The 230686-nt window shown below is 58.6% G+C and carries 205 protein-coding genes and 1 riboswitch (2 of these 206 cut by a window edge); of the genes, 103 read left to right on the forward strand and 102 right to left on the reverse strand.

What is annotated here, in order from left to right:
- Positions 1–204, forward strand: the final stretch of a protein-coding gene (locus tag AR456_RS13060; RefSeq protein ID WP_021818938.1) for a hypothetical protein. Its footprint begins 279 nt before the window's first position; the window shows 204 of its 483 coding nt (coding positions 280–483); its start codon lies off the left edge, out of view; it ends in the stop codon at positions 202–204.
- Here the strand turns inward: AR456_RS13060 and AR456_RS13065 are convergent.
- The 7 genes from AR456_RS13065 to AR456_RS13095 form a co-directional block, all read right to left on the reverse strand.
- On the reverse strand, positions 180–1115 hold the full coding sequence (locus AR456_RS13065; protein ID WP_021818937.1) for a SanA/YdcF family protein: 936 nt from the start codon (positions 1113–1115) through the stop codon (positions 180–182). The two genes, AR456_RS13060 and AR456_RS13065, sit on opposite strands and share 25 nt — an antisense overlap.
- 135 nt (positions 1116–1250) lie before the next feature.
- Positions 1251–1823, reverse strand: coding sequence for a putative Fe-S cluster assembly protein SufT (gene sufT, locus AR456_RS13070; RefSeq protein WP_021818935.1), 573 nt, complete (start codon positions 1821–1823; stop codon positions 1251–1253).
- A gap of 15 nt (positions 1824–1838) precedes the next feature.
- Positions 1839–3080, reverse strand: coding sequence for a cysteine desulfurase (locus AR456_RS13075; RefSeq protein WP_021818934.1), 1242 nt, complete (start codon positions 3078–3080; stop codon positions 1839–1841).
- Between the two features lie 3 nt (positions 3081–3083).
- Positions 3084–4430 (reverse strand): Fe-S cluster assembly protein SufD, encoded by a 1347-nt coding sequence (gene sufD, locus AR456_RS13080; RefSeq protein ID WP_021818933.1) that lies wholly within the window; start codon positions 4428–4430, stop codon positions 3084–3086.
- Positions 4427–5179 (reverse strand): Fe-S cluster assembly ATPase SufC, encoded by a 753-nt coding sequence (gene sufC / locus AR456_RS13085; RefSeq protein WP_021818932.1) that lies wholly within the window; start codon positions 5177–5179, stop codon positions 4427–4429. Before sufC ends, sufD begins: the two co-directional genes overlap by 4 nt.
- Positions 5180–5258: 79 nt before the next feature.
- Positions 5259–6701 carry a Fe-S cluster assembly protein SufB gene (gene sufB / locus AR456_RS13090; protein ID WP_021818931.1) on the reverse strand — a complete coding sequence of 481 codons (1443 nt, stop codon included), beginning with the start codon at positions 6699–6701 and terminating at the stop codon, positions 5259–5261.
- A gap of 102 nt (positions 6702–6803) precedes the next feature.
- Positions 6804–7265, reverse strand: coding sequence for an SUF system Fe-S cluster assembly regulator (locus AR456_RS13095; RefSeq protein ID WP_021818930.1), 462 nt, complete (start codon positions 7263–7265; stop codon positions 6804–6806).
- A 561-nt stretch (positions 7266–7826) separates the two neighbouring features.
- Between AR456_RS13095 and AR456_RS13100 the strand changes: the two genes are divergently transcribed.
- From AR456_RS13100 to AR456_RS13130, 6 genes are all read left to right on the forward strand, one after another.
- Positions 7827–8492 carry an ABC transporter permease gene (locus tag AR456_RS13100; RefSeq protein ID WP_031207755.1) on the forward strand — a complete coding sequence of 222 codons (666 nt, stop codon included), beginning with the start codon at positions 7827–7829 and terminating at the stop codon, positions 8490–8492.
- 43 nt (positions 8493–8535) lie between these two features.
- Complete coding sequence (locus tag AR456_RS13105) at positions 8536–9696, forward strand: ABC transporter ATP-binding protein (RefSeq protein WP_021818928.1); 1161 nt, start codon at positions 8536–8538, stop codon at positions 9694–9696.
- A gap of 4 nt (positions 9697–9700) precedes the next feature.
- Positions 9701–10420, forward strand: a complete 720-nt coding sequence (locus AR456_RS13110; protein ID WP_021818927.1) for an ABC transporter permease — start codon at positions 9701–9703, stop codon at positions 10418–10420.
- A gap of 114 nt (positions 10421–10534) precedes the next feature.
- Positions 10535–11422, forward strand: coding sequence for a glycine betaine ABC transporter substrate-binding protein (locus AR456_RS13115; protein WP_021818926.1), 888 nt, complete (start codon positions 10535–10537; stop codon positions 11420–11422).
- Between the two features lie 190 nt (positions 11423–11612).
- Positions 11613–12362 (forward strand): SDR family oxidoreductase, encoded by a 750-nt coding sequence (locus tag AR456_RS13120; RefSeq protein ID WP_021818925.1) that lies wholly within the window; start codon positions 11613–11615, stop codon positions 12360–12362.
- Between the two features lie 192 nt (positions 12363–12554).
- Complete coding sequence (locus AR456_RS13130) at positions 12555–13088, forward strand: gluconokinase (RefSeq protein WP_155829259.1); 534 nt, start codon at positions 12555–12557, stop codon at positions 13086–13088.
- Between the two features lie 170 nt (positions 13089–13258).
- Here AR456_RS13130 and AR456_RS13135 read toward each other — a convergent pair whose 3' ends face one another.
- From AR456_RS13135 to AR456_RS13160, 6 genes are all read right to left on the reverse strand, one after another.
- Positions 13259–14167, reverse strand: a complete 909-nt coding sequence (locus AR456_RS13135; protein WP_021818922.1) for a 2-dehydro-3-deoxygalactonokinase — start codon at positions 14165–14167, stop codon at positions 13259–13261.
- A complete protein-coding gene (locus AR456_RS13140) occupies positions 14164–14817 on the reverse strand; it encodes a 2-dehydro-3-deoxy-6-phosphogalactonate aldolase (protein WP_021818921.1) in 654 nt (217 codons plus the stop codon). The genes AR456_RS13135 and AR456_RS13140 overlap by 4 nt, the downstream gene beginning before the upstream one ends.
- A 113-nt stretch (positions 14818–14930) precedes the next feature.
- Complete coding sequence (locus tag AR456_RS13145; protein WP_021817714.1) at positions 14931–16232, reverse strand: TRAP transporter large permease; 1302 nt, start codon at positions 16230–16232, stop codon at positions 14931–14933.
- The gene (locus AR456_RS13150; RefSeq protein ID WP_021818920.1) at positions 16232–16855 is read right to left on the reverse strand and encodes a TRAP transporter small permease subunit; all 624 of its coding nucleotides are present in this window, start codon (positions 16853–16855) and stop codon (positions 16232–16234) included. Before AR456_RS13150 ends, AR456_RS13145 begins: the two co-directional genes overlap by 1 nt.
- A gap of 125 nt (positions 16856–16980) precedes the next feature.
- Positions 16981–18000, reverse strand: coding sequence for a TRAP transporter substrate-binding protein (locus tag AR456_RS13155; RefSeq protein WP_021818919.1), 1020 nt, complete (start codon positions 17998–18000; stop codon positions 16981–16983).
- Between the two features lie 7 nt (positions 18001–18007).
- On the reverse strand, positions 18008–18820 hold the full coding sequence (locus AR456_RS13160) for a FadR/GntR family transcriptional regulator (RefSeq protein ID WP_021818918.1): 813 nt from the start codon (positions 18818–18820) through the stop codon (positions 18008–18010).
- 503 nt (positions 18821–19323) lie between these two features.
- Here AR456_RS13160 and AR456_RS13165 point away from each other — a divergent pair.
- Together AR456_RS13165 and AR456_RS13170 are read left to right on the forward strand one after the other, a co-directional pair.
- Positions 19324–20331 (forward strand): NADP-dependent oxidoreductase, encoded by a 1008-nt coding sequence (locus AR456_RS13165; RefSeq protein WP_021818916.1) that lies wholly within the window; start codon positions 19324–19326, stop codon positions 20329–20331.
- Positions 20332–20556: 225 nt separating this feature from the next.
- Positions 20557–21462, forward strand: a complete 906-nt coding sequence (locus AR456_RS13170; RefSeq protein ID WP_021818914.1) for a complex I NDUFA9 subunit family protein — start codon at positions 20557–20559, stop codon at positions 21460–21462.
- A 39-nt stretch (positions 21463–21501) separates the two neighbouring features.
- Here AR456_RS13170 and gloA read toward each other — a convergent pair whose 3' ends face one another.
- From gloA to AR456_RS13185, 3 genes are all read right to left on the reverse strand, one after another.
- Entirely contained in the window at positions 21502–22041 is a 540-nt protein-coding gene (gene gloA / locus AR456_RS13175) for a lactoylglutathione lyase (protein ID WP_021818913.1), read from the reverse strand.
- A gap of 98 nt (positions 22042–22139) precedes the next feature.
- Positions 22140–23723, reverse strand: a complete 1584-nt coding sequence (locus AR456_RS13180) for a GMC family oxidoreductase (protein ID WP_021818912.1) — start codon at positions 23721–23723, stop codon at positions 22140–22142.
- A gap of 49 nt (positions 23724–23772) precedes the next feature.
- Entirely contained in the window at positions 23773–24345 is a 573-nt protein-coding gene (locus tag AR456_RS13185) for a twin-arginine translocation signal domain-containing protein (RefSeq protein ID WP_021818911.1), read from the reverse strand.
- A 267-nt stretch (positions 24346–24612) separates the two neighbouring features.
- On the opposite strand from AR456_RS13185, the gene AR456_RS13190 reads away from it, so the two are divergent.
- Together AR456_RS13190 and AR456_RS13195 are read left to right on the forward strand one after the other, a co-directional pair.
- Positions 24613–24912, forward strand: a complete 300-nt coding sequence (locus AR456_RS13190; RefSeq protein WP_021818909.1) for a ribbon-helix-helix domain-containing protein — start codon at positions 24613–24615, stop codon at positions 24910–24912.
- A gap of 213 nt (positions 24913–25125) precedes the next feature.
- The gene (locus AR456_RS13195) at positions 25126–26595 is read left to right on the forward strand and encodes an alanine/glycine:cation symporter family protein (RefSeq protein ID WP_021818908.1); all 1470 of its coding nucleotides are present in this window, start codon (positions 25126–25128) and stop codon (positions 26593–26595) included.
- 174 nt (positions 26596–26769) lie between these two features.
- Here the strand turns inward: AR456_RS13195 and AR456_RS13200 are convergent, their stop codons facing one another.
- Positions 26770–27690 carry a LysR substrate-binding domain-containing protein gene (locus AR456_RS13200; RefSeq protein WP_021818907.1) on the reverse strand — a complete coding sequence of 307 codons (921 nt, stop codon included), beginning with the start codon at positions 27688–27690 and terminating at the stop codon, positions 26770–26772.
- A gap of 153 nt (positions 27691–27843) precedes the next feature.
- Here AR456_RS13200 and AR456_RS13205 point away from each other — a divergent pair, with 153 nt between their 5' ends.
- The 4 genes from AR456_RS13205 (at position 27844) to AR456_RS13220 (ending at position 31088) form a co-directional block, all read left to right on the forward strand.
- Entirely contained in the window at positions 27844–28728 is an 885-nt protein-coding gene (locus AR456_RS13205; RefSeq protein ID WP_021818906.1) for a pirin family protein, read from the forward strand.
- A gap of 81 nt (positions 28729–28809) precedes the next feature.
- Positions 28810–29430 carry an isochorismate family cysteine hydrolase YcaC gene (gene ycaC / locus AR456_RS13210; RefSeq protein WP_021818905.1) on the forward strand — a complete coding sequence of 207 codons (621 nt, stop codon included), beginning with the start codon at positions 28810–28812 and terminating at the stop codon, positions 29428–29430.
- Between the two features lie 107 nt (positions 29431–29537).
- Positions 29538–30476, forward strand: a complete 939-nt coding sequence (locus AR456_RS13215; protein WP_021818904.1) for a pirin family protein — start codon at positions 29538–29540, stop codon at positions 30474–30476.
- A 30-nt stretch (positions 30477–30506) separates the two neighbouring features.
- Complete coding sequence (locus tag AR456_RS13220) at positions 30507–31088, forward strand: NADPH-dependent FMN reductase (RefSeq protein ID WP_021818903.1); 582 nt, start codon at positions 30507–30509, stop codon at positions 31086–31088.
- An 83-nt stretch (positions 31089–31171) separates the two neighbouring features.
- Here AR456_RS13220 and AR456_RS13225 read toward each other — a convergent pair whose 3' ends face one another.
- The 4 genes from AR456_RS13225 to AR456_RS13240 all read right to left on the reverse strand — a co-directional run bounded on the left by AR456_RS13225 (position 31172) and on the right by AR456_RS13240 (position 35575).
- Positions 31172–32671, reverse strand: coding sequence for a sodium:solute symporter family protein (locus AR456_RS13225; RefSeq protein ID WP_021818902.1), 1500 nt, complete (start codon positions 32669–32671; stop codon positions 31172–31174).
- Between the two features lie 163 nt (positions 32672–32834).
- A complete protein-coding gene (locus AR456_RS13230) occupies positions 32835–33227 on the reverse strand; it encodes a RidA family protein (protein WP_021818901.1) in 393 nt (130 codons plus the stop codon).
- Positions 33217–34710, reverse strand: a complete 1494-nt coding sequence (locus AR456_RS13235; protein WP_031207727.1) for an N-acyl-D-amino-acid deacylase family protein — start codon at positions 34708–34710, stop codon at positions 33217–33219. Before AR456_RS13235 ends, AR456_RS13230 begins: the two co-directional genes overlap by 11 nt.
- Before the next feature lies 1 nt (position 34711).
- On the reverse strand, positions 34712–35575 hold the full coding sequence (locus AR456_RS13240) for a MurR/RpiR family transcriptional regulator (protein WP_021818899.1): 864 nt from the start codon (positions 35573–35575) through the stop codon (positions 34712–34714).
- 354 nt (positions 35576–35929) lie between these two features.
- Between AR456_RS13240 and AR456_RS13245 the strand changes: the two genes are divergently transcribed.
- A complete protein-coding gene (locus AR456_RS13245; RefSeq protein ID WP_021818898.1) occupies positions 35930–37153 on the forward strand; it encodes an amino acid deaminase in 1224 nt (407 codons plus the stop codon).
- 152 nt (positions 37154–37305) lie between these two features.
- On the opposite strand, the gene AR456_RS13250 is transcribed toward AR456_RS13245, so the two are convergent.
- Positions 37306–38589 carry a M24 family metallopeptidase gene (locus AR456_RS13250; RefSeq protein ID WP_021818897.1) on the reverse strand — a complete coding sequence of 428 codons (1284 nt, stop codon included), beginning with the start codon at positions 38587–38589 and terminating at the stop codon, positions 37306–37308.
- 62 nt (positions 38590–38651) lie between these two features.
- Positions 38652–39530: a HalD/BesD family halogenase gene (locus tag AR456_RS13255; protein WP_021818896.1), complete on the reverse strand. Its 879-nt coding sequence runs from the start codon at positions 39528–39530 to the stop codon at positions 38652–38654.
- 111 nt (positions 39531–39641) lie between these two features.
- Here AR456_RS13255 and AR456_RS13260 point away from each other — a divergent pair, with 111 nt between their 5' ends.
- Positions 39642–40535, forward strand: coding sequence for a LysR substrate-binding domain-containing protein (locus tag AR456_RS13260; RefSeq protein WP_021818895.1), 894 nt, complete (start codon positions 39642–39644; stop codon positions 40533–40535).
- Here AR456_RS13260 and AR456_RS13265 read toward each other — a convergent pair.
- Positions 40515–41432, reverse strand: a complete 918-nt coding sequence (locus AR456_RS13265) for a LysR family transcriptional regulator (RefSeq protein WP_021818894.1) — start codon at positions 41430–41432, stop codon at positions 40515–40517. The genes AR456_RS13260 and AR456_RS13265 overlap by 21 nt on opposite strands.
- Positions 41433–41569: 137 nt before the next feature.
- Here AR456_RS13265 and ampC point away from each other — a divergent pair, with 137 nt between their 5' ends.
- Both ampC and mntP read left to right on the forward strand, forming a co-directional pair.
- On the forward strand, positions 41570–42706 hold the full coding sequence (ampC, locus tag AR456_RS13270) for a class C beta-lactamase (RefSeq protein ID WP_021818893.1): 1137 nt from the start codon (positions 41570–41572) through the stop codon (positions 42704–42706).
- A gap of 569 nt (positions 42707–43275) precedes the next feature.
- Complete coding sequence (gene mntP / locus AR456_RS13275; RefSeq protein ID WP_021818891.1) at positions 43276–43884, forward strand: manganese efflux pump MntP; 609 nt, start codon at positions 43276–43278, stop codon at positions 43882–43884.
- Between the two features lie 352 nt (positions 43885–44236).
- On the opposite strand, the gene AR456_RS13280 is transcribed toward mntP, so the two are convergent.
- Positions 44237–45106 (reverse strand): MBL fold metallo-hydrolase, encoded by an 870-nt coding sequence (locus AR456_RS13280; protein ID WP_021818890.1) that lies wholly within the window; start codon positions 45104–45106, stop codon positions 44237–44239.
- A gap of 407 nt (positions 45107–45513) precedes the next feature.
- On the opposite strand from AR456_RS13280, the gene AR456_RS13285 reads away from it, so the two are divergent.
- From AR456_RS13285 to AR456_RS13295, 3 genes are all read left to right on the forward strand, one after another.
- Positions 45514–46590, forward strand: coding sequence for a type I restriction endonuclease (locus AR456_RS13285; protein ID WP_021818889.1), 1077 nt, complete (start codon positions 45514–45516; stop codon positions 46588–46590).
- 742 nt (positions 46591–47332) lie between these two features.
- Positions 47333–47761 (forward strand): hypothetical protein, encoded by a 429-nt coding sequence (locus AR456_RS13290; protein ID WP_021818888.1) that lies wholly within the window; start codon positions 47333–47335, stop codon positions 47759–47761.
- Between the two features lie 432 nt (positions 47762–48193).
- Positions 48194–48820, forward strand: coding sequence for a hypothetical protein (locus tag AR456_RS13295; protein ID WP_021818887.1), 627 nt, complete (start codon positions 48194–48196; stop codon positions 48818–48820).
- A 179-nt stretch (positions 48821–48999) separates the two neighbouring features.
- Here the strand turns inward: AR456_RS13295 and katE are convergent, their stop codons facing one another.
- The 4 genes from katE to thpD all read right to left on the reverse strand — a co-directional run bounded on the left by katE (position 49000) and on the right by thpD (position 53492).
- Positions 49000–51150 (reverse strand): catalase HPII, encoded by a 2151-nt coding sequence (katE, locus tag AR456_RS13300; RefSeq protein WP_021818886.1) that lies wholly within the window; start codon positions 51148–51150, stop codon positions 49000–49002.
- A gap of 153 nt (positions 51151–51303) precedes the next feature.
- Entirely contained in the window at positions 51304–51492 is a 189-nt protein-coding gene (locus AR456_RS13305; protein ID WP_021818885.1) for a DUF3008 family protein, read from the reverse strand.
- Between the two features lie 54 nt (positions 51493–51546).
- Entirely contained in the window at positions 51547–52401 is an 855-nt protein-coding gene (locus tag AR456_RS13310; protein WP_021818884.1) for an SDR family oxidoreductase, read from the reverse strand.
- Positions 52402–52574: 173 nt separating this feature from the next.
- Positions 52575–53492: an ectoine hydroxylase gene (gene thpD / locus AR456_RS13315; protein ID WP_021818883.1), complete on the reverse strand. Its 918-nt coding sequence runs from the start codon at positions 53490–53492 to the stop codon at positions 52575–52577.
- Between the two features lie 774 nt (positions 53493–54266).
- Between thpD and dusA the strand changes: the two genes are divergently transcribed.
- Complete coding sequence (gene dusA / locus AR456_RS13320) at positions 54267–55277, forward strand: tRNA dihydrouridine(20/20a) synthase DusA (protein ID WP_035588386.1); 1011 nt, start codon at positions 54267–54269, stop codon at positions 55275–55277.
- Positions 55278–55356: 79 nt separating this feature from the next.
- On the opposite strand, the gene AR456_RS13325 is transcribed toward dusA, so the two are convergent.
- Entirely contained in the window at positions 55357–56391 is a 1035-nt protein-coding gene (locus AR456_RS13325) for a succinylglutamate desuccinylase/aspartoacylase family protein (protein ID WP_021818881.1), read from the reverse strand.
- A gap of 256 nt (positions 56392–56647) precedes the next feature.
- Between AR456_RS13325 and AR456_RS13330 the strand changes: the two genes are divergently transcribed.
- Positions 56648–57268, forward strand: coding sequence for a TetR family transcriptional regulator (locus AR456_RS13330; protein ID WP_021818880.1), 621 nt, complete (start codon positions 56648–56650; stop codon positions 57266–57268).
- Positions 57269–57409: 141 nt separating this feature from the next.
- On the opposite strand, the gene AR456_RS13335 is transcribed toward AR456_RS13330, so the two are convergent.
- From AR456_RS13335 to AR456_RS13350, 4 genes are all read right to left on the reverse strand, one after another.
- Positions 57410–58123, reverse strand: a complete 714-nt coding sequence (locus AR456_RS13335; RefSeq protein WP_021818879.1) for a hypothetical protein — start codon at positions 58121–58123, stop codon at positions 57410–57412.
- Positions 58124–58353: 230 nt separating this feature from the next.
- Positions 58354–61527 carry an efflux RND transporter permease subunit gene (locus AR456_RS13340; RefSeq protein ID WP_021818878.1) on the reverse strand — a complete coding sequence of 1058 codons (3174 nt, stop codon included), beginning with the start codon at positions 61525–61527 and terminating at the stop codon, positions 58354–58356.
- Complete coding sequence (locus AR456_RS13345; protein WP_021818877.1) at positions 61524–62954, reverse strand: efflux RND transporter periplasmic adaptor subunit; 1431 nt, start codon at positions 62952–62954, stop codon at positions 61524–61526. Before AR456_RS13345 ends, AR456_RS13340 begins: the two co-directional genes overlap by 4 nt.
- Before the next feature lie 132 nt (positions 62955–63086).
- Positions 63087–64544, reverse strand: coding sequence for a TolC family outer membrane protein (locus tag AR456_RS13350; protein WP_031207712.1), 1458 nt, complete (start codon positions 64542–64544; stop codon positions 63087–63089).
- A 297-nt stretch (positions 64545–64841) separates the two neighbouring features.
- Between AR456_RS13350 and AR456_RS13355 the strand changes: the two genes are divergently transcribed.
- On the forward strand, positions 64842–65735 hold the full coding sequence (locus tag AR456_RS13355; RefSeq protein WP_021818875.1) for an alpha/beta fold hydrolase: 894 nt from the start codon (positions 64842–64844) through the stop codon (positions 65733–65735).
- A 71-nt stretch (positions 65736–65806) separates the two neighbouring features.
- Here AR456_RS13355 and AR456_RS13360 read toward each other — a convergent pair whose 3' ends face one another.
- On the reverse strand, positions 65807–66631 hold the full coding sequence (locus tag AR456_RS13360; protein ID WP_021818874.1) for a fructosamine kinase family protein: 825 nt from the start codon (positions 66629–66631) through the stop codon (positions 65807–65809).
- A gap of 178 nt (positions 66632–66809) precedes the next feature.
- Between AR456_RS13360 and AR456_RS13365 the strand changes: the two genes are divergently transcribed.
- Entirely contained in the window at positions 66810–67121 is a 312-nt protein-coding gene (locus tag AR456_RS13365) for a YqfO family protein (protein WP_021818873.1), read from the forward strand.
- A 23-nt stretch (positions 67122–67144) separates the two neighbouring features.
- On the opposite strand, the gene AR456_RS13370 is transcribed toward AR456_RS13365, so the two are convergent.
- Positions 67145–67702 (reverse strand): NUDIX hydrolase, encoded by a 558-nt coding sequence (locus AR456_RS13370; RefSeq protein ID WP_021818872.1) that lies wholly within the window; start codon positions 67700–67702, stop codon positions 67145–67147.
- Between the two features lie 81 nt (positions 67703–67783).
- Here AR456_RS13370 and AR456_RS13375 point away from each other — a divergent pair, with 81 nt between their 5' ends.
- From AR456_RS13375 to AR456_RS13395, 5 genes are all read left to right on the forward strand, one after another.
- On the forward strand, positions 67784–68419 hold the full coding sequence (locus tag AR456_RS13375) for a CoA pyrophosphatase (RefSeq protein ID WP_021818871.1): 636 nt from the start codon (positions 67784–67786) through the stop codon (positions 68417–68419).
- On the forward strand, positions 68416–69075 hold the full coding sequence (locus tag AR456_RS13380; protein WP_021818870.1) for a 2OG-Fe(II) oxygenase: 660 nt from the start codon (positions 68416–68418) through the stop codon (positions 69073–69075). The genes AR456_RS13375 and AR456_RS13380 overlap by 4 nt, the downstream gene beginning before the upstream one ends.
- A 38-nt stretch (positions 69076–69113) precedes the next feature.
- Positions 69114–70502 (forward strand): sensor histidine kinase, encoded by a 1389-nt coding sequence (locus tag AR456_RS13385; protein ID WP_021818869.1) that lies wholly within the window; start codon positions 69114–69116, stop codon positions 70500–70502.
- A complete protein-coding gene (locus AR456_RS13390) occupies positions 70495–71178 on the forward strand; it encodes a response regulator transcription factor (protein ID WP_236995506.1) in 684 nt (227 codons plus the stop codon). Before AR456_RS13385 ends, AR456_RS13390 begins: the two co-directional genes overlap by 8 nt.
- Positions 71179–71371: 193 nt before the next feature.
- Positions 71372–71848 carry a nucleoside deaminase gene (locus AR456_RS13395; protein ID WP_021818867.1) on the forward strand — a complete coding sequence of 159 codons (477 nt, stop codon included), beginning with the start codon at positions 71372–71374 and terminating at the stop codon, positions 71846–71848.
- A gap of 20 nt (positions 71849–71868) precedes the next feature.
- On the opposite strand, the gene AR456_RS13400 is transcribed toward AR456_RS13395, so the two are convergent.
- Complete coding sequence (locus AR456_RS13400) at positions 71869–72735, reverse strand: MOSC domain-containing protein (RefSeq protein WP_021818866.1); 867 nt, start codon at positions 72733–72735, stop codon at positions 71869–71871.
- Complete coding sequence (locus AR456_RS13405) at positions 72732–73442, reverse strand: aspartate/glutamate racemase family protein (protein ID WP_021818865.1); 711 nt, start codon at positions 73440–73442, stop codon at positions 72732–72734. The genes AR456_RS13400 and AR456_RS13405 overlap by 4 nt, the downstream gene beginning before the upstream one ends.
- Positions 73443–73735: 293 nt before the next feature.
- On the opposite strand from AR456_RS13405, the gene AR456_RS13410 reads away from it, so the two are divergent.
- Complete coding sequence (locus AR456_RS13410) at positions 73736–74635, forward strand: DMT family transporter (protein WP_021818864.1); 900 nt, start codon at positions 73736–73738, stop codon at positions 74633–74635.
- A 21-nt stretch (positions 74636–74656) separates the two neighbouring features.
- On the opposite strand, the gene AR456_RS13415 is transcribed toward AR456_RS13410, so the two are convergent.
- From AR456_RS13415 to AR456_RS13440, 6 genes are all read right to left on the reverse strand, one after another.
- Positions 74657–75130 carry a GNAT family N-acetyltransferase gene (locus AR456_RS13415; RefSeq protein WP_021818863.1) on the reverse strand — a complete coding sequence of 158 codons (474 nt, stop codon included), beginning with the start codon at positions 75128–75130 and terminating at the stop codon, positions 74657–74659.
- Between the two features lie 141 nt (positions 75131–75271).
- Positions 75272–76048, reverse strand: a complete 777-nt coding sequence (locus AR456_RS13420) for an enoyl-CoA hydratase-related protein (RefSeq protein ID WP_021818862.1) — start codon at positions 76046–76048, stop codon at positions 75272–75274.
- A 179-nt stretch (positions 76049–76227) separates the two neighbouring features.
- Positions 76228–77856 carry an acyl-CoA synthetase gene (locus AR456_RS13425; RefSeq protein ID WP_021818861.1) on the reverse strand — a complete coding sequence of 543 codons (1629 nt, stop codon included), beginning with the start codon at positions 77854–77856 and terminating at the stop codon, positions 76228–76230.
- 109 nt (positions 77857–77965) lie between these two features.
- The gene (locus tag AR456_RS13430; protein ID WP_021818860.1) at positions 77966–79759 is read right to left on the reverse strand and encodes an acyl-CoA dehydrogenase; all 1794 of its coding nucleotides are present in this window, start codon (positions 79757–79759) and stop codon (positions 77966–77968) included.
- 201 nt (positions 79760–79960) lie between these two features.
- Complete coding sequence (locus AR456_RS13435) at positions 79961–81505, reverse strand: MFS transporter (protein WP_021818859.1); 1545 nt, start codon at positions 81503–81505, stop codon at positions 79961–79963.
- Between the two features lie 154 nt (positions 81506–81659).
- The gene (locus AR456_RS13440) at positions 81660–82316 is read right to left on the reverse strand and encodes a class I SAM-dependent methyltransferase (protein ID WP_236995507.1); all 657 of its coding nucleotides are present in this window, start codon (positions 82314–82316) and stop codon (positions 81660–81662) included.
- Positions 82317–82504: 188 nt separating this feature from the next.
- On the opposite strand from AR456_RS13440, the gene AR456_RS13445 reads away from it, so the two are divergent.
- The 13 genes from AR456_RS13445 to AR456_RS13505 all read left to right on the forward strand — a co-directional run bounded on the left by AR456_RS13445 (position 82505) and on the right by AR456_RS13505 (position 99255).
- Positions 82505–82891 (forward strand): VOC family protein, encoded by a 387-nt coding sequence (locus AR456_RS13445; RefSeq protein ID WP_021818857.1) that lies wholly within the window; start codon positions 82505–82507, stop codon positions 82889–82891.
- A 198-nt stretch (positions 82892–83089) separates the two neighbouring features.
- Positions 83090–83485, forward strand: a complete 396-nt coding sequence (locus AR456_RS13450) for a DUF4870 family protein (protein ID WP_021818856.1) — start codon at positions 83090–83092, stop codon at positions 83483–83485.
- Between the two features lie 2 nt (positions 83486–83487).
- Entirely contained in the window at positions 83488–84432 is a 945-nt protein-coding gene (locus tag AR456_RS13455; RefSeq protein ID WP_021818855.1) for a lysophospholipid acyltransferase family protein, read from the forward strand.
- Complete coding sequence (locus AR456_RS13460) at positions 84429–84776, forward strand: DUF4870 family protein (protein WP_021818854.1); 348 nt, start codon at positions 84429–84431, stop codon at positions 84774–84776. The genes AR456_RS13455 and AR456_RS13460 overlap by 4 nt, the downstream gene beginning before the upstream one ends.
- A gap of 250 nt (positions 84777–85026) precedes the next feature.
- Positions 85027–86562 (forward strand): OpgD/OpgG family glucan biosynthesis protein, encoded by a 1536-nt coding sequence (locus AR456_RS13465; protein ID WP_021818853.1) that lies wholly within the window; start codon positions 85027–85029, stop codon positions 86560–86562.
- A complete protein-coding gene (mdoH, locus tag AR456_RS13470; RefSeq protein WP_021818852.1) occupies positions 86552–88489 on the forward strand; it encodes a glucans biosynthesis glucosyltransferase MdoH in 1938 nt (645 codons plus the stop codon). Before AR456_RS13465 ends, mdoH begins: the two co-directional genes overlap by 11 nt.
- Before the next feature lie 128 nt (positions 88490–88617).
- Positions 88618–88770, forward strand: a riboswitch (TPP riboswitch).
- 75 nt (positions 88771–88845) lie between these two features.
- Positions 88846–89514: a thiaminase II gene (gene tenA / locus AR456_RS13475; RefSeq protein ID WP_021818851.1), complete on the forward strand. Its 669-nt coding sequence runs from the start codon at positions 88846–88848 to the stop codon at positions 89512–89514.
- 108 nt (positions 89515–89622) lie between these two features.
- Positions 89623–91560 carry a phosphomethylpyrimidine synthase ThiC gene (thiC, locus tag AR456_RS13480; protein WP_021818850.1) on the forward strand — a complete coding sequence of 646 codons (1938 nt, stop codon included), beginning with the start codon at positions 89623–89625 and terminating at the stop codon, positions 91558–91560.
- Between the two features lie 293 nt (positions 91561–91853).
- On the forward strand, positions 91854–93074 hold the full coding sequence (locus tag AR456_RS13485; RefSeq protein ID WP_021818849.1) for an acetate/propionate family kinase: 1221 nt from the start codon (positions 91854–91856) through the stop codon (positions 93072–93074).
- Positions 93071–95260, forward strand: a complete 2190-nt coding sequence (pta, locus tag AR456_RS13490) for a phosphate acetyltransferase (protein WP_021818848.1) — start codon at positions 93071–93073, stop codon at positions 95258–95260. The genes AR456_RS13485 and pta (AR456_RS13490) overlap by 4 nt, the downstream gene beginning before the upstream one ends.
- Positions 95261–95546: 286 nt before the next feature.
- Complete coding sequence (locus AR456_RS13495) at positions 95547–96326, forward strand: IclR family transcriptional regulator (protein WP_021818847.1); 780 nt, start codon at positions 95547–95549, stop codon at positions 96324–96326.
- Positions 96327–96424: 98 nt separating this feature from the next.
- Positions 96425–97714: an NAD(P)/FAD-dependent oxidoreductase gene (locus tag AR456_RS13500; RefSeq protein ID WP_021818846.1), complete on the forward strand. Its 1290-nt coding sequence runs from the start codon at positions 96425–96427 to the stop codon at positions 97712–97714.
- Between the two features lie 134 nt (positions 97715–97848).
- Positions 97849–99255 (forward strand): Na+/H+ antiporter NhaC family protein, encoded by a 1407-nt coding sequence (locus AR456_RS13505; RefSeq protein WP_021818845.1) that lies wholly within the window; start codon positions 97849–97851, stop codon positions 99253–99255.
- Positions 99256–99327: 72 nt separating this feature from the next.
- On the opposite strand, the gene AR456_RS13510 is transcribed toward AR456_RS13505, so the two are convergent.
- Positions 99328–100365, reverse strand: coding sequence for a YeiH family protein (locus AR456_RS13510; protein ID WP_202903940.1), 1038 nt, complete (start codon positions 100363–100365; stop codon positions 99328–99330).
- Positions 100366–100540: 175 nt separating this feature from the next.
- Positions 100541–102205, reverse strand: a complete 1665-nt coding sequence (locus AR456_RS13515; RefSeq protein ID WP_031207697.1) for a GMC family oxidoreductase — start codon at positions 102203–102205, stop codon at positions 100541–100543.
- Between the two features lie 211 nt (positions 102206–102416).
- On the opposite strand from AR456_RS13515, the gene AR456_RS13520 reads away from it, so the two are divergent.
- From AR456_RS13520 to AR456_RS13535, 4 genes are all read left to right on the forward strand, one after another.
- Positions 102417–103652 carry a TRAP transporter substrate-binding protein gene (locus AR456_RS13520; RefSeq protein WP_021818842.1) on the forward strand — a complete coding sequence of 412 codons (1236 nt, stop codon included), beginning with the start codon at positions 102417–102419 and terminating at the stop codon, positions 103650–103652.
- The gene (locus tag AR456_RS13525; RefSeq protein WP_021818841.1) at positions 103652–104269 is read left to right on the forward strand and encodes a TRAP transporter small permease; all 618 of its coding nucleotides are present in this window, start codon (positions 103652–103654) and stop codon (positions 104267–104269) included. Before AR456_RS13520 ends, AR456_RS13525 begins: the two co-directional genes overlap by 1 nt.
- 10 nt (positions 104270–104279) lie before the next feature.
- Positions 104280–105560: a TRAP transporter large permease gene (locus AR456_RS13530; RefSeq protein ID WP_021818840.1), complete on the forward strand. Its 1281-nt coding sequence runs from the start codon at positions 104280–104282 to the stop codon at positions 105558–105560.
- 156 nt (positions 105561–105716) lie between these two features.
- A complete protein-coding gene (locus AR456_RS13535) occupies positions 105717–106499 on the forward strand; it encodes an IclR family transcriptional regulator (protein WP_021818839.1) in 783 nt (260 codons plus the stop codon).
- 35 nt (positions 106500–106534) lie between these two features.
- Here AR456_RS13535 and AR456_RS13540 read toward each other — a convergent pair whose 3' ends face one another.
- The 4 genes from AR456_RS13540 to AR456_RS13555 all read right to left on the reverse strand — a co-directional run bounded on the left by AR456_RS13540 (position 106535) and on the right by AR456_RS13555 (position 110221).
- Positions 106535–107017 (reverse strand): universal stress protein, encoded by a 483-nt coding sequence (locus AR456_RS13540; RefSeq protein ID WP_021818838.1) that lies wholly within the window; start codon positions 107015–107017, stop codon positions 106535–106537.
- A 110-nt stretch (positions 107018–107127) separates the two neighbouring features.
- Positions 107128–108468, reverse strand: coding sequence for a TRAP transporter large permease (locus AR456_RS13545; protein WP_021818837.1), 1341 nt, complete (start codon positions 108466–108468; stop codon positions 107128–107130).
- Positions 108461–109018, reverse strand: coding sequence for a TRAP transporter small permease (locus AR456_RS13550; protein WP_021818836.1), 558 nt, complete (start codon positions 109016–109018; stop codon positions 108461–108463). Before AR456_RS13550 ends, AR456_RS13545 begins: the two co-directional genes overlap by 8 nt.
- Positions 109019–109153: 135 nt before the next feature.
- On the reverse strand, positions 109154–110221 hold the full coding sequence (locus tag AR456_RS13555) for a TRAP transporter substrate-binding protein (RefSeq protein WP_021818835.1): 1068 nt from the start codon (positions 110219–110221) through the stop codon (positions 109154–109156).
- A 311-nt stretch (positions 110222–110532) separates the two neighbouring features.
- Between AR456_RS13555 and pdxR the strand changes: the two genes are divergently transcribed.
- Positions 110533–112059: a MocR-like pyridoxine biosynthesis transcription factor PdxR gene (pdxR, locus tag AR456_RS13560; protein ID WP_021818834.1), complete on the forward strand. Its 1527-nt coding sequence runs from the start codon at positions 110533–110535 to the stop codon at positions 112057–112059.
- Here pdxR and AR456_RS13565 read toward each other — a convergent pair.
- From AR456_RS13565 to AR456_RS13575, 3 genes are read right to left on the reverse strand one after another with little or no spacing between them, the layout of a single operon-like run.
- Positions 112032–113195, reverse strand: coding sequence for a CobW family GTP-binding protein (locus AR456_RS13565; RefSeq protein WP_021818833.1), 1164 nt, complete (start codon positions 113193–113195; stop codon positions 112032–112034). The two genes, pdxR and AR456_RS13565, sit on opposite strands and share 28 nt — an antisense overlap.
- The gene (locus AR456_RS13570) at positions 113182–114825 is read right to left on the reverse strand and encodes an amidohydrolase (protein WP_021818832.1); all 1644 of its coding nucleotides are present in this window, start codon (positions 114823–114825) and stop codon (positions 113182–113184) included. The genes AR456_RS13565 and AR456_RS13570 overlap by 14 nt, the downstream gene beginning before the upstream one ends.
- A complete protein-coding gene (locus AR456_RS13575; protein ID WP_021818831.1) occupies positions 114825–116312 on the reverse strand; it encodes a sodium/glutamate symporter in 1488 nt (495 codons plus the stop codon). Before AR456_RS13575 ends, AR456_RS13570 begins: the two co-directional genes overlap by 1 nt.
- A 127-nt stretch (positions 116313–116439) precedes the next feature.
- Between AR456_RS13575 and AR456_RS13580 the strand changes: the two genes are divergently transcribed.
- Positions 116440–117342, forward strand: coding sequence for a LysR family transcriptional regulator (locus tag AR456_RS13580; RefSeq protein WP_031207687.1), 903 nt, complete (start codon positions 116440–116442; stop codon positions 117340–117342).
- Between the two features lie 5 nt (positions 117343–117347).
- On the opposite strand, the gene AR456_RS13585 is transcribed toward AR456_RS13580, so the two are convergent.
- Together AR456_RS13585 and AR456_RS13590 are read right to left on the reverse strand one after the other, a co-directional pair.
- The gene (locus AR456_RS13585) at positions 117348–118796 is read right to left on the reverse strand and encodes an NAD(P)/FAD-dependent oxidoreductase (protein ID WP_021818828.1); all 1449 of its coding nucleotides are present in this window, start codon (positions 118794–118796) and stop codon (positions 117348–117350) included.
- A 41-nt stretch (positions 118797–118837) separates the two neighbouring features.
- On the reverse strand, positions 118838–119230 hold the full coding sequence (locus AR456_RS13590) for a nuclear transport factor 2 family protein (RefSeq protein ID WP_021818827.1): 393 nt from the start codon (positions 119228–119230) through the stop codon (positions 118838–118840).
- 216 nt (positions 119231–119446) lie between these two features.
- Between AR456_RS13590 and AR456_RS13595 the strand changes: the two genes are divergently transcribed.
- On the forward strand, positions 119447–120469 hold the full coding sequence (locus AR456_RS13595) for an AAA family ATPase (RefSeq protein ID WP_021818826.1): 1023 nt from the start codon (positions 119447–119449) through the stop codon (positions 120467–120469).
- A complete protein-coding gene (locus tag AR456_RS13600; protein WP_021818825.1) occupies positions 120466–122229 on the forward strand; it encodes a cobaltochelatase CobT-related protein in 1764 nt (587 codons plus the stop codon). The genes AR456_RS13595 and AR456_RS13600 overlap by 4 nt, the downstream gene beginning before the upstream one ends.
- Here the strand turns inward: AR456_RS13600 and AR456_RS13605 are convergent.
- From AR456_RS13605 to xsc, 3 genes are all read right to left on the reverse strand, one after another.
- Complete coding sequence (locus AR456_RS13605; protein WP_021818824.1) at positions 122204–122956, reverse strand: TSUP family transporter; 753 nt, start codon at positions 122954–122956, stop codon at positions 122204–122206. The two genes, AR456_RS13600 and AR456_RS13605, sit on opposite strands and share 26 nt — an antisense overlap.
- A 21-nt stretch (positions 122957–122977) precedes the next feature.
- Positions 122978–123994, reverse strand: a complete 1017-nt coding sequence (gene pta / locus AR456_RS13610) for a phosphate acetyltransferase (protein WP_021818823.1) — start codon at positions 123992–123994, stop codon at positions 122978–122980.
- Between the two features lie 275 nt (positions 123995–124269).
- Entirely contained in the window at positions 124270–126102 is a 1833-nt protein-coding gene (gene xsc / locus AR456_RS13615) for a sulfoacetaldehyde acetyltransferase (RefSeq protein ID WP_021818822.1), read from the reverse strand.
- Positions 126103–126316: 214 nt separating this feature from the next.
- Between xsc and AR456_RS13620 the strand changes: the two genes are divergently transcribed.
- Together AR456_RS13620 and AR456_RS13625 are read left to right on the forward strand one after the other, a co-directional pair.
- Entirely contained in the window at positions 126317–127144 is an 828-nt protein-coding gene (locus AR456_RS13620) for an IclR family transcriptional regulator (protein WP_021818821.1), read from the forward strand.
- Positions 127145–127299: 155 nt separating this feature from the next.
- On the forward strand, positions 127300–128430 hold the full coding sequence (locus AR456_RS13625; protein ID WP_021818820.1) for an aminotransferase class V-fold PLP-dependent enzyme: 1131 nt from the start codon (positions 127300–127302) through the stop codon (positions 128428–128430).
- A gap of 145 nt (positions 128431–128575) precedes the next feature.
- Here AR456_RS13625 and AR456_RS13630 read toward each other — a convergent pair whose 3' ends face one another.
- The 7 genes from AR456_RS13630 to AR456_RS13660 all read right to left on the reverse strand — a co-directional run bounded on the left by AR456_RS13630 (position 128576) and on the right by AR456_RS13660 (position 135544).
- Positions 128576–129181, reverse strand: coding sequence for a Yip1 family protein (locus AR456_RS13630; RefSeq protein ID WP_021818819.1), 606 nt, complete (start codon positions 129179–129181; stop codon positions 128576–128578).
- A gap of 290 nt (positions 129182–129471) precedes the next feature.
- Positions 129472–130362 (reverse strand): heme o synthase, encoded by an 891-nt coding sequence (cyoE, locus tag AR456_RS13635; protein WP_021818818.1) that lies wholly within the window; start codon positions 130360–130362, stop codon positions 129472–129474.
- A gap of 11 nt (positions 130363–130373) precedes the next feature.
- A complete protein-coding gene (cyoD, locus tag AR456_RS13640) occupies positions 130374–130700 on the reverse strand; it encodes a cytochrome o ubiquinol oxidase subunit IV (RefSeq protein ID WP_021818817.1) in 327 nt (108 codons plus the stop codon).
- Between the two features lies 1 nt (position 130701).
- Complete coding sequence (gene cyoC, locus AR456_RS13645; protein ID WP_021818816.1) at positions 130702–131319, reverse strand: cytochrome o ubiquinol oxidase subunit III; 618 nt, start codon at positions 131317–131319, stop codon at positions 130702–130704.
- 2 nt (positions 131320–131321) lie between these two features.
- Positions 131322–133304 (reverse strand): cytochrome o ubiquinol oxidase subunit I, encoded by a 1983-nt coding sequence (gene cyoB / locus AR456_RS13650; protein WP_021818815.1) that lies wholly within the window; start codon positions 133302–133304, stop codon positions 131322–131324.
- A gap of 4 nt (positions 133305–133308) precedes the next feature.
- Positions 133309–134280 carry a ubiquinol oxidase subunit II gene (gene cyoA, locus AR456_RS13655; RefSeq protein ID WP_021818814.1) on the reverse strand — a complete coding sequence of 324 codons (972 nt, stop codon included), beginning with the start codon at positions 134278–134280 and terminating at the stop codon, positions 133309–133311.
- Between the two features lie 493 nt (positions 134281–134773).
- Complete coding sequence (locus AR456_RS13660; protein ID WP_021818813.1) at positions 134774–135544, reverse strand: DeoR/GlpR family DNA-binding transcription regulator; 771 nt, start codon at positions 135542–135544, stop codon at positions 134774–134776.
- Between the two features lie 548 nt (positions 135545–136092).
- On the opposite strand from AR456_RS13660, the gene AR456_RS13665 reads away from it, so the two are divergent.
- The 7 genes from AR456_RS13665 (at position 136093) to cdd (ending at position 143115) form a co-directional block, all read left to right on the forward strand.
- Positions 136093–136896: an outer membrane protein OmpK gene (locus tag AR456_RS13665; RefSeq protein ID WP_021818812.1), complete on the forward strand. Its 804-nt coding sequence runs from the start codon at positions 136093–136095 to the stop codon at positions 136894–136896.
- 12 nt (positions 136897–136908) lie between these two features.
- The gene (locus AR456_RS13670) at positions 136909–138174 is read left to right on the forward strand and encodes a NupC/NupG family nucleoside CNT transporter (protein WP_021818811.1); all 1266 of its coding nucleotides are present in this window, start codon (positions 136909–136911) and stop codon (positions 138172–138174) included.
- A 363-nt stretch (positions 138175–138537) separates the two neighbouring features.
- Complete coding sequence (gene deoC, locus AR456_RS13680) at positions 138538–139329, forward strand: deoxyribose-phosphate aldolase (protein ID WP_021818809.1); 792 nt, start codon at positions 138538–138540, stop codon at positions 139327–139329.
- On the forward strand, positions 139329–140693 hold the full coding sequence (gene deoA, locus AR456_RS13685) for a thymidine phosphorylase (RefSeq protein WP_021818808.1): 1365 nt from the start codon (positions 139329–139331) through the stop codon (positions 140691–140693). The genes deoC and deoA overlap by 1 nt, the downstream gene beginning before the upstream one ends.
- The gene (locus AR456_RS13690) at positions 140690–141928 is read left to right on the forward strand and encodes a phosphopentomutase (protein WP_021818807.1); all 1239 of its coding nucleotides are present in this window, start codon (positions 140690–140692) and stop codon (positions 141926–141928) included. The genes deoA and AR456_RS13690 overlap by 4 nt, the downstream gene beginning before the upstream one ends.
- 12 nt (positions 141929–141940) lie before the next feature.
- Entirely contained in the window at positions 141941–142675 is a 735-nt protein-coding gene (deoD, locus tag AR456_RS13695; RefSeq protein ID WP_021818806.1) for a purine-nucleoside phosphorylase, read from the forward strand.
- Positions 142672–143115, forward strand: coding sequence for a cytidine deaminase (gene cdd, locus AR456_RS13700; protein ID WP_021818805.1), 444 nt, complete (start codon positions 142672–142674; stop codon positions 143113–143115). The genes deoD and cdd overlap by 4 nt, the downstream gene beginning before the upstream one ends.
- Before the next feature lie 66 nt (positions 143116–143181).
- Here cdd and AR456_RS13705 read toward each other — a convergent pair whose 3' ends face one another.
- Complete coding sequence (locus tag AR456_RS13705) at positions 143182–145440, reverse strand: mechanosensitive ion channel domain-containing protein (RefSeq protein ID WP_236995508.1); 2259 nt, start codon at positions 145438–145440, stop codon at positions 143182–143184.
- Between the two features lie 224 nt (positions 145441–145664).
- On the opposite strand from AR456_RS13705, the gene AR456_RS13710 reads away from it, so the two are divergent.
- Positions 145665–146654, forward strand: coding sequence for an amidoligase family protein (locus tag AR456_RS13710; protein ID WP_021818803.1), 990 nt, complete (start codon positions 145665–145667; stop codon positions 146652–146654).
- Positions 146654–147385, forward strand: coding sequence for a gamma-glutamyl-gamma-aminobutyrate hydrolase family protein (locus AR456_RS13715; RefSeq protein WP_021818802.1), 732 nt, complete (start codon positions 146654–146656; stop codon positions 147383–147385). Before AR456_RS13710 ends, AR456_RS13715 begins: the two co-directional genes overlap by 1 nt.
- Positions 147386–147450: 65 nt before the next feature.
- Here the strand turns inward: AR456_RS13715 and AR456_RS13720 are convergent, their stop codons facing one another.
- Positions 147451–147879 (reverse strand): OsmC family protein, encoded by a 429-nt coding sequence (locus tag AR456_RS13720; protein WP_031207673.1) that lies wholly within the window; start codon positions 147877–147879, stop codon positions 147451–147453.
- Positions 147880–148038: 159 nt separating this feature from the next.
- Between AR456_RS13720 and AR456_RS13725 the strand changes: the two genes are divergently transcribed.
- Entirely contained in the window at positions 148039–148902 is an 864-nt protein-coding gene (locus AR456_RS13725; protein ID WP_021818800.1) for an aldo/keto reductase, read from the forward strand.
- A gap of 9 nt (positions 148903–148911) precedes the next feature.
- Here the strand turns inward: AR456_RS13725 and AR456_RS13730 are convergent, their stop codons facing one another.
- Entirely contained in the window at positions 148912–149838 is a 927-nt protein-coding gene (locus AR456_RS13730; RefSeq protein ID WP_021818799.1) for a LysR substrate-binding domain-containing protein, read from the reverse strand.
- A 67-nt stretch (positions 149839–149905) separates the two neighbouring features.
- Between AR456_RS13730 and AR456_RS13735 the strand changes: the two genes are divergently transcribed.
- The 4 genes from AR456_RS13735 (at position 149906) to AR456_RS13750 (ending at position 155140) form a co-directional block, all read left to right on the forward strand.
- The gene (locus AR456_RS13735) at positions 149906–150724 is read left to right on the forward strand and encodes a class II aldolase/adducin family protein (RefSeq protein WP_081694649.1); all 819 of its coding nucleotides are present in this window, start codon (positions 149906–149908) and stop codon (positions 150722–150724) included.
- Between the two features lie 117 nt (positions 150725–150841).
- The gene (locus tag AR456_RS13740) at positions 150842–152236 is read left to right on the forward strand and encodes a YjiH family protein (protein ID WP_021818797.1); all 1395 of its coding nucleotides are present in this window, start codon (positions 150842–150844) and stop codon (positions 152234–152236) included.
- A gap of 75 nt (positions 152237–152311) precedes the next feature.
- Positions 152312–154048: an amidohydrolase gene (locus AR456_RS13745; RefSeq protein ID WP_021818796.1), complete on the forward strand. Its 1737-nt coding sequence runs from the start codon at positions 152312–152314 to the stop codon at positions 154046–154048.
- Between the two features lie 81 nt (positions 154049–154129).
- A complete protein-coding gene (locus tag AR456_RS13750; RefSeq protein ID WP_035588391.1) occupies positions 154130–155140 on the forward strand; it encodes a CobW family GTP-binding protein in 1011 nt (336 codons plus the stop codon).
- A gap of 31 nt (positions 155141–155171) precedes the next feature.
- Here AR456_RS13750 and AR456_RS13755 read toward each other — a convergent pair whose 3' ends face one another.
- Complete coding sequence (locus tag AR456_RS13755; RefSeq protein ID WP_021818794.1) at positions 155172–155729, reverse strand: DUF1415 domain-containing protein; 558 nt, start codon at positions 155727–155729, stop codon at positions 155172–155174.
- 71 nt (positions 155730–155800) lie between these two features.
- A complete protein-coding gene (gene nfi / locus AR456_RS13760) occupies positions 155801–156472 on the reverse strand; it encodes a deoxyribonuclease V (RefSeq protein ID WP_021818793.1) in 672 nt (223 codons plus the stop codon).
- Between the two features lie 150 nt (positions 156473–156622).
- Between nfi and AR456_RS13765 the strand changes: the two genes are divergently transcribed.
- The 4 genes from AR456_RS13765 to AR456_RS13780 are packed head-to-tail and all read left to right on the forward strand — an operon-like array spanning position 156623 to position 163163.
- Positions 156623–157930 carry an exonuclease SbcCD subunit D C-terminal domain-containing protein gene (locus tag AR456_RS13765; RefSeq protein ID WP_021818792.1) on the forward strand — a complete coding sequence of 436 codons (1308 nt, stop codon included), beginning with the start codon at positions 156623–156625 and terminating at the stop codon, positions 157928–157930.
- On the forward strand, positions 157927–161220 hold the full coding sequence (locus AR456_RS13770; RefSeq protein WP_021818791.1) for an AAA family ATPase: 3294 nt from the start codon (positions 157927–157929) through the stop codon (positions 161218–161220). Before AR456_RS13765 ends, AR456_RS13770 begins: the two co-directional genes overlap by 4 nt.
- 44 nt (positions 161221–161264) lie before the next feature.
- Positions 161265–162431: an acetylornithine deacetylase gene (gene argE / locus AR456_RS13775; protein WP_021818790.1), complete on the forward strand. Its 1167-nt coding sequence runs from the start codon at positions 161265–161267 to the stop codon at positions 162429–162431.
- 3 nt (positions 162432–162434) lie between these two features.
- Entirely contained in the window at positions 162435–163163 is a 729-nt protein-coding gene (locus AR456_RS13780) for a glutamine amidotransferase (RefSeq protein WP_021818789.1), read from the forward strand.
- Between the two features lie 12 nt (positions 163164–163175).
- Here AR456_RS13780 and AR456_RS13785 read toward each other — a convergent pair whose 3' ends face one another.
- Complete coding sequence (locus AR456_RS13785; RefSeq protein ID WP_021818788.1) at positions 163176–164621, reverse strand: aminotransferase-like domain-containing protein; 1446 nt, start codon at positions 164619–164621, stop codon at positions 163176–163178.
- A 168-nt stretch (positions 164622–164789) separates the two neighbouring features.
- Here AR456_RS13785 and AR456_RS13790 point away from each other — a divergent pair, with 168 nt between their 5' ends.
- The gene (locus AR456_RS13790; RefSeq protein WP_021818787.1) at positions 164790–165413 is read left to right on the forward strand and encodes a hypothetical protein; all 624 of its coding nucleotides are present in this window, start codon (positions 164790–164792) and stop codon (positions 165411–165413) included.
- 73 nt (positions 165414–165486) lie between these two features.
- Here the strand turns inward: AR456_RS13790 and AR456_RS13795 are convergent, their stop codons facing one another.
- Together AR456_RS13795 and AR456_RS13800 are read right to left on the reverse strand one after the other, a co-directional pair.
- On the reverse strand, positions 165487–166281 hold the full coding sequence (locus tag AR456_RS13795) for an extracellular solute-binding protein (protein ID WP_021818786.1): 795 nt from the start codon (positions 166279–166281) through the stop codon (positions 165487–165489).
- A gap of 285 nt (positions 166282–166566) precedes the next feature.
- The gene (locus AR456_RS13800; RefSeq protein WP_021818785.1) at positions 166567–168306 is read right to left on the reverse strand and encodes a DEAD/DEAH box helicase; all 1740 of its coding nucleotides are present in this window, start codon (positions 168304–168306) and stop codon (positions 166567–166569) included.
- A gap of 442 nt (positions 168307–168748) precedes the next feature.
- On the opposite strand from AR456_RS13800, the gene AR456_RS13805 reads away from it, so the two are divergent.
- The 3 genes from AR456_RS13805 to AR456_RS13815 all read left to right on the forward strand — a co-directional run bounded on the left by AR456_RS13805 (position 168749) and on the right by AR456_RS13815 (position 170515).
- Positions 168749–169210, forward strand: coding sequence for a YaiI/YqxD family protein (locus AR456_RS13805; protein WP_021818784.1), 462 nt, complete (start codon positions 168749–168751; stop codon positions 169208–169210).
- A 133-nt stretch (positions 169211–169343) separates the two neighbouring features.
- A complete protein-coding gene (locus AR456_RS21140; RefSeq protein ID WP_021818783.1) occupies positions 169344–169661 on the forward strand; it encodes a transposase in 318 nt (105 codons plus the stop codon).
- 11 nt (positions 169662–169672) lie between these two features.
- The gene (locus AR456_RS13815; RefSeq protein ID WP_236995560.1) at positions 169673–170515 is read left to right on the forward strand and encodes an IS3 family transposase; all 843 of its coding nucleotides are present in this window, start codon (positions 169673–169675) and stop codon (positions 170513–170515) included.
- An 85-nt stretch (positions 170516–170600) separates the two neighbouring features.
- Here the strand turns inward: AR456_RS13815 and AR456_RS13820 are convergent, their stop codons facing one another.
- Positions 170601–171608, reverse strand: coding sequence for a glutathione S-transferase family protein (locus AR456_RS13820; RefSeq protein ID WP_021818782.1), 1008 nt, complete (start codon positions 171606–171608; stop codon positions 170601–170603).
- Positions 171609–171781: 173 nt separating this feature from the next.
- On the reverse strand, positions 171782–172684 hold the full coding sequence (locus tag AR456_RS13825; RefSeq protein ID WP_021818781.1) for a LysR family transcriptional regulator: 903 nt from the start codon (positions 172682–172684) through the stop codon (positions 171782–171784).
- A gap of 450 nt (positions 172685–173134) precedes the next feature.
- Here AR456_RS13825 and AR456_RS13830 point away from each other — a divergent pair, with 450 nt between their 5' ends.
- The 3 genes from AR456_RS13830 to map all read left to right on the forward strand — a co-directional run bounded on the left by AR456_RS13830 (position 173135) and on the right by map (position 176104).
- Positions 173135–174898 carry a peptidoglycan DD-metalloendopeptidase family protein gene (locus AR456_RS13830; protein ID WP_021818780.1) on the forward strand — a complete coding sequence of 588 codons (1764 nt, stop codon included), beginning with the start codon at positions 173135–173137 and terminating at the stop codon, positions 174896–174898.
- A 221-nt stretch (positions 174899–175119) separates the two neighbouring features.
- Positions 175120–175326: a ParD-like family protein gene (locus tag AR456_RS13835; RefSeq protein WP_021818779.1), complete on the forward strand. Its 207-nt coding sequence runs from the start codon at positions 175120–175122 to the stop codon at positions 175324–175326.
- Positions 175319–176104: a type I methionyl aminopeptidase gene (gene map / locus AR456_RS13840; protein WP_021818778.1), complete on the forward strand. Its 786-nt coding sequence runs from the start codon at positions 175319–175321 to the stop codon at positions 176102–176104. Before AR456_RS13835 ends, map begins: the two co-directional genes overlap by 8 nt.
- Positions 176105–176177: 73 nt before the next feature.
- On the opposite strand, the gene AR456_RS13845 is transcribed toward map, so the two are convergent.
- From AR456_RS13845 to AR456_RS13890, 10 genes are all read right to left on the reverse strand, one after another.
- Entirely contained in the window at positions 176178–176870 is a 693-nt protein-coding gene (locus AR456_RS13845; RefSeq protein ID WP_021818777.1) for an MOSC domain-containing protein, read from the reverse strand.
- Between the two features lie 35 nt (positions 176871–176905).
- Entirely contained in the window at positions 176906–178138 is a 1233-nt protein-coding gene (locus AR456_RS13850) for an RNA polymerase sigma factor (RefSeq protein WP_031207655.1), read from the reverse strand.
- A 44-nt stretch (positions 178139–178182) separates the two neighbouring features.
- The gene (locus tag AR456_RS13855) at positions 178183–178584 is read right to left on the reverse strand and encodes a VOC family protein (RefSeq protein ID WP_021818775.1); all 402 of its coding nucleotides are present in this window, start codon (positions 178582–178584) and stop codon (positions 178183–178185) included.
- Positions 178581–179006, reverse strand: coding sequence for a VOC family protein (locus AR456_RS13860; protein WP_021818774.1), 426 nt, complete (start codon positions 179004–179006; stop codon positions 178581–178583). The genes AR456_RS13855 and AR456_RS13860 overlap by 4 nt, the downstream gene beginning before the upstream one ends.
- Before the next feature lie 70 nt (positions 179007–179076).
- Complete coding sequence (locus AR456_RS13865; protein WP_021818773.1) at positions 179077–179478, reverse strand: YciI family protein; 402 nt, start codon at positions 179476–179478, stop codon at positions 179077–179079.
- Between the two features lie 114 nt (positions 179479–179592).
- Positions 179593–180261, reverse strand: a complete 669-nt coding sequence (locus tag AR456_RS13870; RefSeq protein WP_021818772.1) for an amino acid ABC transporter permease — start codon at positions 180259–180261, stop codon at positions 179593–179595.
- A 5-nt stretch (positions 180262–180266) separates the two neighbouring features.
- Positions 180267–181007: an amino acid ABC transporter ATP-binding protein gene (locus AR456_RS13875; RefSeq protein ID WP_021818771.1), complete on the reverse strand. Its 741-nt coding sequence runs from the start codon at positions 181005–181007 to the stop codon at positions 180267–180269.
- A gap of 20 nt (positions 181008–181027) precedes the next feature.
- Positions 181028–181696: an amino acid ABC transporter permease gene (locus AR456_RS13880; protein ID WP_021818770.1), complete on the reverse strand. Its 669-nt coding sequence runs from the start codon at positions 181694–181696 to the stop codon at positions 181028–181030.
- A 65-nt stretch (positions 181697–181761) separates the two neighbouring features.
- Positions 181762–182619: an ABC transporter substrate-binding protein gene (locus AR456_RS13885; protein WP_081694644.1), complete on the reverse strand. Its 858-nt coding sequence runs from the start codon at positions 182617–182619 to the stop codon at positions 181762–181764.
- Between the two features lie 98 nt (positions 182620–182717).
- Positions 182718–183437 carry a GntR family transcriptional regulator gene (locus AR456_RS13890; protein ID WP_081694643.1) on the reverse strand — a complete coding sequence of 240 codons (720 nt, stop codon included), beginning with the start codon at positions 183435–183437 and terminating at the stop codon, positions 182718–182720.
- 292 nt (positions 183438–183729) lie between these two features.
- On the opposite strand from AR456_RS13890, the gene AR456_RS13895 reads away from it, so the two are divergent.
- From AR456_RS13895 to AR456_RS13915, 5 genes are all read left to right on the forward strand, one after another.
- Positions 183730–185022, forward strand: coding sequence for an NAD(P)/FAD-dependent oxidoreductase (locus tag AR456_RS13895; protein ID WP_021818766.1), 1293 nt, complete (start codon positions 183730–183732; stop codon positions 185020–185022).
- 82 nt (positions 185023–185104) lie between these two features.
- On the forward strand, positions 185105–186484 hold the full coding sequence (locus tag AR456_RS13900) for a Na+/H+ antiporter NhaC family protein (protein ID WP_021818765.1): 1380 nt from the start codon (positions 185105–185107) through the stop codon (positions 186482–186484).
- Positions 186485–186502: 18 nt separating this feature from the next.
- Positions 186503–187942: an NAD(P)/FAD-dependent oxidoreductase gene (locus tag AR456_RS13905; protein WP_021818764.1), complete on the forward strand. Its 1440-nt coding sequence runs from the start codon at positions 186503–186505 to the stop codon at positions 187940–187942.
- Positions 187943–188029: 87 nt separating this feature from the next.
- The gene (locus AR456_RS13910; protein WP_021818763.1) at positions 188030–189061 is read left to right on the forward strand and encodes a histone deacetylase family protein; all 1032 of its coding nucleotides are present in this window, start codon (positions 188030–188032) and stop codon (positions 189059–189061) included.
- Between the two features lie 139 nt (positions 189062–189200).
- The gene (locus tag AR456_RS13915; RefSeq protein ID WP_021818762.1) at positions 189201–190565 is read left to right on the forward strand and encodes an APC family permease; all 1365 of its coding nucleotides are present in this window, start codon (positions 189201–189203) and stop codon (positions 190563–190565) included.
- Positions 190566–190669: 104 nt separating this feature from the next.
- Here the strand turns inward: AR456_RS13915 and aroQ are convergent, their stop codons facing one another.
- A complete protein-coding gene (aroQ, locus tag AR456_RS13920) occupies positions 190670–191263 on the reverse strand; it encodes a gamma subclass chorismate mutase AroQ (protein WP_021818761.1) in 594 nt (197 codons plus the stop codon).
- Between the two features lie 625 nt (positions 191264–191888).
- Here aroQ and AR456_RS13925 point away from each other — a divergent pair.
- Both AR456_RS13925 and AR456_RS13930 read left to right on the forward strand, forming a co-directional pair.
- Entirely contained in the window at positions 191889–192404 is a 516-nt protein-coding gene (locus AR456_RS13925; RefSeq protein WP_021818760.1) for an invasion associated locus B family protein, read from the forward strand.
- A 167-nt stretch (positions 192405–192571) separates the two neighbouring features.
- Entirely contained in the window at positions 192572–193186 is a 615-nt protein-coding gene (locus AR456_RS13930; RefSeq protein WP_021818758.1) for a LysE family translocator, read from the forward strand.
- An 11-nt stretch (positions 193187–193197) separates the two neighbouring features.
- Here the strand turns inward: AR456_RS13930 and AR456_RS13935 are convergent, their stop codons facing one another.
- Positions 193198–194205: a LacI family DNA-binding transcriptional regulator gene (locus tag AR456_RS13935; protein ID WP_021818757.1), complete on the reverse strand. Its 1008-nt coding sequence runs from the start codon at positions 194203–194205 to the stop codon at positions 193198–193200.
- Between the two features lie 403 nt (positions 194206–194608).
- Here AR456_RS13935 and AR456_RS13945 point away from each other — a divergent pair, with 403 nt between their 5' ends.
- Genes AR456_RS13945 through AR456_RS13955 form a run of 3 tightly spaced genes read left to right on the forward strand, consistent with a single transcriptional unit; the run spans position 194609 to position 198129 of the window.
- Positions 194609–195784 (forward strand): Gfo/Idh/MocA family protein, encoded by a 1176-nt coding sequence (locus AR456_RS13945; protein ID WP_021818755.1) that lies wholly within the window; start codon positions 194609–194611, stop codon positions 195782–195784.
- Positions 195781–196857 carry a sugar phosphate isomerase/epimerase family protein gene (locus AR456_RS13950; protein WP_021818754.1) on the forward strand — a complete coding sequence of 359 codons (1077 nt, stop codon included), beginning with the start codon at positions 195781–195783 and terminating at the stop codon, positions 196855–196857. The genes AR456_RS13945 and AR456_RS13950 overlap by 4 nt, the downstream gene beginning before the upstream one ends.
- A gap of 57 nt (positions 196858–196914) precedes the next feature.
- On the forward strand, positions 196915–198129 hold the full coding sequence (locus tag AR456_RS13955; RefSeq protein ID WP_021818753.1) for a nucleoside permease: 1215 nt from the start codon (positions 196915–196917) through the stop codon (positions 198127–198129).
- Positions 198130–198171: 42 nt separating this feature from the next.
- On the opposite strand, the gene AR456_RS13960 is transcribed toward AR456_RS13955, so the two are convergent.
- The 3 genes from AR456_RS13960 to AR456_RS13965 all read right to left on the reverse strand — a co-directional run bounded on the left by AR456_RS13960 (position 198172) and on the right by AR456_RS13965 (position 201258).
- Positions 198172–199248 (reverse strand): TraB/GumN family protein, encoded by a 1077-nt coding sequence (locus AR456_RS13960; RefSeq protein WP_081694642.1) that lies wholly within the window; start codon positions 199246–199248, stop codon positions 198172–198174.
- On the reverse strand, positions 199245–199406 hold the full coding sequence (locus AR456_RS21325) for a hypothetical protein (protein ID WP_155829245.1): 162 nt from the start codon (positions 199404–199406) through the stop codon (positions 199245–199247). The genes AR456_RS13960 and AR456_RS21325 overlap by 4 nt, the downstream gene beginning before the upstream one ends.
- 112 nt (positions 199407–199518) lie before the next feature.
- A complete protein-coding gene (locus AR456_RS13965) occupies positions 199519–201258 on the reverse strand; it encodes a L,D-transpeptidase family protein (protein WP_021818751.1) in 1740 nt (579 codons plus the stop codon).
- A 298-nt stretch (positions 201259–201556) separates the two neighbouring features.
- Between AR456_RS13965 and AR456_RS13970 the strand changes: the two genes are divergently transcribed.
- From AR456_RS13970 to AR456_RS13990, 5 genes are all read left to right on the forward strand, one after another.
- Positions 201557–202198, forward strand: coding sequence for a murein L,D-transpeptidase catalytic domain family protein (locus AR456_RS13970; RefSeq protein ID WP_021818749.1), 642 nt, complete (start codon positions 201557–201559; stop codon positions 202196–202198).
- 402 nt (positions 202199–202600) lie between these two features.
- Positions 202601–203950, forward strand: a complete 1350-nt coding sequence (locus AR456_RS13975) for an MFS transporter (protein ID WP_021818748.1) — start codon at positions 202601–202603, stop codon at positions 203948–203950.
- A 234-nt stretch (positions 203951–204184) separates the two neighbouring features.
- The gene (locus AR456_RS13980; protein WP_021818747.1) at positions 204185–204853 is read left to right on the forward strand and encodes an SDR family oxidoreductase; all 669 of its coding nucleotides are present in this window, start codon (positions 204185–204187) and stop codon (positions 204851–204853) included.
- Positions 204854–204923: 70 nt separating this feature from the next.
- The gene (locus AR456_RS13985) at positions 204924–205403 is read left to right on the forward strand and encodes a peroxiredoxin (protein WP_021818746.1); all 480 of its coding nucleotides are present in this window, start codon (positions 204924–204926) and stop codon (positions 205401–205403) included.
- Between the two features lie 103 nt (positions 205404–205506).
- Complete coding sequence (locus AR456_RS13990) at positions 205507–205932, forward strand: GFA family protein (protein ID WP_021818745.1); 426 nt, start codon at positions 205507–205509, stop codon at positions 205930–205932.
- Between the two features lie 70 nt (positions 205933–206002).
- On the opposite strand, the gene AR456_RS13995 is transcribed toward AR456_RS13990, so the two are convergent.
- The 5 genes from AR456_RS13995 to AR456_RS14015 all read right to left on the reverse strand — a co-directional run bounded on the left by AR456_RS13995 (position 206003) and on the right by AR456_RS14015 (position 212520).
- On the reverse strand, positions 206003–207574 hold the full coding sequence (locus tag AR456_RS13995; RefSeq protein WP_021818744.1) for a phospholipase D family protein: 1572 nt from the start codon (positions 207572–207574) through the stop codon (positions 206003–206005).
- A gap of 156 nt (positions 207575–207730) precedes the next feature.
- Positions 207731–208099 (reverse strand): AtuA-related protein, encoded by a 369-nt coding sequence (locus AR456_RS14000; RefSeq protein ID WP_021818742.1) that lies wholly within the window; start codon positions 208097–208099, stop codon positions 207731–207733.
- The gene (locus AR456_RS14005) at positions 208096–209529 is read right to left on the reverse strand and encodes an acyclic terpene utilization AtuA family protein (protein WP_021818741.1); all 1434 of its coding nucleotides are present in this window, start codon (positions 209527–209529) and stop codon (positions 208096–208098) included. Before AR456_RS14005 ends, AR456_RS14000 begins: the two co-directional genes overlap by 4 nt.
- Positions 209526–211436, reverse strand: coding sequence for a TRAP transporter permease (locus AR456_RS14010; RefSeq protein WP_021818740.1), 1911 nt, complete (start codon positions 211434–211436; stop codon positions 209526–209528). Before AR456_RS14010 ends, AR456_RS14005 begins: the two co-directional genes overlap by 4 nt.
- A 100-nt stretch (positions 211437–211536) precedes the next feature.
- Positions 211537–212520 (reverse strand): TAXI family TRAP transporter solute-binding subunit, encoded by a 984-nt coding sequence (locus AR456_RS14015; RefSeq protein ID WP_021818739.1) that lies wholly within the window; start codon positions 212518–212520, stop codon positions 211537–211539.
- 123 nt (positions 212521–212643) lie between these two features.
- Here AR456_RS14015 and AR456_RS14020 point away from each other — a divergent pair, with 123 nt between their 5' ends.
- Positions 212644–213540: a LysR family transcriptional regulator gene (locus AR456_RS14020; RefSeq protein WP_021818738.1), complete on the forward strand. Its 897-nt coding sequence runs from the start codon at positions 212644–212646 to the stop codon at positions 213538–213540.
- A gap of 183 nt (positions 213541–213723) precedes the next feature.
- Positions 213724–214356, forward strand: coding sequence for a LysE family translocator (locus AR456_RS14025; RefSeq protein WP_021818737.1), 633 nt, complete (start codon positions 213724–213726; stop codon positions 214354–214356).
- Here the strand turns inward: AR456_RS14025 and cobA are convergent.
- Both cobA and AR456_RS14035 read right to left on the reverse strand, forming a co-directional pair.
- The gene (gene cobA / locus AR456_RS14030; protein ID WP_236995509.1) at positions 214337–215320 is read right to left on the reverse strand and encodes a uroporphyrinogen-III C-methyltransferase; all 984 of its coding nucleotides are present in this window, start codon (positions 215318–215320) and stop codon (positions 214337–214339) included. The two genes, AR456_RS14025 and cobA, sit on opposite strands and share 20 nt — an antisense overlap.
- Complete coding sequence (locus tag AR456_RS14035; RefSeq protein ID WP_021818735.1) at positions 215271–218048, reverse strand: nitrate reductase; 2778 nt, start codon at positions 218046–218048, stop codon at positions 215271–215273. The genes cobA and AR456_RS14035 overlap by 50 nt, the downstream gene beginning before the upstream one ends.
- A 511-nt stretch (positions 218049–218559) precedes the next feature.
- Between AR456_RS14035 and AR456_RS14040 the strand changes: the two genes are divergently transcribed.
- From AR456_RS14040 to nirD, 5 genes are all read left to right on the forward strand, one after another.
- Positions 218560–219153, forward strand: a complete 594-nt coding sequence (locus AR456_RS14040) for an ANTAR domain-containing response regulator (protein ID WP_031207634.1) — start codon at positions 218560–218562, stop codon at positions 219151–219153.
- Positions 219150–220253 carry a CmpA/NrtA family ABC transporter substrate-binding protein gene (locus AR456_RS14045; protein WP_021818733.1) on the forward strand — a complete coding sequence of 368 codons (1104 nt, stop codon included), beginning with the start codon at positions 219150–219152 and terminating at the stop codon, positions 220251–220253. The genes AR456_RS14040 and AR456_RS14045 overlap by 4 nt, the downstream gene beginning before the upstream one ends.
- Positions 220254–220590: 337 nt before the next feature.
- Complete coding sequence (locus tag AR456_RS14050; RefSeq protein WP_081694646.1) at positions 220591–221961, forward strand: NAD(P)/FAD-dependent oxidoreductase; 1371 nt, start codon at positions 220591–220593, stop codon at positions 221959–221961.
- Positions 221958–224510, forward strand: coding sequence for a nitrite reductase large subunit NirB (gene nirB / locus AR456_RS14055; RefSeq protein ID WP_021818731.1), 2553 nt, complete (start codon positions 221958–221960; stop codon positions 224508–224510). Before AR456_RS14050 ends, nirB begins: the two co-directional genes overlap by 4 nt.
- Positions 224511–224599: 89 nt before the next feature.
- The gene (nirD, locus tag AR456_RS14060) at positions 224600–224974 is read left to right on the forward strand and encodes a nitrite reductase small subunit NirD (RefSeq protein WP_021818730.1); all 375 of its coding nucleotides are present in this window, start codon (positions 224600–224602) and stop codon (positions 224972–224974) included.
- Positions 224975–225032: 58 nt separating this feature from the next.
- Here nirD and AR456_RS14065 read toward each other — a convergent pair whose 3' ends face one another.
- The 5 genes from AR456_RS14065 to AR456_RS14085 all read right to left on the reverse strand — a co-directional run bounded on the left by AR456_RS14065 (position 225033) and on the right by AR456_RS14085 (position 229767).
- Entirely contained in the window at positions 225033–225719 is a 687-nt protein-coding gene (locus AR456_RS14065; RefSeq protein WP_021818729.1) for an aspartate/glutamate racemase family protein, read from the reverse strand.
- Positions 225719–227023 carry a TRAP transporter large permease gene (locus AR456_RS14070; protein ID WP_021818728.1) on the reverse strand — a complete coding sequence of 435 codons (1305 nt, stop codon included), beginning with the start codon at positions 227021–227023 and terminating at the stop codon, positions 225719–225721. The genes AR456_RS14065 and AR456_RS14070 overlap by 1 nt, the downstream gene beginning before the upstream one ends.
- Entirely contained in the window at positions 227023–227592 is a 570-nt protein-coding gene (locus AR456_RS14075; protein WP_236995510.1) for a TRAP transporter small permease subunit, read from the reverse strand. Before AR456_RS14075 ends, AR456_RS14070 begins: the two co-directional genes overlap by 1 nt.
- 14 nt (positions 227593–227606) lie before the next feature.
- Complete coding sequence (locus tag AR456_RS14080; RefSeq protein ID WP_021818726.1) at positions 227607–228644, reverse strand: TRAP transporter substrate-binding protein; 1038 nt, start codon at positions 228642–228644, stop codon at positions 227607–227609.
- Positions 228645–228918: 274 nt separating this feature from the next.
- Positions 228919–229767 (reverse strand): MurR/RpiR family transcriptional regulator, encoded by an 849-nt coding sequence (locus AR456_RS14085; protein ID WP_021818725.1) that lies wholly within the window; start codon positions 229765–229767, stop codon positions 228919–228921.
- A 416-nt stretch (positions 229768–230183) separates the two neighbouring features.
- On the opposite strand from AR456_RS14085, the gene AR456_RS14090 reads away from it, so the two are divergent.
- Positions 230184–230686, forward strand: the beginning of a protein-coding gene (locus tag AR456_RS14090; RefSeq protein ID WP_021818724.1) for a PhoH family protein. The gene runs 901 nt beyond the window's last position; only the first 503 of its 1404 coding nucleotides appear in the window; the start codon lies at positions 230184–230186; its stop codon lies beyond the right edge, outside the window.

A 230686-nucleotide genomic window follows, 5' to 3' on the forward strand; every position in this document is an offset into this window, starting at 1 on the left:
ATCAACGAGCTGCTCGAGCAGGAGCGCGTGCTGATGCAGGCGCTGTCGACACTATTCACTCACCCGTTGCCGAATGCGATTGAACCGGTGATCGAGGAAGTGTGGAAAGGCTGTCGCTCACTGATCCGTGAGCTATATCAGTTACAGAAGGAAACTACACCGAAAAAGGCCCAGCAGCGTCAATCTCGCACACGGCGTCGCTGATCAGGCCACCAGCCTGGTTCCTCAGCCGGCGCATCCTGCTCAAGGCTCGGTTCTGGCGCCTCATCGGTCGACTCTGGCATCTTCGTTCTGCCAGCGTCTCTTGACGCTGGCGTCAGCAGCGGGTCAATCAGCTTTCCAAGCGGCACTGGTCCGTCCTCCAGCTGCCCTGCCGATAGGTCGTCGACAAGCACTCCCCTTTCCGGGAGTGGCTCGCCCGAACTCGGCTGATCGGCCGCCACCTTGATCAAAGGCACAATCTGCAGGGGTTCTTTTGGCCCCAGAAACCGTGGCTCCCGCTGCCAAAGATAGAGATCACCAATGGTTGCCACTCGCGCCATCCACTCGCGAATCAGCAACAGCCACATGGCATCCGCGGGTAACTGCGGCGCAGCACACCCCACAGCCTCGATACCCAGCGCATCGGCAATGAACAATGCACGAGGCAGATGCCATGCCTGAGTGATGAGCACAGCCTTTTCCACGCCGAACACGTCACGTGCCCTTACCAGGGTATCAAAGGTACTGAACCCAGCGTAATCCAGTGTCATATCGACGGTACGCACACCACGCTCGCGCAGGTCCCGCCACATGGTGATGGGTTCGTTGTAATACCGGGTAGCGTTGTCACCGGAAACCAGTAAATGCTCGAGGCGCCGATCACGCATCAGCTCCGCAGCCGCCTGCATACGCCCCTCGAAGTGCGGATTACGCTCACCACTGCGAGTCCAGTGGGAGGTACCGAAGACAACTCCGATGCGCTGGGGTGGACATGATGCCAGTGCAGCAATACGCTCACGCGTACTGCTGACCACCCACAGGTTGGCGGCAACAAGTATGACTGCAAGCAATAGCACCAGACTGCCGGCCACGAGCAGCAAGCGTTTGAAATACGTATTGAGCGACTCGCGCATGGTGCTCCCATTCAAGCGGCGAAATCAGCGGGCCTTGAGCAAAGTTATACTGCCCCGTGACGCGCCCCACGTCGAGCCGCCGCAGGACGCTAGCCTCGTGATAAGCCGCTATACGGCTTTTCCTCTCAGCATCATCTAGAACATGCCCAGCTCGAGCTTGGCCTCATCCGACATCATCTCACGACTCCAGGGAGGATCGAAGACAATCTCGGTATGGACTCGAGCGATCTGCGGCGCGCCAAGAATCTTGTTGCGCGCATCCGCCGCGATCACGTCCCCCATGCCACAACCGGGAGCGGTCAGTGTCATGCGGATGGTGACGATTCTCTCGCCGCTGATCAGACGTTCGATCCGACAGCCATAGACCAGCCCCAGATCGACAATATTCACCGGGATCTCAGGATCGAAACAAGTTCTCAGTTGATCCCAGACAAATTGTTCGATCTGCTCCTCACTGGCATCCAGCGATAGCGTCGGTCGTGGCAACGACTCCAACCCCAGAGCATCGAAATTGGCTCCCTCGATCAAATAGAGGCGCCCCTCGAAAGCGACACTGACACTACTGCCCTTGGCCTGCATCACGCTGACAATACTGTCCTCGTCAAGCGTGATGGTCTTGCCGAAAGGAATCGAGATCGCATCGACATCGCGCTGCAGAGGCAGCTGCTGGCCTTTGCTGAGCTGCGCGATCTGTTCGTTGTCGCTCATGACACTCCCTGATTATCAGCGCAACATGTTGATGACGTGGCGGAGCCCGTCGACGAAGACATCGACCTCTTCAGGGGTGTTATACGCCGCAAAGGAGGCACGGCAGGTTGCATCCACCCCCATCCGAGCCAACAGCGGCTGCGCACAGTGGTGTCCGGTGCGAATGGCCACTCCGAATTGGTCGATCAACAGGCCGATATCCTGGCTGTGAGCACCATCCACCACGAAAGACAACACGCCCGCCTTCTGCGGTGCGGTACCGATTATCCTCAGCCCATCGATCGTCGACACGGCGCTGGTGGCATGCTCGAGCAAACGGCTTTCCCATGCAGCGATATGCGCCAGACCAATGCGATTGACCCATTCGATGGCGCGACCGAAAGCCACCACCTCGGCAATCGCCGGAGTACCAGCCTCGAACTTGTGCGGGATAGCAGCAAAAGTCGTCGGCACCTCAAAGGATACCGAAGCGATCATCTCACCGCCGCCCTGCCATGGCGGCATCTCCTCAAGCAGTTCCGCACGGCCATAGAGTGCACCGGCCCCCGTCGGTCCGTAGACCTTGTGCGCCGACAGAGCGTAGAAGTCAGCACCAAGATCCTGAACATCAATCGCCAGGTGCGGTGCCGCCTGAGCGCCATCGATCAGGATCAAGGCACCATGCTGATGAGCAAGGCTCGCCATCTCCTTGACCGGATTGATCGTACCCAGCGCATTGGAGACATGATTGACCGCAACCAGTCGCGTACGCTCATTGAGCAGATCGCGATAGGCATCCATATCCAGCACACCACGCTCATCAACCGGAATCACCTTGATGGTAAATCCACGCTCCGCCGCGAGCAGCTGCCAGGGCACGATGTTGGAATGGTGCTCCAGGTGAGAGATCAGCACCTCATCACCGGCAGCGAGGTTCGCACGCCCCCAACTCTGGGCAACGAGATTGAGCGCCTCGGTCGTGCCGCGGGTAAAGATCACCTCGCGGCTCTCGCCAGCATTGATATACCCGCGCACTGTCTCCCGTGCGTTTTCGAACGCCGCAGTGGCCTCGTCAGCCAGGCTATGCAGGCCACGATGAATATTGGAATTCATCTGACGGTAGTAGTCATCGAAGGTATCGATGACCGACTGCGGGGTCTGGCACGTCGCGGCGTTATCGAGATACACCAGCGGCTTACCATGTACTTCGCGTTCGAGGATCGGGAACTCACTACGAACCCGAGCCACGTCCAGCAGTAGATCGCTGAAGTTGGTCATCACTCAATCCTCGTTCAGGGCAACGGCAGCCTGAACCAACCCCGCCAGATTGAAGCGTTCCGGCAACTTGCCAGCAACGGTCAGCTCGACACGTTCGGCAATCACATCCAGATCGACCTGATCCATCACCTCACCGGCAAAGGCCAATGTCAGCAGACCACGCGCCGTAGCCTCGTCCAGGCCACGAGTCCGCAGAGCGAATACTGCATCTTCGTCCAACTGCCCCGTCGTCGCTCCATGGGAGCACTTGACGTCATCGGCATAGATCTCGAGCTCAGGCTTGGTATCGATCTGAGCACGATCAGACAGCAACAGGTTGGCGTTACTCTGCTCAGCCTCGATCTTCTGACTGTCACGCTTGACGATCACCTTGCCGTTGAACACGCCATGGGCACGATCATCGAGAATGCCCTTGTAGTTCTCACGGGAATAGGTGTGCGGCGCGTTGTGATTCGCCAGAGTGTGGTTATCCACATGCTGACGATTACGACCGTGGAACAGACCATTGAAGGTGGCCTCAGCCCCCTGACCATTGAGGTCTGTGACCAGATCGTTGCGAACCAACCCGCCACCCAGCGTCAGGTTGAAGGAGGTATAGCGCGAATCACGTGCCTGTTCGATATGGATACTCGCAATATGCAGATCCTGCTCGGGCGACTCCATCAGCTTGTAATGCGCCAGGATGGCCCCGCGATCGAGCATGATTTCCGCGACCAGATTGGTGAAGTTGGCGGCTTCCACCTCACCGATATGGTGCTCGACAATGGTCGCTTCACTGCGCCCTCCGGCCTCGACCAGAATACGCGGGTGGCTCATCACCGGAGTTTCACCGTGACGCGACAGGAACTGCAGCACAATCGGCTTCTCCACCACTGTGCCGGGCGCCAGACGCACCAATGCCCCTTCTTCGAAGAAAGCCGTGTTGAGTGCAGAGAACGCTGAGAACTCGACACCGGTCAGGCGTCCGAGCGGCCCTCCCACTGCTTCATGGTTCTCGGCCAGCGCTTGAGAAAGCGGCTGTACACTGAGGCCACTGGGCAGTTCGGCAAGATCCGACAGGCTGCTGGAGAATACGCCATCGACAAAGGTCAGCCGGTAAGCCTCGAGCGGCAGGCCGAGTGCCGCCGCCGTAGCTGGGGAGAACTCGGCGTTGTCTGCCAGTTGGAAGTCTCCACGACTGATCGCCCGTACGTCAGTGTACTTCCACTGCTCGATGCGACGATGAGGAAAGCCCATTGCTTCGAAACGAGCGGCTCCCGCCTGGCGGCGCGCGGCGATCCAGGTTGGCTCACTACCGCGCTCGGCATTACGCTCAGCGAGGCGGTCGAGAAAGACTTGCACTTCACTCATGCCGCGGGCTCCTCAACGACCCAGTCGTAGCCACGGGATTCGAGTTCATGTGCCAGCTCGGCGCCACCGCTCTTGACGATACGGCCAGCCACCAGCACATGCACCTTGTCAGGCACGATGTAATCGAGCAGACGTTGATAGTGAGTCACCAACAGAATGCCGCGATCTTCACTGCGCAATGAGTTGACGCCATCGGCAACGACTTTCATGGCATCGATGTCGAGACCGGAGTCAATCTCGTCGAGCATGGCGAGCCTTGGCTGCAGCACCAGCATCTGCAGGATCTCGTTACGCTTCTTCTCACCACCGGAGAAGCCTTCATTGACCGCGCGCTGCAGGAAGCTGGTGTCCATCTTCATGAACGCCACCTTCTCCTTGATCAGCTTCATGAACTCCGGTGCCGGAATCTCGCTCTCGCCGCGCGCTTCACGCTGCGCGTTCAGCGCCGCCTTGAGCAGATAGATGTTCTTGACCCCAGGAATTTCCACCGGGTACTGGAAACCAAGCAACAGCCCCGCCTGAGCACGCTCCTCGACTTCCATCTCCAGTACATCACGACCTTCGAAGGTGATACTACCGGACGTCACCTCGTAGCCATCCTTGCCGGCAATCACCGCAGACAGCGTCGACTTTCCGGCGCCGTTCGGCCCCATGATGGCGTGAACTTCACCAGGGTTGATGGTCAGGGTGAGCCCCTTGAGGATCTCGGAACCCTCGACCGTGACGTGCAGATCCTTGACTTCGAGCATCTTGCCTACCTTTGACTTGGTCTCGAGCCGCGCCGACGGCTCTGAAAATTGATTTGGCTATGCGTCGGGCGAACCGTCTCTAGCCCACCGCACCCTCGAGGGTGACATTCAGCAGCGCTTCCGCTTCCACCGCGAACTCCATCGGCAACTCCTGGAAGACATCCTTGCAGAAGCCGTTGACAATCATGTTCACGGCGTCTTCCTCGGAAATTCCTCGGCTCTGGCAGTAGAACAGTTGGTCCTCACCGATCTTCGACGTTGTCGCCTCATGTTCGACCGTTGCGGTGCTGTTACCGATTTCCTGGTAGGGGAAGGTATGCGCACCACAGGTATCGCCGATCAGCAGCGAATCACACTGGGTAAAGTTACGCGCGCCCTTCGCCCGCGGACCGATCTTGACCAGACCACGGTAGGACTGGTTCGAACGCCCGGCGGAAATGCCCTTGGAAACGATGGTCGAGCGGGTTCCCTCGCCGAGGTGAATCATCTTGGTACCGGTATCGGCCTGCTGGCGGCCGTTGGTGACTGCTACGGAATAGAACTCACCGATGCTGTCCTTGCCACGCAGTACACAGGACGGGTACTTCCAGGTAATTGCCGAGCCGGTTTCCACCTGAGTCCAACTGATGTGCGAACGATCACCACGGCAATCGCCACGTTTGGTGACGAAGTTGTAGATGCCGCCCTTGCCGTCCTCGTCTCCCGGATACCAGTTCTGCACCGTGGAGTACTTGATCTTTGCGTCTTCCAGCGCAACCAACTCGACTACCGCAGCGTGCAACTGGTTCTCATCGCGCATCGGCGCCGTGCAACCTTCCAGATAAGACACTTGAGCCTGCTTCTCGCAGACAATCAACGTGCGCTCGAACTGGCCGGTATTCGCCGCATTGATACGGAAATAGGTCGACAATTCCATCGGGCAAGTCACACCCTCGGGAACGAAGACGAAGGAACCATCGGTGAACACCGCCGAATTGAGCGCCGCGAAATAATTGTCGGCCACCGGCACCACCGTACCGAGATACTTGCGAACCAACTCGGGGTAGTCGCGCATCGCCTCGGAGATCGAGCAGAAGATCACACCAGCTTCGTGCAGCTTGTCCTTGAAGGTCGTAGCCACCGACACCGAGTCAAACACGGCGTCCACTGCTACGCCGGCCAGCGCCGCACGCTCGTGAAGCGGAATGCCTAGCTTCTCATAAGTCTCGAGCAGCTTGGGGTCGACTTCATCGAGGCTCTGCGGACGATCTTCCGGGCGCTTGGGAGAGCTGTAGTAGGAAATCGCCTGATAATCGATCGGCGGATAGTCCAGGTGCGCCCAGCTCGGCGGAGTCATCTTGAGCCACTGCCGATAGGCGTCGAGACGCCACTCCAGCATCCACTCCGGCTCGCCCTTCTTGTTCGAGATGAAGGCAATGGTGCTTTCGTCCAGACCAGGCGGTACCGTATCGCTTTCGATGTCCGTCACGAAGCCTTCCTTGTACTCGCGACGGACAAGCTGTTCCATTTCCTGACTTGCCATGATGTGTCCCCTCCCGGCTGTTGGGTCGGCGGGCGTTGCCCGACTTGGGTCCTGAAATCCAGGTATTGAATTCGGTGCTTACTGTAGCGCCTGAACTGCCTATCAGGCCTCGGCTGCCAACGTCACGGTCTGTATAGGCAGCCTCATGGGTAATTTCAGCGGAGTGGTATCGGCCAGATGAGCCAGAGTGATGCTGTCGAGAAGTTCGCGAATAGCAACGGAGACCCGCTGCCAGTTGTCGGAAACACCACAGGTCGATGCCAGATCACAGTCACCATCGACATGACTGCACTCGGTCACGGCCACAGGCCCTTCAATGGCAGCGATGATATCGCTGGCCGTGATATGCGATGCCGGACGAGCCAGACGATAGCCTCCCTGGGCACCACGACGCGACTCAAGCAGACCCGCCTTGACCAACATCTTCAACGTCTTGCTGACCGTCGGGTGTGGCAGTTGTACCGCTTCAGCGAGCTCTGCAGCGGCATGCGCCTGTTGCGGATGCCGCGCAATCTGCGCCATTACCACCGCTGCATAATCCGTCAACCGTGACAGCTTGAGCATGAACACTTCCTCGGGCACCCGGCCCCACGACCTCGATCTACATTTTCGACGTATGAATTTCGAGCTGCGAATCTCGGCCAACGAATCTCAACCTGAGAGTCTCGACCAACAACCTTGCGTAACCATTCAGTTGGACAATCTACCCGCCAATTCAACCAGGCGATCTGGCGAGAATTTACTCTCCGCTTCTAATGCGGACCATTTTAGTCCTGTATGAAATACATGTGAAGAGGTAAGGCAAGCTATTGCACCGATAGAAGGGAATTTATCGACATGTTCGACACAATTACCATCAAAACACAATCATTATCATTTTCATGCGCATTTCTGGACATTATCGTTACTCGACAGGAGTAGCATCATATCCATCAATTCCACTCATTGCAGATCGTCATTCATAACCAAAACAAATAGATTCGCCCTTCTGCTACTCTTGTAACCACTCAAGGATGCATGGCCTCGGCAGGCACCTCGTTGGCATTTCAGCGCCTGAACGAGTGGGCTGCTTGTGTCCATGGCTCCGAGAAAACGGCGCTTTCTGACCCTGAAGGAGTCACCAATTTGGAACTGATCCAATACACCATCGACAACTTCGGCCTACTGTTGGCAAAGACACTCGAGCACATTGCGCTGGTCGGTGTCGCGGTGGGCATTGCCATCATTACTGGTGTCCCTATCGGGATTGCCATCACGCGCAATGAACGCCTGGCCAAGGCCGTGCTCTATACCGCCTCGATCATTGTCACCATTCCCTCGATAGCTCTTTTCGGCATCATGATTCCCGTGCTGTCGCTGATTGGCCAGGGGATCGGCTACCTTCCCGCTGTTATCGCCGTGCTGCTCTATTCGCAGCTGCCGATCATCCGCAACACCTATACCGCGATCAACAACGTGGACCCGGCATTGCGTGAAGCCGCACGTGGCATTGGCATGAGTCCCAACCAACGCCTGCGCATGGTGGAAATCCCTCTGGCCGTTCCGGTGATCATGGCCGGGGTTCGGACCGCAGTGGTGCTCAATATCGGTGTCATGGCCATCGCCACCTACATCGGCGCTGGTGGCCTCGGTACCTTCATCAGTCGTGGCATCTCTCAATCCGATCCCCGCCAGCTGATTGTCGGCGCGATCGCCGTCAGCCTACTGGCCATCATCGTCGACTATTCATTGCTCGCCCTACAGAAGCGCCTGACGCCCAGGGGAATGGAGCGTGCCATCAGTACAACCTGAAGCTGATTCAGGTTGTGACCGACCCAATGACAAGGATTCGCCAATGATTCGACTGGAAAATCTGACCAAGGTCTTCGATACGCCCAAAGGCGCCGTAGTGGCTTCTGACCACGTCAATATGGAAGTTCCAAGTGGCGAGATATGTATCCTGCTCGGCCCTTCAGGCTGCGGCAAGACCACCACGCTCAAGATGATCAACCGCATCATCAAGCCCAGTTCCGGCAAGGTTTTCATCAATGGTGAAGACACCACTGGCCTGGACACACAGCAGTTGCGTCGCAATATCGGTTACGTCATCCAGCAGATCGGCCTGTTCCCCAACATGACGATCGAGGAAAATATAGCGGTAGTGCCCAGGCTGCTGGGCTGGGACAAGAAGCGCTATCGCGAACGTGCCCGTGAATTGATGGACATGATTGCGCTTGACCCTGACTCCTTTCTCAAGCGCTACCCCAGCGAGCTTTCCGGCGGCCAACAACAGCGTATCGGTGTAGCCCGCGCGCTGGCAGCAGACCCCCCGGTAATGCTGATGGATGAGCCCTTCGGTGCCATTGATCCAATCAACCGTGCGGTGATTCAGGATGAGTTCCTCAAGATGCAGCAGGAGCTCAAGAAGACCATCATGTTCGTCAGTCACGATATCGACGAGGCGATCAAGATGGGCAACAGGGTGGCGGTATTCCGTGACGGCAAGCTGGTGCAGTATTCCACGCCTGACGACCTGCTGGCCGCGCCGAAGAATGCCTTCGTCGAGTCCTTTCTTGGTGAAGACCGAGCCCTCAAACGCCTCAACCTGGTCAAGGTCCGAGAGGTAGTCAGCGACGAGATCGGCACCGTCGAGCCCGGTGACACTTTGGCAACCGCGCTGGAACGCATCGACGACTTCGGTTATCAGAACTCGATTCTGATGGTCAACGAGCGCCGCCAGCCGGTAGGCCTGATCAGCCGTGCAGTGGCACGGACCACCAAAGGTTACTGCCGCGACCACTTCCAGAACGTGCCGGCCGCGGTCAATCTCGACGATGACCTGCGCAAGGTCGCATCGCTGATGTTTGCCCAGGATATCACCTGGCTACCCTGTGTCGATGATGATGGTCGAGTGTGTGGACAGATCACCCAACGCGCCATGACCCACCACCTGGGCGCTCGATTCCGTGCACATGAAGCGGAAGCTGCCGCCACTGGCCAGCAGCCGAGGGGGTAAGCCTATGCGCATCAGCAATCTACGCAGTGCAGCCTACATCCTGGGGCTTCTTGCTGCCTTCATCCTTGGTGTCTGGATACCGCTGGACGAATTCCTGTTCTACCTACCGGATGTCCAGTATCTGACCATGCAGCACCTATGGCTGACGGCAATGTCAGGCGGACTCGCCTTGCTGGTGGCGATCCCACTGGGCACACTGCTGTCTCGCCCCAGCATGGCCAAATATGCCGAGACTCTAATGCAAGGCCTCAATATCGGCACGACCATCCCCACTCTGGCGGTGTTGGCCCTGTCAATGAGCTTCCTGGGAATAGGCACCGTACCGGCGGTTTTTGGCCTGTTCGTCGCGACACTACTTCCGATCACACGCAATACCTATGCCGGCCTCAAGGGAGTGTCACCAGCGCTCAAGGAAGCCGCCGCGGGTATCGGCATGTCGCCAACACAGCGCCTTCTCAAGGTTGAACTGCCCAATGCACTGTATGTGATCTTTGCCGGTATCCGCACCGCGCTGACCATCAATGTCGGCACCGTGCCGCTGGCGTTCCTGATCGGCGCAGGCGGTCTGGGGGAACTGATCTTTACAGGCATCGACCTTTACGACCCAGTCATGATGCTGTCAGGTGCGATTCCCACGGCAATGCTCGCCGTGTTGGTAGACGCGCTGGTGGCCGTCGTCGCATTCCTGGTCGTGCCGCGGGGCGTGAACCCCGGCCGCGCCTGAGTCAAAGGTCTGACATCGTCACTGAACAACTGTGTCTCAACAACCATCTGCAGACGTTGATAATCGAGCAAGAAATCTCTGCAGCCATCATTGTCTGGTAGAAGGAGAAAGCCCATGAAAACCTGGATTCCCATTATGGCGGGTATCGCTGTTGCCGGTTGCGTAGCGACCGCCAACGCCAATGAAATCACCGTCGGTGGCAAGAACTTCACCGAACAGCAACTCATTGCCAGCATGACCAGTCAGTATCTCGACAGTCTCGGCTACGATGTCGAGAAGCGTGCAGGGATGGGCTCAGCAGTGCTGCGTCAGGCGCAGGAAAATGGTCAGATTGATCTCTATTGGGAGTACACCGGAACCTCGCTGATCAACTACAACGATGTCAGTGAGTCGCTCAGTCCCGAGGAAACCTACCAGCGCGTCAAGGAACTGGATGCCGAGAAGGGGCTGGTATGGCTGGAGCCATCTGCCGCCAACAACACCTACGCTCTGGCGATGCGTAGCGAAACCGTCGAGGAAACCGGCATCAACACCCTGTCGGAGCTGGCCACGGCCATCAACGACGGTGACTCTCTGAGCTTTGCCATGAACGCCGAATTCTATGCTCGCGAAGATGGATGGCGCCCTCTTCAGCAAGCCTACGACTTCCGTGTCGGCCGCAGCGATGTCAAGCGTATGGATTCAGGCCTGGTCTACCAGGCGCTGCGCGACGGCCAGGTGGATGTTGGCCTCGTCTTCGCTACTGATGGGCGTATTCCGGCCTTCGACTTCCAGGTATTGGAAGATGATCAGAACTTCTTCCCGGCCTATGCTCTAACGCCAGTCGTGCACGAAGATACACTGGCAGAAAACCCGGACCTGGAAGCCCAGATGAATGCGCTCTCCGCACTGCTGGATGACGAAACCATGGCGCATCTCAACGCCCAGGTCGACGTCGAGCGTGAAACCATCGAGGATGTGGCCCACAACTTCCTCATCGAAAACGAACTGATCGAAGAATAACGCTACCCGGGCGGCGGTGACGAGCCGTCCTTCCGCCCGGCCCCCTTTCCTTCTTCCCTCTGTCTTCTTCCCTCTGTCCTCTTCTCTCTGTCTTCCCCCTGCCCTTCGGCTAGCGAAGCCTGGTATATTGGTCAGCATCAGTCTCGCGGTCAGCCATCCACGGGCCGCCTCGATCATCGGGAGGAAATCCATGTCATCAATACTGTCCGGCGTCATTGTGATTACCGGCGGTTCACGCGGAATCGGGCGCTCCACGGCCCTTGCCTGTGTGCGTGCCGGTGCTCGCGTGGTATTCAGCTATCAAGGCAATGAGCAGGCGGCACAAAGCACCCTGGACGCCTGTCGGGCGATAGCCGGTAATGACTGCGTGCTCGCCCAGCGTGGCGATGTACGCAATGAGGATGACGTCATCGCACTCTTTGAATTCGCCCGCGAGCAGTTCGGCGAGATCACTGGCGTGGTCAATAACGCCGGTATCGTTGCCCCCTCCATGCCACTGGCGGAGATGGATGCCGAACGCCTGAGCCGGGTCACTGAAATCAATGTCCTTGGCGCCCTGCTGGTCGCTCGTCAGGCCGCTAGAGACCTCGCCGACAACGGCTCACTGGTTAATGTTGGCTCGATGGCCGCCAAGCTTGGCTCTCCCAATGAATACGTCGACTACGCTGCCAGCAAGGGCGCGTTGGATAGCCTGACGGTGGGTCTGTCGAAGGAACTGGGCCCCAGAGGCATTCGTGTCAACTGTGTCCGCCCAGGCCTGATCGCTACTGACATTCATGCCAGCGGCGGTCGCCCCGAGCGTGTCGCCGAATTGGGCCCTCTATGCCCCCTCGGGCGTCCCGGAGAAGCCGAGGAAGTCGCCAATGCGATCCTGTGGTTGCTGTCGGATGCGGCTTCGTACACGACTGGAAGCCTGATCGATGTGGCCGGTGGGCGATAGCTGACGAGTCTTCATCTACGCAGTTCCGACACCAACACGGCAAGCAGCGTGTCAGAAGGGATGTACGTGGCGGTGATTGTGGCGGAGCGTGGAGGCTTTACAGATAATTCGGGTAGAGAGGCTGCGCATTCTTCGCGCATCAATGGTAGAATATCTACCATAATATCGGAACAACTCTGCTCGGATATCTGCATGAACAGCTCAGTTTCTCGGCCGCTTATTTCGCCATCGTCATGTTTCCTCGTCATGGGAGTTTCCGGATCGGGAAAATCCCATATTGGACGCCAACTTGCCAATGAGACTGGCGCTACTTTCATCGATGGCGATGACTATCATAGTTCACTCAGCATCGCCAAGATGTCACGCGGTGAGCCGCTGTCGGACAATGACCGAAAGGAGTGGCTGGAAACCCTCGCCGCGTTATTCAGGGAACACCGCCAGAACGGGGAGCCCGTGATCATTGGCTGCTCCGCACTCAAGCGCCGTTACCGCGACATTCTTCGCCAGGGTGCTCCGGGCTTGCGTATTCTTTATCTACACGGTGAGCGAGATATTCTGCTCAAGCGACTGAACAGTCGCGGCGACCACTTCTTCAATGGCGAGCACATGCTCAACAGCCAGCTCGACACCCTGGAAATCCCCGGTGATGATGAAGCCATTCGCTGCAATATTGAGCAGATGCCGGCTGAGATAATTCAGCAGTTTCTCGCCAGAATTCAGCAGTAGCGCCAACATGGCACTACTGGAATAAATGGTCCTGAAGCGTACGACATCCATGCATCTTCAACGTCGATAATGCTAGAGAATTTCCACAATATCATTTCAAGAAAAAACGGCGCGCTCATTACTGAAAATTGAGTGCGCCGTTTTTTTATCGACCTACTTACTTACGTCCATCAATTTGACTGATGACGTTCTGCCAGTGCCAGCAGGCCGGCAAGTGTCGCGGCATCGCTGTCGATTTCCTTGACTCGAAGCTGTTGTGCTTCCAGCGCCTGGCGATAGAGCGGATTGAGTCCACTGGAACCTACCAGCAAGACTTCATCACCATTGGCCAATAGCGCACCATGCTGGGCAAGAACTTCACTGCCGATCAGCACTCCGGACAGGAAGCTGCTTACCTCCTGTCCCTCAAGTCCCGCATACAGGTGACGACTGCGTGCTTCGAACAGCGCATGCAACACACCTGCCGGATGCCGAGACGCCGCCAACCCCTGGGCAAACGCCCGTTCACTATGCGGGGTATCACCACGCCCAGGCTCGCCCGGCAGTGTATGAAAGCGCACCGCATGGAACAGCTCACCGGTCATGGCAGTGCTGAAATCCACCAATTTGCCCTGTTTCAGTTGTGCCCACTTGCTGTGAGTACCTGGCAGGCAACATATCGCACTGTCACGCGCAGCCAGCGCCAGAGCACCGAAGGCCTGGATTTCTTCGCCACGCATCACATCGACGTGATCATCACGCACTACCTTGAGTCCCGGCACAATCCAGGCATTATCGAGACCTGGCGCCGCCACCACATTGGCTGCCAGGTCCTCGGCGCCAGCCGGAACATCCAGTTGCGGCGCTTCACTCCAGCCACGAGCCGAACCAACCATCCCCGACAGATAGACCGGCACCTGACCACCCTCGCGCCAGCGACCTACCTGAGCCTCACAGTAATGAGGGAACTCCTCGGTAGTCAGTGAACGCAAGCCCGCATCGGAGCGCACACTATCCAGACACTCCCCGCTGTGTCGATCAACGAGAAAGGCGCGGAAATTGCTGGTGCCCCAGTCAATTGCGATCAACCTCCCGCTCATGCACCCTCTCCTGACAGGCGTTGCCATTCAGCCACCAGCTCAGATGCAATGACACCGACCTCAGCTGCTGAACGTCCAGGCTTGTACAGGTTGCTACCGAAGCCAAACCCACCAATACCTACCGCATACCACTCAGCCATATTGCCAAGCTCGATTCCTCCGACAGCCAGCACAGGCAGACCTGTCGGTAGAATGGCCTTGATATCCTTGAAGTAACCCGTGCCCATGCGTGCCGCCGGGAACAGCTTGAGCGCGGTGGCACCGGCCTTCGCTGCCGCCAGCGCTTCGGTCGGCGTCATGCAACCAATCATCGGTGCAAGGCCGCGCTGTGCGCCTAGCGAAACCAGCTCCGGCTGAGTGTTGGGTGTAATCATCAACGGCGCACCCAGTTCGGCGAGACGTGCCGTATCACTCTCTTCCAACACTGTTCCGGCGCCAATAAGCACATTGCTCGGACAGTGGGTCACGGCTCGCTCGATGCTCTGCCAGGGCTCGGGAGAGTTGAGCGGGATCTCGATCAAGCGAAAGCCCGCCTCGATGAGAGCGTCACAAACCTCAACAATCTCATCGGGAGTAATACCACGCAGGATCGCCACCAACGGCAGCTCGGCCATCGCAGCGTTCAACACCTGGCGTTGTGTGTCATTCATGGAAATCCTCCTGTAAGAGGGCCAGTCTACCAGCTCGGGAGGTCATCCAAGTCCTCGATGACGCATTCCCTTACCGCTAGACCAGCCCTGTTTTTACTGCGTCAAACCAACTCTCAGACCAGCCACATGGCCATGTTGGGCCAGACCAGCAGTGCGGCCAGCACACAGAGCTGCAGGGCAATGAACGGCAGCAGCGAGACGAAGATGTCCTTGAGGCTGACTTCCGGTGGCGCCACCCCCTTGAGATAGAAGGCCGCCGGGCCGAACGGCGGTGACAGGAACGACACCTGCATGTTGACCGCGAACAGGATGCCGAACCAGATCGGGCTGTAACCGAGCTGGGTGATGATCGGCACGAAGATCGGCAGGGTCAGCATCGCCACCCCGATCCAGTCGAGGAACATACCCAGCACCAGCAGGATCGCCATCATCACCAGGATGATCACGATCGGCGCCACATCCAGCCCCATGATCATGCCGGAGATGAAACGGTTGCCGCCCATCAGGTTATAGACCCCGACCAGTGCTGCGGCACCGATACCGATCCAGATGATCATGCCGCAGGTCACCAGCGTCTGGGACAGGCTCTCGTGCATCATGCGGAAGGTATATTCGCCACGCAGGATCACCGCCAGCAGCACCCCGAATACGCCCATCGCCGCGGCTTCAGTGACCGAGGCCACGCCACCGTAGATCGAGCCGAGCACCATTCCGGCAATCAGACCGGGAACGATGATCGCCTTGAGCGCCTCGAAGCGGTTGGAGAAGCCCTCGGTGCGGTCGGCCTCGCTCATCGGCGGGCCCATCGAGGGATCGCGCAGACAGCGCACCAGCACATAGCCGATGTAGGACAGCATCAGGATCACCGCCGGGGTGATGGCCGCCGTGAACAGGTCGGCAATCGAGACGCTGGCGATCAGGCCATAGATGATCAGCACGATCGACGGCGGCATCATGGTGCCCAATGCGCCGCCGGCACAGACCACCCCGATCGACAGGTGCTTGTCATAGCCCAGCCGCAGCATCTGCGGTAGCGCCAGAATCCCCAGCAGCACGATCTCGCCACCGATGATGCCGGACAGCGCGGCGAGGAAGAACGCCACCACGATGGTCTGCACTGCGACGCCACCGGGCAGACGGCCGGCAAACACACGCATGGCATTGAACAGGTCTTTCGCGATCCCCGATCGGTCCAGCAACGAGGCCATCAACACGAACATCGGCACCGCCACCAACGAGTACTCGGTGACGAAACCATAGACCCGGCTGGTGACCAGCGGCAGCGCGTTGCCGCCAAACCAGCCGAAGGTGAAGACCAGCGCCACCAGGCCGGTGATGAAGGCCAGCGGCAATCCCGTGATCAGCAGGGCGAAGATCAGCCCGACCAGCAGCATGGTTCCTTCTGCAATCCCCATCACACGGCTCCTTCATCATCAGGCAGCGGAGCAGGCTTGCCCTTGAGCGACTGATACAGATGAATCAACGACTGAATGCACATGATCGCCAGCGCCAACAGGATCATGCCCTTGATCAACGCCGGAAACGGTGGATTCCAGGAGGTACCGGAGCGCTCCAGCTGCCAGTCACCCATCGGGTTGTGTGAGGCGCCCCAGAACATCACATAAGCGGCGTAGGTCATGCCCAGGCAGAAACCGAAGGTGACCAGGTCATTGAAACGGTCCAGCCACAGGCGAAAACGTGGGCCGACCGTGTCATACAGCACTCGCACGCGAATATGGCGATTGCTGGCGAGTGCCACGGGTCCACCGAGACAGAAACTGACCGCCACCAACATGACCACACTCTCGTGGACCCAGGAGGTGGGCGAATTGAAGCCATAACGCATGATGACTTCGTAGACACTGATCGCCATGGCCACACACACCAGCCAGGCCGCGGTCTGGCCGGCCTTGACCACCAGTCGGTCGAAACCGCTGCGCACCAGGTCGGGGGCCTTGCTCGGCGTTTTATCGTCGCCGGGTGGAGTGCCTCCACCGGCTGGCGAGCCTGTGTGCGGCTCACGAGTCGAATCACTCATGAGACATCCTCAATACTTGCGTGGGAATGAAGGCGCATGGGCGACTGTCCGCTGCCCATGCATCCTGTGGAAACTGCAGAGAGCGATGCCGAAGCACCGCCCTCAGCCCCTGATCTCGCCAGGGTTTACAGCAGATTGTGATTTTCCAGATAGGCCACCACAGAGTCATAGAACTCTTGTGTGATCTCGTTGCGTCCAGCCCACTCTTCCCACTCCTGCTTGGCGATATTGCGGAAGGCTACGCGCTCTTCAGCGGGCAGATCGATGATCTCGATATCCGGATCCTGCCTGGCTTCACGCACGGCTTCCATATCGCGAGTCTTCAGCTCAGCAACCATCTCGTAGGCCAGCGCATCAACCGACGTCTCGAGAATCGCCTTCAGATCATCGGATAGGCCATCCCAGATCTCCTTGTTGAGCGATACGGAGACCATCGGCAGTGAGTGGAAGCCAGGGTACATCGGATAAGGAGCAAAATCGTGCAGCCCCTGAGACTGATTGGTGGCAAATACCGTGTAATCCGCGGCGTCGATAACGCCCTTCTCGAGCCCGGTATAGACTTCGGAACCCGGCAGGTTGACCGGCGTGGCGCCCGCTGCCTCGAAGATGTTGTAGACCATGCCTTCAGGGGCACGGATCTTGAGGCCCTTCATGTCGTCGATCGAACGCACCGGGCGCGATGACGGCAGCGATTCCAGGCCGGTTGCCGCAGCACCAATCAGGTGAACGCCATAAGGTTCAACGAGCTTGTTGTAGAGCTCTTCACCGCCAGCGTTATTCATGTAATCGAGGAAATCGTACGGATCACTCCAGGCGCCAACCAGGTTGCCGATCATGCCGAAGGCCGGATTCTGACCGGTGAAGTAACTGGGATCGGTCAAGTGGCCCTGGAGAATGCCACTCTGCACGGCCTGCAGGGTCTGGTTGGCTTGAACCACAGCATTGACCGGCAGGATTTCGATGGAAATTCTGCCCTGGGACATCTGTTCGACGTTTTCCGCCCAGGCCTTCTTCATCTCGAATTGCGGCTCACCAGCCGTCTCGGAAGTCTGGAAGGTCCATTCATACTCGGCGGCATTGGCGGTGGTAGCCGTTGCCGCAAGAATGGCGGCGCTGAGAACTGTAAGCTTGGTGCGTGCCTTCATGGATCGGTCATCCTTCTTGTGTTTGCGAGGAGTCGTTGTGAGGAAGTGTCGTGCTGGAGTCGAAGTTCGTCTCGATATTGGGCAATTGCCGCGACAGACCTTCGAGACCCAGGTCCTGCCCGGTACGTTCGAGCACCGCAAGTGCTGCCTGTGCGGCCTCTGCGGGCTGACGCAGACGAATCGCCTCCATCACACGACGGTGACGATCCATACTGTCCTGCAACCGGTCCGCACTCTGATTGGATCGTTCCACCAACAGCGCAATCGCCGGTTTGAGTACATGGCTGATCTGCGCCCAGACCAGGTTATGCGAGGCATTGAAGATCGCCTCGTGAAATTCCACGTCATACTGATCGTGGGTCTTACCCTCGAAGCGTAGATCATCGTGCTCGAGCGCTCTGATCATCCCCTGCCAGGCGGTCTCGATAGCGAGCAGATCCACAGCGGTGGCATTCTCCGCCGCCAGCCGCGCGACAAAGGGTTCAACCGCGACCCGAAAGGCGAATATCTCACGCTGGATCACCGGGTTCGGGTGGGCGAAGCGTGCCAGCCAATGACTCACCCGCGGATCAAGCAGATGCCACTTTTCGAGTGGCTGGACCCGTGACCCCTGCCCCGAGATACGAATGATCATGCCCGCTGCCACCAGCACCTGTAGCGCGCTGCGCACAGTAGAGCGACTGACTGCAAACGCTTCACAGAGGTCGATCTCCCGCGGCAGGAATTCTCCCGGCGCATGCTCACCGGCAAAGATGGCCTCAGCGAGAGCGTCGGCGATATCCGGCCGAGAGCGAGATTGTGAGTTCGTTGTTCGTGGCATTCGGTATCCGTCCGGACTCTATTATTGACGACCGACGAGGTGCTGAGGCGCTCTACTTCGCGTCATCGTCAAACACATTCATCATCAAACACATTCATCGTCCTGTCCGACTTCATGACTATTATGTCGGACATAGAATCGGATAAATCCACACAGAATTCCTTTAGACTTTGGTCACCCCCACGTCCCATGCTGGATCTGATCGGGTCAGCCATCATCACCTGATATTCATCGCTGAATTCTGAATCGTGCTTTACAGCTGTTTTATTTGTAATAGACTGGTCTAGTAAAAATCGATCAGGCACATTTCCGTACAACGACGTACGCTGATGGCGCAGGTCATGACGTCACGGATTGCTTTGATGTCATGTTTGCTGTGATGTCATGGGTTGCTGTGACACCAATCGCCATCCGACGCCTACCGGCTCAATACGCTCGATGTCATCTGAGCGGCCATCAATCAACGGCCGTCATCAGCCAAAGAGAGGTTTCAGGAGACCATCATGCAGTCGAACTACTACACCATTCGCCAATACCCTCAGGGCACTCCCGGTATAGAGCTATTTGAACGCCAACAGCAGGTATTACCTGAGCTGAAGGACGGTGAAGTACGTATTCGCAATAGCTGGCTTTCGGTTGATCCCTACATGCGTGGGCGCATGAGTGGCGTGAAAACCTATGTCGATCCTTTCACTCTCAACGAGCCGCTCGAAGGTGCTGCCGTCGGTCACGTTATCGAATCACTCGATTCACGCTTCCAGCCAGGGGACAAGGTCTCGCATATGGCAGGCTGGCGCGATGTCGCTCAACTGCCCGCGGATGCCGTAACGCCACTGCCCGATATCGCCGTTCCCGAACAGGCTTGGCTGGGTGTGCTGGGCATGCCCGGTATGACCGCATGGACAGGCCTCAATGCCATCGCCAACATGCGTGACGGCGATAATGTGCTGGTCAGTGCGGCCAGTGGTGCTGTCGGCTCTCTCGCCGTACAACTGGCCAAGGCCAGCGGCGGCACTGTTGTCGGTCTCGCAGGGTCCCAGGCCAAACGTGACTGGCTGGAATCACAGGGCATCAAGGCCGTGGACTATCGCAACAAGACAGCTGAGCAGTTGACTGAGGATCTTCGCTCCGCCTGTCCTGACGGATTCGATATCTATTACGAGAACGTAGGAGGCGTGTGCCTGGAAGCGGCACTGAATTGCCTCAAGGTGGGAGCTCGTATCGCGGTCTGCGGCATGATCTCACGCTACAACGACACCGAATCGGTCGCGGGCCCATCCAACCTGGCGATGATCCTGATCCGCCGTGCCCGCATGCAAGGCTTCATCATCTTCGACCACTGGGATGAATATCCACAGTTCGTGGCCGAAATCGGTCCCCGAGTCGCCGCTGGTGAAATCAGTTATACCGAGACGGTTAGACACGGCCTCGATGCCACCCCGCGTGCCTTCCTGGAGCTTTTCGAAGGCGCCAATCAGGGCAAGATGCTGGTCCAGTTGGAGAACGGCTGATCGCCTCTGGCGATACTTATCAATGCCGGCGCCAGGCAACCAGCCCTGTCTCATGTATGCGAGACAGGGCTGGTCTCTGTGCGGCATTGGAATATCAGCTCTGCACATCATGGCCGGCGGCACTCTCACTGATATACTCAGCGGGGCGCAACCTCACCGCCAGTGGCTGCTGGAGATGAGCCGATTGCGTGACACTCAGTCCCGCAAGGAGCCGTCGGACATCACATGAACCTGGATCCTCGCCCCGTTGTGGTACTCGGCGGCACCGGCATGGTCGGACGCACTCTGGTACGCGAATTGTTCTACAGCGGCCAACATGTCCGTGTCGCCTGTCGTCGCCCCGTGCTGCCCAACGATGTCGAAGCGGACGATCCCATCTTCGCCTGTCCCTGCGACATTACCGACGAAGAAAGTCTCAAGCCGGTACTCGAGGGAGCGCGTGCGGTCGTCAACGCCGTCAGCCTATACCAGCAACATCGCAATACCAGCTTTCAGCAGATTCATGTCGAAGGAGCCGCACGCCTCGCGCGACTGGCGCGGGCCGCCGGAGTTGACCAATACCTGCAGATATCCGGCATCGGTGCCCGCCTTGATTCGCCCTCCCCGTACGTGCGCTCCCGCGCCGAGGGCGAGCGTGCCGTCATGGCGGAGATTGCCCGCGCCATTATTCTGCGCCCCAGCGTCATGTACGGGCCCGACCAGGGTTTAGTGGCAACCTTGGCCAGGTTGACGAGGCTGCCACTGGTGCCACTGTTCGGAGATGGTGAGGTACGCCTGCAACCGCTTCATGTCGGCGATTTCGCCAGTGCGATAAGTCGGCTGACCGCCAGGCCGGAAACACCACAGGCACTGTTCGAACTCGGAGGGCCTGATCGCCTCAGTTGGCGCCAACTGGTCACGCTGGTGGCGGCTCACCTGGATCGTGACCCTCGCCTGGTGCCAGTACCAATGGCCGTCTGGCATGCCCTGGCCATCGGCATGTCGGTGTTGCCTTCTCCCCCCCTGACGCGAGACATGCTGTGGTTACTCGCCGAGGACAACACCGTGGGCGACAATGTGGCAGGCTTCCGCCAGCTCGATATCACCCCGCGCACACTGCGAGAAAGTCTGCCTGCCTGTCTGCCACACTGATGCTGCGAGGCCTGCGCGAACAAGTGCGCAGGCCCAGCATCATTTCCCGACGCGGCTCATCAGATCCGGCTGCACCACCTCGATCCAGTAACCATCCGGGTCCTTGACGAAGACCACGTCCTTCAACTTGCCCTGCTCTGGACGCTTGATGAATTCCACTTCATTGGCATCGAACCATGTCACTGCGGCCTGCAGATCAGGCACGCTGAAGCAGATATGCCCAAAGCCCTGAGGCTCGGCATTGCCGTCATGATAGATGCGCCCCTCCTGCTCCTCGGTGCCCCAGTTATGAGTCAACTCGAGTAACCCCACCTGGGAGAAGGTCCAATTGGTGCGCTCATCCGTCTCGCTCGGAACCGTAGAGCCCTCGTCGAGACACGTCAGAAAGTACAGCGAGAAGTTCAGTTCCTCGAAGTCCAGGCGCCGCAACACACTCATGCCAAAGACCCGTGAGTAGAAACGCAGTGACACTTCCGGGTCCTTGACCCGCAGCATACTGTGATTGAGGCGAAAACCACGTGTCTGTGCGGGAGCAGCTTCAACGCCGGGATGCGTCTCTCCCTGGATCTGATTACTCATGCAATACTCCTTTCATGAAGTCAGTTGATCGGATAACAGTTGATGGCCGGATGATGAATCGGCCACACCAGCCGAGCCCTTTCTGCCTGATGAAGACATCAAATGGCGCCCTGACGCATCTGCTGGCCAATGAACTCCGCCTGGCGGAGCGCCAACGACACAATGGTCAGGGTTGGGTTCTCGGCGCCGGAGGTGGTGAACTGGCTACCGTCGGAAATGAATAGATTGGCAATTTCATGGGTCTGTCCATGCCCATTGCATACGCCATCCTCAGGGCGCTCGCTCATGCGGCAGGTACCGAGGTTATGGGTCGACGGATAGGGTGGCACTTCATAGACATCGCGTGCCCCCACCGACTCATAAAGCGCACGCCCCTGCGCGTAGGCATGTTGGCGCATGGCAACGTCATTGTCGTGATCGTCATAGTGCACATTGGCCACCGGTAGACCAAAACGATCCAGCACATCCGTATTAAGCGTGACCCGATTGGTGGCTTGTGGCATGTCCTCGCCCACCAACCACATACCGGCCATATGATCATATTGATCGAGGGCTCCCGTAAAGTCTGGCCCCCAGGCACCAGGATCAAGAAACGCTGCCATGAACGGAAGTCCCAGCGACAGGGTTTCCATCTCATAGCCACCGACAAAGCCCCGCTCGCGGTCATGGTATGACTCATCGGGAATGATCCCGGCCATGGTCGTGCCGCGATACATATGTACTGGCTCATCAAAAGTGGCATACACCGAGCCGGTCATGTGACGCATATAGTGACGTCCAACATGGCCCGCGCCGTTGGCCAGGCCATCCGGGAAGCGACTGCTGGCGGAATTGAGCAGCAGTCTGGGCGTCTCGATGGAGTTGCCGGCAACAGCCACTAACCTGGCCCGTTGGCGCTGTTCGTTACCCTGCGCATCGAAATAGACCACCGCATTGACCCGCCCCTGATCATCGTGCTCGATACGCGCGACATGGGCCTCGGCGCGCAACTCCAGATGACCCGTCTCGATGCCGGCGGGAAGTTCGGTGTAGAGCGTCGACCACTTCGCCTGCATCTTGCAGCCCTGGAAGCAGAATCCTCGCTGCTGACAGGCGGCGCGACCATCCCGCACCGTGCTGTTGATGGCCATATGTCCGGTATTGCAGGAGTACCCCATGTTCTGGGCGCCGGCATACATGACCTTGAAGTTGTTGTTACCCGGCAAGCCCTTGTTGTCATTGGTGCGCGTCACGCCCATGCGCTGTTCGGCACGATCATACCAGGGAGCCAGATCCTCAAGGCTCAAGGGCCAATCGAGCAACGCAGCTCCCGCTACTTCACCGTAGTGAGTCAGGGCCCGGAACTCATGTTCCTGAAAACGCAGACTGGCGCCCGCCCAGTGCACCGTCGTGCCGCCCACCGACTTGACGATCCAAGCGGGAAGCTCGGGAAAGTCCTTCGCGAGGCGCCAGCTACCGGACGTGGTCCGCCGGTCGAGCCAGGACAATTGACTGAAGGCGCCCCACTCATCGGCGAGGAAGTCCGCTGCCGTGTGAAGTTTTCCGGCCTCCAGCACCACCACGTCAATGCCCTGCTGGGCCAGTTCATTGGCCAGAGTGCCGCCCCCTGCTCCTGAGCCAATTACCACGACAACACTGTCATCATCGAGGGCAAACGTTTTCTGATTGTCGGTCATGGTCATGATGACCTCTCCTCATTGGTATTATTGTCAGTCACGATGGTCCACTGGATCAGGCACTCGGCTCCTCGAACGGCAGATATCCCGCCTCAGGCTGAGGCGGATCCGGTAACCAGGAAAGGTCGTTGAAGCCCTGAGATAGATAGCCCGGGTTGCCCTTCTCTCCTTCATAACCAAAATGCGCGAAGGCCAGAGGGTTGTTGTACAACGAGACCACCGCGTCGCCACGCACCAACTCAAAGAACGGAGTTCCCGACATTTCCTTCAGGCTGGCCAGGCGCTTGTCATCCTCAAGGGCCAACCAATCACCTCCAGCACTTTCATCCAACGCCGCAATACCGGCATGGATCTGCTCGGATACCCCAGCATCGGCTGCCTTGCCATCCAGACTCTTGACCACCATGGCGTACACTGCATCCTCGAGATCAGCATGAGGAAACAACTGTCGAGTCACAGCCAGCAGCACTTCCCCCTGACGACTACTCAGATGATCCAGCGACATGGCCCAACTACGGCTGGGTGCCAGCAGCGCGATAGGCCCAGAGGCAAAGGCCAGGGTGCCCGCCAGCATTCCACCGCTGGCCTTGAGAAACACGCGACGGGATAGAGACAGGTTTGTTGTCATGATTGTTCTCCTCGATAGCGGATCGTCACCGATCCGATGGCTGGAGCCCGCCACGGCAACGCGCTCCATACCTTTCATATCTATCCTGGGCGGAATATGCGCAAAAGGGGTAATAGTGGGTTACTACGTCGACCATGGTCTAATTCGGCTGGCCTTCCATCGCCACCAGAGTGATAGTCATCAATGACGAGTCGCCATGGGCCATCACTCTCAGGTGCAACTCGTCATTATCAAGCGCCAGCACCAGTCATCAGCAGGAGTTCCGTTATGTGTTACATGTACGCCTCGACTGATCCATCCCGCTACGAATGCACCACACGCTCTGTCAGATTGCAGGGCTGCGTGACCAGCGTGCGTCTCGAGAATGAGTTCTGGGAAATTCTCGAGCAGATTGCCAGTGGCCAGCAGCTGTCCACCGCTCAATTCATCAGCCAATTGCACGGCGAGGTATTTGCCAGCCGTGGCGAAGTTCCCAACCTGGCATCACTGTTGAGAGTCGCCTGTGCTGTTTATCAACAGAACACAATGCAGGACGCCACTCCGCAACGAAGCGTATCGATGGGATAAGGAAGCGTCCCTGAGAGTTGATCAGCGCCCTGCAACCAATCCCCTCTTGTGGAGAAATGGACGACTCATCAGAAAGAATGAAAAAACCATCACCTTCAGACAGTAGATTCCTTGGCAAGGCGACGATCCACTGATGCAAAATGTCGGCTATCCTTGTATTCCCAGTCGATTCGTGAAGAATGGCCCGCTCCAGAAACGACGGAACATAACGATATGACATCGATCATCGACCTATTCAATGACCTGGTCTCTGCCGGTAATGGAGTGATCTGGGGCAAGCTACTGGTCTATGTGCTGATCGGCGCAGGCCTGTATTTCACCGTCATGACTCGCGGCATCCAGTTCCGCTTCTTTGGCCACATGTTTTCCCTGCTCAAGGGATCGCGTCAGGGCGGCGAAGGCATTTCTTCCTTCCAGGCTCTGTCCACCAGCCTCGCGGCTCGTGTGGGTACCGGTAATCTGGCGGGTGTCGCCGTAGCCATCTATCTGGGTGGCCCCGGCGCTATCTTCTGGATGTGGATGACCGCGTTGGTTGGCATGGCCACCAGCTTCATCGAGTCGACCCTGGCCCAGGCCTACAAGGTCGATCATGGTGACAAGACCTTCCGCGGAGGCCCGGCTCGCTACATCGAACAGGGCCTCGGGCAACGCTGGATGGCAGTCGCCTTCTCGGTGTGTCTGATCATCGCCTTCGGCCTGGCCTTCAACAGTGTGCAGTCCAATTCCATCGCTCAGGCCATGGATCAGGCATTCGGCATCCCCACCTGGGTAATGGGCATCGCGCTGATCGTAGTGGTCACACCAATCATCTTTGGCGGTTTGCGTTCCATCGCCAGAGTCGCTGAGTTGATCGTGCCGATCATGGCGCTGTTTTACCTCGCCGTTGCCCTGTTTGTCATTGCCACCAATATCAGCGAACTGCCCAGTGCACTGGCACTGGTGTTCAACAGTGCCTTCGGCCTCGAAGAAGCCGCTGGTGGTGCGGTCGGATATGCCGTCGCCCAGGCAATGATGCAAGGTATCAAGCGCGGCCTGTTCTCCAACGAAGCCGGTATGGGTTCCGCACCCAACGTTGCCGCCACTGCCAGCACCCAACCCAATCATCCTGCGGCCCAGGGCTTCATGCAGATGCTCGGCGTGTTCTTCGATACGCTGGTGATCTGTACTGCTACCGCTTCGGTGATCATTCTCTCCGAACCGGCACTGCAGAGCGGTGATGCGCCCAATGGCATCCAACTGACCCAGATAGCTCTGTCTGAACACGTTGGCTCCTGGGGTTCGACCTTCATCGCTATCGCCATTCTGCTGTTTGCCTTTACTTCGCTGATCGCCAACTACTCCTACGGTGAATCCAATATCGAGTACATTGCCGGCAAGCGTCGTGCGGCCCCGGCGATCTTCATCTATCGCCTCGCCGTACTGGCGATGATCATGCTCGGTGCTGTCGCCCAGCTCAAGACCATCTGGAACTTCGCCGACCTGTCGATGGGTATGATGGCGCTGATCAACCTGGTGGCGATTCTGCTGTTGTCGCCGCTGGCCTTTGCCATCTTCCGCGACTACGAGCGGCAGCTGAAGGCTGGTGTAGAACCGACCTTCGACCCCAGCCAGTTTCCGCGATTGAGCAACAAGGTCGACCCCAATGCCTGGCCGACTCCGGTCGAACACCAGCGCGAGTCCTGAGCGGACTCCTACGCTACCCGCACTGACTTACGCCAGACGCCACGACAATGATCGTGGCGTCTGCGTTTTACCCTCACAAACGGGAGATTCTCGACCGAGCTGCCCTACCAGCACCGGGCAACCCGGCAATCAAGCCGTGCAGGCATACGACCCGTTCTATGCAAGGAGTCATCGTCATGATGGCTCCGGCAAGGCAAAGTCGACGTCCTCCAGCGCATCATCGAGAAAGTCCAGCAGGGCCCTGACCGAGGGCAGCTGGCCTCTACGGCTGGGATAGACCGCATGCACGATCCCGTCCCGCGGCTCCCAGCCGGGCACCACATCCACCAGCCGCTGCTGGTGCAGGTCAGTGCCCGCACTGACCAGTGGCAGACGTGCCACCCCCAGCCCTTCCAGACAGGCTCGCTGCAGCAGGCGTACATCATCGGTCACCAGGCGCGGTTGATGATGAATCTCGCAACTACCGCCCTCGCGGCCCTCAAGTTGCCAACGATGGCGGTGGTCCACTTCGTCGAAATCCAGGCTAGGCCAAACCTTCAGATCCTCGGGAGACGACGGCATGCCCATGCGCTCCACCAATGATGGTGCCGCCAGCAAGCGCTGTGGGCTGCGCGACAACACTCGCATGATCAGATCACTGTCTTCCAATGGAGGATAACGCACACGTATTGCCAGATCGAAACCCTCGCGAACGACATCCACGCGACGGCTGGTAGCGACCACATCCAGCTGTATCTGGGGGCATTGCTGCATGAATCTCGACAACAGTGGCGCAAACAACACCTCGAGCAGGCTAGGTGGGCAACTCAATCGAATCCGGCCACGAGGCTCGGCGCGGTGGCGAGCAACGACCTCCTCGGCGGCCTCGGCCTGCCACAACATCTGCTGGCAATGCCGATAGAACTCCTGGCCCAGCTCAGTCACGACAAACTGGCGCGTCGAGCGATGGATCAATCGGACTTCCAGGCGCTCTTCCAGTGCCGCAACCCGCCGGCTAAGTCGCGACTTGGGCATGCCCAACGCGCGCCCGGCTGCGGCGAAACCACCATGATCGACAACTTGCACGAAGTAATAGAGATCATTGAGATCCTGCATGCCATGGCTCCGAGCGATTGTTTTCTGCCTCATCGTTCTGCCAGTGGAACGATGAGTTGTAAATTCACTATCTACCTCACTCATTGTTGCACGTCTAGTATGGATGACATAAGGAATTGGGCATCGCCCTCTCCCACCTGAAGGAGAACTTCAATGACCAACAAGCAGCTTATTGCCGTCCACGGCGCCCCGCATGGCCACTGGGTTGGCGATGGTTTTCCCGTCCGCTCACTGTTCAGCTATGACCGCTTTGGCGCCGAGCGCATCAGTCCCTTTCTATTGCTCGACCACGCCGGTCCCTGGCACTTCGAACCCGCTGATAAACCACGCGGCGTCGGTAGCCATCCACATCGTGGCTTTGAAACTGTGACGTTCGTCAGCAAGGGCGAAGTTGCCCACCGCGACTCATCCGGCGGTGGCGGCACCATCGGGCCTGGCGAAGTGCAGTGGATGACCGCTGGTGCGGGGATTATCCACGAGGAATTCCATTCCGAGGCCTTCACACAGCAAGGCGGTGATATGGAAATGGTCCAGCTATGGATCAACCTGCCGGCACGAGACAAGAGCACACCTCCGGCTTACCAGACCCTGACTCAGGACCGGATCCCGGTGGTTAACCTGGGTGACGATATCGGCACACTGCGTGTGGTGGCGGGCCAGTATCAACAGGCCACAGGACCGGCGAGAACCTTCACACCGATCAACGCCTGGCAGTTGGATCTGGTGCAGGACGCAGAAACCGAGTTGGTGTTGCCGGAAGGACATACCAGCCTGATCGTCGTCCAGCAAGGTACCGTGCTGGTGCAGGGCCAGGACATTGCACGCGCGTCCGACCTGATCGAGCTGTCTCGCGATGGTCAAGGCGTCACGCTCAGCGCCAACAATGCCGCACGCCTGGTGGTACTGACCGGCGAGCCCATTGATGAGCCGGTAGTAGGCTACGGCCCCTTCGTGATGAACAGCGAAGAGGAAATCCGTGAGTCCTTCGAGGCGTTTCAACAGGGGCGCTTTGGTGCCCTTGCAGTCGAAAAGGCGTAACACACGCCCTGTCCCGACCTCACCGTCATCCATGGCTCCACGACGGTGAGGTCTTCCCCAGGCATCTTCTGGAGGTACATCATGAGCAAGCCCTATGTTCGACTCAACAAGGACGACGTCGCGGTACTGATGGTCGACCACCAGGCAGGACTGCTGTCTCTGGTCAGAGACTTCGATCCCGACGTGTTCAAGAACAATGTGCTGGCACTGGCCGATATCGCCAGCTTCTTTGAGCTGCCGACGATCCTCACCACCAGCTTCGAGGACGGCCCCAACGGCCCCCTGGTCCCTGAACTCAAGGAGATGTTTCCCGAAGCGCCCTATATTGCCCGTCCGGGGCAGATCAATGCCTGGGACAACGAAGATTTCGTGGCCGCCGTCAAGGCCACCGGCAAGAAGCAATTGTTGATTGCCGGTGTCGTCACCGAAGTCTGCGTTGCCTTCCCGGCGCTGTCCGCCGTCGAAGCGGGTTATGACGTCTTTGTCGTCACTGATGCCTCGGGTACCTTCAACCCTGTCACTCGCGATGCTGCATGGCAACGCATGAGCCAGGCAGGCGTTCAGCTGATGTCCTGGTTTGCCGTCGGCGGAGAACTGCATCGCGACTGGCGCAATGACATCGAAGGTTTCGGAGGTCTCCTGGCTGGCCACCTGCCCGCCTACTCGAACCTGATGCAGAGCTATGCCCAACAAGCCCGATAACACTGCCCCTGGGATGAGGCCACGAAGCCATTCGTCCAAGGCCCGGATGGCTCCGTGGGTACTGAAATCAGGCTATCCTCAACTGGCACCCTTCTCGAGGCATGATCATGAGTCTTCACGAAACCCCAACCCGAGTCTCTGCATCCCGTGATTGCCCCGTTGTCGACGGGCGCCGTCAGATTCAGCACATCACCTCGCGAGAAGCCGATGTGGGTGGACTGCCGATTCATCGCGCCATACCCACCCGAGAGCGGCGCACCATCGGCGCCTGGTGTTTTCTCGACCATGCTGGCCCCAGCATCCTGCGCGAAAGCCAAGGGATGAAAGTCGGGCCACATCCGCATACCAGCCTACAGACCTTTACCTGGATACTCGAAGGTGAGGTTCACCACCGCGACAGTCTCGGCAGCGATCAGGTAATTCGCCCCGGCGAGGTCAATCTGATGACCGCGGGACATGGCATCAGCCATACCGAAGTCAGCCTCGACAACTCTCCTCGCCTACATGCCGCCCAACTATGGATCGCCCTGCCCCACGCGCACCGTCATATAGAGCCGCGCTTCGATCACTACGCCGAACTGCCGCAATGGACACGCGACGGCGCTGATTTCACTTTGCTGATTGGCGAGTTCGAAGGGCGGCAAGCCGCCACCTTGAGCTTTTCGCCATTGGTTGGCATCGATGTTGTCGGCAGTGACAGCCGTATTACTCTGCCCTTGCGTGAGGATTTTGAATACGGACTGCTGGTGCTCGAAGGCAGCGCCAGCCTCGATGGCGATCCCTTCATCACCGATGAGCTGGGCTATCTGGGGATGGGGCGTCAGCAGCTTGAACTGCAACTGGCCACCGATAGCCGCGTCCTGCTGATCGGCGGCCAGCCATTGAAAGACAACATTCTGATGTGGTGGAACTTCGTCGGCCATAGCCGTGAGGAGATCATCGACGCCCAGCGCGACTGGGAAGCCGCCAGCGAACGCTTCGGTAGCGTCCCCGGCTGGCAAGGTGCAAGACTGGAAGCCCCGCCGATTCCGTGGCAGAAGTCGTAGTTCAGTAGTCTCAACCAACAGGAGCATCGCATGAGCCATACCCCTCGTATTCTGGTATTCGCCGGTAGTGCCCGCGAAGCCTCTTTCAACAAGCGCCTGGCGCAATTGATGGCATCACGCATCGGGGCCCTGGGCGGCGAGGCCAACTTCATCGATCTGCGTGACTATCCGATGCCCCTCTACGATGGTGATAGTGAGGAAGCCGTGGGCCTACCCGAGAATGCCCGCCATCTCAAACGGCTATTCATGGAGCACGAGGGGCTCGCTATTGCCTCTCCTGAATACAATGGCTTCATTACGCCGTTGCTCAAGAACACCATCGATTGGGTATCGCGCCCGGATGGTGACACCAACGGCCTGCTTCCTTACCAGAACAAGGTCGCCGTGATCTGCGGCGCATCACCGGGAGGGTTGGGTGGCCTTCGTGCCCTGCCATTATTGCGCCAGCTACTCAGTAATATTGGCGTTACGGTGCTGCCTGATCAGTTGGCTGTGGGCGGGGCCGGTAAGGCCTTCGACGACCAGGGATTATTGGCCGATGCCGGTCAGGCGAAAACCCTTGATGGCATCTGCCAGCGGCTGATTGACACCCTGGAGCGCCAGCAAGGCTGACCCCGCAAGACCGTAGTTCTCTTAACGAACAGCGCCCGTGATCGTAGGATCACGGGCGCTGTTATTGATGCTGCAAATGACCATCAAGCTCCGGCTGGCTTGCCCTTGCTGCCCAACGGCACTTCCGGCACAGCTTCCATGCGCTTACGCTCCTCGGAAATCTTCTCCAGCGCCTGTTCATCGGTGAGTCTCGAAGCCGGTGTCAGCAGACTGACTACCACACCCGCCAGCGCAGACAGTACCACCGAGGGAATCGCCGGGTTGCCCCAGAATGTCTTCCAATCCGGCATCACATAGAGCATCACCAAAGACGTTACCGAAGCAACAACCAGCGATGCCATTGCTCCCTGCCAGTTGTAACGTGGCCAGAAGCGCCCCAGCATCCCACATACGAACATGCCGGAAAGCACCGTAGACACCATGCTGGTGATGTACTTGATGACATTGTCCGAAGACAGCGCGAAGGCCAGCGCCAGACCAATGGTGAATACCAGCCCCAGTCGTGAGAAGCGAACCACATTGGCCGCCGAGGGCGCACGACCCTTGAACAGCACATAGACGTCGCGAATCAGGGTTGTGACACCAGCGATGGCGTCACTACTGGCACTCGACATGGTGGCCGACAGGCCAGCGACGAGCAGCAGCAGGCCCAGCCACAGCGGCAGCACCTCAGTGGCCAGGTACGGGAAGGCAAAGTTGGTATTTTCCAACTCTGGGTTCAGCGCATAAGTGGCCATACCGATGATCGCCGGCACGATGGAAAACGCCATATACAGCACACCGGTCACCAGGAAGGAACGGCGTACCGAACCGGCGGATGCACCGGAATAGATCCGCTGGCGGAAGGAAGGCGTGGCCAGCACCCCGACGGCGATGACTGCTGACAGAGAAATGGCGGGAATCAGTCCGATCTTGTCTATACCAAGGAAACTGAGTGCCGCCGGGTCAATCTGCTCGCTGATTGCGCCGAAGCCTCCGGCATCGAACACCGCGACTGCAGCCATCAGGAAGAAACCGATGAACAGCACAACCGCCTGCACAGTATCGGTCCATACCACGGCCATATAACCGCCGATCACACAGTAGACACCGAAGCCAAGCGCAACGATCAACTTGGCCTGCCATGCCGGAATATCCGCCATCCAAGCTAGATACAGGCCGCCACCGAGGATATGCGCGCCCAACCAGCCGATACAGGCGATGTAGATCAGCAGCGCTACAACGTTACGCACAATGCGATTGGCGCCAACGTAGTAGGACAGCTCCTCACTCATGGTCATGAAGCGCAAGCGACGTACGCCGGAGAAACACACCGCCAGCAACAGCACGCCGATAGCGCCCCCGATACCGTAAAGCGCGCCCCCCCAGCCATTGGCATAACCGAAGCCGACCGCGCCCATACTGGAGCCGGTACCGACCATGGTCGCCACCGTGGTACCGATGGTCAGGAAGATCGGGACTCCACGTCCCCCGAGAAGAAAGTCGTCACCCGTACCACGATCGTTTCGCGAGACCCACCAACCGAAGAGGATCATGGCCACGATGTAGACAAAGAAAGTTACCAGGAAAAGATGACTGTTCATACAGACCTCTTATACTTGTCGTCCCGGTCGTTGCCGCGACCGGGCAGTAGACGTTTGCCGTTTGCTGTGCCTGGCGCCAGGTCCTTGCCGGGATCTGGCGCCCCCTACTGCTAGTCTTTCATCCAGTCGTATTTCTGCTTGCGGCCTGACGGCCTGGCCCGACTCAGGCGCGGTCGGCGCGATAGCAGGTCAGATCAACCTCCACCTTGCAGTCGACCACCAGGTCCTGAACGCTGCAGATACGTGCCGGCGGGTTATCCTGAAAGATCTCGGCGAAGACCTTGTTGAAGGACTGGAAGTAACGCGCATCGGTGAGTACCACGGTGACGTGCACCACATCCTCGACGCCGTACCCCGCCTCCCTGGCGATGGCGAAGCAGTTCTCGAACGCCAGACGAGACTGTTCGATGATGCCTCCTTCAACAACTTCACCATTGGTCATCGGCGTCTGTCCCGACACCTTCAGCCAACCACCGGCTTCCACTGCGCGGGAGAACGGCAGTCGCTGACCGCCAGTGCCTACACCGCCTTCTGCGCCATAACGTTTAATGCTCATGAGTGTTTTCCTTTCTATCGGGATGAGTTTGTGGCGTTGCTGCAAGGCGCTGTGAACGACGCAACATGCGTCCGCCGCGCGCTTTGCGAGCCACACCATCGACATATGAAGTCACGCCATTGACAACCACGCGCACGATGCCCGCAGCCGGGGCAATCGGCGCATCAAAAGTGGCAGAGTCCTCAAGCGCTTCCAGATCGAACAACACCAGGTCAGCGAAAGCGCCCTGGCGAATTTCTCCACGGTCCTCGAGACCGAAGGTGGCAGCCGACAAGCCTGTCATCTTGCGCACAGCCTCGGGCAGTGGCATCAGTTCCAGGTCACGGCTGTAATGTGCCAACACCCGTGGGAATGCTCCCCACAAGCGCGGATGAGGGTGCGGATCATTGGGCAGGCCATCAGAGCCGACCATGGACAGCGGATGCGACAGCACCAGACGCATGTCGTCTTCGCTCATGTTGTGGTACACCGCGCCAGCCGGCTGCAGACGACGAGCGGCATCCATCAGAGACAGCTTCCAGTCGGCGGCGATATCTGCCAACGCGCGGCGCGCCTGCTCAGGGTGCGGCTTCGACCAGGTGATGGTGATGGCGATCTCGTCGGTTACCTGACCGAGATCCAGCGTCGAGGAACCGGCGGTATAGGGATAGCAGTCGCAGTGCACACGCTGCTGCTGTGCAGCGTCTTCGAGCTGCTTGAGCGCCCGCGGCGCCTGGCCCCAGTTTCCGGCCCCCGCACACTTGAGATGAGAGATGACCAACGGAGCGCCAGCTTTGGAAGCGGTTGCAAAGGCCTCATCCATGGCCGCTGCCTGTCCAGCGAACTCATCGCGCAGATGGGTGGTATAGATGCCGCCGGCATTGGCAACGGCTTCGGCCAGAGGCAGAACCTCAGTGTCCGGAGCATGAAAGGCATTGCGATATGCCAGCCCGGTGCTCAGCCCCAGGGCGCCATCGGCCAGCGCCTGCTCCAGCGCGACACGCATACCAGCCACTTCCTCGGCAGATGCCGGACGTTTGAAGTCATCCATCACCTGGCTACGCAGGCTGGTGTGGCCGATCAAGGCCGCCACATTGACTGCCGGGCAGACCTTATCCACCGCGGTGGCATAATCGGCGAAGGTCGGCCAGGCGAAGTCAGCGACATCGCCCAGCAGGTTCATCGGGTCAGGCACTTCATCACGTAGCGTTACTGGCGATGCGCTGATACCACAATTACCGACAATCACCGTGGTCACACCCTGGCTGAGTTTAGGCAGCATCTCGGGAGTACGGATCACGTTGGTGTCATCGTGGGTGTGCACATCGATGAAACCCGGCGTCAGTACCAGACCATGGGCTTCCACTACATCATCAGCAGTGTGGGCATCCAGCTCACCAAGCGCAGAAATTCTGTCGCCCTTCACAGCGACATCGATGACGACGGGCTCACTGCCCTTGCCATCCAGCACGGTGGCGCGACGAATCAACAGGTCATGGTGCATATCAGTCTCCAAGCGGCTGGCGATCATCACCGCCGCGATGATCGTCCAGCGTGATCTTCAGACGGCGCAGCTTGTCGCGAGCTCGGTCGCGGTGGCGCATGGCCAGCTCCAGCGCAAGCACGTCGATGGCAGCCATCAACGCATAGCGTGACGCTGAAGGATGGTGTATGAGGTCGGTTTCACGGGTCACGATCGGTAATGCCACGTCGGCATTGGCCGCCAGCGGCGAACCAATCGCAGTGATGGCAATCACCTGAGCGCCGTACTGGCGGGCGATCCGAGCCGAATCGACCATTTCCGGGGTATAGCCCGAGACCGAGAGCACTACCACGACATCCTCGGGATCCAGTGTCGAAGCCACCATGCGTGGCAGCAGGCTCTGCGGGTACGCGCTCACCGCATAACCGAGGCGCACGAGGCGGAACTGGAATTCCTGACACATCACGCTGGAACCGCCACCACTGCCGAACACCAGAATCTGGCGCGCGTTGTCGAGCCGTTCGACCGCACCCGCGATATCTGCCTGCAGCAGCAACTCTCGGTTGGTGGCCAGTGTCTGGGTCGCGATGTCGTAGACCACCCCCGGACCATCCGAAGGGTCGGCATCCTGGATGAAGCGGCGCCCCGCAGCGAGCGCACGGGTCAATCGCAGTTTCAGGTCACGCACGTTGCTGCAACCCACCGAGCGGGCGAAGCGAGTCACTGTCGCCTCACTGACTCCAGCACGCCGAGCGATATCAGTGATGCTGGCTTCGGTGAACAGGTCAATGTCCTCGAAAACCAGTTCCGCGACCTTGCGTTCGGACTCGCTCAACGAGCCAACACAGGCGGTAATCCGCGACAGGATGTCGATCTGCTGGCTCACGTGCCCTCCTCCCTCATCGTCTGGATGCCCTACCGAATCTGGTCCCTACCCTGCCCCCGGAACGGAGCTTCAACCTATAGGGTAGATACTGATAATCACGTTATGGTAGTTTATAACATTCAGTCAACAAATCATGAAAATTTTCGACAAAAGTTCAAGGACAACACGTTAGGCAAGCATCGAGGGTTCAGCATTGCTCCTGGCCATGAGCACCGGCAGGGCTCTGTTTTCGGGGCTCTGTTTTCGGGGCTCTGTTTTCAGGACTCTGCCCTTCAGGTAGATGCTCGCCACCGGCCGCACTTTCAGCGGCACCGAACTACCCTTTCTTCATCTCTCTATCTGCAGGTATTCGCCATGGCACACGAAAGCGCTCGCATCGACTCCCGGGGTGGCCACAAGGGAACTCTCGAAAGCGGCAACAAACTGCTTGCAGACGTCAGTCTGCCAGCGGCGGTGATCAAGCAATCTCCGCTGGCTCACAACCTGGTCTGGATGCAGAAATTCGCCGAGAGCCATCGTGCCCATCTGGCACCGCACGGCAAGACCACCATGACGCCCGAGCTGTTTCGCCGTCAGTTGGAGGCTGGTGCCTGGGGGATCACCCTGGCCACGCTGCCGCAGTGTCGTGCGGCTTTCGCCGCGGGTGTTGAGCGCCTGTTACTGGCCAATCAACTGGTCGGACGTGCCAACATGGCAATTGCCGCAGAGCTGGTGCGCGCCGGAGCCGAGCTGTACGTCACAGTGGACAGTGGTGAGAACGCCAAACAACTCGGTGAGTTCTTCGCCGCTGAAGGTCTTGCGCTACTGACACTCGTCGAACTGGGGGTTGATGGTGGACGTACCGGCTGTCGCAGCGATGAAGATGTCCTCGCCCTGGCACGCCAGATTGCCGCGCACCCCGGCCTGAAACTGGCCGGCCTCGAAGGCTATGAAGGGGTCGTACACGGCGATGATCCCATCGCCGGTATCCGCGCCTATGCCCAACGTATGGTGACCAATGCTGAAGCGCTCGAGCGCGAGGGTCTGATCGGGGTGGATCAGCCGATCATTACGGCATCCGGATCCGCCTGGTACGACCTGATCGCCGAAGAGTTCCGCGATGGCGGTCTGGAAGATCGTTTTGCGCCGGTGCTACGCCCCGGTTGCTATGTGGTACATGATCACGGTATCTACCGCGAGGCGCAGCAAGGCGTTCTCTCTCGCCGCCCGGACCTGCACGAGGGGCTGCGCCCAGCACTCGAAGTTTTCGCGCAGGTGCAATCACTGCCTGAGCCGGGCCTGGCGATCATCGCCCTCGGCAAGCGTGATATCGGTTATGACATGCCTCCGGAGGCACTGGCTCGCTATCGCGAAGGTGCCAGCAGCGATCAAGTATTGAGCGTCGAAGGCTGGAAGGTCGTCAAACAGATGGATCAGCACACCTTCATCGAATTGCCGACAGGCGATCACGACACCCAGATCGGCGATATCGTCGCCTTCGGTGCCTCCCATCCTTGCATGACCTTCGATAAGTGGCGCCACCTGCACCTCGTCGATGATCAGTTGCAGGTCATCGACACCTGGACAACCAGCTTCTGACCTACACCATGGCAGTCCAGCGTCACTGATGGACTGAATGAATCAGGACTGGCAATGGGTCATGATCCACAAACGACATCACCCCGGCATATACCGGGGTGATGTCGTTGCCTGAGCGTTCAGGCAACCGAAGTAGCCATGATGATAAAAGCCTAGAATTCGCGGGCCAACAGATCATCATTGAAGGGGTAACGTGACAGCTTCGCGAAGCCTGTCTCGGTGATCAGCACTTCCTCTTCCAGTTTGACACCATCGGCAGCCCCCACTTCGCCAATGTAGCTCTCCACTGAAACGACCATACCCGGCTCCAGGACACCGTCCTTGGAGAAGCGGTCGAAATCCATATGGTGTGCAACCAACGGCGTTTCGCCATGCATGCCGACACCATGAATGATCGACGGATAGCGGCGATCGAGGAAACGCTCGGGAATCTTCCATGCCTGCTCGGCAAGTTCACGGTAGCTCAGCCCGGGCTTGAGAAGATTCATATTGTGGTGAACCTGCTCCCAGGCCATGCGATAGAGACTGCGCTGGTAGTCGCTGGGACGGCTGGGTCCAACATGAAAGGTACGCGAGAAATCGGAATAATAGCCGTGGCAACCGATGGTATCGGTGTCGAGTGCCACCAGTTCTCCGGGACGAATCACGCGATCGCTGGCCTCGTTGAACCAGGGATTGGTGCGCGGCCCAGACGACAACAGACGCGTCTCGATGAACTCACCGCCCTGCTTGATCACGTTACCGTACATGATGGCGAACAGTTCGTTCTCGGTGATACCTGGCTTTATGGCAGCCTCGACCTCGGCCACGGCGGCTTCACTGGCAGCCATTGATTGCGCCAGACACGCCACTTCTTCGGGAGTCTTGATCCGTCGGCAATGCAGAGTGTCCTGCATGCAATCGAAGACATCCAGGCCCTGAGCTTCCAACGATCTAGCCAGATTCAAGGTACAGCGGTCCAGGCCAACCTTGAGCCCTCCCCTTCCATGCTCCTTGACCAGCTCAGCGATCTCGATACCAAAGGGATCAGATGACAGATTGTCACGCTGGTTGACTGCCGACCACACCACCTTGGAGGTGCGGGCCTCATCGATGGTTTCCAGCCAGGTCGAAACATGTGCGCTCCCCGGGTATTCAAACAGGATCACCGGGCCTTCGATCGGCACATAGATATAGCGAGTCGAGTTACGCAGGAAGTAACCAAACATGTTGCGCGAGCCAGTCGCATAGCGCTGGTTGTTGGGGTCAAACAGCACCACCGCTGCATAGCCCTGCTCGACCATCATGGCACGCAAGCGTTGCAGCCTACCGGCACGCAACTGACGCGGATCAAACGCTGTCGGGATGCTGTCACCGTTGGCCATAGGTGCCGAGGGAATGACCGGAATGCTGTCCGGTTCATGGTCCGTCAGGTTGTCGAAATCGACGATGCTCATGTCAGGGTCCGTATTTCCAGTGGGAATGATGGGTAAGCAGGGTGCTGTGCTGCGACCCGCGATCAGTCAACCAGCTTGTCGCTGCGTTGCATGCCCTCGGCCAGCAGCTTCTCGTGGATCGGCGCCATGCGTCCAAAGATCCGCTGCGCGCGCTCAGGGCGTCCAATGAAGCCCGGCTCGCTGGCATAAGCAAAGATCACTGTATGACGCTCTCGGTCACCGACCACCGGCGTAACACGATGCAGTGAGTAACGTCCGAAGAAGACCTGCAGATCACCTGGCTGCAGTTCAAGTGAGCGCACTCTGGAATGATCTCCGTCCAGCACCTGCTGCACGTCATCAAAGTTTTCGCTCTCGGGGTTGCGGATACCCGGCACGTACTCGAAAACACCTCCGCCATGGGACTGACGCGTCATCATGGTGACGATGAACTGGTTGGTATCGTAGTGCCAGGGATGCTGGCAGCCTTCACGCAACACGTTGACCACCAGATCAGCCAGCGGATCCGCGTAGGGATGAATCTCGTCCATACCCACCACCGATGCTATAAAACGCTGGAAACCGGGGTTCTGGTACACCTGACGAAGGATGGTGTCGTTATCGATTCGATCACCGGCGACAAAGCCATTGGTGCGATCATCGAAGCGATTGAGCGGGTGTGAGGCCGGCTTGCTGTCGTCACCCGCATTGTTGTACGGGTTGGTCTCGGTCTGGTTGTAGTGGGCATCGGGAGACAGGCGTTCGGTCTCCTTCTCGAGCACCTCAAGTGCCTCCTCGGGCACGAAGTTCTTCAGTACCACACAACCGTCATCGCCCAACTGCTGCCGGCACTGCTTGATCAGTGCCTGACCTGCATCGCTATCCAATCGATTGATGGGGTACCGGGCAAGGTCGATCAGACCCTCGAGAGTATTGCTCTCTGCGGCGTCAATGGCCTGCATGGGATTGACTCCAACTGCTGTTGAATGAATGTTCACAGCATAGAGAGCCAGTTTCAATCATAGAAATGAATGGTTAAGATGCCACCTATTGCAACTACTAATTGATCTCTTATGGATACCGACCTACTACGAGCCTTTGTGACCGTCGCTGAATGTCAGGGCTTCAGTGCCGCTGGGCGAGTACTGCATCGCACCCAATCCGCCATCAGCCTGCAGATAAAACGCCTGGAAGACCAGATGGGTAAAGCACTGTTCGCACGCACCAGCCGCAGTGTGATCCTCACTGTCGATGGTGAGCGTCTGCTGCCGTACGCACGCCACATGCTCAAACTTGAGGATGAAGCCCGTGAGGCCCTCGGTGAACGGCATCTTGGCGAACGCATCCGCTTCGGTACCTCAGAAGAACAGGCCAATGCCTATCTGCCGGAGCTGTTGCCCCGCTTTGCCGAGGTCTATCCCAATACTCGTATTGAGGTGATCTGCGATATCAGTGCCAATCTGGTCGAGGATTTCCAGCAGGGCCTGCTCGATGTTGTGCTGTCGGTACGCCACGAACCCACCCAGTCAGGGCAACTGCTGGGCTGGGAGCCCATGGTGTGGGTCGCAGCTGAAGATTCCGACCCCACTCGAGGCCACTCGCTGCCGCTGGCGTTGAACCCCGAGGGCTGCATCTTTCGCGCTCATGCACTGGCAGCACTGGGCCGACAGGGACGGCGCTGGGAGTTACGCTATACCAGCCAGTCCCCGACCGGTATCAACCTGCCGGTACAAGCCGGGCTGGCAATCTCGGTCAAGACACCGCGCAGCATCCCACCGGGTTGTCACATCATTGATGAATCCAGTGGACTCCCCGCCCTCGGTCAGGTCGAGATCGAGATGCATCGACGCCCAGGTCATGCCAGCGAAGCCTTTGAATTGTTCTGCCAGCAGTTGGAGGACGTAGTCATCCACAGCGTCGACGTCAACGCACCCGCCAACCCGAGCTCAGGCGAGCGTCACGACTGAAGCTTCCGGAGAGTTGCGCGGCGCATTGTGCGCCTGTTCGATCAACCAGCGACGAAACACTGACATGGCAGCACTCTCGGGATGCGACTGCAGGCGTGTCAGCCAATAGCTCCCCAGTACCACCTGGGTCTCGAAGGGCCTGACAATCGCGCCACTGGTCAATTGACGTTCGAACATCGGCACAGGCACCAGTGCTACACCGGTGCCCTGCACCACCGCTTCCATCATCGCCAACGACGAATCCAGAATCACGCTATCCGGTAATCGCAGATACGGATCTACACCTGCCGCCGCCAGCCAGGTCTGCCACTCATCGCTGCGAAAGGAACGCAGCAACGTCTGACCAAGAACATCGACTGGAGCATGTAGATCCTGAGCTACCTGTGGAGCACAAAGGACACTTAAAGGTGCATCCATCAAATGCACCGCCAATTCACCATGCCAGGCGCCGCCGCCATAACGAATCGCCATGTCATAGCCTTCGGTTGCCAGTTCTACGCGGTTGTTGTGGGTCGCGACTCTTACATCAACGAACGGGAATCGTTGACGAAAATCCTCGAGCCTCGGCAACAACCAACACGCAGCGAAGGTACCGACGACTCCCAGGCTCAGCACCTCGCGACGAGCGCCGTCGGAAAGTATTTCCAGGGTCTGCGACAGCCTGTCCAGCGTATCGCGCAGCATGGGAAACAACAGCTCACCTTCACTGGTCAGGCATAGGCCACGCGGTAAGCGACGAAACAGTGCCACTCCCAACAGCGCCTCAAGGCTACGCACCTGATGACTGACCGCCGCCTGGCTGACACAGAGCTCATTGGCCGCACCAGTGAAGCTGGAGTGCCGTGCCGCAGCCTCGAAGGCACGTAACGCATTCAGTGGAAGTTGATGGCGATCCATATCAGCTACAAATCCAGTTTGTGCCAGAAGGTAGAAATGATCGTTTGTGCAGTGTACCTCTGCCTTTCTACTCTATTTCAGCAGCGCAAAGCTACCTACCCATAAACTGGATTATTGTTTGCAAAGGAACTCCTGCCATGCTGAATCGCCTGCTTCCTCTTGTGCTTGCTGTCGCAGCTGGCTCTGCCCACGCAGCAGCCGAGCCCTGCGCCAATACCACCATTGATCAGCAGATCAACACACTGATGAGCCGCCATCATATGGCCGGTGTATCCGTGGCGGTGGTGGATCATGGCCAGCTGTGCGTCAGCCACTATGGCGTGGCTTCTCGTGACACTGAAACCGCCGTAAACGACGACACCCTGTTCGAGATCGGATCAGTGAGCAAGACATTCACCTCGACGCTCGCCGCCAGGGTACATCAGCAGGGAAGCTTCAAATGGAGCGACACTGCTGCCTCCATTGCACCAGAGCTCGCCGATAGTCCGGCAGGCAAGGCTTCCATGGTCGAGCTGGCAACCTATACAGCTGGTGGCCTGCCGTTGCAGTTCCCCGAAGGGGTTGCGCAAGACAACGTCAACGACTACTACCGTAACTGGCAACCCGAATACCCGGCCGGCACCCAGCGCCTGTACTCCAATCCCAGCATCGGCCTGTTCGGTGCGCTGGCAGCGCGCAGTGCCGACAAGCCCTTCAGCCAGTTGATGCAGGACGAAGTGCTCCCCGAGCTGGGACTTCAGTCCACCTGGCTGAATGTCCCCGAAGCACAGAAAAGCCACTATGCCCAAGGTTACAACGACGACGGAGAACCCGTGAGGGTCCACCCCGGCGCCATGGACGCCCAGGCCTATGGCATCAAGACAACCGCGCTGGATATGGCACGCTTCGTTCAGGCCAATATCGATGCCTACCAGCAGGATAACCCCATGTCTCACAGCCTGTTGGAAACCCAGCATGGCTACGCCGAGGTCGGCGACATGCTGCAGGGGTTCGGCTGGGAGAGCTACGCGCTGCCGGTCACTCTGGATACGCTCCACGCAGGCACCTCTGCGCAAATGGCGCTGGAGCCTCAACCTGCCACCCTGCTGAAGACCTCTGGCGACCCACAGCCCCAGCGCTGGTATCACAAGACCGGCTCGACCGGCGGATTCGGTGCCTACGCTGCCTTCATGCCATCCCGCGAACAGGGCATCGTGATTCTCGCCAATGGACGCTACCCCAATGGCGAGCGTGCAGAAGCGGCGTGGAAGATTCTCGAGTCGTTGCAACACTAATCCCGGTTTGCCTTCGCAATCCCACAGCCCCTGACACCCTCGGTCAAATCGAGGGTGTCGTTTTTTCGTCTACTGCGGACGCCCAGTCACCGTAGTCTCTCGGTCACCGTAGTCTCTCGGTCGCCGTAATCTCTCGGTCGCCCCGATCACCGCCGCCTTTGAACATGATGAGCTCCACCCGCAAACAATGGATCCATTGCATCTATCAATATTCCTGCAATCGTCGCAAGAAATACTGGCCATGCTGGCAAATTTCCGATTCACACTTTCGCAAGGTTTGTAACGCGACATCCACGAATTCATTGCCAAACACATGATCCATAGCACTGGCTATAAAAGTTTGTCGACACTTAAAAACCCAACCAGAGCAATGAGTTGACGAACATTTCAAGTCATATAAGATGGCCTCGACAAACTCGATTGAGTGTCGCCAGTTCAGCAAAATAGTCCGCGATTTTTCGCGTAAAAAGCGTCACAAATCGGAACTATTTGGCACCATGAACGCAATAGATCCCTGTCCCGCCGAGATGGTACGGCAGGTGCTTCACCCCACTAGCAGGATGCGCCCCATGAGCCTGGTTTCCACCACACTGCTGGCCTTTTCCATGTCCACCGACGCCTTTGCCGCGTCGCTGTGCAAGGGAACCTGCATGCAGCAGCCACGCTTCAGTGTTGCGCTCAAGACGGGCCTGGTGTTTGGTGTGATTGAAATGATCAGTCCGGTTCTCGGCTGGTTACTGGGGATGGGGGCCTCTCAGTTGGTGCGTGACTGGGACCACTGGGTGATCTTCACCCTGCTGCTGCTGCTCGGTGGCAGAATGATCTTCGCTGGCCTGAAGCCACAGCAAGCGGACGACCAGTGCTGCGGCAGTTCTTCTCGCAACCCCAGTTGGTGGCTGATTGTCGCCACCGCCATCGCGACCAGTCTCGATGCCATGGCTGTCGGTATCGGTCTCGCCTTCATGGACGTCAACATCTGGCTGACCGCACTGGCCATCGGCCTGGCGACCACTATCATGTCCACCACCGGTGTCATGATTGGACGCAGAGTCGGCGCTGCCATCGGTCAACGGGCCGAGATACTCGGCGGCATCATCTTGATTGGTGTGGGCTGTGCCACGCTGTATCACCACCTGGCCGCTGACGGCCTGGTATTGATACAGCAGATGGGGGCATAAAAAAACCGGCGGAAAAATCCGCCGGCAATACCATCAGAGATGGTAGGGATATGAGATCGCATGACCCTCAAACTTCCCTGACAAGCTATGGTTATAGCGCGTCAAGGAACCCTGATTGCCAAGGGTGGCGTCACGAAGAGAAGCACTCCATCCATGGAGATATCCCCTCCCCCTGAAGCCATGAGTACTATCTCTCATCGCTCTCATCGCCAACAGCCACCGCCTTCCCATACGGCTGTAGGACATTTCCCCAACCCCCCGATAGCGTCGATACATCGAGCTTCAGAGACCCGAATCGAATGACGAGCTCCATTAGTCAGACAGCGCCAGGACTCGAAGACGCCGCTCAGGATCAAAAGAGATTGATCGGCACCTTGAGATAGACCTGACCATTGTCCTCGGCAGGTGGCATCTGTCCGGCACGCATATTGACCTGTACTGACGGCAGGATCAGGCGTGGCATACCGAGCGTGGCATCGCGTTCGACGCGAATCCTGACAAAGGTGTCTTCACCGACCCCATCGTGAACATGGATATTGTCGGCACGTTGCTCGGCCACGCTGGTCTCGTAGCGGAACGCCTCACGCTCCGGCGTCCTGTAATCGTGGCACAGGAAGAGTCGGGTTTCGGCGGGTAGCGCCAGTACCTTGTGAATGGAGCGAAACAGAGTACGCGCATCACCACCAGGAAAGTCACAGCGAGCCGTACCGTAATCGGGCATGAATAGGGTATCGCCAACGAAGGCTGCGTTGCCGATGACATAGGTCAAGCAAGCCGGAGTATGACCCGGAGTGTGCAGCACTCGGCCTTCCAGAGTGCCAATGGAAAAAACTTCCCCATCTTCAAAGAGTCGATCGAATTGACTGCCATCCCGGGTAAACTCGGTGCCGGCATTGAAGACCTTACCAAAAACCTCCTGCACCTCGACGATCCTGGCCCCGATACCGACCTTACCGCCAAGTCGTTGCTGGAGATAAGGCGCTGCCGAGAGGTGGTCGGCATGGACATGAGTCTCCAGAACCCATTCCACCGTCAGGCCCTGATCCTGTACGAAGGACAGAATCTCCTCGGCAGAACGGGCATCGGTGCGGCCTGCAGCAGCATCGAAGTCGAGTACGGAATCAATGATGGCGCAGGCCCTGGAGGCCGGATCGAGCACAACATAACTGAAGGTATTGGTGGGCTCGTTGGAGAAAGCCTCGACGATCGGCTGTTGAGACATGGAGTAGCCTCCGTTGTTGGCGAGTCGACTGGGGACATTGGGCCCTTCGGACACAAGGCTCCCAATTATGATAAAGAAATAACGTTATCTCTTTTTGGCATAACAGTCACTACATGACATGTCCTTGCATAGAATGGCATGCCTGCTCACCGCCAACCTTCCCAAGCCCCTCGCCGCCAGTCTCCCGATCGCAGCCATAACCAGCGCTATAGCCTTGAATGCCCAACGGTTGAACAAGGAACACCACTCGGAACCCTCCGAACCAACCACCACACCGTATCACTTGGCAGTCATGTTCTTCTCTGGTCGAGAGCGATCCTCCTTTGGCGGTCTTGCTCCCACCGGTCTAGCCTTAAGATGCTTAACGCGGCACATATCATAAAAATACACGGTTGCAGGGAGTCATCATGGAGCTAAGCGAGAAACTATCAGGCATCGCACGACGTGGTCAGGACCAAGTCGATCATATCAAGAATGAAGAAGCCACAAAGACAGCTTTAGTGCTGCCGTTTATCAACGCTCTTGGTTACGACCCCTTTGACACTAGAGAGGTAGTTCCGGAATTCACGGCAGATGTTGGTACCAAGAAAGGCGAGAAGGTTGACTACGCCATAAGAGCCGATGGCAATCTTTCCATCCTGGTTGAATGCAAACCCATAGGCACCAACCTTTCCAACGTCCAATACAATCAATTATATCGATACTTCTCATGCACGGATGCGAAGTTTGCAATCCTGACCAATGGCTTTGAATATCGTTTCTACTCTGACCTGGATTTTGAAAACAAGCTGGATAACCGCCCCTTCTTCACCTTCCACCTTAGAGACTTCAACGACCAGGATATTGAAGAGCTACGGAAGTTCACGAAGCCAAACTTTGATGTTCAGGCTATACTCAGCACAGCCAACCGGCTGAAATACACCAATCTAGCAAAACAGGCTATTGACGAGGTATTTCGAGAAACACCTGAAGAGTTCGTGAAGTATATAGTAGGAAAAATATACGATGGTCGGCAGACACGACAAGTGATAGATGAGTTCACCCCAATTGTCCGAGATGCAAGCAAGCTATATATCAAGGAGCAAGTTGCACAGCGGCTGCGTGGCGCCCTAGCCAGCAATGACGTTGACACTCAACCTCCTTCAGCATCAGATATATCCATAGTCGACGACACTTCAATCAACGACGATGGAATAGAGACTACTCAAGAAGAAATAGATGCCTATAATATTGTCCGTTCGATTCTAGCGGAGAATATTGATGTTAGCCGCATTGCCATGCGCGATGCAAAATCATATTGCGCAGTGCTTCTCGACGACAACAACAGAAAGCCCATATGCCGCTTTCACTTTAATTCCAAATCCATCAAGCGTATAGGATTCTTCACCAACAAGAATGAAGAACGCGTAGACATTCTTTCCGTCAACGATATATTCCAGTTCCGTGATCAGTTAAAGAAAACTGCTGACGAGTATCAAGACTGATATTCTTCCACCAGAAAGGGCAACTTTTCGGGCCATCTGCTCCGTTGCCCTCTATCATTTTTATGCATACTGATAATGGACGTAAAAAAATCAGTAGCAATGACACAATAGTTCGTGCACCACTCCAGTTCCTGCGGACAGTTGGACGATTGGATCGAGCGTATCGATGAAGGTATAGCAGCAACACATTATCGGGCGGAGCAAGTTACCACTCCCATTAGCCTGGATGTAGTGGTACAGGTCTAGCCCGGACGGGTCATCGATGAGGGGAACTTCGCTGGCTATGCGCCAGCGGACACCAATCCGCCAACGGCTGAGCGTTGCGGATGAATGACGTAAACACTTCAGAACCGGCTGTCTGTCGTGGAACAGCCATCCCTGGCCGACAAGAGAGAAGTATCCCACGACGACGCGACCGCCATCCTGGCACCAAACCCATCCATGGGTGTGTCGCATCGCAGGAGCAGAATAACCAAAGGCTGGGAGAATTGATGTAAGAGATCACTTATGCGATATGTAAGAGAATATCGATAGACGGTGTGTATTATCGAAAGCTTCCCTTCTCCTCCTGGCGATCACTGAAACGTGACCAGTGGAGCCTGCATTTTCACCTGTTTCTCCCACCCTCCGACTGACCGTGGACAGTTCACTCTAAATCAACCAGGTTGATGAATGATGTCTACCCGCATATCCCGAGATAGCAGCAGGTGTGGACATCGTTACCATACCAAGGAGGTGTGACATGCTTAAGGTATTGAGCCCCAGCACAACCCTGTTTGCAGCGCTTCTCTGCGGCTCGCTGCTGCTGCCTTCCATGGCCCTGGCAGACAGTGATGCCATGCAGGAAGGCCAGGAGGCCATGATGGAAGAAGCTGGCGCTGGTGACGTGCTACCGAATGATTCATCACTGGTCGAGGAAGGCAGTAGTGACGCCATGCAGGAAAGCCAGGAGGCCATGATGGAAGAATCCGGCACTGGTGATCCGCTACCGAACGATTCATCACTGGTCGAGGAAGGCAGTAGTGACGCCATGAAGGAAAGCCGTGAGGCCAGCGCGGAAAGCTCTGGCGATGGTGAACCACTGCCGGACGACTCATCACTGGTCGAGGAAGGCAGTAGTGACGCCATGCAAGAGAGTCGTGAAGCCATGACGGAGGAAGAAGCGCAATAGTGACATCTCGAATCGGACTCACCCGCTCCCGCATCCAACCATGACATCCGGGAGCAGAAGCGCTACTGAAAACTCTCCGTAAGATTCAGGGGAAGCCACCCGGCGGTCACCGCCGATGGTTTCCCCATTTTCAAGCAGCATCAATATCCTTCATGCATCTCGGCTTCTGCCCCTGGTATCGAGTGCCGTCAACCTGCGTACTTCACCGTGATATCGGCGCCCTGCTCGCGTTACCAGCAGCAGTCCCTTCAGCCTCCTTCACGCCAGTCAGTACGAGACCAGCTCATGATCCTGCCCCTGCCCTACTTCAACTTAGGGTTTGCCAAGTCGACGTTGACACGAGCCGGTCGCACAACCTGGATTGAATGGGGTCCTCTGGCACCTTGATCAGGACCCGAATCGCAAACCACGTCAAGCAAGGTACCGACGACCATGATGGAATGGATCTCCAACCACAGCAGCTTTCTGCAGTTCATGACCAGTCTGGCAACTCTGGCTGTGTGGATCTTCTACGCACAGCTCCTGTTGGCAGGCTATCTGCGCCAACGGCGACCAAAAGTCGTCATCAATCAAGTCATGGGGCTATCGACCCATGGTCGCTGCCTGGTCAGCAACATGAGTGCCGAAGGTGTACATATCGAAACGGTGCAGGTATGGCTGCACGACAAGGACGGCGTCAGGCGTTGCACTGTCTCCGACCTGGAGACCGACGCCAGCGGCAACACGCCCACGTCGTTGTCGGAAGGAACGCTACAGGGCCCGCTACCCTCCAACGCCCACGTTGACGCTGGGGAGATTGGCTCTCTGGTAGCACGCGCTCGAAAGTCCGAGATCGAGGAAGACAGGAACACACTGTGTAATGGCGACGACGACTACAAGCTGGAACTGCTGGTGCTCTACATCTACAGCTCGTCCCCGGGCATCATGGGAGCCATGCGCACCTTCATTTTCGATGACGATGGCTTGGCCAGGCCCGCCCATGTCGAAACCCAACAGCTGCGCGGTTACCGGGATCGCAAGAAGATGGCCAGGATCTATCGCAACTATCTCGATCGCTGAAGCAGAGAAAACTCTTGATCGCTGAAGCGGAGCAAGCGCGCCCTACTCGCACCACCGAACATGGCACTCGAGCAGGTAAATAGCCCCCGGGGAATCCCAACGGGGGCTCGTTGTACCGACTACATCAAGGCCTTGCCAGCATTGAGTGACAAAGCCACCACCAGTATCGATCCGATCCGTCAGGCCGGCATCTGGTTGGCCTTGGCATCACGCGACCAGACCCGGTGGCCAAGCAGGGCTTCGCGGAAATCCGCATAGATCCCATCGACCGAATCAGCCTGCATAATGCCCTCTTCCGGCGCCGAAATGCCTGCGGCATCGAGCAGGTTGCGGGCATCGCCAAGGCCGGCAATCGGCTTCAAGTGCTTATAGGCCTCCTGGACATAGTAGAGCCCCAACCCCATCCCGGTCAGGGTCGCGACGCTATCGACGCCACCAGCCACGACTACCGCATCCATCGTGACGGAGGGCAGCCCATTGAGCATCGCGTCCGGCGTCAAACTACCCCCTTGCAGGGTACTGACTGGCGCCATGGACGGTGCAATCGTCAAGCCGGCGGCCCCCTCTTCTTCAAGCTTCTTCTGCAGCGCCTCGACCTGCTCGCCATCGACACCATTGGCCACCAGGATAGCGACCTTGCGATAGCGAATATCCGGCTGCTGTCGGTGCAGCAGGCTCAATGCCGCGGATGAATCCAACGCCGATTTACCGAACTCTTCTTTCACTGCCGGGGCATGATCGGGTGGCTCGATGCCGTGCGCCTCGCCAACCCGACGAGCAAGCTCCATGTCGATGTTGGGCAGGATATTCTGAATGACGCGCTCACGAATCCAGGGGCGCTCGACCTTGGACAACTCGAAGGTGTAAGCCGCAATGATGTGCTCCTGCTCGACCTCGCTCTGGCTGTGCCAGAAGAGCCGCGCCTGAGAGTAGTGGTCACCAAAGGACTCGCTGCGAGCCCGAATCTTATGGGCATCGATGCGCTCGTTGTAGCTCTCGAAGCCGCCGTTCTCCGGCGCTGGAGGTGTCTCTGTGGGCCAGCCGCCGTCGATGGAGTTCGGCTCGTAGGACGCCTGCCCCTTGTTGATGGTCTGACGATGCGGGGCATCCCTCTGATGATTGTGGAAGGGGCATACCGGCTGGTTGATCGGAATTTCGTGGAAGTTCGGCCCACCCAGACGCAGCATCTGGGTATCCAGATAAGAGAACAGCCGTCCCTGAAGCAACGGATCATTGCTGAAGTCGATCCCGGGCACCACGTTGCCGGGGTTGAAGGCCACCTGTTCGGTTTCGGCAAAGTAGTTGTCGGGATTGCGGTCGAGCACCATCTTGCCGATCGGTGTCACCGCAACCTGTTCTTCGGGAATCAACTTGGTCGGGTCCAGAATATCGATATCGAAGGCGTGTTCATCGTCCTCTTCCACCACCTGAATGCCGAGTTCCCATTCCAGTGCATCGCCGTTCTCGATATCCCCCCACATCTCGCGACGGTTGAAGTCGGGATCTCGCCCCCACAGCTTCTGGGCTTCGTCCCAGATCAGTGAGTGAGTGCCCGCCAGCGGCTTCCAGTGAAACTTGACGAAGCGCGCCTTACCCTCACGATCGATCAGTCGGAACGTGTGGACACCGAAGCCTTCCATATAACGATAGTGGCGCGGGAATGCCCGGTCCGACATCGTCCACAGCACCATATGCGCGCTCTCGGGCATCAGCGACACGAAGTCCCAGAAGGTATCGTGGGCCGACTGGCCCTGGGGGATTTCGTTGTGTGGCTCAGGCTTCACCGCGTGCACAAAGTCGGGGAACTTCATCGCATCCTGGATGAAGAACACCGGCATGTTGTTGCCGACCAGATCCCAGTTGCCTTCGTCGGTGTAGAACTTGACGGCAAAGCCACGTACATCGCGCACGGTATCATTCGAGCCACGGCCGCCCTGAACGGTGGAAAAGCGCACGAACACCGGCGTCTTCCGGGACGTATCCTTGAACAGACCTGCCCTGGAATAGCGTGCGGCGGCCTTGTAGGGCTGAAAATAGCCGTGGGCTGCGGCTCCCCGGGCGTGAACGATACGCTCGGGAATCCGCTCGTGATCAAAGTGGTTCATCTTTTCGCGGAAGACGAAGTCTTCCAGCAGGGTAGGCCCACGCTCTCCTGCTTTCAGCGAATTATGATCATCCGCGATGCGAGTGCCCTGATTGGTCCGCAGATCATGTCCTTCGGCGTCGCTACGATAAGCCTCCAGAAGATCAGACTTGCTGTCATCATCGGAGTGGCACTCGGTATCGTGGGCAGCATCTCGATTGGATTCAGTGTAGGGATTATTGGCCATGAACAAACTCTCCTTTGCTCGCGATAAGGGGCGACCTCGGGTAGTTGCGCCATAAGGCCACCAGCCTCGGTGGAGAATGATGCCCGCCACGAGCATCTTCCTCCGGAACTGGCTGGTGCTGGTGCCCTTGTCAATCGGTGGTTGAAAGCCTGGTCACGACTGCGAGTCATGCCGCGGCTTGTCGCTGCGTTTTGTAGACGCCATTGCTTCCAGTTCAGCTTCATCCATGGAGTCGTACATGGACCTGGCAGCCCCCTCCAACTCGCTCACTTTCTGTTCACCGCGTTTGGCCGCCAGGGCTGCGCCCGCTGCCATCTGCTGAGCTTTGGATTTTGCTGGCATGCTTGCCTCCTTCCTCTTGATAACGGCGTCATCACGTTTGTGGCGACGCCACCATCAGGTGTTGAGCACCACACCGCCGTTGAGATGCAGTGTCTGTCCCGTCATGTAAGACGACTCTTCACTGGCCAGGTATACGTAGGCAGGCCCCATTTCACTGGGCTGCCCCGCGCGGTCCATGGGCACCTGGCCACCGAACGTAGCGACCTTCTCGGCATCGAAGCTGGCCGGTATCAATGGCGTCCACACTGGTCCGGGGGCAACAGCGTTGACGCGAATCCCCTTGTCGACCAGCGATATCGCCAACGAACGAACAAGCCCCTGAATCGCGCCCTTGGTCGCGGAGTAATCGATCAGAGTGTCGTTGCCCTTGAAGGCATTGATGGAGGAAGTCGCAATGATGCTGTCGCCCTTCTGCATATGCGGCAACGCCGCCTTGACCATGTAGAAGTGGCTGAAGATATTGGTCTGGAAGGTACGCAGCAGTTGCGTGTCGGGAATCTGGGTGACGTCAACCCAGTCGTACTGCTCTGCGGCATTGTTGACCAGGATGTTGAGCTTGCCGAAGGTCTCGACCGTCCTGTCGATGACCTCGCGACAGAAGTTTGCATCACCGACATCGCCCTTCAGCAGCAGGCAGTGCCGGCCTTCGGCTTCTACCAGTTCGCGGGTTCTCTCGGCATCACGAGCTTCCTCGAGATAGGCGAGAACACAGTCGGCCCCCTCCCTGGCGTAATGCAGCGCAACGGCTCGTCCTATACCGCTGTCGCCACCGGTGATGACAGCTACCTTGTCGCGGAGTTTATCGCTACCTCGATAGCTATCACGAATGAACTCGGGCTCAGGCTCCATCGCATATTCCCTGCCCGGCTGCCGCTCCTGTTGTTGCGAGGGTTGTTTACGTTCTGCCATGTGCAAACACTCCTTCGTTGATCACTAGCCAGAATCAGTGGATAGCACCCCGTTTGACATCGCTTCTGCCGAGAGTTGCGAAGGTAAATTCGGATATAAGGTAACAACGATGTGATCGATTGGAATTCCCCCTTGACGGAGGAACGACCTAAATACGCTTATTCGCCTTTACTCTACGACTTTGTCTCTACCGGCGTGAGTGGGTCCCAGTCTTTTCGCGCCGCGAGAAAATCAGGGCGTGGTTTGTTACCACAATAAGGGTCATGAAGGACATTCTCGACACTATTATAAACGAAGAACAGGTTACTCCTCGGCCAACAAGACATATTGATATTGGATCCGTGAAGCGTATTACACTCAAACATTATTAAAGTACCTGAGGCACCTTTAGGAGCTTCAATATCATTCTCCAACATCAGCTTTCTCAGGCTAGCCGCATCTGGAACACCGATTTCCTGACTTTTCAAAGACTCCTTATAGTTATCTTCCGGAGTGCGACCGACACAAGGAATGAAATACTTGTGTGAGCCCGGAATCAGCATCAAAGGGCCATTGAATTCGCCATTCGCCTTCAATATGACCGAACAGCTCAGAGAGCGCATGCGCGGCATGCCATCTTCACTGTGCCAGGTCTCGAAATCCGAATGCCAGTCGAAGCCTTTTCCTTTAAAGCCAGGCTTGTAATTTATCCGTGACTGATGAATATATACATCACTGCCGAGTATTTGCTGTACCATGGACAGCAGGCGAGGATTTCTTGTCAGCCGGCTGAAGCGCTCAGAGTCCTGGTGAATACCAAAAATTGAGCGTATCTCCTGCTTCCCCGGCTCCAGTATCGTGCCTTCGGACAGCTTTAAATCTTCATCTTCCTCGTAATCGCGCAATTCCTGAACAAAGTCCTCCATCTCTTCTGGATCAAAAAAGCACTCGAACGATAGAAATCCTTTTCTATCAAACTCCTCAAGTTCGTCTGCGCTTAATGGTCCATCAGCGCGCTGTTTATCATTGCAATGTATGACCGGATCGATACGCTCGAAAAAACCAAGTTTTCGCTCCAGGCGCGTCGGGAAAAGATCTTGAGTATCTTGCATGATGTCTTCCTCCTTCGAACTTCGTCAGTCACCGTAGACAAAAGTCGGAAATGCATCAAACTCCCCCTCCGAAGGAAAGGGCGTGCCCAAACTTTACTTGAGGCTAACTTGAAAAAACACGCCGATTCTGATGGTTTATTGCCTTCACTTCCCCGTAACCCACATTCCTGATACAGGTTTCTGATGGTCAATATGAAACGTTATTCCTCGAGGGTGATATCTTCTTTTGGCTCAAGTAGAGCCGACATATTGATTGTTCAACAATCCATGAAACAGTATGTAACCGATTCACCCTGGTCTCCGTAAAATTCGATAACATTTACTCCACGCTCGCTGCATAACCAACATCATCAAGTAGATTGATGGACACAATGGAGGCGAACGGGATGCATGCTTGACCAGCATGAAGGCCGTTGAACGACCCCGTCGGCTCGGGCCACCGAAAATGACACAGACACCCTCGCCGCCATCCAGCGAGTACGAGCGAAACGGGATGATGTCTTCTCCAACTACCTCGTTGAGCTCATTGAGGACCTCCTGCAGTAGCTCGAGCTCATTGGCGACGCACACTCCCCCACTCTGTGCCGGGCTCCCTTTCTTGCGTACAATGACCAGCCTCCGGATACCGCACGACTGAATTGCCGCTATGGTGTACCAGCTACCCTTCGAAACAGGCTTTCGTCCTTGCTGGGTACAGTGGTGGTACACAGCAAGTGGATTTCAGGCGGTTTCACTGCGTATTCATCAGTATGACGCTGCACATAAGTGGTTGATATGACGACATACCCTCCCATTTCCGAGGCTCGTCGGTTTTCTATTGCACCGATGATGGATTGGACGACCCGCGATTACAGGGTCTTTGCGCGTACGCTGACGCGCCATGCGCTGCTGTATACGGAGATGGTCACCACCGGTGCCATTCTGCATGGGCGGCCGCGTGAACGGTTCCTCGGTTACGATGCGGTCGAGCACCCTCTGGCGCTGCAGCTGGGCGGCAGTGATCCCGGTGAGTTGGCGGAGTGTGCGGCGATTGCCGAGGAGTGGGGCTATGACGAGGTCAATCTCAATGTCGGTTGCCCCAGTGATCGGGTTCAGAACAATCTGATCGGTGCCTGCCTGATGGGCCATCCGGACAAGGTCGCCACGGCGGTGCGGGCGATGCGCGAGTCGGTGTCGATTCCGGTGACGGTCAAGTGTCGTATCGGGATTGATGATCAAGATGAGGATGCCGATCTCGAGCACTTTATCCAGCAGGTTGCCGATGCCGGCTGCGAGGTCTTTATCGTCCACGCGCGCAAGGCATGGTTGCAGGGGCTATCGCCGAAGGAAAACCGTGATGTTCCGCCGCTCAACTATCCGCGTGTGCACCGCCTCAAGGCCAACCGCCCGGAGTTGCATATCGGCATCAACGGCGGCATCAAGACGCTGGAGGAGTGCCATGCGCAGCTGGAGCACGTCGATAGCGTGATGATCGGTCGCGAGGCCTATCAGAATCCGTGGCTGCTGGCGGGTATCGATGAGGCGCTGTATGGCACTCCTGGCCCTGCTACTGATCGTCATGAGGCAGCACGGGCCATGCGCGCCTATATCGTCCGTCGCCTCGAGGAAGGCGCGAAGCTCAATCACATGACCCGCCACATGCTGGGGCTGTTTCAGGGTTGTCCTGGCGGTCGTCGTTTCCGTCGCCATCTATCCGAGAACGCGCATCGCGAAGGCGCGGGACTCAGCGTACTCGATGATGCCCTGGGGTTGGTGCCCGAGGTAGAGCCCGAAAGCGCAGCATAAAATGCGGCACAGTGCCCTGACGACAACGCAAACGGCCAGATCCACTATTCCGGATCTGGCCGTTTGCTATTGCAGTGCTTCAGTAAAGCGAGTCGGGAGGTGGTTCGAGGCTTGATTGGAAGGTTTCGATGGCATTCTCCGCTTCATCGATTTCGTCGAAACGTGCGATATGGAACAGCGCCTCGCCTTCATTGACCAATGGCAGCCGGCTAGCGCCAATCACGATGCCATCAGCCATCGCCAATACCTCCCCTTCCTGATTTCCAAAGGGATCGGCGACAATGCCCAATACTTCTCCTCGGGAGACTCTCGCTCCCAGCCGGGCACGCGGACGCAGGATGCCATCAATGGGCGCACGCGCCCAGCTCGAGCCGTTGGCGACCTCTGCCGCCGGCGGTGCACGCCGGCGCTGCTCCCCCGTCAACATGCCAAGCCTGCGCATCACGCGCAGCACTCCGCGTACACCAGAAGTAATCGCCCACTCATCGAAGCGCAACGCTTCGCCTGCCTCGTAGGTCAGCACTGGAATGCCACGACTCTGGGCATAATGACGCAAGCTGCCCTCGCGCAGTTCCGCATTGAGAATCACCGGCGCGCCGAATGCATCCGCCATACGCCGTGTCTCGTCATCGGCCTTATCCAGTTGCGCGCGAACCTGCGGCAGGTTGGTGCGATGAATGGCACCGGTGTGCAGGTCGATGATATGGGTCGCGTGATCGACGATCTGCTGGCGAAACAGCGCGGCGATACGCCCACCGAGTGAACCGACTTCGCTGCCGGGAAAGCAACGGTTGAGGTCGCGTCGATCCGGCAGATATCGAGAGTGCTGCACGAAACCGAAGATATTGACGACCGGCACGGCAATCAACGTGCCTCGCAGGCGGTTGATCTGCCTCGAATGCAGCAGACGCCGTACGATCTCGACACCATTGATCTCATCACCATGAATGGCACTACAGACCAACAAGGTTGGTCCTGGCTGGCGGCCGTGTACAACCTCCACAGAGATGTCGAGCGGAGCATGGGTATAGAGCTTGGCAATGGGGACGTCAATCTGCGCACGGGTGCCGGGTGCGACACGAACCCCGGCCAGTTCAAAGGGAGCACGAGCCATGGTAGTTCCTTGTACCGATCTTGCCTGCCACCGCAACGGCAGGGACGCGGAATGCACGAAATGTCTGCGTCCTCATGGACTTGGGATCATGTTCACCATGCCACAGACAACCGGGATTCCTTATGCTCCTTATACCGTGACAGTGTCGCTAAAACGAGTCCAATTTTCTGAGACATATGTACCAATTCCGTCTACGGCACACTCTCCTGATGAGGTAGAATATGTATATTCACCCTGCCGGAGATTGCTCGTCATCATGGTTCGTCGCACCAAGGCCGAAGCTGCCGCTACTCGAGAAGCACTGCTCGACGCTGCGGAGGAAGTCTTTCTCGAGCGTGGTGTCGCCAATGCTTCTCTGGACCTGATTTCCCGTCGAGCCGGCGTCACTCGCGGAGCGCTCTATTGGCACTTCCGCAACAAGGGTGACCTGTTTCGTGCCATGCTCGATCGCGTGCGCATGCCTTTCGAGGACCTGATCACGGCGCTGGATGATCCTACCCTCGCTGATCGGCCTCTCGAGGCCCTGCGCCTGGGCTGCCATGCTGGGGTCAAACACCTCGATACCCCACATCACCGGCGCGTACACAGCATTCTGCTGCATCACTGTGAGCGCTCTACGGATTTTGACCCACTTGAGGTCAAGGATGAGATTGCCGACGAGTGTCGTGAGGTTTTCCTGCGCCATTTCCGCCAGGCGCAAATCAATCAGCAGTTACGTGAGGGACTGACACCCGAGCAGGCCACACGGCTATTCCACTATGCGCTCAGTGGCCAGTTCTGGGAGTGGTTGAGAGCACCAGACGCCTACTCGTTGCGTGAGCATGGGCCGGAGCTGGTCGATACGCTGATTGGTCTGATCCGCCGCGACCCCGACTGATGACTCGCCAGTTCTCGCCAGTTGCCGAGCTATTACCGCCCTCGGGCTAGCTGCACCCGAGGGTGGTGCCTCTTCCATGCGTCGGTACCGGCATGAACACCCGCGCGAGCACCAGCACAAACCTGAGCACTGACGTTGGTTCTAATGCGAGTGTGAATGAGCGTTATCGCCCTCTTCATCATAATGGGGACGTTCATGACGTTCGATCAACTTGAGGTGAACCAGGCGCGCCCGAGCATCGAGAAAATCCTTCTCCGCAACTGAACGGAAGCGATCCTCCTCAGCGAGATACTTGACCAGTACCCGTGTTTCCCCTCCCTGAGGCATGGCGCCGGGCTTGCCCTTGAGACAGATTTCCCGAGTACCGTCACTGCACAGCACAGCGCGACAACATCCTGAGTCGTCGGCGTAACCCACCACCTGCACACGCTCACCCAACAGACAACGCTGGCAGAGCGCTGGATGATCGCGCCACTTTTTCGCCAATGCACGACAGGTACGGGCTGCCAGCGGCGATGCCAGCGCGAAGGCGCCCCATAGTATGACCATCCCCAGCGGAATGATAACCAGAGCAAGATCGAACCAGCGCAGGACCAGCAGATCCGCTGCAAGCGTAATGAGCCCTGCATATAGCCACAGCACACTCAACGCCACCGTTACCGGAATGCCGGCGAAACCCAGCGAGACCATGGTGCTTGCCAAGTGGTCATCGCGCAGGCTGTCGTGTTCGAAAACCTGTAACGGCACCAGGCGCAGCGCCACCAGTAACCAGTAAAGCCCTATCACAGGCAGCAGGATGGTGAAGAAAATGACAGGGAAGCCAAAGGCAGTGTCCCTGATGAGTTCAATATCCATGATAACCCTCCTTCCGCCGAAACCAACCAGCCAGCTACACCTATCAGCATAGCTATGATTGAGCGTAATGTGGCGAGTTTTCCTTTTTACAACAATGTTTTGTAGTTAAAGATCATTTTGCAGTGCAGCATCAACACACAGCCTTGAACGATAAGGCTGTATGCAGATATGAAAGAAAAGACACCGCCCGAAGGCGGTGTCTGGAAGGGTAAAACAGAGTCGTAAGCAGGTTATCCCTTGCTCGGCTCTTTATCTTCGTCCTGCTCGTGTTCCTTGCTACCGAACATCTTGTGCGACAAGGTCGCAATCATGGCGTAGAAGGCCGGTACGAAACAGCTACCGATAATCGCCACTGATGCCATACCTACCGCCACTGTAGTACCGATATGGTGACTACTGGTATCACTGGCACCGGTTGCCAATGCCAGTGGCAAGGTACCGAAGATGAAGGCGAGCGAGGTCATGACGATCGGACGGAAACGCAGTTCCGCTGCGATGATCGCCGCTTCACGAATACTCTTGCCCATCTCCTTGCGCTGCAACTCGGCAAATTCGACGATCAGGATGGCATTCTTCGCCGCCAGGCCTATCACCACCAGCAAGCCGATCTGTACGTAGACGCTGGTATCGAGCCCACGCATGGCAATACCGGCGATACTACCGAGTACCGCGAAAGGCGTCGCTGTCAGTACCGCCAACGGCAAGGACCAACTCTCGTACTGGGCGGCCAGGATCAGGAAGATCATCACCATGCCGAAGACGATGGCGATGGTACCTGCATTACCTTGGGTGCTTTCCTGATAAGCGGTACCGGTCCAGCCCATCCCCCAATCGCTGCCCAGAGTCTCCTGGACAATGCCTTCCATCTCCAGGATTGCCTGGGTCGAAGAGTAGCCCGGCGCAGGCCCCCCCTGGAACTGGGCTGCAGAGTACACGCCAAAGCGCGTCACTGCCGCAGGAGCCGCCTGGCGTTCAAGTGTCACGAACTCCGACAATGGAATGCGCTCACCATTACCACCACGCACATAGACATGATTGATGTCTTCGGGCGTGTCCCGGAACTCCGACTCGTTCTGCAGATAGACCTGGAAGTTACGGTTCTGATAACTGAAGAAGTTGACGAAGCCATTACCGAAGGTATTGGATAGCGTCGAGTTCAGATCAGTCAGCGAAACACCGTAACTGAGCGCCTTCTTCTGATCGATCTCGGCGCGGTAGGACGGCACATTGACGCTGAAGGTCGTGAAGACCTGGCTCAGCATCGGGTTCTGCGCCGCTGCGCCCATGACCTTGAGAGACGCCTGGTAGATTTCTTCCGGCGAAGCACCGCCGTAGGACTGCAGGTATCCGGTGAAACCACCCGTGGTCGACAGGCCCATGATCGGAGGCATGTTGAATGCCATCACCGAGCCACCATCAAGCTCACCGCCGATCTGCATGATCTTGCCGATCAGATCGGTTGCCGTGGTTTCGCGTTCGTCCCAGGGCTCCATATTGATGAAGATGATGCCTCGCGCGGTGTTCACCGAGCTGGACAACATGTCATAGCCGGCGATGGCCGAAGAGTACTGGACGCCCGGCACTTCCTCGATGCGTTCACTGAGTTTCGACATGTATTCGCGAGTACGCGCCAGCGATGCCGAGTCAGGCAGCGTGACAGCGGCCAGCACGATGCCCTGATCCGTCTCGGGCACCAACGTCGAGGGCGTGTTCTCGTACAACCACCAGGAACCGACCATCACCAACGCGACCAATGCCAGCGTCAACACCCAGGCGCGTACCAGCAGCTTCACTACCTTCATGAAGATGGCAGTGACACCGGCAAAGAAACGATCGAACAGACGCAACGGTGTACGCACCGCGCGCATGAAAGGCGATTCCTTGCGATGCAGGTCATGCTTGATGAAGATCGCCGACAGCGCAGGCGTGAAGGTCAGAGCCATCAGTGCCGAGAACGCCACCGAGATGGCGATGGTCAGGGCGAACTGCTGATAGATCTGCCCGGTGAACCCACCGAGGAACGCTACCGGCACGAATACCGCCGCCATGATCAATGACGTGGCGATAACCGGTCCGCCCACTTCACGCATGGCCTCGACGGTGGCTTGCCGGACGGTGATATCCTCGTCTTCGGACAGCACCCGCTCGACGTTCTCCACCACCAATATCGCGTCATCCACCACGATACCTATCGCCAGAACCATGGCGAACAGCGTCAGAAGGTTGATCGAAAAACCGAAGACGTAGAAGCCGGCGAAGGTCGCCAGTACCGACACCGGTACCACCGACATGGCAATGACCGTAAAGCGCCAGTTCTGCAGGAAGATAAACAGAATCACGCCGACGATCAGGAATGCTTCGATGAAGGTGTGGAGTACGGTTTCCACCGACGCATCGATGAACAGCGTGGTGTCATAGGGCACCACATACTCCAGGCCAGGCGGGAAGCGTGCCTGCAGGTCATCCATCTTGGCCTTGACCATCTCGGCCGTTTCAAGGGCGTTGGCACCGGGTTGCTGGTTGACGATGATCGGCGTCATGGTCGAGCCGTTGAGACGTGCCTCAACGCCATAGAAGGATGCACCGAGCTCGATACGCGCCACATCATCGAGCGTCAGCGCCGAGCCATCAGGATTGGTACGCAACAGGATGTTGCGGAACTCCTCGGTGCTCGATAGCCGTCCACCCGCAGTGATGGTGTAGGTAAAGGCTCGCGGATTATCGGTTGGCGTCGACGCCAGGCTACCCGCGGGCACCTCGGTATTCTGCGCCTGGATGGCTGCCGCAACTTCAGAAGGCGTCAGATCATACTCGGCCAGCTTGTTGGGGTCCATCCAGATGCGCATGGCAAACTCGCCGCCACCCAACACCTCGGCTTCACCGACACCTGGTACCTGGCGCAGCTCGTCGAGGATATTCAGCGTCGCATAGTTCTGCATGTAGATATCGTTGTAGTCGCCTGTCGGCGAGATCAACGACACCAGCATCAGGATCTGGCTTGAGCGCAACTCAACCTGAACACCCTGCTGCTGTACAGCCTCGGGAAGCTGTGACAGCGCGCCCTGAACCCGGTTGTTGACGTTGATGGTGTTGATATCACCGTCGGTACCGATGTTGAAGGCCACGCTCAGGCTCATCGAGCCATTGTCGGAGCTGGTCGAGTTCATGTAGAGCATGTCCTCGACACCATTGATTGCTTCCGCCAACGGCGCGGCCACCGTCTGTGCCACGGTTTCAGCATCCGCCCCCGGGAAGGAAGCAGATACCGATACCGTCGGCGGCACTACCGAGGGATACTGCTCGATCGGCAGCACCCGCATGCTCATGGCACCGATGATGGTCAGGATAATCGCCAGAACCGAGGCAAAGATCGGTCGCTTGATGAAGAAGTTGGCGAAGTTCATTCGTTACCCGCTCCCTGCGCCTCCTGCGCCTCCGGATCGGACTCGGCATCGCTGCTCATCGGCACCTGCTGAGCAGCATCACCACTGTTGCCAGTTGCCGCCTCGGCACTGTCATTGGCCGGAGCCTCCTCAGTCGGAGCCGCTGACTGTGACGCTGCGGGGGCTTCAGCGGCGCCATCACCAGCCGCTGCCGCCGGCTCACCACCGCCGGCCGCTGCCTGCTGCTGAGCCTGCTGCTGTTGCTGCTCCTGCATGAATTGCTGCATCAGCGCTTCCGCATCACCATCAAACGGCTGCGGCTCAATCGGCGTACCCGGCTTGATGGATGACGGGTCGCCAACAACGACCCGCTCACCGGCCTCGATACCACCGACCAGAATCTGCCACGCACCAGCAGGTTCCCCCAGTTGCACCGGGCGAGCACGTGCGATGTTGTCTTCATCCAGAACAAACACCTGCGGCCCCATCAGGCCCTGAGTCATCGCCAGTTCAGGGACTGCCAGCACGTTGAAGCGCTTCATGCCATCGAGGCGTACACGCACGAACTGGCCCGGCAGTATTGAACCTTCCGGATTGGCAAAGGTGGCCTGCGCCTGCACGGTACTGGTACCCGTGTCGACACGCGCGCCGAGGAACTCCAGGTGGCCCTTGAGCTGGCTGCTCGGCTGACCTTCCATGCCGGGCACTTCCAGGGTCGCGCCGATATCGGTGACCTTCTGATCCTGCAACTGACGGCGCAGCTCGAAGGCATCACGCTGTGGTAACTGGAAACGAACTTCCAGCGGATCCAGCGGCGTGATCGTTGCCAACTCAGTTCCTGAGCTGACGAGGTTACCGATATTGACCTGGCTCAAGCTGATCAGCCCGGAAACCGGAGCCTTGACATCGGCATAGTTCAGATCGAGCTTGGCACTATTGAGTGCGGCCTGGGCCTGGGCCACGCTGGCGTTGGCCACTCGTGCATCGGCCAGCGCCTGATCAACCTGCTGACGGCTCACCGAGTTCTGAGCGGCCAGTTGCTGGAAACGGTTGGCATCACGCTGAGCACGCGCCAGAGTGGCCTGAGCACTGGCCAGGTCCGCTTCACGCTGCTCAACTGTGGACTGATAGAGATCGGGCTCGATGGAATACAGGCTCTGGCCTTCTTCAACCATGTCACCCGGTTCGAACTTGCGCTCCTCCAGGTAGCCGGTTACACGTGCCACCAGCGTTACTTCCTGGTCACTTCTGAGCTTGGACGGGTAAGACTTGTCGAGGGGAAGGTCCTGCCGCTGCAGTGTTCCCACTTCAACCGCCTTGGGCGGCATCTGTTGCTCGCCCCCGGCACCAGCCTGTTGTGACGCGGCGTCATCCTGGCCGCAGCCAGCAATCAACAAGGCCGCCGCCAGGGCCACCAGGGGGCGCCCTTGAGAGGTAAAGATTTTCATCCCTGTGATTCCTTTAGGGGGGTCTTTATATGTACGTCAGGGGCGAGCCAGAGATACTGAAGCGTCTGCCCCTGACCCACCTTACTCGTTGCCGAAGGGTGCTTCGGCCCATCGTATCGTTATTGAGTTTCGCTACTGCTGAAGCTGGGGACGCTCGCCGATATCCGTTGCTGCCTCATAGGTCCCGCCCTGCTCCGGCAGAGTGAAGTTGACTTGACCTTCACCGACGAGATAACCATTGACTTCAGCAATGGCATTCTCGTCGAGCAGGCCCGCCTGACGACGTAGACTCAGCAGGTCCACGACGTAGTCGTAGCGTGCATCAGCATGGTCGGCGATGGCGTCATAAAGGCTCTGTTCGGCATTGAGCACGTCAACGATATTGCGCGTACCGACTTCATAACCGGCACGCGTTGCGTCCAGCGCACTCTGGTTGGAAACGATGGCCTGCTTGCGGGCTGCAACAGTGGACACATCATTACTGACCTGGGTGTACAGCGAGCGCACCTGCAGAATCGCCTCACGCCGCTGAGACTCGAAGTCGTACTGACTGGCTTCCAGCGAATAGGTCGATTGACGGATCGAGGCGCTGGTACGGCCACCGACATAGATAGGCACTGACGCACTGATCCCGACCTGGCTGTTGGAATCATAGTTGGTCACCGCGTCATTGTCGGAGTCACTGTAGGCATAGTTGGCGAAGGCATTCACCTGCGGCAGGTGGCCGGCACGCGCTACGCTGACTTCCTCTCGAGCGACCTCGACACCGGCCTGCTCTGCCAGCACTTCCGGGTTGCTCTCGAGCGCCATGTCGATCCAGGCATCACGACTGGCAGGCTCGGGAAGGCTGATCGGCAGATCCTCCTGCAGACGTTCGATACTGTCGTAACGCTTGCCTGTCAGGCGCTCGAGCGACTCGAAAGCCACCTGCAGATCACTCTCCGCAGCGATGCGATCGGCACGTGACTGGTCGAAGCTGGCTCGCGCTTCCTCAACCTCGGTAATCGCGATCAGGCCGACATCGAACTGCTCCTGAGCCTGCTCCAACTGACGGCCGATGGCACGCTCCTGCGCCTGGCGTGCTTCGAGAATTTCGTAGGCGCGCAGAATGTCGAAATAGGCAGAAGCAGTATCGATCAGGACCTGTTGCTCGGTCGAGGCCTGCACGTAGGTCTGCTGGTCGATACGCCGTTCAGCCACTCCGACTTCACGGCTGTTGACGGCGTCGTAAAGCGCCTGAGTCGCCTGCAGATTCAGCCCATAGCTGGCATAGGAGTCGTCACCATTGGTACCACTGAAGCCTGCCTGAGACTGGCTCTCGAAAATGTGGTTGTAGGCGACTTCCCCTGAAGCATTGACCTGCGGCAGCAAGTCGGCCCGCTCAACGCTGCGGCCTTCTTCTACACTGTTGGCGGTAGCACGAGCCGAAGCCAGTTCGGAGTTGTTGTCCAGCGCATCACGGGTGATCGCGAGCAGGTCAGCAGCCTGTGCCTGTCCGGCCAGCATCGCAGCCACCATCGCGCCGATAAGCTTCCTGCGGAACATTACACGGGCAGGCCTGGCTGGCGTGTCGAGACGGGATGGCGTCATTGAAAGTTCCTCGAGTCTATATCCAGATGGAAATCCATTTACATACATTGTCGCATGTTTAGCGCTTGATTCGAACGCCGTTCATGCAAGGATGGTGAAAATTTCCTGATTTCGCACCATCCATCTACCAATCTACTATGCTGCACAGCAGCAAAATCAGCGAATCGAGATACATCACGACCGAATCACGAGTCCTCAAAGCACTTGGCAACCAGGTACTTCGCAAACCAGGTACTTCGCAAACCAGGTACTTCGCAAACCAGGCGCCTGCTAAAGTAGCTGGCTACAGGAGACAGTATGGATCGCCTCGAAACACTGAAGGTCAGAGAGCTGGAAGTCGCAATACGAATCTGGCACCCCGATGCACCCAATACTGTCGTCGCCTGGCATGGCCTGGCCCGCCATGGCGGCGATTTCGAGCGCATGGCCCGCGTACTCGGTCCCGAGTGGCGTATCCTCGCGCCCGACACTCCCGGGCGCGGCCTGTCCAGCTGGTCGCTCTATCCTGCAAACGATTATCTCTACTCTCATTACATGACGATTGCCGTCGCCATTCTCGACCATTTTGCGCTTGAAAATGTTGATTGGGTCGGCACTTCGATGGGTGGTTTGCTGGGTATGCTGCTGGCCGCCGAGCCATATACTCGTAGTCGAATCAAGCGTCTGGTACTCAATGACGTGGGCCCTGAGCTGACTCGTGAAGGCCTGACCGAAATCGCCAGCTACTTTTCCATCCCCTATCGATTCAGTCGCTTCAGCCAGTTGGACGCTGAACTGCGTCGCCATTACGCCGGATTCGGCATCACCGACGAAGACGCCTGGCGTGAACTGGTGCTGGGTAGTGCCCGACGCCTGCCGGACGGCAGTTGGAGTTATCACTACGATCCTCGTATCGGTGAGCAATTCGTCCATGACACCCCACGTGATACCTGGGCTGACTGGGATGCCATCGAGTGTCCACTGATGGTTGTTCGTGGCGAAGATTCCCCACTGCTGTCCCGTGAAAGCGTTGAGCGCATGGCGGAGCGCAAGCCTTCGCTGACCACTCTTGAGATACCAGGCTGCGGCCATGCGCCCATGCTCGACCGAGAATCTCAGGTAGCGCCAATTCGGGAATTTCTCGAAGCCTCCCTTGAACCCACTACGGTGAAAAAACAGGCCAGCAGCTGGTGGCGCCGCCTGTTTGGATAAGAGCGCGCCGGAGCAACGCTGTTGTAGTGGAATCCAGACCACTCGATCGAATCAGAATCGCTCCGGCCAGATCAGAACTGCTCCAGCCGGGCCAGGGTCGCCAACAAGCCACTGCGATAACCACTCCCGAACAACACTAGATGATTGAGCAGAGGATAGAGTTGAAACAGCGCCTCTCGCCGCGGCCAGTCATCTGGAGCCGAGCCATTCCAGTACGCCTCGAAGAACTCATCGCCAGGCGCACCGAACAACGTCAGCATTGCCAGATCGACCTCGGGGTAATGACGATAGACTGCCGGGTCGATCAGTGCTGGTCCACGATTCGAGTAGAGTAGATTACCCGACCACAGGTCGCCATGAATCAGACTCGCCGACACATTCGGCAGCCAGGATTCCAGGCCGTTGGCTACTGCGTGCAACTGCTGTTGATCAGTCTCGCTCAGCAAGCCCCGCTTCCCAGCCAATTCAGTCAACGGCAACAAGCGCCTGGCGCGCTGGAACTCACGTCCGTCAGCACAGGGGGTATTGGGCTGTGGTGTCCGCCCACAGGCATTGTCGTGTTCCCAGCCATGCGCCGGGCGACGCACAGTATGCAACCCACGCAGGCCCTCCCCCAGCCGCGCAGGCTGAGGTGAGCCGCGCTCGAGAAACTCCATGATCAGCCAGTCACCGGCAAGGCCCACCACTTCCGGTACCACCAAAGGGCTGGCATGGGCGGCAAGCGCCCGCAGCCCATCGGCCTCGCCAGCCAGACGCTGAGCATCGTCACGCTTGGCGACCAGCCGTCCCTGATCCGTATCAATCACACAAACCGCAGCGATGTCGCCACCCGACAGTGCCTGCGGAGCTGCCAGAAGTTGAAGTCCAAGTTGCTCAGCGGCCAGTTCAAGCTGCATGCTTTATCCACTCCCTGTGATCTCTCACTGGTGTGCTTCCAGCATCACTGATTCAAGGATCACTGGTTCCAGGGTCACTGGCTCCAGGGTCACTGGCCCCACGACCATCACTATTTCTTTCACCACGATATATCCTTCACCACCACTTATCCCCCTCCACTACGCAATGGGAACCGTCATGTACAAGCTTGCCTTCTTTGTCCCTGAGGAAAATGCCGAAGCCGTCAAGGAAGCCGTCTTCGCCACCGGCGCCGGACGTATCGGCAACTACGAGGCCTGTTGCTTCCAGACGCCGGGGCGTGGACAGTTTCGACCACTGGATGGCGCCACTCCGCATATCGGAGCGGTAGGCGACCTGGAAACCGTCAATGAACTCAAGGTCGAACTGGTCTGCGAGGATAGCCTGATCGCTGTTGCCGTCGCTGCCCTGCGGCTGGCCCATCCCTACGAGGAGCCGGCCTTCGATGTGTGGCGTGTGGAAGAATTCTGATCCAGCGAGCAACGAACGGGGCGTCAATCGAGGTCAAAGAATAACCGGCGATCATCCATGGTGATGTCGCTGATGTGCAGCGGATAGTGTTGCTGTTGGCGATCAGCAAAGTAATGACGCAAGGTGCGCTCGACTGTCGGGAACGCCAGTTCCTGCCAGGGAATGTCCCTTTCCTCGAACAACGCCACCTCGAGGCTTTCGACACCAGCAGCGAAGTCGCCTTTGAGCTCGCCGCGGAAGATCATGAATACCTGGTTGATATGCGGCAGATTGATCAGGGTATACAGTCCTTGCAATTCTACCTCGGCACAGGCTTCCTCCCGGGTTTCCCGGGTAGCAGCTTCGGGGGTGGACTCAGCGTTTTCCATGAATCCTGCCGGCAGGGTCCAATAGCCCAGGCGTGGCTCGATAGCTCGCCGGCACAGCAACACACGGCTGCCACTGACAGGCAAGGTACCGGCCACGATGCGTGGGTTCTGATAATGAATCGTGCCACAGGAGCGGCAGAGATAGCGTGGGCGGTCATCCCCATCTGGAATGGCGAAACTGACCGGCTGGCCACAGTGGCTGCAATAGTTCATGTCGCTCCCGAGAGGCTGCTGCCCAAGCTTGACGCCTGTGCCATGTACTGGGAAAAAGAGAATAAACTCGATGGAAGCCCCATGTTAGAGAAACTTCGCGAAAAGCTGCAAGGACTTCACCCCAGACGCATCCATTTGCGTCTTCCGGAAGCGGCAGTGCTGATACCCATCGTCAACCGTCCTGAGCCGACGCTGCTGTTTACTCGCCGTGCCAACCATCTCTCCACTCATGGAGGCCAGGTCGCCTTTCCAGGCGGCAAGCGCGAGCCCCAGGATGCCGACCTCCTCGATACCGCGCTGCGTGAATCCTGCGAGGAAATCGCCCTGCCCCGTGAGCGAGTCGAGATACTCGGCCAATTGTCGGACGTCCTGTCACTGTACGGTATCAAGGTCACACCCTTCGTTGGGGTGATTCCACCTGACCTGCCATTGGTCGCCGACAGCAATGAGCTGGATGTGATCTTCGAGGTCCCGCTGCGCCATTTTCTCGACGACTGTCGCACTCATACTGATGTGATTCCCGTCGACGGGCGTGACATCTATGTTCCCAGCTACCGAGTCGCCGCACACCAGGGTGATGACCATGTGATCTGGGGTCTTTCAGCCATGATGCTGGTCGAGCTGCTGGCCGAAGGATTTGATCTACCTATGGGTCTTTTCAACAAACCCGAGGGTAAACTAAAGCACCTGCCACCTCGTCGAGCACCACGCCCATGAGCTATCCCGAGCCCTGCCTGCTTCCCACTGAGCAGATCAATGCCTTGATCGACTCGCTGGTCGAACACGGCTGGTATATCGGTCAACAGGTGCTGGACCCAGCGCTATGCCAGGCATTGCATCAGGAAGTCACAATCCGCGCTCAACAGCAATCAATGAGCCGTGCTGGCGTCGGTCGAGGCAAGGAGCATGAATTGCGTGAGGATATCCGCGGCGATGCCATTCACTGGCTGAATCGGGAAACGCTCGCACAACGGCGCTACCTTGATGCCATGCGGGAACTGCAGCAGGCCATCAACGTCAGCCTGTACCTGGGACTGTTCGAGTATGAGGCACATTTTGCTCACTACCCTGCCGGAGCCTTCTACCGCCGCCATCTCGACAGCTTTCGTGGCCGAGCCAATCGCGTGGTATCCACGGTAGGCTATCTCAATGCCGACTGGCCTCAGGACGCAGGGGGTGAAATGGTAATCTTCGATCAGCATGATCCCGAAAGGGAGCTTGCCAGGGTCACACCCGATGCCGGAACCTTCGTCTGCTTTCTCGCCGATCGGATTCCCCATGAAGTCCTGCCGACGCATCAACCCAGGGCCAGTATCGCTGGCTGGTTCCGTCGCAACGCTTCGTTGGGCGGTGTGGTCGATCCCGCTCGCTGATCCACAAGGGTATCGAAATGCCAGTCAGGGGTTCACAGATGCCAATCACCGACAACCAGCGTATTCAGGAACTGGAGGCACGCATCCAGCAACTGGAAAGCGAGAAACGGCAGTCGGAAAACGAAAAGCAACACTTCAAGTGGTTGGCAGAGAACACCACCGACCTGATTTCACGCCATGATCAGAACGGTGTCTTTCTCTACGCTTCTCAGGCCGCCAGCGACCTACTCGGTTATGCGCCGGAAGAGTTGATTGGTGCCTCAGCCTATGACCTCTTCCACCCTGATGATCTGCGTGCTCTGCTCTCGAAGTCCCCACGCATCTACTACCATGAAGGCTTCTATCAGCAGACCTACCGCTTTCGCGCCCGCGCCGGACACTACGTGTGGTTCGAGACCACCAGTCGCACGCGACGCGATCCCGAGAGCGGCGAGTTGATCGATATCCTGTGCGTCTCACGCGATGTCAGCCGACGACTGGAAGCAGAAGCCAGGAATCGTCGCCTGCAACAACAGGTCGCTCATGCCAATCGCCGGGCCATGCTCGGCGAACTGGCCAGCAATATCGCCCACGAATGCAATCAGCCGCTGGCCACCATGAGCAACTATGCCAACGGTGCCTTGATGCAGCTACAACGCCAACCGGAGCAGCCCGCCTCACAGCTGGCAGTGCCTCTACAACGCGTCAGTGAACAGATCGAACGTCTCTCGTCACGTCTGCGCCATATACGTCAGTTTGTGCGCCATGGCGAAGTACGTTGCCAACCACTGGATATCCGCGACATCCTCGACGCGGCACGCCAGCTCTGCCAGTGGCAGTGTGAACAGCAGGGCATTGTTCTCGAGATCATCGCCAGCGATGATCTGCCCCTCGTGCACGTAGACCCTATCGCTCTCGAGCAGATTCTGGTCAATCTAATCCTCAATGCAGAAGAAGCCTGTCGACAGCGGCTGCCTGTCCAGAACGACCAACAGCACAATCAGCAGGACAGGCCACGCGGCACCATCGCCATCGAGGGCCGCATCCAGGTTCAGGTCTGGCAGCTTGCTACGCAAGAGGTCGCCATCGAGGTACAGGACAATGGCCCGGGGATCGCCGCAGACCTGATCGAACAGGTCCTTGCACCACTCGTCTCATCATCTGGAGCGGTCGCTTCCGCATCGGGATCTGGGCTAGGGTTATCCATCAGTCATTCACTGGCCGAAACCATGGGTGGCAACCTGACACTGATTTCGCCGGGCGCGTCGACCGGCAATGCACAGCGACAAGGCAATGCACAGCGACAAGACAATGCAGAACGACAAGACAGCACCCCGGCGCATCCCGAATCGGCCTTGCGCGCCGGTATGACAGGAGCAGTCTTTCGTGTGATATTGCCGGCCGCCACCGGCACTGATACTCATCGCCACGGAGATGGCCGTGACTGATTATACGGACCACAACCCCACTGATACGGGTCTGACCGCAACCACCGCCTGTGTCGCCATCGTCGATGACGACGACGACCTGCGTGAGTCGCTGATCTGGCTGCTCGACTCGGTTGGATTGCGCACTCGCGCCTATGCCAGCGGCGATGCCTTTCTCGATGCTGACCCACAACAGCATGACGCCATTCTGCTCGATGTGCGTATGCCAGGCCTGAGCGGCCTTCAGGTGCAACAGCGTCTGCAGGGCCTCGACACCTGTCCGCCGCTGATCATGATCAGCGGCCACGGTGATGTGTCCATGGCTGTCGCGGCACTCAAGGCGGGTGCCGTCGACTTCATCGAAAAGCCGTTCAATCAGCAGCAGTTGATCGATATTATCCAGCAAGCGCTGGTGATACAGCGTGAGCGCCTCAATCGCCAACAGCGTCTGAGCGGCCTGCAGCAACGCTACGCGGACTTGAGACTGAAGGAGCAGCAGGTACTGAAGGAGGTAGCCCGCGGCTATACCAGCCGTGAGATTGCACAGCATCTCGAGTTGAGTGCCAAGACGGTGGAAGTTTATCGTCAGCGCATCATGAAGGCACTCGGCGCTGGCAGCCTGGCGCACCTGATTCGCCTGAGCGTGGCCCTGGAACTGGTGGATACGCTACCCGACCAGCAGACTCCCGAGAGCTGAGCGAAATACGGCAGCAGGCGCCGATGCCATCTCACCTGCCCTCCCGGGGGATCAAGGAGTGTTCAACATCTCAGTGCCGGATCATGCCGGCACACCTATGTCAGGGCCGCGCTCACAGGCTCACTTATCTGTCTCGGTGCTCGGACAGGAATCTCAGGCGCAGCCTCGTAGAGAATCTACACAGGAGCCTCACATGACGCCAACTGATCTGCACCACCTGGAACGCTGTATCGAGCTAGCCAGAGAAGCATTGAACAAGGGAGACGAGCCCTTCGGATCGATTCTTGTCGATGCGCAGGGCGAAGTACGTTTCGAAGATCACAACCATGTTGCAGGCGGTGATGCCACTCAACATCCCGAGTTCGCTATCGCACGCTGGGCGGCCGAGAACATGACGCCTGCAGCAAGGGCTGCCGCTACGGTATACACCTCGGGCGAGCATTGCCCCATGTGTGCGGCAGCTCACGGCTGGGTAGGACTGGGACGTATCGTCTACGCCAGCTCCTCACAGCAGTTGGGTGAGTGGCTGGCAGCAATGGGAGTGGCCACCGGACCAGTGGTACCACTGCCCATTACCCATATCGTGCCGGGGGCCGAGGTCGAAGGCCCTGCACTGGAGCTCGCCGAGCAAGTGCACGCATTGCACCGGCGGCTTCATACAGCTTCATGAGTGACAGAGTTCGGTTGTCATCAGGCGGTGGTGATGTCCAGCACGTCGCCAACTCGCAGCGTTGCACCGACGCCACTTTCAATGATGGCATTCTGGCCAAAGAAGGCACCTTTCCATCCGGGCTGGGTGTCCAGTTCCACCAGGCTGCGTAGCGGCTCCTTGACCGAAGGCGTCTCACCGCTGCGCTGATCAATGGTGATGATCTTGCAACGCTTGCAGGGTTTGCGAATACCCAGACGATAGCCCGGGCCGACAAGCGACTGCCAGTTGCGCTCGATAAAGGCCTGGTCAACACCGGACACAACCAGGTTGGGACGAAAACGTGTCATCGGTACTTCGCTCTCCCCCTTGCCGCGGAGATGACGGTTGAGCGCCTCCAACGATGTCTCGCTGGTGACCAGCAACGGGTAACCATCCGCGAATGCCGTGTGCACTGCTCCTGGCTCCCCTTCACGCAGATAGTCATGCTCGACCTCACGTCGCTGCTGTGGATCAAAGCGCACCAGACGCAGGCCACTGACACCCTGAGGCCCGAGGACGTCATTCAGCCACGCCATGGCATCAGCTCCCTCGTCCAGCGCCAGGCAGTCGGACCGCCAGACTCGAACCTCCCGTCGCTCTGCATTCGACGGCGGTGCCAGACGCACGTCAAGGCTAACTTCAAGGTCAGGCATACCGGGATAGGTCAGCGCCATGTGAGTGTCATTGAGTGACACGCCAATGGTCGCCAGGGCTGGAACTTCGCGCTGGGTGACGAAACGGCCGTCGGCGTTGACCAGCATCCATTGCCGATCATGGACAAGGCCCCGCTCGCCCAGTTCAGCGCTGGTCAAACGTATTCCCTTCAATGACTTGACGGGATAACAATTCAGTTCGGTAATCGTCAATTCGCACCTCCACGAGCGGCACCCACAGCCAACTCGACGGCACGCCGAGCGTGGATGGTGGTGGTATCATAAAGCGGTGTCACAGTGTGCTCGGCAGATACCAGCAAGGCAATCTCGGTACAACCGAGGATAACCGCCTGGGCTCCATTTTCACGCAGCCTCTCGATCATCTCCAACACCTCGGTGCGCGATGATTCCTTGATCTCACCGTGGCAGAGCTCCTCATAGATGATTCGATGCAGGCTCTCACGCGCAGGTGTATCCGGAACCTGCACGCCTAACCCGTAGCTCTCGAGGCGCTCGCGATAGAACGGTTGCTCCATGGTGAATGAGGTTCCCAACAAACCAACGCGCTGGATACCATCCTCGATCAATGCATCAGCCGTGGCATCGGCAATGTGCAATAGAGGAATTTCCACGGCCTTCTCGATATGACGGGCCACCTTGTGCATGGTGTTGGTACACAACACCAGTAACTCGGCCCCACCATCCTCGACCTGGCGTGCCGCATTTCCCAACATATCCCCTGCGTCGGCCCAGCGTCCCTGATGCTGAAGACTTTCCACCTCAGCAAAATCGACACTGACCAATACGACTTTGGCGGAATGAAGCCCACCCATGATCCGACCAACCTCACGGTTGATGACCTGGTAGTAGCTCACCGTGGACTCCCAACTCATACCACCCAGCAATCCAATTGTTTTCATGGCTCCCTCCCGGGCGTGCCTCACTACTGCGGTCGGCGAAACACTACCTCAGCATCGTAATTATCGATCTCAGGCTCGATGGCCCCTGCTTAACCAGCATACCCCAGGCTCCAGACGATTACGGTAGTCAGTGCCGAAAGCAGCTATGCCAAATTGCAAAACCCTCTTACATTAGTTGCGATGGATCGTTGTGGAAGAAGGTCTCTCCGGAGCGTTTGCCGAAGACTCATCCACCCGTCACTGAACCACTCGTCACTGAACCACTCGTCACTGAACCACTATGGATAGCCGCCATGTCGACCACGGATACCCTCAAACTCCTGCTGTTGTCGACACTCTGGGGCATGTCGTTCATTTTCATGCGCGTAGCATCACCGGAGTTCGGAGCGATACCGCTGGTCATGATTCGCATGGGAGTCGGCGCTCTGCTGCTGTTGCCACTGCTGATGTCGCTTCGCTATCTCCGCCTGGTGCGGGAAAATCTCGGCAAACTGGCGTTGCTGGGTTTCATCAACCATGTGATTCCCTTCACGCTGCTCGCTCTCGCCACCCTGCAACTGGAAGCCGGTTTCACTTCTCTGATCAACGCCACCACACCAATCTTTACCGCGCTGATCGGTGCCCTGTGGTTCGCCACTCCGATCCAGAAACGGCAGTACATTGGTCTCGCGGTGGCCTTCCTCGGTATCTATGTGCTGTCCGGAAACCGACTCAACTTCGAAATCGGTGGCGACGGCTGGTTTATCCTCGCCACCCTTGGCGCCACCTTCTGTTACGGCATTGCCGGCAACTACTCCAAGACACGGCTGAGCCACCTGCCTGTGCGGGTGCTGGCCGCGGGCAGTTGCAGTATGTCGGGACTGATGTTGTTGATACCGGGATTGATGATGTGGCCGGATGCGCCGATCAGTGGTGCGGCCTGGGGCAGTGCTCTGGCCATGGCGGTGTTCTCCACCACGGTTGCCTTCCTGCTGTTCTTCAGCCTGTTGGCCAGCGCCGGAGCCACGGCGGCCTCCACCGTGACCTTTCTGGTGCCGGTCAGCGCCCTGCTGTGGGGATATCTGCTACTCGACGAGGTGCTGACCCTACGTATCCTGCTCGGCATGGCGATCACACTAGGCGGTACCGCCGTAGCCACCGGTATGCTGCCGCAATGGCGGCGCGATCAGTCGAAGCAGTGCTCTACGAAGTGATCAGATGGCGAGCTACGAGCTTCAGGCCGTAAGCTCCAGGCCGTCCAGCGCCTTCTGCATGCCTAACACCCAGCCTCCGGGCGTGGGGTCACGGCGCAGCTGCTGGTAGCCATGTCGCAGGTACAACGCTTCGGCACGACTACCCGACAATACCCGCAGACGAATATAGCGACACCCAAGACGCAGAGCTTCCAGCTCTACAAGCGCTAACGCCTGCTGACCGACACCGCGCCCTTGCCGGTCAGAATAGACATGCAGCTCACGCAGATAGAGCACTTGCGCGTCGATATTCCATGCCATCAGCCCGAGGCGCTGGCCCACGCTTTCCTGCTCGACACTTTCCAGCCACCGCCAGCACCATTGCTGCCAGCGACTGTGGAAGCCTTCTGCATCCCACTCAAGCCCATGGCGACGATAATCAGCGGCCATGTTGTCGCGCACCAGACATTGCGCGCGTTCAGCCTCATGGCAAGGAGCCAGCCGCAACGACGACATGGGAGCCTCCTGGCGAAGTGAAGCAGATCGAGCGGTGCAGCACTCTCTGCCCAAAGCTCGCCGTTGCGGGGTTCACTTACAGCCTATAGCTTACAGCTCACAACTCGAGCTGCTCGTAGCTCGTAGCTCGTAGCTCGTAGCTCACCGAAAATCGGGCTTACGCTTCTCGACAAAGGCACTCATGCCCTCACTCTGCTCCTCTCCAGCAAAACACAGCGCAAACAAGCTGGTCTCCAGTGCCAGAGCACTGTCCAGATCCTGATCCATTCCATCGTGAATGGCCTGCTTGGCGCTACGCACGGCACCGGGACCGTTACCGGTCAGCTGTTTGGTCAAGGTCTGGGCATACTCCTCCAGCGCCTGCTGGCTCATGACCTGGTTGACCAGGCCAATACGTAGCGCTTCCTGGGCATCGATCTTGCGCCCTGTCGTGCACAGATCCAGTGCCACGGCCGGACCGACTCGACGCGGGAGACGCTGTGTACCACCGAAGCCGGGAATCACACCAAGCAGCACCTCGGGTTGCCCGAATACCGCGTTGTCACTCGCGACTGCCCAATCACAAGCCAATGCCAACTCACAACCACCGCCAAGGCAGAAACCATTGACCAGTGCCACCACCGGCACCGGCAACGACTCCAGGCGCTTGATGGTACGCAGCGCCTGTCCAGCGAAATCACGCGCCTGTTGCGCAGACTTGTCACGCATCTCGGCAATATCAGCCCCGGCGACAAAGGACTTTTCACCGGCGCCGGTAATCAGTACCGCACGCAGATCACTGCGCCCTTCCAGTTCGACCAGGACCTGCTCCAGGGCCTCGATCACTGCGCTGTTGAGCGCGTTGAGTGAATTGGGGCGATTGATGGTCAGGCGAACGACGCCGCCGTTATCCTGCACTTCAACCAGTGACTCGCTCATCTCATTTCCTCGTGACAAAAGGTCTCTGCGACAACCGGTATGTCATCGCCATGCTCCAACCCTAACGAACGCTTGGTAGGTCAACAAGCCATACTTCCGGCCAGGGCCAACAGACACTCTTCCTTCATGGCATAACCACGCTGACACGGATGTGATGAACGCTGGCCCCTGTGTTCGTATCAGCCCGAACGTGCCTGATCGCGCAGCACGAACTTCTGGATCTTGCCGGTGGAGGTCTTCGGCAGTTCGCTGAACACCACGCGCCGCGGAACCTTGAAGCCTGCCAGTTTCTCCCGGCAATGGGCGATGATGTCGGCCTCACTGACCTCGGCACCAGATTTGAGTTTGACGAAGGCACATGGGCTTTCGCCCCACTTCTCGTCTGGCTGGGCAACCACCGCCGCCTCCTCGACGGCAGGATGACTGTAGAGCGCATCCTCGACTTCAATGGTCGAGATATTCTCACCACCGGAAATGATGATGTCCTTGGAGCGATCCTTGATCTCGATATAACCATCCGCATGCCAGACCGCGAGATCTCCGGTGTGGTACCAGCCTCCCTCCAACGCCTCGCGGGTCGCCTGCTCGTTCTTCAGGTAGCCCTTCATGGTGTTGTTGCCACGCATCAACACTTCACCGATGGTTTTTCCATCGCGAGCGACAGGCTCCATCGTCACCGGATCGGCAACGCACAGCGCTTCCATCAGGTGTCCCCGCACGCCCTGACGCGCCTTGATTCTTGCTCGCTGCTCCAATGGCAGCTCATTCCATGCCTCACGCCAGGCACAGACGGTGACCGGACCATAGACTTCTGTCAGGCCATAGACGTGGGTGACTTCGATACCCAGCTCCTCGACTCCGGCGATCACTGCAGCCGGAGGTGCGGCTCCCGCAGTGGTTGCCTTGACCGGATGATCGATCGCCTGACGTTGCGAAGGATCGAGATTGACCAACCCATTGAGAACGATGGGTGCGCCGCTGAAGTGGCTGACCTTCTCGCTGGCAATCAACTGCATGACACGCTGCGGCTCGACCTTGCGCAGACAGATATTGACGCCAGTACAGGCGGCAATACTCCATGGGAAACACCAGCCATTGCAGTGGAACATCGGCAACGTCCACAGGTATACCGGGTGATGCGGCATATCCCATTCGAGGATATTGCTCAACGCATTGAGGTAGGCACCGCGATGGTGATAGACCACGCCCTTGGGCTTGCCCGTGGTTCCGGAGGTGTAATTCAGCGAAATCGCATCCCACTCGTCGTCCGGTAGTTGATAGGGATAGTTCGCATCGCCTTCGGCCAACAGCGCCTCATACTCGATCTCGCCCAGCCGCTCGCCATCGGGCAGGAACTGCTCATCGGCCACATCAATGATCAATGGCGGCTCCGCCAGCTCGCTCACTGCGTCGCGAATCACCCCGACGAACTCAGGATCGACAAGCACCGCCCGCGCCTCAGCGTGCTCAAGCATATAGGCGATGGCCGCCGCATCGAGACGAATATTCAGCGTATTGAGCACGCAACCTGCAAGCGGCACACCAAAGTGAGCCTCGAACATAGCCGGCACGTTGGGCAGCATTGCGGCAACAGTATCGCCCTTGCCCAAACCGCGTTTTTCCAGAGCCGAGGCGAGCTGACGGCAGCGCCGCCAGGTCGTGGCCCAGTCGCGTCGGATATCGCCATGGACTACGGCAGGAAAGTCGGGGTAGACACTGGCGCTGCGCTCGATAAAGGTAAGTGGCGACAGCGCCACATGGTTGGCGGGCGTGCGCGGCATGCCCTGTTCGAAGGCCGAAAGACTCATGGCGTCAGTATCTCCTTGTCGTTGTGCTTGTCGTGGGCCCCATGCTCTGTCCGAAAGAATAGCTGGTCAGGAGTGGTTCACCGTCGCAGACAGTCAATCAAGATGGCGGCTACAGGCGAGAGGTGTCGAGTGCCAACAGAGAGTCGAAACCCGCTTCCATGACCTGTCGCTGAGCTCTTCCTACCGGCAGCCAGTGGTGAATAGCGAAATCCGCCAGCAAGAGCTTGTGGCGCAGATAATCGTCGTCTGCCCCGGCCTCGAGTGCCGACCATGCCTTCAGCGCACTGAGTCCCATCTGCCAGGCACAGAGAACATGACCGGTCAGCGCCAGCAACGGCGTTGCATAGGCCTGTACCGCATCGGCTCCCGTCTCCGTATCCGCGCCCTCTTCCAGTACGCGCGCCACACAGGCCTCAAGGTCGTCGACGCCCGCTCCCAGAGCCTTGCCGTGGCCTGCCAGAGCGGAGTGAGCGGCGAGCTGCTCGGCGACTCCACGCACCTCCTCAATGAGTCTGGTCAAGGCTGTTCCGCTATCGCGCTGCAACTTGCGGCCTGCCAGGTCCAGCGCCTGGATGCCATTGGTGCCCTCATAGATGGCTGCAATACGCACATCACGCAATAGCTGCGCCGCACCGGTCTCTTCGATATAGCCCATGCCGCCGTGAACCTGGACGCCCAGTGAGGTGATGTCGATTGCTTGATCAGTAGAGAACCCCTTGACCACCGGAATCAACACATCGGCTCGCGCCTGAGCCGCCTCGCGCCGCTCGGCATCCTCGTGATGACGTGCCACATCCAGTTCCGCCGCACAGTTCATTGCCAGCGCCCGCAAGGCATCGGTACGCGCGCGCATCGACAGCAGCATGCGACGGACATCGAGATGCTGGTCAATGCTGCAGGCATCACCACCACGCGCTGGCGGTGTGCGACCCTGACTGCGATCAGCGGCGTAACTGGCAGCATGCTGGCAGGCGCGCTCTGCGACGCCGATCGCCTGGATACCAACCTTGTGGCGCGCCTCGTTCATCATGGTGAACATATGATTGAGACCACGTCCCGCTTCACCGACCAGATAGCCGATGGCACCGTCCTGCTCACCGAAACTCAGGGTGCAGGTCGGGCTACCGTGGATACCCATCTTGTGCTCGATGGAGGCGCAGACCACATCATTACGCTGCCCCAGCGAACCGTCATCATTGACCAGCAACTTCGGTACCAGGAATAACGAGATACCCTTGTTGCCATCGGGAGCATCCGGGGTGCGCGCCAATACCAGATGAATGATGTTCTCAGCGGCGGAGTGATCGCCCCAGGTAATGAATATCTTCTGACCGAATAACCGGAAATGATCACCTTCCGGTACCGCGCGAGTCCGCACCTTTGAAAGGTCCGAACCGGCCTGGGGCTCGGTCAGGTTCATGGTGCCGGTCCAGCGCCCTTCTACCAGACTGGGGAGGTAACGCTGCTTCTGCTCTTCGCTACCATGATGGATCAGTGCTTCGATAGCGCCTGCCGTCAACATCGGGCATAAACCCAACGCCATATTGGCGCCATGCAACATTTCCTGTACCGCGCTGGCCACCACCTCAGGCAGGCCCTGCCCGCCCAGCTCCTCGGATACGCCAATACCGTTCCACCCCCCTTCTGCGTAAGCCTGATACGCCTCAGCAAAGCCATCAGGCAACGCCACGCTACCATCCTCACGGCGCTGGCAACCCTGACGGTCGCCACTGGCATTGAGCGGCGCCCAGATATCTCCGGCCAACTTCGCTGCCTCATCCAATACGGCCTCGAGCAGATCAGCACTGAGCTCGTTGAACGGTGGCAACGACAGCGCCCCGTGTTCAAGCAGGTGATCAAGGTTGAAGGCGATATCGCGAACCGGAGCAGAATAGGATGGCATGGGTACTCCCCGTAAAAGCGCCGCTTGTGAAAACGGCGCTTGTTGAATAGCGTTTTGTGAAAACAATACTTGCGATAGTAGTTTCCCTGGCCTCTGACCTCAATGCCCCCAAGGTCGCAGTCCTTGATCAGGTCTCATAACGCAGCGCGCCCCTACCGTGGCTACGGAGGGGCGCAAGGGAAAGGTCAGACTGTTCATGACTCAGCGGTGCGGTGAACTCGAATCGTCACCCTTGCGAGGCTCATCACTTGGCGAAGCATCCTCTGCCGAAACCGTTGTCTGCTCCCCGTCACGCCTGTTCGTGCCTTCACTCTCCGCCACTGCATCACTCTCGGTGGATATGTCCGGGTCTACGGACGTATCGAGCATGGTCTCCAGCACACCACCGTGGAAGCCATCGTCATCATAATAGGCGACGTACTGGTTCTCCTCACTCGGCGGTCCGACCAATGGCTCCGCCACTTCGACATCGGGCAGCACATCAGACAGGTCTTCCATATGCTCGTGCTCGCGAGCACCCAGCACCCACTCGTCGGTCACCGCAAGTTCAGCCCCCACTGCGGTATGCGTCGTCGAGGGCGAGAACGGCGCTACCGGCATCGGCGCCGGACGCATCAGACGACGCCAGATAAAGAATACCGCCAGCGCGACTCCCAGCCCCCCAAAGGCACCAAATAGAGCGGCATCGCCCATCGAGGCCATCAGCGGACTAACCGCGGAAGGGCTGATGGCAGAACCGATGGCGCTGGTCAGCAGAAGTCCCTGACTCATAGGCACCAAAGCCCCCGCTGGCGCGCGATCAGCAGAATGGCCAACGGACACGGGATACAACGAAAAGACGCAGCCCCCCAGCAGGAACAACGCAACCGCCACGCCTGACGGAGGCAACGGCACCAGCAGCACAATGGTCGACACCAGCGCGGTAAAGACCCCGATCAATATCAACACAAACTGACGGTCATGACGGTCCGACCAGCGCCCAACAGGATATTGCAACAGCATGGCACCAAGCACGGTGATCGCCATGAACTGGCCGACGCCAGCCACATCATATCCACTGCGCTGTAGATACAACGGCAACATGGTATAGACCGCAGCCGCCAGCATCCCTGACCCCAGGGCGCCAACGACTCCGGTAGGGGTCAGCGTAATCAGGCGAAACGGCGAGAGCGGTTCGGCCTTTTCGAGCAGAGGAGTAACACGCGGAATCATGGCCATGGGCAGTACCGACAACGAGGCCAGAATACCGACAACCATGAAAGGTGCTGCTGGCCCCATGTGCTGGACAACGCCCAACAACAATTGCCCAAGCACGCCAGAACCATAGAGGGCGATCATGTACAGGGCCAGCAATCGCCCGCGTACCCTGGAGTCTCCAGATGCCAGCAACCAGCTTTCGATGACGAGATACACCCCCACCGTGGCCCAGCCTCCGATCAGGCGCAACACAAACCAGGCAATGGGGTCATGGATCAGTCCCTGCAACAGTACGGTCACTGCGACCAGCGACGCGAAGCTACCGTAGGCACGAATATGGCCGATCGACAGCAACAAACGGTCGTTGAACATCGAACCTATGGCGAGGCCAATGAAATAAGCCGAGGATACCCAGCCCACCACCACCTGGGACTCACCGAATGCGTCGAGACTGATGGATACCAGACTGGTCAGGTATCCATTACCGATGCCGAGAATGAACAGCCCCAGCAGGGGGCCGATGGCCATGGCCAGGAGTTGAGGAGACATCAGGGCCTCTCTGATGCGGTGGGGATGACCTGCCCATCGAAAGGCACGGATATATTCTGGCGGCAATATACGCGCGTTCCGCGGTCTGTCAATCGCTTTATGTCAGTGCTGAATCCACCCTTCCGAGCCAACTCGGAACGCCCCTGGATCCGACTCAGAGCAACTTCTGAAAAAGCGCGACCTCACGCCCCGACAACGTCAGGCTCAGGCCATGCTGGCGGGCAAACCAGCTCAGACATGCATCACTGTAGAACACCACATGCGTGGGGTCTCGAATATAGTGCCAGTTGGCGAAGTCATCAGGCACACGCATGGTCATCAGCCCTAGCCAACCGCCGGGTTTCAGTTGAGAAACCAGTCGCCCAAGGGTCTCGCCGGGGGTAAACAAGTGCTCGGCAACCTCGGTGGCAGTAATGAAATCGTATTCCCGCAGCAACGCTTCGGGATTGGGATGAAAGAAGGGGTCATGAATGTCCATCGTAAACCCGGCCTCCTCGAACATCAGTGACAGGGTGGGACCTGGGCCAGAGCCGAAGTCCAGCCCCCGCGCCCCGGGAGTCAGATGCTTGCTCAGAGGCACCATCAAGCGTGCGAGGAACGCTCGGTAGCCGGGATCATCAGGACGGTTCTCGTGCTGATCATAGATGGCCTTCTCTGCCGCCGGGTCGAGACGCATTTCCGGCGCTGCTGCCACCAGATCACAACGATCGCAACGGAAAAATTCACGTTTGCCGTCATGGTGAAAGAACCGACTCGTACCACTGCTCGAACATAGTGGACAGATCGGCGTCGTGTCTCGAAGGGTCATCATGTTGTAGAGCCATCATGCGTCGTTGGTGCACAACACGATACCAGCGGCTCGTGGTGGCTCCCACAGGAACTCGCCACAACATCACCACAACATCACCACATCAAGTCAGCACCGGTGCAGACCCAACGAGACAGCCACCGCCACATCGGCGTATTCTCTTTGACTGAAAACCCGTTACGGAGAATGGCATGCTGTCAGGCCTCGATCATCTGGTCATTACCGTGACCGACATTTCTCGCGCCGTGGACTTCTATACCCGTGTCCTGGGCCTCGATGTGCGCTATCGCGATCGCGAGCGCGTCGATCTCATTCTGGGCGATATGGCTCTGAGACTGCATTGGACGGCTACAGACATCACACCGCGCGCCGCAACGCCTACCCCCGGCAGCCTCGACATCTGCTTCAGAAGTCAGCTCCCGCTGGAGGAAGTGCGCCGCCACCTTGATGCCCTGGAGATCGATGTCGAGCTGGGGCCAGTACCTCGGCAAGGAGCAGTCGGCATGCTGGAATCTCTCTATCTGCGTGACCCGGATGGCAATCTGATCGAGATCAGTCGGCCACAGAAAACCTGCTGATTTCTTTTCGGCACAGTCACAGCGGCTGGAATCCTCATCCTGTCGAGGTATTATTGGCGCCCCTGAAGCTACTCATTCACTGCCCGGGGCGCATTCCAGCATGCCAAACACACTGCCCAACACCGCAGGCACGCTGCTCGACACCTCGGTTGTCCTCGTACCTCGGGCAAAACAGGTCCGTCACCATAGGGAAATGTCATGAGCGGTAACGAACTGAAACCCCATGAACCTCAGGTAGAGCCTCGGGAACCGGATCCCGACGAAGCGCCTGTTGATACCACCATGGCCCTGGTGAGCTATGGCCTACTGCTGGCACAGCCATTCACTGCCTTCACCGCTCTCATCAGCGTAGTAATCGCCTACATCTATCGCGGCAAGGGCCCCGCCTGGTTGGATGACCACTACCGCTACCAGATTCGTACCTTCTGGATCGGGCTGCTGTATGGCTTCATCTCCTCGGTGCTGGTGCTGGTAGTGATCGGCGCACCACTCCTGGTGGCGGTAGTCGTGTGGCTGATCATTCGCTGTATCAAGGGCTTCAAGGCACTCCAGGAGCGCCGCTCTCCCGATAACCTGGAAAGCTGGCTGATCTGACCATGACAATATCTCCCTTCCAGCGCTGCCAGGCCTGGGCGGTCGCTCGTCTCTGGCAGCTGCTGTCCCACGCATCGCCTGCCCGGCTCTGGTTGTTCAGCAAGTTGTTGGTGGCCTCAATCAGCCCACTGCTCAAGCGGGAGCGCGCCGTCACTCGCGTCAACCTGGAAGTGGTCTACCCCGACCTGTCATCCCGGGAACGCGCCGCCCTGGCGCGAGACAGCTTGCGCCATTCCACGGCAACCATGCTCGAGTTGGGCTTTGCCTGGCAGGGTGATGAAGACAAGGTGGCAGCAAGTATTGTGGAAGTTCATGGTCAGGAACTGCTGGAAGACGCCCGTCAGTCCGGCCAGGGTGCGATCGTGCTCGCACCGCACTTCGGAAACTGGGAAGTGCTCAATTTCTGGCTGTCCAGACACTTTCCCTTCACGGCCATGTACGAGCCACCCAAGCTTGCCCCGCTCGACCCCATCATTCGTGCAGGACGTGAGCGCTGTGGTGCCAGTCTGGTGCCGACCAACCCTCGCGGCGTGGCGGCTCTGCTCAAGGCACTCAAGCGCGGCGAAGCGGTAGGTATTCTGCCGGATCAAGAGCCGGACTGGGGCAGTGGCGTCTTTGCCCCCTTCTTCGGTCGCCCTGCCTATACCGCGACCTTGTTGCCCAAGCTGGTGGCGCGTACCAGTGCCCGAGTCGTCACAGGTGTGGCGCTACGGCGGCCGGGACGCGGTTATGCACTGCACTTCCTCGCCGCCGATGAGCGCGTCTATTCCAGCGACGAAGTCACTTCATGCAGCGGCGTGAATGCCAGCGTCGAAGCCGCCATCGCCCTGGAACCGGCACAGTATCAGTGGGAATATAAACGCTACTCCAAGACTCTTCAGGAACAGCGCGAGGATCCGGATTTTCGCCGCCACCGGCTGTACAGCAAAAGGAACCTGCACGGATGAGTACCAGTCCCGCCGCCGACAACCGTGTTCCTCAGGTGCTCTATGCGCTCTATATGCTGGGTCTGGTCAGTGGGTTCATCACCACCCTGATCGGGCTGCTCGCCGCGTATATCTATCGCCGTGATGCTGCGCCCTTTCTCGCTGAGCACTACCGCTTCCTCATTCGCACCTTCTGGATTGGTGTCGCTTACAGCATCGCTGCCGCGGTTCTCAGTTTCACGATCATCGGCCTGGCGATCCCCGCCGTGGTATTGCCCATCTGGCTGGTGATTCGCTGTATCGTCGGCTGGCACGCGGTCCATCGCAACCTCCCCCCGACACGTCCCGATAGCTGGCTATGGTAGCCACCAGGTCCGCAACCGCTTTCTGATATCACCTTTCCTTACAATAATGTCTCCAAAATACGACATTGAACCCTGGGAAAGGTTGCCGCTCGAAAGTTGAATGAAGCCAATCGTTATTGCATATATCTTTACGACGAATAGGCTAGAACCAATAGCGACGTCCGCCTCGCTGCCGACACGACCTCCATATCGTGTAGCGGCGGTTCGGTGTGAGACGTTCGCAGCCCGTGAATGCAAGGAGTGCACCCCGATGAGATTGCTACGCCGTCTGGCGTTGGCCATGTTTGTTCTAGGAAGCAGTACGCCAGTACTGGCAACCACCCCTGCCGCACTGTTCGACCAGGTAACGGAGCAGGCACGTGACCTGGCAAACGAAGAGTGGCAAGCGCCCAATACTGATATGCCCAGTGAATTGAGCGATATGGACTATGACCAATATCGACAGATTCGCTATCGTGACGATCAGGCGCTATGGGGTGACAGTGGCCTGTTTCAGGTTGAGCTGTTCCATCCGGGCTTCCTCTATCACCAACCTGTAGCCATCAATGTGCTGGAGAACGAAGCCGTTCGTGAGATTGCCTTCGACAGCCAACGCTTTCGCTATGACGACGACGCTGCTCCGCTCGAGAAACTCGATCTTTCCGACCTCGGCTATGCCGGTTTCCGTCTGCACTTTCCTCTGAACGAGACAGACTATCGCGATGAGTTCGCGGTATTTCTCGGTGCATCCTATTTCCGACTGGTAGGACGCAACCAGGGGTACGGACTCTCTGCACGCGGACTGGCCATCGATACCGCCGCGCCGGAAGGCGAGGAATTCCCTTACTTCCGGGAATTCTGGCTGGTGCGCCCTGCCGAGAATGCCAATCACATGACGGTATTTGCACTGCTCGACAGCGAGTCGGTGACAGGTGCCTATCGCTTTGACATTACTCCCGGCAAGCGTACCGAAATCGTCACCGAGGCTCGCCTGTTTGCCCGACAGGATGTCGGCAAGCTCGGCATTGCTCCCTTGACCAGTATGTTCATGCACGGCGAGATGCAACGCCGCGACACGGATGACTACCGTCCTCGCGTCCACGACTCCAGTGGTCTACTGATGGCGACCAGCCGTGGAGAGTGGACCTGGCGGGTACTGTCCAACCCACAGCGTCTCCAGCTCTCCAGCCTGCAGGACACCTCACCCAAAGGCTTCGGCCTGGTGCAGCGTCCCAATGACTTCAGTGCCTACATGGATATGGAAGCCCGCTATGACCAACGCCCGAGCCAATGGGTCGAGCCGCTGGACGAGTGGGGAGAAGGGCGCGTAGAGCTGGTCGAGATCCCGACCAACAATGAGTTCAATGACAACATCACTGCCTATTGGGTCCCTGCCACACCGCTGAAGGCCGGCGAATCGCGGACGTTCCGCTACCGCACCTTCACCTTCGGTGAACCGATCAACGAGCCACTGGCCCGTGTCGTACGTTCCCGTCAGGGCTGGGGGGGATTTCCGGGACAGAGCGACCCGCCCGCCCGCAGCCTCCGCCACTTCGTGGTCGACTTCCGTGGTGGTGAGCTGGATGGCCTGGATCCCAGCCAGCCAGTGGCCATGACTCTGACCTCTACCAGTGGTGAAGTCCTTGAGCAGAAGGTTCAGCAACTTCCCGATGGAGAGACCTGGCGTGCCAGCTTCGAGCTGCAACCCGAAGATGGCAAGCCGGCGGATATGCGCCTGACACTGGATCTCCACGGACAGCACCTGACCGAGACCTGGAACGCCATCTGGAACCCCAATGAAAGCTGACATCAACCATCAAGCCGCGCCCTGGCCACGACTGCGTCGTCTGGTCGTGGGCCTGGCGATCGCGGCGACCAGCATACTGGGGGTGTGGACCATGTTCCGCATCCTGCATGTCGAAGGCATCACGCCGCTTGAGCTGACCATCCTGGTACTGTTCGCGATCACCTTCAGTTGGATCACGATGGCCTTCTGGAGTGCCGTAATAGGCTTCGTGCTCAACCTGCTTGGTCTGGATCCACTGTCGTTGCGCCGCCGTCCACAGGGTCCCATGCGGCCAGTAGACTCGGAGTCTCGTACAGCGCTGGTAATGCCGATACATAACGAAGACGTGGCTCGTGTGGCCGCCGGACTCGAAGCCACCTGCCGCGACCTGCCCCGCGCAACTCCCGGTATGCAGATCGAAGCCTTCGTGCTCAGTGACAGCACCGACAGTGACATCGTTGCCCAGGAAAAGGCAGCTTTCGCCGAGCTGCAGCAACGCCTCGCGGACCATTGCCGAGTGCACTATCGCCACCGCAACAGCAATCAGGGTCGCAAGGCCGGTAATCTCGGTGATTTCTGCGAGCGTTGGGGCGCCCATTATGACTTCATGCTGGTACTGGATGCCGACAGCCTGATGAGTGGCGACTGCATCATCGAGTTGATCGACGAGATGATGGCCAATCCGCGTCTCGGGCTGTTGCAGACCGTGCCGATTCCGGTCCGTCAGCATAGCCTGTTCGGCCGCGCCAACCAGTTTGCCGCCTCGCTGTATTCTCCTATGCTCGCCACAGGGCTGAGCTTCTGGCACACCACGGCGGCCAACTATTTCGGGCACAACGCCATCATTCGTGTGGAAGCCTTCACCAACCATTGCGGTCTGCCAGAGCTGACCGGCAAGCCACCGCTGGGTGGCGATATTCTCAGCCATGACTTCGTCGAGGCGGCGCTGCTGCGCCGTGCCGGCTGGCAGGTGCGGATGCGCACTGACCTGCGCGGCAGCTACGAGGAAATGCCCAGCCATGTGCTTGATTACGCGAAGCGTGACCGTCGCTGGGTTCAGGGCAATCTACAGCACCTGCGTCTACTGCACGGCCATGGCCTGCACTTTCTCAGCCGACTGCACTTCTTCTGTGGCGCGCTGGCTTATCTATCCTCACTGGTATGGCTGTCGATCCTGGTCATCAGCACCATCGATGCCCTGATTCGAGCACTGGTGCCGCCCAACTTCTTCACCTCCAGTTCCCAGTTGTTTCCCAACTGGCCGATAGCACCACCCAACCTGATCATGCCCTTGCTGATCGGTACTCTGGCGATGCTGCTGATGCCCAAGGTACTCGGGCTGATCCTTGGCTTGATTCGTGAGCCACAAGCCTATGGTGGCCGCTTCAAACTGTTCATCAGTATGTTGCTGGAAAGCTCGTTCGCCATGCTGATCGCACCGATGATGATGGTCTTCCATAGCCGCTTCGTTCTCCAGGTGCTGACCGGCCGTACCGTAGCCTGGGACTCTCAGTCTCGAGAGGGACGTGCTCTACCCTGGCGGGAGGTCTGGCGACACAGCTGGTTGTGGGCCTTGATTGGCGCTGTCTGGGCACTCGCCACCTGGCGTTACACGCCGCAATTCTTCCTGTGGCTGACGCCGGTCTGGCTGGGTCTGGTGCTTGCCGCTCCGCTGATACGCTGGAGCAGCAGCCTTACCATTGGTCGACGCCTGGCCCGCGCAGGCTTGTTGAAGGTGCCGGAAGAGACCCAGCCTCCAGCGGTGGTGGCAGAACTCGACATTACCGAACTGCCTGCTCCGGGTGCAGAACCCGCAACGCCACCCGAAGAAGTGCCACATGAAATGCCGGTACAGTCCTTTAGCCGGCCCAACGGCACCGATGTTCCGGCCTGGTATGAGGAACGGCGCCGGATGCGTGCCAACAAGCCCCACTCCATGAAACCCTGAAACCCGACGCAACCGGGTATCCGCTGGCAGGGGAGAGACGTCCCCCTGCCGAGCCAACCTCCCTTCTGGCCCATTTGTGCACGCAATGGGCTTTTATCTGCCGATACTCAGGTGCTATGCTGCCCTCGACACGCTTGACGGGGTGCCGGTCAATCCGGCTGAGATGGCGCAGGTCATTCGGCATGTAGATCAATATCCTGCATGGCTGAATGCTCGCAGCGCTGGTCCCGTGGAACCTGATCCGGTTGATACCGGCGTAGGGAATCGAGCGGTGGCTGGCGCTGGTCGTATTCCCTCTGCGCTGCCCTCCTCCTTCTCTCGAACGCCCTCTCCGGATCATTGATACCGGAGGACATATGGGTTATCGCTTCAACGACCTGGTCGATGCCTGCCACGATGAGTGGACGGCCTACATCGAGCATGATTTCGTGACTCAATTGGGCCGCGGAAGCCTGTCGCAAGACAGTTTTCGCCACTACCTGAAGCAGGATTATCTGTTCCTGATCCAGTTCTCTCGCGCCTATGCGCTGGCGGCCTACAAGAGCCACTCGCTCGACGAGTTGCGCAGTGCCTTCGAAGGTTTGAAGATCATTCTCGACACCGAGATGCAGCTGCATCTCGATTACTGCGCCGAGTGGGGGATCACACAACACCAACTGGAAAACCTCCCCGAAGCCAGAGCCACCCTCGCCTATACCCGCTATGTGCTGGACGCCGGAGCCCGTGGCGACCTACTCGACCTGCGTGTCGCGCTGGCCCCGTGCATGATCGGCTACGCCGATATCGCTCTGTGGCTGAACGAACAGGACTTCACCCAGCGCGGCAATGCCAACCCCTTCGACGCCTGGATCGCCATGTATCTGAGCGAGGAGTTCCAACAGGCCGCTCATCACGAACGAGTCTGGCTGGATGAGCAACTCCGCCAACTCCCCGACGCCCATTTCCAGCGCCTGGCGCTGCTGTTTCGCGACGCCACACGCCTGGAGCGCGACTTCTGGCAGATGGGGCTCGACCTCAGCGACTGAGAATGTTTCAGCACCGAGCGACGAGCCGCGGGCTTCTGGCTCTTACCTCTTCGCTCTTACCTCTTGACTCTTGATACATACAACCATAACGAATGAGGAGAACGCCCCATGACCCGTACCCACCACTTCCTGGCCGAGACCGCCAGTGTCGATGAAGCCGCGATCAAACCCTTGCCGGGGTCACGCAAGGTGCATGTCGAGGGCTCACGTCCCGACATTCGCGTGCCGTTTCGAGAGATCAGTCTGTCGCCGACCAAAACCTCGGGAGAGGATGAGCAGAATCCGCCGTTACTGGTCTACGACACATCGGGTCCCTACACCGACCCGGAAATCAGTGTCGACCTGCGCAAGGGGCTGCCGGAGCTGCGGCGAACCTGGATCGACGAGCGTGACGATTGTGAATGGTTGGACGGCCCGACCTCCGATTATGGCCGCCGCCGTGCCGCTGACCCCATGTTGGCCCAGTTGCGCTTCGACCTGACACGCACCCCTCGTCGCGCACGCCCCAATGCCGATGGCAGCGCCGGCAACGTCAGCCAGTTGCACTATGCTCGTCGCGGGATCGTCACTCCTGAGATGGAGTACATTGCGATTCGCGAGAATCAGCGCCGCCAGGCCCTCTCTTCAGAGTACCAGGGCAACTCAGAGGTCGAGCGCATTCTCGGTCAACAGCACCCTGGCCAGGGTTTCGGAGCGCGGATTCCCGAGGAAATCACCGCAGAATTCGTACGTCAGGAAGTGGCGGCGGGGCGTGCCATCATTCCCTGCAACATCAATCACCCGGAAACCGAGCCGATGATCATCGGTCGCAACTTCCTGGTGAAGATCAATGGCAACCTCGGCAACTCGGCGGTCACCTCTTCCATCGAGGAAGAGGTCGACAAGATGACCTGGGGCATCCGCTGGGGCGCCGATACCATCATGGATCTGTCCACTGGACAGAATATCCACGAAACCCGCGAATGGATCATCCGCAACTCACCGGTGCCGATTGGTACCGTGCCGATCTACCAGGCATTGGAGAAGGTCAAGGGCGTGGCCGAAAACCTGACCTGGGAAGTCTTCCGCGACACCCTGATCGAACAGGCGGAACAGGGCGTGGACTACTTCACCATCCATGCCGGAGTGCTGCTGCGGTATGTGCCGCTGACCGCCGAGCGGGTAACGGGCATCGTCTCACGGGGCGGTTCGATCATGGCCAAGTGGTGCCTCTACCACCATCAGGAAAACTTCCTTTACACCCATTTCGAGGACATTTGCGAAATCTGCAAGCAGTATGATGTGGCCTTCTCGCTGGGCGACGGACTGCGTCCCGGCGCGGTTGCCGATGCCAATGACGAGGCACAGATGGCAGAACTCAAGACGCTCGGCGAATTGACCCGTATCGCCTGGCGACACGATGTCCAGGTCATGGTCGAAGGACCAGGCCATGTTCCCATGCAGTTGATCAAGGAGAACATGGACAAGCAGCTCGAGTACTGCGACGAAGCGCCTTTCTATACGCTCGGCCCGCTGATCACCGATATCGCCCCCGGGTACGATCACATCACCTCGGGCATCGGAGCGGCGATGATCGGTTGGTACGGCTGCGCCATGCTGTGTTACGTCACGCCCAAGGAACATCTCGGGCTGCCCAACAAGGATGACGTCAAGACCGGCATCATCACCTACAAGATCGCCGCTCATGCCGCCGACCTGGGCAAGGGCCACCCCGCCGCGCAACGTCGTGACAATGCGTTGTCCAAGGCACGCTTCGAGTTCCGCTGGGAAGACCAGTTCAACCTCGGTCTCGATCCGGATACCGCCCGCGAATTCCACGATGAAACCCTGCCCAAGGATTCGGCCAAGGTCGCCCACTTCTGCTCGATGTGTGGTCCGAAATTCTGTTCGATGAAGATCAGTCAGGAAGTCCGCGACTATGCGCGAAACAAGGAACTGGGCAAGGAAGGACAGCAGACCGCCGATGCAGCGACGGTGGCCGCCGGTATGGAAGAACAGGCCCAGGCCTTCCGCGACCAGGGCGCCCAGTTGTATCGAGAAGTCTAGATTGTATCGCGACCTGTAGGTCGGATCACACAGCACAAGTGCTGACTGCAGCCAGCCCCGGGCCGGGCTGGCTGTCCCTCTTGGCCGTAACCCACCCATTAGACTTAAGTCCAGTAAAACAATACCTGTCGTTGATACACATCATTCGACTTTCACTCTCCCGCTGAACACCTGAATTTACCTCTCCAGATCAATCATCGACCCAGTGGGAGGTGATAGATTGCCCGCCAACCTCCCTGTTTTCAGTAGTCTCGACTACATTACCTGTCAGCTGCTGCTGTTCTGGAGATGGCATGAACGACTGCATACTGGTCATCAACTGCGGCTCGTCCTCAATCAAGTTTGCGCTGGTTCCACTACAGGCCGATCACCCGCGCCCTGGCGGTCTGGTCGAACGACTGGGGACCTCGGAGCCAGTGCTCAAGATCACCGATGAAAATGGTATCCGCCAGCAATTCGATCTGGCGGGTGCCGACCACCCCGCGGCCATGAAAGCGATTCTCGAGCATCTCGGCGAACGCCAGCCTATCGCTATTGGCCATCGAGTGGTCCACGGCGGAGAACGTTTCAAGAGCGCTACACTGATCGATGACGATGTCATCGATGGTATCCGCAAATGCACATCTCTGGCACCGCTGCACAACCCGGCCAACCTCGATGGTATTGAAGCGACTCGCCGTTTGTTTCCGGAATTGCCTCAGGTCGCGGTGTTCGACACGGCCTTCCATCAGACCATGCCCGAGCATGCCTACCGCTATGCCATTCCCACCGAGCTGTACCAGAAGCACGGCATTCGCCGCTATGGCTTCCACGGCAGCAGCCATGCCTATATCACCGAGCGCCTTGCCGAGCTGAGCGAGCGCGGCACTGGCGGTTGGGTGATCGCTCACCTCGGCAATGGCTGCTCCGCCACAGCGGTCTGGCAAGGACGGAGCATGGACACCAGCATGGGCATGACACCGCTGGAGGGACTGGTGATGGGAACCCGTAGCGGTGATGTCGATCCTGGGCTGCATCTGCATCTGGCCAACCAGTGCGGTTGGAGCGTGCAGCAGATCGACCAGATGCTCAACAAGCACAGCGGCTTGATGGGGGTGTCGGGGCTATCCCCAGACATGCGTGACCTCGAACAGGCCGCCGACAAAGGTCATGCCGGCGCCCGCCTGGCACTGGATGTATTCTGCTATCGCCTGGCGCGCACCCTGGCGGCGTTGTCCTGCGCCCTACCAAGGCTCGACGGTATCGCCTTCACCGGCGGCATCGGCGAGAACTCTCCGTTGGTGCGTGCTCGAGCATTGTCGATGATGAATGCGCTACGCCCGTGCCTGTCGGCTGCGGCCAACGAAAACCTGGCTCGCGGTAGTGAGGGTCGTATCGATCAGGCAAGGAATGACGATACTACCGAGGTCCGGCCCGAAATATGGGTCATCCCCACCGATGAGGAAGGCCATATAGCACGCGAGACCAGCGAGCTTGTGCAGACCCATGCCAACCACCCCGAGGCTCGGACATGAACACTGCTTCCCGTCCACGCACCCTGTTGCTGATCCCGGTCGATGAAGGCGTTGCACTGACATCCAGCGGGCTGGGCCTGATGCGTGGCATCGACTCGCTGGGCTTGCAGGGCGGCTTCCTGCAGCCGTTCTGCCAGACCACCACCGACGGCCAGGGCGAGCGTTCACGCATCCTGATCGCCAATACGCTGGGCATCGTCTCTCCCGTGCCAGTGGATCACGATACCCTCGATAAACTTCTCAACCGGGGCGATCGCGACACCCTGCTGGAAATGGCTGTTGAGCGCCATGCCCGGGTGGCCAGCCCTGGCCAGGGGGAGGAGCCGCCAGCTATCGTGGTGGTTGAAGGCCTCTGTCCCAGTTCCCAGTCAGCCTACGTATTCGAGCTCAACGTTCAGTTGGCCCAGGCACTGGATGCGCAAGTCGTACTGGTGGCCGATGGTCAAACCGCCAACGCTCGTGAGCTGGCCGAACGCCTGCGCATGCATGCCAATAGCCTCAACGCCTTTGGTGCCAACCGCGCCTGCGGTGTAATGTTGATGCGCCTGCCGGCATTGAACAGCGACAGTGAGGAAGAAGGGTCTGCTGTGCCCGCACCGTCCAGCGAACAGGCCTGTAAACTGCGCCAGCAATGGCAGCAACAGTTGCTTGTCGACGGCGGTCTGAAGCTTCCGGTGGTAGCAGCCGTGCCCTGGCATGCTTCACTCAGCGCACAGCGCACCCTCGATATTGCCCAGGCGCTGGGTGCAGATATTCTCCATGAAGGTGAGGCCGGCCAACGTCGCGTCACTGGCATCACCCTGGGTGCGCGCAAGGCCGAGCATCAGCTCCACGCCCTGCGCCCCGGGCGCCTGATCGTCACCCCTGGCGACCGTGATGACACTTTGCTGGCCGCCGCTCTGGCAACCATGAACGGCGTCAAGCTCGGTGGCTTGCTGTTGACCCACAACGAGCGGCCCAGCGAACAGTTGATCGATTTCTGCCGTCCGGCGCTGGAATCCGGCCTGCCAGTGCTCTCGATCGGTGATGACAGCTACTCAGCGGTCAAGCGTCTGGCGGAACTGCCCAATCACATTCCCTGCGATGACCCCGAGCGTGCCGAAGCCGTGGCCCACTTTATCGATGTGCATCTCGATCGTGAATGGATTGCCCAGTGGGTGCGTGCCGATGCCCTGCGTCGCCTGTCACCGGCGGCCTTCCGTCATCAGCTGGTGTCGCTGGCCCAGCAGCAGCGCCGTCGCATCGTGCTTCCCGAAGGCAGCGAGCCTCGCACTCTGGAAGCCGCAGTGATCTGCCAGCGCCGCGGTATCGCCGACTGCGTGCTGCTCGGCAAGCGCCAGGCGATTCTCGATGTCGCAGCAACCCGTGGCCTGGAGCTGCCCGAGGACCTGACGCTGATCGACCCAGACGAAGCGCGCGGCAACTACATTGCGCCAATGGTCGAGCGTCGTCGTGGCAAGCTCAATGAGCTGACCGCCGAGGCCCAGCTTCAGGATAGCGTGGTGCTCGGCACCATGATGCTCGCCGAGGGCGATGTCGATGGTCTGGTTTCCGGCGCGATTCACACCACCGCCAATACCGTGCGTCCGGCGTTCCAGTTGATCAAGACCGCCCCCGGCTACAACCAGGTGTCATCGATCTTCTTCATGCTGCTGCCGGACCAGGTGCTGGTCTATGGAGACTGCGCCATCAACCCGGACCCCGACGCCGAGACACTGGCCGAGATCGCGCTGCAGAGTGCCGCCTCCGCCGAAGCCTTCGGCATCGAGCCCAGGGTGGCAATGATCAGCTATTCCACCGGAGAGTCCGGCACCGGCGCCGACGTCGACAAGGTTCGCGAAGCGACGCGTATTGCTCGTGAGCGTGCACCGCATCTGGCCATCGATGGGCCGCTGCAGTATGACGCTGCCGCCATCGCCAGCGTCGGCCGCCAGAAGGCTCCCGACTCCCCGGTTGCAGGCAGGGCTACGGTGTTCGTGTTCCCCGACCTCAACACCGGCAACACCACCTACAAGGCGGTGCAGCGTAGCGCCCGAGTCATCAGCATCGGTCCGATGCTCCAGGGCCTCAACAAGCCGGTCAATGACCTGTCACGTGGCGCTCTGGTCGACGATATCGTCTACACCATCGCGCTGACCGCCATTCAGGCCAACCAGCGCGGAGTCTCTGATACCTCGAGCAGCTGACGTGCCGAGCGTCTGACCACAGCCACCGCCCCGGGATGCTCGCTGATTTCGGGGCGGTGGCTTTAATCTTCCCCGCATCCTTGCATCCTTGCATCCTTGCATCCTTGCATCCTTGCATCCTTGCATCCTTGCATCCAGAAACTATCGGCCTTCCTCCCCGCACGGCCCCTTGTCGGAAACATCTCACTAAGTGAGACGAATTTGCCGTTTAGTCTCGCTATGCTCAGCGGTAGTTAACATTCATCATTCCATGCTCACCTGACCAGCGACTCAGCAGGCTATCGCCATGCCTCACTCAGGGCCTTCGACGCTCCACCATGCCATGCAGCTCCTCCAGATCACGGCCGCGGGTGGCTACCGTGGTGCCGGTATCGACGACTTCATGGAAGCCACCGAGCTGAGTCGGCCCACCGTCTATCGCTTGCTCCAGGGGCTCAAGGCCCAGGGCTTCCTGCGCAGCGGGCCAGTACGCGGTCGCTATCTCCTCGGCTATGAACTGCTGGTGCTGGGCGCTCAGGCGGGCAACGGCTCCGGACTTCGTGATCTGGCGCGCCCCCGATTGCTGTCGCTGGCGCAGCGCCTTGGTGACAGCTTCTATCTGTTTGCCCGCGACGGTATTCATGCGGTCTGCCTGGAAGTACAGAACGGAGAGTATCCGGTAGGGAGTTTTGTGCGTGCCACCGGAGGCCGAGTTCCACTCGGGGTTGGCCAGGCGTCGATTGCCTTGATGGCCTACCTGGAACCCGCCGAACGCCGCACCATCCTGCAGCACGGCCAGGCTCAGCTACAGGCCCGATACCGTATCTCCGCGCAGGATGTAGAGACAGAGATCGACTTCCTGCACCAGCACGGCTACGCGCGCGGCGCAGAAGGCAGCCAGCTGCCCGAGTATGGCGGTCTGGCGGTGCCGATTCTCGACCACAGTGGCCATCCGCTGGGGGCACTGAGCTGCTCGATGCTCAAGTCCCGGATGAGTGAAGAGCACGTCGCCGAGGTGCTCCAGGCGATGCATGAAGCCGCCAGGGACATGGTCAGGGAAGCTCACAGTCTGCTGTATCTCGAATAGCCTGCTGTACGTTGCATAGCCTGCTGTGCGTTGAATCGAGGCTTCTCTGTCGAATCGCTGAATCACAACAATCGTCTCTCAGGAACCGTGCTCCACCCATGACCTCCGCGACTCATCCGCAGCACCAGCGCCCCTGTGGCTGGAACGCTCAACTGCCACCGCGCCCCGCCCTGCCAGCTGTCACTGGTTGCGAGCAAGCCGATGTGGTGATCATCGGCGCAGGCTTTACCGGTCTTTCGGCCGCGCGACGCTGGCATAGCGCTCGCCCCGAGGACCGCATTCTGGTACTCGACGCCGATACTGTTGGCGAGGGTAGTCCCGGTCGCAATTCAGGGTTCATGCTCGAGATCGCCCTGGCCAATGACGCCTCACCCAGCCAACTCGAACGCATGTCACAGCTCAATGCCCTGAGCCGTGGGACCATGGCCCATCTACGCCAACTGGTGGATGAGCATGGTATAGATTGCCAATTGGTACGCGCCGGCACCTATCGCGCGGCGCGCAGTAGCCAGGGCAGAAATGCCCTCGACAGCTATGCCTCCTTTCTACGCAGATCCTTCCTTACGCACCAATGGCTGAACGAGGAACAACTGCAGGAATGCATCGGCACCCGCTATTACCAACATGGCATCTACTCCCCGGATTGTTCGCTGGTACAGCCAGCTGCATTGATACGCGGTCTTGCTGATGCTCTACCGCCGAGCATCAGACTTCACGAGAACAGCCCTGCCACCTCTGTTATCGCGGATGGAGCTCAGTGGGTTGTTACCACGCCAGCGGGAGAAATCCGTAGCCCGCGGGTAATGCTGGCCAACAATGCCTTTTCCAGAGCGCTGGGCGCCGACCGCTCCCGACTGACGGCCATCTATACCTACGCCGCGGTTACCAACATCCTCGAAGACACCACGCGCCAACGAGTGATACCGCAACAATGGGGGCTATTACCGGCTCATCGGCTGGGCTGCACTCTGCGCACCACAGCAGATGGCAGGCTGATGATCCGCTCGCGCTACAGCTATGAGCGTGAAGAGGACAACACAAGAGTCGAACAGTCACTACTCACCAGCCTGCAGCGACGTTATCCCGAATTGGATATCTCGCGTTTCGATGCCATCTGGGGCGGCACGACAGGACTGACCCACAATGGCGCTCCGCTATGGGGCCAGATCCAACCGGGGCTGTTTGTCTCCGCAGGCTGCAACGGTGGCGGCATCGTCAAGGGCACCTTTCTTGGCGATGCCCTGGCGCGGCTGGCTCTGGGACAGGAGGTAGAGGATATCGACAGCCTGTTCGGACGTGCCGATTGGATGCCCCCCGAACCGCTCAGGCGCGGCGCCTTCCACCTAATCGCCAGCTGGGAGCGACAACGCGCCAGCGCAGAGATCTGAAGCGCTTCACTGCCATTGTTCCGAAGCGATCGCGATACCGCGATCGCTCAAACCGCCCTGTATCAGAACGTCCACCGCAACCATCCATCACAACAATTCACCACAACCATTCATCACAACAACAAGGACAGCTCATGGAACCCCAAGACCATCTCGGCCTGCTGTCAGTCATGCCGGCCGCCATCGCCATAATCCTTGCCTTCGTCACCCGCAATACTGTGTTCTCGCTCGCCGTTGCCTGCTTCGCCGGTGTGCTGGCCATGGGCAGCGGACTGATGGGTTTTCCTACCCTGCTCAAGGAAACGCTTGGCACCACCAGCTTCTCCTGGATTCTGCTGCTCGAGCTGTTCATCGGTACCGTCATTGCCTTCTTCCAGCGCACAGGCGCCATCCAGAACTTCTCCGCCTGGGTCGAGCGCCGCAAGCTATCACGAGTTCGCGTACAGCTCGTCGGCTGGTTCATGGGCATGTTCGTGTTCTTCAGCGACTACTTCAGCCCGCTGTTTGTCGGCACCACCACTCGCGGCCTCACCGACCGTTACCATGTCTCGCGGGAGAAGCTGGCCTATATCGCCGATTCCACGTCAGCACCGGTCAGCGTGCTGGTACCGATCACCGGCTGGGCGGTGTTCATCGCTGGTCTGCTGATCGGTATTGGTCCGATCGAGAATGCCGACCAGGCCATGTCGGTATTCGTGCATGCGATCCCGTTCAATATCTACGCCTGGCTGTCTGTGGCGCTGGTGGGGTTGGTCATCGTAGGTATCGTGCCGCTGTTCGGCCCGATGAAGAAGGCCGAACGGCGCGCGATTGAGGAAGGCAAGGTACTGCGTGACGGAGCGGACCCATTGATGGGTGAGGAACTGACCGATATCACTCCCTACCCCGGCGTCAAGACCAGCCTACTGGTGAACTTCATCCTGCCGGTGCTGGTGGTGATCAGCATTGCGGTGGGCACCTTCATCGTCATGGGCTCAGCCAAGACCATGGAAGCTTTCCTCGCTGCCGCTGTGGTATTGGGGGTCTGCATGCGCCTGCAGGGGATTCCGTTCAATGACATCATGAAGACTGCCACGGCAGGCATGAAGGGCGTGATGCCGGCGATCATCATCCTCGCACTGGCCTACTCGCTGAATCAGTTGTCGAAGGATATGGGCACCGCGGACTATATCGTTCAGGCCACCGAGGCCTGGCTGACACCGGCGTTACTGCCGGCGCTGACGTTCCTGATCGCTGCGATCATCGCCTTCTCGACAGGAACCTCCTGGGGTACTTTCGCCATCATGGTGCCGCTGTCGATGCCGGTCGCCTTCACCTTCAGCGCTGACGAAGTCTCGCTGCTGGTTTATGCCACCCTCGCCGCCGTGGCCGGAGGCGGAGTATTCGGTGATCACTGCTCACCGCTGTCCGATACTTCGGTATTGGCATCAACCGGCGCGGCCTCGGACCACATCGACCACATCAAGACGCAGATTCCCTTCGCACTGCTGACGGCAGTCATCGCCCTGATCAGCTATATCATCATCGGCACCATGCTGTAATAGATCGGCCTTCAGAAGCGACGACTCCATGGTCATAGCAAGCCATGGAGCCGTCGTCCTGTCGATATCGCATTACCAGTCGGCAATACCGGTATACAGACACACCAGCACTACGCCCAACAGGAACAAGGTTTCCGCGACCATCAGAATCACCGGCTTCCAACCGACAACCGCCAGTTTCTGAAACGAGGTCTTGATGCCCAGTGCGGCAATGGCCGTGACCAGACACCAGCGCGACAGGTCGGTCATCGCCTCGCTCATCACGATCGGAATGACACCGAGACTATTGATCAGCACCAGTACCACGAAGGCGACCAGAAAACCGGGGAACATCGGCACCTTGCCGCCTTCCCCTGCTTTACGAGAGCGCCGGAACAGCAACATGAATACCATCACCGCGGGAACCAACATCGCCACTCGCAGCAATTTGACGAAAGTCGAGACATCCCCGGTGTCATCGGAAATCATATACCCCGCTCCGACCACCTGAGCGACATCGTGGATGGTGCCGCCCAGAAAGATGCCGGCATCGGTATTCGACAATCCCAGAGCGCCAACCAGCAGCGGGTACAGCACCATCGCCGCCGTCGATAGTGTTGTCACACCAACAACAGTGAGGATGGTATTGCGTTCGGCCTCCTCATTGCGTGGCATCACTGCGGACAACGCCATGGCCGCTGAAGCACCGCAGATCGCCACCGATCCCCCGGTCAGCAGGCCAAGATCACGGGGTAATCCCATCAATCTCGCCATCACGGTGCCAGCGACGATCGTCAACACCACTCCCGCCACCACTGTCAGCACCGGTCCGATGCCCAGCGCCGCGACCTGTTCCAGGGTGATCCTGACACCCAGCAGAGCCACGCCCAGCCGCAGGATGGTACGCGCCGCGAACTCAATGCCCGCCAGACATGGCCCCTGCTCACTGAGAAAATGCAGCGACATGCCAAACAGCAGCGCATAAAGCAGCGTGGGGCCGCCATAATGGTCGGCGATGAAGGTCGTCGCCAGTGCGATGGTGATGCAGATCAGTACCCCCGGCATGCGTCGACGCGCGGGTTCGATGCTCCTGCGCCAGCCGCTGGCCGCATGGTTATGGGAATCGCTCATGACGGGTGTCTCGTGATGCTGCATGCCTGGAGTCCTCCTGTCCGAATACCACCTCCGCGCTCGGGCCTGGCGGTCGCAGTTTGGTGGCGAAGGTGGTGCGCCTGTCTGGCGCTGGCCTGATCATGATCCTGCGCCATCCTCACGACATCGATTAGGACCAGTTCCCGGTCAGACATCAGGCCAGAGCAGCCTGGCCGTTCCATTCATCACCACGTGCCTGCTTGATCAGGTCGGCGGCCTTCTCGGCAATCATGATGGTTGGCGCATTGGTGTTGCCCGACACGATCGTCGGCATGATCGAGGCATCGACTACCCGCAAGCCGTCGAGACCGTGCACACGAAGCTGATCATCGACCACAGCCCTGGCATCCTTCCCCATACGACAGGTACTGGTCGGGTGATAGATGGTCTGGCTGTACTGACGCGCAGCCTCCAGCAACTGCTCGTCACTCTGCCAGGCGGCGCCCGGAACGTACTCTTCAGTAATCACTTCGGCCAGAGGTTGCTGGGCGGCAATGCGGCGCGCCAACTTGATGGCATCAATGGCCACGCGGCAATCCTCCTCGGTGCTCAGATAACCAGGCTGAATCAGCGGGTATACCGAGGCGTCGGGACTGACGATACGAATGCTTCCGCGGCTGCTGGGCCGCAACTGGCATACCGATGAGGTGAAGGCAGAAAACGGGTGAACACCTTCGGCAGGCTTGTCTGCCGATAGCGGCTGCATGTGAAACTGAATATCCGGACGCTCGAGTTGGGGTTGCGAGCGTGTGAAGACGTATACCTGACTGGCCGCCAGGGTCAGTGGTCCGGTACGCGTGAGCAGATACTGTGTGCCCACCGCAAGTCTCTTCAGCGGATGGCGCACTTCATCATTGAGAGTGCGACAACGCGTCTTGAATACCAGCCGAATCTGCAGGTGATCCTGTAGATTCTGGCCAACACCCGGAAGCTCGTGCTGACACTCCACTCCAACACTGTTCAGGTGTTGTCGCTCACCGATGCCGGAGCATTGCAGGATCTGGGGCGAACCGATCGCACCGCTCGACAGCAGGACCTCGCGCCGAGCATGTACCTGATGCAGCTCGCCGCCCTGACGATATTCGACACCGACCACTCGCTTGCCACGTAGCAGCAGACGTTGGCAGTGCGCTCGCTTGATCAGCGTCAGGTTGGGCCGAGACAGTGCGGGTCGCAGGAAGGCCTTGGCCGTGGAGCAGCGGAAACCTTTCCACGAGGTCTGCTGGAAATACCCTACGCCTTCCTGGTGTGCACCGTTGACGTCAGGATTCTCGGGTATGCCTGCCGCCCTGGCGGCATTGATGAAGCGCTCGGCAATCTCACGACGCAGACGTAGATCCGAGACCTTGAGTGGGCCGTCAACGCCATGGAAATCGTCCGCACCGCGCTCCTGGCACTCGGACTTCATGAAATACGGCAGCACCGAGGCATAATCCCAGCCCTGATTACCGGCTGCCGCCCAGCCGTCGTAATCCTCCTTTTGACCACGGATATACAGCAGCCCATTGAGCGAGCTTGAACCACCCAGCACCTTGCCCCGCGGCCACTGCAACTGGCGACCGTTGAGACCGGGGTCAGGCTCGGTGAGATAACACCAGTCAGTCGCCGGGTTGTGCATGGTCTTGAAGTAGCCGACGGGCACATGAATCCAGGGGTTCCAGTCCGCGCCCCCCGCTTCGAGCAACAACACCGAGACATCAGCATCCTCACTCAGGCGGTTGGCCAGCACACAGCCCGCCGACCCCGCTCCCACGATCACGTAGTCAAAACCAGCGCTTGTTGCGTGCCCAGTGCTTGTTGTTGGTCTTGTCGTCGCCATATGATAACCATAAAAATGAGACTATTTGTCTCAATCAATATGGGTATTACTTTTCATCACGTCAATATCGAGACAAATAAAATCATTTTTATTGATCGAATCGCGACAGCCTTCTATGGTGAAACAGGATCCAACACCAGGGTCCCGCTTCTGGACTCAGAAGCCACTACGCATCCCTATACACCAAACACAACATTCGGGAGCACCTCACATGAGCACACGCCACTCTTCTCCTTCTGGGCTATCGCGTCGCGACTTTCTCGATATTTCGGGGCGCTTTGGCCTGACATCCACATTGCTGGCCGCCAGCGGATTGGGCGTCGGACTCACCGCTTCGAGCCTGGCGCGAGCCGCCGACAGCGAACAGCAACGGCGCTACAGCACGGAACCCCAGTTCCAACTGCGCTTTGGCGCCTCGGGATTCAATGAGCGCAACCTCGACATCCAGAAGTCCGGTCAGCTGTTCTTCGCTCGCGATCTGGAAGAGCGCACCAACGGCGCCATTCGCGTCGAATTCATGGGCAGCAACGAGGTGTGCAACCAGCTCGACTGTGTAAGCAAGACGCAACAGGGCATCGTCGATATCTTCTCGGCCTCGACACAGAACTCTGCCGGTGGGGCCCCCTACCTCAACATCCTCGACTTCGCTTACATGTTCCCCAGCGTGGCGTCGATGTTTCATTTCTTCTACGACCCACGCAGTGAAGCTCTGCTGCGCGAGCCACTGCGCCAGCGCCATCAGTTGCAATTCCTGTTCACTCATTGCGACCTGCGTGGCCTGATGATGGGCATGAGCTGGGCCGACAAGCCGCTGATCACCAGCCTCGAGGAAATACAGGGCACCAAGAATCGGGTAACCGGCACACAGCTGGGACGCATTGCCATGGAGCAACTGGACCTGAACCCGGTGCCCGTGGCCTGGGAAGAAACCCTGGATGGATTACGTCAGGGCCTGCTGGATGGCGCCGAGACCTGGATGAGTGCAGTGGCCTATGCAGGCATGGCCCCGGTGGTCTCTCAAGCGGTAGACCTACGCTTCTTTGCCGGAACCGAGCACACCGCCATGAGCCTGCAGAAATTCGACAGCCTCGGCAGTGAGTTGCAGGACCAGGTCATGGAGTCAGCCTATGCCGCGCAGATATTCACCCAGGGAATGAACGAGGCCGGACGCTACGAGATCATCGGTGCCACCGAGCATCCGGCAGCCAATACCGTGTTCGCTCAGAACAACGTGCGCGTGGCTCCGCTCTCCGATGAAATACGTGCCCAGGCCGAACAGCTCTGCGCGCCGGAGTTCAACCCCGAACCCTGGGAGCAATGGCGCGAGCGTCTCAACGCCTGGGCAGGTGATATCGATATCTACAAGGAAATTCATGGAATTGCGCGTGAAATTCCTCGTGATATTGCAGCCGTCAATGTGGCGCCAAGGCGCTGGTGGAGGTCGTGATGAATCAAGGTATTCACCTCGAGGCGTCTGCTGACGCCTCTGGTCGCGAGGAGCAAGCGACCTCAGCCAAACCACATTCCGATGGACAATACCCCGTCTGGTTACGGCCGTTGCGGTGGCTGGATGACCATCTTGAAAAGGTGATCATTCTCACCGCCTACAGCGGCATGGCAGGGATCATCTTCGTCGAGGTGGTACGACGCTTCCTGTTCAGTGCCCAGGCGCCCTGGAGTACCAGCATTCCAGTGCTGCTGTTCCTGTGGCTGACGTGGTTTGGCGCCTCGCTCAACGTCAAGAAACGTACCCATCTATCGCTGAACGAGATACGCATGCGTCTGCCCTACGTCGGTCAGTACATGTGTCTGATTCTCGATGCCGTGCTGTGGGTTGGTTTCGGCATCATGGTCATCTACTTCACCAGCAACCAGGTTGAACTGGCCTACATGAATTTCGCCATCGTCCCCGGCACCGACAATGTCATGCAGTGGTGGTTCTACCTGGCGACGCCTCTGGCATGGACGCTGATCATCCTGAGGGTGATGCAGAACCTGTGGCAGGATACCTGTCGCTTCCGACGCCGCGAGCCGTTCCACCTGCAACCCTCGATCATGGATTAGGAGACACGTCATGACGGATGGAATCCTGATCGGTCTGACGACGGCCGGTTGTACACTGTTCTTTCTGCTGGGTGTGCCGATCTTTCTGGTCATCGGCCTGTGGGTGGTCGGGACCAGCCTGATCATCGACTTCACGTTGGCCAATATCGGCGTGACCCTGTTCCAGGGCCTGAGTTTCTTCGGTCTGCTGGCATTGCCGTTGTTCATCCTCACCGGCGACCTGATCAACGCGGCAGGTATCGCCAAACGGCTCTCCGACTTCGCCTATTCCGTGCTCGGTTGGATGCGCGGCGGCATGGGTATGGCGACCCTGGGCGCCTGTGGCCTCTTTGCGGCCATTTCCGGCTCCAATGCCGGCACCACTGCCACCATCGGCTCGATCATGCAACCGGAGATGGTCAAGAACGGTTATGACGAACGCTTCTCCGCAGCCACCGCTGCCTCGGGCGGTACGGTCGGCATCATTATTCCGCCCAGCATCATTTTCATCGTCTATGGCTTCATGATGAACCTGTCGATCAGTGACCTGTTCATCGCCGGTATGATTCCCGGTGCAATGATGGTGCTGGGGATGATGGTCGCCTGTCATCTCGTGGCACGTCGACATGGCTGGGGCACGCTGATCCCGTTCAAGGCTGGCTCCAGCGCGCGCTTTGCACGCCGTGCCTATCTAGGTTTCGCGACCATCGGTGTGGTGCTCTACGGTATCTATTCTGGAGCCTTTTCACCCACCGAAGCCGCCGCGATCACGGTAGGTTTTACGCTGATCGCAGGCCTGTTGATCACACGCGAGATCCGCTTTACTGCCCTTCCCGGCATCATGCTGCGCTCCGGCCAGATCGCCGGCATGCTGGCACCACTGATCGCGATCTCGGTGGTCATGCAGCAGTTGCTGTCGGTACTGGGAGCCGGTCGAGTTCTCGAAGAGCTGCTGGTGGGACTAGGCAACTACTATGTAGTGCTGGGCGCCTGCATGGTCATGATTCTGCTGGCTGGCATGATCCTCGAGAGCCTGCCGGTGACCATCATTCTGGCGCCGATCCTCGCACCCATCGCCCAGAATGTCGGCGTCGATCCCATCCACTTTGCGGTGATCTTCCTGGTGGGTGCCGCCATCGGCTTCGTCACGCCGCCCTTTGGACTCAACCTGTATGTGGCCAGCAGCATCACCGGCATTCCCTACCTGCGGCTGGTGAAGTACGTCCTTCCCTACTTCGTCGCGCTGTTCACCTGCTGGATCGCCATATCACTGTGGGCACCGCTATCGCTGATGCTGCTCGGTGGAGGATAGTCCTCCCGGTAGTATGCCGACATCCCGCACAGGTCCCGCGGCAGGCCAACTGTCAGCTCATCAGCTATCGTACTGATATGGCTGACGAATGGTCTCGCCGCGTTATCATGGGCGCCATGTCACCTTGATCGACCGTGCTCAAGCAAAGGATCGCCTATGTCCACAGAAAGTGGCGAATCACGCCGCAACACCACCAACTCCACTCTACAACGTGGGCTGGTGCTGCTTGAAACCATCGCCACTGCTACGCATGGCATGAGTGCCGCAGATCTTGAACGCCAGCTGGAGATTCCCAAACCTACGCTGCACCGATTGCTCAAGCAGCTTGAGGAACAGGGGTTGATCGTACGCGACCCCGAGGGGCGAAGTCTGTTGCCGGGAGAGCGCCTGCACCGAATCGCCATGGGTGTACTCGCCAACGAAAACCTGAAAGCGCCACGCCGCATGTTGCTGAAACGACTCGCCGATGAGGTTGGCGAAACCTGCAACCTGACGCTGCTTGATGGCCATGAAGTGCTCTACTACGAAAGGGTCGAAACCAACTGGCCGGTGCGTATCCAGTTGCCCCCCGGATCACGGTTACCATTGCACTGCACGGCGAGTGGCAAGCTATTCCTCGCCCTGATGCCCAGGGTTCAGCGCCAGAACCTTCTCCAGCATCTGGTACTGGAAGCCTATACACCTTATACCGCCACCGAAGCCGACGAGCTTGAGGCACACCTGGAACGCATCGCCGATGATGAGTTGAGCATCGACAACGAGGAGTTTATCCAGGGCATGGTCGCCATCGCCGTGCCCGTCTACGATCAGGCGGGACGTATTCAGGCTTCACTGGCGATTCATGCGCCGCGACTGCGCCACACGATCGAAAGTCTGCGCGAGTGGGTGCCACGCATGCGCCGCATCGCCGGAGACCTGCAACACACACTATGGACCTGACCCCGTAAATTAGAGCGATGCTCCCTTGCGCGCCTTCATACCGGTGGTACCACCACCACCGGTATGCTGGCGCGCTTGATTACCCCCTTGGTGACCTTGCCGGCATAGGAGGCGGTGAAGCCGCGCTTGTTGGTGGCCATGATGATCATGTCGCAGTCATGCCGCGTGGCGTAACGGATGATTTCCGACGCCGGATAGCCTTCCACCACCACCTTCTTCTGGATCAGATCCGGGGATGGCAATTCGCCCAGTGGTGACTCCCAGAATTCCTCAAGAAAGTCATCCAGGCGCTGCTGGGCCTGATCGAGACGCTGCTCCATCAGTGTCTCCAATGTCTTGCGCTGCCTGATATTGGCCTTGAGTGTGTGCATGACGTCATCGGATAGCGCCTTGACCGCATGCAATACATGTAGCTCTGCCCCCAGTGCCTGGGCCAGGCATAGAGAATGCGCCAGCACCTGTCGGCAGTCATCTCGCAGCCCAAGGCAACACAGCAGTCGACGAATCGAAGTAGGCATGGCGTTGCTCCTTCCTGTCCCGTGTATTGTGTGTGAGTGCTTTACATCGAGTGACGTATGTCCAATCCACCATCATCGGTAACCGCGGAAAGCCGTGCCGATAGCCACAGTCAGTAGCCCAGTACCCGCGGCAACCACAGCGACAGCTCGGGGAAGTACGCAATCATGAACAGGGCAAACACCGAGGCACCGGCGAACGGCAGAGCCTTGACTGATATTTCTTCAATGGATGACCCGCCAATCCCCGACGCCACAAACAGGTTCTCGCCGAGAGGCGGCGTCTGGAAACCGATCGCCAGGGCACAGACCACAACAATGCCTACATGCACGGGGTCCATACCCAGCATGTACATGATCGGCAGCAACACCGGTGTCAGAATCATGATCGCCGCGAGGGTTTCCATGAACATGCCGACGAACAGCAGGAAGGTGATCACCATGGCCCAGATGAGATAGATATTGTCAGTCATGCCAAGCATTCCTTCGGCGATGACTGCCGGTACACGCTGCTCAACCAACAGACGTCCAAATACCGTTGCCGTGAACAGAATCAACAACACTCTCCCGGTAATCCAGGTGGTGGTTTCCAGAGTCTTGAGTGTCGGCTTCCATTTGAGTTCCTTATGCATGAAGGTACCCACTACCAGGGTATAGGCAATCGCCACAATCGCAGATTCGGTCGGGGTGAAAAGCCCAGAATAGATGCCACCAAGAATGATCAAGGGCGCCAACATTGACCAGATACCACGCTTCAGACTTCTGCCGATATCGCCCATGGACCAGTGGTCACTCAAGCCGCGATAGCCTCGGCGTTTCGAGATCACATAATTCACTGCCAACAGGCAACCAGCAATCACGATACCAGGCACCACTCCGGCGATGAATAGCTTGGGAATTGATAGCGTTTGAAAGGAACCAAACTCGGCGACAGCTTCCGCTGGTGGCTGCAACCCCATACCGGAAATGCCGAAAATCACCATCGGAATCGAAGGCGGAATCACCACACCCAGCCCACCGGAAGACGCGGTGATCGCCGAACCGTAGCCCTTGTCATATCCGCGATTGGCCATGGCCGGAATCATCAACATGCCAACTGCCGCAGTCGTCGCCGGGCCGGACCCGGAGATGGCGCCGAAAAACATGCAGGCAAAAACCGTCGCCGCGGCCAGACCACCAGTCACCGGACCGGCGAAGGCCTCAGCGATATCCACCAGCCGCCGAGAGATGCCTGCCGCCTCCATCAGCGCTCCAGCGAGAATAAAGGCCGGCAATGCCATCAACGGGAAAGAGCCAACCGAGGTGAAGGCAATCTGTACAAAGGACATTGGGTTCTCGCCCAATGACAGATACGTTGCCAGCGCCGCCACACCCAGCGATACCGTAATCGGTGCTCCCAGCACCAGCAACAGGAAGAACACGCCAAAGAGTACGTAGATAATGGTGTTATCCATTTCTGGAGCCCTCCTCGCGTGCGCCAGATGTCGAAGCCTGTGCTTCTTCAATGGCCTCGGCATCAGGATTGGAAAGCTCGCGATGCTTGACGAAACGCAGATAGTTGTTCTGTAGAATTCGTAATGTCATGGCAATAAAGGCCACAGGCAGGATCACATAGAAGACCTTCATCGGAACCCCGAGAGTCTGCGATTTCCAGAACATATTCATCTTGTTGAACACGAAGTCATAACTGAGCCAGATGAAGACCAGGTTGAAGCCAATCCAGATAACATCGGTCAGCACACCACAGGCTGTTTCAACCCAGCGAGGAAAGAAACGAAACTGGAAGGTCACACGGTTGTGAGCCGATTTTCTGGTGGCATATACGGCACCAAGATAGGCAAACCAGATAAAGGCATAGGTTGCCAGTTCATCTCCCCATGGCAGCGAATAATTGAACAGATTACGCATGATGATCTGCACAAAAAGCAGCAGCACAAAGGTCACCAGCAATAACTGGCAGAGGATGTTCTCGATATTATCGAGCAGCTTCCAGAAGCGTTTCATGGCCAAGGATCTCCTGGGTCGGGCGGAGCGCCCCCCTGTCAATGCGGCCTGCATGAAGGCTGTCAGCGCCAGCTGAGTCAGCGGTGAAGCAAGAGCCACCCTGCCACGACCGATGGTGACAGGGTGGTGGCGAGGTCAGGGTGCGGGATCGCGACCCAGAGCACTCAAGGCTGCATCAAGCTTTTCCTTGCCGCCGATACTGTCGTAGAAATCCGGCCAGATACTGGTCGCCTGCTTGATCCACTCGCTCTCGTCATTGGCGGGCTCGGTGATTTCCATACCGTACTCATCAACCAGGCGCTGCTTGATTTCACCCTCCTGTGCCAACAGATACTCATAGCTGTGCTCGGTGGCTTCCTCACCGGCTGCCAGCACCGCTTCCTGTTGTTCAGGCGACAGACTCTGGAACTTGCTCTCGCTGATGATCAAGGGTTCCATCGAGAACACGTAGCAACTGTCGGTGACGTAGTTCTGTACCTCGTGGAATTTCATGGCATCAATGGTGATGTAGGGGTTGTCCTGACCATCGACGACCCCCTGCTGCAGAGCGGTGAAGGTTTCCGACCAGGCCAGCGGGTTGGGATTGACACCCCAGGCCTGGTAGGCCGCGATCATGATCTCGTTCTTGGGCACGCGAATGACCAGTCCTTCCAGGTCCTCGGGGCTCGCCACAGGGTGAGCCGAGTTGGTCAATCGTCGGCAGCCGGAATAGGCCCAGGCCAGAATTCGGACGCCGGCATCACGCACGGTGTTATCGACCATTTCCTGACCAATTTCACCATGAGTGAGCGTTCGAGCATCCTCGGGGCTGCGGATCACGTAAGGCAGGGTCATCACCCCGACCGTGGGGGAAAACGGTGTGATGTTGTTGATCGCCAATACCGACAGGTCGAGCAGCCCCATGCTGGCATTGTTGATGGTGTCCTGTTCACTGCCGAGCTGCCCATTGGGAAACAGATCAACAGTCACTTCACCGCCGGTTTTCTCTTCTACCAGGCTGGCAAAGGTGGTACCCAACTCGTACTGGGTTCCTCCGGCAGCATCACCCAGTGCCATTTTCCAGGTGTCGGCACTGGCCTGCATGCTGATGCTCAGCATCGTCAGCGCAACGACGCCACTCAGCGCGGTACGAGATAAACTGCCGCAACGCCGTTCTGATGTACCGCTGGTGACTCGGCTGGTCATATTGGCTATTGGACGCATTCTGATCTCCCATCTTGTTGTGCCACCTGAATGGCGGCGATCTTGTATTGGGTCATCCTGCTTTATCGAGCGCTCTCGGATACCAGAACACGACGGTCCAGCGCTCATTTCCCTATCCACTTTCCCCCTGCGAATCCAATGCCCATAGAACCAGTGGACCCATATCGATTGGACCAGTGGCAGCCCAGGCTCGACATGGGATAAAAGCTGTAACAAGGTAAGAGATCAAGACAACTCTGATTGATGGTGATAAGTCACCATCCTGTTGGTCGACTGTCCAATAACCACAACATCAATAGTGAAGCGACGGAATGAGTGCTCCCCTGTTCCACCTTGACGCCGGACGTCAGGAAAGTCTTCAGTGCCAGCTTCGCGAGCAGATTGCCCATGCCATTCTCGAGGGCCACCTGCCTCTCGATGAGGCTCTGCCGTCCAGCCGCCGCCTGTCCAGAGAGTTGGGCGTGGCGCGCAACACCGTGATGCTGGCCTATGAGCAGCTCCTCGATGACGGCTACCTCGTCGCCCGCGAACGCAGTGGTTACTTCGTCAATCCCGACATCCTCGATGGTCGAGTCCAGACGGCACCGGATACTGCAGACACTTCGCCGCCAGATGAGCTGGATTGGGATTCGCTGCTGACCATGAAGCCATCGAACCAGCGCACCATCACCAAGCCACGCGACTGGCTACGCTACGACTATCCGTTCCTGTATGGCCAACTCGATCCCGGGCTATTTCCGTTCCAGCACTGGCGCGAATGCAGCCGTGATTCAGTGAGTGTTCCGGCGGTTCGCCACTGGTCATCGGACCACCTCAGCGAAGACGACCCGCTGCTGATCGAACAGATTCATCAGCGTCTTCTGCCACGCCGCGGTGTCTGGGCCCGCCCCGAGGAAATCCTCATCACTGTAGGAGCCCAGCAGGCGTTGTGGATCACCACCATGCTGACCCTGGGACCAGAACGCCGCCTGGCAATGGAAAACCCCGGTTATGTCGACATGGTCAACATCGCGCGCACCTTCACCGATCAGATCACGGCCATCGATGTTGACGACCTGGGGCTACCGCCCGACGACCGCCTCGAGGGCTGTAATCTGGCCTATGTCACACCAAGCCATCAGTCCCCGACCGGGGTCACCATGCCCATGGAGCGACGCCGCATGCTGCTGGAGCGTGCGGCGAGACATGATCTGCTGATCATCGAAGACGACTACGAAAGCGAGACCAACTTCGCCGACAACCCGACTCCAGCGCTGAAGAGCCTGGATACAGAGGGGCGTGTGATCTATATCGGCAGTCTCTCGAAAACCCTGGCACCGGGTCTACGCCTGGGCTACATGGTCGCGCCTCCGGCACTGATCCGTGAAGCCCGGGCCTTGCGCCGCCTGATGCTGCGCCACCCGGCGACCAACAACCAACGCGCGGTAGCGCTGTTTCTCGATCGTGGCTATCACGACGCACTACTACGTCAGCTACGCCAGACCTACCAGCGACGCTGGCAGATCATGCGTGAGGCACTGGACAAGCATCTACCCGACCTGCGGACAGGCTCCACCTTCGGAGGCTCCTGCTTCTGGCTGGAAGGCCCCGAAAACCTTGATGCATCATATCTGTGTCAGCTGGCCCGTGAACACAGCATCCTGATCGAGCCAGGGGATCTTCATTACCTGGAGGGTAATCATCAGCACGTCTTTCGCATGGGCTTCTCGGCGATTGACGATGCGCGCATCGAACCGGGCATCGAACGCCTTGCCACCCTACTTCCCCAGGCAATGGGGACAAACACACAAGACGCTTCTCGAAGCACCGCTCACAAACCCTCGACCTGCCCGCCATAAACCGCGCTCCCGCTCACTTCTGCGTGCTTATCCAGCGCCTGCAAGCGCTGGATAAGTTGATCGAAACGCAGGCCTCCGCGACCAATACAGACCAGCAGCGAACCATTGGCGGACGGTGCATGCCCTCGACATACCAACTGTCTTCCGCTCAGTTGCAGACTCACCCACCGCTCACCATCCTCGGATCGGCAATGAATAAAGCCCTTGGCACGCAATAGTACATCCAGGTATTCACGCAGAACCGACTCGAGCTCAGCGAGCAGCAATGCGGCACCGAAACGCACCGTTTTATGACTCATGCCATGGGCGGCACCGCGATGGCTGTTCAGTCCTGCGGAGGGGAAGAATACCGTCGGGCGAGACGATTCCTTGCGAGACAATTTCTGGCTAGACAATTCCCGGCAAGACCACTCCGGGCGCCGAGCGTGTTCCGTTGCGACTTCTGCTGTCGGTTCAGCCTTCAATTCGCCTTGCAATTCGGTCCTGTCGAGCACCTGTGGCATACATTCGAGGCTGATTCCCGGGGCCTGCTCCTTCAACCATTGCAGCAAGGTGTCCCGCGCCTCCCCCGCTGGCAGTCGATTGACCAGGATTCGCTGCGCAGCCACCAATTGGGCGCGCCACAGTTGCCCCACCTGCATATCGGTTGCCAACCGCCGAGCCTGACCGGCATCCACCAATACCACCACTGCGGCCAGGCGCATGCCCGGCGCCAGCCGTGCGACATCGGCAATTCGTGCCGGATCGGCGACACCACTGGCCTCGATGATCACTTGTGATGGCCGCGACTTGAGGCGCAGCGCCTGGGATAGCTGCTCGACCAGGCTGCCTCCGAGGGTGCAGCACATGCAGCCATTGGTCAGCGCCAACACGCGATCATCGCGATAGGCAATCGACTCAACATCGACATTCACTGCACCCACGTCATTGACGATAATCAGCGCATCATCCACCTGGCCCTCTGCAATCCGCTGATTGAGCCAGGTCGTCTTGCCGGCACCAAGAAATCCGGCAATCACCGTTACCGGCAGACGGGAATCGATGACCTCGCCATCACCGGCAACTGACGCACTCACCTCACCCACCTCACCCACCTCACCCACCTCACCCACCTCACCCACCTCACCCACACCCATGACAGCGACCTCCCAGCATGGTGGCGTGTACACCGACATTGCAGAGCTCGGCGGGATCAATCTGCAAGGGATCGTCATCGAGAATCGCCATATCGGCGAACTTGCCGACATCGAGGCTGCCGACTCGATCATCAAGACCCAGGGTATAAGCCGCTCCGAGGGTAATCATTTCCAGCGCTTCACTGACGGAAACCGCTTCGTGTTCACCCAACTGACGACCGCTGGCGGTTCGACGGTTAACCGCACACCAGGCGGTAAACAGAGGTCCCAGCGGCGTCACCGGTGCATCGCTGTGGATGGCCAACGGTATCCCCAGGCGGCGCGCCGAGGCCAATGGTTCAAGGCGCTGGCATCGCGAGGGCCCCAGGGTACGCTGGTAATGGATGTCGCCCCAGTAGTAGATGTGGTTGGCAAACATGTTGAGGCACACTCCCAACTTCGCTGAACGCCGAAGCTGGGCATGATCGATGACCTGGCAATGCTGCAGCGTGTGACGATGGTCCGCACGCGGCCATAGTGTCAAAGCCTGATCGATGGCATCGAGCATCAGCTCAACTGCTTCGTCGCCATTGGTGTGGATATGCAATTGCAGTCCGGCCTGGTGATAGGCCTGTACCAGATCGGTGAGTACCTCGGGGGCCGCATTCCACAGGCCGTTGTCGTGTCCATCATGGTACAGGGGCCATTTCAGCCGTGCGGTATAGCCCTGAATGGAGCCATCGGTCATCAACTTGGCCAACCCGAAGTGCAAGCGCTCATGGTTCCGCGACCTGGCCGCCTGCAGGCGTTCGATGCCTTCTTCGGCACTCCAGGACAATACGCCCATGGCCGGCACCAGACGCACCGGATAATCAGGACTGCTGGTGACATCGACCATCGACTCGATCGCATCGTCGGTCATCGGGTTGTAGAGGTCGGTGATGGTGGTTACCCCTACTGCAGCGGCAATCGCGCCATAGCGGCGTAATACATGCGGCGAGCCGACATCATTGAACAGATTGCGTCCCAGCGCATCGAAGACCACGAACATCGCCGCCATCTCCTTCAGCTCCCCATTCGGCAGTCCCTGCTCATCGCAGATGATACCTTCGACACTCGGGCCGTCGAGAATGCCGCTACGCTCCAGCATCACGCTATTGACGGTCATGGCATGAAAGCTGGCATGCATCACCACCAGCGGGCGATCTGCAACCGCCTCATCCAGTTCATTGCGGGTCAGGCGTAGACTGCCGCCGTCCTCGTCCTCGAAGTAGACGGGATCGAATCCCCAGGCGATCAACGGCTCGCCGGGAGGCAGCGTTGCCGCATGCTCGCGCAGCCGTGCCTGTACCTCGGCGACACTCTTGAGTCCGCTCCATTCTCGGCCTTCGGCGTCGTTGCGCGCAAAGTAACCCAGATACAGGTGATCCCACATCGCGCCTTCCAGCGCATGGCTATGGCCTTCGACGAACCCCGGCATGATGACCTTGTCGGCGAAGCGCTCATCCCAGACACAATCTTCACCGTGAGGCATGGTATCGGCGTCACCCACCGCCAGCACACGCTCGCCATCCACGGCAATATGGGTCGCCTCGGGCTGTGAGGGGTTCATGGTCAGGATGCGACGGGCGGAATAGATGGTAATAGTCATCAGGACGCAGCTCCCTTGCTGAAGCGAGGTTTGGACGAGGCAGCCCCTATGGCGGGCACTCGGGTAGAGGATTTCCAGGCACTGGACAGTGGGCTTGCTCCGCGACGTGACCAGAACCACATCAGCGGCAGACAGGCGGTGAAGAACAACGCCGAGCCACCGAAGATCAATAGGTAGCTACCACCGGTCAGTGACGGCACGATCGGCGCGAAGACCATCAGAATCGGTAGATTGACCAGCACGATCGCCAGATTGAAGAACGCCAGTTCCTTGGGTACCGAGGTCGAGAAATCGGCATCCATCATGCGCAGCAACAACAGCCCGGTACCGGTCGACCCGCAGCAGCAACCGAACGAGGTGACGACCCGCTCATATCCGAGCTTACCGCTCATGCGTCCGATCAGCACACAGCCAATCAACGAGGCAGCGGTCACCGCGACACTGACCAGCAACACCGGCAGCAGTAGCGCATAGAGCACGGCAAACTGGATACTCATCAGCGTGCCGACCACCATGAAGTCCACCGAACTACCGGTGATACGCTTGAGAGTCTCGTCATCGACACGATGACTGAAGCCGAGCCGGTCGATGACCATGCGCATCAACACGCAGACACCTAATCCATGCAGAAAGAACAGATTGTGGCTGAACAACACATTCATCTGAATGCCATAGGGTGAGGCATTGCCGATCACGCCCTGCATGAAGGTCAACCACAGGTGGGTGAGCACATAGGCGACCGCCAGAAGGCCGAGGTGATAAGCCAGTGAGTCCAGATTACCCGGATGAGACACCATCCTGCCCATGGTGGGTGATGTGACTTCTCCATCATTGTCTGCCGCGTAGAATCCCTGACGGAAACTGGCGTCGAGACGCGATGCCTGGTTGGCATTGAGCCCTTTTTTCAAATAACGGCGAGCCACAGGGATACCAACGACGAAGGCCATCAGGAAGCCAAGCGAGGCATAGATCAATCCCACCTGAGCCGCGTTGGCCACGCCATATTCATTCTCCCAGATACTGCCGTAGGTGAGCGCCTGTCCCGGTCCCTGGGTAAAGCCATGCGTGACGATCGCGCCCAACCATCCACTGATATCAGAACCGGTGAAGGCATCGTAACCCGTGATCATCAGATAGCCGATCACTCCCTGCAGCCCGAGACTTATGCTCCAGGCCAGCGTCATCCACAGCCCGCCGCGCACGATGCTGCCGCCACCCAGTTGGTCACTTTTCGGTGCTCTACCCGTCAGACACAGCGACATGAAACTCAGGGTGAAGAAATGAAAGGTCAGCGTCGTGAAATCGCCGGGGGAGTATCCCGGCAATACATCGAAAGAAAGTAGCGCAAAGCCCAATACACCGCCGACAATACTGGCCGGAACCAGCGACATCCTGAGTAGAGGAATACGGTTGCGCAGCAAGCTGCCCAACCACAGCATTAGTGCCAACAGGGCGAAAGCAATCACCCCCTGGAAGGAATCGTGCATGGCAGCATCACCTGATCTGTTGTGTTTGTCTGTTTCGGATGATTTCTGTATCGCTTTCTGAGGCTAGGCCGCCTATTGTTGCCTGTATAATATCGTTTATATTTCAATCGATACCTCTGAGGCATCAATGCGCATTGAAATACGCCACCTTCGCGCCCTGATCACGGTCGCAGAATGTCTGCACTTCCGACGCGCCGCCGAGCGCCTGAACGTCGCCCAGCCCGCCCTGAGTCGCACTATCGCGCAACTCGAGGAGGCGGTCGGTGAGACGCTTTTCCAGCGCAACAATCGTCATGTTCAACTGACCGAACCCGGACGGGTAATGCTCGAGGAAAGCCGCCAGATTCTCGGCCATCTCGATGATGCCGTGCTCAAGACACAACGCGCGGGACGTGGAGAAATCGGCCGTCTGGCGATCGGCTATACCGACTTTGCGATTACCGGACGCCTGCCGGCACTACTCGATGATTTCCGTCACTGGCGAGCGGATATCGATTTCGACCTGCACTTCGGCTCCACCGCCCAACAACTCCAGGACCTGCAGGACAAGCGGCTGGATTTCGGCTTCATTACCGGCCCAAACCTGACACCAGGCCTTGTATCTCGCCCCATCCAGCGGGATTTCTTCATCGCCGCGGTCAGTGAGACACATCCACTCGCTCAACGAGACAGCATCCGCCTCGAGGAACTGGCCCATGAACCGTTTATCGTTGGCAACATGCAGATGTGGCGCCACTTCCGTCGCAAACTCGATGAAATCTGCGCCAGGGCGGGGTTTCAGCCGAATGTGGCTCAGGAAACCTTCAACAGCGAGACGATCTTCGGCTTCGTGGCGTGCAATTTTGGTGTCACTGTGCATCTGGAGTGCGCCAGTAACTACGTCAGGAAGGGGGTAAAAATACTGCCACTGAGCAATGTCAGTGACAGTCTGGTAACCGAAGTGGCATGGCGGGATGGCAGCCTATCGCCTGTACAGCGATCATTCCTCGATCGGCTCGAGTCAATGCTGCCCAACCCGCAGGATCTATAGCGGGATCAGCGCATCTCGTCCTTGAAGCAGTACCATTTATAAAGGAAGCGCTGCCCCATGCGCCGGAATGGCGCAAAGGCCTCGGATTCAACCATCTCTCGCACATTGGGATAGGGCAGTCTGGAGGTGAAGATCGGCAGGTCGAGCTTGTGCCCGTCTCCGGCGATCCACTGCGCCAGGCGCTTGCCGGCCTGCGCCGAGTACATCACGCCATTGCCCCCGTAACCAAGTGCATAGTAGATACTCTCGCGAGGGTCCGGCTGATGGATACGCGGCATCATGTCATGGCTGACATCGACCCAGCCCCACCAGGAATAGTCGATCTGGATCCCCTTGAGCGCCGGAAACTTGCGCTCCAGGTTGGCGATCAACACCTGACGATAGCGCTCCTTCGGGGCATCACGTCCGGTAACCGCACTGCGGCTACCGATCTGTACCCGATTATCAGGCAGCAAGCGATAGTAATGCCGAAGTACCCTCGTATCGGTCAGTACCTGGCGAGTGCGAAACCCTGTGGCTTCGATCTCGGCTTCACTCAGCGGACGTGTCACCACTGAGTTGGAAAGAATCGGCAGCAGTCGGTTCTTCAGCGCATGGTGCAATTGTCCGGTGATATAGCCTCCCGTCGCCATACCGACCGCACGCGCCTTGACCGTGCCGCCCGGGGTGCGTAGATAGTGAACATCACCACGCGTTTCCCAGCCCAGAACCGGGCTCGCCGGATGTACCTTGACGCCCAACGCACGCGCCTTGCGCTGGTAGCCGAAGGCCAGTCTGGCGGCATGAATACCGATGCCTTCGGGTTCATGCATCGCCCCGGCCGCTTCCGTGTCACCCACCCACTCATTGCGCACTGTATCGGCATCGATGATGCGAGCGTCATAGTCGAAGGTCTCGCGCAATAACCTGGCCTCCTTCTCGAGACCAGGCATCATCCGCGAGCGATGGGCAATATACAGGTGTCCACCGGGCTGCGGCTCACAGTCGATATCGGCGATCAGCGACTTGAAGGCCTGCATGCCCTCGACACACTCGCGATGAAGACCCAGAGCGGTTTGTAGACCATAGCGCTCTATCCATTGCGAGCGCTTGAGTCTCCCGGATGCACACTGGGCCTGCCCACCATTACGAGTGCTGCAGCCCCAACTGACACGATTGGCCTCCAGCACGGTAGCCTTGATGCCGTATTGCTCGGCGAGGAAGATCGCTGCCGTCAGTCCGGTAAACCCGGAGCCGATAATCACTACATCGGCATCAGTATCACTGACAATGGGACCATCATCCGCAGGCGGCTCACCGGCCGTACCGATCCAGTAGGTTGGCGCGTAATCACAGCCAGTGCCGGCCTGTGGTGCCGTCAAGGGATCGTATGCCGGGTCGTAGGGAGCCTGGGCAGGCGTATGATGCTCGTCCGCCTCCGCCTGGCCGCCGACAGGGCCTTGTATATCCAACATGGCACTGCTCCTTGATCAGGGCATTCATCAGCAAAGGGGGCTCAAGCGTCCTGCACCGACACCGCTGGCCGTTGCTTGCGGAAGGCGTTCTTCACGGCAATCCTGCCATCACGGAAGGTAAAGGCATCGATCATCCGAGCTTCGGAACGCATGCCGTCAGCCGTCGTGCCGCAATAGGTGCTTTCGGTGTAACCACGGTCGCCGATCACCACATGAACGGCATCCACCCATTGCGCGTCCGCAGCATTCTTCCATGCAGCACTCAGTCCCTCACGGACCGCATCCTTGCCGATGAAGCTGTTACCCAGCAGGTCCGGGCCACCTACGGCATGGAACTCGCAATCATCGGTCATCATCGACATCACCGCGTCGATGTCATGACGATTGAGTGCATCGCTGAAATCCTGCAGAAATTGTGTGTCTGGCTGGCTCATTTCGTATCCCTTTGCATGTTGTTTGAGATTGGGGGCTTTCCCTGTACTGAGCCTACGACGGTGCCAGCAGCACACTTAGCACCAGTTACCAGCCATCGGTTGGGCCAGCGTCAAACCAGAAATCCCATAAAATTTCATTTTCCGATACGATTTGATTCATTTTAAGAAATAGATCTATAGTGGCGAAACAAGAGTCCGCTTCACAGGATCATGACCATGCTCACTCCACACTCCTCTCTCGATGACAAACCACACTCCTCGCTCGATGCCACACCGCCCCCCGGACAACACTGGCGCAGTGCACGGGAACTGTTCGATATTGACTCGGATCTCCAGGTACCGGTGTTCGATGCGCATGACGACCATGTCCCGGAAATTGATCCCTGCTACCGTTTCAACACCGATGTCACGCTGGCAATTCTTGCCGGCTTCACCCGCAATCGTCGTGTCATGGTTCAGGGGCTGCATGGCACCGGTAAGTCCACGCATATCGAACAGGTGGCGGCCCGACTCAACTGGCCGTGCATAAGGGTCAATCTTGACGGCCACATCAGCCGTCTGGATCTGGTGGGTAAGGATGCGATCGTATTGCGCGAAGGCGTTCAGGTCACCGAGTTCCAGGAGGGCATCGTTCCCTGGTCGCTGCAGCGACCTGTGGCACTGGTGTTCGATGAGTATGATGCCGGTCGTCCGGATGTGATGTTTGTTATCCAGCGTATTCTCGAGCGTGATGGTCAGTTCACCTTGCTCGACCAGAATCGAGTGATTCAGCCGCATCCGATGTTCCGACTGTTTGCTACGGCCAATACCGTGGGATTGGGTAACCAGGATGGCCTCTATCATGGCACTCAACTGCTCAACCATGCCCAGATCGACCGCTGGAACATCGTTGCTCGGCTCGATTACCTGCCACGTGCTGAGGAGGTCGACATCGTGCTGGCGCGGGTACCGAGCAAGAACAGTGAAGCTGGCCGCCGTCTCGTCAATGCCATGGTCGCCGTCGCCGAACTGACTCGCCGAGGGTTCGCCAATGGCGACCTGTCGACGTTGATGTCGCCGCGCACGGTCATCACCTGGGCGGAGAACTGTGAAATATTCCGCGATCCGGCGCTGGCCTTCCGTCTGTCCTGGCTCAACAAGTGTGATGAGTATGAACGGCCGCTGATAGCAGAGTTCTACCAACGCTGCTTCGACCGCGAGCTGGAAGAAACCACTACCCAATCAGAAGAGCCGTCATGACGTCTCACACCCTCCCTGCTCATCTGCGCCGCCAGCAATATATCGAGGAACTCGAGGCCGCAGCATTGCGTGCCGCCACGGCGGATGGCGCCTGGCACTATCGAGCACGCCGGCTGCATCATGGTTCCGGAGCTGTCGCGTTGCGCGCACCGCATCTGCGCCTGAATGACGACAACATCAGGCTGCAGGACTATCGGGCGGTCAGTGATGCCATGGCGCTGCGCTGGCAGCACAGCGACTCTCGGTTGCACGCTCGACAGCGGCCGGAACAACCTGAGGCGCGGTTGGTCTATGACCTGCTCGAACAACTGCGAGTTGAGTCGCTGATCAGCACCAGCATGCCGGGGACGGCACGCAACCTTGAACAGCGCTTCCAGCGCTGGGCACTGGATTACTACAACAGCCAGTTGAGTGGTACGGCGCTCGGCCAGCTACTGCTGTGTATCATCCTGATCAGTTGGTCACGTCTTATGGCCCGCCCGGTGTTCGAGGAGATCGAAGACTCACTGGAAGCGACGCGTGCCGGCATCGTTCCCGTACTCGGTCACGCTCTGTCCGGTCTGCGTCGCGAGCGCCACGCTCAGGCCAACTATCAAGGTCACGCACGCCATATCGCCGACTGGCTTGGCGAGCAGTTGCAGGACGTCGACATCAAGGACAGCACCGAAGATGATGACCAGAGCCTTGACCCCAGGCGACAGCTGGCCATGCTGCTCGAAAGCGAGGATGACATCGACATCGAGCTCTCTCAGTCACTTAGCGGCAATAGCCCCACCTGTCACGACCACGCCTATCGCGACCATTCTTTCAATTACCATGCCTTCACCACGGCCTATGACAGTGAAGTCGAGGCCATAGGCCTGGTACGCAGTGCACTGCTTGATGAGTATCGTCAGCGCCTCGATCAACGCATCGCTGCACAGCGCATCAATGTGCGACGTCTGGCGGGAATCTTTCGTCGAGCGCTGTCGCAGCCCGAACGCGACGACTGGCACCACGGCGAAGAAAGCGGAATCATCGATGGCAGGCGGCTGGCACAGATCGTGTCATCGCCACTCGAACGACGCATCTTCCAACGCACACGCTACACGCCAGCCAGCAATGCCCAGGTTGCCTTTCTCATTGACTGCTCCGGGTCGATGAAGACCCATGCCGAAGCCGTTGCCACGCTGGTGGAATTGCTCACCCGTGCGCTGGACATGGCCGGCGTCGCTACCGAGGTACTCGGCTTCACCACTGGAGCCTGGAACGGAGGCCGGCCCTACCAGGAGTGGATCAAGGCCGGTCGTCCACCCGGCGCTGGGCGACTCAACGAGTGCCGACACTTGATATTCAAGGAGGCTCGATGCCCATGGCGACGTTCACGGCGCGCCTTCGGCGCGATGTTCAAGGCTGATCTGTATCGCGAGGGCATCGACGGCGAAGCGCTGGAATGGGCCAGCCAACGCCTGCTTGGTGCCGATGTGCAGCGCCGCCTGCTGGTGGTCATCTCCGATGGCAGCCCCTCCGATAGCGCCACCCAGTTGGCCAATGACCGCCACTACCTGGACGACCACCTGAAGGAAGTCATTGCGCGCAATGAGCGCCACGGTCAGATCGAAATTACCGGGCTGGGTGTTGGCCTCGACCTCAGCCCCTGGTACCGTTACCACCGGATCATCGACCTGGAACAGACCCTGGACAACCGCCTCGCCGATGAAGTCGCTCAGTTATTGGTGGCCCCACGCCGCAAGATCACCCAAATGCGACACCAACAATGATACTGATCCCCAGCCCCACCAGGGTAAGCATCGCGACCCGGCGCATGGTGTCAGCACTACAGGGCGGCGGATAACGACGGCCGAGCCAGGTGGCCACTCCCACTACCGGCATGGCCCATAGCGCCAGACTCCAGACGTCGGCGGTCAACCCCCCCTGAATACCAACGAACAAGGTGCGCATGCCAGAGGTCAGGGCGAAGCACAGGATCAACAGGCGGCGGATGGTATCCAGTGAAAGAGGTTGCCGATAGCAGTGATAGATCACCGGTGGCCCCGGCACTCCAAAAAGGCCACCGCACAACCCGGTCAACACACCACTCATCGCGAAGGTCCAGGAGGGCGAAGTCCGGCTACGAGGACGCGGCTTCAAGGCAATACTCAGGCCGCCATACAGCACCAGCACACCGAGTAGCAGCGTCATCAGCTGTTGCCACTCCCGATCGAGCCATTCCAGCAACCAGACACCCAGCGCAATGGAAGGCACGATGCCCAACCCCAGTGCAAGCACTCGCCCTTTTCCCAGCCCCCGCCATTTCCCGGGTAGCGCTACGGCGCTGTTGACCAGGGTGACCAGGCTGATCACCGCCGCCAGCACCGGCACCGAAGCCATGCCCATTCCCCCGGCGGCGCCCATGACGATCATGCCCAACCCAAATCCCGAGACGGTGTGCAGGTAGCCTGCCACCGCCATGATCGCCAATACCACCAGCAATGCTGGTATCTCCATGCCTGCTCCCATCACTGGACGTCACTTGCCGAGCGTGCTGGACCGCTGCTGAGCCTGAACCGTCGTTACGGCGATGACGTTGACGATATCCGCTACGCTGCAGCCACGCGAGAGGTCATTGGCGGGTCTGGCCAGTCCCTGCAACAGAGGACCAATCGCTTCGGCACCACCGATGCGCTCGGCCAGCTTGTAGCCGATATTGCCTGCCTCGAGGTCAGGAAAGATCAGCACATTGGCGCGCCCCTTGACCCGCGAGTCGGGTGTCTTGCGCTCGGCGACCTCGGCAACCAGAGCCGCATCCAGTTGCACATCTTCGTCAATCGCCAGTGCAGGACGCGCGGCCTTGACCCGGCGTGCCGCGTTCACCACCTTGTCGACAGCGGCATGGCGAGCGCTACCTCCTGTCGAGAATGACAGCATGGCCACGCGAGCCGGATCACCCAGCAATGCCTCAGCGCTATCAGCAGCAGCCATCGCGATCGCTGCCAACTGTTCCTCATCAGGATCGACCACCAAGCCGCAATCGGAAAAGATCATGCCCCCCGTCAGGTCATGGAACGGCTTGCACAACATCATCAGGAAAAAGCTCGATACCAGGCTGCTCTCCGGGGCCTTGCCGATCAACTGGATCGCGCAGCGAACTACATCCGCAGTGGTATGCACCGCCCCGGCCACGCTGCCATCCGCCAATTCTTCACGCACCATCAAGTTGGCGAACACCAGCGGGTCCAGTACGCGGCTCGCCGCCTCGTCTGCACTCATACCCTTCGCCTCCCGCAATTCGAGCAGCCGTTGGGTGAGGCGCGGTCGGAGCTCCGAGGTCTGGGGGTCGATCACTATCATTCCAGCCAGATCTACATCAGCCTGACGCGCGGCACTGCGTATGTCATGAGCATCACCGACCAGCAGAATCTCGGCATAACGCTGCTCAACCGCCAATGCAGCGGCCTTGAGGATTCGGGGGTCTTCACCTTCGCAGAGCACGATGCGCCTGGGCGCCTGACGGGCTCGCTCACGTATATGGTTGAGGGCCTTCATCGCCTTGCAGACTCCGTATCAGTGCTGAGTTGTCATCGTCAGCATTCAAGAAAACCCCGGCCCAGAGGTACGAGTCAGGGCCGGGGTAAAGCGTCATACCGGACGAGAGAGCATGGGTGGCATCACGGACAAGGAACGTCCACCAGCTTCCGGCACGACTCCTGCACTTCTTGTGTCCAACCGTTGTGTCCAACCGTTGTGTCCAACCGCTGTGTCCAACCGCTGTGTCTACACGCTGCATCTACACACTCTTGAGCTGATTACGCGCTGCAGACCTATACGTAATCCTGATACTTCTCCAGCATCCGCACCGGCTTGCGCAGCGCATCGCGGCGGAAGGGATCGCCCAGCTCACGTGTACACATGATCTCGATGATGGTGGTCTTGCCCTCGTTCATCTGCCGATCCACCGCCTCGCGCAGAGCAGGACCCACGTCTTCGAGGCGATCCACGGTGACGCCTTCTGCACCCATCGCCCTGCCTATCTCGGCAAAACTCTGGTTGTCGAGCTCACCGGCGACAAAGCGGCGATTGTAGAAGTCGACCTGGTTCTTCTTCTCCGCGCCCCACTGGCGGTTGTGGAAGACCACGGCGGTGACCGGAATGTTGTGACGCACGGCGGTCATGGTTTCCATCATGCTCATGCCCCAGGCACCATCACCGGCATAGGCGATGGCCGGACGGTGTGGCGCCGCCGCCTTGGCACCGATGATCGTCGGCAAGGCGTAACCACAGTTACCGAAGCTCATCGGCGCGAAGAAGCTACGCGGCTTCTCGAAGCGCAGATAACTGTGGGCCACCGAGTTGATGTTGCCGATATCGGTGGAGACCATGACATCTTCCGGCATGGCCTTTTCCAACTCTCTCAGCACCTGCCGCGGATGCAGGTACTCGCCGCCGGAGAACGGCTTTTCGTCTCGCGCTTCTTCAATGGAATCGAGGCTGAAAGGGTCGCGCTCATGCGTCCACTCATCCAACTCCTGCTCCCAGGCCTCCTTCTCGGACTTGACCCTGGCCAGACGCTCCTGCTTGTTGTCGTCACACGCCAGATGACGGCTTTCCAGGCGCTTGCTCAACTCGACCGCAACAGCACGAGCATCGCCACAGATACCTACGGCAATCTTCTTCACCAGCCCCAGCATCTTGTGATCGGCATCGACCTGAATGATGCGGGCATTCTGCGGCCAGTAATCCATGCCATGCTGCGGCAGCGTTCCGAACGGCCCGAGACGAGTGCCCAGCGCCAGTACCACATCCGCTTCGGAAATCAGCTTCATTCCGGCCTTGGAGCCCTGGTAACCCAGCGGGCCGCACCACTGCGGGTGACTGGCCGGGAAGGAGTCATTGTGCTGGTAGCTGTTGACCACCGGCGCCCCCAACCGCTCAGCCAGTGCCTTGCACTCTTCAACGCCATCCGCCATCACCACGCCGCCACCGGAGACGATCACCGGGAAGCGGGCCTCGGCCAGCAGAGCGACGGCTTCCTCCAGCGACTGTTCGCCGCCCGGGCCCCGATCGACACGGCGCGGCTGAGGAATCTCGGCTTCAATCTCACCGTAGAAGTAGTCGCGAGGGATGTTGAGCTGTGTCGGACCGATTTCCGACATGGCACGGTCGAAGCAGCGGCCGGTGAACTCTGCCATGCGCGTGGGGTTGGTGACATGGCCCTGATACTTGGTGAACTCCTGGAACATCGGCAACTGGTTACATTCCTGGAAGCCACCCAGCCCGATACCGGTGGTACCGGTTTCCGGGGTAATCATCACCACCGGGCTATGCGCCCAATACGCCGCAGCTATTCCGGTCACGCAGTTGGATATGCCAGGGCCGTTCTGGCCGATGACCACCCCGTGGCGTCCAGAGACTCGGGCATAACCATCCGCCATATGCGCGGCGCCCTGCTCATGCACGACGGGAACCAGACGAATGCCGGCCGGGGCAAAGATGTCCATGGCGTCCATGAACGCCGACCCCATGATGCCGAAGATATCGGTCACTCCATTGGCGACCAGCGTTTCGACGAAAGCCTCCGACGGTGTCATCTTCTGCTTGCCCTGAACGACCTGGCGGTTATCGGTATTGTCCTTATTGGTGTCGTTGTAGCTCATTGGCTCCTCCACGGAACGAGAACAGGCATAACTGCTTTTGAATCGAATTCATTTTTTGAAGCTAATTCATTTTTCGATACCCAAAGTTCCGTTTTACGAAACTTGAGAAAAATGTAGCGTCAGACCCTGGCGACGTCAACACCCATTTCAAAAAACGGTACAAATTGATTTCTTTTCAGGAATAGATAGAATTCAAGTCAAGGGGGACACCGCCATGACCACACCGCGTATGGATACCAGAAGCATCGAGGGAGATACGCCAGCTCAACGTCTGCTGGCCTTGCTGGAAGTCATCGCCGACAAGGGGCAGTACTTCACACTGCAGAGCCTTGTGGATGAAACAGGCCTACCGAAACCAACGCTGCATCGCATGCTGCAGCAACTGGAAAACTCCGGCATGTTGCAGCGTGAGGCCGACAACCGGCACTACTGCATGGGCTCGCGACTACGCCGTCTGGCCGAAAACCTGCTGCTCAATGACACCGTGCAGGGAGCCCGCCATGCGGTGCTCGCCGAACTGGTGCGTGAGGTGGGAGAAAGCTGCAATATCACGGCGCTGTCAGGCTCCGAGGTGCTGTACCTCGACCGGGTCGAAACATCCGCGCCGTTGCGCTTCTATCTGCATCCCGGCTCGCGAGTACCGGCTCACTGCTCTGCCAGCGGCAAACTGTTCCTCGCCCAGTTGGGGGCTACTCAGCGTCGACGCCTGCTGGCCGAGATGCCGCTGGAAAAGTTCACGCGCAACACCATCACCGATCTCGAGTCACTGGAAGAAGAGGTCGCGCTGGTCAAGAGCAACGGCTTTGCCTTCGATGATGAAGAGTTTCTGCCGGGCTTGTTGTGTATTGCGGTATTGGCGCCCAACCCGACCGGGGTCTCCAATATAGGCCTCGCTATCCAGGCCCCGGTGATGCGCATGGACCGGGAGCGCGCCCTCGCCTGCCTTCCCGTGCTGGAACGCGCGGCAGCCGCCATCGCCCGCATCAATCAAGGTGCACTTCCTGAAGCCACTGCAGACGAGAACACCGAAGTCAGCGGATAGCACTAATGAACTCCGACGGGGCTGGCTCCAGAGCGCCATTGACCTTATTCTCTCCACAAGGTGCTTTCCACCAGGGGCGTCGACCGCGGGCAGAACCCTGAACGTCTCGCCATTGCCGCGCGTCCCTGCTCACATAACCAATAAGGATGACTGCCATGCCTGGCCTGCTCCATGACGTCGACCCTGATGGACTGCTGGAATATTCCGTGGTCTATACCGACCGTGCACTGAATCACATGTCGCAAAGCTTTCAGGGTGTCATGCGCGATATCTCGGCAACCCTCAAGCAAGTCTACAATGCCGACTCCGTCGCCATCGTGCCGGGCAGCGGCACTTTCGGCATGGAAGCCGTGGCACGCCAATTCGCTCACAACCGCAGCGCGCTGGTGATTCGCAATGGTTGGTTCAGCTATCGCTGGCATCAGATCCTCGAAATGGGCCGAATTCCGGCGGAGCTCAATGTCGCCAAGGCACGCCGACTCGACGAACACGATCCAGCCTCACCGTTCGCCCCGGCTCCGATCAAAGAGGTCGAGAGCCTGATCAGCCGTACGCGTCCGGATATCGTCTTCGCTCCCCATGTCGAGACCTCTTCCGGCATGATTCTTCCCGATGATTATATCAAGCGTGTCGCCGACGCTGTGCATGCCCATGGTGGCCTGCTGGTGCTCGATTGCATTGCCTCTGGTACCGTTTGGGTGGATATGCAGGCCACGGGGGTCGACTTACTGATCAGCGCACCGCAAAAGGGTTGGAGCGGTTCACCTTGTTGCGCGATGGTGATGATGTCTGCCCTGGCTCGCGAGGTAATCGAGGAAACTACCAGCAGCAGTTTTTCTGCCGATCTGCGCAAGTGGCTATCGATCATGGAGACCTACGAAGCCGGAGGCCATGCCTATCACGCCACCCTGCCCACCGACAGCCTACGCAACCTGCGCAACATCATGCAGGAAACCGCTGAATACGGTTTCGACAAGGTCAAGGAAGAACAATGGGCACTCGGCCAGGGGATTCGCCAGCTACTCAGCGATCGGGGACTTGGTAGCGTTGCTGCGCCAGGCTTTGAAGCCCCTGGCGTTGTTGTTTGCTATACCGGTGATGGCGGACTGGTTGCACGGTTCGCAGCTGCTGGCCTGCAGGTTGCCGCAGGGGTACCCCTGATGTGTGATGAGGGCGAAGATTTTCAGAGCTTCCGCATCGGTCTGTTCGGACTCGACAAACTGCATCACCCGGCACGCAGCATCGACAGCTTCCAGAAGGCACTCGACCAGGTGCTCAATGCCTGACTCGTGTTCCCGCAACCCTATTCGCCAGGAGAAATGTCGCTGGAAGAAGTGTCGCTGGAAGAAATATCGCGGGGAGAAATGACAATGGGCGCCTGCATGGCGCCCATTGCATTATGCGGCGTTGTGTTTGCCGGACGGTTCGATGTCACGAAAGGATCGACAGGATGATTCTCTCCCCATAGCCCCACAGTAATACGGTCATTCCCAGTAGTGCCTCGAGCACCAGGACACCGACCCCGAAGGTCGTGATGGAAACAATGAAGCCTTCCTTCTCACTGATGTTCAGAAAGGAAGGTATGCCGATATACAACAGAAAAGCCGTATAGCAGAGACCAATAACGCCTGCGAGAAGGCATAACCACACCAGAGGGTATATCGCTACAATTCCGCTGAGAAACATGGGAGTAGCAATATAACCCGCGAAGATGATGCACTGACTCTGGCTGGGCGGTTTGGGATAGCGTTTGGCCATGTAGCGTATGACCTTGCCGACGACATAGACCGCCGCGAGTATCGTCAAATAGAAAACGATCCCCGCCCCCAATGCATCCAGATAGCCCAGCTTGATCTGCGTCCCGCCACCAAGACTCCACCCCACTTGCGTCGTACCAATATAGGAAGCGACTACCGGAATGGCAGCCAATAACAAAACGTGATGGGCATAAAGGTGGGTTAGCGTCTCACGTTCTTCCTTGATTGCCTTCCATTCTCGATTGGGACGGGCCATCAATCCCCAGACATGTGCCAGCATCGCGACTTCCTCCTGCTACCGCAGTGATCAGATAGAGAGTTTGTTGTCGTTGGTCCTCTCTTCAGGAGTATAGAACCGAATTCAGTCTTTGCTGGATGAACCTTGGTACAAGCACAATTCCAGCGACAACCCACCACCATCGGCACCTTCTCGCAGCAACGAACCGCACCGACCTGCTGATCGGTCATGCCAGCCTCCATATACGAGAACGGGCCGCACAAGGCGGCCCGTCAGGAGTTGATCAGGGGATGATCACAGCTACTCGAGGTTCACTAGTACATCGAGGTCCACTAGTACATCGAGGTCCACATCGGTGTGCTGGGCATCAGCGTTGCATCGAGTGACATCATCACACTAAGAGCGGTGATGGTCAGAATCGAGATACCGAACACCTGGCGTGCCCAACGTACGTTGTCGTCGGTGCGATAGCCCTTGGCTGCGATGTATAGCCAATAGACGCCCAGCACCAACGCCACTACGAAGTAGCCCGGCCCCGCATAGCCCGCCACACTCAGCGACAGTGCCGCGCCGATAAAGGCGAGGATGTAACCGAGAATGTGGTGCTTGGCGGTTCCGATACCACGCACGACCGGCAATACCGGAATATTGGCTGCGCGGTAATCTTCCATGCGGAAGATGGCGATGGCATAGGAGTGCGGCATCTGCCACAGGCAGAAGATCACCAACAGGGTCAGGGCACCGGTATCGAAAGTCCCGCTTGCCGCACAGTAGCCGACTACCGGTGGAACTGCCCCGGAAAGGCTACCCACCAGAGTGCCGAATTCAGAATGGCGCTTCATGTAAAGGCTGTACGCCCCGACATAGATCACGAACCCAAATGCGGCCAACCCCAGCGTCAACCAGTTGGTTCCCAATGCCAGCACAACAAAACCAGCGAGGCCAAGTAGCGTGGCGAAGCGCAATGTAGCCGCCTCGCTCACTCTACCCTGCACCAATGGGCGATTGCGGGTGCGCTCCATCAAGGCATCGATGTCTTGATCGATGACGTTGTTGAAGGCGCAACCTGACGCAATCACCAAAGCCAGTCCTACCAGCGCCGATAGAAACACCAGCGCTTCGAACTGACCCTGGGCGGCCAGGAAATAGCCGCCCAGAACCGAGATCACATTACCGCCGATAATGCCTGGCTTGGTGATCGTGATGTAGTCCCTGATCATCATGTGCTTCGGCGTCAGCCGATCATCATGTTGTGATGCAGGTGGTACATGATCCACAGAGAGCCTCCGATGACCAGAACCAGAATCGTCACGGTGAAGACGAACGACATGAAGTTCCAGCCTTCATCGGCCTTGGTGTTCATGTGCATGAACATCACCAGCTGAACCAGGACCTGCGCTACCGCCGTGATGACGATGGTAAGCACCATGGCTGTAGCCCCGAAGCCGCCGCTCATGACCACACCAAAAGGGATGATGGTCAGCACGATGGACAGGATCAGACCAACAACATAGGACTTGACGCTGCCGTGGCTGTTTTCCGCGTGAGAATGTCCACTCATGTCACAGGACTCCCATCAGGTAGACGAAGGAGAAGACGCAGATCCAGACGATATCCAGGAAGTGCCAGAACAGGCTGAGGCACAGGATACGTGGACGCGTCACGTCGGTCAGGCCTTGCGTCGACACCTGGATGACCATCACCACAATCCAGATCAGACCAAAGGTCACGTGCAGGCCGTGGGTGCCCACCAGGGTGAAGAATGCCGACAGGAAACCGCTCTTGTCAGGCCCAAAACCTTCATGGATCAGGTGCTGGAACTCATAGATCTCCATGCCTACGAAGGCTGCACCCAACACGAAAGTAATGATCAGCCACTGGCGCACCCTGGCGACAGACCCAGCGTTCATCGACAGGACTGCCATGCCGTAGGTAAAGCTCGAGAACAACAGCAGGAAGGTCTCGACCAGAATGAACGGCAGCTCGAAGATCTCACCCGGCGTCGGGCCATCCGCCGTGCCCCTCAGGAGCACAGCGTAAGTGGCGAACAGTGATCCGAAGATCACCAGATCGCTCATCAGATAGACCCAGAAACCGAAGAGCTTGGTGCCCGCCGTATCGTGGTGGTCGTGGTCATGCCCTTCGGCATGACCGTCGTGGTTAAGAGTATCGGTAGCCATGATTACGCCTGCATCTCCGCACGTTTCTGGACTTCACGCTCAATGCGCTCGACCTCAGCTGCTGGCACGTAGTAATCAACATCATTGTTGAAGATACGCGCCATGAAAGTGGCAAAGATCGCGACACCACTGACAATAGCCAGCCACCAGATATGCCAGATCAGGGCAAAGCCAAGGACGGTAGCGAACGCACCCATCACCGGGCCTTCCCAGGTGTTCTTCGGCATGTGGATGTCCTTGTACGGGACACTGGACTTCGGTGCCTTGCCGCCGTTCTTCTGCTTCATCTCCCAGAAGGCATCCACTTCGTGGACTTCAGGCAGGTGAGCGAAGTTGTAGAACTGGGGCGGAGACGCGGTCGCCCATTCGAGAGTACGAGCGTCCCAGGGATCGCCAGTGACATCCTGGTTCTTCTCGCGATCACGGATACTGACGAACACTTGAATCAGGGTGCAGGCGATACCGCAGAGGATAACCACAGCACCACACCATGCGAAGATCATCAGCGGCTGCCAGTCACCGTTCTCGTAGGACTGCATGCGACGTACCGCACCGAAGAAGCTCAGCACGTACAGCGGCATGAAGGCCATGTAGAAGCCGATGAACCAGCACCAGAAGGAGCGTCTGCCCCACTTATCGTCCAGCGTGAAGCCGAAGGCCTTCGGGAACCAGTAGGTCAGGCCCGCCATCATGCCGAACACCACACCGCCGATGATGACGTTATGGAAGTGGGCGATAACGAACAGGCTGTTGTGCAGTACGAAGTTGGCTGCCGGTACGGACAGCATCACACCGGTCATTCCACCCAGAGTGAAGGTGATGATGAAGCCGATGGTCCACAGTACCGGAGCGTTGAACTCGAGACGACCGCGGTACATGGTGAACAGCCAGTTGAACACCTTCACCCCGGTGGGGATGGCGATGATCATGGTCATGATGCCGAAGAAGGCATTGACGTTGGCACCGGCGCCCATGGTGAAGAAGTGGTGCAACCAGACGATGAATGACAGGAAGGTAATTGCCACTGTCGCCCAGACCATGGTGCCGTAACCGAACAGACGCTTGCGCGCGAAGGTTGCGATCACCTCGGAGAACACGCCGAAGGCCGGCAGAATAAGGATGTACACCTCAGGATGGCCCCAGGCCCAGATGAGGTTGACGTACATCATCATGTTGCCACCCATATCGGTGGTAAAGAAGTGTGTTCCCAGATAGCGATCCAGAGTCAGGAACGCAATGGTTGCGGTCAGGATCGGGAAGGATGCGATGATCAGCACGTTGGCGCACAGCGACGTCCAGGTGAAGATCGGCATGTGGAACAGCTTCATGCCCTTGGTGCGCATCTTCAGGATAGTGACGAAGAAGTTGATACCGGTCAGCGTCGTGCCGATACCCGATATCTGCAACGCCCATATCCAGTAATCCACCCCGACCCCGGGACTGTACTCCTTCCCGGATAATGGCGCGTAGGCCAACCAACCGGTAGTGGCGAACTCACCAACGAACAGCGAGATATTGACCAGCACAACACCCGCCACGAACAACCAGAAACTCAGGTTGTTGAGGAACGGGAAGGCCACGTCACGTGCACCGATCTGCAGCGGCACCACCAGGTTCATCAGACCGATGACCATCGGCATTGCCACAAAGAAGATCATGATCACACCATGTGCGGTGAAGATCTGATCGTAGTGATGGGGAGGCAGGAAGCCTTCAGCTCCAGCCGAGGCCAGAGCCTGCTGACTACGCATCATGAGCGCATCCGCGAAGCCACGCAGCAGCATGACCAGAGCGACGATGAAGTACATGATGCCGAGTTTCTTGTGGTCAATGGAGGTCAACCACTCACTCCACAGATATCCCCACTTTCTGAAGTAGGTAACTGCGCCCAGCACACAAAGCCCACCAAAAGCGATGGCGAGGAAAGTCGCCACCAGAATGGGCTCGTGATAGGGAATCGCATCCAGACTGAGTTTTCCGAACATGATATTACTCCGCTGCCTCCGCGCTCATGGACTCGCCGTGAGTCTCGGCTGCTTTGCCGTGGCCGAAGCCTTCGGTATAAGCGTCGGCGTATTTCGCCGCCTGCTCAGCGTGACCGCCGCCCGCAAGGAAGCTCTTGATGATGCTCTCGTAGAGAGTCGGGGATGTTTCGGAGAAGTACTTGGTGAAATGACCTTCAGTAGGCTCGGCCAGTTCGTAGTACCCCTCTGGGAATGTCAGCGTATCGGACGATTCACGCACCTTCTCCACCCAGGCATCGAAGTCTTCCACGGACCCGACATGAGCATCGAAGTACATGTCAGCGAAGCCTGCACCGCTGTAATTGGTGGAGCGACCGCGATACACACCCTGCTCATCGGCAATCAAGTGAACATCGTTGTCCATACCTGCCATGGCGTAGATCTGGCTGCCCAGCGCAGGAATGAAGAAGGAGTTCATGACCGAGCCGGAGGTCACGCGGAAGCGCACCGGGGTGTCCTCAGGGAATGCCAGTTCGTTGACGGTGGCAATGCCCTGCTCGGGATAGATGAACAGCCATTTCCAGTCGAGCGAGACGGCCTCGATGACCATGGGCTCGTTCTGCCCCTCTTCAGCCTTGAGCGGCTTGTGAGGATCCAGACTGTGAGACGTATACCAGGTCAGCAGTGCAAGGAACACAATGATGACGCAGGGAATGAACCAGACGATCGCCTCGATCTTGGTCGAATGGTGCCAATCCGGCGCATAGGTGGCGTCCTTGTTGCCCTTGCGATAACGCCAGGCGAACGCGAGAGTCAGCACAATCACCGGCACCACCACGATCTGCATCAGACCGAAGGCGGTGAGGATCAGGGTGCGCTGCTCCTGACCGATTTCCCCCTTCGGGTCCAGCAAGGCTGAACTACAGCCCGCCAATACCAGGGGCAGCGCCAGCATCAGCACAAGGCCGAGCGCGCGCAGGTAGGGATTTCTTCTCATGTAACAACCTCGTCCGGGCTAGGAGGCGGAATATCAGAGCTCACGAGCAACGGCTCTCGTGTCGAGCCTGGGAGCCTCAGCGCAGGGACCATGTCTTACGTCGTTCAGCACTTCGTATGAGATGGTCCCGCCAACGCCTATGCACCCATGGCAAAATCCCATGCCACAACGAGAGCTCAGCCGTCGACTGGGCCGTCGATGGCAGGGACACGCTATGGAATGAGACCGGCGGTATTGTCGGCAGGCACCGAGGTCTTGAGAAGCGACGATTTGCCGCAGGGGTGTCGCACCCAAACTTGATCTGCATTCGAAAACTTGCTCAAACCGCCATCTGACGGGGCATCCAGCCACTTCGACATGGGTGGCAGATTAGTGAAAGACCCCGACCTGGCCATGCGCAGTGTAGCGGAATCCGTACGCCTGGAACCATCACCGCAACACAGAAGTCAGAACCATTCTGTCTCCGGCCCCGAGTTTCGACAGTTCGAGCGGGTTATACCCTGATGTCAGCAAGGCGCAGGCGACTCGGACCACGCCCCCTCAGTTCCTGATAGGCACGCCCATGAGTGACTACAACATCGATGTCATCAAGGCTGCCATAGAATGCAGAACGCAAGGTCGCCCACTTACTGTCATCGAAGACCAGAATGCGCTGCGCGGCTGTTTCCAGTGCGGCTTGCTTGGGCGCCACTTCATGGAAGTGAAAACAGCTCAGGCCTCGATCGAGGTGCACTCCAGCCGCACTGATAAAGGCGCGATTGATGCCCAGCGCTCGAATCTGCCTGGCGATATCCTCACCTTCAAACGACTGTGATACCGACTGATACAACCCTCCCAGTAGTATCAACCGCACGCCATCCAGCTTGCTGACCGCCTGCGCCACATTGAGCGCGTAGGTAACCACGGTCAAATCGCGCCACGCCGCCAGCTCTGAAACCATCGGCATCAGTGACGTACCACAATCAATGAACAGCGTATCGCCATCCTCGATAAAGGTTGCCGCGCTGCGACACAGCTCCCGTTTGATCTCGATGCGCTTGCCCTGCTGCTGCTGAAGATCGTAGATCGGTTGGAACTGAGGGTCATCGCGCCGCACGAGATGTCCGCCCATCAACATCAAGGGACTTTCGTGGGATGAGATATCACGCCGCAGGGTCATCTCCGAAACGCCGCACAGCATGGCAGCATCAGCCAAACGCAAGCTTCCTCCCCCGGAAAGGGCCTGAAGAAGTCGCTCCTGTCGCTCGGCACTGCGTTGGTTCATCGTAGAAGTACTCCACTCACTCTTTCTTCCCCCACGGCCCTGATTATTCAGCGACGTCAGCCCACAACAAGTGCTGGGCTGACTCCCATTTTCAGTGGCTTGCAACCGTCAGAAGACAAGCAAGCATCGAAAACGCCTGGTGCATCCCGGCACCAGCGGGAAACGATAAATTGATCAGCGTTTCCCCAAGTCCAATTCGCCAGATTCAATAAGCATGTCCTGATAAGCATGCCCTGATAACCATGCCCTGATAACCATGCCCTGATAACCATGGCCAGCCAATACTCCAGCTTCCGGGGACACGGCCCAGCACAATGTTAAAAAAATAACATTATGTGTTAGCATCATTCCATACGAGGAAGCACCGATGCCACGTGGCCTGGACCAATGATCGACTACTCGGCGTGGGAGCCCCCGAGTGGTACATGAGGCAAGTCATGCCGTGATCATCGACCGGCGGCCAGAATCAAGTGCCGCCTGGCGTCTGTGTTTCCAGAGGGAATCATCGCCATTCAACAACAATCAGGCATCAATACGAGTACTCACACATGTCGCGTTACGCACCCACCGCCCTTGCAGCAGCCACTCTGGCTGTTGCGACCTTCTCTTCCACTGCCCAGGCCGAAGGCCCTCAGTGGTCTTTCGCCAACGCATCGGTCAACTATCTGGACTGGTCTAGCGGCACTGAAGCACGTACCGCGAACAACGCGGCCAAGAGTGATTTCTATTATCTCGAGCTGGAAGGTGGCGCCGGCTACTCCTGGGGCGAGTTCTACGGTTTCTTCGACATCGAGAACCCGGGCCATGATCACTTCGACGAAGACAGTAACGGTCAGGATAACTTCCGTACCGCGGGTAAGGTGACCTCCCACCTCTACCTGGGTGACACCCCCTTCTCGGTGTATCTGCATGTCTACGATTTTCGCGACTACGGCTATAACTCGCGTGAACAGGACCAGATTCTCGGCTTTGGATATCGCCACACCTTCGACAACGGCCTGTGGGTAAAACCGTTCATCGGTGCCGCACGCGTCCAGAGTGACGGCTACACCGGCATGAACGGCGCAATGCTGGGCTGGGTAGCCGGCTATGACTTCAAAGCCTTCGATCAGTCCTTCAGCCTGACCAACTGGCATGAGCAGACCTTCGAGCGTGACGACGACTATCTCGAGCAGAACTATGTCGGCGACAAGGCGGGCAGCATCGGCACCAATGGCGCCGTGGCACTGTGGTGGCATCCGCACCCTGCGATCACCACTGGTGTGCAGTATCGCTATTCCGACAACAAGCTCGGCACACCCAATCAGTACCAGAACGCCATGATCTACTCTCTAAAGTTCAACTTCCTGTGAGGCGAAGGGACTATGACACTCCTGATGAGTCTGGTGGGTATGGCAACGCTGGTTGCCATTGCCATCCTGTTCTCCTACAACCGTAGATCCATTCGCCTGCGTACCGTACTCGGTGCCTTTATCATTCAGGCGGGGCTCGGTGCCTTTGTCCTCTATGTGCCCTTCGGCCAGGATCTCCTCAAGACCGTTTCCGACGCCGTCAGCCAGGTGCTGGTCTATGGTAACGATGGTATCGACTTCCTGTTCGGCAATCTGGCCAATACCGAGAACATCGGCTTCGTGTTTGCGATCAAGGTACTGCCGATCATCATCTTCTTCTCGTCGCTCACCGCGGTGCTCTACTACCTGGGCATCATGCAATGGGTGGTGCGCCTGTTGGGCGGCGCTCTGCAGAAGGTGCTGGGTACTTCGCGTACCGAGTCACTTTCGGCAACCGCCAATATCTTCGTCGGTCAGACCGAGGCACCGCTGGTGGTCCGCCCCTATATCGCGCGGATGACCGACTCGCAGTTGTTTGCGGTGATGTGTGGCGGACTGGCCTCAGTGGCTGGCTCGGTGCTGGCCGGTTATGCCTCACTGGGCATTCCCATGGAATACCTGGTCGCGGCGTCCTTCATGGCAGCACCGGGTGGCCTGTTGTTCGCCAAACTGATCATGCCGGAGACCAGCGAGGACCCTGATAGCGACGAGCGTACCCAGGACACCACTGAGGAGGGCGACAAGCCGGTCAATGTCATCGATGCGGCCTGCTCCGGCGCTTCGTCCGGCCTGCAACTCGCGGCCAATGTCGGCGCTATGCTGCTGGCCTTCATCGCCTTGATTGCGATGTTGAATGGCGTTCTCGGCGGTATTGGTGGCTGGTTCGGCTTCGAAGACCTGAGTCTCGAGATGATTCTGGGCTGGGTGTTCTCGCCGTTGGCCTTCCTGCTTGGTGTGCCTTGGGAAGAAGCCAATATCGCCGGCTCTTTCATCGGTCAGAAGCTGGTCGTCAATGAATTCGTCGCCTTCATCAATCTGGCGCCCTACATCGATGGCAGTCAGGTCGTCGAGGCTACCGGCCAGGCGATGAGCGCGCACACAGCAGCTATCCTGTCCTTTGCACTCTGTGGTTTTGCCAACCTGTCGTCGATTGCCATTCTGCTGGGTGGGCTTGGTGGTATTGCCCCCAGTCGTCGCCACGACATTGCCCGTTTCGGCATGCGAGCGGTATTGGCCGGCACCCTTTCCAACCTGATGTCAGCTTCTATTGCCGGCTTCTTCATCGCCCTCGGAGCCTGATCCGGCCTCTACTCGCCCAGCTGGGCCGCTACCAGGCGGCCCGGTTGGCCACCCAGAGCCACGTGTTCAAGGTTTCAAAACAGATGTGTTACCGAGTCCAGATCGGGCCTGTTGCAGAGTCTCGAGCACGACCGTTTCCGGTCTACGTGCGGCTGCTTCCAGAGTCCCGAACATGACTATTTCACAAGTCCCGAACACGACTATCTCTAGAGTCCCGAACGTGACTATTTCTAGAGTCCCGAACATGACTATTTCTAGAGTCCCGAACATGACTATCTCTAGAGTCCCGAACGTGACTATTTCTAGAGTCCCGAACATGACTATTTCTAGAGTCCCGAACATGACTCATGCTGGAGCCCTGAAATGACAGATCTCACTTATATCGCTCGCCAGGCACTGGCGCTGATGGACCTCACCAGCCTCAACGATAATGACACCGACGCCGTTATCGAAGCGCTGTGCCAGCGAGCCAAGACACCTGCCGGCTCACCGGCGGCGATCTGCATCTATCCGCAGTTTGTGGTCACTGCGCACCGCGCGCTGGTGGCTCATCAGCTCAACGGCAAGATCAAGATCGCTACTGTTACCAACTTCCCGGCAGGCAACGACGACCCCATGGCCGCTGCACGCGAGTCCCGTGAAGCAGTCGCAAGTGGCGCCGATGAAGTCGACGTGGTTTTCCCATGGCGCGCATTGCTGGCAGGCGATGAAAACGTTGGCCGTGACCTTGTCGAGATGTGCAGAGCTGCCTGCGGCGACCGTCTGCTCAAGGTGATCATTGAAAGTGGCGAGCTCAAGGATCCGGCATTGATCCGCCGCGCTTCGGAACTGGCCATCGCCGGCGGCGCCGACTTCATCAAGACTTCCACCGGCAAGGTGCCGGTCAACGCAACACCGGAAGCGGCACGCATAATGCTCGAAGTCATTCGCGATAGTGGTCGTCCGGTCGGCTTCAAGGCAGCCGGCGGCGTGCGCACTGCCGAGGATGCCGCGATCTATCTCGACCTCGCCAACGAGATCATGGGTGCCAACTGGGTGTCTCCGAAGACCTTCCGCTTCGGCGCATCAGGTTTGCTCGACAATCTGCTGATGACACTTGGCGTGGGTATTGATAGCAAGGGTGTCGATAATGGAGGCAACGCAGGAGGCTACTGATGCTGATTCAGGATATTCTCGCCGCCAAGCGTGACGGACAGACGCTGGATAGTGCCATGATTCGCGAGTTCGTCATGGCGATCGCAAGCGACCAGGTCGGCGATGAACAGATCGGCGCCTTTACCATGGCCGTCTATCTCCGCGACATGAACCTCGACGAGACCGTGGCGCTCACTGAGGCCACCCGCGATTCGGGCCATGTGCTCGACTATCGCGCCCTCGACCTGCCCGGCCCGGTCCTCGACAAGCACTCGACCGGCGGTGTCGGCGATCCAGTGTCGTTGGTTCTCGGCCCCTGGCTGGCGGCCTGCGGCGCCCATGTGCCGATGATCTCGGGGCGTGGCCTGGGGCATACCGGCGGTACTCTGGACAAGCTCGAGGCGATTCCCGGTTACAACGTTACGCCTGATCACGCGACTTTCGAGCGCCTGCTGCGCGATACCGGAGTGACCATTATCGGTCAGAGTGGCAACCTCGCTCCGGCCGACAAGCGCCTCTACGCGGTGCGCGATGTCACCGCCACCGTCGCTTCACTGCCGCTGATCGTGGCCTCGATTCTCGGCAAGAAGCTGGCCGAGAACCTCGATGCGCTGGTGATGGACGTCAAGATCGGCAATGGCGCCTTCCTCGCCAACGATGACGAAACCCGCCAGTTGGCGATGACCATTGCCGAAGTGGCTCGCCGTGCAGGCACACCCACCACCGCACTACTGACCGACATGAACCAGTGCCTGGCCAACAGTGCTGGTAACGCAGTAGAGGTTCGAGAATGCCTGGACATCATGACCGGCAAAAGGCGCGGCGGACGACTGCTGGAACTGACCCGCACTCTGGCCGTCGAAGCGCTGGTTGCCGGACGACTGGCGGAAGGCGCTGACGAGGCTCGCCGCAGACTCGATCATGCGCTCGATTCCGGCCGGGTGGCCGAGCGCTTTGCCGGAATGGTTGCCGGCCTGGGAGGCCCCAGTGATCTGCTCGATAATCCCGAACGGTATCTTGCCGAAGCTCCAGTAGTACGTGACGTCTACGCGGCTCACGACGGTATCGTCGCTGCCCAGGACGTCAAGTCGCTCGGCATGGCAGTGGTCGCGCTGGGCGGAGGACGCCGACGCGCCTCCGACAGCATCGATCATCGAGTAGGACTCGACAGCATTGCCACTCTCGGTAGCAGAGTCGATCGGCACACGCCGCTGGCCCGCATTCACGCCGCCAATGCAGAAGATGCCGAACGCGTCGCCGAACAGCTGGCCGACTGCTTCACGATTGGTGAATCCGCCGAAGTCCCGCCGCTGGTGCATGACCTGCTTCAAGACCCTTCTCGAAACACCCACCACACACCCGGCGATACAGGAGACCGCACATGACACGCGCTATCGTAGTGGTGATGGATTCCTTCGGCATCGGTGCCGCACCGGATGCCGAGCAGTTTGGGGACGCAGGCTCCGATACTCTGGGCCATATCGCAGCGGCCTGTGCCAACGGTCAGGCAGATGATCGTGGACGCCAGGGTTCCCTGCACCTGCCCAACCTGGCGCGCCTCGGATTGTTTCACGCGCATCAGGCGGCCACTGGCCATTCAGCTGCCGGCATCGAGCTCGGAGAGATCGATAGTGCCTGGGGCTATGCACGTGAAGTCTCCTCCGGCAAGGACACTCCGTCCGGCCATTGGGAGATCGCCGGTGTGCCGGTACGCTTCGACTGGGGATATTTCGAAGCTCTCGAGAACAGCTTTCCTGAGGAATTGCTGGAGGCGCTGATCAATGAAGCCGAGCTACCCGGTGTACTCGGCAATTGTCATGCTTCAGGAACCGAGATCATCGCGCGTCTCGGCGAAGAGCATTGCCGTAGCGGCAAGCCTATCGTCTATACCTCTGCGGATAGCGTGTTCCAGATCGCCGCTCACGAGGAAACCTTCGGCCTCGAGCGCCTGCTGAAACTATGCGAGACCGCTCGCCGCCTGCTCGAGCCCTATAATATCGGCCGCGTGATTGCGCGGCCGTTTGTCGGCAACGATTCCAACGATTTTCAGCGCACTGGTAACCGTCGCGACTACAGCGTCGAGCCGCCCTCACCCACGGTTTTGCAGAAGCTGACCGAAGCGGGCGGTGAAGTGGTCGCGATTGGCAAGATTGCCGACATCTACGCCCACTGCGGCATCTCGCGGCTGATCAAGGCCTCGGGCCACGATGCGCTGATGGATGCCACCCTGACGGCCATGGATGAAGACGCTGAACGCCAGTTGATCATGACCAACTTCGTCGACTTCGACATGATCTATGGTCATCGTCGCGATGTCGCCGGGTACGCCGCCGCTCTCGAGGCCTTTGACACGCGACTGCCGGAACTGCTGCAACGCCTGCGAGCCGATGATCTATTGGTGATCACCGCTGACCACGGCTGCGACCCAAGCTGGCACGGTACCGACCACACCCGAGAGTACATTCCGGTATTGGCACGTGGTGCCGGGCTCGGTGCCAACCCCGCTACGCAATCCCTCGGTGAACGCAGCAGCTTTGCCGATATCGGCCAGTCACTGGCCAGTTACTTCCACCTCGACCCCATGGACGACGGCGTGAGCTTCATGCCCGCCACTCACTGACAGGAGACGCTGATGGCTACTCCCCATATCAAGGCAGAACGTGGCGATTTTGCCGATACCGTGCTGATGCCGGGTGATCCCCTGCGCGCTCGCTACATTGCCGACACCTTTCTCGAAGATGCGCGGCTGGTCAATGACGTGCGCAACATGTACGGCTATACCGGCACCTATCGTGGTCGCGAGATTTCGGTAATGGGCCACGGCATGGGCATTCCCTCAGTCTCCATCTACGCCAAGGAGCTGATCACCGAGTTCGGTGCAAAGAGACTGGTTCGTGTAGGTTCCTGCGGAGCCGTGCGCGACGACGTCAAGGTTCGTGATGTGGTGATTGGCCTCGGCGCCAGCACCGACTCCAGCGTCAACCGCTCTCGCTTTCGCGGTCTCGATTTCGCCGCCATCGCCGACTTCGAACTGACCCGCCACAGCGTCGATGCCGCCGCCGAGTTGGGTGTTGCGGTCAAGGTCGGCAACATCTTCTCCGCTGACCTCTTCTATCACCCGGACCCGGCGTTGGTGGAAACCATGCGTGATTACGGCATCGTCGGTGTCGAGATGGAAGCCGCGGGTCTGTATGGCGTCGCCGCCGAGTTCGGCGCACGAGCGATGACCATCTGTACCGTCTCTGACCACATCGTGAATGGTGACTCACTGTCCAGCGATGACCGTGCCACCACGTTTGACGAGATGATGAAGATCGCGCTGGAAGCGATGCTGCGCGACGATGCAGCGATGAGGAATCCAGCATGAGTGAATCAGCCAACCACGAGACCATTGATGAGCAGATCATCGATGCTCTGGTGAAGGTGCGTGGGCGCGCCTACGTACCTTACTCCGATCACCCCGTCGGTGCCCTGCTGATCAGCGAATCCGGCCAGCAGTTTGTCGGCGCCAACGTCGAGGTTGCCCACTACAAGGGGCTATGCGCTGAGGCATCGGCGATTGCCGCCATGATCAGTGCCGGTGAACGCCAGCTACGGGAAGTCTATGTGATCGGCCCTGGCGAACACTTGTGCACGCCCTGCGGCGATTGTCGCCAGCGCCTGCGTGAGTTCGCCACCCCGGACACCATCATTCGCGTGGTTGACGCCCAGGGACAGCTGCTCAAGCGCTACAGCATGGATCAACTACTACCCGACTCCTTCGGCCCCGAGAACCTCGGCCGGGGTTCCGCCATGCACCAGGGATAAGCTGATCAAGAGCCGATCATCCAGGCTGACTCGTAGTGAGCCTCGATGACCGGCTATTGCGCTTCGCTACATGGGATCGGGAGAGGCCCGACGTTGATCGGCAACAGGCTGCTGCTGCGGCTTGCTCGACTCGCGCTGATGGTCAGGCTGACCGGGACCAGAGGTGCCATCGAGACGGCCTCCCCCCAGACCTTCCATACTGACACTCAAGCGTGGCGCGCCCAGATGGACGCCCATCTCTTCCATACGCTGCTTGAGCATCATGTTGAAGGCACGCGACACGTCCCACTGCATCTCCGGTGACGTGCGGAAACGCATACGTAGAATCGCGCAGCCATCCTCGAAGCGGTCGATGCCCTGCATTTCCAGCGGCGACCAGATGTGGTGGCGCATCATCGGATCCTGACGCAGTTCTCGAGCCGTCTCCTGCATCAGGCTGGTGGCATCATCGATCTTCATGTCAACGGGGATGCGGATCTTCATCAGTGCAATGCCGAACTGTCGTGACATGTTATGGATCGACTCAATGCGCGAGAAGGTCAGGATATGCACGATGCCATCGAGGTCACGCAGGCGTACGGTACGCAATGTCAGCCCCTCGACGGTGCCCATGTGGCCGTTGATCTTGACGAAATCATCCACCGCCAGCGAATCCTCGATCAGGATGAAGATGCCGGTAATCAGATCCTGGACAAGTGTCTGGGCGCCGAAACCAATCGCCAGACCGATGACACCGGCACCGGCAAGCAGCGGCGTGACGTTGACACCGAGGTTGGCCAGCCCAACGATCGAGGCGATGATCACAATAGTGGCGAAGATCACATTGCGGATCATCGGCGTGATGGTCTGAGCACGAGCCTGGTTGACGCGCCGGCCGCGAGAGCGCGCCGAAGACGTCAACCCACGCTGAATCGCCGTATCGGCAAATATCCACGCTAGCCACGCCAGCAACACCGTAAAGGCTATGCCGAGTATCGCCTGGCCAATACGCACACTGGCCACGCCTTCCTGCCCCAGTCCTACCAACGATGCACCCCACACCTGTAGGGAGAGCTCGGCGAAGACCAGCCACGCCAGCACATGTGCAAGGGTGTAGCCAAAGCGCTCGAGGCGTCGACGATATTCGCTGTGATGCCGATAATGACCGCGCCCCTGATCATGACGTTCCTTCTGCCGCCGCAGTAAAGCCGTCATCACCAGCGTCAACACCAGCAGACCGGCGTTGACGATCGAACGCGCCAGCGCTGCGCCCACGTCTCCGCCAGTGATGAAGATCGCCAACAGAGAACCACAAACCATCAGCAGCGCCGGAATATGCCAAAGCCGCCCAACGACCCGAATGATCTCGGTAGCACTCGTGGTGGAGTCACCGCGCATGGAATAGGGACGGTTGCGAATCAGGTGCTTGATCGGCCGCTGGAAGCGCAGAATGAAGCGAATGGTGAACAACGCAGCGAGCATATTGGCCATCACAGAGGCCAGCGCTGCCAGATCAAAGCCCAACATGCCCAGCATCCGCTCGGTACGGAAGGCATCTCCCAACGCCACCAGTGCGCCGATCACGAACAGTGGGCGTAATGCCTGATGCTGCATGATGCGCACTGCCGTGTAACGATGCCCACTGGTGAAGACCGAAATCACCGTTTCCACCACCACCGACAGCGTGCGACCACAGAGAGAGGCATAGGCGATGATGGCGACGCAGGTTCGACCCGGGCTCTGTGGCACCACCTGAGTGATGCCGAGCACGGCAAGGAAAGCCAATACCCAGGGCAACATACGGCGCAGAAAGTGCACTGCCAACAACCAGGCCTTGGGATCGCGCGGCAGGTCCATCGGCCAGCCTCGCCGCACTGCAATCAGACGGCCCAATGCCACCAGGATGATCACCAGCCCACCCCAGATCACCAATTGAACGCTGAACTCCACGGAAAACTGCGCCAACTGCCGATAATCGGTGTCACTCAGCATCGAGATGACATCCTGCCAGCCCTGCAACAGCCTGCTTTTCCAGCGTCCTACCGGAGAACTGGCACCTTCGGCCTGCTCGCCCAACTCGGTGAAGGTATCGGCTAGCGCGCCGAGCAACCCCTGGGAGCTGTCCGAGGTGTCGGCAGCCGCCTCCTCGCCATCACGCAATACCTTGAGGTTATCGACCAGCTCCTTGCGGGTAGCGTCATTCTCGAGCGTCTGGATCAATGTATCCAGCGAGCGCTTCACCTCATCACGGGACGCAGCTGGCTCGGATGTCTGACTGCCACCATTGAGCATGCTCAAGGCGCCGGCCTGTGCCGACGCCTGATTGGGCACAATCACCAACAGCATCAGCACAACCATACAAAGCGCTTGAATCAAAACACTAAAGCCGCTGCGCCCACAGGTCATTCGAACTCCTGTCCCTGGTTATCAAGCATCACTGCCATGGAATAAAGGCCTCCTATGATAGGCTGCCGATCATGACTGTCATAGTTTGGTCTCGCGCAAGTGCACCGAGCCCTGGAACGCCAGATTTCATGGCAACTTGCGAACCACCATATCAGGAGGCTCTCATGCATAGGCCTGCACAGCCGCCCCCCGAAACACTGAACCCCGAAGGCCAACCTCGTAAGGTTGGCGTCGAGCTGGAGTTCGCTGGCCTGCTGCCTCTGGACACTGCCAGGCTTGCTCAGTCCCTGTTCGGCGGCAGACTTGAACACCTCAGTGCCCATCGCATCAAATTGAAGGACACGAAATGGGGAGACTTCGGCATCGAGCTGGATTCACAGTACGTGCATCCAGAAAGCAATGCCAATGAGCCGGAAGACAGTGACTGGCGCCGCCTCAAGCATGACCTCGATAAAGCCTACCGTGAATTGCTTGGCGATGTTGTGACCGGTGTAGTCCCCACCGAGATCGTCTGCCCGCCCATCCCCTGGGATCAGCTCGGCGAGTTGGATCGTTTGATCGATGAACTGCGCCACCACGGTGCCAAGGGTACGGATGCCAGCCTGCTGTATGGCTTTGGCCTGCATCTCAATCCGGAACTGCCCGCCCTGGATGAGGCAACCATTCTTCGCTACCTACGCGCTTGGCTACTATCCGCCGACTGGATACGCGAACAGATCCGGGTGGATATCACTCGGGAGTTCCTGCCGCATGCCAACCCCTTCCATCAGAAATACTGCCTGAAGGTCTGCGACGAACACTATGCCCCCGACCTGGATTCGCTGATCGACGATTACCTCGCCGACAACGCCACCCGTAATCGTGATCTCGATCTGTTGCCACTCTTTGCCTGGCTGCGCCCGAATCACCCACATCCGCTATTGCAGGGCGGACTGGTTCAGGCACGCCCAACCTTCCACTATCGCCTGCCCAATGCCCAGCTTTCAGATCCCGAGTGGGGAGTGGTCAGCGAATGGAACCGCTGGCTCGAAGTCGAATGGCTTGCCTGCACGCCCGACACACTCGCCGAACGCATGGCGGAATACCATGCTCGTCATGCCCAACCCCGGTGGTGGCAACCTCTTCTCAACCTGATGCCGGGAGTTCGTCGCTGATGCCTCAACGCCCTCTGATCGGCATCTCGACCTCGGATCACAAGAGCCTGATTGCCTGGGCTTTCGATTGGCTGGCCGTCTGGCGACATGGTGGACGCCCGCTACGCTTGTCTCCTTCACGCCCCTGGCCGGACAGGCTCGACGGTTTGATCATCGGCGGCGGAGATGACCTCCAGGCACACCTATACGGTGGCGAAGTTCAGTTGGATGTACGTGTTGACCCACAGCGCGATGAATTGGAACTGGCGCTGCTGCGCCAGCAAATCCCGCGTGGTACCCCTGTGCTGGGAATCTGCCGCGGAGCCCAACTGATCAATGTCTACCTGGGTGGCACCCTCGACAGCGATATCTACCAGAGTAACGCAGGCCTCAAGCGACGACGTACTGTGCTACCGCGCAAGACTGTTGATATCAGCCCCGGTAGTCAGTTGCACGAGATCCTGCGGGTAAGCTGGTGTCGCATCAACAGTCTGCACCACCAGGCAGTACAGGCGACCGGGGATGGCATTCGAATCGTAGCACGAGACCGAGATGGTCTCGTTCAGGCCATCGAGTCGCAGCAGCATGATTTTCTGATTGGCGTCCAGTGGCACCCGGAATTTCTGATCTTCAACCGGCCGCAACAACGCCTCATACGTTCAATGATCGCTACCGCCAAGCGCCATGCCGAACAACGGGCCAGCGCCATGAACGACAACGTCCACCGTACGGATATCCGCGGTGGACGTTGAGCGTAACCAACGAAAGCGACCAGCTTGGGTTTTTAAACAGTGCCTGCCGCAAACATTTTCAGGCGTCAGACAAGACTGGCGTCCAGACTGATTTCGGCATTGAACAGCTTGGAAATTGGGCAACCAGCCTTGGCTTTCGCCGCCGCCTCCTGGAAGGCAGCATCATCGGCTCCGGGGATGCTAGCTCGCGTGGTCAAGTGAATGCGAGTAATGGCGAATCCACCATCGACCTCCTCCAGGCTCACTTGAGCTTCAGTATCAATCGACTCTGCCTCGAGTTTCGATTCGCCCAGAATCATCGACAACGCCATGGAGAAACAGCTGGCATGGGCTGCGCCAATCAGCTCTTCAGGATTGGTACCCGCCTGTCCCTCGAAGCGTTGCTTGAAGTCATAGGGCACATCATTGAGTGCGTCGCTGGCCGTGGAAACCACGCCCTTGCCGGTCTTGAGACCCCCTTTCCACTGCGCACTTGCGGTGTTGGTGATGCTCATCGTCGACTCCTCTGGATGGGTATTGGGCGCCATGGTGGTGATCACCATGGCAGCGGTATTCAGCATGCGACTTATCAGCACGACTGTCGAGTTACGGTTTGCCTCAGCCTAACTCTACTGCCATAGTTATGGAAACATTTTCCGAAAATTGAGGCTGCGATGGCAATTCCCTACGTGAGCATCGGTCCGCAACAACTGCCTGCCATTGGCCAGGGCACCTGGCATATGGGCGAAGGACACGTTTCGCGACAGCAGGAAGTGCAGGCGCTGCAGCACGGCCTGGAACTGGGCCTGAAAGTCATCGATAGTGCCGAGATGTATGCCGACGGTGGTGCCGAGGAAGTGGTCGGTGAGGCACTCAAGGGGCGACGCGACGAGGCCTTTCTGGTCTCCAAGTGCTACCCATGGAATGCCGGACGCGATAGTGCGATTCGAGCCTGCGAAGCCAGTCTCAAGCGCATGGCGACGGACCATATTGACCTGTATCTACTGCATTGGCCGGGCAGCATTCCTCTCGACGAAACCCTCGAAGCCTTCGAGCGACTGACGACATCCGGCAAGATTCGTCGTTTTGGGGTCTCCAATTTCGATATCGATGAACTCCAGACCCTACATTCGCTCGATGGTGGGCAGCACTGCGCGGTCAACCAGGTGCTGTATCACCTGGCTTCACGTGGTATCGAGGTGGAACTGTTACCCTGGATGCGTCAGCAGCATATGCCGGTAATGGCCTACTGTCCGCTCGCTCAGGCCGGCGCCTGGGGAGCCGATCCTCTCCATGACCCAGCCGTCATCGAGATTGCCGCGGACCTGAACATTTCACCAGCCCAATTGCTGCTTGCCTGGTGCATTCATGCGCCCGGCGCACAACGCGATGTCATGGCGATTCCCAAGGCATCCCATCCGGCGCATGTTGGTGACAACGCTGCGGCGCTGGAGATCCAGCTCGACGATGAAACGCTCTCCCGGTTGGAACGACTTTATCCACTACCGCCCCACAAACCACCGCTGGATATCGTCTAGCGCGGTGCTTTACTGGCTTTCATGGCTCGGCAGCGATTTTTCGGCGACGCTCATCAGCCAATCGATCCATGCCAGGACGCGGCTATCGCCGACCCGTGAATGGCGGACAGCAACATAGTAGGCCCCACATAGCAGGGGTTCACTGGCGGCCTCGACCAAACGCCCCTGCGTCAATTCCTGAAGCACGAAATAACGCGGCAGAATCGCGACCCCGATGCCGTGAAGTGCCGCATCCAGAACAAACTGGAAGTGCTCGAAACGCTGACCACTCAGAGCAGCGATCTGCTTATCCGACATGCCGACCTCGTTGAACCACAGCCAGGTGGACGACAGGTGGGAGAGAGATGCCCTGGGCGTATGGTAGAGCAGCGGATAGCGCACCAGATCGCGATGGTCATCGACCACCCCGCAGCGCTCGCGCAATGCAGGTGTGCACACTGCCACCAGTTCACAGGGCATCAGCAAGGTCGACTCGAAATCGCGCCAATTGCCCTCGCCATACAGGATGCCAACATCGAAACCTTCCTGGGTGACATAAAGTTGCTGAAGGTCATTGGCGAACTCCACTTCCACATCAGGGTAGCTGCTCGCAAATGACTCCATGCGTGGCAGCAACCAGCGTGTGGTAAAGGAGGGTTCCGCGCCCACCAGCAGCGGCCGAGCATGATCTCTTTGCACTTCTCTGGTGGCAGCGGCAAGACGCTCGAGCAATGGCCCGATGTCCCGGGCGTATTGCGCGCCGCTGTCCGTCAGTACCAGACGTTGTTTGACTCGACGGAACAGCTGACAACCCAGTGAGTCCTCGAGGTTACGGATCTGACGACTGACCGCTCCCTGGGTCAGGCTCAACTCTTCCGCCGCCTGGGTCACACTCGAATGCCTGGCGGCCGCTTCGAAACAACTCAGCGCAATGATCGATGGCAATCGCTTCGACATCGACTTCATTCCTTTTTGTAATAACCTGTTCAATCTATTTCGTTATCCGCCGCCCAACAAGTGCCCTATGCTCCGAACAAAGCCCGGCGCTTTGGCACCACTCTGTGTGAATTGTCAAAAAAGCGTTACACAAGAGGAGATTACAATGCATATATCGGGTGACGAACCCTCTCTGCGCACTGACCTGGCTGCAGCCTATCGTCTACTCGATCATTATGGCTGGAGTGATCAGGTCTTTACCCATATTTCCGTGCGCCTTCCCAGTGAGACCCCAACATTCCTGATCAATGCCTATGGTCTGATGCCCGAGGAAGTCACCGCGTCGAACCTGGTGAAGATCGATACCGAAGGCAACAAGATCGATAACACGAATATCGAGGTCAATCCCGCCGGCTTCACCATTCACAGCGCCATCCATGCTGCCCGTCATGACGCCGTCTGCGTCATGCACACCCACACCATGGCCGGCATGGCTGTTGCTGCACTCGAAGAAGGTCTGCAGCCACTCAATCAGACCAGCATGGCCTTCCATAACCGCCTGGCCTACTACAACTACGAAGGGATTCCACTGGACCTCGGTGTCCGCGAACGACTGGTGGCAGCACTCGGTGATCACAAGTGCATGATCCTTCGCAACCACGGCCTGCTGACCGTGGGGCGCAGTGTCGCTGAAGCCTTCTTCTACATGTACTACCTGAACAAGGCCTGCGAGATCCAGATCGAGGCGATGAAGACCGGAAGAAAACTGATTGTCCCTTCCGCAAGTGACTGCGAATTCACCGCTCAGCAGTTCGACAACCCCCGCTACCACAACCAAAGCGTCGAGCTGGTCTGGAGTGCTCTGCGCCGCAAGCTGGACCGCATGAATGCGGATTACCGCTGCTGACGCCCGAGAAGATTCGATTCCTTGCACGAGGCGCTGAGCATGAGCTGCCAACACCACACTCCATCAGCGCTCAGCCGGGTAGCTCAACTCAACAACAAATAAACAAAGGGTGTTTCCATGATTGAACAACCTCGCTCCAAATCTGCTTCCCGAGGGAGAACAGGAGTCGCCGGTCAGTACACTGCCAAACAGCTGGCAAAATTCATCATTCCTACGCTGCTCGGCATTCTGTTGTTCCTGACGCCAATCATGAGCGATGGCAAGCTCACGGTGATGATTGCGCTGATCATCGACTTCATCAACAACGTCATCAAACCGTATATGGTACCAGTGGCCGCCCTTGTCGCCGTGGTGCCCAGCATCATCACGGTGATCGTCAGCGCCACCCCGCTGAAGCAGCATCCCAACCGCTTCATGCAGTTGTTCAACCCCGGGCTGAACTGGACCATCATTCGTGTGGTCGGCGCGGTGCTGATGGTAATGGTCTACTTCGAGATTGGCCCGGAATGGATCTGGAGCCGAGATACCGGCGGCGTCATGCTCTACGATGTCGGCCCCGTGGTTCTGGCCATCTATTTCCTGTCCGCCGTCCTGCTGCCACTGCTGACCGACTACGGCCTGATGGAGTTCGCCGGTAGCCTGATCAGCCGCGTCTTCGAAAAACTGTTCGGGCTACCGGGGCGTGCTGCCATCGATAGCCTGGCGTCGTGGCTTTCCGCTTCCGCGGTTGGCATCATTCTGACCACGCAGCAATACCGTGATGGCTTCTACAGCAGCCGTGAAGCCTGTGTGATTGCCACCAACTTCTCCATCGTCTCGATCGCCTATTCATATCTGTTGCTGAGCATCATCGGTATGCAGCACGTATTCCTGCCGTGGTATGCATCGGTGGCGCTGACCGGCATCATCTGCGCGATCATCGTACCCAAACTGCCTCCACTGCGTTTCAAGAAAGATAACTATGCTCCTGCCGAGGGCAAGCAGCTCAAGGAAGACCGCTACGAAGGAGAAGGCCTCTTCGCATTGGGTGTGCGGCGTGCCGTAGAACGCGCTGATAACGCTGCGTCACCACTGGAGTTGCTCAAGCGTGGCGTGCATACCAGTCTGGATATCGCCATCTCGGTATATCCAGGCATGATGATCATCGGCTGCACTGGCCTGGCGCTGATTGCCTATACTCCGCTGTTCGATATCCTCTCCACGCCGCTGGTTCCGGTGCTCAACCTGCTGCAACTTCCTGAAGCCGAACAGGCTGCGCCTGCCCTGCTGGCTGGTATCGTCGACAGCATCATGCCGTCCATTCTCGGCGCCGGTATCGAGAGCGAAGTCACCCGCTTCGTACTTGCCGGGGTCGCCGTCAGCCAGATCATCTTCTTCACCGAGGCCGCCATCGTTCTGGTCAGGGCCAACATCGGTCTGAAACTGCGCGACCTGCTGATGATCTATGTGCTGCGAGTACTGATTTCGCTGCCGCTGCTGTCCCTGTTTGGCCATCTGATACTCAGCCACTGAACCCGGCCGGGGGCATGATCATGCCCCCAACTCAGGACCGACTTCCTTCTCGTTTCCCTTGTCGAGATTCAAGCAATGACGATTTCCCGGACTGGTAACAACATTACCACCAGCAACATCACTGCCGACCTGGTACTGACCAATGGCCGCATCTATACGGTCAACGACCAACAACCCTGGGTCGAGGCCGTTGCCATCAAGAGCAACCGCTTTATCGCTGTCGGAAATGCCGACGAGGTCAAGACTCTGATCGGCGAGCGCACTAGAGTCATCGACCTCGGTGGCCGCTTTGCCATGCCTGGCATCTACGACATGCACACCCATCCGGACCTGGCACTGGCACCCGGCTATGCCGGTTATCTGGATGTGGGACTCGAAGACCCGACTCCCCAGCAGGTCAAGCAGGCCATGCTCGACTACGCGGCCAACGCCCCCGCCGACGCCGATGGCTGGGTGTATGGCGCCTACTTCGTGCGTTACACCTTCAAGCAGGCTGGTATCGTTGCCGACCGCGAGTGGCTGGATAGCTTTCTGCCTGATCGCCCAGCGGCGATTCTCGACCGCTCCTGGGGTTGCATGCTGGTCAATTCGAAGGCGTTGGAGCTGGCCGGTATCAACGCCGACACCCCCGACCCTCGCCATGGCTACATCGAACGCGACAGTATCACTGGCGAACCGACCGGTATTCTGGTCGATGGTGCCTACGCATTGATCCACGCGGCGATGCCGCCGACACCCGCCCATGCCCTGCAACGCGCCTATGGCGAAGCGGTCAACTTCCAGAGTGGCCGCGGCGTGGTCGGCACCAAGTTCGTGCATGTCTGCGAACACCGCCTCAATGCCCTCAAGGCCATCGATCAGCGCGGCAAGCTGACTGTGCGCGTCGAAGCGGCGATCAGTTGGCAGGACGATATCTTCCCGGTTAAACGCCGCTGGGAGCTGTTGGCTGGCGAACGTCACTTCTATCGCAGCTCGCGCCTCAACGCCAACGCGGTCAAGTTCCACTTCGACGGCACCCATGAGTCGCGCTCGTCGTTCCTGTCGACCGCCTGGCCTGGCGAGGACAGCTGGCGTGGGCATCTCAACCTGACACCGGAACATATCACCGATATGGTCGCCGATATGGACCGCAAGGGTATCCGTGTCATCGCCCACTGCACCGGAGATGGCGCTTCCGACCTTTTCCTTGATGCGGTGGCTGAGGCACGGCGACGCAACGGACCCAACGGCGTCCGCCACCAGTGCGCTCACTGCACCACCCTGCTCGACGAAAACCTGGCGCGCTTCGCCGATCTCAATGTCATCGCCGAGTTCTCACCGGTGGGCTGGTACCCATCCTCCTTCAGCTATGCCCGTGCGGTGTTCGGTGAGGATCGCATGCAGCGCGCCTACAACTTCAAGGGCGTGCTGGACAACGGCGGCACCGCGGTAATGGGCACCGACTGGCCGGTATCGAGCTTCGATCCGTGGATCGGCTTCGAGGCCATGGTGACGCGCGAGAACCCCTGGGGCGAAGAAGATGGCCGTTTCTACGGCGAGCCGATCAGCCTCGAGCAGGCCATGCGTGTGATGACGATCAATGGTGCGAAGGCAATGGAAATCGAGGATCGTGCTGGATCGATCGAAGTCGGCAAGTACGCCGACCTGATTGTCCTCGATCGCAACCTGTTCGACGTCGAGCCCAAGGGCAATATCCACAATACCCGCGTCGAGATGACGCTGATGGAAGGTCAACTGGTATGGGACGCCCATGGCGAATTCGATGGCACCGAGCATGAGGCCACCTGGACCCGCGAGCTGCCCGACTTCTGACTTCGCCTTGCCGAGCACTGCGATGCAGCGCTCGGCTCCGCGTATCACCCATCGCGCACCATGACATATTGCGAGATCATCATGACACGACCGATTCCCGTTACCATCGTCTCCGGTTTCCTCGGTTCGGGGAAAACCACGCTGCTCAACCGGATTCTCAATAGCGATACCGGTATGCGCATGGCCGTAATGGTCAATGACTTCGGTGCCGTCAATATCGACAGCGAGTTGATCGTCAGCCAGACAGACTCGATGATCAGCCTTGCCAATGGCTGCATCTGCTGCACTGTCGAGAGCGACCTGATCGAACAGCTGCAGCGCTTGATCAGCTCACCGGACAGTCGCCCCGAATATCTGATCATCGAGGCCAGCGGCGTTTCCAATCCAACCAGGATCGTCAGCACCCTGCGCTATCCGCAGTTTGCTGGCCGACTGGCCATCGACAGCACCATCACCGTGGTCGATGCCGAGCAGTTCGCCGGTCTCGAAGGCGAGATGGCTCAACTGGCCATGGAGCAGCTGGATGTGGCCGATATCGTACTGTTGAACAAGATAGATATCGCCACCCAGCAGCAGATCGCTGACTTCAAGCAGCGCTGGTCCTGGCCCGGCATCCGTCTCCATGAAACGCGCCATTGTGAAATCCCACTGTCACTGGTGATCGGCACCGGTAATTTTGATCCTCTGCTCCATGATCAGCGTCTACATCAGACATCCGGGCATGCGCATCACTGCGATGAGCATTGCCAACATGGCGAACACCAGCACTCTCATCACGATCACGGTGAATTGTTCGATACCTGGTACTGGCAATGTGACCAACCGCTGTCGCTATCGGCCCTACGCCGCGCGCTGGCGACCTTGCCCTTGAGCGTCTATCGCGCCAAGGGCTTCTGCCAACTGGCCGAACTCGGCGATCGCAGCGCCATCCTGCATCTGGTCGGCAGCCGCCACGACATCCAGCCCGGCGAGCCCTGGGGAGAACAGCCGCCCATGACGCGCCTGGTGGTCATTGGCACACACGGCGGCTTCGATCGCACCGAGCTGGAGCAGACCTTCAATGCTTGTATTGCGGATCATGCAGCAGCCTGATGTCGTGAGAAGAGGCTTGAACGAGGTTACTTCAAGACTGCTCGCGTAAAGCGGCCAGTTGCTGCACGAGCTGTTCACTGCCCAGTTCGTGCATGCGTTGTATATTGCGCTCGGGGATCTGTTCGGGGTTGGAGTAATGCGCCAGGGCACGCTCGAGCCCTTCCTCACGAAGCACATGCCAGATCGGCCAGGGGGAACGATTGGTGAAGTTGGCCGGGTCATTCTCATCACTGCCGTCGAACACATAATCAGGATGGAAACTGGCTAGTTGATAGACGCCTTCGTAATCCTGCTCGACCAGCAGCGCCTCGGCCAGCGCCAGTACATCAAGGTAATCGTCGAAATCATTCAGTCCGCTACTGAACACCAGCAGTGCCGTCTCCACTGTCGGCGTCTCGTCCAGATGGCGACAGGTTTCAATCAGCTCCAGCAAGGCGCCTTCGAGGTCATTGCCGTCCAACACTCGATATTCGATGCTGTCCCGCTCCACCTCACGCCCGGCAAAGGGGCAAACATTGTGGGCAACGACGAAGCGCTCGACCCACTGACGGGTCGCATTCAGGCAATTCTCGGGATTGACGGCAGGCATGGCGGCTTACAGTTGAGGGAAAGCGGCCAGTATACGCCATCCATAGACCACTGGGTTGGTGGGTAAAAGGCTCAGCGCCGAGATGCCAAACGATCCGCCAACCGCGTTGGCTCGGGGAGCTTGTAACGACCGAGACAGGCCAGCGCCCACTGTGTCGCGGTATCCACCGAGAGACGGTGGCCCGGCGATACGAACACCGGTTTTACACTCTGTCGCGAACGCATCACCACGCCAAGGACTTCATCGCCATCGCGCAAGGGTGTATAGGCGCCACGCTGATTCTCCACTTCACCATGCTGGCCTGTCAGGCGTTTCTTGGCCACACCCAGTGAGGGCCTGTCCAGCCATAACCCGAGATGCGCCGCGACGCCCAGCCGACGTGGGTGTGCAACACCATGACCATCGACCATGATCAGATCGACATCGCTCTGCAATTGCGCAAAGGCCTGCAAGGCCGCGGGGATTTCACGAAACGACAGTAGTCCCGGAATGTAGGGCATCCGAGTTGGTGTCTGGACCACCAGCTCCTCGACCACAGCCAACGACGGCCACTCCAGCACCACCACAGCAGCTCGCGTAACCTCCCCATGCTGTTCGAAACCGATATCGACACCGGCAATATGCCGAACATCAGCAATGCGATCACTACGCTCGACTCGCGCAGCCAGCTCACGTTGCAGCGCCACCGCCTGCCTCGGCGTCAGATCCCAGTCATGCATCTGGTGGTCAGGCAATATCGGCATCAGAACATCCAGTCCATAGCATCACGAGAGAGTAGGAGAAATCGATATTTCCGAGAGACAGGACACTGAACCTGTGTCCGCATCAAGGTAGACTACGTGCAGCCGACAGCGCGCTCAAGCGCGCAGCGACCAGCCTTCTCCGGGGAACGCATGCTACGACTCATCCATACCGCCGACTGGCACCTTGGCCAGAGCTTCCACGGTCAGGAGCGCACCACCGAACACCGCGCCTTTCTCCGTTGGTTGCTCGATACACTCGAGCAGCAGCAAGCTGATGTGCTGCTGGTCGCCGGTGATATCTTCGATGTGGTCAACCCTTCACTGCGCGCTCAACAACTACTGTACGACTTCATTGTCGAGACTCATCAGCGTTGTCCTGATCTACATATGGTACTGATCGCCGGCAACCATGACAGTGGTGCACGTATTGAGCTTCCCGCACCGCTGATGCAGCGCCTGCATGCCCATGCGCTGGGACGAGTCAGCTGGCTCGATGACGGCAGCCTCGACAGCCAACGCCTGCTGGTGCCATTGAGCGATGCCAATGGTGATACACAGGCCTGGTGCATGGCCTTGCCGTTCCTGCGCCCAGCAGAGATCACCGGCCGTGGTGGCCAACAGTCAGCGATCCCGAGTGAGGATGATCGCCCCGACAACAGCTTCAACTACGTGAGTAGCGTCGAACATGTGCATCAGCAACTGATCAACGCCGCCCGCGAACAGCGTCAACCGGGGCAGGCGTTGATCGCCATGAGTCATGCCCACCTCCACGGCGCGGCAGTTTCCGAGGCAAGCGAAAGGCCGATTGTCATCGGTGGTGAGGAGTCGATTTCCGCCAGCGTCTTTCCGGCGGATATCAGCTATGTCGCCCTCGGCCACCTGCACCGTGCCCAGCGCGTCGGCGAAGAGCGTATCCGCTACAGCGGCAGCCCACTGCCACTCGACTTCAGCGAAGTCGGTTACCCGAATCAAGTGCTGATACTGGAGTTGGATGGAGAGCGGCTTGGCGAAGTACAGAGCCTGCCTGTGCCGCGAGCAGTTACCATGCAACGTATTGGCCCCTGCGATCTCAACGAGGCTCTGGAACAGATAGCTCAACTTCCCTCTCGCGAGCAAAGCCGCGACACCGAATACTGGGCCTGGCTGGAAATCACCATTCGTCTCGACGCCCCAATGGCCGACTTGCGTTCGCGCATCGACGAAGGTTTGGCCGATCGAGCGGCACGCCTGCTGCGCCTGCGCCGCGAATTGCCAGGTGGTGATCAACAACAGCAACCACGCAGTGGAGAGCGGCTGGAGGATATCGGCCCTCGTCAGTTGTTCGAACGCGTCTGGCAGGAACAATGGGGTGCACCCGCTGAGCAGGACGTACTGAGCGATTTTGATCGTCTATGTCAGGACGTGTTGGACGCAGACGAGGACGGGCTGGAACAGGATCGCAAGGGAGCTGACGCATGAAGATACTCGCCCTGCGCCTGGCACAGCTCGCCTCTCTGCCCGGCCCGGTGGAACTGGATTTCAGCGCCGAGCCGCTGAACGATGCCGGGCTATTCGCCATCACCGGCCCCACTGGCTCAGGCAAGAGCACCCTGCTCGACGCTCTGTGCCTGGCACTGTTCGGCAATACGCCCAGACTGCGCAACGCGCCGGGGCGTGAATCCCCGATCACCGATATCGACGGCAGCGAGTTACAGACCGCCGACCCTCGCACTCTGTTGAGACGCGGAGCCAGCAGCGGCTATGCCGAGGTCGACTTCATTGGTCGCGATGGACAACGCTACCGGGCACGCTGGGCAGTGCGGCGGGCGCGTAACCGCGCCGACGGCAAGCTGCAGGCCGTCGAGCAATCGTTGAGCAACCTCGATGAAGAACGCCTGCTGACCGCCCAGAAACGCGAGTTCGCCGAGCTGCTGCCGAGGTACCTGGGACTCAGCTTCGACCAGTTCACGCGTGCCGTACTGCTTGCTCAGAGCGAGTTTGCCGCCTTTCTCAAGGCCGATGACAACGAGCGTGCCGAGCTACTGGAAAAGCTGACCGATACCCATGAGTACTCGCAGATTTCCGCCGCCGCCTACAAGCGCGCCAGTGCCGCACGCGATGAGGTCAAGCGCCTGGAAGGCCAGCTCGACGACGATCTCCCCGCTGACGAAGCCACACGACAACAATTCGACAACGAGTTGCAGCAGGCCGAGCAACAACTCGCCGCCAGCCATCGTCAGGCCCAACAACTGGATGACGAACAACGCTGGCTGGAACAGGATCGGCAACAGCAGGCGGGGGTCGACGAAGCCAGTGAACGGCAGAGCCAGGCACACAACGACTGGCATGCACTGGAGGATAACCGACGCGATGATGCCTGGCTGACGCTACTCGCCCCACAACGTGACCTGCTGAGACGACATGATGAGTTGCAGCGTCGCGTCCCCGAGCAGCGTGATCAGTTGGCATGTGTCCATAAGCAAAGCGAACAGGCTGCTACTGCCCTGCAACAGGCGGAAAGCGACGAACACCAGGCACAGCAGCAGTTGAGCCATCACCAGCAGAGCCTGGATAAGTCTCGCCCTGCCATCGCCGCCGCCCGAGAGTTGTCCACGGCTCTGGCGGCACAACAGCATCGCCTTGCCACACTGAAGGAAGAGCGCGACCAACGTCAGCGGCAACTGGCCGAATTGAACGAACAGCACCAGCAATGCCGCTCTCGCTACCAGCAACATCTGCAGCAGCGCGATGCTCGTCAAGCGGAGTTGGCCGCGTGGCTGGAACCCGGCCAAGCGGTAGACGCCGCTCGCCAACAGACTCAACAGCAGTGGGAACAGTCGTCACAACACGTCCTGTCGCTGACCCAGCTGGCCCAGCATTGGCAGAGTTTCAGCGAAGCCAGCGAACGCCATCGACAACTCCAGCAGCGCCTGACCCGCGCCAGCGAGGAACATCAGCAGTGTCTGGAGCTTGGCAAGACCGCACGTCTACGCCTGGACGACGCCAACACGGCTCTGGAGCATGTCAGGCAATTCGTGCACCGCCAGCAGGCTGCGCGCAGCGAGAGCATCATCGAACTGCGTGCCGCACTCAGTGCCGAGGTGCCTTGTCCGGTCTGCGGCAGCCTCGACCATCCCTGGCATGACTCCCCTCCCGCAACTCCGGAAGCTGCCCAACTGGCGGCCAGCCAGGCCGAGGAGCAGCGTCAGCTCGATGATGCGCAGCGGGCCGTCGATAGCGCCCGGGAGGAACGCGACCAGTTGCTGGGGCGCTATCAGGCCCTCGATGCACAACTCAAGGAAGACCACACCACCCTGCGGAACATCGAGCAACAGCGCGAGCACGCTCAACAGCAGTTGCAGGCCCACGACCTCCACCACCAGCTTCAGGAGGTGGCCGAAGGCGAGCGCTCCCGGTGGCTTCAGCGCCAACGTCTGCTCAGCGAACAGCAACGCCAGCAGGCTGATGAGCGTCGTCAGGCACTCGACCGTGCACAACGCGCGTTGGCACCACTGGCTGACGTTCTTGGCGAGGACGAGCGCGAGCTGGAGCGCTTCTCCACCCGCGATCAAGGGCTCAATGAAGAGCTGCAGCGTCTGACGCAGCAACTCTCGCCTCTGACACAACGGACGGATGAACTTCGCCAGCAACTGACCGCGCAACTGGGCGACCACCACAGCGCCGATGACTGGCAACAGCACCTCGAACAACAGCGCGACCAGACACTCCAGCAACGCGACCTGGCCCGACAAACACTTGGCGAGGCTCGCCAGCAGCAGCAGCGTCTGGTCCAGCAACAGCAACACGATCAGCAGCGTCTCGACGCACTGGAGAAGGAACAACGCGAACTGTGCCAACGTATTGAACAGTGGCGGGCAAAGCACCCTGAGTTGACTGATGACAATCTGGCTCGACTGCTCGATGTGGACGACAGCGCCCACCGAGCGCTACAGCAACGCATTGCCGACACCCGCTCTCGCCTTCAGGCCGCCGAGGTCAGTCTGGATGAACGTCGCCAACAGTGGCTGAAGGCACGTGCCATTCGCTTTCCGGAAACGTCGAGCGAAGCGCTTCTGAGTCGCGAGCAACAGCACCAGGTCGAACAACTGCAGACCACGCTCGATGAGCGCCAGGCGCAACTCAAACCCGAACTCGATGCTGCGCAATCGCGGCGCGATGCCGCCTGGCATGCGGTAAAGGATGATGACCGCCGTCGTCAACGCATGGCTGAAGGTCGTGAGCGCCTCGATGCCGCTCGTGCGCAACATCAGCGCTGGGCACGGATCAGTGACCTGATCGGCTCCTCGGATGGCAAGGCGTTCCGGCGTATCGCTCAGGCCTGGAACCTCGAGCGGCTGATCGAGGAAGCCAACCACCACCTGGCGGGCTTGAGCCGACGCTACCGACTGATACGTGGTGGCAGTGCATTGGGACTACAGATCATCGACCGCGACCTTGCCGATGAACGACGCTCGGTGCACTCGCTGTCCGGCGGCGAGAGCTTCCTGGTATCACTGGCAATGGCGCTGGGACTTGCCTCATTGGCTTCCGGCGAACTGGCTATCGAGTCACTGTTCATCGACGAAGGCTTTGGCAGCCTCGACCCCCAATCGCTGGCCATGGCCATGGAAGCCCTCGATGGCCTTCAGGCCCAGGGCCGCCGGGTCGGAGTCATTTCCCATGTCCAGGAAATGCACGAACGCATCCCCGTCCAGATTCGCGTGTTACCCGCGGGCAATGGCGAAAGCCGTGTCGAGGTAGCAACCTGAGCCATGATAATCTGCATGACCTTCATTTCGTGGGAGCCCATAAGATGACCGCCCAAGACCTGCTCAAGACATTGGTGGGCTTCGCCACCGTATCGCGTGACTCCAATCTCGAACTGATTGCCTTCGTCGAGGACTATCTTGACCAACATGGTGTCGAACACTGGCGGATCGAGAGCGACGATGGCGCCAAGGCCAACCTGCTGGCGCGTATTGGCCCGAATGTCGAAGGTGGCGTGGTGCTCTCCGGACATACCGATGTGGTGCCGGTGGATGGCCAGCCCTGGACCTCCGATCCCTTTACCCTGACCTCCGGCAGCGGCGACAACATCGGTCGGCTCTATGGCCGCGGTACCTGCGACATGAAGGGCTTCATCGCCTGCGCGCTGGCAGCAGTGCCGCGTTGGCAGCAAGCCGAGCTCGAGACGCCGATCTGGCTGGCACTGTCCTATGACGAGGAAGTCGGCTGCGTCGGCGCACCGCGCATGATCGAGCGACTGATGGCCTCACACCCCCGCCCCGCCGCGGTTGTTGTCGGTGAGCCGACCTTGATGCAGCCCATCGTCGCCCACAAGGGTGCAACCAACTTCCGCACCACGGTGATCGGCCGTGAGTCACACTCCAGCCAGGTCTACCAGGGCGTTTCGGCGATCCATGTCGCGGCACGTCTGGTGACCCGCATCGAAGATGTGATGGCCGAGCTCAAGGAAGAAGGACGAGTCGATGAAGCCTTCAGCGTGATTCACTCGAGCCTCCACGTCGGACGCATCGAAGGCGGTACCGCCATCAATATCATGGCGCGACGCTGTACCTTCGAATGGGAAATTCGCCACCTGCCCACCGATGATGCCAAGGAACTGCTGGCCCGTGTTGAAAGCAGTGCCGAACGCCTGCAAGCCGATATGCGCACCCGAGCACCGGAAGCCTCCATTACCACCGAGGCCCTCAACACCACCGTGCCGGCATTGGCGGACCGCGACAACCGCGATGCCCTCGAGCTGTGCCATGCCCTACTCGGCCACTCCGAGGCTGCGGGCGCCGTGGCCTATGCCACCGAAGCGGGTCAATTCCAGTTGGCGGGATTGCCGACAGTAATCTGTGGTCCCGGCAGTATCAGTCAGGCACACCAGCCGGACGAATATATCGACAGTGACCAACTCGAGGCCGGCAGCCAGTTCATGCAGGCGCTGGGCGAACGACTGAGGAAGGCGTGATTCATGGCTCCACTGATCATCATCAAGACCGGTGACAGTTTTGCCGATGTCATCGAACAGCTGGGTAATTTCGAGCAGCTGTTCATCAACGGCCTCTCGGCGCCTGGTTCACTGAGCATCGAAGTCATCGATGCACGCCACGCGTCGCTGCCCGACCCCACCACGCTGAGTGGTGCAGTGATCACCGGTTCCCATGCCATGGTCACCGACCGAGAAGCATGGAGCGAAGCACTCAAACCCTGGCTACAACAGGCACTGGCAGTCGATCTGCCGCTGCTGGGTGTGTGTTATGGCCATCAACTGATGGCCGATGCATTGGGCGGTGAAGCGGGATATCACCCCGCCGGCAGGGAGTGTGGCAGCTTTGCGATTCAACTGGAGGACTGTGCTGGTAGCGACCCACTGTTCAGTGGCCTGCCCCGCACCTTCCCGGCCCATCTGACCCATTCGCAGACGGTGCTCAGCGCGCCAGCGAGTGCCGAGATACTGGCCCGCAATGCGCACGATCCACACCAGGCGCTACGCTACGGTCCACACCAGTGGAGCGTGCAGTTCCACCCCGAGTTCAATGCCGAGGTGATGCAACGCTACACCGCTCACCAGCGAGATGCCCTCGAACAACAGGGTGTCGATCCAGAGGCTCTGTACAAGGGAATCTGTTCAACCCCCGATGCCAGCTCGCTACTGGCGCGTTTTGCCGAACTGGTGGCAAGGCAGTCCAACGCCGCCTGATGCTAGCACCAATCAGCCTCGCGCTTCGGCTCTGTTCGCAGACATCAGCTCTGTCAGCAAGACCCCCAGCGTCTTCATCGCCTCTTCACTGCGCGCGTTCCACAGATGACCATAGTTGAGGCGCGCGCAATGCCGAAAGTCCCCCGAGGCCGAGAATATCGGTCCCGGGGCCAGGCTCACCCCGGTCTCCAGCGCTTGCTGGAACAGGCGCAATGAATCCACCTGCGGCGGAAACTCGAACCACAGGAAGTAACCACCATCGGGCCGTTTCACACGGGTCTCGACAGGAAAGTAACGCTCTGCCGCGGTCAGCATCCGTGCCTGCTGTCGCTCCAGTTGTTGACGCAGCTTGCGCAGGTGGCGGTCGAAGCCACCATGTTGCAGATAATCGGCTATCGCCGCCTGGCCAGGTAATGAGGGAGAGATACTGGTCATCAGCTTGAGGCGTTCGATCGTGGGAGCGAAGCGCCCTCCCGAGACCCAACCGACGCGATAGCCCGGCGCCAGACATTTCGAGAAGGAACTGCAGTGCATCACCAGGCCATCATCATCGAAGGCCTTTACCGGTCGTGGCGGCACACTGCCAAAGTACAGCTCGGCGTAGACATCATCCTCGAGTAATGGCACTTGGTGCCGCTTCAACAAGTTATAGAGCCGCTGTTTGCGCACATCGCTGAGGCTGACACCGAGTGGATTCTGCAGATGGCTCATCAACCAGCATGCCTTGATCGGCAGGCTCGCCAGACGTTCTTCGAAAACATCAAGATCAATACCGCCACTCGGATGCTGTGGAATCTCCACCGCGCGAAGTTTGAGACGCTCCAGCAGTTGGAGGCTGGCATAGAAGGTCGGTGCCTCGATGGCTACGAGGTCTCCCGGATCCGTGACGCACTGAAGAGCGAGACTCAACGCCTCCATGGCACCATTGGTGATCACCAGCTCTTCGGTGGCAAGCTGCATGCCACCAAGTCGATAACGCAGCGCAATCTGGCGACGCAGGTCGGGGTGACCAGACGTCATATCAGCACCTACCGATTCAGGCGTCATCTCGCGCAATGCCCTAGTCATACTGGTGGCAAGGCGTGACAGCGGGAACAGCTCAGCGCTGGGAAATGCCGAACCGAAAGGCACCGTGCTGGTATCCTGCAAAGACTCCAGCACCGAGAACACCAGTTCACTGACCGCCACCTCGGTCGCTACGGCGTCGCCAGGCAGCGGGTCTGTATCGGGCTCCTTCAGTGAACACTGGGCATGCTCCAGCACGAAATAACCGGAGCGGGCTCGAGCCTTGATCAAGCCACGATTCTCCAGCAGGTAGTAAGCCTGAAACACGGTCGACTGGCTGATCCCATAATGGCGACAGGCCTGACGCACCGAGGGAATGCGTTCCCCTGCCGCCAGCACTCCCTGACGAATCAGCGCAGCGATCTCCTCCGCAAACTGTTCATAGCGTTTCATTGAGTTGCACCGCCCTCCTCAGAGCCGGCCAGCATAACGCACTGCGCCGTATGGCGTGGAGCATCGACAAGGCCACAACTGATATGCTGTTTTTCCGCATAACTGCCCCTGTTTCCCTGTAGCGTCTGACGGCATAGTGCCAATACCTTCATTCTCGGGAGCCTTACCATGACCAGTCTGGTTGTCTACCTACTGATCTTCGTTGGCGTCACGCTGGCTCTGTATCAGTTCTACGCCATTTACGACTACCAGAACTTCGGCGACGACGAGCAACGCGACGAGAGTGCCAGCGCTCCCTTACGCGAGCTGCTTGCCAGCGCCAGAGAATACTCACGCACCGGCGAGGACGAGGCCTTCCTGAAGGCGTTGCGTCAGGTGTTCGGTGACAGCCTCGACCGACGCATTGCTGAAGCTGCCTTCTGCGGCAATCCACCCGCCCTTCGCCCCGAGCCATTGGTGCGCCGCAGACACCGCATCCGTCTCAACGGCAGCATCCGCATAGAAGCCCTGCCCGGCTGGATTACGCGTCCACCACAAGTGGATATTCGCGGCTTCCTGCTGATGCTGATCAGTGCCAACTGCCTGCTGGTATTGTTCCTCGGTGGCTTGAGCATCTATACCCTCGGCTATCAGATCCAGGTGCCGACACTGGCCTGGACCAATCAGGCGTGGATCCTGATGGTACTGATCTATCTGCTGATAGCTGTGACCTGGCTGGTTTCCCGCTTCGATCTGTATATGCATGACCTTTACCAGATCGGCCAGTTGAATCGTCATCTGTCAGCCGATTGAGCGCGATATGCCAAAACGCCCGGGCTTTGCCCCACCTCCGTGTGGGGCTGCCAGGACGGCGATCACCGCTCGACTATCGGACCCAACCTTCGCTTGCCATCAACGGCTGCGCCTCTTCGGAGATCAGAAAGTCAAGGAAGGCACGGGCTTCAGGGTCTGCCTCGGGTGACACCACCACATTCAGGTCACGCCAGATGGCACGTTCGGCCTCAAGAGCTACCGCTTCCAGGCTATCCGGGTTACGGGCCGGCCAATCAGGCCAGGTGATCCAGGCATCCGCATCCAGCTCCTGGAAGGCCTTGAAGCTGGCTCCCGACCCATGACGGAAGGCAACGATATTGCGCCGAAACTCAATGACGTCCTCAAGATTCCCCAGGCGGCCGGCAATATCCTCCCACACGCCGGTGCCGGATGTATTCGATACCCCCGCACCTTCGGTAACGACGATGCTGATATCGTCAGCCAACAGGTCATCAAAGCCCTCGATGCCCCGCGGATTCCCCTTCTGCACAGCGATAACCGCCGGACGGATATAGATCGGCTCAACCTGATCAGAGTTGAACATGGTGTAGGTCTGCAGGAATGCCGTCATCGACTGCTCGGCAGTGCCCCAGATGATATCCGCATCCTGACGCGCCGCTTGCGTCCATGTGGTTTCCGGGCCATAGGTCAGCTCGACGCGAGTTCCCGTTTGTTGCTGCCACACGTCGGCTACCTTCTGGATGGCGCTATGCGGTCCACCTGCACCATACAACTTGATGACCCCATCACGCGGATCATAGTGGTCACCATGATCGTGTCCCTCATGGGCAGCCGCAGTGCTGGCAAAGCCTGCCAACAATATCGAAGCAATACAGATAAACTTCATGGAAACCAACCTCCCTCAAATGAACAGACATGCAAGTCGCTCCATCAGGACGCAGATGCCATACGATGGGCGTATCCCAGCTACGCGGGCCACCGGGAAAGAGTTTCACTCAATGCAGGGTTATGCTGTGCAGATGCGCGCAGAGGTCAGGAAGGCAACATGAGGTGACAGGACGTCGGGGCTGGCCCACGTTGTGGGCCGCCAGAAACAACGAGGCCGGTGGGGTTCCCCTCACCGGCCTCGTTATTGTGTCAGGGTGGAATATCTCCTCCCTGGATCAGCCTGTCAGGCGCGTGACTGACGACGCACCGGAGCGGCACCGTCGTCGTCGCGACGGCGACGTGGCGCACGATCAGCGCCACCACGATCAGAACCGCCACGGTCCTCGCTGATCTCGAGTGCACGGCCAGCAACACGAGCACGAGCCATCTTGGTCAGGATGCTGCTCGGTAGGCTGTTGGGCAGTTCGACCACCGAGAAGGCATTACGGATATCGATACGACCGATACGCGAACCTTCGATGCCACCTTCATTGGCCAGAGCACCGACCAGTTGACCAGGCTTGACGCCGTCCTTGTGACCCACAGACACGCGATAGCGAGTCATACCTTCGCTGGGGCCACGATCGCGACGCGGTGCACGTCCATCACGCTCGCGGTTACCACCGCGCTCATTACGGTCATTACGCTCACGACGCGGCGCCTGTAGACGACCAATCGGCGCTTCATCGGCACGCGCCATGGCGGAGAAGGCACAAGCCAGCTCCAGCGGATCATGACCTTCCTCGACCAGACGCTCGATCAGCGCACGCTGCTCTTCTGCGCCACGGGTCAGGGATGCCACGACACGCTGATGGAAGACCTCGTCACGGTGAGCACGGATCGCAGCCTCATCAGGCAGTTCCATGACCGCCATCTTCTGACCTGTCGCCTGCTCTACCCAGCCTATCTTACGGCCTTCACGGAAACCGGCAAAGGTGATAGCAATACCGCTACGACCGGCACGGCCGGTACGGCCGATACGGTGAGTATAGGCTTCAGCATCCTGGGGCAGATCATAGTTGATGACGTGAGTGATACGCGGTACGTCCAGACCACGTGCAGCAACATCGGTCGCGATCAACACATCGATCTTGCCGCGCTTGAGACGAGTAATGGTACGCTCGCGCAGGCTCTGGTCGAGGTCACCCGACAGACTGGCAACGTTTACACCACGCGCGGAAAGCTGTTCCATCAGAGTGGTACAGGCGGCGCGGGTACGTACGAAGACGATAGCCGCATCAACCGGCTCAACTTCAATGATACGTGCCAACGCTTCCAGCTTGGCGCCACCATCGACACGCACCAGGCGCTGTTCGATGCCCTCGGCGGTAGTGGTACGTGCTTCGATGGCCACCTTGACCGGGTCGAGCAGGTACTTGTTGACGATACGCTCGATTTCGGTCGGCAGCGTCGCAGAGAAGAACACGCGCTGAGTGTCATCCGGGGTATCAGCAACGACACGCTTGACGTCGTCGATAAAGCCCATACGCAGCATCTCGTCCGCCTCGTCCAGCACCAGAGCGCTGAGGCCGTTCAGCTTGAGGCTGCCACGGTCGAGGTGGTCGATGACACGGCCTGGGGTACCAACCACCACCTGGGCGCCACGGCGCAGAGCGCTAAGCTGTTCGCGGTACTCTTGACCGCCGCACAGCGTAGCGACTTCGAGACCAGCCAGGTTCTGGCCGTAACGAGTGAAGGAAACAGCAACCTGCTGCGCCAACTCACGCGTCGGAGCCAGCACCAGTACCTGGGGCTCACGACGGCTGAGTTCAAGACGGGACAGCAGGGGCAAAGCAAAAGCGGCTGTCTTACCGGTACCAGTCTGAGCCTGGCCCAGCATGTCGCGGCCTTCCAGCAGAGCTGGAATAGTCTGTGCCTGAATGGGCGATGGCGTTTCGTAGCCCAGAGTCTCGATAGCGGAGAGAACAGCAGGCAGCAGAGCCAAGTCACCGAAAGACGGTGAGGCGACAGTCGTAGAGGTCATTAATCACACCTTGGTAGGCCGGGATCACCGGCAATCTATATGTATGGCGTCCCTGACGCGGCCACAGAGTGAGCAATCAATACGTCAGGGCCCTGCATCATGCAGAGCAAGTCAACATCGGAGTCGGGGACGCCGGTCGCACCTGGCAATAGGTTCAAGGGTCGATAGTCCCGGAACCACTGTGGCGACCGTCTGCGCCAGTCCCACATCAAGGGTGGGAGGTTATTGGCGTTCCATCTTCACAATTCAACGCACCAGGCGTTACAGCGTATCGCTCCACTCCGCGAAATGTTCGCCGGAGGAGATCGCTGCGTCATGATGGGGGGTCAACACATGCGAGGAGCGCGCATGCTACCATTGGCGAATGTCTGTGGCTAGTCCTTTCACACCTTCCTTTACAACATGCTCCTTACCACCACTCCCGCTTATCATGGAGATCTGCATGCCAACCCTATGGGTCGACGCCGACGCCTGCCCACGAGTGGCGCGTGACATTATTGTACGGGCTGCCGAACGCACTGCGATACAGACCTGGTTCGTTGCCAACCATCAAATTCCGTTGCCACCTTCGAAGTGGGTCAAGGGACTCGCGGTCAGTCATGGCTTCGACGCCGCCGACAACGAAATCGTACTTCGCATCGAAACAGGCGATCTATTGATCACCGCCGACCTGCCGCTGGCGCTGGAAGCCATCGACAAGGGTGCGATGGTAATGACCAACCGTGGCGAGGCCCTGACCGCCAACAACATACGTGCCCGCGTGCAGATGCGCGACTTCATGGAAACCATGCGCGCCAGTGGCGAACACACCGGAGGACCAAAAGGCTACTCCGACGCCGACCGCCGCGAATTCGCCAATGCGCTTGATCGCTGGTTGGCGCGGCATGGGAGAAAAAAGATATAAGGTGAAAGAAAGAAGATATAAGACAGAAGACACCAGAACCAGGCAGCAGACCTGTGGCTACGCACCGGAATAGCAGCTCTGCTATGCCCCCGATTTTGTAGACACCTCCCTTTACAGGATGAGGAGAGGTGTCATGCTTCTACGTACACGTCGTCGGTATACGCCTGAATTCAAGCAGCATGTGGTTCAGTGCTCTCTGGAATCGGCGGATTCCCAAGCGGTCATTGCTGCCAGGTTCGACGTACCTACCAGTGTCCTTGAACGGTGGAGGAGAGAGCACGTGTCGACTCATGAGAAGGATCAGAAGCCACTGCCCAACCGGGGAGCCTCGAAGAGCCTGGCTGACCTCGAACGCGAGAACCGCCAGCTCCGCAAGCAGTTGGCACGCAAGGAGCTGGAGGTAGAGATCCTAAAAAAGGCCGAAGAGTACTTTGCCAAGGGCATGAAGTAAGGTTCCGCTTCATCCAGCGTTTTCATGGTGATCAATATCCGGTCGCCATGATGTGCAAAGTACTCGGAGTGTCTCGATCCGGCTTCTATCGCTGGGCGTCCAGGACGCCATCGAAGCGCTGCCAGGCCAATCAAGCACTGTCGATGTTTCTGCATCAGGAAGCTGAGCAGCAGCATGGGATTCCCGGCTACCGCAAGCTCTGGTATTCCGCAGTGCAGTCAGGCTTCATCTGCAGCCAGAACCGAGTCCAACGACTGCTTCAGCGCATGGGATATCGCTCTGTGACAGCTCCTCGCCCTGGTTGGCGCAAACCAAAGCCCGGTATCCCGGTACGCCCCAATCTGCTCAACAGAGGCTTCTGTGTCGACGAGCCTGACCGTGTCTGGGTATCGGACATCACTCAGGTTCGGTGTCAGGAAGGCTGGCTCTACATTGCTACGGTCATGGACCTGTACTCGCGTCGCGTGGTCGGTCATGCCTGCAGCCCTCAGGTGGATGCCACCCTGGTGAAAGAAGCTGTAGTGGAGGCGCTGAGCTGGCGGTCGATCACTGAGGGAGACAGCCTGTTCCACTCAGATCAGGGAGCTCAGTATCGCAGTGAGGACGTGCTGAAAACACTGAATGGGGCCGGCTTTACGATCAGCATGTCTCGGCGAGGGAACTGTTGGGACAACGCCTGTGCAGAGAGTTTCTTTTCTCTGATGAAGCGGGAGTGGCTGCATCATCTGGGGCTGGTGACGCGTGAGGAAATGAAGAAGGCGGTGAAATACTACATTGAAGAGTACTACGATGGAGTCCGCGCTCACGAGACCCTGGGCGGATTAACCCCCAGGGACTACGAGTTGGCGGCCTAAACCGAGGTGTCTACTTTTTCAGGGGCACACCAGCTCTTCCTTCTTCCTTCTTCCTTCTTCCTTCTTCCTTCTTCCTTCTTCCTTCTTACAGCTCGACCTTCCAGATTCCCTTGCCCTCCAATCGCTCGCGGTCATGCTGGCGCTGCAGGTCAAGATGCGGGCCAAGCGGTACGATGCGGTTGGGATTGATGGTCGCGTGGCTCATATAATAGTGGCGCTGGATATGGTCCATGTTCACGGTCTCTGCGATGCCAGGCCATTGGTAGAGCTCACGCAGATAGTTGGATAGCTGAGGAAAGTCCTCGATACGCCGTAGATTGCACTTGAAGTGGCCATGGTAAACCGCGTCAAACCGCACCAGAGTAGTGAACAAGCGGATATCGGCTTCGGTCAGCCATGCCCCGGCTAGATAACGGTGCTGTGACAGGCGCTGCTCGATACGCTCAAGCGCGTCGAACAGGGCGGTCACATGCTTCTCATAGACATCCTGACGCGTGGCGAAACCCGCCTTGTATACGCCATTGTTGATATGGTCATAAACATCAGCGTTGACCGCATCGATCTGCTCACGCAACGGCAATGGATAAAGATCGAGACGATTGCCGGTCATTTCGTTGAAGGCGGTGTTGAAGATTCGTACCAGTTCAGCGGATTCATTGTTGACGATGCGCTGTTGCTGGCGATCCCATAACACTGGCACCGTCACCCGCCCGCTGTAGGACGCATCGGTCATGGTGTAGAGCTGATGGTGGAAATCGACACCATTGATGGCGTCACCACTGGAGCCCTCGTCTCGACGGTAGGTCCAGCCATCCTTGCCCATCAGGGGACTGACATGCGAGATCCCAAGGATGTCATCGAGCCCCTTTAGGCGCCGCATGATCAAGGTGCGATGCGCCCAGGGGCAGGCCAGCGATACATAGAGATGATAGCGCCCAGCCTCCGCAGGCAAGGCAGTCTGCCCATCAGGTCCTACGCTACCATCTGCCGTTACCCAGTCTCGAAGACGGGCTGATTCGCGCAGAAACTCACCGCCACTCGACTCGGTATCGTACCATTCGTCGTGCCAGACACCTTTTACCAGCAGCCCCATTGCTCTCTCCTGAGTCATCGTAGGTCTGCCATCAGCATAAAATGATAAATTCGATCAACAAGCGCAGTATTTAGCACCAATCATTCGATTAAATTGAAACAAAAGCATCACGCCAGGTGATCCAGCAGCCCGTCAGGCCATAAACAATGCCAGCCTCTTGCGAGACGCCATGGCTATTCCTTGCCATCCTGGCCACAAGCGCGCACCGCTTCACGCAGTTTCTGGGCCATGGCGCGTGTCGCGGGGCCCGCACGATCGAGGTCACGATGAATCAATAGCATGGGAGCGAAGCGCTGACCTTCCGCCTGTAACGGCAAGGGCAGCAACCGGCCATCCTGAAGCTGCTGGCGAATGCGCGTTTCCGGCAGCCAGGCAAACCCCAGGTTGCGCTCCAGCATATCCACCGAGGTGCTGATGTGGCTGACCGTCCAGCGTTGCTCAGCCTTGAGCCAGCCGGCATCCAGAGCACTGCGCGAGGAAGTATCGCGAATCACGATCTGGCGATGCTGCTCGAGATCACGCAGGTCCAGGGAGCGACCGAGTGCGTGTAGAGGATGGTCAGGGTGCGCCACGGCAATGAAGGTCACCGTTACCAACGGGTCCCCCATATAGCCTCTGGCGGCCAGTCCGGAGACCACCAGATCAGCACGGCCATCATTGAGCATCTCGATGCCACCGTTGAGCACAGCCTCATGCAACTGTACCCGCACATGCGGATAGTCGGCAGAAAACGACTCCATGGCACAGGCCAGAGCATCGGCAGGAAATATCTGGTCAACGCTGAGAACCACCTCGGTTTCCAGGCCTTCTCTCAAGCGTCCGGCGATATCTTCCAACGCATCAGAGCCTTCGAGCAACTGACGTGCCCGTCGTAACAACAGCTCGCCTGCCTCGGTCAGCCGAACCTGTCGACCCACCGGCTCGAGGACCTTGACCCCCAGCTGCTCTTCTATCTTGTGTACTGCATGGTTCAACGTCGATGGACTCTTGTGGATAGCTTCCGCTGCCCGTGCGAAGCCTCCATGGTCCACCACCGCGGCCAACATCTGCCACTGTGCAAGAGTGACTCGAGACATCATCCTTTTCCCCGAGCTAGCGTAAAAGTTATTCCCGATAAAGCCACAAAAGGAGCGCACAATGCGTTCCATTTCCCGCGTGCGTGGCAAGGATCCGGCATCAACTCGAATGTTGCACAATTTTGTCGCAAACAGAATGCCTGCCTCGTCAAGGCTGATGTTTCTCATACACCGATATTCAGAAATTTCCTACATATTAGTAAGTTGCAGTTGATGGTTGCAATTCGGATGTAAACAGTGTCGAATACAAACAATTAACAAACAGTGTTCGAATAAATCCGCAACACTGCAATGACAACCTGAGATGGCCCCAGAAGCGGCATGAATGCTGGGTGCCATCCAGATTTCTGTATTTACATACAGTATAGGAACATCATACATCATGGGGTATGGTGGGTCGGCCTATGTATATTCCATTTATTCAACACAAGTTTTTATGGCCTTTTACCCATGATGCGAATCATCCATTCGCTGCCCCGCACGCACAAGTTACTACTGTTACCCGTTGCTACCATGGTCACAGTGCTGGGCGCTCACAAGATTGTTACGACATATGAAGACGTACAGCGCGACAAGCAGCCGCTCGATACTGTCCTCGTACCACTAGCTGACAATGCCTCCCCTGGCCTTCCATCACTGGAACTTGGCCGAATCCCGGTAACGAACGCTCTTGATGTGGCGCTCGATGCCACCCGCGGGCATGTGCCGATTTCGAAGCTTCAGGCAAGTGAAGTGGTTGACGTCAACTTCACCGACGCCATGCTTGCCAATTCTGACTTCGAAACAGCGATGCATGCCTCTTCGACGGCAAATGATACGCCGATGATGATTCTGAAAACCGGCGTCGCTTCCTCTCAAGAAGCGGCGCCGATTTCTGACGGCAGTGCCGTTCTTGATCAGAATGCGCGGCAAATGGCAATCGCCATCGGTACCGTTGCCGGCGGCATTCTCGAAAGCAACGCCTTGCAGATTGCTGAAGCCACCTCCTATGAGGATGTCAGCGAGGATGAACTGGAGCTGTTTGACGAAGGTCCAGTAGTCCTCAATGAGGAAATAGCCGCTGACGAGCCATACGTCCCGACCTGGCAGACCTATCGCGTCAAGCAAGGGGACACCTTCACTGCGCTGGCAGAACACTCGCTTGGCCTTGGATATCGCGAAGCCATGGCGTTGCTCGATCAGATCCCTGACAAGGACATCGTTACTCGCTGGCGAGTCGGCAACACCTTCGAGTATCAGCTCGACAAGGAAGGTCACTTGCTCGCTCTGCGCTTGATGAAAGACGTCCGTGACGGCTACCTCATTGAGCGTGGCGATACCGACAGCGAGTTTGAGGTTGCCACCATTGAACGTGCTGGCGAGGCCTCTCAGCGGCTCTATGCTGGCACCGTCAACGGTAGCTTCACTCGTTCAGCCCAGGCCGCCGGCTTATCCTCCACCGAAGTATCCGAGATGGCCAAGGTACTCGAGAAGAAACTCGATTTCCGTCGTGATACTCGCCGGGGTGACTCGTTCCGCGTACTGGTTGAATCCGACATCATCGATGGTCAACACCTCGACCCTCGTGTCCTGGCAGTATCCTATGCAGGGGAGCGCATGGATCTAACTCTGGTGCGCAATCCAGAGGATAATCACTTCTATACGCCTGATGGCGAGAGCCTTGATCCAGCATTCAACCGTTACCCATTCAGCGGCAACTATCGGATCAGCTCCAATTTCAACCTTAACCGCCACCACCCGATCACCGGCCGCACCAGCCCGCACAAGGGTACTGACTTTGCCATGCCGATCGGTACGACGGTGGTCGCACCAGCGGCGGGCCGAGTCGAGATGGTGGGTAATCATCCTCTGGCGGGGCGTTACATCGTCATTCGCCACGACAATGGCTACAAGACCCGCTATCTGCACCTGTCGAGCGCACTGGTATCCACTGGCGAGCGCGTCACCATGGGTGAACAGATCGCACGCTCCGGCAATACTGGACGCAGCACCGGCCCTCACCTCCATTACGAGATCATGGTCAACAGCAACCCGGTTGACGCAATGCGTGTCGCTCTTCCCGAGAACCGAAGTCTGAGTGGTGCGGCTCTCGCGTCTTTCCAGGAGGAAACCGCACCCGCAATGGCCGCTCTGGAAACTGGCAAACCTGGCACGGTGGTCGCGATGGCTGGTCCAGCCAATGCCAAGGAAGACACGGCAAACGACGACAGCTGAAGCATCATACTGTCGAAAGAGCCCTTGCTCTTCAGCAAGAAGCCCCGCCATGCGGGGCTTCTTGCGTTCAGGTCCATGATGAGCTTCGTCGATATCAGGCCCTCCTCGTAACATCTATCGCAACCGTTCAATTCTCCTACCACGACCGCCGCCTCGGCTCATCTTGCTGGCCAGCCACCAGAAATATATGATTCATATATGTTTCGTATATCGAGGTAATTATGGGCATCGTCAAGATCAGCGATGAACTACATGATGAAGTTCGCCGAGCCAGCTCGATCATGGTGCGTTCGATCAATGCTCAGGCCGAGTACTGGATCAAGATCGGTATGCTTGCGGAATCCAATCCGGGAATGACGTTCACGGAAATCATGCGTCAACAGATGGCACCTGACGCCATCGAGTCAGAAAAGGCTGCTCATGAGTGAGATTGTTATCAAGACCTCGGATGAACTCGCGCTTCTGCGTGAATCGGGTCGCCTGCTCGCCTCAGTGTTCTCCTGGCTCGACACTCAGATCGAAGTCGGGTGCACAACGATGCATATCAACCAGCTAGCCGAGCACTTCATCACCGAAACTCTGGAAGCGCGCCCCGCCAGCAAGGGGCAATATGGATTTCCATTTGTGCTCAATACCTCGGTCAATCATGTCGTGTGCCACGGCATTCCTTCCGAGACCACGACGCTGAAATCAGGCGATATCGTCAACGTCGACATCACGCTGGAAAAGAACGGATTCATCACTGATTCAAGCAAGATGTACATGATTGGTGAGGTATCGCCCTTCGCCCAACGTCTGGTGAACAAGACCTACGAAGCCTTGTGGGCGGGGATACGCCAAGTGAAGCCCGGTGCCACACTGGGTGATATCGGCCATGCCATTCAACGCCATGCAGAAGGTAATGGATACTCTGTAGTTCGAGATTACTGCGGACATGGGATCGGCAAGCAGATGCACGAGGAACCTCAGGTACTGCATTACGGCACCCCGAACAAGGGGGCTGTGCTCAAGGAAGGCATGGTGTTTACCATCGAGCCGATGATCAACCAGGGGAAAGCCAAGGTCAAAGTGAAACGCGATGGCTGGACAGTTGTCACCGCCGACCGGAAGTTGTCAGCTCAGTGGGAGCACACAGTAGCTGTTACCGCAGATGGCGTCGAAGTGCTGACACTACGTGATGAGGAAGATGGCCTTCAAGGCCCGTAGACGCGGTCTACTCAGGGACTCAGGCACAGTCACCGCCTGAGTCCACGACTTCATGATGATATCCGCTGACGGATCATGAGCGCCGCTTCTGCCAGTAGTTGATGCGTCGTACCAGCTCGTCCTTCCAGATCTGCGCCAGTGCCTCGACATTACGCAACTCATCCATGAGCGCTATATCCGCACGCTTGTTCTCCAATACCCGCCAGGCAGCGGCAACACTCCACTGTTGTGGACCTCTCTCCACCCACTCAATCGTGGGCTGTGGGGGCACCCAGCCTTCTTCGACAACCCGCATCAACCACCCCATTCTGGCTTCGAGCATTAGCGTCCGCGCCATCCCGGGCACACCAATACGTGCATCGATCTTGGTACAAGGCTTACGTGGCTGGGTCACCTGCACCACCGCCTCGCCAATACGCAACACATCGCCGATGCGCATATCCTCTTCGCTGACGCCATAGGTCGAGATATTCTCCCCCAGCACACCGGGCGCGAACGGTAATGACGTATCTGGATAACGCTGGCTCCAGTCCTGATAGTGGTCCGCGCAGTACTGACACAACGCACGGTCCACACCACCATGATCCACCATGTTGGCCTGACTGTCTGATGACAGCCCCACACGGCTCAACCATTCCGCATCATGGGCGGCCACCTTGAAGATACCGCTCTTCTCACCAAAGCCCGGCAGTACTTGCGGGTCACTGACAAATGGGCCATGAATAGCCGAGAATACTGGCGCAGTGGATATTGACGACGCTTCCATGACTTTTGCTGCCTCCCTGCTTTCGGCCAACCGGCTCAACCCTTCGAGATTTCATCAATTCGTCGCTGCAGCAACTCCTGCTCCCGTGGGTGCGACGTCAGCAGCAACGCTCTGTGCCATGACTCCACCGCCCGCGCCTGCTGGCCCAGTCGATAGTGCATCTCGGCGCGAGCGACGTGCAGCCGATGATAGTCACTCAACTTACCACTTTCGAGTAGTTCATCAATCAGTGCCATTCCAGCCTCGGCACCTTGGTGCATGGAGATCGCAACGGCACGATTCAGCCTCACGACAGGCGTAGGGCTCACATCAACCAGCACATCATAGAGCGCCGATATACGGTCCCAGCGAGTCTGCTCAGAACTACCAGCTCGTGCGTGCTCGGCCGCGATGGCTGCCTGCAGGGTAAAGGCGCCAATCTCCCCGGCTTCGAGCGCTTGCCACAACCAATCAAGCCCTTCTTCGATCAGACGCGAATCCCAGAGCTGTCTGTTCTGATCTGCCAACAGCACCAGATTACCGGAGGCATCGGTACGTGCGCTTCTACGCGACTCCTGCAACAGCATCAGCGCCAGCAACCCGAAACAATCAGCATCCGCCACCAGTTCACAGAGACGACGACCAAGGCGAATGGCTTCACTCGACAGCTCAGCACGCGTGGCCTCTTCACCGCTGCTGGTGGAATAACCTTCCGTGAACATCAGATATATGACGTGCAGTACTGTATCCAGACGCTCGGCCAACTCACTGGATTCAGGTGCTGAAAACGCCACCTGACGATCACGTAGCCGCGCTTTGGCGCGCACGATACGCTGCGCGACTGTGGTCGGCTTGAGCAGAAAAGCTCGCGCAATTTCTTCGGTAGTCAGGCCGCAGACTTCCCGTAGCGTCAGCGCCAGTCGTGAGGTAAAAGCCAACTCTGGATGACAGCACGTGAAGATCAACCGCAGCTCGTCATCCTCGATAGCCTGATCCACGTCGACTGGCGCGCTTTCCAGCTCATCGAGCAGCGGGTCAGAGGCATGTTCGAACCTGGCTCGTCGACGCAGACGATCAATGGCACGGTGATATCCAGTAGTCACCAGCCAGGCAGTAGGGTTATCGGGCAAGCCTTGCTGCGGCCAACGATCCAACGCGATAGCGAAGGCCTCGTGCATGGATTCTTCGGCGAGGTCGAAGTCGCATACGCGTCGCACAAGGCTCGCCAGCACTCGACGCGAATGCTGGCGGTAGAGCACCTCCATATCAATACTCAGTTGCCGTTGCATGCGACCCTCACTCATCTCGTTTCCACTGCCCTCTTCATTTCCACTTATGCCATGGCAGCTTCATCCAGGAACAGCGGTTCCCAGATATGGCCATCGAGGTCCATGAAGCTGTGGGCATACATGAACCCATGATCCTGAGGTTCACCATTGGCCTGACCACCAGCATCCTGAGCACGACGCACGATCTCATCCACCGCTTCGCGACTATCCATCGACAATGCCACCAGCACTTCCGTCGCCTGATGCGCATTACTGAGCGGACGCGGAGTAAATCCAGAAAAGAACTCGTGCGTCAGTAACATGACATGAATATGTTCACTGATGACCACGCAGGATCCCTTGTCGTCAGTGAACTGTTCATTGATTTCGAAACCCAGTTGCACATAGAACGCCTTGGCCGCCGGCAGGTCAGCAACTGGCAGATTGATGAAGACCTTGCGACTCATGATGCCATTTCCTCGCCATGGTAGATTTGCCAGGGAATGCCAAAGCGATCCACGACGGCTGCGAAGCGCAAGGCAAAGAAGGTCTGTTCGAGCGGCATCTTGACCTCACCGCCTTCCTTCAAGGCTTCGTAGAGACGCTCGGCATCCGCGATACTATCCGCCGCCAGGGTGAGAGAGATTCCCTGAGGTTTTTCGTGGAATGGGCTGTCCGCCCCCATCATCAACCCCCAGGGCATGTTGACTTCGGCGTGCATCACCGCATCCGGCGAGGGTGCCATGCCCTCGGGCATGCAACTGTCTTCCGGTGCATCGGCATAACGCATCACCGCCCCCATCTCTCCCCCCATCAACTCGGCATAGAAGCGCAACGCTTCCTCGCAGCGACCGTCGAAAGACAGGTAAGGGCTCATATTCAGATTCATGGTGCTGGCTCCGTGGTAAGCAGCAATAGACCTCAAGCACAAACGAGTGTGGAATGTGCCGAGCAATCAATCAGGAACGTGTTGCCATCGCCGCGACAGACTCTGACGACGCACTGTCTGAAGACTCACTCAACTGCAGCTCACGTACCGGTCGTACCTCCACCGACCCGACCCGAGCGGCGGGGATACCACTGGCAATGGTGACAGCCTCATTGAGATCACGTGCCTCAACCAGATAGAAGCCCGCCAACTGCTCATGAGTCTCCGCGAAAGGACCTTCAGTCACCGTGCTGCTGCCCTCTCGAACCCTGACCGTCAGAGCGGTCGCCACCGACTCCAGGGCCTCCGCTGCAACCAACCGGCCACTATCGGCGACGCTTTGGCCATACGCCGCGCACTCATCATCAACCGGGCTTTCCGGCAACGAGTGCATCAGCCTCTCATCACCATAGACCAGACAGAGATACTTCATGACGTTTCTCCCCAGTGTGGATTTGTTCAACCTACACAGGGAAGACGAAGGTGCCGACAACAGATCGACAGGAGAGAAAAGTTTTTTTGCCTACCAGATTCCTTGCGTATCCACTTAGTGAGTGGTCACACCCGGAACATACGTCCTGCGTTCAACCCAACCGAGCAGGCTGGCAACGGTAGAGGTCAATACCAGATAGATAATGCCCGCCCATAGAAACACCAAAAAGAAATCCAGGGTGCGTGAACCAATGTCCTGGGCAATTCCGGTAATCTCAACCACACCAATGGTGTAGGCGATAGAGGTGAACTTGAGCTCGATGATGGCTTCGTTGGACCACTGTGGAATCACGCGCCGCAAGGCCTGCGGCAACATGATGTAGCGAATGGCCTGCCACCGACTCATACCACAGGCCCGGGCCGCCACCATCTGCCCGCGGGGGACCGACAGCACCGAACCGCGGAAGTATTCGGCCTGGTAGGCCGCACTGTTGAGAGTGATGGCAATCACCGCTGCGGTGAAAGCATCGAAGACAATGCCAACATGAGGCAAGCCAAGGTAGATGAAGAACATCTGCACCAGCATTGGCGTGCCGCGGAACAGTTCGATATAGGCCGTACTCAGCCAGTAGAACAGGCGACCACCATAAACCCGAGCCCAGCACAGCATCAGGCCAAGGAAGAATCCCAGCGTAATCGCAATCACCCACAGCGCCAGAGTTACCGGTACGCCCTTGAGCAAGGCGGGCAACCATTCAATGCCAAAATGGATAAATTCCAGCATCGCTTTCACCCGTGTTCGGCAATGACATTGAGAAAGGATCGTGTGCGCTCACTCGTGGCGCCAGTAAAAAGCTGCTCCGGCGGCCCCTGCTCAACGATGTGGCCATTTTCCATGAAGATCAGTTCATCGGCCGCCCGTCTGGCAAAGCTCATCTCGTGGGTGACAACCACCATGGTCATGCCCTCAGCGGCCAATGCCTGCATCACGCGGACTACCTCGCTGGTCAATTCAGGATCCAGCGCCGAGGTTGGCTCGTCGAACAGCAATACGTCTGGATCCATGGCCAATGCTCGCGCTATGGAAACACGCTGCTGTTGCCCCCCGGAGAGTTCTGCTGGGTAAGCTCCCGCCTTGTCCGCCAAACCAACTCGCTCGAGCTCCTGTTGAGCGCGCTCTGTGGCTCCCCGAGCGCCCATTCCCTTGACCTTGATCTGGCAGATACGGACGTTGTCGAGCACCGTCAGATGCGAAAACAGATTGAAGTCCTGAAACACGAACCCCATCCGCGCACGCATGGCATCGATATTGCGCTCAAGCACTTCTTCACCAGCCAGAAATATTCTGCCAGCGTCCGGTGGCGTGAGGTGATTGATACAACGCAGCAAGGTACTTTTCCCCGAGCCGGAAGGACCGATCAGCACCTTGGTTTCCCCCTTGCGCAGACCAAAGCCAATACCCTTCAGGACTTCGAGGTCATCGTAGCTCTTGCGTAGATCACGCACATCGAGGACAAGGTCGTCTGCCATTGCATGCATTCCCATCGGTGTTATTTTTCGAAGCCCGGTACCGCAAGCTTGCGTTCAAGAGCGTAAAGCAGGCTGTTTCCAGTACGGTTCAGAATGAAGTAAAGCAGTGCCACCACGGCAAAAACGAGCAGCACATTACCTTGTGTACTGGTGATGATGTAGTGCGCCTGGCGAGTCAACTCCACTACCCCGATCACATAGGCCAGTGAGGTTTCCTTGATCTCCGATGAGAACTCGTTGGTCCATGGTCCTATCGCGTGCCGCGCCGCCTGAGGAAATACGATATAGCGAATGGCCTTGAGTCGAGACATCCCCATGGCCCTGGCGGCCATCATCTGTCCGGCAGGCACCGATTTGAATGCACTACGAAATATCTGTGACTGATAGGCCGCCGAGCGCAGCCCCATGGCAAGGATTGCCGCCGCAAAGGCGGAAATATCGTAGATGCCGGATACGCCATAGTAGAAGATAAACAGCATTATGATGATCGGGACACCGCGGAATACCCGTTCGTACATTATCAGCGGCCATTGAACAAGCCGGGTTCGCGGGCCATACAGTTGCACCAGGCAGATTGCCATCCCCAGTACAAACCCGATAATCAACAGTGCGACCAGCAGTATCACAGCCACACCTAATCCCTTGAGAAGAAAAGGGAAGTCCCTTATCAATACGCTGTAGATATCCATGCCGATTTCCCTGACACGACAAGCGCCCTTCCGAGATGCAGAAAGGCGCTTGTCATCAGATCAGTTTATTCGTTGCCAAGCTCTGGAAGGCCTGCAACCGGCTTGTTATACGTATCAACGAAATCCGGCATGTTCCCCGGAATCGCAGGAGGAGTGATTCCGGGAATATATTGCTCGATAATTTCCTGCCATTGTCCCGACTCATCAATCGCCGTGATCCCCTGGTTCAGCGACGCCAGAAGATCCTGCGGATCACCCTTGGATACCGCCAGTGCCAGTGGAGCGCGAATATAGATCTTGCCGGCCATTCTTATTGGCTTGCCAGCATTGATGTATTCCTGAGCCGAGGTATCGTCGACGATAACGGATGAAATTCTGCCGATGGCCATATCATCCACCGCTGTGACATAACTCTCGTATGTCGCCAGCTCAACATCGATGTCATTGTTGACGACATTCTCTTCCATCCAGGCCTGTTGTGAAGAGCCACCCTGTACACCGATACGAGCGCCGCAACACACGGCAGTGAAGACATTGGCCTCGGAGTCCTCTGGCACCAGTACGACGTCGTTGGTCTCCCACCAGGGGATAGTGAAATCGATTGCCTCACTGCGCTCTTCCGTAACCGTGAGGCCGGTTGCCAGAATATCGATCTTCTCGGCAGCCAGTGCCGGAATCAGCGAGGGAAACGGCATATCCTGAAACTCGATTTCGATGCCCATCTCGTCAGCAATGGCATTCATGGCATCGATGGCGATGCCCTTGAACTCGCCACTCTCGACGTAGGCCCAAGGGGGGAAGGATGCCTCGACCCCGACGGTATAAGGGTCCTGAGCAGAGGCAGTAGTCGCCAGGCCGCTGCCGACCAGAGCAACGGCAGCAAGAGACGCAGAGCGGAGCAGTGAAGATGTCATACCTTTCATGATCTTCTCGCATTAGCGGTGAATTTTATTATTAGCGTTGTAACTATGGTCGTTACTTTCAATAACTGTCAATCATCCCTCGACCACCGAGTCTGCACTCAGTCCAGCAACATCATGCCCTGCTCAATATCCGCTTCAATGGCCTGGCAGAAGGCTTCTCGATCGCCATGACGCAGCGCCTGAGTGATCTGGCGATGGTAGTCATCCGCGATGCTGGAGGCCCCCCAACGCGTACAGATCTGCCGCATGCTCGGGCCATATTGCAGCCACAGAATCTCGATCAAAGGCAGCAGTACTGTGGAGCCACTGCGCTGATAGATATGGAAATGAAAACGATGGTTGCCTCGCATATAGCGGGGTAGATCGGCTTCGGCGATGGCGGTGTTGATCCGTTCATCGAAGCTCTCGAGAATCTGCACATCGCGCTCATCGAGCGAATCAAACGCCTGGCGTGAGACTTCCGTCTCCAGATTACAGCGCGCGTACAACACCTCATGAAAGCGTTCGCGCGAAAGGTGCGGAACGATGATCTTGCGGCTATCCGAGAACACCAACGCCCCTTCCGTGACCAGCCAACGCAGCGCTTCACGGGCTGGCATTGCACTGGTGCCGTACTGCGCGGCAACGGAACGAATCGAGATCACCTCGCCCGGAGCAAAGTCGCCCTCACACAGGCGTAGCTTCAACGCACGGTGCAAACGCGTCGATGCCGTATCCGGCATGTAGGGCGGCGCTTCACTGGCAGTCATATCGCCCGCACCTCCTGAAGCACGTGGTGCCGCGGTAGCCGCCGCAGTTTGGTCTATGCCTTGCGTCATGGTGCTCCTCGATGGGTCCCGCCCTGATGAATCTGTTGTTGCTGCATGAGCCTATGCTGCCCGAAGTACTGCTGTCGAGGCCTCTGCTGTCGAGGCCCCTGCTGTCGAAGCCCCTGCTATCGATAGCTCTGTAGTAGATGATCCTGGTATTGGTAGTCCTGCTGTCGGTAGCCCTGCTGGTGATAGCGGCTCACGTAAACCTCTTGTTCCCACGATAGGCTCTTGCTAGTGTGATCACAACATGTGATCACACCTATACACCCAACCATCGAATCATCCATCCGGAGAGCCCATGACCGAACCGCGCTGTGCGTCCTACTACTCTGCTACTGTTCACCAGGAGTCGGAGTATCCGGCGCTGGAAGGCGATCATCATGTCGACGTTGCCGTGATAGGCGGCGGTTTCACTGGCGTGAATACCGCATTGGAGTTGGCCGAACGCGGCTATTCCGTGGGGCTGGTCGAGGCCAACAAGGTGGGTTGGGGAGCCAGTGGACGCAACGGTGGTCAGGTCACCGGTAGTCTCTCGGGGCAGGATGCCATGCTCAAACAGCTGAGCAAGCCACTGGGTCAGCAGGATGCCGAGGATTTCGTATGGGGGCTACGTTGGCGCGGGCACCGTATCCTTCGCGAGCGCGTCGAGAAATACGCCATTCCCTGCGACCTCAAGTTCGGCCATCTACAGGCTGCATGGCAACCCAGCCATATCGACGAACTCAAACGCGACTATGATGCCTCTCAGCATCATGACATCGGCCGGCACATCGAATGGTTGGATACTGAGGCCACCCGGGCGGTGATTGGCACCAGGCTGTATCATGGCGCCATTCGCAACAACTACAACATGCACCTGCACCCACTGAACCTGTGTCTTGGTGAAGCACGCGCTGCGGAATCGCTGGGCGTAAAACTGTTCGAACGCTCACCAGTACGCAATATCGTGCATGGCGATAAACCCCGCGTCGAAACCGACAGAGGACGACTGATCGCCAACGCTGTTGTCCTCGCGGGTAATGCCTATCACCGTCTCGAACGCAAGACGCTGGGCGGCAAGCTGTTCCCGGCTTCTCTGGGCATCGTGACCACGGAGCCCCTGAGTCTTGCACAGCGCAAGGCCATCAACCCCGACGACCTTGCGGTCTACGATACCCGTTTCGTGCTCGACTACTACCGGTTGACTGCCGATGGCCGACTGTTGTTTGGCGGTGGAGCCAACTATTCCGGCAAGGCCACGGCCGATGTCGGCGCCGAGCTGAGACCGAGACTGGAACACACCTTTCCCCAGCTCAAGGGCATTGGTCTCGACTTCCAGTGGCAAGGTATGGCCGGCATCGTCATCAACCGTATCCCGCAACTTGGCCAGCTATCGCCCGGCGTCTTCTATGCCCAGGGCTACTCCGGCCATGGTATCGCCACATCGCATATCGTCAGCAACATCATGGCCGACGCCGTCAGTGGGCAGCTCGAAGAATTCGATCTGTTCGCCAATATGCGCCACTGGCGGATACCGCTCAGTGACCAACTGGGCAATGCGTTGCTCTCTGCAGGCATGTGGTACTACCAGCTACGCGAGAAACTACGCTGACCCAACATCTTCTTCAAGCAATTGATTTAAAAATATTTTTATAACCCTCTCTTTCCACAACAACAACCCTCGGAGAGATTCCATGGAAGACATCTTCCCGCTGAGCGGCCCACTGGTACTGATCCCCACTGTCGTGGTACTGGCACTGGCCCTGTGGACAAGACGTGCTCTCGAACCGTTAGTGGCCGGTGCCTTTGTCGGCACCCTGATGATCGACCCCGGCAATGCGCTATCGACGCTGTCGGACAGCCTGATGACGGTCATGACCGATGAGGACGTCGCCTGGGTCATCATGGTCTGTGGCCTGATGGGTAGTATCATCGCGCTGCTGCTCAAGTCGGGGGCTTCGCGAGCGTTCGCCACTGGCTTATTGCGCTATATCACCAGCAAGCCCCGTGCGCTGATCGGCTGTTGGTTCATGGGTATCGTGCTGTTTGTCGACGACTACCTGAACTCACTGGCGGTTGGTACCTCCATGCGCCAGGTGACGGATCGCTTCAAGACTTCACGCGAAATGCTGGCCTATGTCATCGACTCCACTGCGGCCCCGATCAGCGTGCTGATCCCGATCTCGACCTGGGCAGTGTTCTTCGGTGCCCTGATCGAGAAGAATGGCCTCGCCCCCGATGGCCAGGGCGTAATGACCTACATCCAGGCCATTCCTTTCATGTTCTACCCCTGGCTGGCGGTGGCGCTGGTGCCATTGGTCGCCTATCGCAAGATCCCGCTGCTCGGCCCCATGAAACGTGCAGAACTGCGTGCCGAGAACGAAGGCAAGTGCGTACCTCCCGGCGCGGAACACATCGATGATGAAATCGCCCATCTGCAGGCTGCCGATACCACGAAAGGCAGTATCTGGGCCTTCCTGATACCGATGGCATCACTGGCATTCTTCACCTGGTGGTTCGATCTCGATTTCCTGATGGGTATCTTCGTTACCCTCGGCGGCATGATCGTCGGCTTCATCGCCTTGAAGAAGCTGTCACCCAGAGAGACCTTCGACAACATCCTCGAAGGCTTCAAATCGATGCTCGATGCACTGGCAGTACTGGTGGCCGCCTTCCTGTTCAATGAAGTCAACACCGCACTGGGGCTCAATGAGTACATCATCAACGCCGTTCAGCCGCTGATCAGTGCCGAGTTCCTGCCCTTCATCATCTTTGCGCTGATGGGCTTCGTATCCTTCGCCACTGGCTCCAATTGGGGCGTATTCGTCATCATCCTGCCGATCGTGACCACTCTGGGACACAACCTCGGCGCAGACATGACACTGGTCATCGGCGCCACCCTCTCGGCCAGCACCTTCGGTAGCCACGCCTGCTTCTACTCGGATGCCACCGTGCTGACCGCCCAGGCCAGTGGTTGTACACCCTTCCAGCATGCCCTTACCCAGTTGCCTTATGCTGCAATGGCGGGCTGTGTGGCTGCACTGCTCTACCTGATCCTCGGCTTCACCCTATAGGGATGTATGGACTCCGTCATGACTATCGGTACTGAAACAAGCAGCACCATCGACTCACCTGGAAACTCCATTTACTGGAGTGCCAGCCACATGGAGCCCGCGCGACGATTCGCGCCACTTGAAGGGCGCCAGCAGGCCGATGTGGTGATTGTCGGTGGCGGTTTCACCGGACTATGGACCGCCTGGTACCTCAAGCAGCTGGCCCCGGACCAACACATTGCAGTAGTGGAAGCCGAGTGTTTTGGCCACGGCGCCTCGGGACGCAATGGCGGCTGGGTGATCGGCAATATTGCCGGGCTCGAACGCCACCTACATGGTCTGGATACCGACACTCGCCAGGCGCTTTGCCGAATGCTCGGCGACAACGTCGACGACATTGGTGCGGCACTGAGCGATGCCGACATCGATGCGGATTTCCACAAGGGCGGCGCGCTCAACGTCGCCGCACGCTACGCAGCCCAGCAGGGACTACAGCGCAGCTATCTGGCCCACTTGCATGAATTGGGTTTCAGCGACCGGGACTGCCGCTGGCTGAATGCCGACGAGTTGACCATGATGGCACGCTTTCGCCGCCCTTTTGGCGCAGTATTCCAACGCCAGGTAGCAACTCTTCACCCACGCAAGCTGATCCACGGCCTGGTCCAGCAACTCGCAGCCTCGGGAGTACAGCTGTATGAGCACAGCCGCGTAACCAGTGTGGCCGAACGGCGAGTGAGTACTCACGAGGGCAGCGTGCAGGCGCAGACGGTGGTGATCGCTACTGAAGGGTACAGCGAGCAGCTGGCCAATATTCGCCGGCATGTGATTCCAGTTCAGAGCCTGGTGATCGCCACCGAGCCATTGACCAATGCCACGTGGGATGCGCTAGGGCTGGACTCGCGGCCGACCTTTGCCGATGCCAGCAGGTTGATCAACTATGGGCATCGTACCCGTGACGGACGTCTGGTCTTCGGTGCCCGCGGCAACTATCAACTGGGCGCTCATCCCCGGCACGACCCCGCCATCAGCGATGCTGATATCGACATGCGTCGAAAGCTGCTGGTGGATATGTTCCCGGCTCTCGAGGATGTCGCAGTCACCCATGGTTGGGGCGGCTCACTGGGGCTATCGCGCAGTTTCCGTCCCCATGCGATCCTTGCCGGTAAGCAGGGGCTCGCTACGGCGGGAGGATACGCCGGTGAAGGGGTTGCGGCTTCACACCTGATGGGACGCACTCTGGCCGAAATGATACTCGGCGAAGACAGCTCCCGAACTCGAGCCCCCTGGGCCTTTCACGGAACATCGCTCCAGGAGGTGGTCAAGCGTTGGGAGCCGGAACCCCTACGCTGGCTGGCGGCACAGACGATACTGACGAGCTATGCCACTGAGGAGGCGCTGATGAGCAGAGAACGTCACCTGCCTCTGATCAGCCCCGGACTCAGTTGGTTGAACAATACCTTTGCCTCGGTCATCGAATAGCATCAGCCGATGGTCATGACGATACAAGGATACACCGAGCCTTGCGCGGTTCGGCCCATACTCTGAATTCAGGACGGAGACACCAGCATGTTGATTATCCATAGCGACAGGACACGCCAACGCCGCACGCAGACCGAACTATCTGGCGGCGAGCTGGTCAGCCCCTTCGAGTGTCCCGAGCGCGTCGACTACATCATTCAACGTGCTCGCGATGCGCAATTGGGTGACATTCGCGAACCCATGGAGCATGGCATAGACCCGGTGCTGGCTATTCATGACCGCGGCTACATCGACTTTCTGAGCACCGCCTGGCAGCATTGGAAGGCCGATGGCCATGCTGGCGAGGCGATCGCCAATATCTGGCCGACACGCCGCATGCCGGGGCGTCACATCCCGCGCAATATCGAGGGTCGGCTGGGCTACTACGCGCTTGCCGGGGAAACCTCATTAACCGCCGATAGCTTCGAGTCCGCCCTGCTCAGTAAAGACATCGCCCTGACCGCGCTGGACCATGTGCTGGACAACGGCAACAGCGCCTTTGCCTTGTGCCGCCCCCCGGGTCATCACGCCGCGGTCGACCAGTTCGGCGGTTACTGCTTCATCAATAACGTCGCCGTGGCCGCTCAACGTGCATTGGACAAGGGCCATCAGCGGGTCGCGATCCTCGATGTCGACTTTCATCACGGTAACGGCACCCAGGACATCTTCTATGCACGCAACGATGTTCTGACGCTTTCGCTGCACGGTGACCCGATGGACGAATTCCCTTACTTCCTCGGGTTTGCCGAGGAAACCGGTGAAGGGCCGGGCGAGGGGTTCAACATCAACTATCCCCTGCCCAGTGGCACCGACTACACCACCTGGGCCAAGCATCTCGAACTGGCGAAAGAACGTATCAGCGAATTCAGGCCCGAACTGCTGATCATCGCCCTGGGAGTAGATACCTTCGAGAACGATCCGATCAGCTCCTTCAAGTTGAAGAGCGAGGATTACCTCGATGTCGGACACCGCATTGCGGCGCTTGGCCTGCCCACCCTATTCGTTATGGAAGGCGGCTACGCCGTGGAGGAAATCGGCATCAACGCCGTCAATGTTCTGAAAGGCTTCAGCAACGCCTGAGCCACGAACCAATACGTCCAGTCCACATCCAGCCGGCGAGTCGTCCTCACCGGCTGGCTGCGGCAACGGCCCAGTAACAACAGCAATGATCCAATAACAACGGCAACGGCCCAATAACAACAGCAGGAGGTGCCGAGTCATGACGGATTACAAGCCTTCCACATTGCCCCCCGCGCATGACGGCCAGGGCAGCGACCTGAAACGTATCCTCGGGCTACCCGCCCTCGTTTTCTTCGGCCTCGCCTATATGGTGCCGTTGACCGTCTTCACGACCTATGGCGTGGTCACCGAGACAACCAATGGCCACGTGCCCATGGCCTACATCATAACCCTGGCGGCAATGTTCTTTACTGCCTGGAGTTATGGGCGCATGGTCGAGCATTATCCCCAGGCCGGTTCCGCCTACACCTACACGAGACGCGCCTTCGGCGGCCGGATCGGATTCATGGTTGGCTGGGCGTTGCTGCTCGACTACATCTTCCTGCCGATGATCAATTACCTGGTGATCGGCATCTATATGAAGGAATACTTCCCGGCAATCGATCAAGGCTGGTGGATCGTCGGTGCCATTGCGGCGGTTACTCTATTGAATGTGCTCGGCATCAAGCTGGTAGCGCGCATGAACTTGATCATCATCGCCTTCCAGTTCGTGTTCCTCGCAGTATTCATTGCCATGGCCTTCAGCAGCATGAGCAGTGGCTCCACCCCTTCCCTGCTCGCTCCATTCCACAGCGAATCCCTGCAATGGGCATCCATCGTTGGTGGTGCTGCGATTCTGTGCCTGTCGTTTCTCGGCTTCGATGCCGTATCGACCCTGAGTGAGGAAACTCGAGACCCGAAGCGCGACATTCCCCGGGCGATCATGCTGTGCACACTGGTTGGCGGTCTGCTGTTCATCCTTGCCTCCTGGGTGGGTCACATGGTGTTCCCCGACTACAGTCAGTTCGGCAGCGTCGACTCGGCGGCAGTGGATGTCATGCGCCACACTGGTGGCGCCTTCCTCGTGACCTTCTTCACTGCCGCCTATGTTGCAGGCTGCTTCGCCTCTGCCATGGCCTCCCAGGCCAGCGTCTCGCGTATTCTCTATGCCATGGGGCGTGACCGTGTCCTGCCGAGCATTCTCGGCAAGGTCAGCGAACGTTATGGCACGCCGCTGATATCAACCCTGGTGGTTGGCGCCATTTCACTGATGGCATTGGTCATCAGTCTGGAACTGGCCGCCACCATGATCAGTTTCGGCGCACTGGTGGCCTTCTCCTTCGTCAACCTGTCGGTCATCAAGCACTATCTGCTGGATGAACACCTGCTGCAGCCTCGCAACATGTTCCGTTATGGCGTCATGCCCGGCATCGGTTTCCTGCTGACGATCTGGCTCTGGACCAGCCTTTCCGGCTACACCTTCCAGGTGGGCTTGAGCTGGGTCGCGGCGGGCTTCCTCTACCTGCTCTACCTGACCCGCCTGTTCAAACAGGACGTACCCGATTTCGACCTCAACGAAGCCTGAATTCGACCATGAACAAGGCCGCCCCGCCATTGCGGAGCGGCCTCTATCGCGATATCACCTATCAGCATAAAGCTGAACAACGTCACCCTGAGCGTGCTGCCATTTCAGTGGGCTCGCAATGCCTGCAACGCAATATCCAGCGCCTGCGGATAATCAGCCTCGGCGATGGCATCAGCTACCTGCTCCTTGAAGTACTGCTGCGTGGCATGGTTGCTTTCAAGAGCCTGGAACTCGCTCAACGACTGGATCATCTGCGGTGTCAACACATCCAACCGAGGACGAATGTCGCTGGCCAGATCCGGTGGAGAATCGAAGGGTGGACGTGATTCCTGCTGCCATTGCTGATGAAGTTGTTGCTGAACCGTCTTGCTGGCATCGAACTGGTCCTGAAAGAAGGAGTGCGCGAGGTCCTCGTCAACACCTTGCTGCCGTGCCTCGACCACAACTCGATCAAGAATCTGGGTCTCTCGTTCCGGGACATTGATTGGCGCTCCGGAATTCCACTTGGCCTTCGCCACATCTGGAGCAATCATCAACCGCTGCTCGACCTGCTCCAGCAATCCATCCAACGTCTGCCTGGCATCATCAGACACCTCGTGACTGTCTGCCTGAGCAACACCACCGATCATCAACCCACCGGCCAACACCAGGGCATGGCGCAGCCCCACTCGCTTGAGACCCCTTGAAACTCGACTCATGACTTCTCTTCCCTGTTTTATCCAAGAGCGTTCTGTTCATGAATGTTGCACTCAAAAGTGCGGCATTCTTGAACCATCAAGTTCCCTGTCACCGGCAATGCTGTCAACCGCCTTCGGGTGAGTCCCTGCCCCAATGGACCTCGGTCGAGACAGTGACCAGCCAGACCAGATGGTCGCAAACATGTTCCTGTAATCAGGTAAGAGGGTGTTTACAAGCTACTACGCCTGACCATACGGCGTTGAGCCCAAACGTAGCGGATACAAAATCCGAAGTCTGGCCCGATGGGCTAACGAAACGAGTCAATCAGCCCGAAAATTCTCATCTACATACTCAGGGTATAGGTGAGAATGATGCCAAGGCTGACGCACCAGCACCGAACAACCCGCCAGGAATGCTCCCTCCCCGCTCCCTTTCTGTGCGCAAAGTCGCCACAACAGTCGCATAACGGTTGCATCGCACTGGCCCGCTCCGGCATGCTACGAATGAATCGTTGTGTATCCCATCATCCGGAGCCCCTGCGTGCGGGATACCAGCCTCAAGCATTCGCCAGTATGGGACGTTCAGCGTTGAACCATGTGTTCAGAATCACGTCTCTCCAACGGAAAGGAAAGGAGAACTCGCTTCATGTTTGATCAACTAGCGTCACGCCTGCGTATTGCTGGCCTGTTGGGCGTGATGGCCCTATCGCCTGCGGCGTTCGCTCAGGATTCCGGCCCGGCGATGAATACTGAGACTTTCCAGGATTGGGAGGTCAACTGTCCGGCCAACGCTGCAGATGGGGCCTGCACCATGACCCAACTGGTCGATGGTTCCAGTGGTGAACCAGTGCTGCGCGTGGTCGTCGGCAATCCCCCGCAGTTGGGCAGTGCTGCCATCACCTTCCTGACTCCATTGGGCGTTCGTCTGGCCCCTGGCCTGCAACTCCAGATAGGCAGCAATGAGCCGATTGGCATGCCCTATCAGGTCTGTGTACCTCAAGGCTGCCGTGCAGACCTGCCGATTCGCCCGGAACTGCTCACTCAGTTGCAAGGTGGTAGCACCGCGACGGTCAGCATGATTGACCCGAACGGTCAGCGTACGAACCTGAATGTGTCACTGATGGGCTTCAGTGCCGCCAAGCAACGCGTCGACCAGAACTGATCGATCTGGCTCTATACCGGCGGTCTTGCGACCGCCGGTGATGCTTCACTGACCCTCACCAATCTTGATGCCTGCCGTTAGCCCGGCATATATGTCGTCGTCTCCTCGCAGAATACCACCTTGCTGTGCTATGCCTGTTGAAGCTTCCGCCAACAGGAACATGGCCAATGTCACTCGAATACCTTCTGACAACTCTTGTGGTAGTGCTCGCACCCGGCGGTGGTGTGCTGTACACACTCTCCATCGGGCTGGCCCATGGCGCTCGCGCCAGTGTCGCCGCCGCCACTGGCTGCACCCTGGGAATCATTCCCTCGCTGATTGCCAGCATCACCGGCCTGGCTGCTGTGCTGCATACCAGCGCGCTGGCCTTCCAGGTCATCAAGGTGCTTGGTGTGCTCTACCTGTTGTACATGGCCTGGCGCACCCTTCGTGACAGCGGCACGCTGAGCGTAGAAGCCTCTTCGGAACCCCGTGCTTCCCTGCTGCGCATTGCCACCACCGGTACTTTGATCAACGTACTGAACCCCAAACTATCGCTGTTCTTCCTCGCCTTTCTGCCACAGTTTGTCGTCACCAACGGGGTGGCTGCCATGTTCGATATGCTGACGCTGGGCGGCGTGTTCATGCTGGTGACCTGGGTGATTTTCATCGGCTACGGAGCTGGTGCGGCCTGGCTGCGTCGCCATGTGATCGGGCGACCGTCGGTACAGACATGGATGCGACGCAGTATTGCCGGAGTCTTCGTCATGCTGGGAGCCAGGCTGGCGGTCAGTGAGCGCTGAGCCACAGGACATCACTCCTGTTTCGGAGCGGGACCAGTACTGCTTCTGACCACCAGTTCGAAAGGCATCACACGACGGGTGTCACGTTTGATTTCGTGGCCCTCGATGATATCCACCAGCAACGCCACAGCTTCATGGCCAAAGTCTTCCGCCGGCTGAGCGATGGTGGTGATCGGTGGATCGGTGTACCGCGCGAAGGGAATGTCATCGAAGCCTGCCACCGAGATATCCTCGGGAATTCGCAGCCCTGCTTCCTTGACTCGTTTGATGGCGCCGATCGCCATTTCGTCATTCTCGCAGAAGATCGCAGTGGGTCGGCATCGCTGCTCGAGCAACGATGCCGCGGCACGATAACCTGACGCCAGCGAGAAATCGCCAGGACACAGCAGGTCCCCATCCGGTGGGATACCCGCATCCTCCAGAGCTTCCTGATAACCACGCAGTCGATCACGCGTAAGCGGACTCAGACGCGGTCCCTTGATCATTCCGATACGCCGATGTCCCAACTGAATCAGGTGCTCGGTCATTACTCGGGCAGCCGTGCGGTTGTCCAGATGTACACGCGGACAAGGAGCGTCATCCAACACCTCACAGGCATTGACCATCGGTAATGGGTCAATGCCCTGATGGTCATCAAATGGATAAAAGGCTCTCAACTGGATGATGCCATCCGCCTGCCGATTGCTGACCATGGTCGCGTAGTCACGCTCGGCCTGCTCATTGGCCAACGTGTTGCACAACAGCACGGAATAGCCCCGACGACTGGCGGCTTCCTGTATACCGCTGATCACCCGCGAGAAGAAGGTATTGGCAACTGTCGGCACCAGTACCACGAGATTGCGGGTACGCTGCGAGCGAAACTGAACCGCAGTCAGATTGGGCCGATAGCCACTACGCTCGACAGCGGCCAGAACACGCTTCCGAGTCTCGGGTGACACAATGTCTGGCGACTTCAGCGCCCGGGAGACAGTCGCTACTGACACGCCGGCCATCTCCGCCACCTCGCGTATATTGGTCATATTCGCTGGCTCTTGTCCTCAAAAACGTGAGTAGGCCCTTCCCCCACAACCTATAGTCTAATTCAAGGCAGACTTTGCGACAGTTTTCAATGCATTGAATTGCATAGCCTGATCTCCGGACGATCCTGGTGCTCCGAGCTACGCCGTACCTACGATGACTTGAGCCATACTACAATCCCTTGAACGGCGGCCGACTGCTCCAGCTTGCCAGGACCTAGGTCGCATTGCTGGTCATCAGTATCCGGTTCATCATCTTGGCATCGCTCGATGTAACCGGTTACATTGATGGCTATCACCTACGTTTCGCTGCTGGAGGTCCCATGAATGAATACATCATTTATCGGCCAGATTCACTGCCTGGAGGCCTCTCTGGTCGGCGAACCCCTCAATTCCCGGAGGCCTCATGAGTCAATCTTCCTTTCATCGTATCCGGTACGGCATGGTAGGCGGCGGTGAAGGCGCGTTCATCGGCCAGGTACACCGCATGGCAGCAGCCCTGGACGGCGAGTTCGAGTTGGTCTGCGGTAGCTTCAGTCGCGATGCCGACAATAACGCGCGCAGCGGCGTACGGTGCGGCATCGACAGCGGTCGTGTCTATGCCAGTTGGCAGCAGATGCTGGAAGCCGAAGCCGCCCTGCCCGCCGAGCAGCGCATGGAAATGGTCGCGGTAGTAACCCCTAACCATCTCCACGTACCTGTCAGCCTGGCCGCCCTCGAAGCCGGCTTTCATGTGTTCTGCGAGAAACCACTGGCTCGCGACCTCGATGAGGCATCTGACCTGCAACAGGCACTTTCCAACAGTGGTCGAATCTTTGGTCTCGCCCACACCTACCTGGGGTACCCGCTGGTGTGGCAGGCACGTGAACTGGTTCGCCAGGGACGCCTCGGTGCCTTGCGCAAGATCCATGTCGAGTATCCCCAGGGGTGGCTAGGAACCCAGTTGGAAGCTGATGGTAACCGCCAGGCTGCCTGGCGTACCGATCCGTCAACATCCGGCAGCAGCGGCGCCATGGGTGACATCGGTACACATGCCTTCGGGCTCGCCGAATTTGTCTCCGGTCATCGCATCGAACGGCTCTGTGCATCGCTGTCGATCCACGCGCCTGGACGTCAACTCGATGACGATGGCGACATCCTGTTCCAGACCACCGAAGGCGCCAGTGGCACCCTCATCGCAAGCCAGGTCTGCACCGGAGAGGAAAACGGTCTGAAAGTTCGCCTGTACGGCGAACAGGGGGCGCTGGAGTGGTTACAGCGCGACCCCAATCGGCTGCATCTGACGCTGCTCAACAGTCCTCCGCAAACCCTGCGTGCGGGGATCGATCAACCCGGTCTCGATGACGTCGCTCTGGAGCGTCTGCGTATTCCCGGCGGACACCCGGAGGGCTACATCGAGGCCATGGCCAACCTCTACCGCGATATGGCACGTGCCATCCGTGAGGGGAAACCCGGATCCGCAGTCGGTGTGCCTGACCTTGCGGATGGGCTACGCGGCATGGCCTTTATCGAGACCGTGCTCAACAGCCATGCCAGTGACAGCAAATGGACCACTTTCGTCGATAGGGAGCCAGCACAGTGACGACTTCTGCCAACACCAGTCAGATCAAGGGACCCGCTATCTTCCTCGCTCAGTTCATCAGCGACGAAGCCCCATTCAACGACCTCGAAAGCATCGCGCAGTGGGCAGCCTCTCAGGGATATCGTGCAGTTCAACTGCCAACCCTGGACTCGCGATTCATTGATCTCGAACGTGCAGCGGACAGTCAGGAATACTGCGATGAGTTGAAAGCTCGCTACGAACAGGCCGGTGTCACCATCAGCGAACTCTCCACGCACCTACAAGGGCAACTTGTCGCGGTCCATCCGGCCTTCGATGAGCTGTTCGACGATTTCGCACCGCCCGAACTGCGCGGCAATCCCGAGAAGCGTCAAGCCTGGGCCGTGGAACAGCTGAAGCTTGCCGCACGCGCCAGCAGGCGCCTCGGACTCGATGTTCACGCGACCTTCTCCGGGGCGCTGATGTGGCCATACTTCTACCCCTGGCCACAGCGCCCAGCAGGACTGATCGAAGAGGGGTTTCAGGAGTTGGCCAGGCGCTGGCGACCGATTCTCGATACCTTCGATGAACAGGGCGTTGACCTGTGCTTCGAGGTACATGCCGGCGAAGACCTCCACGATGGCGTCAGCTTCGAGCGCTTTCTCGAGGCAGTGGATCACCATCCGCGCGCCAACCTGCTCTATGATCCGAGTCACTTCATTCTGCAGCAGCTCGATTATCTCGGCTTTATCGACCGCTATCACGAACGGATCCGGATGTTCCACGTCAAGGATGCCGAGTATCAGTATTCCGCCCGCAGCGGTGTCTATGGCGGCTACCAGGATTGGCAGGACCGCCCGGGACGCTTCCGTTCACTCGGTGACGGCCAGGTCGACTTCAGCGCGATCTTCTCGAAGCTCACCCAGTATGGCTTCGATGGCTGGGCGGTACTCGAGTGGGAATGCTGCCTCAAGGACTCGGCTCAGGGAGCCGCCGAAGGCGCGCCCTTTATCGAGCATCACCTTATTCAACGTGCCAGCCACAGCTTCGACGACTTTGTCGCTGTCGCTGCCAGTCCCGAGCGCAATCGCCGTATTCTCGGCCTGAAGCGCTGACAACCACTGCCAACATTCCAATGACAAGAGCATCAACCCATCAGGAGGCACCCAACAATGATACGCGCCCGGCTCGGCTTGATGATGTTTCTCGAGTTTTTCATCTGGGGAGGATGGTTCGTCACCCTGGGCACATTCCTGGCTCAGAACCTGAGTGCCAGCGGTGGCCAGATAGGCATGGCGTTTTCTACCCAGTCCTGGGGCGCAATCATTGCGCCCTTCATTATCGGCTTGATCGCTGATCGCTTCTTCAGAGCCGAGCGCATTCTCGGCGTTCTGCATCTGGTCGGCGCAGCGCTGATGTTCGGCCTGTATCAGGCGGAGTCCTTCAGCGCCTTCTATCCATTGGTGTTGGCGTACATGATCCTGTATATGCCGACCCTGGCACTGGTCAACTCAGTGTCCTTCCGACAGATGGATGACCCATCACAGGAATTCGCTCGTATTCGCGTGTGGGGTACCATCGGCTGGATCGTCGCAGGGCTCGCGATCAGCTACCTGTTTGCATGGGACAGTGGCGAGGCGATTGCCGACGGCGCCCTGCGCAACACCTTCCTGATGTGCGGACTGGCGTCGCTGCTGCTTGGCTTCTACAGCTTTACTCTGCCAGCCACCCCGCCCCGCGCCACCAGTAGCGGATCCGGTTGGCGTGAGTGGCTGGGCCTGGATGCACTGGCACTACTCAAGGACCGCAATTACGCGATCTTCTTCATTGCCTCAATCCTGATCTGCATCCCGTTGGCGTTCTACTATCAGAATGCCAATCCCTTCCTCGCCGAAATCGGTGTCGCCAACCCCACCGGCAAGATGACGCTTGGACAGATCTCCGAAGTGCTGTTCATGTTGCTGCTGCCGCTGTTCATTCATCGCTTCGGCATCAAGATCACACTGATGGTCGGTATGCTGGCCTGGGCGCTGCGTTACGCGCTGTTCGCCATCGGTGATGCCGACTCTGGGGTGGCGCTGTTGCTGGTGGGTATCGCGCTGCATGGTGTGTGCTATGACTTCTTCTTTGTCTCCGGACAGATCTATACCGACGCCCGTGCCGGGGAACGCTTCAAGAGTTCCGCTCAAGGCATGATCACCCTGGCAACCTATGGAGTAGGCATGCTGATCGGCTTCTGGATCGCCGGCATGATCACCGATCATTACACCACTGCCAACGGTCATGACTGGACCGGCGTATGGCAGTTCCCTGCGGTCTTCGCCATCGTGGTACTGGTGTTGTTCGCGGTAAGTTTCCGGATGCGAGCCACCAGCACCGCACAGTAACTGTTCTACGCAGGATGCCGGCCCCAGGGGAGCCGGCATCCACTATTTCCAGCGCTCAATCGTCCAACCTTCCTGCTCCAATAGGCGCAGCACTCCCTTCTCGCCCGGAAGATGCAGGGAGCCGAAGGCAGCAACAATGCCCTTGTCCTTTTTCGCCGCGCCCTCCGCCCCGGCGATCAACGGTTCCAGCCACTGCTGGTTGCGCTGATCCATCAGTACGTCCTGAGCCAAAGCGAACTGTGCATCCACCTCGTCGGTGCTGGAATTCTCAGAGCTATAAGCTTCCATACGTGCGAATTCCCAGAGTTGCCAGATATCACCTGCGAAATAGGCGTCCGTCAGAGTGACAGCATAATCATCGGTATAGGCACCTCCAGCGATCGAAGCGCGAATCATGTCCTCTTCCTGCTCAGGCGTCAGAGTGGAAAACAATGTGAACAGGGTATCCCATGGCTCCAGCGAATGGATGGGCAAATCGACCGCCTCAGCCTTGCTGATCAGCTGCGAATCAAGTCCCTCCAGTTCTCCGTCGGATCCAGCAGACGCGTTCAGCATGCAAGGCGGCAGCCCCAGCATCAGCATCACAAACCAGGGGCGCAGTACCGCTGTCGACTCGGTGGGAAAACCATGCTCGGCCATGGCACTCGACACGGCCTCCCATTCGTCCTCGGCAAGACGTTCGGGTAGCGTCGCATCCCCTTCATCAATCAGCAGCAGCGAGCCATCCGTCATGGCCTCCATTAACCGAGTTTTTTCCTCGGGCCCGATTTCGACATACAGCGCCGCGGCACTGTTCAGCGCATCAGACACCGCATCAAGCGTTGGCTGGTGACGAGGATCAGGAAGGTGCATGGTGCCGACTAATGTGATCTGTGCCTCATTCCTTGTGGCACGCCACAGAAAGCCCTCGTGATAAGGGACTTCGGCTACCTCGGCCTCGAGCTGCGCTCGCTTGTCACTCGGCCAACTCTCGATCAGATTGGTGCCAGTACAACCAGCTGCCGATACCACTCCTGCCCAGAGTGCGAAAAACCCCGCCGCACAACTCCGAACCCCGCAATGGAGTGCCCGCGTATCGAAAATGCCGATTGCTGTGCTTTTCCGAGGTGCCCTATTCATGGGGCTATTCCTTTAGTCATTGAAATACTTTCAGTCATTGAAATACTTCCAGCCATTGAAGTACTTCCAGCCATTGAAGTACTTCCAGCCATTGAAATACTTCCAGCCATTGAGATACGTCCAGCCAGCAGGCCTGTGAGTTCCAGTCGTTGGAACAAGGGATACTCTCCGCTCAGCCCGGCTCTGCCTGCGGATCAATGAGAGCGTCAGATGAAGCCATCAGCTACCGAAGCCCCACGCTCCAGCGCGGGGCATATCCATAAGCGGCGGTCAAAGGATCAGGGGACGATCGAGCGCGGCAACCACATCGGCATCGCGATGGTAGATGTCGGGGCGGAATGCCAGACTACCATCGCTCTCCGGCTGGACCGTCCAATAGTTGAGCACTATCGGGATACGACGTTCCAGCGAGACATTGCGTGTCTGTCCATCAGACAACAGGCTGCTGACATTGGCAGATGTGCCGGAATCGTCAAACAGCATCTGGGCCAACTGCGTGACTCCTTCCACACGAATACAGCCAGAGCTCAGAGCCCGCTGGGCACGATTGAATAGATGCCGTGAAGGGGTATCGTGCAGATACACCAGATGGTCATTGGGGAAGCGAATAACCAGACGGCCCAGCGGGTTACTGGCACCTGCGCCCTGGCGCAGCATCACACCGCCGGGGTTGGACCAGTCAACAGCATGCGGATCCAGACGCGTCCCGGAAGGCGACAGCGGATAAAGGCCACGACTGGCGAGGTAATCCGGGTTGTTACGCACCTTTGGCAGGATATCTTCACGATAGATGGTCGGCGGCACCGTCCAGGTTGGGTTGAGCGTCAGATAAGTGATCTCGGAGCGCAGAGTTGGTGTGCGCCTATAAGGTTGGCCGACCACGATGCGAGTTCGCCAGGTCTGTCCATCGGGCCGAAAATACGTCAGCCGATAACCGGCAATGTCCACCAGTACGAAGGACTTCGGTAGCCCGTGGAGCAACCAGCGCGCGCGCTCCATATTGGCGCGTATCTGGTCGATGCGCTGCGACACAGGTACATTCAATGCAAGGCGGGTATCCGGCCCGACCACGCCATCATCGGCAAGTAAGTGATGGCGCTGGAAGCGGCGCACCGCCTCAGCCAGTAACGGGTCATAGACATCAGCGTCCGGCGCCTCCAGCGACAATTGCGGATAATAGCTCGCATCGGCCGCCACAATGTCCGCCTCTCCGATCAACCCAAGGCGCCGACGCAAGGTCGCTACATCAGCACCGGTATCGCCGGGACGCAATGGCTCATCACGCGCTGCCAATACCGGCCAACCACCCTGTCTATCGATGTTCTGATACTGAGCCAGCGCGGTGCGCAACTGGCGATAGGGCTGGAACGAAGGCCGCGTCTGTTCAACCACGGCTTCGACATCTCCTTCATCCAGTTCACGAGACATGCTGACCAGATCAAAGGATGGCGGAGCAATGGCCACTTCCCAGCCTTCATCGATGCGATGCGGGTCAACCTTACCCCGTTGGAGGTGTGCCATGGCCGTCAACAGTATGCCGGTGGCCTCGCTTTCGAAGGCTTGCTGAGCCGCGCTCCCCTGGCCCTCGCCAAGTGCCCGACGTCCTTCTGCGAGTAGACGATCGGGATGATAGTCGGACGGTACCAGTCCATCACTGGCAAGCCCCTTCAACGCCGTTGCCAGGGCCTCGACACGCTGCATGTCGGTCCATACAGGACGTTGTCCACGCAATGTGTAGAAGCGTTGCAGATTATCCAGAGAAGCGTCATCTACTGAACCATTTTCAGCATTCAGGCCAACAAGACTGTCCTCGACACTATTCTCAACACTATTCTCGAAACTATCCTCGACACTGTCTTCAGCACCAGCACTATGCTCTGCAGTGGCATCTACAGAGGTCTCACTACCCGGCTCAGAGGTAACTGCTTGTGCCGAAAGCGGCAACACGGAAATCAATAATATCGGCACTGCAGTTCGCAATAGCCTGGTCAACAATGCAATCCCTGACATGTCTACCTCCTCCCCTGCACGTAATCTGTAAAACTGGCTATTCTGCGTCTTATTGTCATAATGGAATCGCAGGATAAAACGTTATAAAGCCCTGTAGCTCAATCCTGAATCTATTCCAGCCTGGCGGATTCGAACCCGAAACTACAATCGTCTCAGGCCCGTATTACGACGTCACCGACAGGAAGCCCAAGAGATGTCATGCAATACTCCTTTTTCCCTTGCATCCCTGTGTCTTCGCTCTCTTTCATTATTGTCGCTAACGGCAATTCTTGCGGCCCCCACATCCGCGCAGAATTTCATGAGTCAGGCACTGACTCCTGCGCAACTTTCACAGCCCCCCCTCGGGCGAGTATTGACTCAACTGGCTCCCCAGGCCAACCCCGGCGTCCTGACGCTTGCCGCTCGGGCAATCAACTGCGCCGACCCCGGTGCCAGACGGCTGGCTGTTATCGACTACTCGCTACCTTCGACGCAACCGCGCATGTGGGTGTTCGACCTCCAACAACAGCGGCTGCTGTTCCGTGAGCTGGTTTCTCATGGTGCCGGCTCCGGCGACGAAGTCGCCACATCTTTCTCCAATATTCCCGAAAGTCACCAATCCAGCATCGGATTATTTCGTACTCTCAACAGCTATGATGGCAGCAATGGCTATTCGCTGCGACTCAAGGGTCTCGAACCAGGCATCAATGACAATGCCTTTAACCGGGCCATCGTGATTCATGGCGCAGACTATGTCAGCGAGGCATTTATTGAACAGACTGGACGTATAGGGCGCAGTCACGGCTGCCCTGCCGTACGCTCGGAAGTTGCCATTCCACTGATCAACAGCATAAAGGATGAGCAATACCTGTTTACCTATTATCCCGACCAGGATTGGTTACGCACTTCCGCTTTCTTGCGCTGCCCGACTTCCGCACATCAGTTGGCAATGAAAAACTGATCAAAGGACACTGGGCCAGAGAGACGAAGTCGACCTGGCCCCTCTTCCCTGTTTCCTCTTCCCACCAGCCCCACCCCAGGTTTCCAGCCACGCTGTCGGTGATCAATGGCACCATAAGCGAGCATCGACACAGATTGTTATGCACTTTGATGCAGCGCACAGGCACCACCCAACCCCCTTGCGCACCAACATATTTTTCTTATCTATCTGAATTTATTTGATCATTCGTATCTGGCATCTTTTGTGCATGGCTTTATTCAGTGCTACGGAGGAAGCCTGAGTCTGCTTCCCCGAGAGTCGACGTGGACCAGGCCCCAGGGCACGAGTGCGTCGAACCCGACCTTCAACGGCGAAGGCCAGAAAAGTTCGTGAGTTCGTCATTCACTCGTTGAGGGCCTCCCTATGCAGATTCGCAACAAGGCCAACAGGATTCGCCTGTTTACCTTCAATACTCCCCAGATGCGTGCCTTTCACTTCTCATGGCTCGCCTTCCATCTCTGTTTCTTCGGCTGGTTCGGTATTGCACCGTTGATGGCCGTGGTTCGTGATGACCTGGGACTGACCCGCACGCAGATCGGCAATACCATCATTGCCTCGGTTGCCATTACCGTGATCGTGCGCCTGGCCATCGGTGTACTTTGCGACCGCATCGGGCCGCGCCTCGCCTACACCTGGCTACTCTGCCTCGGTTCGATTCCGGTGATGAGTATCGGCTTCGCCGACAGCTTCGAATCGTTCTTCCTCGCCCGCCTCGCCATCGGTGCCATTGGCGCCTCCTTCGTCATCACCCAATACCACACGTCGATCATGTTTGCGCCCAATATAGTCGGCACCGCCAACGCCACGTCCGCGGGTTGGGGCAATCTCGGAGGCGGTACAACACAGATCTTGATGCCACTGATCTTCTCCGGCCTGCTGATGCTGGGAGTCAGCGAGACATTAGGGTGGCGACTGGCCATGGTGGTGCCGGGCATCGTGCTGTTCATCACTGGTATCTGCTACTACCTCTTCACCCAGGATGCGCCGGACGGCAACTTCCGTGAGCTGCGTGCACGCGGTGAAATGGAGTCCAACAGCGGCAACAACAGCATGGCCAGTACGTTCGGGGCAGCCGCCCGTGATATACGGGTATGGGCACTCTTTGTGGTCTATGCCGCCTGCTTCGGCGTGGAACTGACCATCAACAACATCGCCGCCATCTATTTCTTCGATAACTTCGACCTGAGTCTTGCCACTGCGGGCCTGATCGCTGGTCTTTTCGGCTTGATGAATATTTTCGCGCGCACCATGGGAGGGGTCTTCTCTGATCTGTTCGCGCGCAATGGTGGTCTCAAGGGGCGCGTACGCTGGCTGTTCATCGCGCTGCTGTGTGAAGGCGTGGCGTTGATGTTCTTCTCTCAGATGCATGTCCTGGCGCTGGCCATTGGCATCATGCTGGTCTTCAGCCTCTTCGTTCAGATGGCCGAGGGAGCCACCTTTGGTGTCGTACCATTCATCAACCCACGTGCACTCGGCGCAGTCGCGGGGATCGTCGGTGCTGGCGGCAATGCCGGCGCTGTCGCTGCGGGCTTTCTGTTCCGCTCCGAGGCTCTGGCCTGGCAGGAAGCGCTATTCTATCTGGGCATCGCCGTGGTAGTGGCTTCGCTCTTTGCGTTATTGGTGCGTTTCTCTTCCGAAGTAGAGGAAGAGCAGGCGCTGGCCTACCGCAAGGCAGCAGGAGACGACGGCAGTTCCGCGCTGTCACTACGCTGAGACCCACCGAGTGACATCAGCCCTATCGAGCCCGGCCAGGTGCCGGGCTCGCTGATTCTTCAACCTGTATCGTCTTTACCTTTTCAAGACATTGCAGTTCAAGATATTGCAGTTCAAGACATTGCAGTGAAATCCTGAAATGAGCATCCTGAAGTAGAGCCTGAACGGCTTTCGAGACTCGCGGACTAGAGTCGGACAGGGTGAAATGGCAGTCGGACAGGATGGAACAATACGATGCAAGATAAAGTATTGCTGATCACAGGAGCCGCCAGTGAGTCAGGCATGGCAACGGCTCGTGCAGCTGCTCGTGAAGGCTACCAGCTGGTACTCGCGGCGCATTCCCAAGATGCTCTGGACGCCATTAGCCAGGAGCTGGGCCCGGAAAATGTCGTCGCCGTGGGGATAGATACCACCAGCGTCCAGGATCAGGACTCCATGGTCGAACAGGCCCTGGAATATTTCGGGCGCATCGATGCGGTGTTTATCTGTCCGGTAAACGAGAGCTGTGCCGATGGCCTCGGCACATCTGGCGCCGAAACCTGGCGCTCCATGCTGATGAACCATGTGTACAGCATTGGTCTCACCATCCAGGCCACTCTTCCCGCCTTGCGCAAGACTCGCGGTCACATTCTACTGGCCGGATTTTCCTCCGGACCTTCGCTGGTTCCCGGCTCGATGCTGAACATCACTCGCTGGGCAATTGTCGGCATGGGACACAGTCTGCGTCACGAACTTGAAGGCAGTGGTATTCACGTAACCATGATAGGGCCGGATACCAGCAACGGTGGCGAGCTCAGCGAAAGCACTTGCAGTGGAATGCCGGGCGAGCCCATGCAGGAAATGGATATTGCTACCGCAGTCTCAGCTATCCTCGCTGAGACTGCGGCCAACGAAAATCAATGAAAGATTGATTCCTGTCCTCTCCCGCTCGAGAATCGAAGCTGTCTGCAATCCTCTCGACCAGGAGAATCTGATGACCATTGCCAAAGGCGACCGCCTACCCGACGTTACGCTATTTATCAGCGGCGCGGAGGGCCCGCAACCCATCGCTTCCGGTAAGTTCTTCGCCGGTCGCAAGGTCGTATTATTCGCTGTACCCGGTGCCTTTACCCCCGGATGTTCCAATACTCATATGCCCGGTTTCGTGGTCAATGCTGACAAATTGTTGGACAAGGTCGATGCCGTAGCATGCCTTGCCGTCAACGATGCCTTTGTCATGGGTGCATGGCAGAAGGACCAGAACGCGGAAGCGATCACCATGCTCGCCGATGGTAATGCCGACTTCACCCGCGCCATCGGTATGGACAAGGATGCCAGCGCAGGCGGCATGGGTGTGCGCAGCCTGCGCTACGCCATGATCATCAACGATGGCGTAGTTGAATACCTTGGCGTTGATACCCAGCGCGGCGTGATCGAGGCCTCCAGCGCCGAGACCATTCTGTCGCAGTTGTAAGCCGGAGCTACTCTGTAGGCCGGAACTACGCTGCAAGCCTGAACCAACCAGCTACGCTGGAAGTTGTCGCGACATCCGTCGCAATAACCAGGAGACAGTAGCGATGGAAGATGCAATGACCCTCAAGGGAGCCTGCCTCTGCAGTGCCGTTCACCTCGAGGTGGAGCTGGAAAAGCAGAATGTTGGCGCCTGCCATTGCAACATGTGTCGTACCTGGGGCGGAGGGCCATTGCTGGCACTCGAGTCGGTCCGCCAGGTCAAGGTCGATGGCGAGGAGAAGATCACCTACTTTTCATCCTCTGAGTGGGCAGAGCGCGCCTTCTGCAGCCAATGTGGCACTCATCTCTTCTACCGACTGAAGAGCGGAGAGCACTACGCGGTACCGGTAGGGCTGGTGGATCATGGTGAGGCATGGACTCTCGATAGCCAGATCTTCATTGACGAAAAACCTGGCTGGTATCACTTCGGCAACGAGACCACCAACCTCACCGGGCAGCAGGTCTTCGAAGCCTTCAACGCCAGCAACTGATTCAGCGCCTCAACTTCCGTAGCGTTCCTGAACCGGCCGCTCTCGGCCGGTTCAATCCCGGGCCAGCGTGTTACAGCATCCATTCCACTGGCAACAGCGACACAAAAGACACAACGCCTCTACGGAGCAGACCAGAATTGGGCTCTTGATCGTAGCGTATAACCCCTTGATCCGTACGCTCCAGCCAGTACATATCGCCATCATCATCGAGCTTGACCTCATAGGCGTTAGCAATGACATCGGTATTGAAAACGTCGGTCAGAGTTCCAGCCAGTTCCGGGCTTTCGATGATGAATCCCAGCTCGGTGTTGAGTTGAGCCGAACGAGGGTCGAAGTTGAATGAGCCGACAAACAGCTTGTCGTTATCCACCGCGAAAGTCTTGGCATGCAGACTGACACCAGAGCTACCCAGTGGGCCTGCCTCCTTGCTGCGGCCAGGAGCTCCCGGCGCTCGTTTGAGTTCAAACAGACGTACCCCACCTTCGAGCAACTCGCGACGACGCTTGGCGTAGCCTGCGTGCACGGCTGCCACGTCCGTTGCCTCCAGCGCGTTGGTGAGAACGGTCACTTCCACGCCGCGTTGTTCCATGTCGGTGAACATACGAGTGCCTCTTTCCACCGGCACAAAGTAGGGTGACACCAGATGCACGGACTCCTGCGGCTGACCAATCACTTCCACGAGATGATCAGTCAGCAACTCGTTATCTTTCGCTCTGCCCAGGCCCTTGGCAGGGTCATCACTGACCATGGTTGTATTCGCCCACACCAGTTCGAGATGACCTTCCTCAAGCGCATGCATGATGCGGCTATTGGTGATCGCCTGGCGATACTCAAGAGTCACCGGAGATTCCATAGCAGCATTGACCTCATGCTGGAAACGCTCCAGACCTGCCGGACCGACCGAATCAAGCACCCTGGTAGCAGGATAGGAAGAAGCACTCGACCAATAACGATCAAAATCCATCGATACATCCTGAACGACCGGCCCCACCGCCAGCACATCAAGATCAGCGAAGGCGGTATTCTCACTGGCTCCAAAATACTCGTCAGCGATATTGCGCCCGCCGATAACCGTCGCCTGGTTATCCACCGTAAAGGACTTGTTGTGCATGCGGCGATTGGCGCGACTGAAGTCGGTGATATAGCCGATCCAGCGCGGTGAACGCACCACGAATGGGTTGAACAGTCGCACTTCGATATACGGATGCGCGTCCAGTGCAGCAATCTTCTCATCCCGCCCGTCGGTATTGATGTCATCCAGCAGCAGTCGCACCCGAACATGACGATCCGCAGCATCGAGCAACGCCTTGTAGAGCATCGTTCCGGTAACATCGTCATTCCAGATGTAGTACTGGATATCGAGCGTGCTTTCCGCTGCCGCGGCGAGCAACCAGCGGGCAGCAAAGGCATCTCGGGAGTCACGCAACGCATATATCCCGCTTTCTCCCGAGTGCTTCTGCACAACAGGGGAAATCACCCTACCCAACCTGGTATCTCGGGTCAGGGGCTCCGGCATGGCATAGGTCGTGCTACGCCCTTCAAGCGGTGGCAAATTGGTACAGGCGGTCAGAAGCGTCACCAACAGAAGCAACGCGGACAACCTCATCTGACGCAGGACACGGCCGCAAATCGAGTCACTCAAGTTATTGTTCCCTGGCTCAAGGAGGATGCTGATTCAACGCTATTGTGCACTGATCAACATCAGCGTCCCAGCCAACACCAGCAAATCACGCCAGAATCATCCTGTGGAAGTCCCAGCACAATGCCTCCACCGACTGATCACCCCGCACGGTTGAACTTATCTGTCGCGAGATTCATCAGGCATCAGCGGCATCGACAGCAGCAGGAACGATAATGTCTTGCCATGCCCATCAAGGTTCAATGCACCATTGACGCCACCCTGCAATACGTCGTCGATGACCAGGTTCATGCCATATAACCCCGGCATCGGATAGCGCCTGACTCGGGAAGCGCCACGGTGGGCAAACAGTGCCAGAACTCGTGATTCTGTCACCGTCTCCATCAAACATGGATAATCCTGAGGGTCGTAGACGAATACCGCGAGGTTGAGGCGGTCGCCCTTGTCACCTGCTCGTGCATGGGCGATATCGTGCAGACGTAGCGTCTGGTCCACCGGCGAGATAGCCAACAGCTGTTGCGTGGTCATAGTACCTCCCTTCCTCGACGCCACTCCGCCCCGACCTCTTCATCGGCACTTTTGTCAGCTCTTTCATCAGCATAGTAACGCCGAGCACCACTGACGATATCCTCCCGTCTGACCAGCCATGAGGCACTCAACAGACGCCGCTGGAAGTTACGCCGCACTCCGCCTCCGCCTGCTGGCCCCGCGCAGTAGAGTGCCAACAACTCCTGAGTGGCACGTTCCACCCAGCGCCGCTCAGCATGCTCAACAGCCAGCCGAAGCCGGTAATCACCATCTACGGCGTCATCGTCCCGGGGCGTCATACGTCCATCATCATCATTGAACACACTGAGCAGGCCGATGATGTCAAAGCGCGAACGCAGGTCTTGCGGCGTACGAAAGCTCAAACGCTCGCGCAGTATCTGCGCCGCCAGCCTGGCGCGAGCCAGAGCATTGGGGCCGGCATAGGAGATTTCTGCCTCGCCCTGCCAGCCAGCGTCATAGCACACAGTGGTCTTGAGCCGTGCTGGAGCAGGCTTGCCACGAATGCCGCTGACTTCAACACGATCAGCAGCAATCTGCCGTACCTGCGCCTCGCTCAGATCGACCACCACATCCGGTGTCAGGTAATTGGCCGGATCGTGCACTTCATAGAGCAACTGTTCCTTGACGGTACGTTCGGTGACCAGGCCACCGGACCCTTCAGGCTTGGTCACCAATAAACGGCCATCGGCCTCAACCTCGATGATCGGATAGCCAAGATGCGCCAGACCCGACACATCCTTGAAGCCAGGATCGGCAAAATAACCGCCGCTGACCTGCGAGCCACACTCACCAAGATGGCCCGCCATCATCCCGGCAGCCAATCGATCCCAGTCATCCCACGCCCAACCAAAATGCGCGATCAGCGGCGCAAGGAACAGCGCCGGATCGGCGACCCGACCAGCAACCACCACATCCGCTCCCAGCTGCAACGCTTTCACCAACGGTTCAGCGCCAAGATAGACATTGGCGGATACCAGCCGCTCCTCATCCGGCAGCTCTCCGCTTTCCGCCTCCCAGCGCAGAAGATCCAGTTCCTGCAGCCGTTGGCGAATATCATCGCCGAACACCTCGGCAAGGTGGACTTCTGGCCGCCCGATTCGTGTTGCCAGCGTGGATATACACCGGCAGGCCCCACGTGGATCGGCGGCGCCGAAATTGCCGAGAATGCTGATACCTTGGGCCATGCACTTGTCCAGCACCGGTTCGAGCAGTTCCCCGAGCAACGGTTCGTATCCGCCTTCCGGGTCCTCGCGCATACGTCGATGAGCAGCAGCAAGGGTACGTTCGCCGAGCGTCTCGAATACCAGTGCGCTGGGCTGCCCACGCCTGACCAGCTCATCAACAACGGCAATCGCTGCGTCGGTTCGGTCTCCCGAGAACCCCGCGCCACTTCCCAACAGGAAACTCATGATGGTGTCTCCTCAGAGCGCTGCTCGCCCGTGGTACTGACCGGGTCATGCTCCGACAACAACGCCAGATGGCGACGCCGAATCATGAAGATCAGGATGGTGGTCAGTAACGCTGCCAACGTCGTCAGCCAACCCGGAGTCAACGCCAGCACAATGATCGCGACCAGCACCGCGAGGTCCAACCAGCCACGTCCCGTAAACGTGCTTCGCGCCATCAAGGCTGAGAAAGCAGTCACAAACACCACGCCCTGACACAACGCCAACAGGATATCGATACTGTCACCGAAACCTGCCAGAGCCGGATAGATCAGCAGCAGAAAAGGAATCACATAGATCGCTGCCGCGAGTCGAACCGCCTCGAATGCCGAGGTCATCCAGGTGGTCGCGGCGATGCCCGATGCCACAAAGACAGCGACACAGACTGGTGGCGTGATCACCGACAGGGTGGCGAAGTAGAATACGAACAGGTGGGCAATCAACGGATCAACGCCGATACCGGTCAAGGCCGGCGCCAGCACCGACGCCACCAGCACATAGGCGGCCGTAGTTGGAATCCCCATGCCGAGAATCAGGCAGACCGCAGCAACGATCAGCGCGACCATCATCGTCGATTGCCCAACATCGACGATCAGGCTGGTCAGCGTCACGCCGATTCCGGTCATGCCAATCATCGCTACCAGAATCTGAGCCCCGGCCAACAGCACGCCAATGATCACCATGCCCCGCCCGGCATCCTGAACACCTTCCAGCAGTGTCACGATCAACTGACGTAGTGAAGTCCCGGCACGCAACCCGAACAGCACATAAGTGACTGCCGTCAGAGCAATGCCATAGAACGCCGCCGTCTGGATCGACTTACCGCTCAACACCCCAGCGAAGAGCCCACCCAGTGCCGCGACGATCGGTACCAACCGCGAAGCTCTGAGAATCTCCGGCCAACGCGGCAACTCTTCTTCTGGAACTACGCGTAGTCCCCGTCGACGAGCAACCAGATGAATGGTCAGAAACACACCAAGGTAGAACAGCGCCGCTGGAATCAGTGCCGCAAGCGCGATGCGCACATAACTCTCACCGAGAATCTCAGCCATGATGAAGGCTGCTGCGCCGAGAATTGGTGGAGCCACCTGCCCACCTGTCGATGCAACCGCTTCGACGCCCGCCGCAAAAGGTGCGGGATAACCGAGCCGCTTCATCATCGGAATGGTGAAATTGCCGGTGGTAGCAACATTGGCCACGGCGCTACCGCTGACCATACCGAACAACCCTGATGCCACAGTCGCAACCTTGGCTGCTCCGCCCGGCGAGCGTCCGCTGATACGCAAGGCAATATCCATGAAGGTGTTTCCACCACCGGTATGCAGCAGAATGCCACCGAACATCACGAAGGCAGCAATGGTCGTCGCTGCGACCCCGACCAACATGCCCCAGATGCCCAGGTCGCCCAGATAAAGGGTCTCAGTGATGTAGTAGATATCGAAGCCACGGTGGCCGAGTGGACCCGGAATCCAGCTCCCCAGCCACGCATATCCCAGTCCTACCAACACCAACAGCGGAAAGATCAGCCCAATGGCCCGGCGCGACAACTCCAGAATGGTCGCCACCAGTAGCGCGCATAGCCACAGATCACGCGTGGTCGCCCAGGGAAGTTCAGTAAGAATCTGCTGATGGTGAGTCGCGACATAGCCACAGGCAATCACCGTACCCACCGCCAATAGCGCATCAACCAACAATCCCAGCGGACGCCAGGCCCTACCCTGCCCCAGCGGATAAAGCGTCAGGCCAAGCAGAATCACCAGGCTCAGAAACAGACTGCGCTGCACCAGGCTCTCGAAGGAGCCAAATGCTGCGCTGTAGAGAATCAGGGCACCCAGCAGCAATGCCAGGCACCGGGAAATGAACGTCAGCATACAAGCGTCTCGTTAGTCGGCAGGCTTCAAGGCTCTATTCGACAGGCGTCAGGGCTCTATTCAACAGGCGTCAGGGCTCTATTCAACAGGCGTCAGGGCTCTATTCAACAGGCGTCAGGGCTTCAGGAATCTCGTACCCCTGTTCCTCGAAATAGCGTGCTGCACCAGGGTGTAGCGGTACGCTGCCGACAGACAACGTCATTTCGGCCATATCCTCACCTTCCAGCGCGGCAAAGGCGTTGGCCTGGGGGTCAGGATGCTCCATCACCGCCTTGACGATCTGATAGGCAGTTTCCTCATCCAACGAAGGCGAAGCATGCATTGCGACCCCGAAGGCCCAGGTGGTGTAAGCCGGCACGCCTTGCGCGGCACCTTCAGGAATATCAACCACGGCCAACTCCGGCATCTCGCTGCGTAGCGTCTCTGCCTGCTGCTCATCCAGCGACAACACCGCGACATCGGTGAAAGTCGCAATATCCATGGTCGATCCATCGAGACGCTTGCCGACCCCAGACTTGACGTAACCGGCGATGCGGTCATCCTTGATCGAGTCCACTACGTCCGACGTCGAACCACGCACATAATCCGGGGCGATGCCCAGTGTCTCGAATACAGCCTCGGTGGTGGCCTCAGTGGAGGAGCCGGTAATTCCCGGATTGAGGCGCACGCCTTCCAGGCCGGCCATGCTCGACACTCCCGCATCCTGCCGCAGCACCACATTCTGTGGCGCAACGGTGTAGACCCACAGCAGGCGAGAATCCACCGGGCGCGAGGAGTAATCCCCCTGACCGGCGTATGCCTGATAACCGGTGTTGGTCGTCACCAGTCCCATGTCGATCTGATCACGACTCAAGCGACGCAGGTTATCGACTGTCGCCCCGGTCTCCGCCACCGAGGAATTGACGTCTTCGACATATTCATTGATCAACTGATTGACGGCGACGAAGTAGCCGTAGTGGCTGGAAGAACTGGAAGTGGAACCGATCAGCAGACGTTGCTCCGCCTGTGCAACAGACACGGCGGAAAGCATGGCAATGCCTGCAGCCAAGGCGGTGATTCGGGTTTTTACGGCGTGCTCTTTCATGACGTGCTCCTGCCCGCATGGGGCTTGTTGTTGTACTTGCTGTGCTTGTCGTGTCGAACCAGCATGGTCGGCAGGATACGTTTTGACTATTGAATAGTTTTTAAAAACCCTTTTAATAAACTTATGAATCCAAGCATCAAGCAACTTCAGGCCTTTGTCGCCGTTTCCCGGGCTCGCAGCCTGGCGCAAGCCAGCGAACGCCTACACCTTTCGCAACCGGCCATTTCCATTACCCTCAAGAATCTCGAGCAACAGATCGGAGGCAAGCTATTCAGTCGTGAGGGACGACAACTGAGCCTGACGCCAGAAGGACGCGATTTTCTGCCTACTGCACTGCGCCTGTTACAAGACTGGCAGGAGGCCTTCGAGGATCTGGATGCTCTGTTCTCCAAACAACGCGGTAAAGTGACCATCGCGGCATTACCTACGCTCGCCGCTGGGGTCGTGCCCGGCGTGATCGCCGAGTTCCACCGTCATTACCCGCGAATCAACCTGAGCCTGCATGATGTACTGGCCGACGAAGTAACCCGCATGGTCCGTGAGGAGCGGGCAGACTTTGGCTTGTCAGTGGCGCCGCAGGATGCCGAGGACCTCGACTTCACGCCGATTCTCGACGACCAGAATGTTGTGGTTTGTGCCCTGGGGCATCCACTGCTGGAAAACAGCGAAGTGGCCTGGCGGATGCTGGCGAACTACCCCTTTATCGGCATCCATCGCCAATCCAGCTCGCGCCAGCAGATCGACCGCCTGATGGACGATATCGGCTGCCAACTGGATATCCTCTGCGATGCCAGCCAGATTGCCACCGTTGGTCGCATGGTCGCCACCGGGCTGGGTATCAGCGTGCTGCCATCGCTGAGCTTTCGACAGATATCCCTCGACGGCCTTGATTATCGGCCGCTGATCGAGCCACAGCTTCCTCGCCGCCTGGGCATCATCACCCGCCGCCGCGACCCGCTCTCCTCCGCCGCAGCGGCGTTGTTGAGCATGGTCGAAACTGCCGCCGGTTCGTTGCGCTGACACCAGTATCAACAGACCGCTCGAATAAGGCTCTTTCACAAAGCCCCTTTCACAAAGCCCCTTTCATAAAGCCCCTTTCATAAAGCCCCTTTCATAAAGCCCCTTTCATAAAGGCTGGGAGTATGGCTAGCTCATGGCTATGTCATACGCCTTCAAGCACCATCTCGATCAAGGAGAGCCTTAATGGACCTGCAACTGTGGCTGGCCTTTGTTGCCGCCTCCACGGCGTTACTGTTGATTCCTGGCCCCACGGTGCTGTTGGTATTGAGCTATGCACTGAGCCAGGGACGCAGCGTGGCACTGGCCACGGTGGCCGGGGTCTCGCTGGGAGTGTTGCTGTCGATGTGCGCATCACTGGCAGGATTGGGGGCGGTGGTGATGGCGTCGGCCACTGTGTTCACGGTACTTAAATGGGCAGGAGCCGTTTATCTGGTCTATCTGGGCACCAGGATGTTTCTCGGTGCATCAAAGGCCAGTCTGGGCGACCTGTCACATCCTCAGGCATCATCAACACGCCGGGTGTTCACCCATGCCGCCATTGTGACCACGCTGAATCCCAAGAGCATTGCCTTCTTCATCGCCTTTGTGCCGCAATTCATCACCCCGGGCAATGCCTTGCTGCCACAGTTCGCGATCCTGGTCGGCACCTTTGTCGCGCTCGCCGCCATCAGCGCACTGGCCTATGCGCTGCTCGCTGATCAATTGCGTCGTCGCATCGCTCGGCCGACGGTAATGGCAGCGCTGTCCCGGCTCAGCGGTGGCGCATTGATTGCCATGGGCGCAGCCACTGCCACCCTCAAACGTTCGACAGCGTAACCGGCTCTGTGACGGCATGAGCCTCGCGTTCCAGACGCTGGTGGGCCAGCGTCACGACACTGCCGACAATGATCAGACACGGCGATGGCAAGGGGCTCTGCGCCAGCCGCCTGGGCATATCCTCCAGTCTGCCGATCAGGCTCTGTTGATCGGGCAGGCTGGCGTTGGCCACCAGCATAATCGGCCAGTCATCAGCGAGTCCGGCACCACGTAGCCCCTGGCAGATGGCATCGAGCTTGTTGAGCCCCATATAGAACACCAGGGTTTCATCCTCTCGTGCCAACGAGGCCCAATCCGGCTCCCCACCCTCACGACATTGCTGGGCAGTGATCAAACGCAACGTCTGCGCGTGGGCACGGTCAGTCAGGGGAACACCCATAGCCGCACAGGCACTGGAAGCGGCAGTGATGCCGGGCACGATCTCGCACCGAATTCCCGCCTCATCAAGCGCCGCCAGTTCCTCACCCATTCGCCCGAAAACGCCGGGGTCGCCGCCCTTGAGGCGCACCACAGACTTACCCTGCAGTGCGAGGCTGACCAGGCGCTGACCGATCTGCTCCTGAGCCACGCTATGATGCCCCCGAGCCTTGCCGACATAGTGGCGCTCAACACCAGACGGAATCATCGCCAGCACGTCATCACCCACCAGCCGATCATAGACCACCGAATCCGCCTGACGCAGACAGTGCAGTGCCCGCAATGTCAGCAGGTCGCCGGCACCACTGCCGGCACCGACCAGATAGACTCGGCCAGCTTTCAGTCCCGAAGCACTCGGGTGCTCTCCCTCGGTGTTCCTCGATAGCTGTTGCTCGATTCCCTGCGCGAGACGCGCCACACCCGCCGCCATCCTTGCCAGCCGCTGACGCAGTCCCGACTCAGCAGTGGCTTGCGCGATGGATGCCGACGACCGCTGATCATCCGACGGCAACGGCCCGGGCGGTATCCGCTGTAATGGCATTGGCATGGCTCTTTTCCTCTTCAAGCACTGATTTGAGTTCCGGGATACAGCTACCGCATTGCGTTCCGCAGGCCAGGCGCGCGCCCAGTGCCTCGACACTGTCATCGCCCTGACGAATGGCCTCGACAATGGCGGTACGCCCAACTTGATGGCAGCTGCACACCACTGGCCCCTGGTTGGCTGAGCCATCATCACAGGCAGCGAGCACACGGCGTCGCTGGTCATCGGTGAGTGGCTGTGCGTGGGCGGCTTCCTCGAGTCGCTGACTGATCCAGCCGAGCCCCGGCAGTTCACCGATCGGGCCGACCATCAACCACCAACGCAGGTAGCCATTTTCAATGCCCGCTGCACGCAACCGCGCGGCTGAGATATCCTCGGCTACCGGCCCCACGGCCACTGGCAGCATGCGCGTCAGCCACTCTCGCCAGTCACGCTGCTCGACAAAAGGGTCCCCAGCCAGTTGCCAACAGACACCGTGCTCGAGCGGAATACGCGTCCAGTAGATACTGGCCTCGTGCACCGCCGAGCCCAGTTGGATATCGAGTGCCTCATCCACTATCAGGCTGGCCTCCCAGGCCATGGCCAGCGGTTCGATGGCCACCGCGCCATGTTTGGATTCGGGTTGACCGGATAGCGGGTCGGTCACCCCCTGAAACAGACTGCCACTACGTGCCGCGCTGCTCAGGCGGTCCGTCCAGTGAATAGGGACGAATATCTCGCCACGACGCTGAGCCGGTGAGATGCGTACTCGGACTCGCATTTCGCCCGTGGCGGCCGTGATACGGGCCAATTGTCGATCCGTCAGGTGGTAATGGCGAGCATCCGCCTCGTGCACCTCGACGAAGGGTTCCGAACGGTGATTCATCAGTCGTGCGGCACGGCTAGTGCGCGTCATGGTGTGCCATTGGTCGCGAATTCGTCCTGAGTTGAGGCGCAAGGGATATTCACTGCTCAGCGTCTGATGCGGTTGCCGTGGTGTAATCGGCCACAATCGAGCACGGCCATCGGCGGTGGCAAAGCGACCATCCTCAAACAGGCGCGCGGTGCCTCGGGGAGAATCGACGCTAACCGGCCACTGGATTGGCTCAAGCGCGTCATAGCCATCTTGATCCAATTCCGCCAATGCCGAGATATCGAACAGCCGACGCTGATGTTGGGTGTCGTTCTCGAAACCAGAGAGACGCGCGTGCTCAGTGAATATCTCGGCAGGATGCGCATAGGAAAAGGCCTCCGAGTATCCGAGGTGCGTCGCGACCTGACTGATGATCCACCAGTCATGACGTGCCTCCCCTGGCGGCGGCAACATGCCTCGCTGGCGAGAGATGCGTCGTTCGGAGTTGGTGACGGTGCCATCCTTCTCCGACCAACCGCTGGCCGGCAACACGATATCGGCCAGTTCCACCAGGTCGGTATCCAGCATGCATTCCGAGACGATCACCAACGGGCAGCGCTCGATAGCGGTACGCACGCGGTTGGCATCCGGCAGACTGACCAGCGGATTGGTCGCCATGATCCATAGCGCCTGAATCTCACCACGTTCGATGGCCTCGAACAGTTCGACGGCCTTGTAGCCCGGCGCCTCCGGTAGATCCGGCGTCAACGACGGCGTGCTCCAGAAACGCGTTACGCGCTCGAGGGCACCGGGGCTATCGTAATCCATGTGTGCGGCCAACTGATTGGCCAACCCGCCCACTTCCCGTCCACCCATGGCGTTGGGCTGCCCGGTAATCGAGAACGGGCCGGCCCCCGGCAGGCCGATCTTGCCGCCGGCCAGGTGGCAGTTGATGATCGTGTGGCACTTGTCGGTGCCACTGGTCGATTGATTGACGCCCTGAGAATACAGCGTGACCACATGCAACTGGCTGGCGAACCAGTAATAGAAGGTTTCAAGACGCTCGGTATCGACATCGCAGTCGGCCGCCACCGCCTCGATACTCGACTCTCCCTCCCGAGCCGCGGCCAGCGCTTCCTCGAAGCCGTTGGTGTGTCGCTGCAGATAGAGGGAATCCAGTCGCCCCTTGTCTGCCATCCAGGCCAACAATCCATTGAACAGACGAGCATCCGAGCCAGGACGAATGCCGAGATACAGATCGGCCAGCTCACAGCTATCGGTGACACGAGGGTCAATCACCACCACCCGCATTAGAGGATTGCGCGCCTTGGCAACACGCAGCCGCTGGAACAACACCGGATGGTTCCAGGCCAGATTGGAACCGACCAGCACCACCAATTCGGCCTCTTCCAGGTCCTCATAATTGCAAGGCACGGCATCGGCCCCGAATGAGCGCTTGTAGGCCGCCACCGCCGAGGCCATACACAGTCGGGAATTGGTATCCAGATGCGGCGTGCCAAGAAAGCCCTTGAACAGCTTGTTGGCAACGTAATAGTCCTCGGTCAGTAACTGCCCCGAGAGATAGCCGGCAATGGCGGCATTGCCCTTCTCATCGCGTATCGCCTGAATCCTCGACGCGGTTTCCGACAGTGCGACCTGCCAGTCCACGGCTCGACCATCCACCAGAGGTTGCAGCAACCGGCCCCGATCACCGAGAGTCTCGGCCAATGCCGAGCCCTTGACGCACAATCGGCCAAAGTTGGCGGGATGCTGATCGTCGCCCTCGACATCCACCATGCGCCCTTCCACCAGTTGCGCCTTGACGCCGCAGCCAACGCCACAATACGGGCAAGTGGTCCGTGCCAGGAGGTCACTGTCGGGTTGCTGCCGGTGCTGTGTCATCGCTATCTCCCTCCATCGCTACCAGCGGAAACCAAACGCAAAACGCCCATTTCCATCCAGGCACCGATGGGTGTCCTGACGAAAATGGGCGTCGTTGCCGGGGCAGGAAGCCGACGCTGGCTCCACATGCCCTCAATGTTGAACGTTCACGAGCTCGATGCTTCACAAGCTTGATGCTTCACAAGCTTGATACTTCACAAGCTCTGTCACTGTTTAACCTGTAAGCAAGGCGTGTGCCAGAAACGTGATAACACCGTGTCATGGTGTGCTGCAGCTTGATTCGTCTCGACTCCTTGCGCTGCACTGCACCACCAGCTGTCGTCGCAACCCTCTATCGCACCACAACAGGGCGCTTTACTCCTCAAGCAGAACTCGCCCCCCCCACTCAACAACCCTGCTACCTCGCGAAGATCACGCCATCGTACTCGGGGCATGAGCCACCTGGAACGTATCTTGCAGTGCAGCAGTCATGTGTCCGAACAATATGCCCGAACAGAGGCGATTCAATCCCATGCCACAGCCCCTGAAAGTACTGCTGGTCGATGATGAGATCGTGCGTGCCGCCATGGTCGAGGAGGCACTGGCCGGTGAAGGCCATGAGGTGGTCTGCCGCCTGGCCAGTCCATCGAGTCTCAACGACATGGTGGCCCGTCATCAGCCCGATGTGGTGATCATTGATATGGAATCTCCCGATCGCGACACGCTCGACAGCATGTCGCTTCTGCATCGCGAGAATCCTCGCCCGGTAGTGTTCTTCGCCGACCAGCACGATCCCGACGCTCTACAAGCCGCTCTCGATGTGGGGGTCAGCGCCTATGTGGTCGATGGTCTGGTACCCAGCCGGGTCAAGTCCGTCATGGACGTGGCTATCGCCCGCTTCAAGTCCTTCCAGTCCATGCGGCTCGAACTCGACCGCGCACGCAACCAGTTGGCCGAACGCAAACGCATCGAGCGTGCCAAGGGACTACTGATGAAGCACCAGAGCTGCGATGAGGAACAGGCCTATCGCATGCTGCGCAAGCTGGCCATGGATCGCGGTCAGCGCATCGGCGAAGTCGCCACCAACGTCATCGATATCCTGGAACAGCTGGAGAAGGGAAAATGAGCGACGCCAGCCAGACGAACTCCATTGCAACATCTGCCACATCGACACCTTCCACACCGACATCTGCCACATCGACAGCTGCCAAACCGGAACTGTCTGCGTTGACGCTGGGCTTTATCCCGTTGCTGGATGCCGCACTATTGGTGATCGCTCGTGAGGGAGGCTTCTTCGAGAGTGAAGGCATCGAGGTCACTCTGTCCCGCGAGAATGCCTGGTCGACACTGCGCGACAAGGTCGCGGCGGGCATGCTTGATGGCGCTCATATGCTGGCTCCCATGCCGCTGGCAATGAGCCTGGGATTGTCCCGTGCACCCTGCGAGACCCTGGCGCCGATTGTGCTCAGTCGGCACGGCAACACCGTCGTACTCTCTGAGCGCTACGCCGAGGGCATGCTGTCACCGAGCCAGACTTCCCCCGCCGATAATGCCCGCAAACTGCGCCAGTTGCTCGATCAACGTCGACTGAGCGGTGCCATCAGTCCTCCGCGTCTGGCCATGGTCTACCCGTGGAGTTGCCAGCATCTGTTACTGCGCCGCTGGCTGAGTCTCGGTGACATCGATCCACAGGACAGTGTCGAGCTGGTCGCCCTGCCACCTCCGCGCATGGTCGATGCCCTACGTGAAGGTCAGATCGATGGCTTCTGTGTCGGCGAGCCCTGGGGCAGTCTTGCCCAGCATCGTGATGTTGGTCGTATTGTGGCTCGCGGTGCAGACCTGATGCCCGGTCACCCAGAGAAGGTGTTGGGCGTTACAGCCTCCTGGGCGCGGCGCTATCCCAGTACGCTCGCGGCACTGGTCCGTGCACTGCAAGCCGCCGCCGACTGGCTGCATAGTGCTGCGGATGCCATGCCACGAACACGGGGCTGGTTGGCACTGCCTCCTTACCTGGACCGCAGCATGAGCCATCTCGACCAACAACCGCTCAACAACCCTACCGCCGACCTGCGGATCGGCGACGAATTACGCCCCAGGCTAACCGACTTCATCGTCCTCGCCCAACAGCTGCAACCGCTACTGGAAATGCGCGACCGCCAGATAGACTCCCCCACCGTGGAAGCCTGCTACAGCGCAGTGCATTTCGATGCGGCAACGCACCAGTGAAGTGCTGGATATATCGTTTCAGGTAATGACCAGCGAACATTACCATTATAAAATATTGATATTAAACATATCTGTGACACATGGCCCATAACTTGATTGCTATTGGGTAATAACGGCCACTACGGTCGAGCGATCAACGGCGATCGCCACTGCCTCGTACCGACATCCACTTATCTGGTGGCAATCGGCTAGCGAAAATTGCTGCGAGGCCCAGACAAAGACGTCTCTGCACTCCCGCGTACAAGTTCGGGAACGTGCAGGACGTCTTTTTTCGTTTGTGGAGACCGATCTTGTGAAAAACGCTCCTGTGAAGAACGCTCCAGTGAACAACAGTGCCATGACCCAGCCTCACGCCGCGGGTACCGCGCCCGCTATCCGCCATCTGGTGATAGTCGGCAATGGTATGGCGGCACACCGACTGATCGAGACACTAGGCTGCATGCCGGGCGCGCCCGAACACATCACCGTGATCGGTGACGAGCCCCATGGCGCCTACAACCGCATCATGCTTTCTCCCTGGCTGGCGGGTGAGATCGACACCGAGGGGCTAGCCCTGGCGCCTCCCACAGCGGATCACTCACCACAAGGCCAGCAACCACGCATCACCACTCGTCTTGCCTTGCGGGTTACCGGAATCAACCGTCGGCAGCGGAGACTGGAATGCGCTGACGGTGAACTCATCGACTACGACCACCTGGTGCTGGCCACCGGCTCACGCTCGGCGATGCCCGATATAGCGGGCATCAACCACCAGGGCGTAGGCGGATTCCGGGACCTTGCTGACGCCAGGGCCCTGGCAGACAGCGCCGAACAAGGTGGTCAGGCGGTGGTGGTCGGTGGCGGGTTGCTGGGGCTGGAAGCCGCCGAAGGGCTGCGCAAGCGAGGCATGCAGGTCACTGTATTGCAACGTAGTCATCGGCTGATGAACCGCCAGCTGGATGATACGGCGGCTGCCATGCTGGCTCAGCAGCTGAGCGAACGTGGTATCCAAATCCGCACTGGCGTTCAGGTCGCCGAAATCCTCGGTGATGCCGAAGGCTGCGTGAGTGCAGTTCGACTACAGGGTGAAGACACTCACCTGCCCGCACAGCGGGTGGTGATGACCACCGGCATCACCGCTAATGTCGAGCCGGGCCGCAGCGCCGGATTGGTCTGTGACCGAGCACTGGTGGTCGACGATCAACTATTGACCTCGGATTGCCATATCTCGGCGCTCGGCGAGTGTTGCCAGTTCGAGCAGCACACCTATGGCCTGGTCGAGCCTATCTGGCGGCAGGTCGAGGTACTGGCTCGACGATTATGCGGCTCAACAGGCGTTCCCTACCACGAAGCGAGTTGCGCCACGCGGCTCAAGGTATCCGGCATCTCACTATTTGCCTTCGGGCCCACCGACGCCGAAGGCGATCACGAAGTGCTGACCTATCACGACAACGAACGGGGCGAGTATCGGCGCCTACTGCTCACTGACGGACGCCTGGTGGGTGCTGTGTTGTATGGCGATACCCGCATGGGCCCATGGCTCTTCGAACTCTCACAACAAGGTGTTGGGCTGGATGCGGTACGCCATTCCCTGCTGTTGGGCCAGGCCGATACCGAGGCACTGATGGCAGAGCAGTCCAGTTGTGTCGATCACGATCCCGACAACCGACTCGATAACCAACTCAAGCATCAGCCCAGCAAAAACAAGACGCATCAGGAGGCCGCATGATGACCAACAATGAACCCCTCTCTCCCTCTGCCGATGCCAAGGCGCAGCCGACCCTGATCGTGATCGGCAATGGCATGGTCGGCCACCACCTGGTCGAGCAACTGGTGGAACGTGACGCCAACCGCCAGTACCGCATTGTGGTCTTTGGCGAGGAACGTCATCTGGCCTACGACCGCGTGCACCTCTCGGAGTACTTCAACGGTCAGGATGCCGAGTCACTGGCACTGTCGACCACTGACTACTACGCCGAACACGGCATCGACCTGTATCTCAACGAGACGGTGACCGCCATTGATCGTGAGGCGCGCGAGGTGGTTACCGACAGTGGCCGCCATCCCTTCGAGCGCCTGGTACTGGCTACCGGCTCCTATCCTTTCGTACCACCGATCCCCGGGAATGACACTGAAGGGTGCCTGGTCTACCGCACTCTGGAGGACCTGGATGCCATCCGTAGCGCCGCTGCCCATGCCACTACCGGCGTTGTCGTAGGCGGCGGTTTATTGGGGCTTGAGGCCGCCAATGCTCTGCGCGGCCTCGACCTCGATACGGCAGTGGTCGAGTTTGCTCCACGCCTGATGCCGATGCAGGTCGATGACCAGGGCGGCGAGTTGCTGCGTGAAAAGATCGAAGGCCTTGGGGTTCAGGTACTGACCGAACGGGCCACTCAGCGCATAGAGCCCGGCCAGGCCAGTCGCCTGCGTATGGTGTTCCAGGATGACAAGGTGCTGGAGACCGATCTGATCGTGTTCTCTGCAGGTATTCGTCCCCGCGACCAACTGGCCCGTGACTGCGGTCTGGAAATCGGCGAGCGCGGTGGTGTGGTGATCGACGACCACTGCCTGACCAGCGATCCGGCGATTCTCGCGGTTGGCGAGGTAGCACTGTGGAGCAACAGTATCTTCGGTCTGGTGGCGCCGGGCTACCAGATGGCCAGAGCCGCTGCCCATACTCTGACCCATGGTGACGTCACCTTCCGTGGTGCTGATATGAGCACCAAGCTCAAGTTGATGGGGGTCGATGTCGGAGCCATCGGTGATGCGCATGGCGATCACACGCCCGGCGCCAGACAATTTCGCTACTTCGACCAGCTCAAGCAGGTCTATCGCAAGCTGGTGGTTTCCAGTGATGGTCGCCAACTGTTGGGCGCCATGCTGGTTGGTGACAACAGCGCCTACGATACGCTGATGCAGTACTTCGCCAATGGCCTGACGCTACCCGATGACCCGGCCTCGCTGATCCTGCCGCATAGCGAGGGCGCACCGACGATGGGCCCGGATGCACTACCTGATACCGCCACCATCTGCTCCTGCCACAACGTCACCAAGGGCGCGATCAGTTCGGCTATCGATGCCGGCTGCACCGATATAGGCGTACTCAAGGGCGAAACTCGAGCCAGCACTGGCTGTGGTGGCTGTGCAGCATTGCTCAAGAGCGTCTTCGACCATGAGCTTTCGTCACGCGGCATGGAAGTCGACACCGCCCTCTGCGAACATTTCGCGCATACCCGGAAGGAGCTCTACGACATTGTGCGCGTCGAAGGCATCAAGACCTTCAGCGACCTGATGGAAAAACACGGCAAGCACCAGCATGACGGCGCCCCCTGCCTTGGATGCGACATCTGCAAGCCGGCAGTCGCGTCGATTCTTGCTTCGTGCTTCAACGAGCCGATCACCAATGCCGCGCATATTCCGTTGCAGGACACCAATGACACCTTCATGGCCAATATGCAGAAGAACGGCACCTATTCGGTCGTGCCGCGTATTCCTGGTGGTGAAATCACCCCCGACAAGCTGATCGTTCTGGGTGAAGTGGGTCGCAAGTACAACCTCTACACCAAGGTCACCGGCGGACAGCGCATCGATCTTTTCGGCGCACGCCTCGAGGATCTGCCATCAATCTGGGGCGAGCTGATCGCCGCCGGCTTCGAGACTGGGCATGCCTACGGCAAGTCGACACGCACGGTGAAGTCCTGTGTCGGCAGCACCTGGTGCCGTTATGGCGTGCAGGACAGTGTTGGCATGGCAATTCGCCTGGAGAACCGCTACAAGGGGCTTCGCTCGCCCCACAAACTCAAGTTCGCAGTGTCAGGCTGTACCCGTGAATGTGCCGAGGCACAGAGTAAGGACATCGGCGTGATCGCCACCGAGCATGGCTGGAACCTCTATATCTGTGGTAACGGCGGCATGCGCCCTCGCCATGCAGAGCTGTTCGCCACCGACCTCGATGACGAGGCGCTGATCCGCACCATCGACCGGGTGCTGATGTTCTATGTACGCACCGCCGACCGCCTGCAGCGTACCTCGGTGTGGCGAGAAAGCCTCGAAGGCGGTCTCGACTACCTCAAGGACGTGATTCTCGATGACAGCCTCAATCTCGGAGAGGAACTCGACCACCAGATGCAGGTGGTGATCGACAACTACGAATGCGAGTGGGCCAATGCCCTCTCCGACCCAGAGAAGCTCAAGCGTTTCCGCAGTTTCGTCAACGACGAGCGCCCCGACCCGGACATCATCGTCACCGAAGAGCGCGGCCAACTCAGGCCCGCCTGAAACAGCGCTTTGGTACTGCTCCGAATGGGCTGGCCACTGGCCAGTCACCCGAACCACCAGGATTTCCAGAACAACCAGGGAGCTCTCCCATGACCACCGCCACCGCAGAAGCACCGACCATGCCCCAGACCTGGCAAACGCTATGCACCAGGGCCGACCTGGTTGCCCACTCCGGCATCGCCGCCTGCCTCGAGACCCATGAAGGGCTCCTCCAACTGGCAATCTTCTATCTGCCCGGTCACGACACCGAGCTCTATGCCATCGACCATCACGATCCCTTTTCCGATACCAACGTCATCGCTCGCGGCATCATCGGCGACATCAAGGGCGAGCCGGTCGTGGCCTCGCCGCTCTTCAAGCAGCACTTCAGGTTGAGCGATGGACAATGCGTGGAAGACGAGCACGTGAAACAGCGTACCTGGTCGGTGCGTCTCGACGGCGACGAGGTGATGATAAGGGTATGACCCTCGTTGCGTATGTCGACTGGCCGCTTGGCCCATCCGTGCCCCGCGCCTCCTTGCGTCAGGCGCGGTGGCACCCCGCATGCTCCGTGACGTAACGCAGCGCCTCGCTGAAACCATCCATCACCTCGAGGCCGTAACGAGCCTCGAGTTCCACTGCCCTGCCCGCGAAGGCGCCCGACCCAAGTACGATGGCCGTGGCACCGTGCCGGATTGCGTCCTGAATATGCAGGTTCAAGCGGGCTTCGGCCTGCTCGGTCCGGGCAGCCGTGTCGGTGACGCCGATACCGGTCGCCACTACCGTGCAGCCATCGGCCAGCCCGTAGCCTGCACTCAACGCCTCGATGGTGGGCACCGCCTCCTCGAAGGTAGTGATGACCCTGAACGGACCGCCGGTGGCATGGGCATAGCGGATGCCCGCCTCGGCGAGACTGATCACCGGCGCCCGGGTCAGCGCACGGATCTCGTCGATGGCGATGTCATCGAAACAGGCGAGGATGTAGCCCGCGAAGCCCTCCCCCATACGCTCATGGATCAACGCGAGCACCTGCCGGCCGGCTTCGACCTTGTCCGCTGCGCTCTCGATAGCGAACGGTCCCGCTGCAGGACTGGTGACTTCGGTGACGATGCCGGGCGGCGTCGACGCCCGCATCACCTCCCGTACCCCCTCCGTCACCTTGGCGTTGGTGTTGGGGTTGATCACCAGAAATCGCGTTGTTTTCCACTTTGGATTGCCTGAGTGAATCATCAGCGCCCCGCCACCAGGTCAGGCAGCCACATCACGATACCGGGCCACACCATGATGGTCAGAGTGAACAGCGCCATGATGATGACGAATGGGAAGGAGCCCCAGATCACGTCATTGAAGCTGCCACCGTCCTTGCGCACGCCCTGCACCACGAAGAGATTCATACCCACCGGCGGAGTGATCAGCGCAATCTCGCACATCAGTACGATGAAGATCCCGAACCAGATGGGATCGACGCCCACCGCCACTACCATCGGTACGGTGATCGGTACGGTCAGCACCAGCATCGACATGGCATCCATGAAGGTTCCGAGAAGCATATAGAACACCAGCAGCAACAACAGCAGTCCGAGCTGGCCGAGCCCGAAGGAGGTCACCCACTGCGTCAGCGCCTGGGTGACACCCAGCATCGAGATGGTGACGTTGAGCAGCAAGGCACACATCAACACGATGATCACCATACCGGTGGTCTTGGCCGCATGCAGCGAGCAATGCACCAGCAGCTCCCGGCTCAGTTTGCCGCCGCAGACGATAAAGGCCAGAGCGATCACCACTCCGAGGGCAGCAGACTCGGTAGGTGTCGCCAATCCCCCATAGATGCTGCCCATCACCACCCCGAAGATGATCACCGGCGGAATCAGGTGCCTGGACATCGCCAGCTTTTCGGAGAGCGGCAGATCGACCTCGACCAACGGTTCCTGGCCTGACCGGCTGTAGGCTAAGAACAGGTAGGCGGAGAAGAGCAGGGCCAGCGTAATGCCAGGAATCAGCCCGGCGGCGAATAGCTGGCTGACGGACGTGTTGGCCAGTTGCCCGTACACCAGCAGGTTGATGCTGGGTGGAATCAGAATCCCCAGGGTACCGCCGGCAGCGAGCGAGCCAAGCGACAGGCGAACCGGATAGCGATAGCGCTGTAGCGCTGGTAGGGAGATGGTACCGACGGTGGCCGCCGTAGCCACCGACGAGCCCGACGTGGCGGAGAACAGCGTGCAGGTCGCAATGTTGGTGTGCAACAAGCCGCCCGGCAGTCGGTTGAACCACACCACCAGCGCACTGTACATGCGGTCGGCGATCCCCCCTCGCAACAGCAGTTCCCCCAGCAGCATGAACAGGGGAATGGCCAGCATGGAGGGGCTGTTCAGGCTGCTCCACACCACGCCGCCCATCATGTCCACCATCGGCGTTCCATGCATCAGGTAACCGCCTGCCACGCCCACGGACAGAATGGCGACTGCCACGGGCAGACCCAGCAACATCAGGCCGAGCATGACCAGAAAGGCAGCGATGATGACCGGAATGTCCATCAATTTTCTCCCTCACGTTTTTCCAGATCGCTCAACTCGGCGTCCAACTCGTCCTGGGTAGAGCCAGGGCCGAACTGGCCAATGAGCGTGCTCCAGTCACGCTTGATCAGCAGCAGCAGAGCCTTGAAGGAAAGCACTACCGCGGCGAGGACAAAGGTGGACATCGCCACCAGCCATACCGTCTGTGGATAGATCAGGGGCGTGCCCCATGGCGTTTGGGCGATGGAACGATAGAGTTGGGTCTCGAGCACCGTCTGCACGGTAAAGTACAGCAGAAAGGCCGCCATTAGCCCCATGGAGAGAGTCGCCAGGGCATTGAGCACGGCCTGCACGGAACTCGGCAGGTGCATGTGCAGCAGGTTGATGCGGATGTGCGCTTGCTCGACCATGGCCACGCAGAAGGCCAGCGGTGCAGCGATGGCGATGGCGTAACCGCCCAGTTCGTCGACACCGCCCATGGAGAGCGAAAAAAACTTGCGAATCAGAGTTTCCAGGGTGATCAGCAGCGCCAGGAGAATCATCATCGCGCCGAACAGCCCTCCCAGAAAACGCGCATAGGCCTTCATCATTGACTCCCTCCGTCTCAGAGGCCAAGTTTCTGGCCGACGGTCTCGCGCCAGACGGCTTCACAATCGTCAGCGACGGCATTGCACTGATCCGCCCAGACCGGCAGCGAGACATCCTCGACGGCAGCGCTGACCACGGCCAGATCCTCTTTGGAGACCGGCACTTCGGTCAGCGCGTAAGGCTGACCATATTCGCAGGGTGTCTGCCCGGTGTTGCAGCGCATGGCATCTTCGTAGAGTGCCTCGGAGTACTCCCAGATCTGATCACTCAGATCGGCGATGGCCCCTTCCAGAGCGTCCTGCTGCTCTGCCGAAAGGCGGTTCCAGGTATCCAGGTTGATTGCATAACCGTTTATCGCGAGCTGCAGGGCAATCGGCAGCACGGTGCTGGTGGCTTCAGGCCAACCACCAGAATTGGCCGATGCGGGGCCAGTGATGGCGCAGTCCACCACTCCGCGGGCAAGCGACTGCTGAACGTCACCGAACGGCATCGAAATACCCGTTGCCCCCAGTCCATCCACGAAGTTGGCGGCGCTCTGGTCACCGACCCGCACACGTAACCCTTGCAGATCGCTCAAGCCACCGATTTCCTCGCTGCAGAACACGACCTGCGGGCCAGCCGGCCATACGCCGAGCAGCTTGGCATTGAAGTTCTGCTGCAGGCGGGAGTCGACATAGTCATAAAAAGCGGCCACGTTTTCGCGACCCACTTCAAAGCTGGTATTCAGTCCGGTCAGGTCCAGTCCCAGGATGGAGGGTTCATCTCGACTCACCTGCGGTCCCCGCAGGGAAACGATGTCGAACAGCCCCGAGCTCAGCACGCGCAAGCCATCGGTATCGGGAACGCCTGCCACGTCCACCGGCAGGTACTGAGCGTCGACCTCCAACCCCGTATGCTCGGCCAGCGATTCGAAGAAAGGACGCTCCTTTTGCTGAGCAATCAACCCGGAGCCGACAGGCTGACCCAGCACCTTCAGGGAGAACGACTCCGCCTGAACAGCGGAAGCCATCAGAGTCGCGGCGGCGGTGGTAACAAGCGCGGTACGTTTCAGCATGATCGTTTCCTGCAAGTGAGCACCCTACCCGGCTTTTCCAGGCCGGAGAAGGCGAGCGATTACGGTCGCGGTTCACCGCTTGTTCCCTAAGCAGTACTTAGCCATGTCGATTCACATTTCATTTGGCAAGTAACATGAAACCTTAGTTTCTCAATAAGCTCTATTCCGTAAGACTTTGGTGGGAGAGGGAGTGAGACACTCGGACAGGCACAGCGGTACTCCGGCCATGCCCAATGGGTGGCCAGTGCATCAAGAAAATACCGACAATGAGGTATTACAACTCTTCGAGGCGCTCGTTGAGAGTTTCGATCCGGCGTAGCCGGTGACGCGAGCCCTCACCCGCCAGTTCGATGGTACGCATCGCCAGCAGATGGCAGAGCGCCATCACCGAGGTATGGTTGAACAACGGCCCGGCCGCCCGGCTATGGCAACGGAAGTGCCAGGTCGCAATGGGCTCGGGCTCCACCCCCTCGTCGGTGACATAGAGCAGCCGGGCTCCACGCTCCCTGGCGTAGGCGAGGATCTGCCCGGTGATTGCCACCCGGCGACGCAGCCCGAAGACAATCACACAATCCTGCGTGCCAAAATTGACCAGATGCTCGCCCAGCGTTTCGCCACCGCCGGGAAGACTGACGACTTCCTCGACCACCTGGGCAAGCTGCCAGCGCAGATAGTCGGCGAAGGGGTGGCTGGCGCGGAAACCAATCACCCAGGTCTTGCGCGCGTCGAGGATGGCCTGCGCCACCGTATCGACCTCCGCCTGGGGAATCGCCGCAAAGGTGCGTTCGAGGTTCTCCTTGCCCAGTTCCAGGTTGCCGGTCAAGGAGGCTTCGCCCTGCTCGTCACTGGACAGCGTCAGGAACAGCCGCGAGCCTGTCTGCTGCTCGTCCCGGGCGTGCTTTCGCGCCGCTTCATAGCTCTCGTAACCCAGCCGGCGCACGAAACGCGACACCGTCGCCTTGGAAACATTGGCGAACCTGGCCAGTTCCTGAGCATCGTAGCTCGCCAACTCGCCAGGGAAATCGCATACGAACTCCCCCAGCCGGCGCTCAGCCGGATGCAGCGAGGGCAGCGCGTTACGCACCCGTGAAAGGAAGGAACGTTGCTGGGAGGATTTGGACATGCCCGCTCCTGAAATCACAGTTTCATGCATGATGGGCACAGCCGCCACGCATCGCAACAAGAAAGCGCATCGGATCGGGTTACCTCGTCGACACTCTCCATATCGTTGACGCTCCCCTACTTGCACACTTGACGATATCGTCCATGCTAAGAAAACAGCCGACTTCGCCCTTGCAGCATTTGTGTCATGGTCCATGCTGATAAGTGACAGGGGCACTGATTGCCCCTTTCCAGGGTCAAAGGAGTAGGCCAAAGGACTGTCTCCCCGACCCCACCCCGCCACATACCAGAGAAAAGGAGGATTCCCCAGCGCACACGACACCCACAGGCTGTCACATCCCTGACATCTTCCGCTGACAGTGTCGACATCGTGGCGTCATGTTGACGCCCAAGGTGACAATCAGGAGAGCTGTGCCGATGGTACGCATCGACAAGAAGGCCACCCGACTGTACGTGCTGGACACTAATGTCCTGATCCACGACCCCGCTGCGCTTTATCAGTTCGATGAGCATGAAGTGGTTATCCCCATGACCGTGCTCGAGGAGTTGGACAAGCACAAGAACGGAATTCGCGAAATTGCCCGCACCGCCCGGCAAGTCAGCCGGACCCTCTCTGATCTCACATCCAATGTGGATATCGCTCAGATTCGCCAAGGCATACCGATCAAGCGCGCCGCTGGCCCCGAAGGGCGCTTGCGCCTGCTCTGCTACAGCGACCTGACGGCTCCCGACAACCTTGATGATACACCCGACAACCGCCTGCTCGGCGAGACCTGTCGCTTGCGTGATGAACGTCCCGATGCCTCGGTGATTCTGGTCACCAAGGACATCAACTTGCGCGTCAAGGCCGCCGCCCTCGGCGTGCCGGTAGAGGATTATCTGACCGATCGCGCCTTCGACGATTCCGATGTGATGACCGA

This window comes from Halomonas huangheensis, assembly GCF_001431725.1.
Classification (GTDB): Bacteria; Pseudomonadota; Gammaproteobacteria; order Pseudomonadales; family Halomonadaceae; genus Halomonas; species Halomonas huangheensis.

What these genes read in the sequence shown, in the direction of transcription:
- AR456_RS13065 (WP_021818937.1), bottom strand. Translation starts at nt 1,115, where the DNA reads ATGCGCGAGTCGCTCAATACGTATTTCAAACGCTTGCTGCTCGTGGCC.
- sufT (WP_021818935.1), bottom strand. Translation starts at nt 1,823, where the DNA reads ATGAGCGACAACGAACAGATCGCGCAGCTCAGCAAAGGCCAGCAGCTG.
- AR456_RS13075 (WP_021818934.1), bottom strand. Translation starts at nt 3,080, where the DNA reads ATGACCAACTTCAGCGATCTACTGCTGGACGTGGCTCGGGTTCGTAGT.
- sufD (WP_021818933.1), bottom strand. Translation starts at nt 4,430, where the DNA reads ATGAGTGAAGTGCAAGTCTTTCTCGACCGCCTCGCTGAGCGTAATGCC.
- sufC (WP_021818932.1), bottom strand. Translation starts at nt 5,179, where the DNA reads ATGCTCGAAGTCAAGGATCTGCACGTCACGGTCGAGGGTTCCGAGATC.
- sufB (WP_021818931.1), bottom strand. Translation starts at nt 6,701, where the DNA reads ATGGCAAGTCAGGAAATGGAACAGCTTGTCCGTCGCGAGTACAAGGAA.
- AR456_RS13095 (WP_021818930.1), bottom strand. Translation starts at nt 7,265, where the DNA reads ATGCTCAAGCTGTCACGGTTGACGGATTATGCAGCGGTGGTAATGGCG.
- AR456_RS13105 (WP_021818928.1), top strand. Translation starts at nt 8,536, where the DNA reads ATGATTCGACTGGAAAATCTGACCAAGGTCTTCGATACGCCCAAAGGC.
- AR456_RS13110 (WP_021818927.1), top strand. Translation starts at nt 9,701, where the DNA reads ATGCGCATCAGCAATCTACGCAGTGCAGCCTACATCCTGGGGCTTCTT.
- AR456_RS13115 (WP_021818926.1), top strand. Translation starts at nt 10,535, where the DNA reads ATGAAAACCTGGATTCCCATTATGGCGGGTATCGCTGTTGCCGGTTGC.
- AR456_RS13120 (WP_021818925.1), top strand. Translation starts at nt 11,613, where the DNA reads ATGTCATCAATACTGTCCGGCGTCATTGTGATTACCGGCGGTTCACGC.
- AR456_RS13130 (WP_155829259.1), top strand. Translation starts at nt 12,555, where the DNA reads ATGAACAGCTCAGTTTCTCGGCCGCTTATTTCGCCATCGTCATGTTTC.
- AR456_RS13135 (WP_021818922.1), bottom strand. Translation starts at nt 14,167, where the DNA reads ATGAGCGGGAGGTTGATCGCAATTGACTGGGGCACCAGCAATTTCCGC.
- AR456_RS13140 (WP_021818921.1), bottom strand. Translation starts at nt 14,817, where the DNA reads ATGAATGACACACAACGCCAGGTGTTGAACGCTGCGATGGCCGAGCTG.
- AR456_RS13145 (WP_021817714.1), bottom strand. Translation starts at nt 16,232, where the DNA reads ATGGGGATTGCAGAAGGAACCATGCTGCTGGTCGGGCTGATCTTCGCC.
- AR456_RS13150 (WP_021818920.1), bottom strand. Translation starts at nt 16,855, where the DNA reads ATGAGTGATTCGACTCGTGAGCCGCACACAGGCTCGCCAGCCGGTGGA.
- AR456_RS13155 (WP_021818919.1), bottom strand. Translation starts at nt 18,000, where the DNA reads ATGAAGGCACGCACCAAGCTTACAGTTCTCAGCGCCGCCATTCTTGCG.
- AR456_RS13160 (WP_021818918.1), bottom strand. Translation starts at nt 18,820, where the DNA reads ATGCCACGAACAACGAACTCACAATCTCGCTCTCGGCCGGATATCGCC.
- AR456_RS13165 (WP_021818916.1), top strand. Translation starts at nt 19,324, where the DNA reads ATGCAGTCGAACTACTACACCATTCGCCAATACCCTCAGGGCACTCCC.
- AR456_RS13170 (WP_021818914.1), top strand. Translation starts at nt 20,557, where the DNA reads ATGAACCTGGATCCTCGCCCCGTTGTGGTACTCGGCGGCACCGGCATG.
- gloA (WP_021818913.1), bottom strand. Translation starts at nt 22,041, where the DNA reads ATGAGTAATCAGATCCAGGGAGAGACGCATCCCGGCGTTGAAGCTGCT.
- AR456_RS13180 (WP_021818912.1), bottom strand. Translation starts at nt 23,723, where the DNA reads ATGACCATGACCGACAATCAGAAAACGTTTGCCCTCGATGATGACAGT.
- AR456_RS13185 (WP_021818911.1), bottom strand. Translation starts at nt 24,345, where the DNA reads ATGACAACAAACCTGTCTCTATCCCGTCGCGTGTTTCTCAAGGCCAGC.
- AR456_RS13190 (WP_021818909.1), top strand. Translation starts at nt 24,613, where the DNA reads ATGTGTTACATGTACGCCTCGACTGATCCATCCCGCTACGAATGCACC.
- AR456_RS13195 (WP_021818908.1), top strand. Translation starts at nt 25,126, where the DNA reads ATGACATCGATCATCGACCTATTCAATGACCTGGTCTCTGCCGGTAAT.
- AR456_RS13200 (WP_021818907.1), bottom strand. Translation starts at nt 27,690, where the DNA reads ATGCAGGATCTCAATGATCTCTATTACTTCGTGCAAGTTGTCGATCAT.
- AR456_RS13205 (WP_021818906.1), top strand. Translation starts at nt 27,844, where the DNA reads ATGACCAACAAGCAGCTTATTGCCGTCCACGGCGCCCCGCATGGCCAC.
- ycaC (WP_021818905.1), top strand. Translation starts at nt 28,810, where the DNA reads ATGAGCAAGCCCTATGTTCGACTCAACAAGGACGACGTCGCGGTACTG.
- AR456_RS13215 (WP_021818904.1), top strand. Translation starts at nt 29,538, where the DNA reads ATGAGTCTTCACGAAACCCCAACCCGAGTCTCTGCATCCCGTGATTGC.
- AR456_RS13220 (WP_021818903.1), top strand. Translation starts at nt 30,507, where the DNA reads ATGAGCCATACCCCTCGTATTCTGGTATTCGCCGGTAGTGCCCGCGAA.
- AR456_RS13225 (WP_021818902.1), bottom strand. Translation starts at nt 32,671, where the DNA reads ATGAACAGTCATCTTTTCCTGGTAACTTTCTTTGTCTACATCGTGGCC.
- AR456_RS13230 (WP_021818901.1), bottom strand. Translation starts at nt 33,227, where the DNA reads ATGAGCATTAAACGTTATGGCGCAGAAGGCGGTGTAGGCACTGGCGGT.
- AR456_RS13235 (WP_031207727.1), bottom strand. Translation starts at nt 34,710, where the DNA reads ATGCACCATGACCTGTTGATTCGTCGCGCCACCGTGCTGGATGGCAAG.
- AR456_RS13245 (WP_021818898.1), top strand. Translation starts at nt 35,930, where the DNA reads ATGGCACACGAAAGCGCTCGCATCGACTCCCGGGGTGGCCACAAGGGA.
- AR456_RS13250 (WP_021818897.1), bottom strand. Translation starts at nt 38,589, where the DNA reads ATGAGCATCGTCGATTTCGACAACCTGACGGACCATGAACCGGACAGC.
- AR456_RS13255 (WP_021818896.1), bottom strand. Translation starts at nt 39,530, where the DNA reads ATGCAGGCCATTGACGCCGCAGAGAGCAATACTCTCGAGGGTCTGATC.
- AR456_RS13260 (WP_021818895.1), top strand. Translation starts at nt 39,642, where the DNA reads ATGGATACCGACCTACTACGAGCCTTTGTGACCGTCGCTGAATGTCAG.
- AR456_RS13265 (WP_021818894.1), bottom strand. Translation starts at nt 41,432, where the DNA reads ATGGATCGCCATCAACTTCCACTGAATGCGTTACGTGCCTTCGAGGCT.
- ampC (WP_021818893.1), top strand. Translation starts at nt 41,570, where the DNA reads ATGCTGAATCGCCTGCTTCCTCTTGTGCTTGCTGTCGCAGCTGGCTCT.
- mntP (WP_021818891.1), top strand. Translation starts at nt 43,276, where the DNA reads ATGAGCCTGGTTTCCACCACACTGCTGGCCTTTTCCATGTCCACCGAC.
- AR456_RS13280 (WP_021818890.1), bottom strand. Translation starts at nt 45,106, where the DNA reads ATGTCTCAACAGCCGATCGTCGAGGCTTTCTCCAACGAGCCCACCAAT.
- AR456_RS13285 (WP_021818889.1), top strand. Translation starts at nt 45,514, where the DNA reads ATGGAGCTAAGCGAGAAACTATCAGGCATCGCACGACGTGGTCAGGAC.
- AR456_RS13290 (WP_021818888.1), top strand. Translation starts at nt 47,333, where the DNA reads ATGCTTAAGGTATTGAGCCCCAGCACAACCCTGTTTGCAGCGCTTCTC.
- AR456_RS13295 (WP_021818887.1), top strand. Translation starts at nt 48,194, where the DNA reads ATGATGGAATGGATCTCCAACCACAGCAGCTTTCTGCAGTTCATGACC.
- katE (WP_021818886.1), bottom strand. Translation starts at nt 51,150, where the DNA reads ATGGCCAATAATCCCTACACTGAATCCAATCGAGATGCTGCCCACGAT.
- AR456_RS13305 (WP_021818885.1), bottom strand. Translation starts at nt 51,492, where the DNA reads ATGCCAGCAAAATCCAAAGCTCAGCAGATGGCAGCGGGCGCAGCCCTG.
- AR456_RS13310 (WP_021818884.1), bottom strand. Translation starts at nt 52,401, where the DNA reads ATGGCAGAACGTAAACAACCCTCGCAACAACAGGAGCGGCAGCCGGGC.
- thpD (WP_021818883.1), bottom strand. Translation starts at nt 53,492, where the DNA reads ATGCAAGATACTCAAGATCTTTTCCCGACGCGCCTGGAGCGAAAACTT.
- dusA (WP_035588386.1), top strand. Translation starts at nt 54,267, where the DNA reads ATGACGACATACCCTCCCATTTCCGAGGCTCGTCGGTTTTCTATTGCA.
- AR456_RS13325 (WP_021818881.1), bottom strand. Translation starts at nt 56,391, where the DNA reads ATGGCTCGTGCTCCCTTTGAACTGGCCGGGGTTCGTGTCGCACCCGGC.
- AR456_RS13330 (WP_021818880.1), top strand. Translation starts at nt 56,648, where the DNA reads ATGGTTCGTCGCACCAAGGCCGAAGCTGCCGCTACTCGAGAAGCACTG.
- AR456_RS13335 (WP_021818879.1), bottom strand. Translation starts at nt 58,123, where the DNA reads ATGGATATTGAACTCATCAGGGACACTGCCTTTGGCTTCCCTGTCATT.
- AR456_RS13340 (WP_021818878.1), bottom strand. Translation starts at nt 61,527, where the DNA reads ATGAACTTCGCCAACTTCTTCATCAAGCGACCGATCTTTGCCTCGGTT.
- AR456_RS13345 (WP_021818877.1), bottom strand. Translation starts at nt 62,954, where the DNA reads ATGAAAATCTTTACCTCTCAAGGGCGCCCCCTGGTGGCCCTGGCGGCG.
- AR456_RS13350 (WP_031207712.1), bottom strand. Translation starts at nt 64,544, where the DNA reads ATGACGCCATCCCGTCTCGACACGCCAGCCAGGCCTGCCCGTGTAATG.
- AR456_RS13355 (WP_021818875.1), top strand. Translation starts at nt 64,842, where the DNA reads ATGGATCGCCTCGAAACACTGAAGGTCAGAGAGCTGGAAGTCGCAATA.
- AR456_RS13360 (WP_021818874.1), bottom strand. Translation starts at nt 66,631, where the DNA reads ATGCAGCTTGAACTGGCCGCTGAGCAACTTGGACTTCAACTTCTGGCA.
- AR456_RS13365 (WP_021818873.1), top strand. Translation starts at nt 66,810, where the DNA reads ATGTACAAGCTTGCCTTCTTTGTCCCTGAGGAAAATGCCGAAGCCGTC.
- AR456_RS13370 (WP_021818872.1), bottom strand. Translation starts at nt 67,702, where the DNA reads ATGAACTATTGCAGCCACTGTGGCCAGCCGGTCAGTTTCGCCATTCCA.
- AR456_RS13375 (WP_021818871.1), top strand. Translation starts at nt 67,784, where the DNA reads ATGTTAGAGAAACTTCGCGAAAAGCTGCAAGGACTTCACCCCAGACGC.
- AR456_RS13380 (WP_021818870.1), top strand. Translation starts at nt 68,416, where the DNA reads ATGAGCTATCCCGAGCCCTGCCTGCTTCCCACTGAGCAGATCAATGCC.
- AR456_RS13385 (WP_021818869.1), top strand. Translation starts at nt 69,114, where the DNA reads ATGCCAATCACCGACAACCAGCGTATTCAGGAACTGGAGGCACGCATC.
- AR456_RS13395 (WP_021818867.1), top strand. Translation starts at nt 71,372, where the DNA reads ATGACGCCAACTGATCTGCACCACCTGGAACGCTGTATCGAGCTAGCC.
- AR456_RS13405 (WP_021818865.1), bottom strand. Translation starts at nt 73,442, where the DNA reads ATGAAAACAATTGGATTGCTGGGTGGTATGAGTTGGGAGTCCACGGTG.
- AR456_RS13410 (WP_021818864.1), top strand. Translation starts at nt 73,736, where the DNA reads ATGTCGACCACGGATACCCTCAAACTCCTGCTGTTGTCGACACTCTGG.
- AR456_RS13415 (WP_021818863.1), bottom strand. Translation starts at nt 75,130, where the DNA reads ATGTCGTCGTTGCGGCTGGCTCCTTGCCATGAGGCTGAACGCGCGCAA.
- AR456_RS13420 (WP_021818862.1), bottom strand. Translation starts at nt 76,048, where the DNA reads ATGAGCGAGTCACTGGTTGAAGTGCAGGATAACGGCGGCGTCGTTCGC.
- AR456_RS13425 (WP_021818861.1), bottom strand. Translation starts at nt 77,856, where the DNA reads ATGAGTCTTTCGGCCTTCGAACAGGGCATGCCGCGCACGCCCGCCAAC.
- AR456_RS13430 (WP_021818860.1), bottom strand. Translation starts at nt 79,759, where the DNA reads ATGCCATCCTATTCTGCTCCGGTTCGCGATATCGCCTTCAACCTTGAT.
- AR456_RS13435 (WP_021818859.1), bottom strand. Translation starts at nt 81,505, where the DNA reads ATGTCTCCTCAACTCCTGGCCATGGCCATCGGCCCCCTGCTGGGGCTG.
- AR456_RS13440 (WP_236995507.1), bottom strand. Translation starts at nt 82,316, where the DNA reads ATGATGACCCTTCGAGACACGACGCCGATCTGTCCACTATGTTCGAGC.
- AR456_RS13445 (WP_021818857.1), top strand. Translation starts at nt 82,505, where the DNA reads ATGCTGTCAGGCCTCGATCATCTGGTCATTACCGTGACCGACATTTCT.
- AR456_RS13450 (WP_021818856.1), top strand. Translation starts at nt 83,090, where the DNA reads ATGAGCGGTAACGAACTGAAACCCCATGAACCTCAGGTAGAGCCTCGG.
- AR456_RS13455 (WP_021818855.1), top strand. Translation starts at nt 83,488, where the DNA reads ATGACAATATCTCCCTTCCAGCGCTGCCAGGCCTGGGCGGTCGCTCGT.
- AR456_RS13460 (WP_021818854.1), top strand. Translation starts at nt 84,429, where the DNA reads ATGAGTACCAGTCCCGCCGCCGACAACCGTGTTCCTCAGGTGCTCTAT.
- AR456_RS13465 (WP_021818853.1), top strand. Translation starts at nt 85,027, where the DNA reads ATGAGATTGCTACGCCGTCTGGCGTTGGCCATGTTTGTTCTAGGAAGC.
- mdoH (WP_021818852.1), top strand. Translation starts at nt 86,552, where the DNA reads ATGAAAGCTGACATCAACCATCAAGCCGCGCCCTGGCCACGACTGCGT.
- tenA (WP_021818851.1), top strand. Translation starts at nt 88,846, where the DNA reads ATGGGTTATCGCTTCAACGACCTGGTCGATGCCTGCCACGATGAGTGG.
- thiC (WP_021818850.1), top strand. Translation starts at nt 89,623, where the DNA reads ATGACCCGTACCCACCACTTCCTGGCCGAGACCGCCAGTGTCGATGAA.
- AR456_RS13485 (WP_021818849.1), top strand. Translation starts at nt 91,854, where the DNA reads ATGAACGACTGCATACTGGTCATCAACTGCGGCTCGTCCTCAATCAAG.
- pta (WP_021818848.1), top strand. Translation starts at nt 93,071, where the DNA reads ATGAACACTGCTTCCCGTCCACGCACCCTGTTGCTGATCCCGGTCGAT.
- AR456_RS13495 (WP_021818847.1), top strand. Translation starts at nt 95,547, where the DNA reads ATGCCTCACTCAGGGCCTTCGACGCTCCACCATGCCATGCAGCTCCTC.
- AR456_RS13500 (WP_021818846.1), top strand. Translation starts at nt 96,425, where the DNA reads ATGACCTCCGCGACTCATCCGCAGCACCAGCGCCCCTGTGGCTGGAAC.
- AR456_RS13505 (WP_021818845.1), top strand. Translation starts at nt 97,849, where the DNA reads ATGGAACCCCAAGACCATCTCGGCCTGCTGTCAGTCATGCCGGCCGCC.
- AR456_RS13510 (WP_202903940.1), bottom strand. Translation starts at nt 100,365, where the DNA reads ATGAGCGATTCCCATAACCATGCGGCCAGCGGCTGGCGCAGGAGCATC.
- AR456_RS13515 (WP_031207697.1), bottom strand. Translation starts at nt 102,205, where the DNA reads ATGGCGACGACAAGACCAACAACAAGCACTGGGCACGCAACAAGCGCT.
- AR456_RS13520 (WP_021818842.1), top strand. Translation starts at nt 102,417, where the DNA reads ATGAGCACACGCCACTCTTCTCCTTCTGGGCTATCGCGTCGCGACTTT.
- AR456_RS13525 (WP_021818841.1), top strand. Translation starts at nt 103,652, where the DNA reads ATGAATCAAGGTATTCACCTCGAGGCGTCTGCTGACGCCTCTGGTCGC.
- AR456_RS13530 (WP_021818840.1), top strand. Translation starts at nt 104,280, where the DNA reads ATGACGGATGGAATCCTGATCGGTCTGACGACGGCCGGTTGTACACTG.
- AR456_RS13535 (WP_021818839.1), top strand. Translation starts at nt 105,717, where the DNA reads ATGTCCACAGAAAGTGGCGAATCACGCCGCAACACCACCAACTCCACT.
- AR456_RS13540 (WP_021818838.1), bottom strand. Translation starts at nt 107,017, where the DNA reads ATGCCTACTTCGATTCGTCGACTGCTGTGTTGCCTTGGGCTGCGAGAT.
- AR456_RS13545 (WP_021818837.1), bottom strand. Translation starts at nt 108,468, where the DNA reads ATGGATAACACCATTATCTACGTACTCTTTGGCGTGTTCTTCCTGTTG.
- AR456_RS13550 (WP_021818836.1), bottom strand. Translation starts at nt 109,018, where the DNA reads ATGAAACGCTTCTGGAAGCTGCTCGATAATATCGAGAACATCCTCTGC.
- AR456_RS13555 (WP_021818835.1), bottom strand. Translation starts at nt 110,221, where the DNA reads ATGCGTCCAATAGCCAATATGACCAGCCGAGTCACCAGCGGTACATCA.
- pdxR (WP_021818834.1), top strand. Translation starts at nt 110,533, where the DNA reads ATGAGTGCTCCCCTGTTCCACCTTGACGCCGGACGTCAGGAAAGTCTT.
- AR456_RS13565 (WP_021818833.1), bottom strand. Translation starts at nt 113,195, where the DNA reads ATGGGTGTGGGTGAGGTGGGTGAGGTGGGTGAGGTGGGTGAGGTGGGT.
- AR456_RS13570 (WP_021818832.1), bottom strand. Translation starts at nt 114,825, where the DNA reads ATGACTATTACCATCTATTCCGCCCGTCGCATCCTGACCATGAACCCC.
- AR456_RS13575 (WP_021818831.1), bottom strand. Translation starts at nt 116,312, where the DNA reads ATGCACGATTCCTTCCAGGGGGTGATTGCTTTCGCCCTGTTGGCACTA.
- AR456_RS13580 (WP_031207687.1), top strand. Translation starts at nt 116,440, where the DNA reads ATGCGCATTGAAATACGCCACCTTCGCGCCCTGATCACGGTCGCAGAA.
- AR456_RS13585 (WP_021818828.1), bottom strand. Translation starts at nt 118,796, where the DNA reads ATGTTGGATATACAAGGCCCTGTCGGCGGCCAGGCGGAGGCGGACGAG.
- AR456_RS13590 (WP_021818827.1), bottom strand. Translation starts at nt 119,230, where the DNA reads ATGAGCCAGCCAGACACACAATTTCTGCAGGATTTCAGCGATGCACTC.
- AR456_RS13595 (WP_021818826.1), top strand. Translation starts at nt 119,447, where the DNA reads ATGCTCACTCCACACTCCTCTCTCGATGACAAACCACACTCCTCGCTC.
- AR456_RS13600 (WP_021818825.1), top strand. Translation starts at nt 120,466, where the DNA reads ATGACGTCTCACACCCTCCCTGCTCATCTGCGCCGCCAGCAATATATC.
- AR456_RS13605 (WP_021818824.1), bottom strand. Translation starts at nt 122,956, where the DNA reads ATGGAGATACCAGCATTGCTGGTGGTATTGGCGATCATGGCGGTGGCA.
- pta (WP_021818823.1), bottom strand. Translation starts at nt 123,994, where the DNA reads ATGAAGGCCCTCAACCATATACGTGAGCGAGCCCGTCAGGCGCCCAGG.
- xsc (WP_021818822.1), bottom strand. Translation starts at nt 126,102, where the DNA reads ATGAGCTACAACGACACCAATAAGGACAATACCGATAACCGCCAGGTC.
- AR456_RS13620 (WP_021818821.1), top strand. Translation starts at nt 126,317, where the DNA reads ATGACCACACCGCGTATGGATACCAGAAGCATCGAGGGAGATACGCCA.
- AR456_RS13625 (WP_021818820.1), top strand. Translation starts at nt 127,300, where the DNA reads ATGCCTGGCCTGCTCCATGACGTCGACCCTGATGGACTGCTGGAATAT.
- AR456_RS13630 (WP_021818819.1), bottom strand. Translation starts at nt 129,181, where the DNA reads ATGCTGGCACATGTCTGGGGATTGATGGCCCGTCCCAATCGAGAATGG.
- cyoE (WP_021818818.1), bottom strand. Translation starts at nt 130,362, where the DNA reads ATGATGATCAGGGACTACATCACGATCACCAAGCCAGGCATTATCGGC.
- cyoD (WP_021818817.1), bottom strand. Translation starts at nt 130,700, where the DNA reads ATGAGTGGACATTCTCACGCGGAAAACAGCCACGGCAGCGTCAAGTCC.
- cyoC (WP_021818816.1), bottom strand. Translation starts at nt 131,319, where the DNA reads ATGGCTACCGATACTCTTAACCACGACGGTCATGCCGAAGGGCATGAC.
- cyoB (WP_021818815.1), bottom strand. Translation starts at nt 133,304, where the DNA reads ATGTTCGGAAAACTCAGTCTGGATGCGATTCCCTATCACGAGCCCATT.
- cyoA (WP_021818814.1), bottom strand. Translation starts at nt 134,280, where the DNA reads ATGAGAAGAAATCCCTACCTGCGCGCGCTCGGCCTTGTGCTGATGCTG.
- AR456_RS13660 (WP_021818813.1), bottom strand. Translation starts at nt 135,544, where the DNA reads ATGAACCAACGCAGTGCCGAGCGACAGGAGCGACTTCTTCAGGCCCTT.
- AR456_RS13665 (WP_021818812.1), top strand. Translation starts at nt 136,093, where the DNA reads ATGTCGCGTTACGCACCCACCGCCCTTGCAGCAGCCACTCTGGCTGTT.
- AR456_RS13670 (WP_021818811.1), top strand. Translation starts at nt 136,909, where the DNA reads ATGACACTCCTGATGAGTCTGGTGGGTATGGCAACGCTGGTTGCCATT.
- deoC (WP_021818809.1), top strand. Translation starts at nt 138,538, where the DNA reads ATGACAGATCTCACTTATATCGCTCGCCAGGCACTGGCGCTGATGGAC.
- deoA (WP_021818808.1), top strand. Translation starts at nt 139,329, where the DNA reads ATGCTGATTCAGGATATTCTCGCCGCCAAGCGTGACGGACAGACGCTG.
- AR456_RS13690 (WP_021818807.1), top strand. Translation starts at nt 140,690, where the DNA reads ATGACACGCGCTATCGTAGTGGTGATGGATTCCTTCGGCATCGGTGCC.
- deoD (WP_021818806.1), top strand. Translation starts at nt 141,941, where the DNA reads ATGGCTACTCCCCATATCAAGGCAGAACGTGGCGATTTTGCCGATACC.
- cdd (WP_021818805.1), top strand. Translation starts at nt 142,672, where the DNA reads ATGAGTGAATCAGCCAACCACGAGACCATTGATGAGCAGATCATCGAT.
- AR456_RS13705 (WP_236995508.1), bottom strand. Translation starts at nt 145,440, where the DNA reads ATGCTGTTGGTGATTGTGCCCAATCAGGCGTCGGCACAGGCCGGCGCC.
- AR456_RS13710 (WP_021818803.1), top strand. Translation starts at nt 145,665, where the DNA reads ATGCATAGGCCTGCACAGCCGCCCCCCGAAACACTGAACCCCGAAGGC.
- AR456_RS13715 (WP_021818802.1), top strand. Translation starts at nt 146,654, where the DNA reads ATGCCTCAACGCCCTCTGATCGGCATCTCGACCTCGGATCACAAGAGC.
- AR456_RS13720 (WP_031207673.1), bottom strand. Translation starts at nt 147,879, where the DNA reads ATGAGCATCACCAACACCGCAAGTGCGCAGTGGAAAGGGGGTCTCAAG.
- AR456_RS13725 (WP_021818800.1), top strand. Translation starts at nt 148,039, where the DNA reads ATGGCAATTCCCTACGTGAGCATCGGTCCGCAACAACTGCCTGCCATT.
- AR456_RS13730 (WP_021818799.1), bottom strand. Translation starts at nt 149,838, where the DNA reads ATGTCGAAGCGATTGCCATCGATCATTGCGCTGAGTTGTTTCGAAGCG.
- AR456_RS13735 (WP_081694649.1), top strand. Translation starts at nt 149,906, where the DNA reads ATGCTCCGAACAAAGCCCGGCGCTTTGGCACCACTCTGTGTGAATTGT.
- AR456_RS13740 (WP_021818797.1), top strand. Translation starts at nt 150,842, where the DNA reads ATGATTGAACAACCTCGCTCCAAATCTGCTTCCCGAGGGAGAACAGGA.
- AR456_RS13745 (WP_021818796.1), top strand. Translation starts at nt 152,312, where the DNA reads ATGACGATTTCCCGGACTGGTAACAACATTACCACCAGCAACATCACT.
- AR456_RS13750 (WP_035588391.1), top strand. Translation starts at nt 154,130, where the DNA reads ATGACACGACCGATTCCCGTTACCATCGTCTCCGGTTTCCTCGGTTCG.
- AR456_RS13755 (WP_021818794.1), bottom strand. Translation starts at nt 155,729, where the DNA reads ATGCCTGCCGTCAATCCCGAGAATTGCCTGAATGCGACCCGTCAGTGG.
- nfi (WP_021818793.1), bottom strand. Translation starts at nt 156,472, where the DNA reads ATGCCGATATTGCCTGACCACCAGATGCATGACTGGGATCTGACGCCG.
- AR456_RS13765 (WP_021818792.1), top strand. Translation starts at nt 156,623, where the DNA reads ATGCTACGACTCATCCATACCGCCGACTGGCACCTTGGCCAGAGCTTC.
- AR456_RS13770 (WP_021818791.1), top strand. Translation starts at nt 157,927, where the DNA reads ATGAAGATACTCGCCCTGCGCCTGGCACAGCTCGCCTCTCTGCCCGGC.
- argE (WP_021818790.1), top strand. Translation starts at nt 161,265, where the DNA reads ATGACCGCCCAAGACCTGCTCAAGACATTGGTGGGCTTCGCCACCGTA.
- AR456_RS13780 (WP_021818789.1), top strand. Translation starts at nt 162,435, where the DNA reads ATGGCTCCACTGATCATCATCAAGACCGGTGACAGTTTTGCCGATGTC.
- AR456_RS13785 (WP_021818788.1), bottom strand. Translation starts at nt 164,621, where the DNA reads ATGAAACGCTATGAACAGTTTGCGGAGGAGATCGCTGCGCTGATTCGT.
- AR456_RS13790 (WP_021818787.1), top strand. Translation starts at nt 164,790, where the DNA reads ATGACCAGTCTGGTTGTCTACCTACTGATCTTCGTTGGCGTCACGCTG.
- AR456_RS13795 (WP_021818786.1), bottom strand. Translation starts at nt 166,281, where the DNA reads ATGAAGTTTATCTGTATTGCTTCGATATTGTTGGCAGGCTTTGCCAGC.
- AR456_RS13800 (WP_021818785.1), bottom strand. Translation starts at nt 168,306, where the DNA reads ATGACCTCTACGACTGTCGCCTCACCGTCTTTCGGTGACTTGGCTCTG.
- AR456_RS13805 (WP_021818784.1), top strand. Translation starts at nt 168,749, where the DNA reads ATGCCAACCCTATGGGTCGACGCCGACGCCTGCCCACGAGTGGCGCGT.
- AR456_RS21140 (WP_021818783.1), top strand. Translation starts at nt 169,344, where the DNA reads ATGCTTCTACGTACACGTCGTCGGTATACGCCTGAATTCAAGCAGCAT.
- AR456_RS13820 (WP_021818782.1), bottom strand. Translation starts at nt 171,608, where the DNA reads ATGGGGCTGCTGGTAAAAGGTGTCTGGCACGACGAATGGTACGATACC.
- AR456_RS13825 (WP_021818781.1), bottom strand. Translation starts at nt 172,684, where the DNA reads ATGTCTCGAGTCACTCTTGCACAGTGGCAGATGTTGGCCGCGGTGGTG.
- AR456_RS13830 (WP_021818780.1), top strand. Translation starts at nt 173,135, where the DNA reads ATGATGCGAATCATCCATTCGCTGCCCCGCACGCACAAGTTACTACTG.
- AR456_RS13835 (WP_021818779.1), top strand. Translation starts at nt 175,120, where the DNA reads ATGGGCATCGTCAAGATCAGCGATGAACTACATGATGAAGTTCGCCGA.
- map (WP_021818778.1), top strand. Translation starts at nt 175,319, where the DNA reads ATGAGTGAGATTGTTATCAAGACCTCGGATGAACTCGCGCTTCTGCGT.
- AR456_RS13845 (WP_021818777.1), bottom strand. Translation starts at nt 176,870, where the DNA reads ATGGAAGCGTCGTCAATATCCACTGCGCCAGTATTCTCGGCTATTCAT.
- AR456_RS13850 (WP_031207655.1), bottom strand. Translation starts at nt 178,138, where the DNA reads ATGCAACGGCAACTGAGTATTGATATGGAGGTGCTCTACCGCCAGCAT.
- AR456_RS13855 (WP_021818775.1), bottom strand. Translation starts at nt 178,584, where the DNA reads ATGAGTCGCAAGGTCTTCATCAATCTGCCAGTTGCTGACCTGCCGGCG.
- AR456_RS13860 (WP_021818774.1), bottom strand. Translation starts at nt 179,006, where the DNA reads ATGAATCTGAATATGAGCCCTTACCTGTCTTTCGACGGTCGCTGCGAG.
- AR456_RS13865 (WP_021818773.1), bottom strand. Translation starts at nt 179,478, where the DNA reads ATGAAGTATCTCTGTCTGGTCTATGGTGATGAGAGGCTGATGCACTCG.
- AR456_RS13870 (WP_021818772.1), bottom strand. Translation starts at nt 180,261, where the DNA reads ATGCTGGAATTTATCCATTTTGGCATTGAATGGTTGCCCGCCTTGCTC.
- AR456_RS13875 (WP_021818771.1), bottom strand. Translation starts at nt 181,007, where the DNA reads ATGGCAGACGACCTTGTCCTCGATGTGCGTGATCTACGCAAGAGCTAC.
- AR456_RS13880 (WP_021818770.1), bottom strand. Translation starts at nt 181,696, where the DNA reads ATGGATATCTACAGCGTATTGATAAGGGACTTCCCTTTTCTTCTCAAG.
- AR456_RS13885 (WP_081694644.1), bottom strand. Translation starts at nt 182,619, where the DNA reads ATGAAAGGTATGACATCTTCACTGCTCCGCTCTGCGTCTCTTGCTGCC.
- AR456_RS13890 (WP_081694643.1), bottom strand. Translation starts at nt 183,437, where the DNA reads ATGACGCAAGGCATAGACCAAACTGCGGCGGCTACCGCGGCACCACGT.
- AR456_RS13895 (WP_021818766.1), top strand. Translation starts at nt 183,730, where the DNA reads ATGACCGAACCGCGCTGTGCGTCCTACTACTCTGCTACTGTTCACCAG.
- AR456_RS13900 (WP_021818765.1), top strand. Translation starts at nt 185,105, where the DNA reads ATGGAAGACATCTTCCCGCTGAGCGGCCCACTGGTACTGATCCCCACT.
- AR456_RS13905 (WP_021818764.1), top strand. Translation starts at nt 186,503, where the DNA reads ATGACTATCGGTACTGAAACAAGCAGCACCATCGACTCACCTGGAAAC.
- AR456_RS13910 (WP_021818763.1), top strand. Translation starts at nt 188,030, where the DNA reads ATGTTGATTATCCATAGCGACAGGACACGCCAACGCCGCACGCAGACC.
- AR456_RS13915 (WP_021818762.1), top strand. Translation starts at nt 189,201, where the DNA reads ATGACGGATTACAAGCCTTCCACATTGCCCCCCGCGCATGACGGCCAG.
- aroQ (WP_021818761.1), bottom strand. Translation starts at nt 191,263, where the DNA reads ATGAGTCGAGTTTCAAGGGGTCTCAAGCGAGTGGGGCTGCGCCATGCC.
- AR456_RS13925 (WP_021818760.1), top strand. Translation starts at nt 191,889, where the DNA reads ATGTTTGATCAACTAGCGTCACGCCTGCGTATTGCTGGCCTGTTGGGC.
- AR456_RS13930 (WP_021818758.1), top strand. Translation starts at nt 192,572, where the DNA reads ATGTCACTCGAATACCTTCTGACAACTCTTGTGGTAGTGCTCGCACCC.
- AR456_RS13935 (WP_021818757.1), bottom strand. Translation starts at nt 194,205, where the DNA reads ATGACCAATATACGCGAGGTGGCGGAGATGGCCGGCGTGTCAGTAGCG.
- AR456_RS13945 (WP_021818755.1), top strand. Translation starts at nt 194,609, where the DNA reads ATGAGTCAATCTTCCTTTCATCGTATCCGGTACGGCATGGTAGGCGGC.
- AR456_RS13955 (WP_021818753.1), top strand. Translation starts at nt 196,915, where the DNA reads ATGATACGCGCCCGGCTCGGCTTGATGATGTTTCTCGAGTTTTTCATC.
- AR456_RS13960 (WP_081694642.1), bottom strand. Translation starts at nt 199,248, where the DNA reads ATGAATAGGGCACCTCGGAAAAGCACAGCAATCGGCATTTTCGATACG.
- AR456_RS13965 (WP_021818751.1), bottom strand. Translation starts at nt 201,258, where the DNA reads ATGTCAGGGATTGCATTGTTGACCAGGCTATTGCGAACTGCAGTGCCG.
- AR456_RS13970 (WP_021818749.1), top strand. Translation starts at nt 201,557, where the DNA reads ATGAGTCAGGCACTGACTCCTGCGCAACTTTCACAGCCCCCCCTCGGG.
- AR456_RS13975 (WP_021818748.1), top strand. Translation starts at nt 202,601, where the DNA reads ATGCAGATTCGCAACAAGGCCAACAGGATTCGCCTGTTTACCTTCAAT.
- AR456_RS13980 (WP_021818747.1), top strand. Translation starts at nt 204,185, where the DNA reads ATGCAAGATAAAGTATTGCTGATCACAGGAGCCGCCAGTGAGTCAGGC.
- AR456_RS13985 (WP_021818746.1), top strand. Translation starts at nt 204,924, where the DNA reads ATGACCATTGCCAAAGGCGACCGCCTACCCGACGTTACGCTATTTATC.
- AR456_RS13990 (WP_021818745.1), top strand. Translation starts at nt 205,507, where the DNA reads ATGGAAGATGCAATGACCCTCAAGGGAGCCTGCCTCTGCAGTGCCGTT.
- AR456_RS14000 (WP_021818742.1), bottom strand. Translation starts at nt 208,099, where the DNA reads ATGACCACGCAACAGCTGTTGGCTATCTCGCCGGTGGACCAGACGCTA.
- AR456_RS14005 (WP_021818741.1), bottom strand. Translation starts at nt 209,529, where the DNA reads ATGAGTTTCCTGTTGGGAAGTGGCGCGGGGTTCTCGGGAGACCGAACC.
- AR456_RS14010 (WP_021818740.1), bottom strand. Translation starts at nt 211,436, where the DNA reads ATGCTGACGTTCATTTCCCGGTGCCTGGCATTGCTGCTGGGTGCCCTG.
- AR456_RS14015 (WP_021818739.1), bottom strand. Translation starts at nt 212,520, where the DNA reads ATGAAAGAGCACGCCGTAAAAACCCGAATCACCGCCTTGGCTGCAGGC.
- AR456_RS14020 (WP_021818738.1), top strand. Translation starts at nt 212,644, where the DNA reads ATGAATCCAAGCATCAAGCAACTTCAGGCCTTTGTCGCCGTTTCCCGG.
- AR456_RS14025 (WP_021818737.1), top strand. Translation starts at nt 213,724, where the DNA reads ATGGACCTGCAACTGTGGCTGGCCTTTGTTGCCGCCTCCACGGCGTTA.
- cobA (WP_236995509.1), bottom strand. Translation starts at nt 215,320, where the DNA reads ATGCCAATGCCATTACAGCGGATACCGCCCGGGCCGTTGCCGTCGGAT.
- AR456_RS14035 (WP_021818735.1), bottom strand. Translation starts at nt 218,048, where the DNA reads ATGACACAGCACCGGCAGCAACCCGACAGTGACCTCCTGGCACGGACC.
- AR456_RS14040 (WP_031207634.1), top strand. Translation starts at nt 218,560, where the DNA reads ATGCCACAGCCCCTGAAAGTACTGCTGGTCGATGATGAGATCGTGCGT.
- AR456_RS14045 (WP_021818733.1), top strand. Translation starts at nt 219,150, where the DNA reads ATGAGCGACGCCAGCCAGACGAACTCCATTGCAACATCTGCCACATCG.
- AR456_RS14050 (WP_081694646.1), top strand. Translation starts at nt 220,591, where the DNA reads ATGACCCAGCCTCACGCCGCGGGTACCGCGCCCGCTATCCGCCATCTG.
- nirB (WP_021818731.1), top strand. Translation starts at nt 221,958, where the DNA reads ATGATGACCAACAATGAACCCCTCTCTCCCTCTGCCGATGCCAAGGCG.
- nirD (WP_021818730.1), top strand. Translation starts at nt 224,600, where the DNA reads ATGACCACCGCCACCGCAGAAGCACCGACCATGCCCCAGACCTGGCAA.
- AR456_RS14065 (WP_021818729.1), bottom strand. Translation starts at nt 225,719, where the DNA reads ATGATTCACTCAGGCAATCCAAAGTGGAAAACAACGCGATTTCTGGTG.
- AR456_RS14070 (WP_021818728.1), bottom strand. Translation starts at nt 227,023, where the DNA reads ATGGACATTCCGGTCATCATCGCTGCCTTTCTGGTCATGCTCGGCCTG.
- AR456_RS14075 (WP_236995510.1), bottom strand. Translation starts at nt 227,592, where the DNA reads ATGATGAAGGCCTATGCGCGTTTTCTGGGAGGGCTGTTCGGCGCGATG.
- AR456_RS14080 (WP_021818726.1), bottom strand. Translation starts at nt 228,644, where the DNA reads ATGCTGAAACGTACCGCGCTTGTTACCACCGCCGCCGCGACTCTGATG.
- AR456_RS14085 (WP_021818725.1), bottom strand. Translation starts at nt 229,767, where the DNA reads ATGTCCAAATCCTCCCAGCAACGTTCCTTCCTTTCACGGGTGCGTAAC.